This is a genomic window from Lysobacter sp. DMC97, from assembly GCF_056313745.1.
This window is the reverse complement of record NZ_JBQUZR010000006.1, coordinates 230,687-441,074: the sequence shown is the minus strand read 5'-3', so window position 1 is coordinate 441,074 and position 210,388 is coordinate 230,687. Positions and strand designations below refer to the sequence as shown.

193 protein-coding genes, 1 tRNA gene and 2 pseudogenes (1 of these 196 only partly in view) are annotated in these 210,388 nt (G+C 69.8%); 88 read left to right on the top strand and 108 right to left on the bottom strand.

What is annotated here, in order from left to right:
• Window positions 1-334: 334 nt before the first annotated feature.
• From ACT53Q_RS15470 to ACT53Q_RS15435, 8 genes are all read right to left on the bottom strand, one after another.
• Window positions 335-2,512, bottom strand: a complete 2,178-nt coding sequence (locus ACT53Q_RS15470; RefSeq protein ID WP_476187542.1) for a carboxy terminal-processing peptidase — start codon at window positions 2,510-2,512, stop codon at window positions 335-337.
• Between the two features lie 215 nt (window positions 2,513-2,727).
• Window positions 2,728-3,738: a lipoyl synthase gene (gene lipA, locus ACT53Q_RS15465; protein WP_476187541.1), complete on the bottom strand. Its 1,011-nt coding sequence runs from the start codon at window positions 3,736-3,738 to the stop codon at window positions 2,728-2,730.
• A gap of 1 nt (window position 3,739) precedes the next feature.
• Window positions 3,740-4,435 carry a lipoyl(octanoyl) transferase LipB gene (gene lipB, locus ACT53Q_RS15460; RefSeq protein WP_476187555.1) on the bottom strand — a complete coding sequence of 232 codons (696 nt, stop codon included), beginning with the start codon at window positions 4,433-4,435 and terminating at the stop codon, window positions 3,740-3,742.
• A gap of 59 nt (window positions 4,436-4,494) precedes the next feature.
• Window positions 4,495-4,773: a DUF493 family protein gene (locus tag ACT53Q_RS15455; protein WP_476187540.1), complete on the bottom strand. Its 279-nt coding sequence runs from the start codon at window positions 4,771-4,773 to the stop codon at window positions 4,495-4,497.
• Between the two features lie 64 nt (window positions 4,774-4,837).
• Window positions 4,838-5,587 carry a glycoside hydrolase family 25 protein gene (locus ACT53Q_RS15450; protein WP_476187539.1) on the bottom strand — a complete coding sequence of 250 codons (750 nt, stop codon included), beginning with the start codon at window positions 5,585-5,587 and terminating at the stop codon, window positions 4,838-4,840.
• Window positions 5,588-5,594: 7 nt separating this feature from the next.
• Entirely contained in the window at window positions 5,595-6,311 is a 717-nt protein-coding gene (locus ACT53Q_RS15445; RefSeq protein ID WP_476187554.1) for a hypothetical protein, read from the bottom strand.
• Window positions 6,312-6,353: 42 nt separating this feature from the next.
• A complete protein-coding gene (locus ACT53Q_RS15440; RefSeq protein WP_476187538.1) occupies window positions 6,354-7,346 on the bottom strand; it encodes an alpha/beta fold hydrolase in 993 nt (330 codons plus the stop codon).
• Between the two features lie 10 nt (window positions 7,347-7,356).
• Entirely contained in the window at window positions 7,357-9,369 is a 2,013-nt protein-coding gene (locus tag ACT53Q_RS15435; RefSeq protein WP_476187537.1) for a M1 family metallopeptidase, read from the bottom strand.
• 247 nt (window positions 9,370-9,616) lie between these two features.
• Between ACT53Q_RS15435 and ACT53Q_RS15430 the strand changes: the two genes are divergently transcribed.
• The gene (locus tag ACT53Q_RS15430; protein WP_476187536.1) at window positions 9,617-10,579 is read left to right on the top strand and encodes a CsgG/HfaB family protein; all 963 of its coding nucleotides are present in this window, start codon (window positions 9,617-9,619) and stop codon (window positions 10,577-10,579) included.
• Between the two features lie 73 nt (window positions 10,580-10,652).
• On the opposite strand, the gene ACT53Q_RS15425 is transcribed toward ACT53Q_RS15430, so the two are convergent.
• Window positions 10,653-11,528, bottom strand: coding sequence for a class I SAM-dependent methyltransferase (locus tag ACT53Q_RS15425; RefSeq protein ID WP_476187535.1), 876 nt, complete (start codon window positions 11,526-11,528; stop codon window positions 10,653-10,655).
• Window positions 11,529-11,598: 70 nt separating this feature from the next.
• Between ACT53Q_RS15425 and ACT53Q_RS15420 the strand changes: the two genes are divergently transcribed.
• Window positions 11,599-12,141 carry a helix-turn-helix domain-containing protein gene (locus ACT53Q_RS15420; protein ID WP_476187534.1) on the top strand — a complete coding sequence of 181 codons (543 nt, stop codon included), beginning with the start codon at window positions 11,599-11,601 and terminating at the stop codon, window positions 12,139-12,141.
• Here the strand turns inward: ACT53Q_RS15420 and coaBC are convergent.
• On the bottom strand, window positions 12,050-13,255 hold the full coding sequence (coaBC, locus tag ACT53Q_RS15415) for a bifunctional phosphopantothenoylcysteine decarboxylase/phosphopantothenate--cysteine ligase CoaBC (RefSeq protein WP_476187533.1): 1,206 nt from the start codon (window positions 13,253-13,255) through the stop codon (window positions 12,050-12,052). The two genes, ACT53Q_RS15420 and coaBC, sit on opposite strands and share 92 nt — an antisense overlap.
• A gap of 116 nt (window positions 13,256-13,371) precedes the next feature.
• Here coaBC and radC point away from each other — a divergent pair, with 116 nt between their 5' ends.
• The 6 genes from radC to ACT53Q_RS15385 all read left to right on the top strand — a co-directional run bounded on the left by radC (window position 13,372) and on the right by ACT53Q_RS15385 (window position 18,593).
• On the top strand, window positions 13,372-14,046 hold the full coding sequence (gene radC / locus ACT53Q_RS15410) for a RadC family protein (protein ID WP_476187532.1): 675 nt from the start codon (window positions 13,372-13,374) through the stop codon (window positions 14,044-14,046).
• Window positions 14,047-14,140: 94 nt separating this feature from the next.
• A complete protein-coding gene (locus ACT53Q_RS15405; protein WP_476187531.1) occupies window positions 14,141-14,491 on the top strand; it encodes a GIY-YIG nuclease family protein in 351 nt (116 codons plus the stop codon).
• A gap of 222 nt (window positions 14,492-14,713) precedes the next feature.
• Entirely contained in the window at window positions 14,714-16,402 is a 1,689-nt protein-coding gene (gene argS, locus ACT53Q_RS15400; RefSeq protein ID WP_476187530.1) for an arginine--tRNA ligase, read from the top strand.
• Complete coding sequence (locus ACT53Q_RS15395; protein ID WP_476187529.1) at window positions 16,402-17,208, top strand: SPOR domain-containing protein; 807 nt, start codon at window positions 16,402-16,404, stop codon at window positions 17,206-17,208. Before argS ends, ACT53Q_RS15395 begins: the two co-directional genes overlap by 1 nt.
• Window positions 17,209-17,239: 31 nt before the next feature.
• Window positions 17,240-17,809 carry a methyltransferase family protein gene (locus ACT53Q_RS15390; RefSeq protein ID WP_476187528.1) on the top strand — a complete coding sequence of 190 codons (570 nt, stop codon included), beginning with the start codon at window positions 17,240-17,242 and terminating at the stop codon, window positions 17,807-17,809.
• 34 nt (window positions 17,810-17,843) lie between these two features.
• On the top strand, window positions 17,844-18,593 hold the full coding sequence (locus ACT53Q_RS15385; RefSeq protein WP_476187527.1) for an SDR family NAD(P)-dependent oxidoreductase: 750 nt from the start codon (window positions 17,844-17,846) through the stop codon (window positions 18,591-18,593).
• Window positions 18,594-19,014: 421 nt separating this feature from the next.
• On the opposite strand, the gene ACT53Q_RS15380 is transcribed toward ACT53Q_RS15385, so the two are convergent.
• The 3 genes from ACT53Q_RS15380 to speA all read right to left on the bottom strand — a co-directional run bounded on the left by ACT53Q_RS15380 (window position 19,015) and on the right by speA (window position 22,641).
• Window positions 19,015-19,506 carry a hypothetical protein gene (locus ACT53Q_RS15380; protein WP_476187526.1) on the bottom strand — a complete coding sequence of 164 codons (492 nt, stop codon included), beginning with the start codon at window positions 19,504-19,506 and terminating at the stop codon, window positions 19,015-19,017.
• The gene (locus tag ACT53Q_RS15375) at window positions 19,503-20,642 is read right to left on the bottom strand and encodes an acyltransferase family protein (RefSeq protein WP_476187525.1); all 1,140 of its coding nucleotides are present in this window, start codon (window positions 20,640-20,642) and stop codon (window positions 19,503-19,505) included. The genes ACT53Q_RS15380 and ACT53Q_RS15375 overlap by 4 nt, the downstream gene beginning before the upstream one ends.
• Before the next feature lie 109 nt (window positions 20,643-20,751).
• Window positions 20,752-22,641, bottom strand: a complete 1,890-nt coding sequence (speA, locus tag ACT53Q_RS15370; protein ID WP_476187524.1) for an arginine decarboxylase — start codon at window positions 22,639-22,641, stop codon at window positions 20,752-20,754.
• A 144-nt stretch (window positions 22,642-22,785) separates the two neighbouring features.
• Here speA and speE point away from each other — a divergent pair, with 144 nt between their 5' ends.
• From speE to ACT53Q_RS15350, 4 genes are all read left to right on the top strand, one after another.
• The gene (speE, locus tag ACT53Q_RS15365) at window positions 22,786-23,634 is read left to right on the top strand and encodes a polyamine aminopropyltransferase (protein WP_476187523.1); all 849 of its coding nucleotides are present in this window, start codon (window positions 22,786-22,788) and stop codon (window positions 23,632-23,634) included.
• A gap of 30 nt (window positions 23,635-23,664) precedes the next feature.
• The gene (locus ACT53Q_RS15360) at window positions 23,665-24,405 is read left to right on the top strand and encodes a phosphatase PAP2 family protein (RefSeq protein WP_476187522.1); all 741 of its coding nucleotides are present in this window, start codon (window positions 23,665-23,667) and stop codon (window positions 24,403-24,405) included.
• Window positions 24,406-24,469: 64 nt separating this feature from the next.
• Window positions 24,470-25,465 (top strand): hypothetical protein, encoded by a 996-nt coding sequence (locus ACT53Q_RS15355; protein ID WP_476187521.1) that lies wholly within the window; start codon window positions 24,470-24,472, stop codon window positions 25,463-25,465.
• 308 nt (window positions 25,466-25,773) lie between these two features.
• Complete coding sequence (locus ACT53Q_RS15350) at window positions 25,774-26,238, top strand: hypothetical protein (RefSeq protein WP_476187520.1); 465 nt, start codon at window positions 25,774-25,776, stop codon at window positions 26,236-26,238.
• 66 nt (window positions 26,239-26,304) lie between these two features.
• On the opposite strand, the gene ACT53Q_RS15345 is transcribed toward ACT53Q_RS15350, so the two are convergent.
• Entirely contained in the window at window positions 26,305-26,643 is a 339-nt protein-coding gene (locus ACT53Q_RS15345) for a P-II family nitrogen regulator (RefSeq protein WP_476172715.1), read from the bottom strand.
• A gap of 168 nt (window positions 26,644-26,811) precedes the next feature.
• On the opposite strand from ACT53Q_RS15345, the gene ubiK reads away from it, so the two are divergent.
• Together ubiK and ACT53Q_RS15335 are read left to right on the top strand one after the other, a co-directional pair.
• Window positions 26,812-27,084 carry a ubiquinone biosynthesis accessory factor UbiK gene (gene ubiK, locus ACT53Q_RS15340; RefSeq protein WP_476187519.1) on the top strand — a complete coding sequence of 91 codons (273 nt, stop codon included), beginning with the start codon at window positions 26,812-26,814 and terminating at the stop codon, window positions 27,082-27,084.
• A gap of 11 nt (window positions 27,085-27,095) precedes the next feature.
• A complete protein-coding gene (locus tag ACT53Q_RS15335) occupies window positions 27,096-28,610 on the top strand; it encodes a YifB family Mg chelatase-like AAA ATPase (RefSeq protein ID WP_476187518.1) in 1,515 nt (504 codons plus the stop codon).
• A gap of 180 nt (window positions 28,611-28,790) precedes the next feature.
• Here the strand turns inward: ACT53Q_RS15335 and ACT53Q_RS15330 are convergent, their stop codons facing one another.
• The 5 genes from ACT53Q_RS15330 to ACT53Q_RS15310 all read right to left on the bottom strand — a co-directional run bounded on the left by ACT53Q_RS15330 (window position 28,791) and on the right by ACT53Q_RS15310 (window position 32,373).
• Entirely contained in the window at window positions 28,791-29,405 is a 615-nt protein-coding gene (locus ACT53Q_RS15330; RefSeq protein ID WP_476187517.1) for an SLOG domain-containing protein, read from the bottom strand.
• The gene (locus ACT53Q_RS15325; protein WP_476187516.1) at window positions 29,402-30,541 is read right to left on the bottom strand and encodes a toll/interleukin-1 receptor domain-containing protein; all 1,140 of its coding nucleotides are present in this window, start codon (window positions 30,539-30,541) and stop codon (window positions 29,402-29,404) included. The genes ACT53Q_RS15330 and ACT53Q_RS15325 overlap by 4 nt, the downstream gene beginning before the upstream one ends.
• A gap of 36 nt (window positions 30,542-30,577) precedes the next feature.
• On the bottom strand, window positions 30,578-31,156 hold the full coding sequence (locus tag ACT53Q_RS15320) for a hypothetical protein (RefSeq protein ID WP_476187515.1): 579 nt from the start codon (window positions 31,154-31,156) through the stop codon (window positions 30,578-30,580).
• 78 nt (window positions 31,157-31,234) lie between these two features.
• Window positions 31,235-31,609, bottom strand: a complete 375-nt coding sequence (locus tag ACT53Q_RS15315; protein WP_476187514.1) for a TIR domain-containing protein — start codon at window positions 31,607-31,609, stop codon at window positions 31,235-31,237.
• A 314-nt stretch (window positions 31,610-31,923) separates the two neighbouring features.
• Window positions 31,924-32,373 (bottom strand): helix-turn-helix transcriptional regulator, encoded by a 450-nt coding sequence (locus ACT53Q_RS15310; RefSeq protein WP_476187553.1) that lies wholly within the window; start codon window positions 32,371-32,373, stop codon window positions 31,924-31,926.
• A gap of 25 nt (window positions 32,374-32,398) precedes the next feature.
• Between ACT53Q_RS15310 and ACT53Q_RS15305 the strand changes: the two are divergent.
• From ACT53Q_RS15305 to ACT53Q_RS15290, 4 genes and pseudogenes are all read left to right on the top strand, one after another.
• A pseudogene (locus ACT53Q_RS15305) lies at window positions 32,399-32,869 on the top strand (magnesium chelatase subunit ChlI family protein); the annotation flags it as partial.
• 152 nt (window positions 32,870-33,021) lie between these two features.
• Complete coding sequence (locus ACT53Q_RS15300; RefSeq protein WP_476187513.1) at window positions 33,022-34,431, top strand: hypothetical protein; 1,410 nt, start codon at window positions 33,022-33,024, stop codon at window positions 34,429-34,431.
• Window positions 34,432-34,651: 220 nt separating this feature from the next.
• The gene (locus ACT53Q_RS15295; protein WP_476187512.1) at window positions 34,652-35,209 is read left to right on the top strand and encodes an ECF-type sigma factor; all 558 of its coding nucleotides are present in this window, start codon (window positions 34,652-34,654) and stop codon (window positions 35,207-35,209) included.
• A gap of 19 nt (window positions 35,210-35,228) precedes the next feature.
• On the top strand, window positions 35,229-35,615 hold the full coding sequence (locus ACT53Q_RS15290) for a hypothetical protein (protein ID WP_476187511.1): 387 nt from the start codon (window positions 35,229-35,231) through the stop codon (window positions 35,613-35,615).
• Between the two features lie 9 nt (window positions 35,616-35,624).
• Here the strand turns inward: ACT53Q_RS15290 and ACT53Q_RS15285 are convergent, their stop codons facing one another.
• Window positions 35,625-38,255: a serine/threonine-protein kinase gene (locus ACT53Q_RS15285; RefSeq protein WP_476187510.1), complete on the bottom strand. Its 2,631-nt coding sequence runs from the start codon at window positions 38,253-38,255 to the stop codon at window positions 35,625-35,627.
• Window positions 38,256-38,511: 256 nt separating this feature from the next.
• Here ACT53Q_RS15285 and ACT53Q_RS15280 point away from each other — a divergent pair, with 256 nt between their 5' ends.
• Window positions 38,512-38,925 (top strand): GFA family protein, encoded by a 414-nt coding sequence (locus ACT53Q_RS15280; protein WP_476187509.1) that lies wholly within the window; start codon window positions 38,512-38,514, stop codon window positions 38,923-38,925.
• A gap of 46 nt (window positions 38,926-38,971) precedes the next feature.
• Here ACT53Q_RS15280 and ACT53Q_RS15275 read toward each other — a convergent pair whose 3' ends face one another.
• The 5 genes from ACT53Q_RS15275 to aceB all read right to left on the bottom strand — a co-directional run bounded on the left by ACT53Q_RS15275 (window position 38,972) and on the right by aceB (window position 45,754).
• On the bottom strand, window positions 38,972-39,430 hold the full coding sequence (locus ACT53Q_RS15275; protein WP_476187508.1) for a hemerythrin domain-containing protein: 459 nt from the start codon (window positions 39,428-39,430) through the stop codon (window positions 38,972-38,974).
• 25 nt (window positions 39,431-39,455) lie between these two features.
• Window positions 39,456-41,561 (bottom strand): catalase, encoded by a 2,106-nt coding sequence (locus tag ACT53Q_RS15270; protein WP_476187507.1) that lies wholly within the window; start codon window positions 41,559-41,561, stop codon window positions 39,456-39,458.
• Between the two features lie 243 nt (window positions 41,562-41,804).
• Window positions 41,805-42,287, bottom strand: a complete 483-nt coding sequence (locus ACT53Q_RS15265; RefSeq protein WP_476187506.1) for a hypothetical protein — start codon at window positions 42,285-42,287, stop codon at window positions 41,805-41,807.
• 399 nt (window positions 42,288-42,686) lie between these two features.
• On the bottom strand, window positions 42,687-43,988 hold the full coding sequence (aceA, locus tag ACT53Q_RS15260) for an isocitrate lyase (protein WP_476172538.1): 1,302 nt from the start codon (window positions 43,986-43,988) through the stop codon (window positions 42,687-42,689).
• A 116-nt stretch (window positions 43,989-44,104) separates the two neighbouring features.
• Window positions 44,105-45,754, bottom strand: coding sequence for a malate synthase A (gene aceB / locus ACT53Q_RS15255; RefSeq protein ID WP_476187505.1), 1,650 nt, complete (start codon window positions 45,752-45,754; stop codon window positions 44,105-44,107).
• Window positions 45,755-45,950: 196 nt separating this feature from the next.
• On the opposite strand from aceB, the gene ACT53Q_RS15250 reads away from it, so the two are divergent.
• The 3 genes from ACT53Q_RS15250 to ACT53Q_RS15240 all read left to right on the top strand — a co-directional run bounded on the left by ACT53Q_RS15250 (window position 45,951) and on the right by ACT53Q_RS15240 (window position 48,095).
• A complete protein-coding gene (locus ACT53Q_RS15250; protein ID WP_476187504.1) occupies window positions 45,951-46,919 on the top strand; it encodes a LysR family transcriptional regulator in 969 nt (322 codons plus the stop codon).
• Between the two features lie 173 nt (window positions 46,920-47,092).
• Window positions 47,093-47,614 (top strand): hypothetical protein, encoded by a 522-nt coding sequence (locus tag ACT53Q_RS15245; protein WP_476187503.1) that lies wholly within the window; start codon window positions 47,093-47,095, stop codon window positions 47,612-47,614.
• A 130-nt stretch (window positions 47,615-47,744) separates the two neighbouring features.
• Entirely contained in the window at window positions 47,745-48,095 is a 351-nt protein-coding gene (locus ACT53Q_RS15240) for a hypothetical protein (RefSeq protein WP_476187502.1), read from the top strand.
• Window positions 48,096-48,115: 20 nt separating this feature from the next.
• On the opposite strand, the gene ACT53Q_RS15235 is transcribed toward ACT53Q_RS15240, so the two are convergent.
• A complete protein-coding gene (locus tag ACT53Q_RS15235; RefSeq protein ID WP_476187501.1) occupies window positions 48,116-48,952 on the bottom strand; it encodes a putative signal transducing protein in 837 nt (278 codons plus the stop codon).
• Window positions 48,953-49,329: 377 nt separating this feature from the next.
• On the opposite strand from ACT53Q_RS15235, the gene ACT53Q_RS15230 reads away from it, so the two are divergent.
• From ACT53Q_RS15230 to ACT53Q_RS15215, 4 genes are all read left to right on the top strand, one after another.
• Window positions 49,330-49,764 carry a flagellar protein FlhE gene (locus ACT53Q_RS15230; RefSeq protein WP_476187500.1) on the top strand — a complete coding sequence of 145 codons (435 nt, stop codon included), beginning with the start codon at window positions 49,330-49,332 and terminating at the stop codon, window positions 49,762-49,764.
• 164 nt (window positions 49,765-49,928) lie between these two features.
• On the top strand, window positions 49,929-50,315 hold the full coding sequence (locus tag ACT53Q_RS15225; protein ID WP_476187499.1) for a hypothetical protein: 387 nt from the start codon (window positions 49,929-49,931) through the stop codon (window positions 50,313-50,315).
• Window positions 50,312-52,072, top strand: a complete 1,761-nt coding sequence (locus ACT53Q_RS15220; RefSeq protein ID WP_476187498.1) for a hypothetical protein — start codon at window positions 50,312-50,314, stop codon at window positions 52,070-52,072. Before ACT53Q_RS15225 ends, ACT53Q_RS15220 begins: the two co-directional genes overlap by 4 nt.
• Before the next feature lie 133 nt (window positions 52,073-52,205).
• Window positions 52,206-52,820, top strand: a complete 615-nt coding sequence (locus ACT53Q_RS15215) for an alpha-ketoglutarate-dependent dioxygenase AlkB family protein (protein ID WP_476187497.1) — start codon at window positions 52,206-52,208, stop codon at window positions 52,818-52,820.
• Window positions 52,821-52,827: 7 nt separating this feature from the next.
• Here the strand turns inward: ACT53Q_RS15215 and ACT53Q_RS15210 are convergent, their stop codons facing one another.
• From ACT53Q_RS15210 to arfB, 10 genes are all read right to left on the bottom strand, one after another.
• Window positions 52,828-54,630, bottom strand: coding sequence for an acyl-CoA dehydrogenase (locus tag ACT53Q_RS15210; protein WP_476187496.1), 1,803 nt, complete (start codon window positions 54,628-54,630; stop codon window positions 52,828-52,830).
• A gap of 333 nt (window positions 54,631-54,963) precedes the next feature.
• Window positions 54,964-56,784, bottom strand: a complete 1,821-nt coding sequence (locus ACT53Q_RS15205) for an ATP-binding protein (protein WP_476187495.1) — start codon at window positions 56,782-56,784, stop codon at window positions 54,964-54,966.
• Window positions 56,785-56,936: 152 nt separating this feature from the next.
• Window positions 56,937-57,635 carry a PspA/IM30 family protein gene (locus ACT53Q_RS15200; RefSeq protein ID WP_476187494.1) on the bottom strand — a complete coding sequence of 233 codons (699 nt, stop codon included), beginning with the start codon at window positions 57,633-57,635 and terminating at the stop codon, window positions 56,937-56,939.
• Between the two features lie 27 nt (window positions 57,636-57,662).
• Entirely contained in the window at window positions 57,663-58,559 is an 897-nt protein-coding gene (locus ACT53Q_RS15195) for a hypothetical protein (RefSeq protein WP_476187493.1), read from the bottom strand.
• A 10-nt stretch (window positions 58,560-58,569) separates the two neighbouring features.
• Window positions 58,570-59,409, bottom strand: coding sequence for an ABC transporter ATP-binding protein (locus tag ACT53Q_RS15190; RefSeq protein WP_476187492.1), 840 nt, complete (start codon window positions 59,407-59,409; stop codon window positions 58,570-58,572).
• Window positions 59,406-60,203: an ABC transporter permease gene (locus ACT53Q_RS15185; protein ID WP_476187491.1), complete on the bottom strand. Its 798-nt coding sequence runs from the start codon at window positions 60,201-60,203 to the stop codon at window positions 59,406-59,408. The genes ACT53Q_RS15190 and ACT53Q_RS15185 overlap by 4 nt, the downstream gene beginning before the upstream one ends.
• A 19-nt stretch (window positions 60,204-60,222) precedes the next feature.
• Window positions 60,223-61,896, bottom strand: a complete 1,674-nt coding sequence (locus ACT53Q_RS15180; RefSeq protein ID WP_476187490.1) for an OmpA family protein — start codon at window positions 61,894-61,896, stop codon at window positions 60,223-60,225.
• Window positions 61,897-61,992: 96 nt separating this feature from the next.
• Window positions 61,993-62,742, bottom strand: coding sequence for a hypothetical protein (locus ACT53Q_RS15175; protein WP_476187489.1), 750 nt, complete (start codon window positions 62,740-62,742; stop codon window positions 61,993-61,995).
• 234 nt (window positions 62,743-62,976) lie between these two features.
• Window positions 62,977-63,609, bottom strand: coding sequence for a lysophospholipid acyltransferase family protein (locus ACT53Q_RS15170; RefSeq protein ID WP_476187488.1), 633 nt, complete (start codon window positions 63,607-63,609; stop codon window positions 62,977-62,979).
• Window positions 63,609-64,034, bottom strand: a complete 426-nt coding sequence (arfB, locus tag ACT53Q_RS15165) for an alternative ribosome rescue aminoacyl-tRNA hydrolase ArfB (RefSeq protein WP_476187487.1) — start codon at window positions 64,032-64,034, stop codon at window positions 63,609-63,611. The genes ACT53Q_RS15170 and arfB overlap by 1 nt, the downstream gene beginning before the upstream one ends.
• A 228-nt stretch (window positions 64,035-64,262) precedes the next feature.
• Here arfB and ACT53Q_RS15160 point away from each other — a divergent pair, with 228 nt between their 5' ends.
• On the top strand, window positions 64,263-64,919 hold the full coding sequence (locus ACT53Q_RS15160; RefSeq protein ID WP_476187486.1) for a hypothetical protein: 657 nt from the start codon (window positions 64,263-64,265) through the stop codon (window positions 64,917-64,919).
• Window positions 64,920-64,934: 15 nt separating this feature from the next.
• Here the strand turns inward: ACT53Q_RS15160 and ACT53Q_RS15155 are convergent, their stop codons facing one another.
• On the bottom strand, window positions 64,935-65,699 hold the full coding sequence (locus tag ACT53Q_RS15155) for a pseudouridine synthase (protein ID WP_476187485.1): 765 nt from the start codon (window positions 65,697-65,699) through the stop codon (window positions 64,935-64,937).
• A gap of 61 nt (window positions 65,700-65,760) precedes the next feature.
• On the opposite strand from ACT53Q_RS15155, the gene ACT53Q_RS15150 reads away from it, so the two are divergent.
• Window positions 65,761-68,532, top strand: coding sequence for a M16 family metallopeptidase (locus ACT53Q_RS15150; protein WP_476187484.1), 2,772 nt, complete (start codon window positions 65,761-65,763; stop codon window positions 68,530-68,532).
• Window positions 68,533-69,182: 650 nt separating this feature from the next.
• On the opposite strand, the gene ubiB is transcribed toward ACT53Q_RS15150, so the two are convergent.
• From ubiB to oleD, 3 genes are all read right to left on the bottom strand, one after another.
• Window positions 69,183-70,841 (bottom strand): ubiquinone biosynthesis regulatory protein kinase UbiB, encoded by a 1,659-nt coding sequence (ubiB, locus tag ACT53Q_RS15145; protein WP_476187483.1) that lies wholly within the window; start codon window positions 70,839-70,841, stop codon window positions 69,183-69,185.
• On the bottom strand, window positions 70,838-71,527 hold the full coding sequence (locus ACT53Q_RS15140; protein ID WP_476187482.1) for a ubiquinone biosynthesis accessory factor UbiJ: 690 nt from the start codon (window positions 71,525-71,527) through the stop codon (window positions 70,838-70,840). Before ACT53Q_RS15140 ends, ubiB begins: the two co-directional genes overlap by 4 nt.
• A gap of 314 nt (window positions 71,528-71,841) precedes the next feature.
• Entirely contained in the window at window positions 71,842-72,831 is a 990-nt protein-coding gene (gene oleD / locus ACT53Q_RS15135; protein WP_476187481.1) for a 2-alkyl-3-oxoalkanoate reductase, read from the bottom strand.
• Window positions 72,832-72,935: 104 nt separating this feature from the next.
• On the opposite strand from oleD, the gene ACT53Q_RS15130 reads away from it, so the two are divergent.
• Window positions 72,936-73,685, top strand: a complete 750-nt coding sequence (locus tag ACT53Q_RS15130) for a DUF4197 domain-containing protein (RefSeq protein ID WP_476187480.1) — start codon at window positions 72,936-72,938, stop codon at window positions 73,683-73,685.
• A gap of 242 nt (window positions 73,686-73,927) precedes the next feature.
• Window positions 73,928-75,319 (top strand): trypsin-like serine peptidase, encoded by a 1,392-nt coding sequence (locus ACT53Q_RS15125; RefSeq protein WP_476187479.1) that lies wholly within the window; start codon window positions 73,928-73,930, stop codon window positions 75,317-75,319.
• A gap of 71 nt (window positions 75,320-75,390) precedes the next feature.
• Here ACT53Q_RS15125 and ACT53Q_RS15120 read toward each other — a convergent pair whose 3' ends face one another.
• Both ACT53Q_RS15120 and oleC read right to left on the bottom strand, forming a co-directional pair.
• Entirely contained in the window at window positions 75,391-75,762 is a 372-nt protein-coding gene (locus ACT53Q_RS15120; protein ID WP_476187478.1) for a hypothetical protein, read from the bottom strand.
• A complete protein-coding gene (gene oleC, locus ACT53Q_RS15115) occupies window positions 75,759-77,417 on the bottom strand; it encodes an olefin beta-lactone synthetase (protein WP_476187477.1) in 1,659 nt (552 codons plus the stop codon). Before oleC ends, ACT53Q_RS15120 begins: the two co-directional genes overlap by 4 nt.
• A 105-nt stretch (window positions 77,418-77,522) precedes the next feature.
• Between oleC and ACT53Q_RS15110 the strand changes: the two genes are divergently transcribed.
• Window positions 77,523-77,885 (top strand): YkgJ family cysteine cluster protein, encoded by a 363-nt coding sequence (locus ACT53Q_RS15110; RefSeq protein ID WP_476187476.1) that lies wholly within the window; start codon window positions 77,523-77,525, stop codon window positions 77,883-77,885.
• Window positions 77,886-77,888: 3 nt separating this feature from the next.
• On the opposite strand, the gene ubiM is transcribed toward ACT53Q_RS15110, so the two are convergent.
• The 9 genes from ubiM to ACT53Q_RS15065 form a co-directional block, all read right to left on the bottom strand.
• A complete protein-coding gene (ubiM, locus tag ACT53Q_RS15105) occupies window positions 77,889-79,151 on the bottom strand; it encodes a 5-demethoxyubiquinol-8 5-hydroxylase UbiM (RefSeq protein ID WP_476187475.1) in 1,263 nt (420 codons plus the stop codon).
• A gap of 213 nt (window positions 79,152-79,364) precedes the next feature.
• A complete protein-coding gene (locus ACT53Q_RS15100) occupies window positions 79,365-80,261 on the bottom strand; it encodes an alpha/beta fold hydrolase (RefSeq protein WP_476187474.1) in 897 nt (298 codons plus the stop codon).
• Between the two features lie 117 nt (window positions 80,262-80,378).
• Window positions 80,379-85,688 (bottom strand): DNA repair ATPase, encoded by a 5,310-nt coding sequence (locus ACT53Q_RS15095; protein ID WP_476187473.1) that lies wholly within the window; start codon window positions 85,686-85,688, stop codon window positions 80,379-80,381.
• A 72-nt stretch (window positions 85,689-85,760) separates the two neighbouring features.
• A complete protein-coding gene (locus ACT53Q_RS15090; RefSeq protein ID WP_476187472.1) occupies window positions 85,761-86,252 on the bottom strand; it encodes a DUF4019 domain-containing protein in 492 nt (163 codons plus the stop codon).
• A gap of 67 nt (window positions 86,253-86,319) precedes the next feature.
• Window positions 86,320-88,257: a flotillin family protein gene (locus ACT53Q_RS15085; protein ID WP_476187471.1), complete on the bottom strand. Its 1,938-nt coding sequence runs from the start codon at window positions 88,255-88,257 to the stop codon at window positions 86,320-86,322.
• Window positions 88,258-88,343: 86 nt separating this feature from the next.
• Window positions 88,344-89,024 carry a hypothetical protein gene (locus tag ACT53Q_RS15080; RefSeq protein WP_476187470.1) on the bottom strand — a complete coding sequence of 227 codons (681 nt, stop codon included), beginning with the start codon at window positions 89,022-89,024 and terminating at the stop codon, window positions 88,344-88,346.
• 47 nt (window positions 89,025-89,071) lie between these two features.
• Window positions 89,072-89,821, bottom strand: a complete 750-nt coding sequence (locus tag ACT53Q_RS15075) for a PspA/IM30 family protein (protein ID WP_476187469.1) — start codon at window positions 89,819-89,821, stop codon at window positions 89,072-89,074.
• Window positions 89,818-90,450 carry a biofilm formation regulator BacA gene (gene bacA / locus ACT53Q_RS15070; protein WP_476187468.1) on the bottom strand — a complete coding sequence of 211 codons (633 nt, stop codon included), beginning with the start codon at window positions 90,448-90,450 and terminating at the stop codon, window positions 89,818-89,820. The genes ACT53Q_RS15075 and bacA overlap by 4 nt, the downstream gene beginning before the upstream one ends.
• A gap of 159 nt (window positions 90,451-90,609) precedes the next feature.
• On the bottom strand, window positions 90,610-91,626 hold the full coding sequence (locus ACT53Q_RS15065) for a 3-oxoacyl-ACP synthase III (protein ID WP_476187467.1): 1,017 nt from the start codon (window positions 91,624-91,626) through the stop codon (window positions 90,610-90,612).
• A 232-nt stretch (window positions 91,627-91,858) separates the two neighbouring features.
• Between ACT53Q_RS15065 and ACT53Q_RS15060 the strand changes: the two genes are divergently transcribed.
• A complete protein-coding gene (locus ACT53Q_RS15060) occupies window positions 91,859-92,257 on the top strand; it encodes a hypothetical protein (protein ID WP_476187466.1) in 399 nt (132 codons plus the stop codon).
• Between the two features lie 6 nt (window positions 92,258-92,263).
• Here the strand turns inward: ACT53Q_RS15060 and ACT53Q_RS15055 are convergent, their stop codons facing one another.
• The 4 genes from ACT53Q_RS15055 to ACT53Q_RS15040 form a co-directional block, all read right to left on the bottom strand.
• Complete coding sequence (locus ACT53Q_RS15055) at window positions 92,264-93,160, bottom strand: zinc-ribbon domain containing protein (protein ID WP_476187465.1); 897 nt, start codon at window positions 93,158-93,160, stop codon at window positions 92,264-92,266.
• Complete coding sequence (locus ACT53Q_RS15050) at window positions 93,157-93,405, bottom strand: DUF4156 domain-containing protein (protein ID WP_476187552.1); 249 nt, start codon at window positions 93,403-93,405, stop codon at window positions 93,157-93,159. Before ACT53Q_RS15050 ends, ACT53Q_RS15055 begins: the two co-directional genes overlap by 4 nt.
• 96 nt (window positions 93,406-93,501) lie before the next feature.
• Window positions 93,502-94,095: a hypothetical protein gene (locus tag ACT53Q_RS15045; protein WP_476187464.1), complete on the bottom strand. Its 594-nt coding sequence runs from the start codon at window positions 94,093-94,095 to the stop codon at window positions 93,502-93,504.
• A gap of 71 nt (window positions 94,096-94,166) precedes the next feature.
• Complete coding sequence (locus tag ACT53Q_RS15040) at window positions 94,167-97,043, bottom strand: M16 family metallopeptidase (protein ID WP_476187463.1); 2,877 nt, start codon at window positions 97,041-97,043, stop codon at window positions 94,167-94,169.
• Between the two features lie 174 nt (window positions 97,044-97,217).
• Between ACT53Q_RS15040 and ACT53Q_RS15035 the strand changes: the two genes are divergently transcribed.
• From ACT53Q_RS15035 to ACT53Q_RS15015, 5 genes are all read left to right on the top strand, one after another.
• Window positions 97,218-97,928 carry an SDR family oxidoreductase gene (locus tag ACT53Q_RS15035; protein WP_476187462.1) on the top strand — a complete coding sequence of 237 codons (711 nt, stop codon included), beginning with the start codon at window positions 97,218-97,220 and terminating at the stop codon, window positions 97,926-97,928.
• A gap of 105 nt (window positions 97,929-98,033) precedes the next feature.
• On the top strand, window positions 98,034-98,282 hold the full coding sequence (locus ACT53Q_RS15030; RefSeq protein WP_476187461.1) for a hypothetical protein: 249 nt from the start codon (window positions 98,034-98,036) through the stop codon (window positions 98,280-98,282).
• 84 nt (window positions 98,283-98,366) lie between these two features.
• The gene (locus ACT53Q_RS15025) at window positions 98,367-99,131 is read left to right on the top strand and encodes a hypothetical protein (protein WP_476187460.1); all 765 of its coding nucleotides are present in this window, start codon (window positions 98,367-98,369) and stop codon (window positions 99,129-99,131) included.
• A 47-nt stretch (window positions 99,132-99,178) separates the two neighbouring features.
• Window positions 99,179-99,634, top strand: a complete 456-nt coding sequence (locus tag ACT53Q_RS15020) for a tRNA (cytidine(34)-2'-O)-methyltransferase (protein ID WP_476187459.1) — start codon at window positions 99,179-99,181, stop codon at window positions 99,632-99,634.
• A gap of 129 nt (window positions 99,635-99,763) precedes the next feature.
• The gene (locus tag ACT53Q_RS15015; protein ID WP_476187458.1) at window positions 99,764-100,195 is read left to right on the top strand and encodes a hypothetical protein; all 432 of its coding nucleotides are present in this window, start codon (window positions 99,764-99,766) and stop codon (window positions 100,193-100,195) included.
• Window positions 100,196-100,536: 341 nt separating this feature from the next.
• Here the strand turns inward: ACT53Q_RS15015 and ACT53Q_RS15010 are convergent, their stop codons facing one another.
• From ACT53Q_RS15010 to ACT53Q_RS14990, 5 genes are all read right to left on the bottom strand, one after another.
• Complete coding sequence (locus ACT53Q_RS15010) at window positions 100,537-100,938, bottom strand: EF-hand domain-containing protein (protein WP_476187457.1); 402 nt, start codon at window positions 100,936-100,938, stop codon at window positions 100,537-100,539.
• 301 nt (window positions 100,939-101,239) lie between these two features.
• Window positions 101,240-101,560 carry a thioredoxin family protein gene (locus tag ACT53Q_RS15005; RefSeq protein ID WP_476187456.1) on the bottom strand — a complete coding sequence of 107 codons (321 nt, stop codon included), beginning with the start codon at window positions 101,558-101,560 and terminating at the stop codon, window positions 101,240-101,242.
• 22 nt (window positions 101,561-101,582) lie between these two features.
• Entirely contained in the window at window positions 101,583-103,232 is a 1,650-nt protein-coding gene (locus ACT53Q_RS15000) for a GH-E family nuclease (protein WP_476187455.1), read from the bottom strand.
• Window positions 103,233-103,281: 49 nt separating this feature from the next.
• Window positions 103,282-104,832 carry a hypothetical protein gene (locus tag ACT53Q_RS14995; protein WP_476187454.1) on the bottom strand — a complete coding sequence of 517 codons (1,551 nt, stop codon included), beginning with the start codon at window positions 104,830-104,832 and terminating at the stop codon, window positions 103,282-103,284.
• A gap of 97 nt (window positions 104,833-104,929) precedes the next feature.
• Entirely contained in the window at window positions 104,930-106,606 is a 1,677-nt protein-coding gene (locus ACT53Q_RS14990) for a GH-E family nuclease (protein WP_476187453.1), read from the bottom strand.
• A 152-nt stretch (window positions 106,607-106,758) separates the two neighbouring features.
• On the opposite strand from ACT53Q_RS14990, the gene ACT53Q_RS14985 reads away from it, so the two are divergent.
• Window positions 106,759-107,484 (top strand): hypothetical protein, encoded by a 726-nt coding sequence (locus ACT53Q_RS14985; RefSeq protein ID WP_476187452.1) that lies wholly within the window; start codon window positions 106,759-106,761, stop codon window positions 107,482-107,484.
• 83 nt (window positions 107,485-107,567) lie between these two features.
• Window positions 107,568-108,119, top strand: coding sequence for an adenine phosphoribosyltransferase (locus tag ACT53Q_RS14980; protein ID WP_476187451.1), 552 nt, complete (start codon window positions 107,568-107,570; stop codon window positions 108,117-108,119).
• Window positions 108,120-108,484: 365 nt separating this feature from the next.
• Here the strand turns inward: ACT53Q_RS14980 and bglX are convergent, their stop codons facing one another.
• Together bglX and ACT53Q_RS14970 are read right to left on the bottom strand one after the other, a co-directional pair.
• Window positions 108,485-110,680 carry a beta-glucosidase BglX gene (gene bglX / locus ACT53Q_RS14975; RefSeq protein ID WP_476187450.1) on the bottom strand — a complete coding sequence of 732 codons (2,196 nt, stop codon included), beginning with the start codon at window positions 110,678-110,680 and terminating at the stop codon, window positions 108,485-108,487.
• A gap of 124 nt (window positions 110,681-110,804) precedes the next feature.
• Window positions 110,805-111,242 (bottom strand): hypothetical protein, encoded by a 438-nt coding sequence (locus ACT53Q_RS14970; protein WP_476187449.1) that lies wholly within the window; start codon window positions 111,240-111,242, stop codon window positions 110,805-110,807.
• Window positions 111,243-111,357: 115 nt separating this feature from the next.
• Here ACT53Q_RS14970 and ACT53Q_RS14965 point away from each other — a divergent pair, with 115 nt between their 5' ends.
• Window positions 111,358-112,059, top strand: a complete 702-nt coding sequence (locus ACT53Q_RS14965; protein WP_476187448.1) for a phytanoyl-CoA dioxygenase family protein — start codon at window positions 111,358-111,360, stop codon at window positions 112,057-112,059.
• A 13-nt stretch (window positions 112,060-112,072) separates the two neighbouring features.
• Here the strand turns inward: ACT53Q_RS14965 and ACT53Q_RS14960 are convergent, their stop codons facing one another.
• The 8 genes from ACT53Q_RS14960 to ACT53Q_RS14925 all read right to left on the bottom strand — a co-directional run bounded on the left by ACT53Q_RS14960 (window position 112,073) and on the right by ACT53Q_RS14925 (window position 118,696).
• The gene (locus ACT53Q_RS14960) at window positions 112,073-112,444 is read right to left on the bottom strand and encodes a hypothetical protein (protein ID WP_476187447.1); all 372 of its coding nucleotides are present in this window, start codon (window positions 112,442-112,444) and stop codon (window positions 112,073-112,075) included.
• Between the two features lie 284 nt (window positions 112,445-112,728).
• Window positions 112,729-113,193: a hypothetical protein gene (locus ACT53Q_RS14955; RefSeq protein ID WP_476187446.1), complete on the bottom strand. Its 465-nt coding sequence runs from the start codon at window positions 113,191-113,193 to the stop codon at window positions 112,729-112,731.
• Window positions 113,194-113,220: 27 nt separating this feature from the next.
• Complete coding sequence (locus ACT53Q_RS14950) at window positions 113,221-113,718, bottom strand: REP-associated tyrosine transposase (RefSeq protein WP_476187445.1); 498 nt, start codon at window positions 113,716-113,718, stop codon at window positions 113,221-113,223.
• Between the two features lie 572 nt (window positions 113,719-114,290).
• On the bottom strand, window positions 114,291-114,584 hold the full coding sequence (locus ACT53Q_RS14945) for a hypothetical protein (RefSeq protein ID WP_476187444.1): 294 nt from the start codon (window positions 114,582-114,584) through the stop codon (window positions 114,291-114,293).
• Window positions 114,581-114,955, bottom strand: a complete 375-nt coding sequence (locus ACT53Q_RS14940; RefSeq protein ID WP_476187443.1) for a hypothetical protein — start codon at window positions 114,953-114,955, stop codon at window positions 114,581-114,583. The genes ACT53Q_RS14945 and ACT53Q_RS14940 overlap by 4 nt, the downstream gene beginning before the upstream one ends.
• A 9-nt stretch (window positions 114,956-114,964) precedes the next feature.
• Window positions 114,965-115,738, bottom strand: a complete 774-nt coding sequence (locus ACT53Q_RS14935; RefSeq protein WP_476187442.1) for a TSCPD domain-containing protein — start codon at window positions 115,736-115,738, stop codon at window positions 114,965-114,967.
• A 96-nt stretch (window positions 115,739-115,834) separates the two neighbouring features.
• On the bottom strand, window positions 115,835-116,371 hold the full coding sequence (locus tag ACT53Q_RS14930; protein ID WP_476187441.1) for a hypothetical protein: 537 nt from the start codon (window positions 116,369-116,371) through the stop codon (window positions 115,835-115,837).
• A 171-nt stretch (window positions 116,372-116,542) separates the two neighbouring features.
• A complete protein-coding gene (locus ACT53Q_RS14925; protein ID WP_476187440.1) occupies window positions 116,543-118,696 on the bottom strand; it encodes an adenosylcobalamin-dependent ribonucleoside-diphosphate reductase in 2,154 nt (717 codons plus the stop codon).
• Window positions 118,697-119,251: 555 nt separating this feature from the next.
• Between ACT53Q_RS14925 and ACT53Q_RS14920 the strand changes: the two genes are divergently transcribed.
• The 8 genes from ACT53Q_RS14920 to ACT53Q_RS14885 all read left to right on the top strand — a co-directional run bounded on the left by ACT53Q_RS14920 (window position 119,252) and on the right by ACT53Q_RS14885 (window position 128,451).
• Window positions 119,252-120,700, top strand: a complete 1,449-nt coding sequence (locus tag ACT53Q_RS14920) for a trypsin-like peptidase domain-containing protein (protein WP_476187439.1) — start codon at window positions 119,252-119,254, stop codon at window positions 120,698-120,700.
• An 89-nt stretch (window positions 120,701-120,789) separates the two neighbouring features.
• A complete protein-coding gene (locus tag ACT53Q_RS14915) occupies window positions 120,790-121,917 on the top strand; it encodes an AI-2E family transporter (protein WP_476187438.1) in 1,128 nt (375 codons plus the stop codon).
• An 82-nt stretch (window positions 121,918-121,999) separates the two neighbouring features.
• Window positions 122,000-122,758 (top strand): HAD family hydrolase, encoded by a 759-nt coding sequence (locus ACT53Q_RS14910; RefSeq protein WP_476187437.1) that lies wholly within the window; start codon window positions 122,000-122,002, stop codon window positions 122,756-122,758.
• On the top strand, window positions 122,755-124,122 hold the full coding sequence (locus ACT53Q_RS14905; RefSeq protein ID WP_476187436.1) for a leucyl aminopeptidase family protein: 1,368 nt from the start codon (window positions 122,755-122,757) through the stop codon (window positions 124,120-124,122). The genes ACT53Q_RS14910 and ACT53Q_RS14905 overlap by 4 nt, the downstream gene beginning before the upstream one ends.
• Window positions 124,115-124,840: an arylesterase gene (locus ACT53Q_RS14900; RefSeq protein ID WP_476187435.1), complete on the top strand. Its 726-nt coding sequence runs from the start codon at window positions 124,115-124,117 to the stop codon at window positions 124,838-124,840. Before ACT53Q_RS14905 ends, ACT53Q_RS14900 begins: the two co-directional genes overlap by 8 nt.
• A gap of 708 nt (window positions 124,841-125,548) precedes the next feature.
• Window positions 125,549-125,617, top strand: a tRNA-OTHER gene (locus tag ACT53Q_RS14895).
• A gap of 433 nt (window positions 125,618-126,050) precedes the next feature.
• Window positions 126,051-127,175 (top strand): slipin family protein, encoded by a 1,125-nt coding sequence (locus tag ACT53Q_RS14890; protein ID WP_476187434.1) that lies wholly within the window; start codon window positions 126,051-126,053, stop codon window positions 127,173-127,175.
• A 55-nt stretch (window positions 127,176-127,230) separates the two neighbouring features.
• Window positions 127,231-128,451 (top strand): RtcB family protein, encoded by a 1,221-nt coding sequence (locus tag ACT53Q_RS14885; protein WP_476187433.1) that lies wholly within the window; start codon window positions 127,231-127,233, stop codon window positions 128,449-128,451.
• 205 nt (window positions 128,452-128,656) lie between these two features.
• On the opposite strand, the gene ACT53Q_RS14880 is transcribed toward ACT53Q_RS14885, so the two are convergent.
• Entirely contained in the window at window positions 128,657-130,501 is a 1,845-nt protein-coding gene (locus tag ACT53Q_RS14880) for an ABCB family ABC transporter ATP-binding protein/permease (protein ID WP_476187432.1), read from the bottom strand.
• Between the two features lie 98 nt (window positions 130,502-130,599).
• Here ACT53Q_RS14880 and ACT53Q_RS14875 point away from each other — a divergent pair.
• The 3 genes and pseudogenes from ACT53Q_RS14875 to ACT53Q_RS14865 form a co-directional block, all read left to right on the top strand.
• Window positions 130,600-130,872, top strand: a pseudogene (locus ACT53Q_RS14875) (DUF4031 domain-containing protein); the annotation flags it as partial.
• A gap of 65 nt (window positions 130,873-130,937) precedes the next feature.
• Window positions 130,938-131,399: a peptide-methionine (R)-S-oxide reductase MsrB gene (gene msrB, locus ACT53Q_RS14870; RefSeq protein ID WP_476187431.1), complete on the top strand. Its 462-nt coding sequence runs from the start codon at window positions 130,938-130,940 to the stop codon at window positions 131,397-131,399.
• A gap of 53 nt (window positions 131,400-131,452) precedes the next feature.
• Window positions 131,453-131,695 carry a DUF3297 family protein gene (locus ACT53Q_RS14865; protein WP_476187430.1) on the top strand — a complete coding sequence of 81 codons (243 nt, stop codon included), beginning with the start codon at window positions 131,453-131,455 and terminating at the stop codon, window positions 131,693-131,695.
• A gap of 30 nt (window positions 131,696-131,725) precedes the next feature.
• Here the strand turns inward: ACT53Q_RS14865 and ACT53Q_RS14860 are convergent, their stop codons facing one another.
• The 3 genes from ACT53Q_RS14860 to ACT53Q_RS14850 form a co-directional block, all read right to left on the bottom strand.
• Entirely contained in the window at window positions 131,726-133,705 is a 1,980-nt protein-coding gene (locus ACT53Q_RS14860) for a S9 family peptidase (RefSeq protein WP_476187429.1), read from the bottom strand.
• 65 nt (window positions 133,706-133,770) lie between these two features.
• Window positions 133,771-137,019, bottom strand: a complete 3,249-nt coding sequence (locus tag ACT53Q_RS14855; RefSeq protein WP_476187428.1) for a non-ribosomal peptide synthetase — start codon at window positions 137,017-137,019, stop codon at window positions 133,771-133,773.
• Between the two features lie 186 nt (window positions 137,020-137,205).
• Window positions 137,206-138,039 carry a hypothetical protein gene (locus ACT53Q_RS14850; protein ID WP_476187427.1) on the bottom strand — a complete coding sequence of 278 codons (834 nt, stop codon included), beginning with the start codon at window positions 138,037-138,039 and terminating at the stop codon, window positions 137,206-137,208.
• 157 nt (window positions 138,040-138,196) lie between these two features.
• On the opposite strand from ACT53Q_RS14850, the gene ACT53Q_RS14845 reads away from it, so the two are divergent.
• The 6 genes from ACT53Q_RS14845 to ACT53Q_RS14820 all read left to right on the top strand — a co-directional run bounded on the left by ACT53Q_RS14845 (window position 138,197) and on the right by ACT53Q_RS14820 (window position 146,870).
• Complete coding sequence (locus ACT53Q_RS14845) at window positions 138,197-139,528, top strand: tryptophan--tRNA ligase (protein WP_476187426.1); 1,332 nt, start codon at window positions 138,197-138,199, stop codon at window positions 139,526-139,528.
• 257 nt (window positions 139,529-139,785) lie between these two features.
• A complete protein-coding gene (locus ACT53Q_RS14840; RefSeq protein ID WP_476187425.1) occupies window positions 139,786-140,403 on the top strand; it encodes an outer membrane beta-barrel protein in 618 nt (205 codons plus the stop codon).
• A gap of 181 nt (window positions 140,404-140,584) precedes the next feature.
• Window positions 140,585-141,724, top strand: coding sequence for an AAA family ATPase (locus ACT53Q_RS14835; RefSeq protein WP_476187424.1), 1,140 nt, complete (start codon window positions 140,585-140,587; stop codon window positions 141,722-141,724).
• A 13-nt stretch (window positions 141,725-141,737) separates the two neighbouring features.
• Window positions 141,738-142,169 carry a bpX5 domain-containing protein gene (locus tag ACT53Q_RS14830; RefSeq protein WP_476187423.1) on the top strand — a complete coding sequence of 144 codons (432 nt, stop codon included), beginning with the start codon at window positions 141,738-141,740 and terminating at the stop codon, window positions 142,167-142,169.
• Window positions 142,169-144,040 carry a hypothetical protein gene (locus ACT53Q_RS14825; protein ID WP_476187422.1) on the top strand — a complete coding sequence of 624 codons (1,872 nt, stop codon included), beginning with the start codon at window positions 142,169-142,171 and terminating at the stop codon, window positions 144,038-144,040. Before ACT53Q_RS14830 ends, ACT53Q_RS14825 begins: the two co-directional genes overlap by 1 nt.
• 22 nt (window positions 144,041-144,062) lie before the next feature.
• On the top strand, window positions 144,063-146,870 hold the full coding sequence (locus tag ACT53Q_RS14820) for a bpX6 domain-containing protein (RefSeq protein WP_476187421.1): 2,808 nt from the start codon (window positions 144,063-144,065) through the stop codon (window positions 146,868-146,870).
• Between the two features lie 499 nt (window positions 146,871-147,369).
• Here ACT53Q_RS14820 and ACT53Q_RS14815 read toward each other — a convergent pair whose 3' ends face one another.
• From ACT53Q_RS14815 to ACT53Q_RS14790, 6 genes are all read right to left on the bottom strand, one after another.
• Complete coding sequence (locus ACT53Q_RS14815; protein ID WP_476187420.1) at window positions 147,370-147,753, bottom strand: VOC family protein; 384 nt, start codon at window positions 147,751-147,753, stop codon at window positions 147,370-147,372.
• Between the two features lie 75 nt (window positions 147,754-147,828).
• Window positions 147,829-148,122 (bottom strand): hypothetical protein, encoded by a 294-nt coding sequence (locus ACT53Q_RS14810; protein ID WP_476187419.1) that lies wholly within the window; start codon window positions 148,120-148,122, stop codon window positions 147,829-147,831.
• Between the two features lie 87 nt (window positions 148,123-148,209).
• Window positions 148,210-149,463: a D-alanyl-D-alanine carboxypeptidase family protein gene (locus ACT53Q_RS14805; protein ID WP_476187418.1), complete on the bottom strand. Its 1,254-nt coding sequence runs from the start codon at window positions 149,461-149,463 to the stop codon at window positions 148,210-148,212.
• Window positions 149,464-149,621: 158 nt separating this feature from the next.
• Window positions 149,622-150,749 carry a septal ring lytic transglycosylase RlpA family protein gene (locus ACT53Q_RS14800; RefSeq protein WP_476187417.1) on the bottom strand — a complete coding sequence of 376 codons (1,128 nt, stop codon included), beginning with the start codon at window positions 150,747-150,749 and terminating at the stop codon, window positions 149,622-149,624.
• A complete protein-coding gene (mltB, locus tag ACT53Q_RS14795) occupies window positions 150,746-151,864 on the bottom strand; it encodes a lytic murein transglycosylase B (protein WP_476187551.1) in 1,119 nt (372 codons plus the stop codon). The genes ACT53Q_RS14800 and mltB overlap by 4 nt, the downstream gene beginning before the upstream one ends.
• A 119-nt stretch (window positions 151,865-151,983) precedes the next feature.
• Entirely contained in the window at window positions 151,984-152,202 is a 219-nt protein-coding gene (locus ACT53Q_RS14790) for a hypothetical protein (protein WP_476187416.1), read from the bottom strand.
• A gap of 1,319 nt (window positions 152,203-153,521) precedes the next feature.
• Here ACT53Q_RS14790 and ACT53Q_RS14785 point away from each other — a divergent pair.
• The 7 genes from ACT53Q_RS14785 (at window position 153,522) to ACT53Q_RS14755 (ending at window position 159,187) form a co-directional block, all read left to right on the top strand.
• Window positions 153,522-154,733, top strand: coding sequence for a cation:proton antiporter (locus tag ACT53Q_RS14785; protein WP_476187415.1), 1,212 nt, complete (start codon window positions 153,522-153,524; stop codon window positions 154,731-154,733).
• Window positions 154,734-154,768: 35 nt separating this feature from the next.
• Window positions 154,769-155,821 (top strand): hypothetical protein, encoded by a 1,053-nt coding sequence (locus ACT53Q_RS14780; RefSeq protein WP_476187414.1) that lies wholly within the window; start codon window positions 154,769-154,771, stop codon window positions 155,819-155,821.
• 79 nt (window positions 155,822-155,900) lie between these two features.
• A complete protein-coding gene (locus tag ACT53Q_RS14775) occupies window positions 155,901-156,692 on the top strand; it encodes a lytic transglycosylase domain-containing protein (RefSeq protein WP_476187550.1) in 792 nt (263 codons plus the stop codon).
• A 59-nt stretch (window positions 156,693-156,751) separates the two neighbouring features.
• Window positions 156,752-157,462, top strand: coding sequence for an HAD family hydrolase (locus ACT53Q_RS14770; protein ID WP_476187413.1), 711 nt, complete (start codon window positions 156,752-156,754; stop codon window positions 157,460-157,462).
• A 100-nt stretch (window positions 157,463-157,562) separates the two neighbouring features.
• Window positions 157,563-158,024 (top strand): hypothetical protein, encoded by a 462-nt coding sequence (locus ACT53Q_RS14765; protein ID WP_476187412.1) that lies wholly within the window; start codon window positions 157,563-157,565, stop codon window positions 158,022-158,024.
• A gap of 143 nt (window positions 158,025-158,167) precedes the next feature.
• Window positions 158,168-158,770 carry a hypothetical protein gene (locus tag ACT53Q_RS14760; RefSeq protein ID WP_476187411.1) on the top strand — a complete coding sequence of 201 codons (603 nt, stop codon included), beginning with the start codon at window positions 158,168-158,170 and terminating at the stop codon, window positions 158,768-158,770.
• A 3-nt stretch (window positions 158,771-158,773) separates the two neighbouring features.
• Complete coding sequence (locus ACT53Q_RS14755; protein WP_476187410.1) at window positions 158,774-159,187, top strand: GFA family protein; 414 nt, start codon at window positions 158,774-158,776, stop codon at window positions 159,185-159,187.
• A 6-nt stretch (window positions 159,188-159,193) separates the two neighbouring features.
• Here ACT53Q_RS14755 and cueR read toward each other — a convergent pair whose 3' ends face one another.
• Both cueR and ACT53Q_RS14745 read right to left on the bottom strand, forming a co-directional pair.
• Entirely contained in the window at window positions 159,194-159,658 is a 465-nt protein-coding gene (cueR, locus tag ACT53Q_RS14750; protein ID WP_476187409.1) for a Cu(I)-responsive transcriptional regulator, read from the bottom strand.
• A gap of 27 nt (window positions 159,659-159,685) precedes the next feature.
• Window positions 159,686-162,112: a heavy metal translocating P-type ATPase gene (locus ACT53Q_RS14745; protein WP_476187408.1), complete on the bottom strand. Its 2,427-nt coding sequence runs from the start codon at window positions 162,110-162,112 to the stop codon at window positions 159,686-159,688.
• Between the two features lie 168 nt (window positions 162,113-162,280).
• Between ACT53Q_RS14745 and ACT53Q_RS14740 the strand changes: the two genes are divergently transcribed.
• The 4 genes from ACT53Q_RS14740 (at window position 162,281) to ACT53Q_RS14725 (ending at window position 165,743) form a co-directional block, all read left to right on the top strand.
• Window positions 162,281-162,481, top strand: coding sequence for a heavy-metal-associated domain-containing protein (locus ACT53Q_RS14740; protein WP_476187407.1), 201 nt, complete (start codon window positions 162,281-162,283; stop codon window positions 162,479-162,481).
• 19 nt (window positions 162,482-162,500) lie between these two features.
• Entirely contained in the window at window positions 162,501-162,923 is a 423-nt protein-coding gene (locus ACT53Q_RS14735) for a CopL family metal-binding regulatory protein (RefSeq protein ID WP_476187406.1), read from the top strand.
• A gap of 103 nt (window positions 162,924-163,026) precedes the next feature.
• Window positions 163,027-164,835 (top strand): copper resistance system multicopper oxidase, encoded by a 1,809-nt coding sequence (locus ACT53Q_RS14730; RefSeq protein WP_476187405.1) that lies wholly within the window; start codon window positions 163,027-163,029, stop codon window positions 164,833-164,835.
• Complete coding sequence (locus ACT53Q_RS14725; RefSeq protein ID WP_476187404.1) at window positions 164,832-165,743, top strand: copper resistance protein B; 912 nt, start codon at window positions 164,832-164,834, stop codon at window positions 165,741-165,743. Before ACT53Q_RS14730 ends, ACT53Q_RS14725 begins: the two co-directional genes overlap by 4 nt.
• Window positions 165,744-165,774: 31 nt before the next feature.
• Here the strand turns inward: ACT53Q_RS14725 and hemN are convergent, their stop codons facing one another.
• From hemN to ACT53Q_RS14700, 5 genes are all read right to left on the bottom strand, one after another.
• Window positions 165,775-167,166 carry an oxygen-independent coproporphyrinogen III oxidase gene (hemN, locus tag ACT53Q_RS14720; protein ID WP_476187403.1) on the bottom strand — a complete coding sequence of 464 codons (1,392 nt, stop codon included), beginning with the start codon at window positions 167,164-167,166 and terminating at the stop codon, window positions 165,775-165,777.
• A 92-nt stretch (window positions 167,167-167,258) separates the two neighbouring features.
• A complete protein-coding gene (locus ACT53Q_RS14715; protein ID WP_476187549.1) occupies window positions 167,259-167,993 on the bottom strand; it encodes an endonuclease/exonuclease/phosphatase family protein in 735 nt (244 codons plus the stop codon).
• An 86-nt stretch (window positions 167,994-168,079) separates the two neighbouring features.
• Window positions 168,080-168,922 (bottom strand): thiol:disulfide interchange protein DsbA/DsbL, encoded by an 843-nt coding sequence (locus ACT53Q_RS14710; protein ID WP_476187402.1) that lies wholly within the window; start codon window positions 168,920-168,922, stop codon window positions 168,080-168,082.
• A 32-nt stretch (window positions 168,923-168,954) separates the two neighbouring features.
• Window positions 168,955-169,602 (bottom strand): thiol:disulfide interchange protein DsbA/DsbL, encoded by a 648-nt coding sequence (locus ACT53Q_RS14705; protein WP_476187401.1) that lies wholly within the window; start codon window positions 169,600-169,602, stop codon window positions 168,955-168,957.
• A gap of 145 nt (window positions 169,603-169,747) precedes the next feature.
• Window positions 169,748-170,542 (bottom strand): c-type cytochrome, encoded by a 795-nt coding sequence (locus ACT53Q_RS14700; RefSeq protein WP_476187400.1) that lies wholly within the window; start codon window positions 170,540-170,542, stop codon window positions 169,748-169,750.
• Between the two features lie 134 nt (window positions 170,543-170,676).
• Between ACT53Q_RS14700 and yihA the strand changes: the two genes are divergently transcribed.
• Together yihA and ACT53Q_RS14690 are read left to right on the top strand one after the other, a co-directional pair.
• Window positions 170,677-171,285, top strand: coding sequence for a ribosome biogenesis GTP-binding protein YihA/YsxC (gene yihA, locus ACT53Q_RS14695; protein WP_476187399.1), 609 nt, complete (start codon window positions 170,677-170,679; stop codon window positions 171,283-171,285).
• Between the two features lie 495 nt (window positions 171,286-171,780).
• Window positions 171,781-172,368 (top strand): hypothetical protein, encoded by a 588-nt coding sequence (locus tag ACT53Q_RS14690; protein WP_476187398.1) that lies wholly within the window; start codon window positions 171,781-171,783, stop codon window positions 172,366-172,368.
• A 61-nt stretch (window positions 172,369-172,429) separates the two neighbouring features.
• On the opposite strand, the gene ACT53Q_RS14685 is transcribed toward ACT53Q_RS14690, so the two are convergent.
• The 3 genes from ACT53Q_RS14685 to ACT53Q_RS14675 all read right to left on the bottom strand — a co-directional run bounded on the left by ACT53Q_RS14685 (window position 172,430) and on the right by ACT53Q_RS14675 (window position 175,745).
• Window positions 172,430-173,362, bottom strand: a complete 933-nt coding sequence (locus ACT53Q_RS14685) for an ABC transporter permease subunit (RefSeq protein WP_476187397.1) — start codon at window positions 173,360-173,362, stop codon at window positions 172,430-172,432.
• Complete coding sequence (locus ACT53Q_RS14680) at window positions 173,359-174,057, bottom strand: VIT1/CCC1 transporter family protein (RefSeq protein ID WP_476187396.1); 699 nt, start codon at window positions 174,055-174,057, stop codon at window positions 173,359-173,361. The genes ACT53Q_RS14685 and ACT53Q_RS14680 overlap by 4 nt, the downstream gene beginning before the upstream one ends.
• 101 nt (window positions 174,058-174,158) lie before the next feature.
• Entirely contained in the window at window positions 174,159-175,745 is a 1,587-nt protein-coding gene (locus ACT53Q_RS14675; protein ID WP_476187395.1) for a peptide ABC transporter substrate-binding protein, read from the bottom strand.
• Between the two features lie 140 nt (window positions 175,746-175,885).
• Here ACT53Q_RS14675 and ACT53Q_RS14670 point away from each other — a divergent pair, with 140 nt between their 5' ends.
• Complete coding sequence (locus ACT53Q_RS14670; protein ID WP_476187394.1) at window positions 175,886-177,250, top strand: glutamate--cysteine ligase; 1,365 nt, start codon at window positions 175,886-175,888, stop codon at window positions 177,248-177,250.
• Between the two features lie 151 nt (window positions 177,251-177,401).
• Here ACT53Q_RS14670 and ACT53Q_RS14665 read toward each other — a convergent pair whose 3' ends face one another.
• Complete coding sequence (locus tag ACT53Q_RS14665; RefSeq protein ID WP_476187393.1) at window positions 177,402-177,890, bottom strand: REP-associated tyrosine transposase; 489 nt, start codon at window positions 177,888-177,890, stop codon at window positions 177,402-177,404.
• A 277-nt stretch (window positions 177,891-178,167) separates the two neighbouring features.
• Between ACT53Q_RS14665 and ppc the strand changes: the two genes are divergently transcribed.
• The 3 genes from ppc to ACT53Q_RS14650 all read left to right on the top strand — a co-directional run bounded on the left by ppc (window position 178,168) and on the right by ACT53Q_RS14650 (window position 182,303).
• A complete protein-coding gene (gene ppc / locus ACT53Q_RS14660) occupies window positions 178,168-180,867 on the top strand; it encodes a phosphoenolpyruvate carboxylase (RefSeq protein ID WP_476187392.1) in 2,700 nt (899 codons plus the stop codon).
• 67 nt (window positions 180,868-180,934) lie between these two features.
• Complete coding sequence (locus ACT53Q_RS14655; protein ID WP_476187391.1) at window positions 180,935-181,915, top strand: CapA family protein; 981 nt, start codon at window positions 180,935-180,937, stop codon at window positions 181,913-181,915.
• Window positions 181,905-182,303, top strand: coding sequence for a hypothetical protein (locus ACT53Q_RS14650; protein ID WP_476187390.1), 399 nt, complete (start codon window positions 181,905-181,907; stop codon window positions 182,301-182,303). Before ACT53Q_RS14655 ends, ACT53Q_RS14650 begins: the two co-directional genes overlap by 11 nt.
• Window positions 182,304-182,370: 67 nt before the next feature.
• On the opposite strand, the gene ACT53Q_RS14645 is transcribed toward ACT53Q_RS14650, so the two are convergent.
• The 3 genes from ACT53Q_RS14645 to ACT53Q_RS14635 all read right to left on the bottom strand — a co-directional run bounded on the left by ACT53Q_RS14645 (window position 182,371) and on the right by ACT53Q_RS14635 (window position 184,197).
• Window positions 182,371-182,814 (bottom strand): DUF4879 domain-containing protein, encoded by a 444-nt coding sequence (locus ACT53Q_RS14645; protein WP_476187389.1) that lies wholly within the window; start codon window positions 182,812-182,814, stop codon window positions 182,371-182,373.
• A 362-nt stretch (window positions 182,815-183,176) separates the two neighbouring features.
• Complete coding sequence (locus tag ACT53Q_RS14640; RefSeq protein ID WP_476187388.1) at window positions 183,177-183,638, bottom strand: DUF4879 domain-containing protein; 462 nt, start codon at window positions 183,636-183,638, stop codon at window positions 183,177-183,179.
• 151 nt (window positions 183,639-183,789) lie between these two features.
• The gene (locus ACT53Q_RS14635) at window positions 183,790-184,197 is read right to left on the bottom strand and encodes a hypothetical protein (protein WP_476187387.1); all 408 of its coding nucleotides are present in this window, start codon (window positions 184,195-184,197) and stop codon (window positions 183,790-183,792) included.
• 158 nt (window positions 184,198-184,355) lie between these two features.
• Here ACT53Q_RS14635 and frmR point away from each other — a divergent pair, with 158 nt between their 5' ends.
• From frmR to fghA, 3 genes are all read left to right on the top strand, one after another.
• On the top strand, window positions 184,356-184,631 hold the full coding sequence (gene frmR, locus ACT53Q_RS14630; RefSeq protein WP_476187386.1) for a formaldehyde-responsive transcriptional repressor FrmR: 276 nt from the start codon (window positions 184,356-184,358) through the stop codon (window positions 184,629-184,631).
• Between the two features lie 20 nt (window positions 184,632-184,651).
• Entirely contained in the window at window positions 184,652-185,761 is a 1,110-nt protein-coding gene (locus ACT53Q_RS14625) for an S-(hydroxymethyl)glutathione dehydrogenase/class III alcohol dehydrogenase (RefSeq protein WP_476187385.1), read from the top strand.
• A 76-nt stretch (window positions 185,762-185,837) separates the two neighbouring features.
• On the top strand, window positions 185,838-186,674 hold the full coding sequence (gene fghA, locus ACT53Q_RS14620) for an S-formylglutathione hydrolase (RefSeq protein ID WP_476187548.1): 837 nt from the start codon (window positions 185,838-185,840) through the stop codon (window positions 186,672-186,674).
• 140 nt (window positions 186,675-186,814) lie between these two features.
• Here fghA and ACT53Q_RS14615 read toward each other — a convergent pair whose 3' ends face one another.
• The 7 genes from ACT53Q_RS14615 to ACT53Q_RS14585 form a co-directional block, all read right to left on the bottom strand.
• Entirely contained in the window at window positions 186,815-187,510 is a 696-nt protein-coding gene (locus ACT53Q_RS14615) for a Dph6-related ATP pyrophosphatase (RefSeq protein WP_476187384.1), read from the bottom strand.
• Entirely contained in the window at window positions 187,507-187,848 is a 342-nt protein-coding gene (locus ACT53Q_RS14610; protein ID WP_476187383.1) for a hypothetical protein, read from the bottom strand. Before ACT53Q_RS14610 ends, ACT53Q_RS14615 begins: the two co-directional genes overlap by 4 nt.
• Window positions 187,849-187,927: 79 nt before the next feature.
• A complete protein-coding gene (locus ACT53Q_RS14605) occupies window positions 187,928-188,872 on the bottom strand; it encodes a DegV family protein (RefSeq protein ID WP_476187382.1) in 945 nt (314 codons plus the stop codon).
• Window positions 188,873-189,006: 134 nt separating this feature from the next.
• Window positions 189,007-189,633: a DsbA family protein gene (locus ACT53Q_RS14600; RefSeq protein ID WP_476187381.1), complete on the bottom strand. Its 627-nt coding sequence runs from the start codon at window positions 189,631-189,633 to the stop codon at window positions 189,007-189,009.
• 30 nt (window positions 189,634-189,663) lie between these two features.
• A complete protein-coding gene (locus ACT53Q_RS14595; RefSeq protein ID WP_476187380.1) occupies window positions 189,664-190,359 on the bottom strand; it encodes a hypothetical protein in 696 nt (231 codons plus the stop codon).
• 4 nt (window positions 190,360-190,363) lie between these two features.
• The gene (locus ACT53Q_RS14590) at window positions 190,364-191,665 is read right to left on the bottom strand and encodes an amidohydrolase family protein (protein ID WP_476187379.1); all 1,302 of its coding nucleotides are present in this window, start codon (window positions 191,663-191,665) and stop codon (window positions 190,364-190,366) included.
• Window positions 191,662-193,149 (bottom strand): amidohydrolase, encoded by a 1,488-nt coding sequence (locus ACT53Q_RS14585; protein ID WP_476187378.1) that lies wholly within the window; start codon window positions 193,147-193,149, stop codon window positions 191,662-191,664. The genes ACT53Q_RS14590 and ACT53Q_RS14585 overlap by 4 nt, the downstream gene beginning before the upstream one ends.
• Window positions 193,150-193,355: 206 nt before the next feature.
• Between ACT53Q_RS14585 and ACT53Q_RS14580 the strand changes: the two genes are divergently transcribed.
• Together ACT53Q_RS14580 and ACT53Q_RS14575 are read left to right on the top strand one after the other, a co-directional pair.
• Entirely contained in the window at window positions 193,356-194,132 is a 777-nt protein-coding gene (locus ACT53Q_RS14580; RefSeq protein WP_476187377.1) for an AMP nucleosidase, read from the top strand.
• A gap of 129 nt (window positions 194,133-194,261) precedes the next feature.
• Complete coding sequence (locus ACT53Q_RS14575; RefSeq protein ID WP_476187376.1) at window positions 194,262-194,816, top strand: DUF924 family protein; 555 nt, start codon at window positions 194,262-194,264, stop codon at window positions 194,814-194,816.
• A gap of 249 nt (window positions 194,817-195,065) precedes the next feature.
• Here ACT53Q_RS14575 and ACT53Q_RS14570 read toward each other — a convergent pair whose 3' ends face one another.
• Window positions 195,066-197,099 carry a prolyl oligopeptidase family serine peptidase gene (locus ACT53Q_RS14570; RefSeq protein ID WP_476187375.1) on the bottom strand — a complete coding sequence of 678 codons (2,034 nt, stop codon included), beginning with the start codon at window positions 197,097-197,099 and terminating at the stop codon, window positions 195,066-195,068.
• Window positions 197,100-197,451: 352 nt separating this feature from the next.
• On the bottom strand, window positions 197,452-197,769 hold the full coding sequence (locus ACT53Q_RS14565) for a hypothetical protein (protein ID WP_476187374.1): 318 nt from the start codon (window positions 197,767-197,769) through the stop codon (window positions 197,452-197,454).
• Between the two features lie 128 nt (window positions 197,770-197,897).
• On the opposite strand from ACT53Q_RS14565, the gene ACT53Q_RS14560 reads away from it, so the two are divergent.
• Window positions 197,898-198,257: a hypothetical protein gene (locus tag ACT53Q_RS14560; protein ID WP_476187373.1), complete on the top strand. Its 360-nt coding sequence runs from the start codon at window positions 197,898-197,900 to the stop codon at window positions 198,255-198,257.
• Between the two features lie 98 nt (window positions 198,258-198,355).
• Window positions 198,356-198,832 carry a hypothetical protein gene (locus ACT53Q_RS14555; RefSeq protein WP_476187372.1) on the top strand — a complete coding sequence of 159 codons (477 nt, stop codon included), beginning with the start codon at window positions 198,356-198,358 and terminating at the stop codon, window positions 198,830-198,832.
• A 105-nt stretch (window positions 198,833-198,937) separates the two neighbouring features.
• Here the strand turns inward: ACT53Q_RS14555 and ACT53Q_RS14550 are convergent, their stop codons facing one another.
• Entirely contained in the window at window positions 198,938-199,906 is a 969-nt protein-coding gene (locus tag ACT53Q_RS14550) for a helix-turn-helix transcriptional regulator (RefSeq protein WP_476187371.1), read from the bottom strand.
• A gap of 190 nt (window positions 199,907-200,096) precedes the next feature.
• Here ACT53Q_RS14550 and ACT53Q_RS14545 point away from each other — a divergent pair, with 190 nt between their 5' ends.
• The 7 genes from ACT53Q_RS14545 (at window position 200,097) to ACT53Q_RS14515 (ending at window position 207,446) form a co-directional block, all read left to right on the top strand.
• Window positions 200,097-200,921 carry a DUF3047 domain-containing protein gene (locus ACT53Q_RS14545; protein WP_476187370.1) on the top strand — a complete coding sequence of 275 codons (825 nt, stop codon included), beginning with the start codon at window positions 200,097-200,099 and terminating at the stop codon, window positions 200,919-200,921.
• 87 nt (window positions 200,922-201,008) lie between these two features.
• Window positions 201,009-201,587 (top strand): hypothetical protein, encoded by a 579-nt coding sequence (locus ACT53Q_RS14540; RefSeq protein WP_476187369.1) that lies wholly within the window; start codon window positions 201,009-201,011, stop codon window positions 201,585-201,587.
• Window positions 201,588-201,680: 93 nt separating this feature from the next.
• On the top strand, window positions 201,681-204,509 hold the full coding sequence (locus tag ACT53Q_RS14535) for a molybdopterin oxidoreductase family protein (RefSeq protein WP_476187368.1): 2,829 nt from the start codon (window positions 201,681-201,683) through the stop codon (window positions 204,507-204,509).
• Window positions 204,509-204,709: a hypothetical protein gene (locus ACT53Q_RS14530; protein WP_476187367.1), complete on the top strand. Its 201-nt coding sequence runs from the start codon at window positions 204,509-204,511 to the stop codon at window positions 204,707-204,709. Before ACT53Q_RS14535 ends, ACT53Q_RS14530 begins: the two co-directional genes overlap by 1 nt.
• Complete coding sequence (locus ACT53Q_RS14525; RefSeq protein WP_476187366.1) at window positions 204,706-205,560, top strand: 4Fe-4S dicluster domain-containing protein; 855 nt, start codon at window positions 204,706-204,708, stop codon at window positions 205,558-205,560. Before ACT53Q_RS14530 ends, ACT53Q_RS14525 begins: the two co-directional genes overlap by 4 nt.
• A 139-nt stretch (window positions 205,561-205,699) precedes the next feature.
• A complete protein-coding gene (locus ACT53Q_RS14520; RefSeq protein ID WP_476187365.1) occupies window positions 205,700-206,629 on the top strand; it encodes a dimethyl sulfoxide reductase anchor subunit family protein in 930 nt (309 codons plus the stop codon).
• 112 nt (window positions 206,630-206,741) lie between these two features.
• Window positions 206,742-207,446 carry a DUF481 domain-containing protein gene (locus ACT53Q_RS14515; protein WP_476187364.1) on the top strand — a complete coding sequence of 235 codons (705 nt, stop codon included), beginning with the start codon at window positions 206,742-206,744 and terminating at the stop codon, window positions 207,444-207,446.
• Window positions 207,447-207,462: 16 nt separating this feature from the next.
• Here ACT53Q_RS14515 and hemC read toward each other — a convergent pair whose 3' ends face one another.
• The 4 genes from hemC to ACT53Q_RS14495 form a co-directional block, all read right to left on the bottom strand.
• Entirely contained in the window at window positions 207,463-208,374 is a 912-nt protein-coding gene (gene hemC / locus ACT53Q_RS14510) for a hydroxymethylbilane synthase (RefSeq protein WP_476187363.1), read from the bottom strand.
• A gap of 174 nt (window positions 208,375-208,548) precedes the next feature.
• Window positions 208,549-209,355, bottom strand: coding sequence for a LytR/AlgR family response regulator transcription factor (locus tag ACT53Q_RS14505; protein ID WP_476187362.1), 807 nt, complete (start codon window positions 209,353-209,355; stop codon window positions 208,549-208,551).
• On the bottom strand, window positions 209,352-210,074 hold the full coding sequence (locus ACT53Q_RS14500; RefSeq protein WP_476187361.1) for an alpha/beta hydrolase: 723 nt from the start codon (window positions 210,072-210,074) through the stop codon (window positions 209,352-209,354). The genes ACT53Q_RS14505 and ACT53Q_RS14500 overlap by 4 nt, the downstream gene beginning before the upstream one ends.
• Window positions 210,075-210,164: 90 nt before the next feature.
• On the bottom strand, window positions 210,165-210,388 hold the final stretch of the coding sequence (locus ACT53Q_RS14495) for a hypothetical protein (protein WP_476187360.1). Its footprint extends 1,645 nt past the window's final position; 224 of the gene's 1,869 nt are visible here — the last part of the coding sequence; its start codon lies off the right edge, out of view — the gene reads right to left on this strand; its stop codon occupies window positions 210,165-210,167.

Sequence of the window (210,388 nt, the reverse complement as noted above, 5' to 3'; positions counted from 1 at the left end):
CCGAGAGCTGGGTCTGGCTCTCCGAAGCCAGAAGGCTGCTCAGGGGGCTGAGCGAGGGGTGATTCGGCAACACCCTCAAAGAAAGTCACCAAAGAAACACTCAGGGCCACTTCAAATCTGCCGTCGGGAACGCGGCCGGGATTTTTCGACGAGGCGTCCTGCCTCGTCGAAAAACGGCGGGCTTCCTGCCCGCCGCCCTCCGGGTCTCCGATTGGGGGACAGTGCGCTGCCTGGACATGCTTTCGGGACGATGCAGGCCAGAAGTCAAAGCGAGACACAAACGGAAACGGGCCCCGCAGGGCCCGTTCCGTGAAGCGATCGCGCTGGTCGCGGCTCAGTTCACCCAGTGCCCCGGCACCGTCGGCGCGGTCAGCAACACCTGCGCGGAGAGCGGCTTGTCCGCGTCGAGCAGGCGCAGGGCATCGGCGAGGACCGAGGCCGATTCGCGCAGCAGCGGATCGGGGCGCTTTTCCGCGGCCTTCTCGCGCGCGGCATCCTGGACGATGTCGCGCTCGCTGGCGGTCAGGCCGTCGTCGGTGTCGTCGGCCAGCGGATCGAGATCCAGGCCCATCGCCTTGCGCTCGGCCTGCCGCTGCTTGCGCTTGGCGGCGTCGCGGTCGCGCTCGGCGCGGCGCTCGGCTTCGTTCAGCGAAATCCACTTGCGCGCGTTGTCCTCGCGGAACTGCGCGATGTCCTCGCTCCACCACTTGAACTCGGTGTCCTTGGCCATGCGCGCGGCGTGCAGGCCTTCGAGCTTGGGCAGCAGCGGGCCGAAGTCGCCGTAGCGGGTGTAGGGCACCGCGGCGATGCGGGTCCACGGCAGCGCGTTGTCGTAGGTGCTTTCGCCGAACTCGCTGGCGTCGACCGTCACCGGGAACTTGATGTCCGGCACCACGCCCTTGTTCTGCGTGCTGCTGCCGCCGGGCAGGAAGAACTGGGCGATCGTCAGCTTCACCTGGCCGAAGCGCTGGCCATCGGGGCGCGGCCAGCGGTCGAGGTCGACCAGGTTCTGCACCGTGCCCTTGCCGAAACTGGTCTCGCCGATGATCAGGCCGCGGCCGTAGTCCTGGATCGCGCCGGCGAAGATCTCCGACGCCGAGGCCGAGCCGCGGTTGATCAGCACCGCGAGCGGGCCGTCCCACGCCACGCCGGCGTCGGTGTCGCCGTCGACCTGCACGCGGCCGCCGGATTCCTTCGCCTGCACCACCGGGCCCTTGTCGATGAACAGGCCGGTCAGCGCCACGGCTTCGTTGAGCGAGCCGCCGCCGTTGTTGCGCAGGTCGATGACCACGCCGTCGAGCTTCTGTTCGCGGAAGCCCTTGAGCAATTTGGCGACGTCGCGGCTGGCGGAGGCGTAGTCGTCGGAGTTGCGGCGACGGCCTTCCCAGTCTTCGTAGAACGCCGGCAGCTTCACCACGCCGATGCGGCGCTCGGGCTGGCCGTCGGTGCCGGGCACGGTGATGACCTCGCCTTTCGCCGCCTGTTCTTCGAGGCGGATCTTGGCGCGCTTGAGCACGATGCGGTTCGGCTTGCTGTCGAGCACGGCCTCGGCCGGCACGATGTCCAACCGCACCTGCGTGCCCTTGGCGCCCTTGATCTTGTCGACGACGTCGTCGATGCGCCAACCGATCACGTCCTCCATCGGGCCGTCGGTGCCCTGCCCGACCGCGACGATGCGATCGCCGGCCTTCAGCTTGCCGCTGAGGATCGCCGGGCCGCCGGGGATGAGTTCGCGGATCACCACCACGTCGTCCTGCTTCTGCAGCTGCGCGCCGATGCCTTCCAGCGACTGGCTCATCAGCTGGTTGAAGCGCTCGGCCTCGCGCGTGTCGAAGTAGTCGGTGTGCGGATCGATGGTGTTGGTGTAGGCGTTGAGGAAGGTCTGGAACGCGTCGCTGGCGTTGAGCTGGTCGACGCTCTTGGCGGTCGAGGCGTAGCGCTTGTCCAGCGTCTTGCGGATGTCGTCGGGCTGCTTGCCGGCCAGCTTCAGGCGCAGCCAGTCGTTGCGCACCGACTGCTTCCACAGCGCGTCGAGTTCGGTGGCGTTCGCGGCCCAGGGCGCGTCCTTGCGGTCGTAGTTCCAGCGGTCCTGGCCGTCGAAGCGGAAGATGTCCTCGTTCAGCATCGCACGCGCCCGGGCGATGCGCTCGCGGACGCGGGTCTGGTAGAGGGTGAAGATGTCGAACGCGGGCGTGACTTCGCCGCTGCGGATCGCATCGTCCAGCGTGGTGCGGTAGCGCGACAGCTGGTCGACGTCGGCGGCGGTGAAGTACAGCTTGCCGGGATCGAGATTGTCGAGGTAGCGCTTGAAGATCTCCGCGGACAGGGTGTCGTCGAGCGCGCGCGGGCGGTAGGCGTAACGGCTGTCGGACAGCAGGCCGTAGACCAGCTTCGAGGCGTTGGCCTGTGCGGCCGAGGGACTTCCGGCGTCGGCTTGCGCGGTGATCCACGCCAGCGGCGCGGTCAGCGCGAGGGCGAGCAGGGAAACCGGCAGGGCTTTGGAAACTTTCATCGGCACTCTCGGGGACGGAACGCGGTGGGGGCGGCATGCGCAGGGGCGATGTCCGGACCTAGCATGCACCCGCATGGGACCGCTGCAAAGTGTCGGAAGTTGCAGGTCGCACCGTTGGTCATGCCGCCCGTCGCGCAGGCGGAACCGACCGGTGGACGCCGTTGCGGACGTTCAGCCGGGAGCAGGTCGCGCGACCGTTCAGGCCGTGCCGCGGGTCAGGCGACGACGCCGGCCCCGGCCGCCTGGCGGTCGGCGTGGTACGAGCTGCGCACCATCGGGCCGGACGCCACGTGCTGGAAGCCCAGCGCCATGCCGTAGTCCTCCAGCGCCTTGTATTCCTCGGGCGTCCAGTAGCGCAGGACGGGATGATGGTGCGCGCTGGGCTGCAGGTACTGGCCGATGGTGACCATGTCGACGTCGTGCGCGCGCAGGTCGCGCAGGGTGGCTTCGACCTGTTCCATCGTCTCGCCGAGGCCGAGCATGATGCCGCTCTTGGTCGCGATGTCCGGGTGCTGCGCCTTGAACCGCTGCAGCAGGGTCAGCGACCACTGGTAATCCGCACCCGGACGCACGTTGCGGTACAAGTCGGGCACGGTCTCGAGGTTGTGGTTGAACACGTCCGGCGGGCTGGTCGCCAGGATCTCCAGCGCCCGCTCCATGCGGCCCTTGCCGCGGAAGTCCGGGGTGAGGATCTCGATCTTCGTGCCCGGGCTGCTGGCGCGGATCGCAGCGATGCAGTCGACGAAGTGCTGGGCGCCGCCGTCGCGCAGATCGTCGCGGTCGACGCTGGTCACCACGACGTACTTCAGGCGCATGTCGGCGATGGTGCGGGCGAGGTTCTGCGGTTCCTCGGCGTCCGGCGGCCTGGGCCGGCCGTGGGCGACGTCGCAGAACGAGCAGCGGCGGGTGCAGACCTCGCCGAGGATCATGAAGGTCGCCGTGCCGTGGCCGAAGCATTCGTGGATGTTCGGGCAGCTGGCCTCTTCGCAGACGGTGACGAGGCGGTTCTCGCGCAGCTTGCTCTTGAGGTTGGCGACCGCGTTGCCGGAGGGAATCCGCACCCGGATCCACGACGGTTTGCGCAGCACCGGCGCCTCGGCGAACTGCACCGGCGAGCGCGCGATCTTGTCGGCGGCGACCTGCTTGGCGCCCGGTTCGAGCGACGCGGGCGCGTCGCCGACCACGGTCAGCGGGATGGACTTCTCGGAAGACGGCAGCGTGGACATGTCAGGCGGCCCGTGGGGTGGCGTGGAGGGCGGACAGGGCGTCGAGATCGGGCGCCGGCGCCGGCACCGCGCGCAGGCCGAAACGGTCGGCGAGGTGCTGCACCAGCGCGGGCTTGACCGCGTCGAAGGCGGCCGGGCCGCCGAGGTCCTGCATCGCGGTCACCTGCAGACCGGCGTAGCCGCAGGGGTTGATGCGGTGGAACGGCGACAGGTCCATGGCGACGTTGAAGGCGAGGCCGTGGAAAGTGCAGCCGTGGCGGACGCGGATGCCCAGCGCGCCGATCTTGGCGTCGCCGACGTACACGCCCGGCGCGCCGTCGCGGCGCTGCGCGTGGATGTTCCAGTCGGCGAGGGTGTCGATCATCGCCTGCTCGATCCGGCAGACGTGCTCGCGCACGCCCAGCTTCAGCCGGCGCAGGTCGAGCAGCGGGTAGATCACGATCTGGCCGGGGCCGTGGTAGGTCACCTGCCCACCGCGATCGACCTTCAGCACCGGGATGTCGCCCGGCGCCAGCACGTGTTCGGGCTTGCCGGCCTGGCCGAGGGTGAAGACGGGGTCGTGCTCGACGACCCAGAGTTCGTCCGGGGTGTCGTCGGTGCGGGCGTCGGTGAAGGCCTGCATCGCGCGCCAGACGGGCGCGTAGGCGACGCGGCCGAGGTCGCGGACGAGCACTTCACGGGCAGGCGCCTCGCGCAGCGGAACGTCGCGCGGCGTGCCCGCGGCGCCCGCGCCCGGCCCCGCCGCGTCACAGGCGGTCACAGGGTCCACTTGATGTCCGGGTCGGCGCGCAGCGCGGCGTGCGCGGCCTCGTAGCGCTGGCGATCCGCGGCCTCGATGCTCAGCCGGATCGACACGAACTTCCCGCCCGAGGAGTTGCGCGCGGCCACCGTCTCGCGCAGCACGCCGATGCCGATGGCTTCCAGCAGCAGCGGCACGCGCTCTTCCAGGCCGACGCCGGCCGGACCCATGGCGGTGATCTCGAACACGCCGGGGAACTGGAAGCCGTGGTCGGGATGGTCGGACTGGATTTTCATCGCGGCATTATGGGCCCGGGGGCGGGGCAACCCAAGTCCGCGGCCGGGCCGCGACCCGGTCCGCTCAACGTGGCGGCGATGCGGTGGCGCGCCAGCGGGCGAACGCCGGCGGGCCGGCGAAGAACACGTTCAGGTCGACCGGGCCTTCGATGCCGTCGACGTGGCCGCGGTTGTGGTACTGCCACACCCGCCACTGCGCCAGCGGACCGGGTTCGCGGAACAGCGAGCGGCGCCACAGCGGGCGCGGCGGCAGCGCGGCGGCGTTGGCGTCGAGGAAGTCGCCGGTGACGTACAGGACTGCACGCCGGCCGTAGATCGGTTCGACCCTGGCGAGGAAGGCGTCGAGTTCGCGGCGCAGTTCCTCCGGCGGCGGCCGGCGGCCGCAGTTGCCGCCGAACTCGACGTCGACCGCCGGCGGGAGCGCGTCGGCCTCGACCGGCACCGCGGCGAGGAAATTGTCGGCCTGCTCGGCGCCGGGCCGGCAGAAGGTGAAGAAGTGGTAGGCGCCGACCGCGAGCCCCGCGGCGCGGGCTTCGCGCCAGTTGCGGGCGAAGGCGTCGTCACGGTAATCGCCGCCCTCGGTGGCCTTGAGGTAGGCGAAGGCGACGTCGTCCGCGGCGACCTTCGCCCAGTCGATGGCGTGCTGGTGGTGCGAGACGTCGATGCCGCGCAGCGGGTAGCGCTCGGGATCGGGCCGGTATTCGCGGAACGTCCGCCAAGCGGCGAAGCCGATCGCCGCCAGCGCCGCCGCGGCGACCAGCAGCGCCAGCGCCGGGGAGAACGCCGGCGACCGTCCCGCGCGGCGACGCGCCATCCGCGCCTCACCAGCCCGGCAGTTGCGCCGGATCCAGCCCGCCGACCTCGAACAGCGCCTTGCGGGTGCCGTGGCCCTTGGCCGGGAAGGCGATCTCGATCGTCTTCGCCGACTTCGCCAGGCGCCACAGCGCCTTCTCGTCGTCGACGAACATGGCGATGGCCTCGTCGGTCTTCGGCCGGGTGCCGGCCATCGACTTCGGCGAGCCGCCGTCGATGCTGACCTGCAGGCGGCAGCCGCCGTAGCAGTCGAAATCGCCGCGGGTGATCACGAGGTAGCTGCTGCGACCCCAGTCGGGATGGTCGCGGAAGATCAGCTGCACGCGGCCCGGGCCGCTGCCGTCGACGTCCACGTCGTCCTTCTCGTACACGCTGGCCGAGCGCTGCTGGCCGCCCTTCACCGGCGTGGCGACGTAGCTCCACAGCGCGGCGAGCCGGGAAGCCTCGCGCCCGGCTTCGGCCTTCGCCTTCACCTCGGCGTACTGCGTCTCGACGCGGGCCGCGGCGGCGGTGCCGGCGTGGTCGTGCAGCAGCAGGTCGGCCTGGGCCTTGGCCAGCGTCCAGTTGCCACGGGCGACGGCGTCGTCGAACGCCTTCGCGCCTTCTTCGGCGGCGGCTTCGTTCGCGGCGGCCTGTTCGGCGGCGGCGGCCTTCACGGCCTCCGGGTCCTCGCCGCAGCCGGCCAGCAGGGCGACGCCCAGCGCCAGCGGCAGCAGGCGCGTCAACGCGGGGCGCGGGAACATCGCTTTCGGCATCTCAACGCTCCGTCAGGGTGACCCGGCGGGCGCGCCGTGGTTCACCAGCAGGTCGATCGCGCCCGCGGTCTCGCCGGGACGCTCCATCAGCGACATATGGCCGCAGCCTTCCAGCAGCACGCGGCTGGCGTTGGGCATGCGTGCGCCGTACAGCAGCAGCGCGCTGGGATCGATCACCGCGTCCTCGGCGCACCACAGCAGCAGCGACGGCTGGGCGATGTTCGCGGCCTCTTTCCCCGGGAGGAAGGCCTCGTCGCCGCGGCCGATCCGGTTCAGCACGCCCTGCTCGAACGCGGCGTCGCGGCGGCGCTGGGCGATGTAGATGCCGCTCACCGGCCACGGCAGGTACGGCATCGCCGCCGGGTCGTGGAAGGCGGTGTGCAGGTAGCGCTGCAGCGAGTCCTCGTCGGTGACCGCGAACGGATTCTTCCCGGCCAGCACGTCCTCGCCGAAGGCGTTGTCGTCGAAGCGCACGCCGGCGGCATCGAGCAGCGCCACGCGGCCGACGCGGTCCGGATACCGGGCCGCGGTCAGCGCGGCGATGCCGCCGCCCATCGAATGCCCGACCAGCGTGACCGGCTTGCCGCCCGACACTTCAGGCAACGCGAGGAAGTCGGCCAGCCGCTGGCTCTGGGCGACGTAACCGTAGTCGCCGCCGGGCTTGCGCTCGCTCTGGCCCCAGCCGGGCAGGTCGGGGATCACCAGCCGGTAGCGGCCGCCGAAGGCGCGCGCCATCCGGTACCAGTTCTCCTTGCTGCCGGTGTAGCCGTGCACCAGCACCAGCGTCGGCGCGTCGGCACGCTTGGCGTCGATCTCGGTCCAGACCCAGCGATGCCCGCCGGCGACGCTGTCGCGCGCGCTGCCGCCCAGCAGCAGGCGCTGCTTGGCGAATTCGATGCGGATCACCAACCCGGGATCGCGCCAGACCGCGAACGCCATCGCGAGCAGGATCGCGCCCGCGATGGCATTCGCCCAGCGCGCCTGGCGCGGGGTCACGCGCGCCACGGCGACGCCGTTACTTCGCCGGCGCCGCGGGCGGCGGCGTGGCGGCGGCCGGGGCCGCGGCAGGCGTCGTGCCCGAATCCGCCGCCGGCGCGGCGGCCGGCGCGGCGGCCGGCTTGGCGTTCTCAATCGTCTTCTGCACCGAGCCGGTGGTGATCGGGTGGTAGCCCGGCTTCGCCGCCTCGAACACCTGCTTCGCCAGCGCCAGGCCGGCCTCGGTCTGCACCAGCGCCTCGTAGGTCGGCATGATCAGCTTGCGGCGACCGACGCGCTCGAGGAACGCGGCGATGGCGTCGTTGGCCTGGGTGTAGCCGTTGCGCACCGCCAGCGGATACCAGCGCTGCGCGATCTCGCCGTTCGGGGTGCCGGTGAAATGGTAGGCGCCGTCGAGCTGGGCCAGCTGCGCCGGGGTCAGCGTCTCCGGCAGGCTCTCGATGAAGTGGACCCATTCCTGCGTGGTCCATTCCTTGGTCAGCGCCTCCGGCGGCAGCTGCTGCGTGCCCAGCCACGCGATGCGCGCGGAGTCGACCACGCCGAAGCGGCGGGCCTGCACCTGCGGCGCCGTCGACGGGATGCCCGGCTCGTACAGCCACGCGTCGAACTCGGCCGGCGTCACCAGACCCGGGTTCTTCGCCAGCAGGTTGGCCTTGGCGTACTTCGCGAACTGCTGCGAATCGATGCTCTGGAAGGCGAAGTGGTCGAAGTAGCCGCGCAGGAACGGATCGAACTTCTCGCGGCCGTAGCGTTCTTCCAGGAACTGCATGAACCACGCGCCCTTGGTGTAGACGGTGGCGCTGCTGTTGTCGTCCGGGTCCTTCAGCGTGCCGGGCTTCTCGGCCAGCCGCTGGTACTTCTCGTCGAGGTCGGCGAATTCCTTCTTCAGCTCGTTGCGGTCGATCACCTTCTCCATGTCGGCCACATCTTTGCCGTACAGGGCTTCGGTGATGCGGCCCTCGACGTAGGTGGTGAGACCTTCGTTGAGCCAGGCGTCCTTGGCGCTGGAGAAGGTGACGAGGTTGCCCGACCAGCTGTGCGCCAGCTCATGCGCGACCAGCGACACCAGCGACTTGTCGCCGACGATCACGGTCGGCGTGGCGAAGGTCAGGCGCGGGTTCTCCATGCCGCCGTACGGGAACGACGGCGGCAGCACCAGCAGGTCGTAGCGGTCCCAGCGGTACGGGCCGTACAACGACTCGGCGGTGGCGATCATCTTCTCGGTGTCGCTGAACTCGGCCACGGCCTTGTCGACCATCGCCGGCTCGGCCCACACGCCGCTGCGCGGCGAGATCGGCTTGAACACCAGGTCGCCGGCGGCGATCGCCATCAGGTACGACGGGATCTTCTGCGGCATCTTGAACGTGTAGTCGCCGTCGCGGACCGCATTCGGGTCGTTGTCGGCGCTCATCAGCACCATCACGTCGGGACGCGAGGTGACGTGCGCGGTGTAGGTGTAGCGCACGCTCGGCGTGTCCTGCAGCGGCACCCACGAGCGGGCGTGGATCTGCTGCGACTGGCTGAACATGAAGGGCAGGTGCTTGCCCTCGGTCATCGACGGCTCCAGCCACTGCAGGCCGGAGGCGCTCGGCGAAGTCTTGTAGGTGATGCGGACTTCCGGGTTGCGGGCCGGCGTGTCGATGGTGAGCTTGCTGCCCAGCACCGGGTCGGCGGCGGCCAGCTTGAACGTCAGCGGCGCCCAGCCGCCCTTGCCGTCAGCGCCCTCGACCTTGTCGATGGTCAGGTCGCGGGTGTCGAGGGTCAGCGCCTTCGCGGCCTTGTCCTTCCAGTCCAGGTCCAGCGTGGCGATACCGGCGAGGGTCTTGCTGTCGAAGTCGACGGCGAGGTCCAGCGCGAGGTTGGACACCGCGACGGCCTTGGGATCGGCGTAGGAATGTTCGTCCAGCGGCGCCGCGGGGGCGGCAGCGGCGGCCGGCGCGGCCGCGGGGGCGGCAGCGGTGTCGGACTCGGATTGGCAGGCGGTCATCGACAAGGAGGCGAGCAGGGGCAGGGCCAGGAAAGAGGCGCGCATGGGCGGACACGGGGCGGACGGGGAAGCCGCCAGTGTACCCGCCCGGACCGGGACCGGTTCCGCCGGACCTACCCCCAACCTGACGGCCACCCCAACGGCGCCGCCGCGGTCGCGGTCGCCGCTGGCCGCACGTCGACGGCGCGGCCGTTGTATCGACTTGCCGGTCACCCGGCGCGACAATGCCGCAGCCGCGCCGGGGGCGCACCGGCGACTTCCCGAACATCCCATTCCGAGGCCATCGTTCGCCATGATCCGTTCCGTCCGTTCGTCCGTCCTGCTGCAGGCCAGCCTGCTCACCCTCGCCCTCGCCGCGGTGGTGGCACCCGCCGCCAACGCCAAGAGCGCGCAGGACGAGCGCAAGGAGAAGGTCGCGCAGATCCCGACCTGCGCCAAGCCGCTGGGCACGATCTCGGTGCTCGAACCCGAAGACGCCACCGACTGGTGGAGCGGCCAGCAGCTGCCGGCGCCGTCGAAACTCATCAAGGTCTTCATCAGCAAGTCGCGCTGCTTCACCCTCGTCGACCGCGGTGCCGGCCTCGACGCCGCCCAGCGCGAGCGTGCCCTCGGCGCCAGCGGTGAACTGCGCGGCCGCTCCAACGTCGGCAAGGGCCAGATGAAGGCCGCCGACTACGTGATGGTCCCCGACCTGATCTCCGCCAACAGCAACGCCGGCGGCAACGCGATCGGCGGCCTGCTGGGCGGCCTCGTCGGCGGGCGCGCCGGCGCGGTGCTCGGCGGCGTGGACCTCAAGCGCAAGACCGCCGACGTGGTGCTGACCGTCACCGACGTGCGCTCGACCGAGCAGGTCGCGATGGCCGAAGGCAGCGCCAAGAAGACCGACCTCGGCTGGGGCGCCGGCGGCGGACTGTTCGGCTACAGCGGCTTCGGCGCCGCGGGCGCCAGCGGCTACGCCAACACCGAGATCGGCCAGGTCATCACCCTCGCCTACCTGCAGGCCTACACCGACATCGTCGCCCAGCTCGGCGGCCTGCCGGCCAACGCCTCGGCCGCCAACGCCCAGCAGGCGGTCACCGTGGCCAAGCCCGCTCGCCTGTTCACCACGCCCAAGGGCACCAAGGTCGTCCGCAGCCTCGACCCGGGCATGATGCTGTACCCCACCGGCAACAAGGAGGGGATGATGTGGGAAGTCGAGGACGAACTCGGCAACAAGGGCTGGGTCTCGTCGACGCTGATCGAGCTGTCGCGCTGATCGCGGCTTCACGCATCACGCAAGGAAAAGGGCGCTTCGGCGCCCTTTTTCGTTGCTCCGCGGAAGCACCGGCTCAGGGCGCCCGGGCATCGATCCGCCAGCAGGCCGCATCGAAGCGGACGACATCGCCCTGCACGAAGGGCGCGAACGCGGCCTCCACGACCGCTTCGACCTGCGCGCGCAACGCGTCGTCGGCGAGCGTGTCCAGACGCCGGGCGAGCGGCCCCATCCGCGCCAGGTACACCGGCAGGTCCGCGGCCGCGAACGTGCAGGCGACATCGACCGGCACGATCGCGATGTCCTGCCATCCGCCCGCCGCGAGCACCGCGCGGACCCGCGCCGGGTCCGCGAAAGCGAACTGCCCCGGTCCGTCCGGCCGGCGCAGGGCCGGCCCCGGCAGCAGCGGTGCCGCCGCGCGCTCGGCGGCCGTCATGAACGGATTGTCGGCGGCCTCGCGCCACGCCACGCAGCGCAGCGTCGCCCCGGGGCGCGCGGCCGAACGCAGGTGCACGAAGGCCTCGGTCGGATCGTCGAAGAACATCACGCCGAAGCGCGAGATGATCGCGTCGAACGCCCCTGGCGCGAACGGATGGCGTGCGGCATCGGCCTGCACGAAGGCGACCGGCACAGCCTCGGCCTCGGCGCGCGCCTGCGCCAGGGCGATCATCGGCGCGGACACGTCGACGCCGGTACAGCGGGCCCCGGCGCCCAGCGCCCGCGCCGCGGCGAGGGTGACCGCACCGGTGCCGCAGCCCACGTCGAGGACGCGCCCGCCGCCGGCGGCGACGCAGGCCTCGACCAGCATGGGCTCGAACGGCGCGAACATCCGGTCGAGGATCGCCTGGACCTCCACCCAGGCATGCCCGGCCGGGCCGTTCCAGAGGGCGGCCTGGTCTTCGGGACCCGGATCGATGCCGGGGGCGGGGGAGTCGTGCGTGGGGGCGTGCATGGCGATGTCCCTTGTCGGACGCTGGCGGAAACCGCACTCTGCCAATTCAAGTCGACTTGAGGTCAAGCCCATGCCGGACCTGGATATCGCAGAGGTCGCGCGGCGCTCCGGCCTGCCCGCTTCCACCCTGCGCTACTACGAAGAAAAGGGCCTGATCGCCTCCGTCGGGCGGCGTGGCCTGCGCCGCCTGTTCGATGCGGACGTGCTCGATCGCCTGGCGCTGATCGCACTCGGCCGCGTGGCCGGCTTCCCGCTGGACGAGATCGCGGCCATGTTCGGCGAGGACGGCAAGCCGCGGATCGATCGCGGCGCGCTGGAGGCGCGCGCGACGTCGCTGGACCACACCATCCGCCGGCTCGGCGCGCTGCGCGACGGGCTGCGGCATGCGGCCGTGTGTCCGGCACCGAGCCATCTGGAATGCCCGACGTTCCGCCGCCTGCTGCACGCCGCGGCAGAAGGGCGACTGGAAACCGTGGCACCGCCGGTGCCGCCCGCACGGACGCGCAGGCCGCGAACGCCGGCTACAGCCGCGTCTTCACCAGATCCAGCAGCGCATCCGCCAGCACCGTCTTCGGCCCGGGGCCAAGGGCGTGCGACGTCTCGGCGTCGATGACGGTGAGCGCGTTGTCGTCGCTCTCGAAGCCGCAGCCGGCGCGGCCGACCTGGTTGGCGGCGATCATGTCCAGCTGCTTGCGCACCAGCTTGTCGCGGGCGTAGTGCTCGACGTCGTTGGTCTCGGCGGCGAAGCCCACCACCACCCGCGGGCGCTGCGCGTGCAACGCCACTTCGGCCAGCACGTCGGGCGTGCGCACCAGTTCGACGGTCAGGCCGTCGCCCGATTGCGCGGTCTTCTTGATCTTCTGCGGCGACACCACGCGCGGCGTGTAGTCGGCGATCGCGGCCGCGCCGATGTAGACGTCGGCCGGCAATGCGCCCAGCACCGCGTCGCGCATCTGCGCGGCCGAGCGCACGTCGGTGCGGCGCACGCCCGCGGGCGTGCACAGCGTCACCGGCCCGGCCACCAGCGCCACCTCGGCGCCGCGGCGGGCGGCGGCGGCAGCGATCGCGAAGCCCATCTTGCCGCTGCTGCGGTTGCCGATGAACCGCACCGGGTCGAGGTCCTCGAACGTCGGCCCGGCGCTGACCAGCACGCGCACGCCGGCGAGGTCCTGCGCCACCGGCGCGGCATCGGCCTGCGCCAGCGCGGACACGATCTCCGGCGGCTCGCGCAGCCGGCCCGGGCCGAATTCGCCGCAGGCCTGGGCGCCGTCGTCGGGCCCGATCACCTGCACGCCGCGGCCACGCAGCGTCGCCACGTTGGCCTGCGTGGCCGGGTGCAGCCACATGCGGTTGTTCATCGCCGGCGCCACCGCGATCGGCGCGGTCGTCGCCAGGCACAGCGTGCTGACGAGGTCGTCGGCCAGACCATGGGCGAGCTTGGCGAGGATGTCGGCGGTCGCCGGCGCCACCACCACGCGATCGGCCCAGCGCGCCAGTTCGATGTGACCCATCGCGGCCTCGGCGGCCTCGTCCCAGAGCGTGCCGCGCACCGGCACCCCGGACACCGCCTGCAGGCTGGCGGCGCCGACGAAGCGCTGGGCGTTCGCGGTCATCGCGACCTGCACCTCGGCCCCGGCCTCGCGCAATCGCCGCACCAGTTCCACCGCCTTGTACGCGGCGATGCCGCCGCACACGCAGAGCAGGATGCGTCGACCGGTCAGCGCCATCGCGGGGTTTTCCTACGTCCGAACAGACCGACAGCTTACCCGATGCCGCGCCGGCGCCCGACGGTGCGGCATTGGCTGCGAGGCGACGCTGACCGCCCGTTCACCGGAACCGCCCCATGCACATCCGCGACTGGCCCGAGACCGAGCGTCCCCGCGAGAAACTCCTGCACCGCGGCGCCGCCGTGCTGTCCGACGCCGAACTGCTGGCGCTGTTCCTCGGCTCGGGCGGGCGCGGCAGCGACGCCGTGGCCGACGCCCGCACCCTGCTCAACGACCACGGCCCGCTGCGCCGGCTGCTGGAACGCTCGCCGCAGGAGTTGCTGAAACTGCCGGGGCTGGGTCCGGCCCGTGTCTGCGCGATGGTCGCCGCGCTGGAACTGGGCCACCGCCACCTCGCCGCCGGGCTGGAACGCGGCGATGCCCTCACCGACCCGCAGGCCGCCGGCCGCTACTTCGCCCAGCGCCTGCGCGGCCTGCCGCACGAGGTCTTCGCGGCGCTGTTCCTCGACACCCGGCACCGCGCCCTCGGCTTCGAGGAACTGTTCCGCGGCACCGTCGACGGCGCCGAGGTCCATCCGCGCGAAGTGGTCCGCCGCGCCCTCGCCCGCAACGCCGCGGCGGTGATCGTCGGCCACAACCACCCCAGCGGCAACGGCGAGCCCAGCGCCGCCGACCGCGCCATCACCCTGCGCCTGAAACAGGCCCTGGCGCTGGTCGAGATCCGCCTGCTCGACCACTTCATCATCGGCGACGGCACCCCGGTGTCACTGGCGGCGCGGGGGTGGGTGTGAGGGGCTGCTTTTCCGGGCCACTGGCCCTTCGTCCGCCGCCTGCCAAACCACGTCGTCTCCTGTCATCCCGAGCGCAGCGAGGGACCTGCTTTCCATGAAAGGGACAAGCGAAACCGAACGCTATTCCGTCTACATCCTCGCCAGCCGCGCCGGCGCGCTCTACATCGGCATCACCGGCGATCTGATGCGTCGGATCGCCGAGCACCGCGCGGGAACGGCATCCGCACACACCCGGCGCTACCGGATTCATCGTCTCGTCCATGTCGAGACGACCGACGACGTGCATGCCGCGATCGCGCGCGAGAAACAGCTCAAGGGATGGCGGCGCGAGAAGAAACTGGCGTTGATCCGGGAAAGCAACCCGGTCTGGGACGATCTGGCGGAGCCTTGGCCGGGGTCGTTGGGGCCGAGCTCGAAAGCAGGTCCCTCGCTGCGCTCGGGATGACAACGGATGGTCGCTCGGCCGCACCAGCAAACAGCGCGGAAAGCCTGTGAAGCCACGGTTCCGGCTGAAATTTCGAATGTCATCCCGAGCGCAACGAGGGACCTGCTGTCCATCGGATCGGACCGCGCATGCCGAGCCCGGCGCCCGACGGCAGGTCGCCCCGCCGGGGACGGGCTACAATGCCCGATCCCCGCATCACCGCCGTTTCCGGCCGAATCCCCAGTGAAATCCCAGCTTCGCGCCCTGATCGAACAGGGCATCGCCAATCTCCGCGCGCAGGGCACGCTGCCCGCCGATCTCGCCACCCCGGACTTCGTGGTCGAGCGCCCGAAGGACCGCAGCCACGGCGACTTCGCCACCAACGTCGCGATGACGCTCGCCAAGCCCGCGCGCAGCAATCCGCGCGCGGTGGCGCAGGCGCTGATCGACGCCCTGCCCGCGAACGACGACATCGCCGCGGTGGAGATCGCCGGACCGGGCTTCCTGAACTTCCGGTTGTCGCCGGCCGCGTGGCAGCGCCAGCTGCGCGCGGTGCATGCGAACGGCGTCGACTACGGCCACAACGCCTCCGGCGGCGGCCGCACCGCGGGCGTGGAATACGTGTCCGCCAATCCGACCGGCCCGCTGCACGTCGGCCACGGCCGCGCGGCGGCGATCGGCGACTGCATCGCGCGCGTGCTCGACGCCAACGGCTGGAACGTGCGCCGCGAGTTCTACTACAACGACGCCGGCGTGCAGATCGAGAACCTCGCGAAGTCGACGCAGGCGCGCGCGCGCGGCCTCAAGCCCGGCGCCGACGGCTGGTCCGACGACTTCTACCAGGGCGACTACATCGCCGACGTGGCGAAGGCCTATCTCGACGGTGCGTCCGTCGAGGTCGACGGCCACGTCATCACCGGCGCGTGCGATGCCGAGGACTACGACGCCATCCGCCGATTCGCCGTCGCCTACCTGCGCCGCGAGCAGAACCTCGACCTCGCCGCGTTCGGCGTGAAGTTCGACGTGTACTACCTCGAATCGTCGCTGTACGCCGACGGCAAGGTGGAAGAGACCGTGCGCGAGCTGATCGCGCATGGCCACACCTATGAAGAAGGCGGCGCGCTGTGGTTGCGCACCACCGATTTCGGCGACGACAAGGACCGCGTGATGCGCAAGTCCGACGGCACGTACACCTATTTCGTGCCGGACGTGGCCTACCACCTGACGAAGTGGCAGCGCGGCTACGAGCGCGCGATCACCGAACTCGGCGCCGACCACCACGGCTCGCTGGCCCGCGTGAAGGCGGGCCTGCAGGCGCTGGACTGCGGCATTCCCGCCGGCTACCCCGACTACGTGCTGCACCAGATGGTCACGGTGATGCGCGGCGGCGAGGAGGTGAAGATCTCCAAGCGCGCCGGCAGCTACGTGACGCTGCGCGACCTGATCGACGAGACCGGCGCCGACGCCGTGCGCTGGTTCCTGATCGCGCGCAAGCCGGATTCGCAGTTGGTGTTCGACATCGACCTCGCGCGTTCGCAGACGCTCGACAATCCGGTGTACTACGTGCAGTTGTCGCACGCCCGCATCTGCGGCCTGCTGCGCCAGCTGGACGAACGCGACCTGGCGTTCGACCTCGACGCCGGCCTCGCCCAGCCGGTCGATCTCGCCGACGCGCCGCTGCGCGACCTGCTGATCGACCTCGCCCGCTTCCCGGAAATCGTGGAAGTCGCCGGCCGCGAGTTGGAGCCGCACCAGATCGCGGGCTACCTGGTCGAGCTGGCGCAGGCGTTCCAGTCGTACTACAACGACCACCAGTTCCTGGTCGACGAGGCCGACGTGCGCAACGCCCGCCTCGCACTGGCGCTGGCGGTGCGGCAGGTGCTGGCGAATGGCCTCGGTCTGCTGGGCGTGCACGCCCCGGAGAAGATGTGATGGCGGCCAGGCGCGGCAAGTCGCAGGCGAAGCGCAACAACGGCGGTGGTGGCGGTGGCGGCGGCATGCCTGGCTGGGCGTGGCTGGTCATCGGCCTCGCGCTGGGCGTGGGCGTGATCCTGTTGAAGCCCGACCTGTTCAAGGGCGGCGCGGAGGGCTTCTTCCGCGCCACGCCGAAGACCGACGCGCCCGAGGCCGTCGCGACGAAGGACGATGACGCGCCGATTGTTCCGGAAACGGCCACCCCGAAACCGCCGCCGGCCGACGATGCGCCGAAGGACCAGGACTACGACTTCTACACGCTGCTGCCCGGCAACGAGACGCCGCTGAGCGACCGCGAGCTGGCCGAACGCGCCCGCGCCGAGGCCGCGAACCGCCCGCAGACGCCTCCGCCGCCGAAGCCCGCAACCGATCCGGGCACCGCCCCCGATGCGGCCGATCCCGCCACGCCGCCGCCGGCGATCGACACCCCAACCACCAACCCGGTGGCGCAGACGCCGGCGAAGCCGCCGAAGCCCGCCGCGGGCACCGCGCCGGCCGCCATCGACGCCCCCGCCGACAGCCCGCGCAACGACGCCCGCTACCTGCTGCAGGCCGGCGCCTTCGCGGCCTCGGGTGACGCCGAGGCGCTGAAGGCGAAGATCGCCTTCCTCGGCCTGAGCGCCCGGGTCGAATCCGGCGAGGCGCAGGGCAAAACGGTCTACCGCGTGCGCATGGGGCCGTACGGCACCGCCACCGAACTGACCGAAGCCAAGCGCAAGCTGTCCGCCGGCGGCCTGCCAGCGATGGCGATCAAGGTGAAGTGACGGGCCCGCGGCCTGCCTTCCGGAGCCGGCCATGACCCCGTCCACGCTGTTCTACGTCCTCGCCGCCCTCTGGCCCGCCAGCGAAGCCTGGATCGGCGCCCGCCACCGCGCCGGCGGCAGCGACGCCACCCGCGATCGCGGCACCCTGCACCTGCTGCTGGTCGTCATCTACGCCAGCGTCGCGCTGGCGGTGTGGCTGTCGATACGCGGTGTCTGGCCGTTCCCGCCGGCGCTGCGCGCGCCGCTGTTCTTCGGCGGCTGCGCGGCGATGGCGCTGGGCATCGCGCTGCGGCTGTGGTCGGTGCGCACGCTGGCCCGCTTCTTCACCATCCAGGTCGCGATCCGCGACGGCCACCGGCTGATCCGCACCGGCCCGTACCGCCTGCTGCGGCATCCGTCGTACACCGGCTCGCTGATGACCTTCCTCGGCTTCGGCTGCGCGCTGGGCAGCGGCGCCGCACTGCTGGCGGCCGGCGTGCCGGTGACGCTGGCGTTCCTGCGCCGCATCCGCGTGGAAGAGCGCGTGCTGGCCGACGCCTTCCCCGCCGACTATCCCGACTACGCCCGCGCGACGTGGCGGCTGCTGCCCTTCGTCTGGTGACCGGCGCCGCATCGTCAACGCATACAATTCCGGCATGAACACCATCCTCATCACCGGCGCCACGTCCGGATTCGGCCGCGCGGCCGTCGAACGCTTCCACGGCGCCGGCTGGCGCGTGATCGCCACCGGCCGCCGCGCCGAACGCCTCGATGCCCTCGCCGACGCGCTCGGCCGCGAACGCCTGCACGTCGCTGCGTTCGACATCCGCGACGAGGCCGCGATGCGCGCCGCGCTCGATGCGCTGCCCGGCGACTTCCGCGGCATCGATGTGCTGGTGAACAACGCCGGCCTCGCGCTGGGCACCGCGCCGGCGCAGCGCGCGGACCTCGCGCAGTGGAAGCAGATGATCGACACCAACGTCACCGCGCTGGCGACGCTGACCCACGCGCTGCTGCCGACGCTGATCGAACGCAAGGGCGCGATCCTCAACGTCAGCTCGGTCGCGGCGACATATCCGTACCCCGGCGGCAATGTCTACGGGGGCACCAAGGCCTTCGTGTCGCAGTTCTCGCTGGGCCTGCGCAGCGACCTGCACGGCACCGGCGTGCGCGTGACCAGCATCGAGCCGGGCATGGCCGAAACCGAATTCACCCTCGTCCGCACCCGCGGCGACCAGGCCGCGTCGGACACCCTGTACAAAGGCGCCGACCCGATCCTGCCCGGCGATATCGCCGAGACCCTGTTCTGGATCGCCACCCTGCCCCCGCACCTCAACATCAACCGCATCGAAGTGATGCCGGTGCGGCAGTCGTTCGCGGGGTTCCAGGTGGCGCGGGAAGGCTGAGCGTCGCGATGCCCATCGAATACATCGTAAAGCGAGGACAGCATGCCGGCGTGACACTGACGCCGCATCGACATCGCGATGGATGCTATGTAGTAAGCAAAAGTCGATTCCAGCGCGACTATGTCCGAGTGCATACGCTTGAGGAAGTGTCTGCATACGTGGCACAAGGCTACTCCGTACGGATGAGCGCAGCCGCACACGGGACATCCACAAGCCTCGTTGCTCCGCCCAGCCTGATCATCCGTTGACCCGCGGTTCCTGCGTCGCAGGCACATCCCACTCAGGATCGGGCTGTTGTGCGGCGTAGCGCAGCATTGCGGCGGCAAACAGCGGGGTGATGGTTCGCTGGTCGAGGCGGCGCTGTATGTACTCGCCCAAACCGTGTCGACGCCTGACCTCTGCGCTAACGCTGAGCAGAACGTCATCGCTTTGCGGACGGCCGGACTACCCGCGTCTCGCCGGCGAGGCATTCGGCGATCACGCGGTCGACCCATGGCCTGTCGACGAGGTAGGTGCTGCCGTGGATGTCCTCGGGCGTCGGCACGACGTCGGTGTCGAGGTCGATGCGCGCCTTGGTGCGATACCAGCCGAGCCGGAGATCGTCGATCTGCAGGTCCGCGTCGGTGCACGTCGCCGGCCAGTCGATCAGCAGGATGGCGCGCTGCTGCGGCCAGTAGACGCGCAGGAAGGCTCCACCGTCGTGCTCTTCCACCGGCCCGAGGTGCAGGCGCTGCGGCACCCGAGGATGGACGTCATCGACGATCGCGCGCAGCAGCGCATCGACGCAGCGGAAGCCGGCACGCTGGCTCGGCAGGCTCGCTTCGGTGCGGTTGCCTGCCTTCGCCACGCACAGACCGGCGCACGTCGTGAGCGTGAGCGTGAAGATGGCAGCGATATGGATCGAGCGTGTCACGCGCTGCCTCCCGGAATCGTCGCGGATGATGTCATGCCTGGCGACGAGATCGCCGAAGGACGCCGCAGCACGCGATCACGCAACCGCAACGCCGGCCGTTCCACCGCGTAGTGCAGCACCGCGGCGGCGAGCAACGAGGCGACGCCATAGGCCAGGAATGCGACGACGCCCCGACCTTCCAGCGCTTCGCCCCATTGCCACTCGACGAGGCCGTACACCGGCTTGTGGATGAGGTACAGGCTGTAGGACACGGCCGCGAGCCAACCGGCGCCGGGCACCGCACGACGGCCGATCCAGCTGCCCGGCTGCGCGGCGACGAACACCAGCAGCGCCAGCGCGGCGGACAGCACCGGCCAGCCGACGCTGTTGCCGAGCAATCCGGTGCGTTCGCGGAACAGCCAGAAGGCCAGCGCGAGCGTCGCCAGTCCGGCGAGAAAGACAAGGTTCCCGTGTGTCGCCATGCGCGCCCATTGCGCGGGCCGCCACGTCTTCCACACCGCCAAGGCGACGCCGGCGAGCAGGCCGTCGAGGCGGTTCCACGTCGGGTAGTAAATGTCCTCGACGAACCAGTTGCGATCGCCGCCGAGTGCGCTGTCGTGCAGCCAGATCGCCGTGCGCAGCGCGATGCCACCCAGCACCAGCGCCGTGAAGAACGCGACGAGCGCTTTGCGCGAGCCGCGTCGCGCGAACGCGACCGCCAGCAGCGGGAACAGCAGGTAGAAGTGCTCCTCCACGCACAGCGACCACGCGTGCGAGAACGCGGCGTTGGCGGTGTAGTCGATCGACAGGTTCACGAAGAAGCCGGCGAACTTCCACCACGGTTCCATACCCGGCGCTTCGCGGAAGTCGGGCCACAGCAGGTACAGCGCCAGCACCGCCCAGTAGGCCGGCAGGATGCGGAACGCGCGCCGCAGCCAGAAGTCGCGGAACGACAGCCCTTCGCCGCGCGCCAGCGGCGCCAGCACCTGCTGGCCGATCAGGAAGCCGCTGAGCACGAAGAACAGGTCGACGCCCATCCAGCCGTAGCGCGACAGCCACGACCAGTGCTCGCCGAGGTCGCCGACGAGGAACGAGTGGAACAGCATCGTCCAGACCACGGCGATGGCGCGGAGCAGGTCCAGGCCCGGCAGGCGCATGCGGAGCGTTCCTCGTGCGGACGCACCCGCCGCGGACTCGCGACGCACCGATGCGCGTGACGCGCCAGTCTACGGCGGCGCCACGCGACCGGACGCCACGTGACATGCGTTACGACAGCGGTTCGTCGCTCAGGTACGTGTACGCGGTGAGGCCGTTCTCCAGCGCCTCGTTGAGCCGCGCGGCCTCGCTCTTGCTCAGGTCGACGGCGCCGACCTTGGCCCGGTAGATACGGCGCAGGTCGTCGACCTTGTAGCCGACGTAGTCCAGCATCACGTCGACGGTGTCGCCGCGGCGCTGCTGGGCGATGCGGAAACCGTCGCCGTCGACCTTCACCTCGATCGCGTCGGTGTCGCCGAACAGGTTGTGGATGTCGCCGAGGATTTCCTGGTACGCCCCGACGAGGAAGAAGCCGATGCGGTAGCGCTCGCCGGGACGCGGCGCGTGCAGCGGCAGCGAGCTGTCCAGGTCCTCGTTCTCGACGTAGGTGTCGATCTTGCCGTCGGAATCGCAGGTCAGATCGGCGATCACGCCGCGACGCTCGGGCCGCTCGTCGAGGCGCTCGATCGGCATGATCGGGAACACCTGGTCGATCGCCCACACGTCGGGCATGGACTCGAACAGGCTGAAGTTGACGAAGTACTTGTCGACGAGGCGTTCGTTGAGCTCGTCGAGCAGGTCGCGGTGGCTCTTCTCGTCGTAGGTCAGGCGCGCGCGCACCGCGTGGGCGATGGCGTAGAACAGGTCGTCCAGCCGCGCGCGGGCGACGAGGTCGATCTGGCCCAGCGCGTACAGCGACAGGCCCTCGCTGTGGTGGTGCTGCGCCTCGTGGAAGAGTTCGACGGCCGGGCGACGATCGAGTTCGTCGTGGATCTCGCGCAAGTGGCGGATCACCGCGGCCTCGTCGTCGTGCGCCGGCGGCACGCGGCCTTCGGGCGCGCGCTCCACTTCGGACACGTTGGTGACCAGCACCGCGTGGTGCGCGGTCATCGCGCGGCCGCATTCGGTGACGATGCGCGGCGGCGCGATCGCGTGCGCCTCGCAGGCCTCGGCCAGCGGCTGCACGATGCTGGACGCGTACTGGGCGACGCCGTAGTTCACCGAGCAGTAGCTGCGCGAACGCGTGCCTTCGTAGTCGATGCCGAGACCGCCGCCGACGTCGACGTGGCTGATCATCGCGCCGAGCTTCGACAGCTCGACGAAGTAGCGCACCGCCTCGCGCATGCCGTTGGCGATGTCGCGGACGTTGCTGATCTGCGAACCCATGTGGAAATGCAGCAGGCCGAGGCAGTCGCTCATCCCGCTGTCGCGCAGGCTCTTCCACAGGTCCAGCACCTGCCGCGGCGAGAGCCCGAACTTGGCCTTGTCGCCGCCGCTGTTCTGCCACTTGCCGGCGCCCAGCGACGCCAGGCGCATGCGCACGCCGAGGCCCGGCTTCACGCCCAGCGCCTTCGCCTCTTCCATCACGAGGGGCAGTTCGGACGGCTTCTCGACCACGATGAAGGTCTGCAGGCCCAGCTTGCGGCCGATCAGCGCCAGCCGGATGTACTCGCGGTCCTTGTAGCCGTTGCAGACGATCAGCCCGCCCGGCCGCGACAGCGCCAGCACCGCCATCAGCTCGGGCTTGCTGCCGGCCTCCAGACCGAAGCCCTCGCCCGCATGCGACGCCAGCGTGCCGGCGACGCCGGCGTGCTGGTTGACCTTGATCGGATACACCGCGGTGTAGCCGCCGGCGTAGTCCCACTCCTGCTGCGCCTGCGCGAACGCGGCCTGCAGCCGGCCCAGGCGGTCGCCGAGGATCTGCGGGAACCGCACCAGCAACGGCAGCTTGGCGCCCGCGGCCTGCGCGGCGTCGACCACCTCGGCCAACGCCACGGTGCCGCCCGCGGCGCCCTGGGAGCGCACGACGATGCGGCCGGCGGCGTCGACGTCGAAATACCCTTCGGCCCAGTGCGGGATCGAATAGGTCTTGCGGGCGTGGTCGATCGACCAGGCGGTCATGGGCAGCGGTCCGGTACGGCGGGGGGACGCGCATTGTAGGGCGGGCCCCGGCCCGCCGGGGGCGGCGTTCAGCAAACCCACCCCGGCCCCGCCGACCCGCTCCGGTACAATGCCGCCCCCGTCGACAACCCCGGACCCGCCGCGATGACCGAGACTGCCTGGCACTACGAGCACTTCGAGCCCACCGGCTCGGCCATCGGCTACCGCATCACGCGCAAGCTGGACGAAGTGCAGTCGCCGTTCCAGAAGATCGAGATCTACGAGAGCACCGACTGGGGCAACCTGATGCTCATCGACGGCGCGATGATGCTCACCACGCGCGACAACTTCCTTTACCACGAGATGATGTCGCACCCGGCGCTGTTCACCCATGCGGCGCCGAAGAACGTGGTGATCATCGGCGGCGGCGACTGCGGCACGCTGCGCGAGGTGCTGAAGCACCCGGGCGTGACGGAAGCCGTGCAGTGCGACATCGACGAGCAGGTCACGCGGATGGCCGAGAAGTGGTTCCCGGAGCTGTGCGATTCCAACGCCGATCCGCGCGCTTCGCTGCTGTTCGACGACGGCATCGCCTACATGGCGAACCGCGCGCCGGGCAGCGTCGACGTGATCATCGTCGATTCCACCGATCCGGTCGGCCCGGCGGAGGGCCTGTTCAACAAGGCCTTCTACGAGAGCTGCTTCCGCGCGCTGAAGGACGACGGCATCCTGGTGCAGCAGTCGGAATCGCCGCTGGTGCAGCTCGACCTGATCCGCGAGATGCGCGGCGAGATGGGCAAGGCCGGCTTCCGCACGTTCGCGACCCTGCCGTTCCCGCAGCCGTGCTACCCGACCGGCTGGTGGAGCTGCACGCTGGCGCGCAAGGGCGCCGGCTTCGATTTCCGCGCCGAAGACGCCGACGCCCGCGGCTTCGCGACGAAGTACTACAGCGCCGGCATCCACCACGGCGCGCTGTCGACGCCGCCGTTCGTCGCCGCCGCGCTGGACGCGTAAGTTCCCCCGACCCGCCCGCAGGACTCCACCATGCCCGACGCCGCGACCGCCGCCCCGCAGACCGCCGCCGGGCGGGCGCCGCTGCCGCCGGGCTTCCTGCTGCGCCATGGCGCGATCCCGCTGGCGGCTTTCGCGATCGCGGTCGCCGTCATCCACTGGCTCGACATCGACTGGCGGCTGGCGACGCACCTCTACGCGCTGGAAGGCGGCGAATGGGCGCTGCGCAAGGCGTTCGTCACCGAGAACCTGATCCACAAGGTCGGCCACGACCTCAGCATCGCCGCGTGGCTGGGCGTGCTGATCGCCTGGGGGCTGAGTTTCCGCCGCCCCCGCCTGCGCCCGTGGCGCCGGCCGCTGGGCTACCTGCTGCTGGCGGTGCTGGCCGCCACCCTGTCGGTGTCGGCGCTCAAGGCGAAGTCGAACATGGACTGCCCGTGGGACGTGCGCGGCCTGGGCGGCGAGCGACCGCACCTGACGCTCTACGACGCCCGCCCCCACGACCTGCCGCGCGGGCGCTGCTTCCCGGCCGGCCACGCCAGCGGCGGCTACGCGTGGATGGCGCTGTACTTCGCATTCCTGATGATCCGCCCGCGCTGGCGCTGGCGCGGACTGGCGGCCGGGCTGGGCGTCGGCCTGACCTTCGGCATCGCCCAGCAGCTGCGCGGCGCGCATTTCCTGTCGCACGACCTGTGGACGGCGACGATCTGCTGGACCGTCGCCCTGCTGGTCTACCTGTGGCTGCGTCCGAAGACGGCGCCCGCCCCGGCCTGACCCCCATGCCGCCGACGGCCGGGCACGTTGTACCATCGGCGGGACGCCGCCCTCCGTCGCCACCGTGGCCGCACCCGCAGGACGCCTCAATCTCGATCGTCTCAACCTCGCGCTGATCCTCGCGTCGGCGCTGCTGGCGGTGCGCTGGCCGTTCGAGACCCTGCTGCTGGCGTACGCCGTGCTCGGGCCGCTGCACTACCTCACCGAAATCTCCTGGCTGCACGACCGCCGCTACTTCCTGCCGCGGAAGCACGACGTGTGGCCGCTGCTGCTGGGCGGCACGGCGCTGATCCTTGCCGTCGCCACGGTCGCCGCCGCGCGCAAGACCCCGCTGCGGCTGGCGATCGAGCACGGCGCGCTGTTCGCGCTGTTCGGGTTCGCGCTGGTGATGGTGCTCACCCCGCGCTGGCGCATGCGCCTGCTCGCGCTGCTGGTGCTGGTGCCGGCCTGCGCCCTGCTGGCGCGCGTGGACGGGTTCGCGACCTCGCTGGCCGGCTATCTGCCGACCGTCATTCACGTCTACGTCTTCACCGGCCTGTTCATGCTGGTCGGCACGCTGCGCCGGCCCAGCCGCGACAGCCGCGCCGCGATGGGCGCCTACGTGCTGTGCCCGCTGCTGTGCTGGTGGGCGCCACTGGCATGGAGTGCGCCGGCATCGACGTGGGCCGGGAACGCCTTCACCGGCACGCTGTCGAGCATCAGCCGCCTGATCCTCGGCGACGCCGGGCATGCGCTCGAAGGCACCGCGCTGCTGACCGACCCGACCGCCATCCTCGTCGCCCGCGTGCTGGCGCTGGCCTATCTCTACCACTACCTCAACTGGTTCTCGAAGGTCGAAGTCATCGGCTGGGCGCGGATGTCGCCGCTGCGCGGCGCACTCATCGGCGCGGCGTGGATCGGCGCCAGCGCGCTGTACTTCCGCGACTACCTGCTCGGCTTCACCGTGCTGCTGTTGCTGAGCTTCCTGCACGTCGTGCTGGAGTTCCCGCTGAACCACCGGTCGTTCCGCGAACTCGGCGAACGCCTCGCCGGCAACGCGACCGCACGCGGCGCCGGCTGACGACATCCGCAATCGCCGGGACGGGGTCGCGTCGCGTTCGCGCGACCGCAGCGGACACCGCGAGGGCCATCCGCCGATTTGCATCGCGGCGCGTGCCGCGTCGTGCGCATTGCGCGAAAAACCCCGGAAAACATGGCGCAAACGCCGACCGATGAACGCGCGGTGATCGAATCCGGCAGCAACGCGCCGAATAACATCGTGCTGACATCCACTCGCCAATAGTCCTCGCACCGGACGCGACGCGACCGGGCGATCCGAATCCCTCCCCCGCTTCGGATCGCATCCCCCAGAGCACGAGGAACATGCACATGAAAGACGCGATCAAGAAGGACCACAGCATCGGTGAAGGCGCCGGCGCCGCCACCGGTACCCTCGCGGGCGCCGCCATCGGATCCGCGGCCGGTCCGGTCGGAACCCTCGTCGGCGCGGCCGTAGGTGCCGTGGCGGGCGCGAAGCTCGGCGGCAGCGTCGCCGAAGCGGTGAACCCCACCGAATACACCGACCACTTCCGCACCCGCTACGAAAGCGCGCCCTACTACCGCAGCGGCCGCAACTGGTCGGACTATTCGCCGGCCTACCAGTACGGCTACGACCAGTACCCGTCCCACGCCGGCCGCAAGTTCGACGAAGTGGAGAACGACCTCGCCCGCGGCTGGGACAAGACCAAGGCGGAATCCCGCCTGGCCTGGGACGAAGCGCGCGACGCCGTCCGCGACAGCTGGCACTACATCGAGCGCAAGATGCCGGGCGACGCCGACCGCGACGGTCGCTGATCGACAGGGTTTTCCCTTTCGATGATCCATGCGAAGGCACCCGCTCCGGCGGGTGCCTTCCTGCATTCAGAGCGCGTCCGCGTCCATCTCGCCGGTGCGGATGCGCACCGCGCGTTCCAGGTCCCACACGAAGATCTTGCCGTCGCCGATCTTGCCGGTGCCCGCGGCCTGCAGGATCGCTTCCACCACCGCGTCGACGCGGTCGTCGGTGACCGCGACCTCCAGCTTGATCTTCGGCAGGAAGTCGACCACGTACTCGGCGCCGCGGTACAGCTCGGTGTGGCCCTTCTGGCGGCCGAAGCCCTTGACCTCGGTCGCGGTGATGCCGGCGACGCCGGCCTCGGCCAGGGCTTCGCGGACGTCGTCGAGTTTGAACGGCTTGATGATGGCCATCACCATCTTCATGGCGGAGCTCCTGCGGGCGTCGGGCTGCGGATCGGAGGTCGGGTGACCGCCGCCGAGGATACCCGCGGCGTCGGGCTTTTCCGACCCCTCGGCGCGGCGGAGTCCGATGGCGGTGCCGCAGCGCGGACGGGATGCTGGCACCCACGCTACAATCCACGGGACATGCCCATGATCGACCTCCGCCAGATCGACGACCTCGCCCGCCGCCTCGGCTCGCTGGTGCCCCCGGCCCTGCGCGAGGGTCGCGAGGAGATGCAGGAGAACTTCAAGGCCGCGCTGCAGGCGGGGCTGGCGAAGCTCGACCTCGTCACCCGCGAGGAATTCGACGTGCAGCGCGCGGTGCTCGCCCGCACCCGCGGCCAGCTCGACGAACTGCGCACCCTGGTCGACCGGCTCGAAGCCGAACTCGCCGCCCGCGACGCCCAGCCGCCCCGCGACTGAGGGCCGCCGCCATGACCCTTGCGCTCGTGCACACCCGTGCACGCGCCGGCGTGCGCGCGCCGGCCGTGAACGTCGAAGTCTTCCTCGCCGGCGGGCTGCCGCGCATGTCCATCGTCGGCCTGCCCGAGGCCGCGGTCCGCGAGGCCAAGGACCGCGTCCGCGCCGCCATCCAGTGCGCGCAGTACGACTTCCCCGCCCGCGTCATCACCGTCAACCTCGCGCCGGCCGACCTGCCCAAGGACGGCGGCCGCTTCGACCTGCCGATCGCGCTGGGCATCCTCGCCGCCGGCGGCCAGATCCCGCTGGAATCACTGCGCGACTGCGAGTTCCTCGGCGAACTCGGCCTGACCGGCGAACTGCGGCCGGTCGACGGCGTGCTGCCGGCGGCGCTCGCCGCCGCGGCCGCCGGCCGCAAGCTGATCGTCCCGGCCGGCAACGGCGCCGAAGCCGCGCTCGCGGCCGGGGTTGAAGCCTTCACCGCGCGCACGCTGCTGGAGGTCTGCGGCCATCTCTGCGGCCATCGCGCATTGCCGACGGCGGTCGCGCCCGAAAGCCGCTCCGACCACGGCCCGGACCTGCGCGACGTCCGCGGCCAGACCCGCGCCCGGCGGGCGCTGGAGATCGCCGCGGCCGGCGGCCACCACCTGCTGCTGGTCGGCCCGCCCGGCTGCGGCAAGACCCTGCTGGCCTCGCGCCTGCCCGGCCTGCTGCCCGACGCCTCCGATGCCGACGCGCTAGAAACCGCCGCCATCGCCTCGATCAGCGGTCGCGGCCTCGACCCGACCCGCTGGCGCATGCGCCCGTTCCGGTCGCCGCATCACACTGCCAGCGCAGTCGCGCTGGTCGGCGGCGGCACGGAACCGCGCCCGGGCGAGATCTCGCTCGCGCACAACGGCGTGCTGTTCCTCGACGAACTGCCGGAGTGGGATCGCCGCGCCCTGGAAGTGCTGCGCGAACCGCTGGAATCCGGCGTCGTCACGATTTCGCGCGCGGCGCGGCAGAGCGAATTCCCCGCGCGGTTCCAGTTGGTCGCCGCGATGAATCCGTGCCCCTGCGGCTGGGCCGGCGATCCGTCGGGTCGCTGCCACTGCCATCCCGACGCGATCCTGCGCTATCGCAGCAAGATCTCCGGGCCGCTGCTCGAACGCATCGACCTGCATCTCGAAGTCCCGCGCCTGCCGCCCGCCGAACTGCGCCCCGACGCGCCACCGGGCGAATCCAGCGACGTCGTCCGTGCGCGCGTGATGCGCGCCCGCGACGCTCAACTGCGACGCGCCGGCCGCACCAACGCACACCTCGACCAGTCGCAGACGCATGCGGTCTGCCGGCTCGCGCCCGACGACCAGGCGATGCTCGAAAACGCGATCGACCTGTTGCAGCTTTCGGCGCGTTCGATGCACCGCATCCTGCGCGTCGCCCGCACCATCGCCGATCTTGCGGGCAGTGCCGACATCCTTGGGCCGCACGTGGCGGAAGCGATCGGGTATCGGCGCGGGGAGCGGGCAGCGACATCACAAACACCGTGACGTCGTAGGGTGGGCTTCAGCCCACCATCGCAACGCATCCGCCGCGGCGGACAACGAACGAAACAAAACGCATGGCTTCGACCACCGTTGCAGTGGATCAAGCTTCATTGCGGTGGACTGAAGCCCACCCTACGGCCCTACTTGCAGAGCATGCAAGATGTCAATAAGAAAGTGGCGATATCAGAAGCTTGGCCTAGTGACTTGATCATTTTCAAACACACGCGAATTTCGCGGCTCGGTTGTGTCTATTTCAAGACGCTCTGCGAACAGACGAAGGTAGTCAATTCGTTCAACATCCTCATCGCGCTTCTTAGCGATCCGCTTTGCGGCACCGCCAGGAGAGCCGATAGCAATAATCTTAGCGCGCGGGTGCAACTGCATGAAGAGATCGCACTCCTCTTCAACCCCGTTCATGCCGCCAATAAAGACACCCGCCTCAAACTCCCCTTCCATCATGCTTTTCCGCATAGATAGAAGGCTTCTCTCTCGATCATTTTGGACTGCATCGACATAACGAACATTTGCGAAGCGTTCGTTCTCTTGAGGGAAATAGTCCTGAAAAAGTTTGCTCTGGAAGAGAAACACGGATTGCGCATACTGAACACCCAGGTCTTCGCACACGCTCCACACCATAGGTGTGATAGCCGGATGCCCGCCCCACACAATCGGACGCCTTCCTAGTGCAACGACAAGGAGTTCCCTTACCGCGAACTGTATGAGGAAAGGATCAGCATCCTCATAGTAGGTATCACGGCCCGCAACAGGAATGCTTGCTGATAGAAAAATGGCGCTCATGGCGTCTCCCACCCTGCGAATGTCCAGCCCGCTTCACTCGCTTTAACCCATCTTGCCGATGGAACATGCTCCTCCAGCCAACGAAGATGCTTTTGCCAATTAGGGCGAATTCCCAAATGATCGTATACGACCGCCGCATGGTCTCCCTGAGCTCTATCGAGCGCCTCCTGGGCTGTTAGAGAAGTTGGCACACCTATTCTGGGCTGCACTGCAATCTTTCGCCCTGTAGCCAGCGTTACATGAAGCGTTCGATTCGCACTGATACGAAGAAGCTTGCCTCCAATTTTGGTAACAGCATCTTGGACAGAAGTGATTAATGATATGTGCCTTACCGCTTGGCTTGTAATCCTCACCTTCTCAATCTGGTGGCAAATTCTCTCCACTGCCGATGCGGCCAAAGTGCCGTCCGCGTTGATTTCTGAACGTATCAACTCCACACGGCTAGCTGTTCCGGTATGGATCGAGGGCGTGGAATCGGGCCAATCGACACTGAGTATGCCAACCCCCTTTGAGAGAGCTCTGCCCCACTCGGCCATTGTCCAGCGACTTTCAAAGTATCCCGGCGTCTGCAACAGAACGAGAACGTCCGAATCACATAGCTGATGCCACAGCTCATCCTGGAACTCTTCCGCGACGTTCACGCTATGCGTATCGAGGAATACGTCAAAACGCCTTGCAGATATTTCACCGAATAGCTGGACTGCGGCTGGCGTTGACTCTGTTCTTTTGTAGCTTAAAAAAACCCTGCGCGTCCGCGACATGAGTCCCAAGCTACTCAATATGGCTGGCACGAGTTGCGCACTCGCTTTGTCGTAAAGCAGGCAGTTGATCGTTTTCAGCGAATCGGGTATTTCCGCCCCTACATGCTTCTCGCTTGATGCAACGGGCAAAATTGGAATTCTGGAAGTGTCGAAATGTGCCTGAAGGTCAGTCGCCACTACACTGGGGCCTCCAAAGAAGACGACTACCGCGGCCGACCTATCCTCCGGCTCAAATTTGCCCGGCTTTACCTGAAGGAGAAGATCCGTTCCGTATGTAAGCTGAAAGTCGTTAGCTGCCGCCTTCAATCCGGCCGTCAACAGGTCTACTTGCTCTTCAGTCGGGTCTCCGAGTATCGCTATCTCGTAGAGGGCCATATCACAACCTCACTAGGTAAGTAATTCGACAAGCCATTAGAGCGGGCGCAGCTTGTCTGTCGACAAGATCCACCGATCAAACCCCGCGTAGTCGCCTGCATTACGGTGCAAATAGAGAGTTCCGGCCGAAGACACGGTACGCCCCGATACATCGACATACGGATACAAGCCTAGATACTCAACCCCGACGAAGCTGGTCTGATTTTCGCTGCTGGCAATCGGCAAGATCGCCACGTTAGAATTGAAGCCGTCGAAATATCCAATTTCCCACGGCATCCAGCGCGAAGTGGTTGCATTTTCTGAATGCGCATAGAAAAGAGATTTACACTGACGCATCCGCATGCGAAGTTTTTCGGCAGTCTTCGCCGTTACGTTGCTGCGATCCAACAGAGGATCATCGATCCAATCAACGTAGACTGTTTTCCCTATTGATTCGAGAACAGACTTGACACCTAAAACCAAGTCGCTATCTAGCTTCGAGTGTGACAAGAAAATGTCAAAGCTGCTTCGCGTCGTGTTCCGCGCTTCGCGCAAGATTGTACTTGCACTTTCCATCGAAGCAGTAACCCTTGTGCGAGCGGCTTGCCTTACCGTTGCCTCAGAAAGTAATGCCATAGCGATTCCATCCAATTAATTTCTTTGCCATGTGGCATTCAGAGTGTAGACCAGCCAACACCAAATCGACTTTTTTCTTTACTCGAACAGCTTTTTCAGGTTTTCCCAATTCCACGCATAGAGTCGGCCCGCATCAGGAACTGCCGTGTAGTCACCGTCTCTATATCCAATGACCTGAACAATCTTGATATTTTCTTCGCGCGCCATAGCCACTTCCTTCAAGACACCGGATGCTTTGTGCGTTTTTGGCCCAACCATCACGACAACAATGTCGGAGTTCTTGATGGCAACTCTAGCCTTGTCCTCCCACGTCTTCATGGGGGCGGCTTCTTTCAGAGAAGTATCGATCACATCAAAAGGTGAGTCTTTTAACTTGGACTGACCGATGATGAAGTCCTTCAGGGCTTTGTCGTTATCGAAGTCAAAGCTAACGAATACACGCTTCTTAGCCATTGCTGCTTGTCCTTTAGTAGTAACCAGCGGTTGTAGGCCGTGGACGGTACCGGGCTCGAAGCACACGCCCCCCCGACTGCCTAGATGTTAAGTGACAGCCGCCCATATGCGCATTCGTTACGGTCCTCCAATCGGCTCATCCCGTCATATCTGACAGGGTCCCGTTCTGGTCCTGCGTAGCCGCTCCGCTCCGTCAGAAAACCCCTACCCCCGCTCCCGGCTTTCCCTGATAGGCCACAGCATGCGCCGGAGGCATGCTCTCTCCACCCCGGCAGCACGGCCGAAGCGTCCACGAGGACGCCGCTCCGCACCACTCATCGGCCGTGACCTTGAGCAAGTTGCGAAGCCGTGCCGGGGGACTCTAAGAACCCCTCCACCGCCCTTCTGTGGGCCTCCCGCGCGATCGTAGCCCCGAGCTCCCACCCGGCCCACGTGCCGGGCTCGATCAGGAGGGAGCGGGCCGCCTCCCGCTGAGATAGACCGAGCTCACGCCTCCTAGCGACCAGCCGACCGGCGAGTGTCCCCTTATCGACTGGCTCCGGGTCATAGCCGAGGAATCCGACAAGGACCGGGACGAACCGAATCTCTGGCTTCCTCTGCCCCGTTTCCCAATTGTGAACCGTCCAGGCGTTCACGCCGAGAAGCACTGCTGCTTTCTCTTGGGTGATAGCTAGCATGAATCGGCGACGGCGGATGTGCTCGCCCAAGCACTGCGGCTCGAAGTCCCATGCTTTCTGAATCAGTGACTTACGCCGAATCTGCACGTATGGCAAAAAGGCAACGCCTCTCTGCCCGTGCGGCTGGGCCGGCGATCCCTCGGGCCGCTGCCGCTGCCATCCCGACGCGATCCTGCGTTACCGCGGCCGCATCTCCGGGCCACTGCTCGAACGCATCGACCTGCATCTCGAAGTCCCGAGGCTGCCGCCAGCAGAACTGCGGCCCGATGCGCCGCCGGGCGAATCCAGCGACACCGTCCGCGCCCGCGTGGTGCGTGCCCGCGACGCGCAGCTGCGGCGCGCCGGCCGCACCAACGCGCACCTCGACCAGTCGCAGACGAACGCGGTGTGCCGCCTCGCGCCCGACGACCAGGCGATGCTCGAAAACGCGATCGACCTGCTGCAACTCTCCGCACGTTCGATGCACCGCATCCTGCGCGTCGCGCGGACCATCGCCGATCTTGCGGGCAGTGCCGACATCCTCGGCCCGCATGTGGCGGAGGCGATCGGGTATCGGCGCGGGGAGCGGGCCGCAACGAAGTGAAGGCCGTCGGCCTGCCTGCGATCCGAGAGCACCGTGCCTCGCACGAGGCGATGTCCGCTTTTGCATGGGCGATTCCGTCCGGAAGGAGCCTGACCCGCGCCCGCTGGCGCCGGTCGGCGACCTTTCCTTTCCGACGAACGGAGTTCGCGATCATGATCCTCACCAACCACTTCTCGCTGCCGGTGTTCTGGCGTGCCTTCCAGACCGGCGACACCGTGTACCTCGTCGGCCTGCGCGACGGCTGGGTCGCACCCGGCGGCACGACGCAGTACGACCACACGTCGGGCCAGTTCCAGGCGGAGTTCAAGAGCGGCGCGCCGGGCCATCCCTTCCTTCGCCACGCCGGCGAGAACTACCGCAACGACGACGAACTCGTCGTCACCCCTGAAGGCCAGGTCCTGCGCATCGAGCAGACCGTGCGCATCGATCGCGACCCGGGCGAACGCCGCGAAATCATCGGCAACGTGTCGGACTTCTTCGACCGGCTGGCCTTCGACGGCGACGCCACCGACGAGATCACGACCACCCTCAGCAATGTGGTCACGGTCAGCGGCAGCGTGACCACCAAGACGACGTCGAGCAGCAGCAGCGAGACCGCCACGGGCGCCGGTGCGGAAGTCACCGGGAACAAGAAAGACGCCTTCAAGGGCATCGACATCGGCGTGAAGTTCACCGGCAACGTCTCCGGCAAGGTCGCCCAAGGCACCACCCAGGAGTTGGCCACGAGCCAGGGCATCACCGGCGTCCAGACGACCAGCTTCAACCGCAAGATGTCGCTGCTGATCCGCGGCCACACGGTGACCGCCATCCACTGGGTGTGGGAACGCTTCTACGTCACCGGCCGCACGCTGGCCGGCGGCCAGGTGTTTCCCTGGGAGGTGACGACGCGGATCGAATCGTCGTACCGCGTCGAGCAGTACGCCAGCATCGCGGCGATGCCGCCCGATGTCTTCGAGGCCTATCGCGAGAAATTTCCCGCCAGCGGAGTCGCGCTGCTGCGGCCGGGGACACCGTTCCTGGTGGACGGCAACGGATGGATCGGCCTGCTGCGGCTGGACCAGATCCAGGGCAACGGCGCACTGCAGGGCACCGTCTACGGGCAGCCGCTGGCCGGCACGTGGACGCAGGCGGACGGAAACCTGTCGTTCGTCCGCACGATCCACGCCGACTACCGCCAGCACTGGCGCGCGCAGGTGCGCACCGACAGCGACATCCAGGGGATGTTCTCCGAGGAAATCCAGGGGCAGCGCCGGCCCGATGCCTTTCCCTGGCGCATGGCCGCGCGGCTGCGGGTGAACGGCAACGGCCATGCCGGGGTGCTCGAAATCCACGACATGACCGACGACGGCCATTTCACCGGTCGCCTCTACGACGACAACGTGACGGGACGCTGGGACCAGGCGTCGGGGCAGATCGTGTTCACTCGCGCGCCCGGCCATCCGGCCTACTCGCAGGAATGGAAGGGACAGCGGGTCGGGGAACTCACGTTCGCCGGGACCTTCCAGGAGCGGATCGGCACGGTCCTCGATCCGCGTGAGTACGGCTGGACCGCCCAGCCCTGAGACGGTGCGGGGTCGCTGCAAGGTCGCCCGATGTCCGGTTCCGGACGCATTCCGAGTCCGGCACGGAGCAGGCGCACCGGCCGAACCGCTCCGGACCTGCAGGCGTGGTGCCCGTCGCCGCACGCGGTTGCGGGCACCCGCTTCCCGACAAAGGGTGCGAGCATCGCTTCCGGACAATCGGGGAAAGGCAGCGGCAGGGACAGCGAAGAACGGAGCAACGATGGACGAGATCGAACTTCAACTGTCGCGCGCCGTGGCCGGCGAGGCCGGCGCGCAGGACCAGCTCTTTGCAGGCTGCTACGACGAACTCCGGTCGCTGGCCCGCTCGCGGCTGCGGCGACTGTCGCGGGCGGGGGATCTCGACACCCTGTCGCTCGTGCACGAGACCTACCTGCGCCTGTTGCCCGCGCCGAAATTGCGCGCCCTGCATCGCCGCGGCTTCTTCCTGTATGCGTCGCGCGTGATGCGCTCGGTGATCCTCGACACGCTGCGCGAGATGGCCGCGCAAAGGCGCGGCGGCGACCTGGAACGCGTGACGATGACCACACGCCTCGGCGGCGGACCGATCGAGGCGACGCCCGAGCAGGTGTTCGACATCGACGCGGCCCTGCAGGCGCTGGCGCGCGAGGAACCGCGCCTTGCCCTGGTGGCCGAGATGCGGTTCTTCGCGGGCCATACCGAAGTGGAAGTCGCCGAGGCCCTCGGCGTCACCGAGCGCACGGTCCGCCGCGACTGGAAGAAAGCCAGTCTGTTGCTGCGCACCCTGTTGGACCCCTGACCTCGACGGAGATCCGAACATGAAAACGAGCTGGAACATCCTCATCGCCTTCACGGTGGTCGCCTTGGGACTCACGGCCGGCGGCGTTGCGTTGCACGCATCGGCGGCACCATCGAAAAACGAATCCACGATGCGCAGGGCCCGCGCGGCGGCGGTCGAGCTGGTCCGGGCGCAGGAGCGCTTCCGCATCGCCTACCTCATGGACACCGGCGCGTGCACCAAGGAAGCCGCCTGCAGCACCGGCGTGCGCCCGAACATCGCCGGCCGGGATGCGATGGTGCTGCAGATCAACATCCGGACGGCCATCCAGGTGTGCGAAGTCGGATGCGACGAACGCTTCAAGCCCGATACGGACGCATGGAAGCAGTGCCGCGCCGGATGCTCGGGCAACGCACGGGTGCGGTAGGCGTCACAGTCACCATCGCATGTGCGACGACGGCGCCGCGTCGTCGCCGGAAGGCGCGAGCAGACGCCGCCAGGCGGAATCGGCCGGCAGGACGGCGAGGTAATTCTGCAATGCGACCGCCTCGCCGCGGCCCGAGGCCGATGCGGCATCGAGTTCGTGCTTCAGCCGCAGCGGGTGATTCTCGGGCAAGGCCGCACGCAGCAGCCTGCCGGCTTCGTCGTGCAAGGGCATGGCGTTCTGCGGACGCCCTGCACGCCGCTCGAGCACGCCGAGCAAATCCAGCGCCTGCGCGAGGTCCACCGGCGCCACGGGACCGTCGCGACCGTTGCCGCGGTGGCGCGCCGGCAGGTCCTGCAGCAGCGCACGCGCGCGCGGCGCGTCACCCGCCTGCAGCGCGATCTCGCCGGCCAGACGCTGCGCGCGCAGCCGCTCCACCGTGTCGATTGCCAATCCCTGTGCTTGCAACGCGGCCAGCACCCGTTCGATGTTCGCGCGTGCCGCGGCGTGTTCGCCCAACATCGCCTGCGCACGGGCCAGCGCCTGTCGTGCGAAAGCCGCCGACCACGCATCGTCGGCCGCGTCCGCGATCGCCAGCGCGGCCTCGGCTTCGCGTCGGGATTCGGCGAAGTGCCCCAGCGCGAACAGCGATTGCGCCGCCAGCCGGTGCAGCAGCGCCGGGTCGTCGTCCGTGCCGGGTTGCGCCAGCTTCCGGCGCACCTCGGCGACGACGCGATCGTGCCGCCCCAGGTCGCCGTCGAGGATCACCGACCAAAGCATCAATTCCCTGCGATCCGCCGCGCGCAAGGCGATGTGTGCGGCGGCGGCCCGCGCCTGTGCGAGCGCGGCGTCCGCCGCCTGCAATTCGCCGGCGTTGCGCAGCACCTGCGCCCAGTACAGGCGCGCCATTGCCGTTTCCGCATGGTCGGGGCCGAAGGCGCGCACGCTGGTCGCGACCGCCTGCCGGGCGTGCGAGAGCGCGAGTGGCACGGCGCCCTGGCGCAAGGCCACGCTGCGCAGGGCGTCGTGCGCATACAGCCGCGCACGCGCGCATCGCACGCTGTCGGCCTTGCAACCGGCCAGGGCCGCATCGGCGAGCCGCCGGACCCGCGCGTCGTCGGGTTCGTCCGCCTGCAGCAATTGCAGCGCCAACTGGGCCGAGGCGATGTGCAGGGAAGGATCGTCAGGTTCCGCCGTCGCCTGCAGCAGGCGCTGCGCTTCCTCCAGCACCTGCAACGCACGCGCAGGCTGGTCCAGCCTGCGGAACATCAGGCCGAGCTGCGACAGCACTGTGCCGCGCAGGACGTCCTGTCCCTCGAAACCGCTGCGCGCGCGCTGCAGGGCATGCTCGACCAGCTGCGGCGCGGTGATCGGCGCCTCGCCCTGACCTTCCATCGGCTCGGCGTCCTCCAGCACGTCGAGCAGGAACTCGCGGGCCTGGGCGAGGCGCTCGGCCTGCTGCCGCTCGCGCGCATGCTGTTGCCAGGCGATGCCGCCGGCCACGGCCAGCAAGACTGCAATGCCCACACCCGCTGCCAGCAACCTGCGATGCCTTCGCACGAACAACGCCGAACGCCGCGCCCACGTGGCCTGTGCCACCATCGCGGGATAGTCCTCGCGCACGCGGCGCAGATCGTCGGCGAAGCGATCGACCGACGAATAGCGTTCCTCCGGCGCGCATCGCAGCGCGCAGTCGAGCACCGCGGCCAGGTCGGGGCCGAGCCGGCGCTTCGCATCCGCATCCAGCGGCGCAGGCGCCTCCGGCAGGCGGCCGACCAGCAGGCGATGGGTGACGACGCCGAGCGCATAGACGTCCATCGCCGTCGACGCCGCACTGCCGTCGCGTTGCTCGGGTGCGGCATACCCGGGCGTGTGCGTTCCGCGCGCATCCTCCTCCGCGGCCGGTGCCCCACCCGCGACGTCACCGCGCGGCAGCCAGCGCGCGACGCCGAAGTCCAGCAACTTCACCTGCCCCGAAGCGTCGACCAGCATGTTCGCGGGCTTGATGTCGCGATGCACCACCAGCCGGGCGTGCGCGTGCGCAACTGCGGCGCACGCCTGCAGCAGCAAGTCGATCCGTTCGCGGCGCGACAGGCGATGCGACTCGGCATGCGCCACGAGATCGAGGCCATGCACCCACTCCATCACCAGGAACGGGCGACCGGCATCGTCGACGCCCGCGTCGTACAGCCGCGCGATGTTCGGATGTTCCAGCTGCGCACCGATCCGGCGTTCGTGCGCCATGCGATCGGCCAGTTCCGGCCCCTTGGCCAGGTCGGGCAGCTTCAGCGCGACATCGCGTTCGTACAGGCCATCGGCGCGGGCGGCGCGCCAGACACGCCCCATGCCACCGCGGCCGATCAGTTCCACCAGCCGGTACGGGCCGATCCGGTCACCCGCGCCCGGTTGCCCCCGTTCGTCGCCGGCGTCATCGCCGACGGCGGGCAGCGCCGGCGACGCCATCATCGGATCATCGGACGTGGGCGCCTGCAGTGCCGCCAGCATCGCCCGCAGGTGCGGCAGGAGATGCCGCTGCGCTGTGGGCACGCCCTGCATCCAGGCGTCCCGCTCGCCGGCGGGCAAGGCGGCGACGGCGTCGGCCCATCGACTGAGCAGAGCGACCTCGTCCGGCGTCGGTTTCATGGATGCGCACTCGCGTTGGCAGTCGGGACACGGCGGGCTTCGCGCGACGTGGTTCCGGCCCGCATCGCATGCACGTCGCCCAACGGTATTCCCGTCCCGGACCGGCCGGGGACGTCGCCGCGAACGCGGCGCAGGCCATGCCCCGATCGGCGCATCAGGCGCTCGAACGACACGGCATCGGCCTCGATGCGTGGGCATTTTCGCCGGCTGCGATGTCGTGGCGTATGCTCCGGCCATCCCACACCGGTGACGCACGATGACGCAAGCGCACGGCGGCTGCCTCTGCGGCGATGTCCGCTTCACCGTCACCTGGCCCAGCCTGTGGGTGGCGCACTGTCACTGCACGATGTGCCGGCGCGCGCACGGGGCGGCCTACGTCACGTGGTTCGGCATGGCCGGGGAGCGTGTGTCGATCGAGGATCGCGTCGGCGCACTGCGCTGGTTCGCGTCATCGCCGGGCGCCGAACGCGGCTTCTGCACGCACTGCGGCAGTTCGCTGTTCTTCCGCTCGACGCGCTGGCCGAGGGAACTGCATATCGCGCTGGGCAACCTCGACGGCGAGATCGACCAGGCGCCGATGGCGCACGTGTTCTGGGAGACCCATGTCGCGTGGGCAGGCGTCGATCCCGGCGACGGCCTGCCGCGCAAGCCGGCACCCGAGGTCGATTGACCGTCGACCGCGACGACCGGCGCATCGCCGGCCACCGCGTCGCGCATCACGCGGCAGCGAGCGCCTTGTGCATGCGCGCGAAGTCCTTGCGGTACTGCCGGGCGAGGCGGGTCTTCTGCGTCACGTTCAGGATCTTGCCGGACACCTGGAAGAACTTCTTTTCTTCTTCCTTCAGGTGGTGATGCACCTTCTCGGAGAGCTTGCGGGCCTTCGCCAGCCAGCCGCGATGATCGACGCCCATCTCCTGCATGTCCTCGATGAGCTCGTCCACTTCATGGTGCTCGGACAGTGCGTGGCGGGACGACGCCAGACCCGTGTCGCTCATCAGGATGGGGACGTACAGATAGCGCTCCTCCGCTGCGGCATGTGCGGCCAGCTTCAGCCGCAGCGCAGTGAAGAGCGCTTGCCGCGCCTCGGTGCCGGGCTTCGATCGCAGCAGCTTGCGGCACAGCGAGCGCTGGGTGTGGTGGCTTTCGCGCAGGGCGTCGTAGATCGTTTCGGACATGGTGTCGTTTCCTCGTCGCAAAAGGTCAGGGCAGGTCGCGGAGCGTCGGTTCGCGCGTCCATTGCCGCGTCCTGGCCGCCTTCACGAAGGCGGCGGGGCTGTCGGCACCGACGACGCCCGGGTCAGGAGCCACGCCCGCCGCAGCGAGCACCGGCTGCGCGCCGGCGTCCGCGGCGATCGCCTTGAGGTGGCCGAAGGCATCGCGCACGAAATCGACGGCCACCGCCTCCTTCGCGAGCGCAGTGCCTGCCGCCTTCGACAGCACGAGGCCGACGGCGTCGAACACCAGCGAGGGCGTTCCCGCCAGTTGGCCGTCGACCGGCTGGTGCCGACCGTTGGACAGCGTCGCACCGCCGATCTTCGGCGCCACCAGCTTCACGGTCGCGCCCTCGGCTTCCACCGCCTTGCGCAACGCCTTCAGCGCTGCCGCATCGGAGCCCTCGTCGATCAACAGCCCCACGCAGCGTCCGCGGAGCGTCGGCGGCGTCTTGCCGATCAGCCGCAGCGCCGGAGATGGCGCGAGGTCGACCACCGGCACGATGGGCTTCGCCGGAGACGGCAGCTTCGTCAGGCCGAGACCGGCGGCGACGCGCTGGCCCAGCGCTTCGTCGATGGTCCGCAGGTGCGCGATCACCGCTTCGCGGATGGCCGCGGTCTGCACCTTCGACAGTTCGAACACCAGCGCGAACGCCATGTGCGCCTGTTCGATGGCGCTCTGGCTGCGGTAGAACATCCGCGCCTGGCTGTAGTGGTCGGCGAAGCGCTCGGAGCGCAGACGACGCTTGGCGCCCTCGCCCGGCGGCTGCGCGAAGCTGCGGAATCCCGATGGCGTCTCGCGCGGCGCGTCGTCCGACAGCGTGTTCGGTTCGTAGTTCACGCGCCCGCGCGGCACGCGCATCTGCATGTGGCCGTCGCGCTGCAGGTTCGCGAACGGACACTTCGGCGCATTGATCTGCAACTGGTGGAAGTTGGGGCCGCCCAGTCGCGACAGCTGCGTGTCGAGGTACGAGAACAGGCGCCCTTGCAACAATGGATCGTCGCTGAAGTCGATGCCCGGCACCATGTTCGCGGGGCAGAACGCCACCTGCTCGGTCTCGGCGAAGAAATTGTCCGGCCAGCGATCGAGCACCATGCGGCCGATGGGCAACAGCGGGATCGTTTCCTCCGGGATCAGCTTGGTCGGGTCGAGGTGGTCGAACGGGAATTCCGCCGCCTCCGCCTCGGTGAACAACTGCACCGACAGCGTCCATTCGGGGAAGTCGCCGCGCTCGATGGCCTCGAACAGATCGCGTCGATGGAAGTCCGGATCGGCACCGGCCAGCTTCACTGCCTCGTCCCACACCGTGGATTGCAGGCCCAGTGTCGGCCGCCAGTGGAACTTGACGAAGGTGCTCGCGCCCTTCGCGTCGAGCAGGCGGAAGCTGTGGACCCCGAAGCCTTCCATCGTGCGCAGCGAGCGCGGGATCGTGCGGTCGCTCATCGCCCACATGATCATGTGCAGGGCTTCTGGCATCAGCGAGATGAAATCCCAGAACGTGTCGTGCGCGCTCGCGGCCTGCGGGAACCCGCGGTCGGGCTCCATCTTGACCGAATGCACCAGGTCCGGAAATTTTATCGCATCCTGGATGAAGAACACCGGGATGTTGTTGCCGACGAGATCCCAATTGCCTTCCTGCGTATAGAACTTCACCGCGAAGCCGCGCACGTCGCGCGGCGTGTCCACCGAACCGGCACCGCCGGCCACGGTCGAGAACCGGCAGAACAACGGCGTGCGCACGCCGGTCTCGGTCAGGATCTTCGCCGTCGTGTACTTCGACAGCGATTTCGTCAACTCGAAGTAGCCGTGCGCACCGCTGCCGCGCGCATGCACGATCCGCTCCGGGATGCGCTCGTGATCGAAGTGCGTGATCTTCTCGCGCAGGACGAAATCTTCGAGCAGGGTCGGGCCGCGATCGTACGCGCGGAGCGCGTTCTGGTTGTCGGCGACCGGGATGCCCTGGTTGGTCGTCAGGGGAGGATGCTCGCCTCCCGCGGTCTGGTGCAGTTCACCTGCGTTCCCGGCGCTCTGGCCGGCCGTTCCTTTCGATGCACGCGTGTTGGTCTTGCTGCGCGCCTGTTTCCTGATGACCATCTGACACCTCCTGCGTGAAGAGCGGGCGTCCGATGCGGCACGCCTGGAGAATCCCCCCGGCCTTGCGGCAGGGAGTATGCGCTCAATCACGAAGGAAGGATGACCGTCGTCACGCGCGACGGCTGCACGGGAAAACAGCCGTCACGAAGGCATCGTGTGGTGCAGCGCGCGTCGACGGATACGCCCGTCGACGCACGACCGTGCAACGCAGTACCGGCGGGCGACGCCCACCGGTACGTGGCATCAGCGGCAGACGCCGTCGTTGCTGGAGCAGCCCTTCGGCCGACTCAGCTCCGACTGCGCGCGGTCGCGCAGCTTCTGGCGCTGGGCGGCGGTCATGCACACCGACTGCATGCGGTTGGAACCGACGGAACGGGTGTATTCGCAGACCATGCGCTCGTCCTGCGCCTTGGCGACGGTCGCGTCGATCCACTGCAGTTCGTTGAACAATTCGGTGCGCTGGTCCGCCGGCATGTCGTCGATGGTCTGGCGATCGCCGATCATCTGCAGCACGCGATCCTGGTGCGCGATCATTTCCTCGCGATCACGCTTCTCCATGTCCTTGAACGGACCCTTGCCGGCGGCGACCTGCGCGCGCAGCGCGGTCTGCTGCTTGACGATGTCGCGGATCGTCAGCGTCTGCGGATCGACGGACGCCCAGGCGACGGCGGTGGCCGACAGGAGGGCCAGGGAAAGAACGAGGACTCGGAATTGACGCGATTTCATCGACACGGCTCCTGAACGAGACAGGGGAAGGAAACGGCTGAAGCGGGGGCGTCGTCCTGCGCGCGGCGTCTGCCAGGCAGGCGCTTCGTGTCGTCTATGACAGCGAATGCACAGATGTACACCGACCGCGTCCGTTTTTCCACCCCGGCGAGCGTGCATGGGCGGTATTTCCGGGCATGACCAACGTCATGGTGGGGATTCCCGCGCGTGCTTCGTTACGGGCTGCATCGCGTCGTCGCATGGGGATCACCGGCCCGCCGTCACCGCGCAATCGATCGCGACGATCGTTCATCGATTCATGTTCAGGCGACGGGCGACGCGTTCAGGATCGCGCCGCGGAAACGCGCAGGCCCGGCGGGTGGCCGGGCCTGCGTTGTTGCCTTCTGCTTCTGGACGACCTCAGGCTGCGGCGGCCGGGCGATCCTCGAACTGCTCTTCCTCGGTCGAGCCCTTCAGCGCGACGGTCGAGGACTTCCCGCCCTGGATCGTCTGCGTGACGCTGTCGAAGTAGCCGGTGCCGACTTCGCGCTGGTGCTTGACCGCGGTGAAGCCGCGATCGGCAGCCGCGAACTCGGCTTCCTGCAGTTCGACGAACGCGCTCATCTGGCGGCGCGCGTAACCGTGCGCGAGGTTGAACATCGAGTAGTTCAGCGCGTGGAAACCGGCCAGCGTGATAAACTGGAACTTGTAGCCGTAACTGGCGATTTCCTTCTGGAACTTCGCGATGGTCGCGTCGTCGAGGTTCTTCTTCCAGTTGAAGCTCGGCGAGCAGTTGTAGGCCAGCAGCTTGCCCGGGTACTTCGCGTGGATGGCTTCGGCGAACTTGCGCGCGAATTCGAGGTCCGGCTTGCCGGTCTCGCACCACACCAGGTCGGCGTACGGCGCGTAGGCCAGGCCGCGGCTGATCGCCTGGTCGAGGCCGTTCTTCGTCTTGTAGAAGCCTTCGACCGTGCGCTCGCCGGTGCAGAACGGCTTGTCGTTGTCGTCGACGTCGCTGGTGAGCAGGTCGGCGGCCTCGGCGTCGGTGCGCGCGACGATCAGCGTCGGCACGCCCATCACGTCGGCGGCGAGGCGCGCGGCGACCAGCTTCTCGACCGCTTCTCGCGTCGGCACCAGCACCTTGCCGCCCATGTGGCCGCACTTCTTCACGCTGGCCAGCTGGTCCTCGAAGTGCACGCCCGAGGCGCCGGCCTCGATCATCGCTTTCATCAGCTCGAACGCGTTGAGCACGCCGCCGAAACCGGCTTCGGCGTCGGCCACGATCGGCTGCAGGAAGTCGACGTCGCCAGTGCCTTCGGCGCACTGGATCTGGTCCGCGCGCAGCAGCGTGTTGTTGATGCGCTTGACGACCTGCGGCACCGAGTTGGCGGGATACAGCGACTGGTCGGGATACATCTCGCCGGCGATGTTGGCGTCGGCCGCGACCTGCCAGCCGCTGAGGTAGATCGCCTTGAGGCCGGCCTTCACCTGCTGCATCGCCTGGTTGCCGGTCATCGCGCCGAGCGCATTGATGAAGTCTTCGGTCTGCAGCGACTTCCACAGCTTCTCGGCGCCGAGGCGTGCGATCGAATGGTCGACCGGGATCGTGCCGCGCAGGCGCACCACGTCCTCGGCGCTGTAGGTGCGCTCGATGCCGGCCCAGCGCGGGTTGTTGGTCCAGTCCAGCTTCAGTTGTTCGGCGGTCGGCAGCGTGGTCTTCATGGGTGTGGTCCTGCGTGGGAGGTGAATGCGGAGGTTTGTTTGTAGGAGCGACGTGAGTCGCGACCTGGGCGCTTCCGTGTCGCGACTCACGTCGCTCCTACGAAAAGCGGAGCGGGTCAATCGATGCGTTCGTACGCCGGCAGCGTGAGGAAATCGGCGAGCACGTCGCGATGGGTGAGGTCGGACAGCATCTCGATCGCTTCGTCGACGCGCTCCGCGCCGACGACCGTGGCGTCGCCCTTGAGCTTCGACGGCAGGCCGATCAGCGCGCGTTCCAGCAGCGCGAAGTCCACCGGCGTGCCGTCATCGAGATGCAGCGGATCGCGGCCGTCGTCGGCGAAGTGCAGCCACTGCCACAGCTGCGCGCGGGAAATCTCGGCGGTCGCGGCGTCTTCCATCATCCCGTGGATCGGCACGCAGCCGTTGCCGGCCAGCCACGCCGCGAGATAGCGCACGCAGACTTCGACGTTGCCGAAGAAGCCGGCGACGGTGATCGTGCCCAGCGACGGGCGCAGCAGGGCTTCCGCGCTCGTGCGCACGTCCTCGCGCGCGACGTGCTGCTGGTGCGGGCCGGGCATGCGCGCGTCGAAGATGCGGCGCGCGGTCTCGACCAGCCCCGGATGCGCGACCCACGTGCCGTCGTGGCCCGCGGTCGCCTCGCGCAGCTTGTCGGCCTCGACGCGCGCGAACGCGGCGGCGTTGGCTTCCGGGTCGCGCGGATTCGGAATCTGCGCGGCCATGCCGCCCATCGCATGCGCACCGCGCTGGTGGCACGTCTTGATCAACAGCTCCGAATACGCCTTCAGGAACGACTGCGTCATCGTCACCTGGCTGCGCTCGGGCAGCACGCGGTCGCGATGCCGGCGCAGCGTCTTGATGTAGCTGAAGATGTAGTCCCAGCGGCCGCAGTTCAGGCCGACGATGCGGCTGCGCAGCGCGTGCAGGATCTCGTCCATCTCGAACGCGGCCGGCAGCGTCTCGATCAGCACCGTCGCCTTCATCGCGCCCTGCGGCAGGTTCAACCGCACTTCGATCTCGTCGAGCACCTCGTTCCACAGCGCGGCTTCTTCCATGCACTGCAACTTCGGCAGGTAGAAGTACGGGCCGCGATCCTTCGACACCAGCGCGGCGGCGTTGTGGAACGCGAACAGTACGAGGTCGAACAGGCCGCCGCCGATGCGCTGACCGTCGACGGTCACGTGCTTCTCGTCCAGGTGCCAGCCGCGCGGCCGCACGATCAGCACCGCGCGCTCGGCCTCGGGCTTCAGGCGGTACTGCTTGCCCGGCTTGCCGTCGATCGCGGGGGCGTCGAATTCCAGCGTGCCGGCCACCGCCGCGCGCAGCGCGGTCTGGCCTTCGATCAGGTTGGCCCACGTCGGCGAGGTCGAATCCTCGAAGTCGGCCATGTAGCAGTTCGCGCCGGAGTTCAGCGCGTTGATCACCATCTTCGGATCGACCGGGCCGGTGATCTCCACGCGGCGGTCCTGCAGCGCGGCCGGGATCGGCGCCACGCGCCAGTCGCCCTCGCGGATCGCCTTGGTGTCGTCGCGGAAGGCCGGCAACGCGCCGGCGTCGAATGCGGCCTGCTTCTCCTGCCGGGCCGCCAGCCGCGCCTGGCGCTGCGGCTCGAAGCGGCGATGCAGGTGCGCCAGCAGCGCCAGCGCGTCCGGGGTCAACAGGGCGTCCTGTCCCTCGGCATGGCCGAGGATCGCGATCCCGACCTGGGGTTGGAGAGGGTCGGCCTGCGGCTTGAGGACGGCGGACATCGCGGACTCCGGTAAGACGTGGGGAGCCCAACCATCCGCCCGGGTACTGTATTTGACAATACAGTTTTGGCAATGCTGATCATAAGATTTACTTATACGAAGGCTTCGACCAAAGTCGAAAACCACGCAAGCCGTTGATTTTGCACTGCAACATCGACCATCCGAGCCACCGTTCGTCCGAAACAGGATCGCCCCGATGACCGACGACGCCCCGCACAGCCCCCGTTTCGCCTACAAGGCGGACCGCCTCAAGCCCCTCCGCGCCTTCTGCCAGGTGGCCCGGCTGGGGTCGGTCTCGCGCGCGGCCGAGGCCCTGTACCTCAGCCAGCCGGCCATCACCCTCCAGCTGCAGGCGCTGGAACGCGAGCTGGGCGTGAAGCTGTTCGAGCGCGTGGGGCGCCGGCTCGCGCTCACCCGCGAGGGCGACGCCCTGTACGAATTGGCGCGGCCGCTGGTGGAAGGCATCGATCGCCTGCCGGCCGACTTCCGCGAGCAGATCAAGGGGCTGGACGCTGGCGAACTGCACGTGGCGGCCGGCAGTTCGACCATCCTCTACCTGCTGCCGAAGATCGTGGAGGCCTACCGCCGCGCCCACCCCGACGTGCGCCTGACCCTGCACAACGTCACCGGCGCCGGCGGCCTCGACCTGCTGCGCAACGATGGCGTGGACCTCGCGGTCGGCTCGATGCTCGACGTGCCGGCCGACCTCGACTACGCCCCGGTCTACCGCTTCGACCCGATGCTGATCATGCCCCGCGACCATCCGCTGGCGACCAAGCCCGACCTCAAGCTCGAAGACCTCTCGCCCTACGGCCTGATCCTGCCGCCGCAGCGCCTGACCACCTACCGCCTCGTCGACCTGGTATTCCAGCAGAACCGCGTGCCCTACACCGTCGCTCTCGAAGTCGGCGGCTGGGAAGTCATCAAGCAGTACGTCGCGATGGGCCTGGGCATCAGCATCGTCACCGCCATCTGCCTCACCGACGCCGACCACGACCGCCTCGCCGCCCGCTCCCTCGCCAAGTATTTCCCCTCACGCAGCTACGGCGTGGTCGTGCGCAAGGGCAAATACCTGTCCCAGCAGGCCCGCGACTTCATCGAACTGATCCGGCCGCAGATGCTGGCACCGCGCGGATATGACGAGACGGGGCATTCGGAGAGGTGAGGGCCTGCCAGAAATAACAGGTAGAAGAGATAAGTTAAAGGTGTTATCTGTATTTAAAAAAATTTATGAAAAATTTCAGCAACGCCGATGCGAAATAAAATTTAATATTTAAATTTGCGCAACATTCGCACAAGAAGCATAACAAATCCACGACTTACCAAAAGGACATTGCCATGAACAAATCTGCGTATGCCGCCATATCACTAGCCTTCGTCGTCACAGGTTGCTCTACTTTTCATGCACCCTCATCCAAGAAGGAGCTTCACCAAAACACGGCTTACTGGATGAGCTACGATGCTTCAAGAAGAGGGGCAATTTTTGTTCCGCAAGATTCGAAAATAAGAATGTGCTCCGAACCATCCCCAGATGTCGCATTGTCTTTCGTTAACACACTAAAAGGCGATTTCAAGACCCCTGACGGATCTTCAGCAACAGGAGTTGATGCAACACTAAACACAACAGCAATGGCTCTGGCGGGAAGAGATAACGTCGTACTACTTGCACGGGAAGCGCTTTTCCGCATTTGCGAGGCGAGTCTAAATGGATCAATAGAGCCATCCGATGTAAAACCTCTTTTTCAAGATGTATTCCAACAAGTCAAAGAAATAGCTGAAGCACAAGCCAAAAAAGCAAAAAATGAAGCAGACACAGAAGCGCAAAAGACACAGCAGCTCAGGCTTCAACTTGGAAAATAAAAGCATCATGCTCGCATAAACAAGCAACCGCTCCCGCGCATCGCCGCCAGCCTCGCCAGCGGCGGTGACGCGCGCCGAAGCCACGCTGGGTTTCGCACTGCCCGCGACGCTGCGGGCGATCTAACTCGACGTGGCGAACGGTGGCTTCGGGCCGGGCTACGGCGTGATGGGCGTCGAGGGCGGTTTCAGCGACGACCAGAAAATGACCGTCATCGAGCGATACCGGGCCTTCCTCGCACCCGATCCTTCCGATCCCGAATGGCAATGGCAAGCGACATGGCTGCCGCTCTGCCACTGGGGTTGCGGCATCTATTCCATCGTCGATGCCGGAGAACGGAATCCGATCTTTTCCATCGACCCAAGCTCGAAGGACTTGGGCGCCCCGATGTCGTCAGTCGTCCTGCAGCACAAGGATACGCTCGACGCGTGGCTCGATGATTGGATGAACGGCCGCGACCTGTGGGCCGAGGCGTGGGGCTGAAAAACAAGCCGCAACTGGGCTCAGCTGCCCTTTTCCACCGCAAGCGGTTTGGACGCCACGATCTCCCCACTCGCATCGTAGGTCCGCGCGGTGTCGAGCACACCATCGCCGTCCGAGTCGAACTCACCGGAGACCGGCACGCCGCCGCGGAACTGGACCGTGCGGGTGATGCGGGCGTGCTTGTCGAAGGTTTCTTCCTTCGCGATCACGCCATTCACGTAGACCGCACGCAGTTCGATGACCCCGTCGCCATCACGATCATGGCTCCATTCCACGGGCTCATTCTCGTCGTAACGTTCGCTGCCCTCGAAGCGACCATCGAAATCGCTGTCGAACCCGGCGTGGTCCGGGAGATGGTCACGCGCGTAATACACGATGCGATCGACCTTGCCGTCGTGGTTGCGGTCGTATTCGACCCGATCAATGCGATCGCCGGCCAGGATCACGCGCTCATCCGCGTTACCGTCACCGTCGAAATCGCGCGTGAGTCCCTCCGCCGGATGGTTGTAGATCGCCCAGACGATGGCACCGCCGCAGAACGCGCCCAGTGCCAGCGTGCCGAGGACCTGCAGCACGGAGGCGCCACGTCGCGCCGGCGCGGGAATGGACGCCGTCGCGTCCGCAGGGTCCTCGACATCGTCCTCCGGCCGCGAACGCTCCCAGTCGAGGACGATCGCGCGCGCTGCGTCGGCCTGCGCGTCCGCGACCGCCAGCGAGACCGGGGTGTCGGCGGGCAGTTCGCCGATGCCGCCGCGGAGGAATTCACCCTGCACGTGCGCCGGGATGTCCGCCTGCGCGAGCAGGTCGCGCAGTACGTAGAGATCGGCGACGTTCGTCGACTGGTACACGATCCGCATGGCGTGTCCTCCTCTTCGGCCCGATTGTATCGTCCGTGACCTCGGTGCCAATGCCGGCCGTCGGCGCACAGCCGTCTTCCTGCGGCATCACGTTCGCGCAGCTTGAAACAGCTCCGATAGCGCTCGACGATCGATCGCGAAGCGATCGCTGCGTTTCATCACTGATCGCACGTGGAATGCTCGCGGCGCCTTCGATCTCCATCACGGATTCGCACGCGAAAACACGGGGTTCCCATGCTGTCGGATCACACAGGATGACGACGTGCGAGGCAGTGGATACGGTCGACTGGCCGCAGGGTGGACGCTTCGGGATCGGGAGCCCGAAGCGCCTTGCCTTGGTGCGGCACCTTCGTTCCAACCCACACAAGGAACTTTCGATGAAGACAAGGATTTCTTCGAGCATCGCCCTCTTCCTGCTGTGCACGGCCGCGGCCTCGATGCAGAGCGCGGAGGCGGGGTCGAGCGCCTACGGCAGTTCGGCCGCGGCGCCGACCATCTACAGCAAGAACTTCTGGTACAACGTCGCCTACCCCGTCGTCGGCAGTCCGCCTGCCAACGCGACGGTGACCATCGCCTACTACACGTGGAGCTATTCGTATCCGCGTCCGGCCGGGCTGATCGTCTATCTCTGCAACTCCACGGGCACCGTCTGTGGCGACATCAGCAATTCCGGCTCCGGCGGTGTCGATTTCCGTGGCACCGGCGTGCCCGCGAACCAGCCGCTGCGACTCTTCTCCCGGGTCAACGGCACCGGGACGATGGCACCACTCTTCGGAGGACCGACGTCGGTGACCGTCAATTACGTGTTCTGAGCCGGGAAGGACCCTGGCGCCCCGCCCGGCAGGATCCGTCGACCGGATTCTGCCGGGCTTCCGCATGCCGGGCGTCATGACGGCATCCGCCGCATCGTCTCCACTCGCGCCATGTTTGCGGTGCTTCCCTGAAAACCGACGATCACGACCCGCATCGAACCGGCATGCGGAAGCGCATCGCGAATGTCATCCGGACGCGACGCTTGACGATGCGCGCCCGCCGATCTCACGCCACGCGACACCCTCCGCATATCCTGTGCGTCGTTCGGGCAGACACTGATGCGGTCATCGCGGTCATCGCGGTCATCGACGGCACGATGGTCGTGCATCGACCGCGACTGCATGCGAATCAGCGAAACGGCCGCGCAATGGATGACGCGGCCGCCTGCAACGCGCTGACGACGACATCGCCTGCCGATCATCCGATCCTTTCCGTGCCTGCACGCCGTCCCGCCATCCGCACGCGCGGATGCGCCCGGATGGCCGGGATCGCGTGGCCCGCGTCTGCCCGGACGACGTTCGACTCCCATTACCACGAGGACATTCAATGAGACGACGCATCACACGCCCGCGGTCGCTGTACCGGCATGCGCTGACCTTCTGCCTGGCATGCGTGGCCACCGTGAGTCCGCCGGCCTTCGCCGGCAGCGCGGATCTCGATCCCACGTTCGCGCAGGCGGGGCGCTCGCTGATCCCCGTGTCGAGCAGCGGCGGGCAGGCGTTCGCGGGGGCGCTGCAACCCGACGAGAAGCTGATCCTCGGCGGCTGGGCCGGCGACCTCCCGGCCGGCAGTTCGACGGTCAACCGGCAGCTCGCGCTGTTCCGCCAATTCGGCAACGGCGCCTACGACCCCGCGTTCGGCCCGAGCGGAAACGGCATCACGACCTACGACTACTTCGGCGGCAACGATGCGATCGTCGACATGGCGTACACGCCGCAGGGCATCTACAGCGTCGGCTACGGTCACGTCTACAGCACCCGCTACCAGTTGCTGGTGCGGTATACGCAGGCCGGTGCGCTCGATCCGACGTTCGGCACGAACGGCATCGTCGAGCTGCTGCTCGGCAGCAACGATGCGCTCAATGCCCTCGCGATCCAGGCGGACGGCAAGATCGTGGTCGGCGGCAGCATCCAGGATCCGAGCGGCTACCACGACTTCTTCGTCGCGCGCTTCAACGCCAACGGCACGCCGGACACCGGCTTCGGCACGAACGGCAGGGTCCAGCTTTCCGCCAACAACTTCTTCGAAAGCGTGTACGACCTGGTCATCCAGCCCGATGGGCGCATCGTCATCGTCGGCGACATCGTCTACAACGGCGTCAATTCCGCCTACGTGCAGGGACTGACGCCGTCGGGCACGCGCGACCTCTCGTTCGGCACCAATGGCGTGACGCTGGTCTCGCGCAGCAGCACCGACGCCTACGGACGCCGGCTTGCGCTGACGAGCGACGGCCGGATCGTCGTCGGATCGGTCGGCGTCGAGCAGCCGGGCTTCAAGTCCGGCATCCATGTCGCGCGCCTGTCGGCGAACGGCCTCGTCGACACGACGTTCAACAATGGCGGAAGCTTCGACACCTTCAATCTCGTCGGCAGTCGCACGGTGGGCGCGATCGAAGCCGTTGCCGATGGCAGCGTGGTGGTCGCCGGCGGATTCCCGCCGCTGGCGAACGGCGGCGTCTCCGTCTCGTACGTCGCGCGGTACACGACGAATGGCGTGCTCGACCTCGCCTTCAACGGCGTCGGATACAAGTTCGGGGACATGATCGCGACGTCGCCGCTCGCCGCGTCCGCCGAGTTCATCTCGATGCTGCCCGACGGCCGCTTCTACGTCGGCGGTTACTCGGGCGACCAGTATCTCGCGCCGAGTTACTTCCATCTGCTGCGCTATCAGGGCGAGCCGCAGAACCTGCGCCCGGACGACAACTATCTGGCACCGCAGTACGGCGTGCCGCGCTCGACGACCATCACCAGCGAGAGCTGGACGGTCAGCGGCCTGTGGCCGCGCGGCGTTTACGTACCGATCACCGTGAGCGGCGGCCTGTACAGCGTCAACGGCGGACCGGCGACGAGTACGCAGGGTATGGTCAGGAACGGGGACGTGATCCAGCTGATCCACACCTCCTCGGCGCTCTACGATACCGAGACGACCACGGCGGTCTCGATCGGCGGCCTGTCGCCTTCGAACAACCGCGCGAACATCCTCGGCGCGCGGATGACCGCCACGCTGACCTCGGTCACCGGGTCGTCCTCCGGCGGTCCGGGCGGCGGACCTCCGGGCGGCTCCGTGCCGAAGGGTCAGGTGCCGTGACCCGTGCGGGGCGTGGGTCGCGCCACGCCCCGCGATGTCTCGCCCATGCAGGGTGCGCTCCTGCGCACCCTGCATGGGATAGCCCGGATACGCGGCGTATGCTCGCGGAACCGGATGCTGGAATCGCCTCGCCTTGACCGCTGATCTGTTCGCCACCGCCGACTGCTTCGAGCCGCTGCCGATGCCCGACGCGGACGTGCGGCTGTGGCGCGTGTTCCCGCTGCCGCAGGCGCCTGACGTGCTGCTCGACGCACTGATCGCGGAAACACCGTGGCGATCGGAGACGATCACGCTCTGGGGCCGCGAGTACGTGCAGCCGCGGCTCGTGGCCTGGCATGGCGATCCGGGTCGCGCATACACCTATTCCGGCACGACGATGGCGCCGCTGCCGTGGACGCCGCTGCTGTCGTCGCTGCGCGCGTGCGTCGAGCGCGCGTGCGCCACGTCGTTCAACAGCGTCTTGCTGAACTTCTATCGCGACGGCGCCGACGGCATGGGCCTGCACAGCGACGACGAACCCGAGTTGGGACAGCGGCCGGTGATCGCGTCGCTCAGCCTCGGCGAGACACGCGTGCTCGCGTTCCGGCATCGCGACCGTCGCGACGTGCCGACGGTACGCGTGCCGCTGGCGTCGGGCGACCTGCTGCTGATGCGGGGCGAGACCCAGCATCGCTGGAAGCACGGCATCGCCAAATCGAAGCGGCCGCTGGGGCCGCGCGTCAACCTCACCTTCCGCACGATCCGCTGAGGCCGCGTCAGAACCAGTCGGGCGACATGTCGAACGCGGTGGTGTCGGCGTCGCGCACGAGGCGCGCGGCGTGTTCGACCAGCGGCAGTTCGGTGGCGAAGAAGAAGCGGCAGGCCTGCAGTTTGCCGGCGTAGAACGCGCGGTCGTCGCCGGTCGCCGCAGGCAGTGCGCGCGAGGCGACCGTGGCCTGGCGCAACCATTGCCAGCCGATCACGACGTGGCCCAGCGCGGTCATGTACGCGCTCGCGTTCGCCAGCGCCAACCGGACCTCGCTCGCGGCCATGCGCGCGCCCGCCGCGCGCGTGGCTTCGACGACGCGACGCGCGGCGGCGTCCAGCGCGTCCGCGAGCGGCGCCAGCGCATCGTTGGTGCGTGCATCGGCGCAGGCGCGTGCGATCTCCGCCATCAGCAGCTTCAGCGCGACGCCGTCCTGCATCATCGCCTTGCGGCCGAGCAGGTCCAGCGCCTGGATGCCGTTGGTGCCTTCGTGGATCGGATTGATGCGGTTGTCGCGATAGCACTGCTCGACCGGATATTCGCGGGTGAAGCCGTAGCCGCCGAGCACCTGGATCGCGAGTTCGTTCGCCTTCAAGGCGTGGTCCGACCCCCAGGCCTTCACGATCGGCGTCAGCAGTTCCAGCAGCAGGTGGCTGTCGCGGCGCACGTCGGCATCGGCATCGTGTGCGCGATCGACCAGCATCGATGCGTGGTAGCCGAGCAGCGCCGCGCCTTCGACGTACACCTTCTGCTGCAGCAGCATGCGGCGCACGTCGGCGTGTTCGATGATCGCGATCGGCGGCGACGCGGGATCCTTCTGGTCGGGATGCCGGCCCTGCCTGCGTTCCTTTGCGTAACCGAGCGCATGCAGGTAGCCCGCGAGCCCCTGCAGCACCGCGCCCATGCCGACGCCGATGCGCTCCTCGTTCATCATGTGGAACATGCAGGCGAGGCCCTGGTGCGGCGGGCCGACGAGTTCGGCATGGCAGTCGCCGGCCTCGCCGAATTTCAGGAACGTGTTGACGCTGCCGCGCTGGCCCATCTTGTGGTTGAGCCCCGCGAGGCGCACGTCGTTGCGTTCGCCGCGGCTGCCGTCGGCGTTCACGCGCCAGCGCGGCACGACGAACAGGCTGATGCCGCGCACGCCGGCCGGCGCACCGACGATCTTCGCCAGCACCAGATGCACGATGTTCTCGCCCAGCTCGTGGTCGCCGGCGGAGATCCACATCTTTGCGCCCGACAGGCGATACGTGCCGTCCGGCTGCGGTTCGGCGACGGTGCGGATGTCCGCGAGCGAAGAGCCGGCATGCGGCTCGGACAGGCACATCGTACCGAACCAGCGGCCTTCGACGATCGGCCGCATGTAGCGGCGCTGCTGGTCCTCGCTGCCGTGCGCGGCGAGCAGGTTGGCGGCGCCGCGCGCCAGCGCCGGATACGCAATCGTGCCGGGATTCGCAGCCGAGAACATCGCGTCGCAGGCCTGCGCGACCACGAACGGCAGCTGCATGCCGCCGTCGGCGTGGTCGGCCAGCACGGCGCAGAAACCGGCGTCGTTGTAGGCCTGCACCGCGTCGCCGATCTCGGGGATGAGTTCGACCCGGCCGTCGACCATCGCCGGTTCGTTGAGGTCGGACTTGCGGTTGTGCGGGAGGAATTTCTCCAGCGCGATCTGGTGCGCGAGGTCGAGCGCCGCGGCGAAGGTCTCGCGACCGTGTTCGGCGAAGCGCGGATAGGCGCAGAGGCGCTCGACGTCGAGCACCTCGTACAGCATGAAGTCGAGGTCGCGGCGGTCGCAGATCGGGCTGGCGGACATAGAAATGAACTCCAAAAATCTAAGGCGTTAGCTCCAAGCACCCTCTCTGATTCTCATCCGAATTCTTGCCAAGTCGTTGCTGACGTCTTGCTTCAACTTTTTAGCTCCATAGCTTTCCCACTTCCGCGCACTGAACCATATATCCATTCTTCTGCGATATCTTCCTATCACATCGCCAATTTCATTCCCTTCGACGATAGCAATCTTGGCTAGAAGCTCCTCCGATTTGGCAAATGCATGATCATTTTTGCCAGGAGCATCTCCCAGCAAAACCGCCAATTGTTCGCATATTGCTAACGCCTCGTCCTTTCGCATACTTTCTCCAATGCTGACTTATCGTAGCCGACGCTTCAGCGCCTCGATCAAGTCCGACACCTCCGCCGGCGCCAGCTTCGCGAACCGCTCCGGCAGCAGGCTGCGGCGCGAGGATTCCTGCACCGCCAGCAGTTCCATCAGCTGGATGGTGTCGACGTGCTGCGGCGGGATGAAATCGCCGATGGCCTGCTGCAGGTGCGCGAGACCGAGCGCCGCGTCGCCGTCGTTGCGGGCGTTGTCGAGCGCGAGCAGCGCGATCGCTTCGAGGTCGGCGTTGGAGTAGCCGTCGAGGCCGTCGAGCGCGGCGACGAGCGCGGCAGTGTCGGCCTCCGACAGCGCGGCACCGTTGCGCTTGAGGATCGCGCCGACGACGCGCAAGCGATCCGCGGCGGTATCGGCGTAGAAGAACGGGATCTTGCGATCGAGCCGCCCCGGCCGCTTGATGTCGACGTCGAGCTTGTCCGGGCGGTTGGTCATCAGGATCGTCAGCACGTGGCCGCGGTTTTCCGGATCGGACATGAAGTCCTTCAGCCGCGCGATGACGCGCGAGGACGTGCCGCCGTCGGTCTCGCCGCCCTCGCCGTTGCCGAAGCTGCGGTCGCCTTCGTCGATGACCAGCGCGATCGGGCTCATCGCGCGGATGATCTTCAGCACGCGCTCGAGATTCGATTCGGTCGACCCCACCCACTTCGAGCGGAAGTTCTTCAGCACCACGCCGGGCAGGCCGGCTTCCTTCAGGAACGCCTTGATGACGAAGGTCTTGCCCACGCCCATCGGGCCGACCGCGAGTAGGCCCATCGGCGCGAGCCGCGCGTCGCCGCTGCGGATGAGCGCGGCGATCTTCATCAGCTCGGCCTTGATCTGGTCGTAGCCGCCGACCGCGTCGAGGCCGTACGCCGGATCGAGGAATTCGATGAGGTCGCCGCAGGAACGCTGGATGATCTCCCGCTTGCGCTGGCCGATGATCGCGAGCATCGCCGCGAGCGGGTCCTCGCCGGTGGCTGGCGCGGCGTGGCCGAGGATGAGGAACGCGATTTCCTCGCGGCTCTTGCCCGCGGTGACGGCGGCGTAGGCATCCGCGCGCTTCGCGGCGTCGGGCGCATCGCCGAGCAGTTGCAGCGCGAGCGCCTTGCGCTCGGCCTCGGGCAGGCCGGCGTCGGGACGCTCGGCGACGATGCCGTCGATCTCCAGCAGGCGCAGGCCGGCGGTGTGCTTGGCGACCAGCGCCTGCCGGTCCGCGGGCATGTGCGGCGCGGACTGCGCGACCAGCTGCGCGCGCGCGACCTCGTCGGGCAGCGGTATTTCGATGGCGGCGATGCGCGGATTGGTGTTGAGCGAAGGATGCAGCTCCGCCAGCGACGCGCACAGCAGCACGACGATGTGGTTGCGCTGCAGCAGCAGGCCGCCCAGCGACCAGTCGTGGAAGATCTCCAGCAGGCCGCGTTCGTCGGTGCTGAGGAACGTGGTGTCGGCGTTCGGCACGAGGTCGCCCGCGTGCGGCAGCACCAGCGCGATGCCCTCGCCCGTGCGCAGGCGCAGCTCCAGCGCGGCCATGTCCGAGAGCAGCGACTCGCCGTGCTCGATCGGCTTGGTGCCTTCGCCGCGGCGCTTGAGGCCGGCGTGGCGCAGCGCGAGTTCGTAGCGCTGCGGCTTGGCGGCCAGCACCACGTCCTGCAGGTAGTCGGAGAACGGCAGCAGGCGGCCTTCGTGCGGCACGCCGTCGTGGACGTTGCCGTGCAGCAGGAACAGCCCGGCCTCGCCGGCGAGGTAGCGTCGCTTGAGTGCGTCGGCCCAGGCGGGGAGCGCGGTCTGCGTCGAGGTGCCGTTGAGGGTGGTCATGGGTGCAATGTCCTGCCGACGTGGCGCTGCGTGCCTGTGAATCGACGTACGACGATGTCATCCCGAACGCGGGCGAAGCCGCCGAGGGAACTGCCGTTCGCAGAAAGCAGGAACAGCAGGTCCCTCGCTGCGCTCGGGATGACAGCGGGGGATCAGATCGTCCGGTCGCCCGCGGCCTGGCCGGCGCGTTCCTTCTTCATCGCTTCGAGCTTGGCGCGGGCGACGGCCTTGCTGCTGCCGGCCTTCAGGGCGTCGAGGCGGTTGTCGAGGTCGGACTCGCGCAGTTCGTCGCCGAGCTTGGCCTTGGCGATGGTGTCCTTGATACCGGTGCGGACGTTCTCCAGCGCGCGCAGTTCGGCGTCGACCGAGAGGCCTTCGAGCTGGTCGTTGATGCGGGTGCGCGCCTGCGCGCTCTGCATCTTCGCCAGCATGCGGTCCTTCTCGGCCTTGAGCTTGCCGATCTCGCCCTTGACGTCGGTCAGCGCGTTCTTGGCGGTCTCGACGTCCTTCTGGGCGCCTTCGAGATCGCCCTGCAGCGACGCGATCTCGGCCTCGACGGCATCCTTGCGCTCGATCAGTTCGACCGCAAGGTCGTCCTGGTTCGTGGCCATCGCCTGGTCGAGCATCGCGGCCAGTTCCTTCTGCTGCGCCTGCGCCTTCTGCAGGCGGTCAGCGGCGTCCTCGCGCAGGCGGATCAGGCCGGCGGTGGCGTTCTTGAGCTTGTTGTACTTCTCGATCATCGTGTTGATCGCGTTCTCGTACGCGATCTCCGGATGCTGCTGTTCCAGCCCGGTGACGAAGAGCGAGAGAAAGCCGCGCACGAGGTTGGCGAGTCGGCTGAAGAGGTTCATGCGAAGTCTCCTGTGGAAAGGGTCCGGTCAGCGCGCGCCGCCATCGGGCTGCCCCGCGGCTTTCGCCTGGGCCTGCTGCGCGGCGGACACGGCGTGGTTCTTGAAGTAGTGGCTGTCCAGATCGTTCTGCGACAGCTCCATCTCGATGTCCTCTTCCAGCTGCAGCCGCGACAACGACTCGCCGAGCTTGGAACCGAGGACGCTGGAATACGGGCTGGCGACGACCATCTGGTAAATCTCCTCCACCTGGTCGGGCAGCGACACCAGCGCGGCGTCGATCGACATGCGGCGTGCGACCAGGCGGTCGTGGCGCAGCTTGACCGCGGCATAGTCGTCGCGGGCCATCTTCAGCAGGCGATGGCGCGGGTCGTCTTCCTCGACCTCCGCGAGCGAGCGGTCGGCCTCGCGCAGGCGGCGGTCGAGCGTGGCTTCCTCGCCGCTGCGCAGGCGCTCCTGGATCGTCACCTGCGCCAGCCACAGCGCGAGGTAGTCGACCGACGCCTTGTCGACGCGCTCGGCGTCATCGTAGGACAGCTGGCTGGAGGCCTCGCCGGCGATGCGGTACAGCACTTCCGAGCGTTCGACGATGACGCGGTATTTCTGCCACATCGCCATGCCCATCACCCGCTCCATGCCGCCGTAGACCTGGAACAGTTCCTGCTGCAGCTGGCTGCGGCGCTGGTCGACGGCGCCGCGGCGCGACTGGCGATCGATGCGGCTGCGGAACGACGGCAAATCCGGCACCACCAGCGCCGCCAGCACCTGCGCCGCGCCCAGCACCACCAGCGCGCCGAGCGCGCCGGCGACCCCGGCGGGGATCGAGGCCACGGCCGCGGCCAGCCCGCCGCCGAGCACGGCGGTGAGGTTGGTCTGGCTGGTCAGCCAGGCGCGCAGGTAGCTGACGGGCTTGGGCGACGCATTCATCGGCAGGCGCTCAGATCGTCACCCGCATGTTGCCCTTGCCGGCGGCCTGGTGCAGGCGGCTGAGGATGCGCTGCTCCAGCGCGGCGGCCTCGGGCATGCGCAGCCAGCCGCTGTCGCGCGGCTTGGGCGCGGCGATCTCGAAATCGTCGGCGATGCGCGCCGGCTGCGTCGACAGCACGACGACGCGATCGCCCAGCAGCAGCGCCTCGGTGACGTCGTGGGTGACGAACACGATGAGGCAGGGATGCTCCTGGTAGAGCTTCACCAGCAGCTTCTGCATCTCCTCGCGGGTCTGCGCGTCGAGCGCGCCGAACGGCTCGTCCATCAGCAGGATGCGCGGCTTGAGCATCAGCGCGCGGGCCAGCGCGATGCGCTGGTTCTGGCCGCCGGAGAGCTGGCTGGGGTGCAGCTTCGCCTTGTCGGCGAGGCCCACGGATTCCAGCATGTGCATCACCAGCCCGTCGCGCTCGGCCGCGGGCACGCGATCGCGCCACAGCTTGAGCCGGAACGGGAAGGCGACGTTGTCGTACACCGTGAGGTCGGGACGATTGGCGTAGCGCTGGAACACCATCACCGCGTCGTCGTGCGCATCGGCGCAGGGCGTACCGTCGATGTTCACCGTGCCACTGGTGGGCATCACCAGGTTGTGCGGGCGCACGCCGCCCATCATGTAGAGCAGCGTGCTCTTGCCGCAGCCGGACGGGCCCAGCAGCATGTTGATGCTGGGACCGGTGAGGCGCAGGTCGAGGTCGTCGATGACGCGGTTCACGCCGCCTTCGGGGCGCTGGAATTCCTGGACGATCCGCTCCAGCGAGATCACGGCCGGTGCGGCGTCGGCGTTGCCGGTCATGCCTGGGTCTCCCACGGGTACAGGCGGCGCTTGGCGGTGCGCATCACCTGGTAGGTCACCAGCGCCAGCGCGATGATCACGAAGATGCCGGCGAACACCTGGTCCATCGCGCTGAAGCGGCGCGCGTTCTGGATCAGCTGGCCGAGGCCGACCTTGGCGTTCACGTATTCGGCGACGGTGATGTAGGTCCACATCACCGACACGCTGACGATGATCGCGTCGGCGATGCGCGGCATCGCGATCGGCACCACCGCGTGGCGGATGCATTCCCACGGCGTGGCGCCGAGATCGCGGGCACCGATCCAGTAGCTCTGCGGCACCGCCTGCACGGCGTCGCGCACCATCGGCACGAGGTAGACCACGGCGCCGAGGAACAGGAACGCGACCTTCATCGTCTCGCCGATGCCCAGCCACATCACCAGGATCGGCAGCAGTGCCACCACCGGCGCCGAGCGGAACGGGTCGATCAGCGGCGACAGCACGGCGTTGAGCTTCGCCGAGGCGCCCATCAGGATGCCCAGCGGCACGCCCAGCAGCACCACCAGCACGCCGGCGGCGGCCACGCGGCCGACCGACCACAGCGTGGCGTCGAGCAGCAGGCTCTTGCCGTCGTGCCAGGCGAGATAGCCGAACGCCTTCGCCACGGCCCACGGCGCGGGCAGCTTGTTCGGGCTGATCCAGCCGCTGGCGCTCAGGCCCGCCCACGCCAGCAGCACGACCGCGACGCCGATGACGCCGAGCCGCTGCCGCTGCGTGCCGGGGAGCGACGCGTAGGGATTCCAGGCGTTGTTCATGCCGACGGGCGTTCCCGGGTCACTGGCGCGCGCCGAACACGGCGATGCGGGTGGAGCGGTTGGCTTCGCGGCAGGCGTCGAGGTTCAGGCCTTCGGCTTCCGGCGCGCTTTCGTTGCACAGCGGGCGCTCGGAGCCGTTGCCGACGATCTTGAAGCGCTCGCGCGGGAACTCCCACTGCTGCACCAGGTAGTCGACCACCGCCTGCGCACGCGACAGCGACAGGCGGTTGTTGGCCGCCGCGTTGCCGGTGCTGTCGGTGTTGCCGCTGATCTCGAAGTAGGCGCTGCCGTTGTTCTCGATGAACGGCACCATGTCGGTGTCGATGGTCTTCTCGGCGCGCTTGGTCAGCGCGGCCTGGCCGCTGTTGAAGTTCACCACGACCGGCTTGGTCACTTCCGCCGGCGCGGCCTGCACCGCCTGCTCCCGGGCCTGCGCGGTGAAGGTCTCGGTCTTCTGCGCCTCGGCCTGCGCCTGCGTGCTGGCCTTGTACAGCGTCTCGATGAAGCGGGTGTCGAAGCTGTCGGACGGGTTGATCACCGGCGACTTCGGGTTCGCCAGCGCGCCGGCTGCGCGGTAGATCTGGTCGAAGCGCTGGTAGACGCGGGCGTAGTGGTTGGTGCCGCCGGCCAGACCGAGGATGCGCGCGTTGTCGCCCACGCCGGTCCACAGCAGGTTGTCGAACAGGCCCTTCACGAACGGCTTGCCTTCGTCCTTCGCCAGCAGGGTGAAGAACTCCTCGGTACCGACCAGCGCATCGACCGCGCCGTCGGGATTGGCGCGCGCGGCGTCGACGCCCTTCATCCAGCCGTTGACGAACTTCTGCACCGCGGCCGCGCCCTGCGCGTCGTCGAGCACGCGCTTGTCGCAGACGATGACGTCGAAGATCAGGTTCGACGCGGTCTTCGTCGAATACACGACATGGCCCTTGGTCGCACGCAGCGCGAGCGACAGGTCCGGGTCCCACAGCACGGCGGCGTCGACGTTGCCCGACTCCAGCGCGGCGCGCACGCCGGCGAGGCCGTCCTCGGCGTTGATGAAGACGTACTCGATGCTCTGCTTCCTGCGCGCCGACAGCGACGAGTTGTCGATCGCGTCGATGGTCATGCCGTGCGACGGCGTGAACTGCAGCAGCGCGACCTTCTTGCCGGCGAGGTCCTCGACGGTGCGGATCGCCGGGTCCTTCGCGATGATCGCGTCGGCGCCACGGGTGTTGTCGACGATCATCACCGCGCGGCCGTCGTGGCCGCTGTTGCGCAGGTTCGGCTGCTCCTGCGCCCAGAAGTCGGAGGTGCGCCACACGCATTGCGCGGCGCCGGATTCGAACACCGTCGCGATCGCCGGGATGTCGTCCTGGATCACGAACTCGACGTTCAGGCCTTCGCGATCGAACAGCGAGCCGGACTTGGTGGTCAGGCTGTTGCCGTTGGCGACCAGCGCCGGCGCGTAGCCGTGGAAGCTGACGATGCTGACCTTCAGCGGATGGCCGGACGACCCGAGCGGGCCGTCGCCCGAGCCGGTGTAGGCGCCAGCGGACGCGGTCTTGCCGCCGTCCTTCGACGCGGTCGCGGCGGTGGTGTCGTCGCCGCCTTCGGCCTTGTGGTTCTTGTAGAGGTTCCACAGCACCGAGCCGCTGCCGACGACGACGATGGCGCCGATCAGCAGTTTGGCGAACGGGGTGAGTTTGACGGCCATGGCAGGCTCCTTACGCGAGGGGGATGCGCCGCGCGCGACCGGTGCCGATCGCTGCGCATGCGGAAGAGGAAGAACGGAAAACGGGGCGTCGCCGGGTCACTGCGCCGGGGCCCGGAACTGGGCGGCGAGATCGGCGATCGCGGCGATCTGGGCGTCGAGGCGCTGGGTCTCGCGCTGCAGGGCGGCCTTGTTCGATTCGGATTCGGAATGCAGCCGGGCGACGTCCGCGGCGGCAGCGCCGATCGCGTCCTGCACCTGCGCCTCCAGCGCGGCGATCTGCCGGCGCAGGTCGGCGACGCGGGTGTCGCGGCTGGCTTCCAGCGCGGCGATGCGCTCGCCGTTGTGCTGCACCAGCGCCTCGGCGCCGCCCTGCAGGTGGCGCTGGTGGCCGCGCAGCGCGGCGACCTTGGCGTCGGCGTCGGCCAGCACCTGCTCCATCGACCAGGTCTCGTCGGCGACGTCCATCGCGGTGATCGCGGCCCGGCGGGTGGTCGGGTCCAGCGTGCGCAGGCCCTCGACCAGCTTCTGCAGGCGTTCGATCGGGAACGCCGCCTCGGCCAGGCCCTGGCGGGCGTAGATGTCGGCGAACGACAGGCCTTCCTCGATGCCGGGCAATCCGGCAGCCTGTTCGGCCGGCGGAGAGGCCGCCTCGCCGTCCGCCGCTCCGGTCGGCACCGGCGGCGGCGCCTTCGCGGACGGGGCCGGCGCGCGGCTGCCGCGGGTTTCGGCCTCGGCGGCGCGACGGATGATGGCGTCGATGTCGGCGTCTTCGGCGGGCGCGGCGGCGGGCGGCGCCGCGGGCTCGATCAGCCGCGCCGCTTCCAGGATGCGTTTCAGTGTCGCCATGGGGTCCCCGGGGGAGTGGGCACGAACATCACCCGTACAGGATCAAGAATAAGGGAAGCCGGACACAATTCCAGTCGCGCGGGGAACGACGGGCGATCCCGGCAGGCGCTCGCCGGCCGACGCGGCCACGAACGGCTGCGCGACGAAGCGGGCGCGCAAGCGCCTGATCCGGCGGGCGTGCAGCGAACTCGCGATGGGAAAGACGCAGGTGACGTGCGGCGTCCAGCGCCCCCGTCAGACGTCGTGGTGCTTGCCCCGCCACGGCGCGTACCAGGCGCGGATGCGGGCGATGTCGGCGTCCATGTCGTCGCCGAGGAAGAACGGCTCGCCGACGCCGATGATCTTCTCCGGGTAATGGAAATACGCCGGCACCACCGGCACGCCCGCGGCCTTGGCGATCTTCCAGAACCCCGGCTTCCAGCGCTCCACGCGCTTGCGGGTGCCTTCCGGCGCGATGCCGAGCCAGAAGCGCTCTTCCTGCCGGAACCGTTCCTGCATCTGCTCGACCAGCCCGCGGGCGTCGCCGCGGTTCACCGGGATCACGCCCAGCCGGTGCAGCAGCGGGCCGAACGGCCAGCGGAACAACTGGTGCTTGGCGAAGACGCGCATGTCCAGCCCCAGCGCGATCTTCGCGGCGAAGCCCCACACGCCGTCCCAGTTGGACGAATGCGGGGCGCCGATCAGCACCGCCTTGGGCACGTCGGGAAAGGCCCCGACCACGCGCCAGCCGCCCAAGCGCAGCAGCGTGCGCGCGCACCATCGGGCGAAGCGGCCGGAGCCGGTGCGCGGCACCGACAGCGGCAGCGGGATCAGCAGCGACGGGCTGCGTTGCGCGGGGTCGGCGGCCTCGGGCGCGGGCACGGCCATCAGTCCCAGTCCTTGCGGCTGCGCTCGCGCTTGATCCCCCCGCGCTGGTGCTTGGTGTCGAGCCGGCGCTGCTTGGCCGCGCGCGAGGGCTTGGTCGCGACCCGCGGGGTCGGTGCGCGCAGGCCGGTGGCCACGAACGCGGCCAGCCGCTCGCGGGCGTCCTGGCGGTTGCGCTCCTGGGTGCGGAAGCGCTGGGCGTTGATCACCAGCACGCCCTCGGCGGTCACGCGGCGGTCGCGGCGGGCCAGCAGCCGCGCGCGCACGGCCTCGGGCAGGGTCGGCGAACCGGCCACGTCGAAGCGCAGTTCGACCGCGGTCGCGACCTTGTTGACGTTCTGCCCGCCCGGGCCGGAGGCGCGCACGAAGCGCTCGACCAGCTCGGCCTCGGGGATGGCGATGGCGATGTCCGTCTCGGCGGTCGTCATGCGGGCGATTCTAACGAGCACGCCCCTAGCGAGCACGCCCCTAGCGAGCACGCCCGTAGAGCGCGCGCCCGTAGCGAGCGTACCGCTCGGCAGCGGACCTGCCACCGCGGTCCCGGGGGGCCGCGCGGCGCGATTGACCGGTCACGAAGGCTGCCGGAAGATGGCCCCTCACACCCGCATCGGCGCGGGTGGCCTGTCGAACGCCTGTCCCGAATGGAGAGTCCGGTCATGTCCCGTCGCGCGTCGCTGTCCCTCGCCCTCCTCGCCTGCCTGATGGCCGTTCCGGTCCCGGACGCCCTGGCCGGGGATCGCGCCGCGGTCGGCGGCGGCAGCGATTCGGCCTTCGTCGGCGGCGACCCGGCGCTGGTCGGCGGCGGCAACGGCTGGAACGCCCCGGCGATGTCCGCCCCCGGCCGCGCCGTGCCCACGCTGCCGAACACCGGCGGCGCCAGCCTCACCGGCGGCTTCGGCGGCGACATGGGCAGCGGCAGCTCGCCGGAACGCGCGTCGCAGGAAGTCCAGGCGCTGCTCTCCCTCGTGCAGGGCCAGATGGACGGCAGCCGCACCAGCGGCAACGCCGCGACCGACAGCGCCGCCGCCGCACGCTACCGCGGCGACGCCGACCAGCTGGTGCAGCGCTACTGGAGCCAGCTCAGCCCGGTCACCCGCGACATGTACACCGCCAACTTCGGCCGCTCCAACCCCGATGCGTCCAGCGAGCGCTACCGCTCGCCCTACGGCGACAACGGCCAGATCGAGAACCAGTTGCTGGGCGGCACCCGCGACGCCGCGCAGTCGATGCAGCACCTCGAAGACCTGCTGCTGCCGATGCTGCGCGACCTGAAGCAGGGCGTCGACAACAACCTGTCGCGCCGCGGTCGCTGATCCACCGCATCGCGCTCAGCCCGGCGCGACGCCGGCCTCGCCGAACAACGCCAGCGCCTTCGCGAATTCCGCGTCCGGCGACGCCGTCGCCACGACGGTGCCGCCGTCGTGCGGATGCGCGAACGACAGCCGTTCCGCGTGCAGCAGCATGCGGTGGATGCCGAGCATGCGGAACTGGCGGTTGTGGCGGCCGTCGCCGTGGCTGGTGTCGCCGATGAGATGGTGCGACAGGTGCTTGAGGTGGCGGCGGATCTGGCGGAAGCGGCCGGTCTCCGGCCACGCGCGCAGCAGCGCGTAGCGCGAGGTCGGGAACCCCGCCGACGGCAGCGCCAGTTCGCAGGTCGCGAGGCGCTCGAACCGCGTGATCGCCGGTTTCTTCTCCGGCTTGCCCGGGCCGCCGTCCAGCGGATGGTCGACGACGAACGCCGCCTCCGCGGGCCAGCCGCGGCAGACCGCGAGATACGCCTTCTCGACCTCGCGCGACATCAGCGTCTTGCCCAGCGCCGACGCGGTGTCGCGGTCGAACGCGAGCAGCAGGCAGCCGCTGGTGGCGCGATCGAGGCGATGCACGAGGAACACCGGCCGGCCGAACTGCTCGCGCAGCCGATCGGCGAGGAAGTCGGTCTCGCCACGCGCCAGCGCGCTGTCGTGCGCCATCAGGCCGGCGGGCTTGTCGACCACGGCCAGGCGGTCGTCGCGGTACAGCACCGGCACGGGCACCGGGGCAGGCGACGGGCTCGGATCGGCATCATCGCGGGGAACGTCAAACTTTTCGGACATGCCGACGGTCTGCGGAGGGTTCAGACTGCATTGTCTCCGATCCATCCTCCGAGGACCGTCCATGCCCGCCTTCGCGCTGCGCCGCCCGCTCCGTGCCCTGTCCCTCGCCTGCGCACTGGCGCTGGTGGTCCCCGCTGCCTTCGCCGCCGACGGCGTGCCGCTGCCCAAGGGCGTGACCGCCGGCCCCTGCGTCGAGGGCCTGTGCGAATACGGCCTCGCCAACGGCCTGCGGGTGCTGCTGTATCCGGACGCGAGCACGCCGAAGATCACCGTGAACGTCGTCTACCGCGTGGGCTCGGTCGACGAGAACTACGGCGAGACCGGCATGGCCCACCTGCTCGAACACCTGATGTTCAAGGGCACGCCGAACCACACCGACATCCCCGGCGAACTGACGAAGCGCGGCGTCCAGAAGAACGCGACCACCTGGCTGGACCGCACCAACTACTACGGCACCTTCCCCGCCGACACCGGCACCCTCGACTGGCTGCTGGGCATGGAGGCGGACCGCATGGTCCATTCCTTCATCGCGAAGAAGGACCTCGACAGCGAGATGACCGTGGTCCGCAACGAGATGGAAGCCGGCGAGAACAACCCGATCGGCGTCACCCTCGAACGTGTGCGCTCCACCGCGTACCTGTGGCACAACTACGGGCACGACACCATCGGCGCGCGCTCCGACGTCGAACGCGTGCCGATCGAGCGCCTGCAAGCCTTCTACCGCGCCTGGTACCGGCCGGACAACGCGACCCTGATCGTCTCCGGCCGCATCGACGCGCCGGCCACGCTGGCGAAGATCCAGACGACCTTCGGCGCGATCCCGCGCCCGAAGACGCCGCTGCAGCTCGCCTACACGGTGGAACCGACGCAGGACGGCGAACGCATGGTCACGGTGCGCCGGACCGGCGACCTGCAGGCGGTGGTGGCGGCCTACCACGGCGTGGGCGCCACCCACCCGGACAGCGCGGCGCTGGAAGTGCTGTCGAACATCCTCGGCGACACCCCGGCAGGCCGCCTGCACAAGGCGCTGGTCGAGACCAAGCTCGCGGCGAACGCCGGCGCCTTCGACCAGGGCCAGCGCGACGGCAGCCTGGTGACCGCGCTCGCGATCGTGCCGAAGGACGGCGACCTCGCGAAGGCGCAGGACACGCTGCTGCGCGAGGTCGAGGCCATCGCGCAACGCCCGGTCACCGAAGCGGAAGTCGCCGACGCCAAGCGGCGCATGGCCAACGCCTACGACAACGTCGCCACCGACGCGAACCAGATGGCGATGGCGTTGACCGACAGCGTCGCCAACGGCGACTGGCGCCTGCACTTCCTGCAGCGCGACCGCATCGCCGCGGTCACCGTGGACGACGTCAACCGCGTGGCACGCCAGTACTTCAAGCCGAGCAACCGCACGCTGGGCCGCTTCGAGCCCACCGCCGCGCCGGACCGCGCCGAGATCGCGGCCGCGCCGCCGGCCGCCGACGTCCTGCGCGGCTACACCGGCAAGGTCGCCGAGGCCGCCGGCGAGCGCTTCGACACCTCCAGCGCCAACTTCGACAAGCGCACCGAGTCGTTCACCATCGGCGACGGGCTGAAGGTCTCGCTGCTGCCGAAGGACACCCGCGGCGACAAGGTCCGCGTCAGCGCCACCTTCCGCTTCGGCGACGTCGACGCGCTGCGCGGCGTGCCGCCGATGGCCGCGAGCTTCGCCGGCAACCTGCTGATGAGCGGCAGCGAGACGATGAGCCGCGAGGAGATCGCGAAGAAGTTCGAGGCGCTGAAGACCGAGGGCGGTGTCGGCGGCAGCGCGCAGTCGGCCTCGATCACGCTCGACACGCGGCGCGAGACGCTGGCCGAGGCGCTGGCGCTGTCCGCGGACATCCTGCGCCATCCGGCCTACCCGGCCTCGGAGTTCGAGCAGCGGCGCCTGCAGTTCCTCACCGGCCTGGAAGCCGCACGGCAGGAGCCGGGCAGCGTCGCCGGCCAGGCGCTGTCGAAGCATTTCGACCCGTGGCCGGCGGGCCACCCGTTCGCCTTCCGCTCGCTGGACCAGACCCTCGCCGACCTGCGTGCGCTCAAGCGCGAGGACGTCGTCGCCTTCCACCGCGCGTTCTACGGCACCGCGACCGGCGAGATCGCGATCATCGGCGATTTCGATCCGGCCGCGGTCAAGGCGCAGCTGCGCACGCTGTTCGCCGACTGGCGCAGCGCGAAGCCGTACAAGGCGACGATCGAGACCGACCACGCCGTCGCCGCCGAGCGCCAGCGCCTGGAAACGCCGGACAAGGCCAACGCGGTGTTCCTCGCGCGGCTCAACCTCGCGCTGAACCAGGACGACCCGGACTATGCGGCGCTGGTGATCGCGAACAAGATCCTCGGCGGCGACCCGCTGAAGGCGCGCCTGGCCGAACGCCTGCGCCAGAAGGAAGGCCTGAGTTACGGCGTCGGCAGCGACATCGGCTTCGGCGTGGAACGCGGCGAGAACGCGGGCCAGATCAGCGTGCAGGCGATCGCCGCGCCCGAGAACATGGACCGCGTCGAAGCCGGCGTGCGCGAGGAACTGGCGCGACTCGTGAAGGACGGCGTGACCGAACAGGAACTGCACGATGCGGTGCAGGCAATGCGCACCGAGCGCGAACAGTGGCGCGGCGACGACGGCGTCATGGCCGGCACGCTCGCGACCAACCTCTACCTCGGCCGCACGATGGCCTGGTGGGACGCCGCCGACGCCAAGCTCGCGGCGCTGACGGTGGCCAGCGTCAACGAGGTCCTGCGTCGCCGCATCGATCCGTCGACGCTGAGCGTGTACGCCGCGGGCGATTTCGCGAAGGCGGCGAAGAAGTAACACGTACGCAAACCGGCTCCCGTAGGGCGGGCCTTGGCCCGCCATTGCGACTCCTCCGATTGCGACGTGCGATGGTCGACATCGTGCGCCGATGATCGGCACCGCAAGCAGAACGGTCGCGAGGTGGGCCAGGGCCTGAGGTATCCCCACTTTTTTCCCCGGCATATCATCGGGTTAGGCAAGTTCGCCCCATTTTGTGTCATCCCGAGCAGAAGGCGAGGGACCTGCTTTATCCCGCAACACCATTCCCCGTCATCCCGGCGGACGCCGGGATCCCGCTTTGAAGGCTCTGCCGTTGTTCTCTTGTTTCGCTCGCTGCCGCGAGCGAGTCACCTTTCTTTGCTTGTGCAAAAGAAAGGGTGACCCAAAGAAAGCACACCCCGTCGGTCGCGCCCGGCGCGTTGCGCCGGGTGCACGGGCTTCGCGGGGTTTTTCGACAGCACATCCCTGTGCTGGTCGAAAAACGCGCGGCCTCCTGCCGCGCGCCCTGCGGGCCTGATCCGCGAAGCCCGTCGCGACCAGAGGCCCCGGAAAGTCAAAACCAGAACGGGCATGATGGATGCCATCCGGACATGAATACCCGAGGCTTCCGCGAAAATTTCCGGGGGTAACGCAGGCTTGGGGCCCGCCCTACGCGACGCACCCGACCGTCAGCGCCGCGGCCACGCCGCGATCAGCGCCCACAGGCCGCCGAGGCCGGCGATCCACGCCGCGGCGGGCACGCCGAGCACGCGCGGGCCGCCCGCTTCCAGCGCGTACAGCACCGCGGCCACGATGAGCAGGCCGGTGCCGAGGATCGCGGAGACGATCCGTCGCTGCATCGCGTTCACGGTCGACGCCAGTTCCGCGAGGTCGCGCGAGCGCATCGCCAGTTCGTGCTGGCCGGTGGTCTGCTGCGTCAGCCACGCGTGCAGCAGCTGCGGCATGTCCGGCGCGCGCGTCACCAGTTCGGGCAGGCGCTTGCGGAATTCGCCGGCCAGCCGCGCCGGGCTGTAGCGCTCGACGAGGATCTTCTCCAGCACCGGCTTGGCGACGGCCCAGATATCGAGTTCCGGATCGAGCTGGCGACCGACGCCCTCGATGTTCAGCAGCGTCTTCTGCAACAGGATCAGCTGCGGCTGCAGCGTCAGTTCGTAGCGCTGCGCGGTGCGGAACAGCTTCACCAGCACCTCGGCCAGCGAGATTTCCGACAGCGGCCGGGTGAAGTACGGCTCACACACCGCGCGGGCCGCAGCTTCGAGTTCGTCGATGCGCGTGGTCGCGGGCATCCAGCCGGCCTGCACGTGCAGTTCGGCGATGCGTCGGTAGTCACGATTGAAGATCGCCATGAAGTTCTCGGCGAGGTAGTACTGGTCCTCGCTGGAGAGCTGGCCGACGATGCCGAAGTCGATCGCGATGAAGCGCGGATTCGCCTTGCGCGCGGGATCGACGTCGACCCAGATGTTGCCGGCGTGTGCGTCGGCGTGGAAGAAGTTGTCGCGGAACACCTGCGTGTAGAACACGCGCACGCCCTTCGCCGCCAGCGCCTTGCGGTCGATGCCGGCGGCATCCAGCGCAGCGACATCGTCGCTGGGGATGCCGTACACGCGTTCGAGCGTCAGCACGCGCTCGGCGGTGTGGCTCCAGATCACCTCCGGCACGTAGAGATCCGGCGAATCCTTCCAGAAGCGGCGGATCACCGACGCGTTCGCGCCTTCGCGCTGGAGGTCGAGTTCGGCGGCGAGCGTCGTCTCGATCTCGCGCACCACTTCGCGCGGCCGGATTTTCTCGGCGCGCGGATGCGCGCGTTCGACCAGCGCCGCCACGCTCGACAGCAGCGCGATGTCGCCGTCGATCTGCTTCTCGATGTCGGGGCGCAACACCTTCACCACGACCTCGCGCCCGCCGGGCAGGCGCGCAGCGTGCACCTGCGCGATCGATGCGGATGCGAGCGGCACGGTGTCGAAATGCTCGAACGCCTCGCGGATGTCCTGGCCCAGCGCGGCCTCGACGATGCGCCGCGCGGTCTCGCCGTCGAACGGCGCGACGCGATCCTGCAGCAGCGCGAGTTCGACCGCGATGTCCGGCGGCATCAGGTCGCGACGGGTGGAGAGGATCTGGCCGAACTTGACGAAGATCGGGCCCAATTCCTGCAACGCGAGGCGCAGGCGCGCGCCGCGCGACATCGCCGCGACCTCGGCCGACGCGCGCGGCACGAACGGGCGCGCGAGCTTGAGCCAACGCTCGGCCGGCGTGTCGTCGAGCAGGTCGTCGAGGCGGTAGCGGATCAGCACCCGGCCGATGCGCGCGGCGCGCAGGACGGCGCTCATGACGCCATCCGCTTCTGCAGCCGCGACACGCGCGCCGCGAGCCGCGCCGCGTCGTCGCGCAGCGCGTCGACGTCGTCGAGGAAGGCGTCGAGTTCCGCGCGCGGCACCACGTCGCGTGATTCCTCGGTCACGTATTCGGCGGCGGCGCCGGCGAAACGCTTGCCGCCATCGCGGGCACCACGCAGCGCGGCGGCGACGCCGTTGGCGATCTGCACGCCGAGCACGTCGCCGAAGACGTCGGCGAAGGGCTTCTGCCAGTCGGGATCGAAGCGCTCGGCCAGGCGCTGCAGGCGGCGTGCGAGTTCGGCGTCGCCCTCGATGCGCATGCGGCCCACCGGCAGCGCGTCGGCGTCGTCGCCCGCGGTGCCCAGCAGCCGCGGCAGCACGTTGCGCAGGCCGAACGACAGCGCGCCGCCGAGCGTGGTGCGCACGGCGAGGTCGGGCGAAGCCGCGGGATCGGCCGGGCCGACGCGCAGGCGGTCGCCGTCGACGGTCAGGCGCAGCGCCAGCGGCGGCGCGTCGGAGCCGTCGCGGCCGGCCAGCGCCAGCACCACGCTGCGCCCATCCAGCGGTGGCAGCGCCTCGCGGGTGTCGGGATCGAGGGCGACGGCGCGGTTGAGCGCCGATTCCAGCGCGCGGCCGGCCAGCGGCTTCCAGTCGAGGGGGGAGGCGGTCATGCCGGGCATTCTAGCCGGGGGCGCTACCGGCACGGTCGCCGGGCGTTCCGCATGGGCGCCAGGGCGCGGCCCGTGCGCATCGTGAACGAGGACCGCGACGGCACGCGCACCTTCGGCGCGTCCCTCACCCGCCGCGCGCGGCGCGGCGACCTCTCCCGCGGGCGGGAGAGGTGAACAGCCTGCGGCCGCGGCAGCGGCGGCAGCAGTAGCCGCGAGGATGAAACGACGCCGACTGCGCGCGCGCTCGCTTCGCCGCATTCACGTCGCGCGTCGAGCCCCTCTCCCCTCGCGGGAGAGGGGTTGGGGAGCGGGGGCGAGGCGCGTCAGCGCGACGCCGCGGCCAGCCGCGCCAGCCCCTCTTCGATCGTCACCTTCGGCACGTAGCCGAAATCGCGGGTCGCGGGCGCCATCGAATACCAGTGCGTCGTGCTCAGCTGTTCGGCGAGGAAGCGCGTCAGCGGCGGCTCGCCCTTCAGCGGCAGCACGGTCCACAGGCCCTCGCAGACCGCACCGATGGCGTAGGCGGCGCCGAACGGCAGCGACTTGTCGACCTCCGGCGCACCGACCGCGCGCAGCAGCGCGTTGACGATCTCGCGCACCGGCTTCGGTTCGCCGTTGCTGATGAAGTAGGCCTTGCCGGCGCAGGCCGCGCCCGGCGCGAGATGGTCGAAGGCGTCGAAATGCGCCTGCGCGGCGTTGTCGATGTAGGTGGTGTCGATGCGGTTGTGGCCGCCACCGACGAAACGCAGCCGGCCGGCGCGCGCGCGATCGGCCAGCCGCGGCACCAGTTGCTGGTCGCCCGGGCCCCAGATCAGCCGCGGCCGCAACGCGACGGTCGCGAGGGCCGCGTCGTTCGCCGCGAGCACGGCCTTCTCGGCGATGGTCTTGGTGGTCGCATATGGCGCCTTGAAGCCCTCGCCGTAGGGCACGGTGTCGACGGTGCCGCCCTCGACCGGATGCGTCGCGCGATGGGTCACGCTGGGGGTGGAGGTGTAGACCAGCCGGCCGATGCCGTGCGCGCGGCAGGCGGCCAGCACGTTGTCGGTGCCGACCACGTTCGCCTGATGGTAGCTGTCGTAGCTGCCCCAGGCGCCGGCCTTGGCCGCGTTGTGGAAGATCGCGTCCACGCCGGCGCAGGCGGCGATCACCGCGTCGCGATCGGCCAGGTCACCGCGGATCTGGCGCACGCCCAGCGGATCGAGATCGGGGTAATGGCCGCGGTTGTAGCTCGCGACCTCGTGCCCGCGTTCGACCAGCCCGCGGCACAGCGCATGCCCGAGGAAACCGCCGCCGCCCGTGACCAGGATCTTCATGCCGTGACCTTCATGCCGTGCCCGTGTTGCCGTGTCCGATGACGGCGCACATGGTACGCGGCGCCGGCGTATGCTGCGCCGCAGACCCCCGCGAGGAGCCCGCCATGCGCCGTTCATCCCTGTCCGTCCTCATCGCCTGCCTGGTCTTCGCCACCGCGGCGGGCGCGCAGTCGCTGGAACAGCAGCTCAAGGATCGCCTGCTCGGTGGCAGCACGGGCAGCAGCACGGCCGGGCTCAGCGAGAAGGACGCCGCCGACGGCATCCGCGAGGCGCTGGCGCAGGGCGTGGATCGCGCGGTGCGCCAGCTCGGCACCCCCGACGGCTTCTTCCGCGACGAAGCGGTGAAGATCCTCGTGCCGCAGCGGCTGCGCAAACTCGCCGATCTCGCGCGCCAGCTCGGCGCCGGCAGGAAGGTCGATGCGTTCGAGCTGTCGATGAACCGCGCCGCGGAGAAGGCGGTGCCGCTGGCGGCGGGCATCATCGCCGACTCGGTGCGGAAGATGACGCTGCAGGACGCGATCGGACTGGTGCGCGGCGGCGACACCTCGGCCACCGATTTCTTCCGTCGCACCAGCGAGGAGAAACTCTACGCCGCGTTCCTGCCGATCGTGCAGAAGCAGACCGCGTCGGTGGGCGTGACCCAGAAGTACAAGGATTTCTCGAAGAAGGCCGGCGGCAACGCGCTGGCCGGCGCGCTGCTCGGCGACCAGGGCATGAACGGCGCCGACCTCGACGACTACGTCACCCGCAAGACCATCGACGGCCTGTTCCACGTCATCGCCGAGCAGGAACGGCAGATCCGCCACAACCCCGGCGCGCGCACCACCGAGCTGCTGCGGCGCGTGTTCCGCTGATCCACGCCCGCCTCGCCTCGTCGCCGTGTCGCGGATGGCGCGACACGCGCGTTGAGCGCCTTTCGATACGCCACCGCAGGGTCACGACCCGTCTGCACCGGATGCGGGCGCGTCGCGCACGCCGGGACCGCGGGGCGCTACGATCAGGCCACGCGCCCCGTTCCCTGCGCGCAACGCCGGCCATCGTCCGCCTCGGCGACCCCGCATCGCCCGCCCCGACGGCGTCCGGCATCCAACGATGCATGACAAGGAGAAGCACCATGGTACGCAGCAAGCTCCACCTCGCGCTCATCGCCGCGCTCGTCGCCGCACCGCTCGCGCACGCCGCACCGACCGAGATGAAAGAAGCGCCCGTCGCCGCCGCACCGTCGGCCAAGGCGCTCGGCGGCGCCGAGTTCGCGATCGCCACGCGCGGTCCCACGCTGGTCTCGCTGTCCGCGCCGTCGGTGATCGAGGCGCGCTCGCTCAAGAGCCGCCGCCAGGATCAGGTCAAGCACGGCCAGCCGTTCGAGATCGGCCTCGCGCGCGACGTGCCGAACCCGCGTATCGCCCTGCAGAAACTGGGCTGGCAGCGTCTGTCCGACGGCCGCCTCGCGACGTCGTTCGAGGTCGCCTCCGGCAATGCGGTCGCGATGCGCACCGCGCTGTCGCTGAAGACCCTCGGCCGCGTCGATGCGTCCGGCGTGACCTTCCGCTTCGGCGGCAACGACGGCCGCGTGTTCGAGATGAACGGCCGCGAGTTCACCGGCAGCGACGGCGGCTGGTCGCCGGTCACGATGGGCGCCAAGAGCACGGTCGAAGTGGTGCTGGCGCGCGGCCTGCGTCCGCAGAACTTCGCGCTGTCGATGCCGCAGGTCTCGCACCTCGACATGAGTCCGATCACCAGCGAGGCCGCGATCGCCTCGGTCGCGAAGATCGGCGAGAGCGGCAGTTGCGAGAACGACATCGTCTGCCGCGTGAGCCCGACCGCGGGCTTCCTCAACGCCGAGAAGGCCGTGGCGCGCATGCTGTTCACCAAGGGCGGCGCGTCGTACCTGTGCACCGGCACGCTGCTGAACAACACCAACGCGACCAAGCGCCATCTGTTCTGGAGCGCCGCGCACTGCATCAGCACGCAGAAGGTCGCCAACACGCTGCAGACCTACTGGTTCTACAAGGCCACCACCTGCGGCGGCACCACCCAGGCCCCGGGTGCGGTCACGCTGACCGGCGGCGCCTACCTGCGCTTCGCCAACACCACGCGCGACACGCTGCTGCTGGAACTCAAGACCGCGCCGCCGGCCGGCGCCTACTATGCCGGCTGGACCAGCACCGCCATCGGCGCCACCGGCACCGCGATCGAAGGCATCCACCATCCCGCCGGCGACGCGAAGATGTATTCGCTCGGCAGCGTGACCGGCCTGAGCACCACCATCGACCGCAAGTCGCCGCTGTACCAGGTGGTGTGGAACTCCGGCGTGACCGAAGGCGGCTCGTCGGGCTCGGCGCTGTTCAAGGTCGCCACCGACGGCACCTACCAGCTCACCGGCGGCCTCTACGGCGGCTATTCGTTCTGCTCCGCGCCCAGCGACCCGGACTACTACTCGCGCTTCGCCGACGTGTATTCCAGCATCTCGACGTACTTCGGCCCGTAAGCCGGCACACACGCTCCATCGCGACACGACGGGCCCGGTGCATGCCGGGCCCGTTCTTTTCCGATGATCGATCAATCGCGCACGAACAGCAGGCGATGCAACGCACGCATCACCGGCCGTGCCACCGGCACCGTCTGCGCAATGGTCACGTCGAATTGCCGACGCCAACGTCGGCGCGTCTCGACCGGAACGCGATGCCGCTGCAACCACCGCGAAATGATCGCGGCAAACAGGAAGCCTGCAAGACCGCCGAGCGGCATGCCTGCAAGCTCGACGATCTCGCGCTGCAGCATGTCAGGCCACGCCGCAGCGCACGCCAACGGCAGCCATGCCAGCGCCAGGAACATGCCGGCCGCCATGCACGCGATCATCAGCAGAGCGAAACACCAACCCCAGAACAGGTCTTCCCGCGACGGCGGCAGCGGCGCGTCGTCGCGATTCACCGCACGCGCTCTGCCGCCCACACCGCCAGCTTCTCGCGCCCGATCTTGGCGTTGTGGCGGATGTCGACCGGGAACGGCTTCGGGTGGTGCAGGAACGTCGTCACCTTCGCGGTGTGGACGAAGCCTTCGCCGAGGTGGCGCAACTGCTCTTCGATGCGCGGCCATTCGCCCGCCGCGACGCCCGCACGCAGTTCGACGCACAGCACCGGGCGCTGCGAGCCGAAGGTGCCGATGCCGACCAGCGCGGTGCGGCGCACGTCGGGATGCGCGTTGAACACCGGTTCGATCTGCTCGGTGCACAGGGTGTCGTCGGCAGTGACCACGCGCTGGGTCTTGCGGCCGCAGAACCACAGCCGGCCGTCGGCATCGAAATAACCGAGGTCGCCCATGCGGTGGACGATGCGCTCGCGGCCGTCGGGCAGCGTCTCGCGGATCTTCGCCAGCCGCGTCTGTGCCTCGCGGCCGAAATATTCGTCGGTGGCGGTGGGACCGGCGACGGTGATCTCGCCGACCAGCCCGCCGTGCACCACCAGATCGTCAGACCAGCGCTCGATCGCCGCATCGTCGACGCGGATGAGGCGCACCACGTTCGGCGGCACCGCGCGACCGACGCAGGTGCCGGCGCCGTGTTCGGTGCGCTCGCGCAGCGTCAGCAGTTCGCGGCCTTCGATGATCGCCACCGGCAGGCATTCGGTGGCGCCGTAGGGCGTCCAGAAGTTCGCGTCCGGCGGCAGCAGCGAACGGATCTTCGCGACCACGTCCGCCGGCACCGGCGCGCCGGCCGACATCACCGTCTTCACGCCCGCCAGCGGCTGGCCGTGGTCGGCCAGCACGCGCATCAGCGCCGGCGAGCCGAACAACTGGTCCACGCCGAAACGCTTGATTGCCGCGTGCAGCTTGCGCGGATCGGCCTGCGCCGGCCGCGTCGGGTCCATGTCGGGGATGATCGAGGTGGTGCCGAGCGCGGGATCGAACAGCGCGAACGGCGGGAACGTCGGCAGGTTGGTGCCGCCCGGCGCGATGCCGAAGGCTTCGCCCATCATCGCGATCTGGCCGACGAAATGGCGGTGGCGGTAGACCACGCCCTTGGGGATGCCGGTGGAGCCGCTGGTGAACAGGATCGCGGCGACGTCGTCGGGCGCGGTGTCGGCCAGCTGCGGCCCGGCGCCCGCGCCGGCGCGTTCGAGGTCGGCCAGCGTGGCATCGGCGAGGATCGCGCGCGCGCCGGTGGTCACGCGCACCTTCGCGCCGCGCGCCCAGCGCAGCAGCACGCGCGCGACCTGCGCCAGCGGGATGCCGATGAACGCCTCCGGCTTCGCTTCGTCCAGGCACTGCCGCAGCGCGCGGCGGTCGATGCCCGGATCGACCAGCACCGGCACCGCGCCGGCCTTGAACAGCGCGAACATCAGCAGGAAGAACTCGGGCGTGGGCCGCACCATCACCACGGCGCGGGTGCCGCGGACGATGCCGCGCGTCGCGAGCCCGGCGGCGATGGCGTCGCTGCGGCGATCGAGGTCGGCGTAGGTCAGGGCGATGCCGTACGCGCCGTCGCGGCCGGGGCAGCGCATCGCGACCTGGTCGGGCCGCGCCGCGGCCAGCGGCGGCAGGCAGGCGGCGATGTTGCAGGGCGTGGCGGGGGCGTCGGCGGTCGTCATCCCGGCATTGTCCCCCGCGGGCGGGCCCGGTTGCCAATCGCGGCGGCTTGGGCAGAATGCAGCCGCTCCCGTTCCTTCACCCGGCCTCGCGCTACCCGAACCCGCATGCCGCATCCCTGCCTGTCCTGCGGCGCCTGCTGCGCCGCCTACCGCGTGTCGATGCACTGGTCCGAGGCCGAGCCGTCGCTGGGCGGCACGGTGCCGGTCGCGCTGACCGAGGTGCTGGACGGCCATCGGCTGTGCATGCGCGGCACCTGGGCCGAGCGCCCGCATTGCATCGCGCTCGCCGGCACGGTCGGCGACGCGGTGCACTGCACGATCTACGACGCCCGCCCGTCCCCGTGCCGCGAGCTGCGGATGTCGTGGGAAGACGGCGGCCCGAATCCGCAGTGCGACCGGGCCCGCGCCGTGTACGGGCTGCCGCCGCTGACGCAGGACGCGGTCGCGGCAGCGCTCGCCGGCGGCTGAGCCTCAGCGCACCGGGCGCAGGCGCGCGAGCGGCCCGGGCAATCGCGGGCCGCGACCGTCGTCGACGAGGCCCGCGGCGACCAGCCGCCGGAACGGGGCGAACGTCGCCGCCGCCTGCAGCGCCATGCGCCGCAGCCGCTTCGCCGGTGCGCGTTCGTCGGTGTAGAGCCCCGCCAGCCACTGCGTCGCGAGGTACAGCGGCCGCGTCGCCCGGCGATGGGCGCGTTCATAGTCGGCCAGCAGCGCCGGCGTCCAGTACGGCCGGCCGGCGGCACGCGCGGTGCGGATCGCCTTGGCCAGCGTGTCCTGGCCGAGCAGGCCGAAGTTGAAGCCGTGCGCGGTCACCGGATGCATGCCGACCGCGGCATCGCCGATCGCGACGAAGCGTTCGGCCGCGAATTTGCGCGGATACACGCCGACCAGCGGGTACGCGCAGCACGGGCCGGTGAAGGTCATCGCGCCCAAGCGGCCGCGGAAGCGGCGGGTCATGTCGGCGCCGAAGGCCTCGGGATCCTGCGCCTGCACCGCGGCGGCCTCGGCATGCGGCAGGGTCAGCACCACCGATGACGCGTGGCGATCGCGCAGCGGCAGCAGCGCCAGCGTCTGGCCGTAGTCGAACCATTCCCACGCGGTCTGTTCGTGGTCGCGCTCGTGGCGCACGCGGCAGACCAGCATGGTGCGGCCGAAATCGCGCATGTCCGCGCCGATGCCCATCGCCCGGCGCGTCTCGGAGAAGCGGCTGTCCGCGGCGACGACCAGGTCGCAGCGCAGCGTGGTGCCGTCGTCCAGCCGCACCTCGGCGCCATCCGCACCGGTGCGCACGCCGGTCACGTTGCGCCCGTCGAACAGCACGACGTCGGGGTTGCCCATCGCTTCGGCGAACGCGGTACGCCGGATCGCGTGGTTCGGCACCAGCCAGCCGAGCTGGTCGCGGCCGCTGTCCTCGTGGCGGAAGCGCAGGCCGTCGGCGTCGTCGCCGTCCAGCACCAGCGCGTCGCGCAGCACCGACGGCTCGTCCTCGGTCAGCCGCGCCCACAGGCCGAGATCGGCCATCAATCGCTGGGAACGGTGGGTCAATGCGATCTCGCGGCCGTCCTCGGCGGGTTCGGCCAGCGCCGCGCGCGGCTGCCGTTCGACGAGGGCGATGCGCAGGCCGCTGCCGGCGAGCGAGCGGGCGAAGCACAGCCCGGCCGGGCCGGCGCCGACCACGACGAGGTCGAACGCGGTCTCGGACGGACGCAGGGAAGTGCCGGTTGCCTCGGCCATGGCGCGCCCTCGCGGCGATTGCGGAGGCGGCAGGTTAGGCGCCGCCGGCGGGCGCGGCGTTGATCCGGGTCAAGCGGACGGACGGTCGCCCCCGTCCTGGTAGAGCGGCCTTCAGGCCGCTGCCGTTTCGAGATGAAAATCAAAACCAGCGGCCTGGTGTTCAACCGCCGAATGGCGGGTCAGGCCGCTCTACCGAGCGTGGGCGTTGCCGCCTCAGAGCGGATGCGCGTCCAGGAACCGCCGCATCGCCGGCACCAGCACCTCGTGCTTGTCTTCCAGCACGTAGTGGCCGGCGTCCTCGAACGCCTGCGTCTCGGCGTCCGGCAGCGCGCGCTGGAAGCCTTCCAGGAAATGATGGTCGAACACGAAATCGCGCAGGCCCCAGCCGATGAAGGTCGGGCGGTCGGCGAACGCCGGCAGGCGCTTGCCCGCGGCGTCGACCAGCGACCACGCCGCATCCTTCGGTCCCAGCGGGATGTCCTGCACGAAGCGCAGGGTCGAGATGCGGTTCGCCCACGAGTCGTAGGGCGCCAGGTACGCCTTGCGCACGTCAGCCGGCATCTTCCGCACCACGCCGTCACTGGCGGCGCCGGCGGCGAAGGCGTTGAAGCCGCGGATCAGCAGCGCGCCCAGCTTCATGTCGCGACCGAGCGTGAGCTGCCACGGCATCGGCTTGGACGACGGCAGCGGGAACGCGGCGGTATTGGTGATCAGCAGCCGGCGCACCTGGGCTTCGTGCGACAGCGCCCAGCCGAAGCCGATCATCCCGCCCCAGTCGTGCACGGCCAGCGTCACCGGTCCGTCCACGCCCAGGTGCTTCAGCAGCGCGGTCAGGTCGTCGACGCGCGACTGCAGCGTGTAGCGATAGCGATCGTCGCCGGGCTTGTCCGACAGGCCCATGCCGACGTGGTCCGGCACGATGCAGCGGTAGCGGTCCCGCAGTCCCAGCACCAGATGCCGCCAGTAGAAGCTCCACGACGGATTGCCGTGCAGCATCACGACGATCTCGCCGTCGCGCGGGCCCTCGTCGAGGTAGGACATCGCGATGCCCGGACGGACCTCGAAACGCTGCGGGGTGAAGGGATAGTCGGGGTAGCGGGAAGCGGTCATCGGCGGCATCGGCGCGGGAAAGCGTTCCACCGCGCGCGGCGGCCAGGGAACAGGGCCGCCAAGGATAAGCCCTGCCCCCGGGTTTGGCACCGCGGCGGACCGGCCGCCGCGGGGCCGTCAGGGTCCCGGCTTGCCCAGCAGGCGGTTCGAGAACTCGTCCAGCGCCTGCTTCAGCTGCTCCTCGCGCAGGGCCACCGCCAGCGCCGGCCCCTCGGCAGGGGTCGCGCGCGCGCGTTTGCCGGCCGCCGGCGGGGGCGCCACGGACAAGGTCGAGAGGCGGTCGGCCAACAGGGCCAGCACCTGCTGCAGCTGGATCTGCTGCTCTGCATGGCGTTCGAACCAGTCAGACCCGGGCACCGGTGCGGGCGACGCTGCAGGAACCGCGACCGGCACGGCCGGAGTGGCCAACCGCTCCGACAGCCGTTCGAGCGCGGCGAGCAACTGCGGCCAGGGCGCCTCCGCGTCCGGCCGGGGCTCGGCAGCAGGCGTCTCCGCCGCGGGCGCCGGCATGGCCAGCCCGCGCACGCTCTCGACCAGATCGTGCAACTGCGCCACGACGCGCGGCCCGACCTCGGCCTCGCCCGCGCCGGTGGCGCGATCGCGCTGGAAGTCGCGCTTGATCTGCGCCCAGCGCGCGGCCTGCGTGGCGTCCAGCGTGCCGCGCAGTTCGCCGAGCCGCAGCAGATTCTCCTCCGCGCCGCCGGTGAGCAGTTGCGCCTCGCCGCGGTAGTGATCGGCGATCAGCTGCTGCACCTCGGCCTCGTTCATCGCCGGCGAGAGCTTCTCCGCGAGCTTGTTCATGTTGCGGTAGCTGCCCTGCAGCTTGAACGGCGGCTCGGTGCGGTAGCGATCGGCCTGCGCGGCGCTGGCGATGTACTGGCGATTCACCGCGTACACGGTGTCGCGCACGCGGACCAGCCGCTGCAACGTTGCCACGATCTCGTCGATCTCCGCCGGGCCGTAGGCGTGCGACAGCGTGGCGGAAGAGAACGGCCGCCCTTCGGCCTTGTCGACGAGCGTGTGCAGGTCGCCCGGATCGCGCTGGGCCAGCGGCGCCAGCACCGCATTGGACGTCAGCGCGTTCTCCAGGTAGCTCAGCAGGAAGGCCTGCTCGCGCCCGCCCAGCACGTCGCCGAGGTTGTAGACGTCGGCGCGGTTGGCCAGCATGTCGGGCACGCGGAAGACCTCGCCCGATTCGGTGTACGGATTGCCCGCCATCACCACGCAGAACTTGCGCCCGCGCAGGTCGTACGTGCGGGTGCGCCCGCGCCACACGCCCTCGATGCGCCGCGTGCCGTCGCAAAGCGAGATGAACTTCTGCAGGAATTCCGCATGCGTGTGCTGGATGTCGTCGACGTACAGCATCACGTTGTCGCCCATTTCCAGCGCGAGGTTGAGCTTCTCCAGTTCCTGCCGCGCGGTGGCGTCCGGCGCCTGCATCGGATCGAGCGAGCGCACGCCGTGGCCCAGCGCCGGGCCGTTGATCTTCATGAAGATCAGGCCCAGCTGGTGCGCGACGTATTCCATCAGCGTGGTCTTGCCGTAACCGGGCGGCGAAATCAGCATCAGCAGGCCCATCAGGTCGCTGCGCTTGGCCTCGCCCACGGTGCCCATCTGCTTGGCGAGGTTGTCGCCGACCAGCGGCAGGTAGACCTCGTCGATCAGCCGGTTGCGCACGAACGAGGTGAGCGGCTTCGCCTGGAATTCCGACAGCCGCAGCGCCTCGCGTTCGCGCGCGACCAGCGCCTGTCGGAGCGCCTGGCAGCGACGGAAGCGCGGCAGGAACTCCTCGCGATGCCGGCGCAGGCGTTCGGCGAAGTCGTCCACGCCGAGCACGACCGCACCGTCGACGATGCGCGCATGTTCGGACAGCAGCCCGTCCACGCGTACCTGCAATTCGGTCTCGCGCACCTGCGCAAGCGCCTCGTCGCCCAGCAGCAGCAATGCGGCCGCCTCCGGTGCGTACGTCGCGAGCGCAGCGTGCGCCGGATCCGCGGCCAGTCCCGTGCACCACTGCATCGCGAGGCGCCAGCGCGCACCGAGCGTGTCGGCGGACACCGCGAGCGCCGACAGCAGGTCGTCCCACAGGCGTTCGCTTTCCAACCGCTGGCGCAGCGCTTCGCGCAGTTCGCGCACGTAGCGGCTGAACACGAACGGCTGCCGCGGCGCCGCCAGGATGTCGACGAGGTAGGCCGCGGCGCGCGCATGCAGCGTCGCATCGAAGGCCAGTGCTTCGGCATCGGCCAGCGCGCGCAGCGTGTCGGCGATCTCCGCGCGTAGCGCTTCCAGGCCCGCACGATGCGCGAACACGCGATCGATGCCCTGCGCGTTGCGCGCGCGGTCGGGCCAGCGCGCGGCCTCGGGCCGGCCACGCAGCGCCGCCCACGCGACGCTGGCCCATGCGCGCGCGTCCGGACCATGCGCGAGCGCACCAGCGGCATCGCGCAGCGGCAGCAGCGCGGACAGCAGGCGTGCGGCATCGTGATCGTGGATGCCTTTCTCGTAGCCGTCGCGATAACGCTGTGCGGCGAACTCGCGCACGGTCTTCGCCAGCGTGTCGGGCTGCGGGCGTTCGCTGCGCAAGCGGTCGAGGCTCAGCCCGTCGTGTCCCTGCTCGGCCGCGGCCAGCAGGTCGCCGACCAGATATTCGGCGCGCGCCAGCAGCGGCGATTCGGATTCCAGCGTCGCGCTCCACACGTCGCGCAGCGCATCGAGTTCCGCGTCCTGCACCGGCGCGAAATAGCCGGTGCCGGTGAGATGCAGCGCGAGACCATCGCCGCGCGGCAACAGGGTGAGGTCCAGCGACTGGGTGTTGACGCTGAAGCGATGGCGCGGGCCGAGGCGGACGACATTGCCGCCGGCCTCGAACAGGTCGCTGCGGTCGCGCAGCGTCCGCATCGACTGGTCGCGCACGCGCTTGAGCCGCGACTCGATGTCGTCGGCCTTCACGCTGTCCTTCAGCTCGCGCAGCCGCGCGGCGAGATCGCGCAGCTTCACCACCAGCGGATCGCCGGCAAAGAACGCGTTCAGCGCATCCGCGTCGCCGAGCCGTTCGGTGCGACGCGGCAGTCCGTCGAGGATGCGCGCCGCGGCGTCGGCCAGCGATTGCGCGCGACGCTGGCGTTCGTCGACCAGCGTCTGCTTGTGCGCCTCGAAGGTCTCGATCAATTCCTCGCGCTTGGTCGCGATGTCGGCCAGGAACGTGTCGTGCTCGCCGAAGCGGCCTTCGATCTCTTCCAGTTGCAGCAACAGTCGCGACAGCGCCTGGTCGCAGGCATCGGGATCGCGCGCGCCCGACAGCGCGCCGGCGATGCCCTGCCCCAACAGCGCGAACTGCGCGCCGAACTGCGCTACGGCCTCGCCTTCGCCCAGGGTCTTGCGCCGCTGCTCGGCGCGGGCCCGCGCCTGGTTGAGCTTCGCGTACAACGCGGACAGCGCTTCGACCACACGCGTGCGCTGTGCGGCGTCGTCCACCGGCAGCGTCGCCATCAGTTCCGACAGCATGTCGAGGTCGGCGGAGAGCGTGCGCATCGCCTCCAGCGGCGCACGCAGCGCGGCGACGCCGGTCGCCTGCTGCGCCTCGGTGTCGAGCGCGCGGATGCGGTCCTCGTAGGGCTGCAGCACGCGCGGATCGGCAAGATACGTACCGGCCGCGGTCGCGGTCCGCGCCTGCGCGTCCAGCAGCGCCGTCTCGAACGCGGCGACGGCGTCGAGATCGACGTAGCGCGCCTCGCGCAGCGTCATCCAGCGGCCACGCTGCGACGAGAGCGCGTTCAACGCATCGACGCAGTCCTGCACGCGCTCCCAGCGATCGGGATGCAGGCGATCGAACAGTTCGCGCTGGCGCGTCTCGGCCTCGGCCATCGCTTCGGTGGCGCGACGACGCAGGCTTTCGACCTTCTCGTATTCGTCGATCACCGACTCGCTGCTGGCGACGATCTCGCGCAGCAGCGGTGCGAGGCCATCGCAGTGCGCGTCCTCGATCCAGTGGTGCCGGTCGAACAGCCGGCGCGCGCTCTGGGTGAGGCGTTGGTAGTGCGCCGCCGACAGCGCCGCGGCGGCGATCTCGCGGGCGAGGTCCAACAGGTCGGACAGGCCGCGGACGAGCTCGGCATTGCCGATCTTCCCGAAGAAACCTTCGCCTCGCGGCTGGCGCAACGCATGCGCCTCGGACGCGAACGGCGTGCGCCAGACCTGCATCGGGTGCACGCGCGTCGGCGTATCGTCGGCACTGAAGATCACCATGCGGCCGTCGTCGAGGCGCGCGCAGCCGTGGCCGATCACCGGCGGCTGCATGCCGCGCTCGATGCTGTTGTAGACGAACAGCGCGATGCGGCCGTCTTCCGGCGCGTAGAACAGGTACAGCACGTCCTCGCCGTTCGGCGCGCGCACCGCGCGCTGGAAACCCATGCCCTGCACGTCCTGGTCGAACGTGCGCATTTCGCCGTTCTGCAGCAGGTAGCCGCCGGGGAACACGATGCCGTGGTCCTCCGGCAACTGCACGCAGGCCTGGCCGATCGCATCGATGCGATGCACGCGCCGCGATGCCGGGCTGTACGCCAGATGCCGCCAGACGGTCTCGCGATACGGCAGCACGCGCAACAGCACCAGCGCGCCGACTTTCGCGTACTCGATGCGCGCATCGTCCAGCGACTGCGTGCGATCCTCCACCGGCTCGCTGTAGATGCCGAGGCCGGAGTCGGTGTTGTTCTCGATCTTGACCGTGAGGTCGCCGTTGACCGTCTCGACGAACACTGTGTCGAGGATGTTCATGTGCGGATGCTTGCCCCCCACCGCCTGCTCGCGGCCGGCGCGCTGCCATTCGAAATCCCGGGCCGGCGGCGGCGCGATGTCGCGCTCGCCGCGGTTGTCGACATAGCGCACGGTGCCGTCCGCGGCCACGCTCCAGCGCAGCACGCGCACGTCGTCGATGCGCTCGCCGATCTGGAACGACGCCAGCAGCAGCCCGTCCTGCGTCGCCAGCTGCAGCAGCCGCGCGTGCTGGTAGTAGGCAAACAGTTCGCCGAAATCCTTGACGAACGCGGGCTCGGCCAGGAAGCTCCCGGCCGGGTCCACCGGCACCACGTCGTAGCCTTCCGGGCCCTCGACCAGCCGGTACAGCGAGAACACGTCCTCGACCCGGGTGGTCTTCTTCAGTCCCATGAACACGTTGTAGCCGAACAGCAGCGCATCGCCGACCTCGACGATGTCGCGGGCGATGCAGTTGTGCTCGGTGGCGATCCGCACGCGGCCGATCGCTTCCATCCGGCTGCTGCCGAAGACCTGCAACCGCTCCGCGTTCAGCGCCTCGACGCGCACGCGCAGCGTGGCGCCCTGCGCATCCAGACGGTGCCGCAGCACCTCGTAGGCGCCGCCTTCGGCGACGGCCCGGTCGACGGCTTCGGCGTTGCCCTGTCCGTCATTCACTGTCGAAATCTCGTCCGTCATGTCCTCAACCATCGTTCGTCAACGGCACCGCGTACCGACCAGTGCGTCGCATCAGAGCTTGAACGTCTTGCGCTTGTGCACGAAGTAGCCCGCTAGGCACCAGGTGCCGTCCACCTCCATCATCACGACCTGTTCGGTGCAGATGGCGCCGTCGCAGTCCAGCTGGTTGTCGAATGTCACGTAGCGACCTTCCGGCGCCTTGTCCGGTGCGGAATGGAACCTGCCGTTCCCGTACGTGCGCCGGAACCCCGGCGGCACGAGCGAGCGGAATGTCTTCCGCTGCGCGATGAATTCGTCGCGCTTCATGATCGTCCTGAAGATCGGTGCCGCCTCGTCCCAGGCCTCGCCGAAACGGTCCTCATCCAGCGTGGCCAGCACGCCGGATTCCGCCGTCATGGCGTTGCTCCGGTCCTGGTCGGTGACAGGGATGGCATCATCCCGATTGCCGCTGGAGAAGTTGAACCGGCACGCTGTCGTCGACAGCGCCAGTATCGCGATCAACACCAGACCGCCCCAGCCTCCCGCACGCTTCGATCCCTTCATGGTCGTTGCCCCCGATCTGTCCTCGATGCGCCGCGGCCATTCGCGATGCCGCGGCGCGCTTCCGGCGTCAGGCGTCTTCCGCCTGCATGGCGTCGGCCACGACCGGCGCGGCCTTGCCCGCACCCGGCTGCAGCGACAGCAGCTTCTGGATCAGCTCCTGCACGATCGGGCTCTTGGAGGCCACGCCTTCCACCGCCTTGCCGACCGAGAGCGCCTTCGCGAACGAGTCGAAGAACGCGCCCTCGCCGCCGACGATGTCGATGTTGGCCTTGGCCAGCGCGGTCGACAGCACTTCGGCCTGCTCGCGGGCGATGTCCTTGTTCGCGGCGATGCCGGCCATCGCCTGCTCGAAGGTCTTCTCCAGCTGCATGCGGAATTCCTCGTGCGCACGCGCCTGGTCGCTGAGCGAGCCCAGCGCCGCGAACTTCTCGTTAAGGCCTTCGGCTTCCGAACGGTACTTCTCGCGCATCACCTCGGCCTGCGAGAAGCCGACGCGCTTGATGACGTCCGCCTCGACCGTGCCCTTCTCCTGCGCACCCTTCGCCTCGGCACCCAGCGTCTCGGCGACCACGCGGGCCTTGGCGAGGCCTTCCTTTTCGAGTGCCGCAGCCGACACCTCGCGCACGCGCGCGTCGGCCAGGCCCGGCGCGGCGCGCTCGGCCTCGACGCCTTCGGCGAGGCGCTTCTTCGCTTCGGCCTGCTTCGCCGCGGCCTCCAGTTCGGCCTGCGCGATCGTCGTCAGTTCCACCGCCTTGTGGCGCGACGCGGTCTCGTCGGCTTCGGCCTGCTTCACCTGGCGCACCAGTTCTTCCTCGGCGCGCGCCTGCGCGGCCAGGATCTTCACCTGCTTCTGGCGATCGGCTTCGGAGATCTGGCGCACTTCCTTGATGCGCTCCTCTTCCTGCGCGACGGTCTTCTCGACCGCGACGCGTTCGCGCACGACGTTGGCGATGTCCTTGCGCTCGACTTCCAGCGCCTTTTCCTTCTCGATGCGCCGCAGTTCGACCTCGCGCTCGCGCGCGACGATCTCCAGCTCGCGGGCGCGATTGACCTTCTCGACCTCGATGGCGACGGCGCGCTGGCGGTTCTGGCCGGCCACTTCGACCTCGCGCTGGCGGTTCTGCTCGCGGATGTCGAGCTGTTCCTGCACCGCGATCCGGGCCTGCTCGGCCTTCAGGCGCTCTTCTTCCTGCACCTTGTGGGTCTCGGCTTCCTCGCGGGCGCGGATCGTCGCGATCTCGCGCTGCTGGCGTGCCTCGGCATCGGCTTGCTGGCGTTCGAGCGCCAGCATCGCCTCGCGCGTCTCGACGTTCTTCTTGCTGATCGCCAGCTCTTCGTTGCGCGCCAGTTCGTTGGTGATGACGTTCTGCGCCGCGGTCAGCTCGGTGATCTTGCGGATGCCTTCGGCGTCCATGATGTTGCTGGGATCGAGCGCCGACTTCGGCGTCTGCTCCAGGTAGTCGATCGCCACGTCTTCCAGCACGTAGCCGTTGAGATCGTTGCCGATCACCTCGACGATGCGATCGCGGAATTCCTGGCGGTTCTCGAACAGCTTCACGAAGTCGATCTGCTTGCCGACGGTCTTCAGCGCCTCGGAGAACTTGGCGTTGAACAATTCGTTCACCGCGGCCTTGTCTGACGCGCGATCGACGCCGATCGCCTTGGCGACCTTCAGCACGTCCTGCGGCGTTTCGTTGACGCGCAGGTAGAAGGCCACGGTGATGTCCGCGCGCATGTTGTCTCGGCAGATCAGGCCGTCCTTGCCGCGGCGATCGACCTCCAGGGTGATGAGGGAGATCTTCATGAACTCCTTCTTGTAGATCACCGGGTAGACCAGCGCGCCGGTGAAATGCACCTTCGGCGTTGCCGACAGGTCGTTCACGATCAGTGCGGTGCCCTGCGGCACCTTCACGTAGAACGCCTTGAAGAGTCCGACGATGCCGAGCAGCATCAGGACGATGGCGCCCGCGACGGTGAGGATCGGAAGGATGGTTGCGCTGAACATCGGTGTCACTCCATTCGGAATGTGTTGCGGTCTCTGAAACGGATCAGGCGCACGTCGTCGCGACCTCCGCCGCGACCGGGACGGGCCTACAGTCGTTCGAACGCCTCGGCAGACATCACCCGGTAGGCATTGTGGTCTTCCAGGTATTCGATCAGCACGACGCGATCGCCGCGGACGAACTGCCCGGGCACGTCGGCGCGCACCTGCAGGATCAGGCCGGCGCCGCCGTCGTCGACTTCGGCGGTACCGCTCTCGCGGGTGATCTCGGGGCTGCGCACGATGGCGTAACGGCCCAGCAGCGGTCGCTGCGAAACTGGCTCGTAGCGATGCAGCATGCGGCGCACCGGCGTCAGCACCAGCCGGCCGACCGGGATCGACACCAGCAGCCCGCCGATCGCGGTCGCCGTGCGCGCGACGCCGGCGATCAGCCCGGTCGGCAGCGCGCGCAGCACGAACAGGTCGGTGAAGTAGCAGAACAGCCAGCCGACGATCGCGATGATCGTGAACACCACCATCACCGGCACGCCGTGCAGGCCGAACTTCATCAGGAAGCCGCCCGCGTCGCCGCCATGGCCGTGCGCGTGGTGGTGTCCACCGACATCGAGGCCGAGGTCGTGCCCGCCGAAGCCGTCCGGCAGCAGGCCGTCGATCGTGTCGATGTGCAGGATGCCCAGCGCCGACAGCAGCCAGTGCACCGTGACCACCAGCAGCAGCACGGTGTACACGACGGTCGGAAACGACGTGACGATGTCCAGGAACGATGCCATCGAATTTCCCCCTCGGTCCGGCGGCGGTGCGCCGGTCCCGTGTCCGGTCAGTCGGCCTGCCGCTTCAATCGCGACAGCACCGAATCGGTACGATCTTCTTCCGCGATGATCCCGGCGCGACGCAGCCGCGCCTCCAGCGCATCCTCTTCGCCGTCCAGCGCCGCGTCCGCGTCGACCCGCGCATCGCGCTCGCCCTGGCGACGCCGGATGCGTTCCAGCGAATCCAGCGCCGTGCGCACGCGCTCGTCGGATTCGCGCCGCCGGCTGGCGACGGCCGCCTGCGCGCGCTGCACGCTTTCGGTGGCACGCACGGTGTCGACCTGCTGCTTCAGTCGCTGGATCGTGGCCTCGAACCGCGCGGCCGTCGCGCGCAGTTGTGCCACGCCTTCGGCGAATTCCTTCACCCGCACCGCTTCGCCGTCGCGTTCGATCTCCAGCAGCGCGATCTTCGCGGCCACTTCGCGTGCCAGCGCGTCCTCGCCCGCCTTCAGCGCCTTCAGCGCGTAGCCTTCGTATTCGGCCAGCTTCGCGTTCGCCGCCTCCAGCCGCTCCGACGCGACCTTGCCGCGCGCCAGCGTCTCGGCCAGCGTCGCGCGCACGCGGTGCAGCTCGCTGGCGTGGTCGCGGATCTCCTGGTCGAGGATGCGCAGCGCCTGACTGTCGGCGATCGCTTCGCCCAGTTCGTTCACGCCACCGCGCACCGCCGCGACCAGACGCTGCCACAGCGCCGGCGCGACCTCGGGCGTCGCTTCGGGCGCGGGCGCGGCGCCCTTGCGCGAACGTCCCTTCGTGGTCATGCGGCCACCCGCAGGTCGCGCAGGTGCGGCGCGTAGGCCTCGGTCGCACGGATGGTGTTGTCGGCGAGCGTGTCGACCTCGAACAGCACGTCGGCCAGCGACGAGCTCGAGCTGAGCGCGCCGAACATGATGTAGACGTCCTCGCCGTCGATCACCTCGATGCCGAGCGTCGACAGCGGGAACAGCTTGTGGGTGCGCAGCACTTCCTCGTTGAAGGCAGCGACGTCGGCGACCTGCTCGACCGGCCACAGCAGCGCCTGGACCACGATCTGCCGGCCCACCACCGCCATGAACAGCGGCAGGTCGCCGTAGTCGTGCATCACGAGGTACAGACCGGGCTCCGCGCCTTCGATCAGTTCGATCGAGAACGCGCCGTCGCGGACACGCTCGCACGCGGCCAGCGCATCGTGCAGCGCCAGGGCCGACCACACCGGGGTTTCGCGCATCGCCTCTTCTCCCTCCATCGCGTCCGACGGGACCAACCCGCCGGAACGACGCATCTGCCGCTCGATCGCCACCAGGGCGTCGGCGTACTCCGGCAACACCCACAGCTCCTTCTTCACCAGCCCCTGCTCGCGCAGGCGGTCGCGGTGGCGACGTTGGTAGAAGGCGGAGCTGCGGCGTTCCATGGGCGGCAGACTAGAGATCACATGTGAGTACGTCAACACATCACATGTGTGATTCCGACGAGCGGCGACCGCCCCGCCAGCACCCGCCCCGGCCAGGCATGCGGGCAACAAAAAACCCCGGCCGGAGCCGGGGTTTCGGGGTTTGCCTGAAGCGGCCGCTTACCAGACCACTTCCGCCATCGAGCAGTTCAGGCCGGAGCCAATGCCCAGCAGGGCGATGCGGTCGCCTTTCTTCAGGCGGCCCATCTCGCGCAGCTTGCTCAGCACGATCGGCACCGAAGCCGGGCCGATGTTGCCGTGTTCGCCGAAGATGGTCATGACTTTCTTGGGATCGATGCCGAAGGCGTCGACGAAGGCCTTGGTGTGGACCTTGCTGACTTGGTGGATGACGAACTCGTCCAGCTCGTCCACGGCCCAGCCCAGCGCCTGGCGGGCGGCGATGAAGGTCTTCTGCGCCAGCTTCAGGCCTTCGGTCAGCAGCATCTTGGTGTCGGTGACCATGCGGTCGAGGTTGCCGCGGCAGAGGGTGTTCCACTGCGTGGCGGCGCGGGTGACGCCGCCGCGGTAGCGCGGGGCACCCGGGGCCAGTTCGGCGCGGGCCAGGACCATGGCGGCGGCGCCGCAGCCCAGGGTCAGCGTGGCCATCTCGTTGCGGAACTCTTCCTCGGTGGCGTCCGGACGGGACATGCGTTCGAGGGTCTTCTCGTAGGCGAGGTTGGCGGTCTCGCCGTCGACGATCAGCGCGTAGTCGATCTCGCCGCGCTCGATCATCCGGCTGGCGATGTCCATGCCGTTGAGGAACGCCAGGCAGGCATTGGCGACGTCGAAGTTCTGGCAGGTGTCGGACAGGCCGAGGTTGCCGCTGACGATGCTGGCGGTCGACGGCTCCAGGAAGTCGCGGCTGACCGAGGTGTTGACCAGCAGGCCGATCCGGGACGGGTCGACGCCGGCGTCGGCGAGCGCCTTCACGCCGGCCAAGGTGGCGGCGTCGGAAGCCTGGACGTCGTCGTCCCACAGGCGGCGAGCGTGGATGCCGGCGACGTCCTCCAGGACGTTGGTCTTGATGCCCAGACGGTCCAGGGTGGGCTGCAGGCGGGCGTTGATCTCGGCGGTGGTCAGCTGACGCGGAGCGTCGATGTGAGCCAGACCGGCGATGGCGACGTGTTGAAACAGCATGGAGGTTGGCCGTCAGCAGGCAGGAACCGCATAGCGTAGCGCCTTCCCCCCGGTTGCGCATCGAAAAACCCGGCCGGCGGTCGCATTTCAGGCGTTCGCCCGGCCGTCGGGCCGGTGCGGGGCCGACGGCCGGGGAACCCCGCGGGCGGCGGCGCATGCCGATCGGCCCATGCCGGGGCACCGGGCGCGAGGGCAGACTGGCCGCTCCCCCGGCTGGCAGGAGCGACGTTCGATGGCGCGTTTGATCGTGGATGCGGTGTCCCAGGAGTCCAAATCGGTGCACGAGGACGGCTACGTCCTGCTGCTGTTCGTGTCGGTGTCGCGCGCGGACACCGGCGCCGCGGTCAACGGGCTGGGCCGGGACCACTTCCGGGTCTGCTCGCCGCTGGGCGCGGTGTTCGAGATGAACATCCTCGCCGCCGAGGAGCTGGACTGGGAGCCGGCCGACACCGAGGCCGCCGGCTGCTACAGCCTGCGCGTGGCCCGGAAATGGGCGCACAGCGGCGAACTCAGCGAGTGGAACCGGCTGGAATCGACCTGCTTCGGCGTGCAGGTGCGGGTGCCCGACGGCCACGGCAGCGTCGATCTGGGCCAGACCGCGGTGCGGATCGACAGCGGCGCGCGCGGCTGAGCCGCGTCAACGCGGCGTCCAGGCCCACCCTGCGCAGCGGCGCACGCCGGCATCGGGGTACGCCTCGAAGCGTTCGCGCCAGCGCAGCTGCCGCGCCGGCTCGGCCGTCACCTTCGGCAGCACCCAGACCAGACGCTCCAGCCGCCGGGGTTCGCCGCGCCGCCATTCGGCGTCGATGACCGGCTCCCAGAACGCGGGCGGCTGGCGGGCGAGCCCATCGCGCAATTCGCCGGCCTCGGCGCTGCCGAGGTATTCCGCCAGCGCCCAGTCCGCCTCGGCATCGGGCAGGCAGGCGCCCAGCGCCTTGAACGCCGCCGTGCGCGCCTGGCGGTTCCAGCTGTTCCAATCGTCGCGCCCGGCATGGGTCGCGAGCAGCGCCTTCAGCCGGTCGACCGAATCCGCGTCGCCCCAGGCGCCCAGCGTGGCGATGGCGGTGGTGCGCAGCCCCCACCACTTGTCGGCGAGCGCGGCCTCGACTTCGGCGCGGGCGTCGGGATCGGGCCTGCGCGTGCCCAGCGCACGCAGGCGGTCGCGACGCTCGCCCAGCAGGTTGGCGCCCGGATGCGCGCGCTGCGTGCGCCGTGCGCGACGGCACGGCAGGCAGCGCACCGCGGTGCTGTCGATCGGGCCCAGCCGGTCTTCGTACCACCACTTCTGCTGCTTCGCGGTCCACACCTGTTCCTGGCCGCAGTCGCGGCAGGTGAAGACCTTGTCGACGTAGAACGTCGGCAGCGTGCCGTACGGATTGTTGTGGCGGGCGAGCAGCGCGCGATCGGCGTCCTCGACGCCGGCGCCCGGCCACGCCACGCCGTGCGGCGAGGCGCGGAGGCGTTCTTCCAGCCGTTTCGCGCGTTCGAGCCGCTTCTGCCGCAGTTCCTCGCGGCGCTGGCGGCCGCTCTTCACTGCCTGCAGCGCCAGGCGATGAAGCGCTGTTCGCCGGAGGTCGGCGGCGCGACCGGCTGCACGGTGTCGGCGCCGATGCCCGGCGCTTCGTTGCGGGCCAGCGTTTCGAGTTCGTCGCGCACCTTCAGCGGATTGCGCTTGTAGTACAGCAGGTTGTCCTTCACCGACACCTCGATCTCGCCGCGCTGCTCGCAGCCGGCCGGCGCATCGGCGACCACGCGCACGCGATCGGCGCCGGGCGCCATGTGCACCCAGGTGCAACCCGATGCGAAGGCCAGCAGGCAAAGCCCGAGGGCCGTTGGAAGCTGCGGAATGCGGATCACGTGCGGCGACCTCGTCGATCAGGGCGCGGAAATCCGAGTGTAGACGACCGGTGCATCGGCGATGCCCGCCTCCGGATCGTCGCCGACGTCGGGCACGTAATGCTCGGCGCGGACGAACCGGTCGGGGCCTTCGAAGGACAACCAGAACCGATCGAGGTGGTCGTGCCCCGGGCGATGCAGGTTGGTGCCGTCGGCGAAGGAGAAGTGATGGTGCCCGTCCTCGTCGACGCCCGCGAACGCGAGCCGCGGCTGGTTGCCCTGCGGGCAGTAATGCGTCGCCAGCAGGCGATCGCCATCCACTGCGTACACGGTCATCGATTCGCGCGTGGCGGACAGCGCCCAGGTTTCCGTCAGCACGGTGCCGCCTGCGGTGAGCCGGTACGTGAGGGTGTGGCGGCGGCCACCGGGGAATTCCCCACGCCAGGTGCCGACCAGCGTCGCGAGGTGGTCGAAGACGACCTGGGCTGTGGGCGGCGGCGCAGTCCCGTTTTCCACGGGCTGCGCGAAAGCCGCCGCGGAGGCGCACAGCAGCAGCGCGCAGGCGATTCCACGCAGGATCATCGGAAGCCCCCTGAAAACACGATGCCCGCCATGATGGCGGGCATCGTTCACGGCTCGCAACCGCTGAGGGTCGCGCAAACACCGGGCAGTTCATCGTCGTCGGCCGCAAGCGGCCGCGGGCCTCACTTCTTCACGGGCTTCCCGTCGGCATCGACGATGGTGACCTCGCCCAGCTTCAGCGCGCGCACCGGCTTCTCGATCTGCTTGAGGTCGCCGACCACGACCCAGGTCAGGGCGTTCGGGTCGATGGTCGCGGCGGCGGCCTTCACCTGGTCGATGGTCAGGCCTTCGATCTCGGCCTTGCGCTGGAACACGTAGTCGTCCGGGCGGCCGTAGCGGACGATGCCGCCCAGCGTGCCCAGCACCGAATTCGCGGTCTCGTACGAACCCGGCAGGCTGCGGATCTCGGTGGACTGGATCTTGCCCACTTCCTCCGCGGTCGGCGGCGTCTTGCCGGTGGCGTAGTCGACGATCTCGCGCTGCATTTCCCTCAGCGATTCGATGGTCTTGTCGATCTGCACCGGCGCGAACGCCGTCCACGGCCGCTGGCCCAGCGCGTTCGACGAGAAGCTGTACGAGCCGTAGGCCCAGTGCTTGTCCTCGCGCAGGTTCATGTTCAGGCGCGAGGAGAACTCGCCGCCCAGCACCGAGTTGGCGATGTCGAACTTCACCGCGCCGGCGTCGGTCGTCGACGGCACCAGCTGGCCGACGTAGAGGTTGGCCTGGATCGCGCCGGGCTGGTCGATCAGGAACACGCGCGGCTTCTTCGGCAGCGCGACCGCCGGGATCGCCGGGTTGGTGCGGGCCTCGCCCGCGCCCTTCCAGTCGCCGAAGTGCTTCTCCAGCAGCGGCACGATCTCCTTCAGCGTGGTGTCGCCCACGATCACCAGCGTGGCGTTGTCCGGGCGCACCCAGTTGGCGTGGTAGGCGACCAGATCGTCGCGGCCGAGCGCGGCGATGGACGCCTCGGTGCCGGTGCCGCTGAAGGGAATGGCGTACGGATGGCCGGCGCCGTACAGCAGCGGCGGCAGCACACGCATCGCGGCGCCGTTGGGGCGGGCCTTCTCCTGCTGGATGCCGGCGATCCAGCTCGCCTTCACGCGATCGATCTCCTTCTGCTCGAAGCGCGGGCGGCGCAGCATGTCGGCGAACAGCGCGATCGACGGATCGAGGTTCTGCTTCAGCGCCGACAGGCCGGCACTGCCGCCGTCGAGGCTGGCGCCGGCGCTGAGGTTGGCGCCGAGGGCCTCGGCGCGGTTGCCGAAGGCGATGGCGTCGTAGTCGCCGGCGCCTTCGTCGAGCATGCCCATCGCGAAGCCGGACGTGCCGAGCTTGGCGCCGGTGTCGGCGACGAAGCCGCCGCCGAACAGGTAGCTCATCTGCACGACCGGCAGGCCGCGGCGCTGGGCCAGGATCACCTTCGTGCCGTTGGACAGCGTGGCGCGTTCCAGCGACGGGAATTTCAGTTCGGGGAAGCTGTCGGGCACCTTCACGCCGGCCTTGCGGTCGACGCCGCTGGCGGTGGTGCGGAACTTGCGGTCCACCGGCGGCAGCACGAGCGGGGTCGGCGTGACCGCCGGCGCCTCGGCCAGCGGCGTGCGCTCGCCGGGCACGACCACCAGCGTGTGGCTGCCGCGGCCGGCGCCGAGCCACGCCTTGCCGGCCGTGGTGATCTGCGCGACGGTGGCGCCGTCGAGGGTGCGCAGCGAATCGCGGAAGCAGCCGGGATTGCCGGTGTAGACGGTGCACTCGGCCAGCACGTCGGCCTTGCCGCCGAAGCCGCCGATGCGCTCCACGCCGCGGATGAAGTCGGCCTTCAGCACGCTGCGCGCCTGGTCGAGTTCGGCCTGGGTCGGGCCGTCGCGCAGCAGCGCCTTCACTTCCTCGTCGATCGCGGCCTCCACCTTCGCCGGGTCCACGCCCTGCTTCACGGTGGCGTTGATCATGAAGCCGGAGCTGAGCTGCGAGGCCATCATCGCGGCGCTGACGTTGTCGACCAGCTTGTCCTTGTGCAGCAGGCGCTGGTCGAGGCGCGACGAGCGGCTGCCGCCCAGCACCTGCGCCAGCAGCTGCAGGCGGTCGGCGTCGGCCGTGCCGGCCTGGGCGACGTTCCAGACGCGGTAGATGCGCGCCTGCGGCACCTTGTCGGCGATCTGCGCGCGGGTGTCCGACGCCATCGGGGCGACGTTGGTCTTCGGCTGCGCCATGGTCGGCGTGGCCGGGATGTCGCCGAAATACTTCGCGACCTTCTGCTTGGCCGTCGCCAGGTCGATGTCGCCGGCCAGCACCAGCACCGCGTTGTTCGGGCCGTACCAGGTGCGGAACCAGTTCTTCACGTCCTCCAGCGAGGCCGCGTTGAGGTCGGCCATCGAGCCGATGGTGCTGTGGTGGTACGGATGGCCTTCGGGGTAGGTCGCCTGGCCGATCAGCGTCCACACCTGGCCGTAGGGCTGGTTCTCGCCCTGGCGCTTCTCGTTCTGGACCACGCCGCGCTGCTCGTCCAGGGTCTTCTGGTCGATCGCGCCCAGCAGGTGGCCCATGCGGTCGGATTCCATCCACAGCGCCATGTCCAGCGCGGTGGTCGGCACGTTCTCGAAGTAGTTGGTGCGGTCCTCGTTGGTGGTGCCGTTCTGGTCGGTCGCGCCGGACAGCTCGAAGGGCTCGAAGAACTCGCCCGGGTGGTTCTCCGAGCCGTTGAACATCAGGTGCTCGAACAGGTGCGCGAAGCCGGTGCGGCCCTTGGGCTCGTCCTTGCTGCCGACGTGGTACCAGACGTTCACCGCCACGATCGGCGCCTTGCGGTCGGTGTGCACGATCACGCGCAGGCCGTTGGGCAGGGTGAACTGCTGGTACGGGATGTCGACGCCGGCCGATGCCGCGGGTTTGCCGGCGGCATCGGCCGGCAGGGGCGCGAAGGCCAGACCACCGCCGACGGCGAGGGCGAGCGCAGCGGCGAGCGCACCGAAGCGGAGGGGGGAACGGCGGAGGACGTCGGACATGCGGGACTCCAGGAACGGACGGGCACCCGCGGCGGGGCGCATTGAGCGGAAGGACGGCGGGCACGCGGCAAGGCCGCGGTTCGACACCGTCCGGCAGGCGTTGCATGCTAGCGGCCGGCCCGGGGGCAGGCACTAGGCCACAAGTCCCGGGGCCCCGGCCCGCAGGAGGTTTCCATGTCCAGAGATGCCGTGTCCCGGCACTGTCTCGTCACCGGCGCCAACCGCGGCCTCGGCCTGGAATTCGTCCGCCAGTTGCTGGCCCGCGGCGATCGCGTGGTCGCCGCCTGCCGCCATCCCGGCAAGGCCACCGCCCTCAACCACCTGGCCGGCGAGCATCCGGGCCACCTGCACGTGCTCCCGCTGGACGTGGCCTCGGCGAAGTCGCGCGAGGCCTTCGCCCACGAGCTGCCGCTGGTCTGCGAGCGCATCGACCTGCTGGTGAACAACGCCGGCGTGCTGCATTCGGGCGAACGCTTCGGCCAGCTGACCGAGGCGAACTTCGACGACAGCGTCCGCACCAATGCCACCGGCCCGCTGCTGCTGACCCAGGCGCTGGCGCCGCTGCTGGCCGACGGCGCGCGGGTGGCGAACCTGTCGTCCACGCTGGGCTCGATCGCGAACACCACCCGCTTCGGCACGCCCAGCTACGCCATGGGCAAGGCCGCGCAGAACATGGCGACCCGGCTGCTGGCGCATGCGCTGGCGCCGCGCGGGATCGTGGTCGTGGCGCTGCACCCGGGCTGGGTGCAGACCGACATGGGCGGCAGCGGCGCGCAGATCACCGCGACCGAATCCGTGGCCGGCCTGCTGCGGGTGATCGACGGTCTGGCCGCGGACGACAGCGGGGGCTACCGCGACTGGCAGGGCGGCACCCTGCCCTGGTGAGCCGCGGGCGCATGAACGCCGCCGCGGCGTGACCTTCGACACGCGGCGCGGGCCGCCGCCGCTGCTGTGATCGCCCGACCACCCGACCCGCCCACGAGGTTCCCCATGCGATCGCGCCTGTCGCCGTTGCTGCCGTCCGCCCTCGCCCTTGCCCTCGCCGGCTGCGCCACCGCGGCCGAATACCGCGACACCAACGCCGCCGTCGACGCCGACCCGCTCTGCGCCAGCCAGCCCGATTCGCCGCACACGCCCGTCGCCAGCCGATGCGAGCGCGAATCCAGCGTGCAGTTCAAGCGGCGCGAGCCCGAGCCCCTGGACCTCAAGCGCGAAGGCCGCGACACCCCGCCGCGCTAGGGCATGGACTGCGCAACGCGCACGAATCGCGTCAACGGGCCCTCGCCGCGCATCCGCGCGCGCCGGGCGACCGTATCCCCGGACATGCGCCTCCCTTCCCGCCCCGCCCTTTCGCTGCTGGTGCTGCTCGGCCTCGCGGCGCCCGCCCACGCCACGCTGCTCGAGATCGTGGGCGACGCCCGCGCCCCCGGCGACAACCGCCTGCTCTACCGCGAGCAGCACCTGATCCGCCGCGACGGCGACCGGCCGCTGGAGCGGCTGGTGATCTACCGCTGCGCCGACGGCACCGCGTTCGCCCGCAAGCGCGTCGACTACCGCGCATCCTCCCTCGCACCCGACTTCGAACTGGTCGACGCGCGCGGCTACCGCGAAGGCCTGCGCCGCGAGCACGGGCAGACGCGGGTCTGGCACGACGACGGCGCGGCCCGGCCGCTAGCCGCCGCCGACGCGACGCTGGTGGCCGACGCCGGCTTCGACGAATTCATCCGGCAGCGCTGGGCGGCGCTCGCGCCGGGCCGCACGCAGGCGCTGGCGTTCGCGATCCCCGCCTTCGGCCGCAGCCTGTCCTTCAAGGTCCACAGCACGGGCGACCGCACGCCGACGCTGCGCCGGTTCGAGCTCAAGCCCGGTGGCGTGCTGGGCCTGGTCGCGCCCGCCATCGCGGTGGACTACGACGTGCGCGACCGCAGCCTGCGCCGCTTCACCGGGCCGACCAACATCCGCGACGCGAAGGGCCGGCAGATCGAGGCCCGCATCGAGTTCGACGGCGGGCCACGCCCCGTCGACGACGAAGCGCAATGGCGGCGGCTGGCGACGCTGCCGCTCGGCACCTGCACGCCTGGGCGCTGAGCGCGCGCCGCCGTGACCGCCGCGCGCCGCCCCGGCACAATGCGCGGATGTTCGACGTCCTGCTCTACCAGCCCGAGATCCCGCCGAACACCGGCAACGTCATCCGTCTGTGCGCCAACACCGGCGCGCGGCTGCACCTCATCCGCCCGCTCGGCTTCACGCTGGAGGATGCACAGCTGCGCCGCGCCGGGCTGGACTACCACGAGTACGCCACGCTGCGCGTCCACGACAGCCTCGACGCCGCGCTCGATGCGCTGCGGCCGCCGCGGTTGTTCGCGCTGAGCACGCGCAGCAAGGTGCGCTACGACACGGTGGCGTTCGCGCCGGACGACGCCTTCCTGTTCGGCCCGGAGACCCGCGGCCTGCCGGACGAGGTGCTGGACGCGATTCCGGAGACGCAGCGCCTGCGCCTGCCGATGCGGCCGAACAACCGCAGCCTCAATCTCTCGAACGCGGTCGCGGTGGTGGTGTTCGAGGCCTGGCGGCAGCAGGACTTCGCCTGATCCTCGCCGGCGGCCGCGGCGGCCATCACAGTTCGGCCCACGCATCGCGCAGGTGGTCACGGCACGATTGAAGCCGCCCCCGGCGTACGCGTAGGCTCGACGCGAGCGCTGCATCGCGAAGGGGGTCGCATGCTGCTGGCAAAGGATCTGTTCGCGACGCTGCTGAAACTGCCTGCCGGATGGCAGGTGCGCGACATCGAGGTCTCGCAGACGCAGGCCCGTATCGACGTGCACGTGGAGCGTGCGCCTTCGCCGGTCGACAAGCTGCTGCGACGCCACCAGGACACCGTCGAACACCGCTGGCAGACCCAGCCGGTCGCCGGCCGCAGCTGCTACCTGCACGTGCACGTGCCCGCGGGCGAGCCGCCGTCGAAGGACACCTGGATGGGCGATGCCGGCCGGCCGTTCACCCGCGAATTCGCGCAGCGGTTGCGCGTGGTCGGCACCGCGCTGCGCACCGGCGACGAGCGCACCGTGTACGAACAGACGCTGGGCGTGAGCGTGACCGATCTGCGCCGCCAGGACATCTTCGGCGGCGGCACGACGTCATCGGGGACCTGAGCCGCCCGGCACGGGCGCGCCGGGCATCGCGGCTTCGCGCTTCGACACCACGCTACCCCGCAGCGACATCGCCATGTTTCGCAGCCGCGGGGTCGCCATCCCTGGCGCCGCCGCGATGCGTGTCCCGCAGCGGCGGGACGTGCGAACGCGAAATCCGTTTCGCGGAGGCGGTACGCGCTTCGTCCGCCGAGGCGTGGGGGGCGCGCGCTTCTGCGGCGCGCTTCATCGAGGGGAATGCATCGCGGGAACCCGGCCACGGGCGCGCAGAGCACGACCGTGGCCGGGAGGCTGGACGCGCACACGGCGCGTCCGGGGGAGGAAGATCGCGGCGACGCGACCGGTCAGTGCTTGCCCGGCTTCGCGGACGAACCGCGGCCGTTCATGGCGACGTAGGCCTTGTATTCCTCGCCGCTGAGCGCACCGTCGGCGTTGGCATCGGCCTTGTCGAAGACCGCGCCCAGCGACGGCATCGCCGCGGCTTCGGTCTTGCTCAGGCTGCCGTCCTTGTCCGCATCGAGATCGGACCACTTGGTGCCCTTCGCGCCGGTCTGCGCCGTGGCCTGATCCTGGGGCGCGGTGGACTGCGTCGGCTGGCCCTGGGCAGTCGGGTCCTGCGTGGGCTGGGTCTGGGCGGCCTGGTCCTGCGTCGCCGCGGCATCGGCGCTCTGCGCGAATGCGGGCGTCGCGAACGCCGCGGCCAGCGCGATCATGAGGTGGGCGCGGATATCGTTTCGCTGCTTCATCGGGGAGTCTCCGGGGGAAAGGGAAGCCAATCGACCGGCGGGGTGTGGGAGGGCGCCGGTCGAAGCCGAGACTGCGCATCCCGCGATGAACCGTTTCCGCCATGCGCGCATCGCACGCAACGCGGTGTTAACCACAGCGCGTGCGGAATCGGATAGCGGCTTCGCGGTGCGCACGCAGCCATGCGGCTTCGCGCCGCACAAGCTGAATGCCGCACGCATTCATCGGACTGAATCGAACACAACCTTCACGAACGCGCATCGCGCGTGGCGCAGGCGCCGCATGCGCACGACGTGCGCGGCGTCATGCCTGCGCGAGCAGTTGCGCGAGTTCTTCGGCGGTCGTCGGTCGCACCGTGCGCGCAATCTCCACGCCATCGCGCAGCAGCAGCACGCTCGGCCACAGCTTGATGCGATAGCTGCGGCCGAGCGGACGGCCCGGGCCGTCCTCGATCTTCAGGTGGCGCACGTCGTCGCGCGCGGCCAGCGCCGCGCGCAGCAGTGGCTGCGCGGCGATGCAGTGCGGGCACCACGCGGTGCCGAATTCGAGCACGGTGAGCCCCGGCAGCGCATCGACCTCGGCGCGCGCCGGTTCCTGCGTGGCGTGGTCTGCGGTGTAGGGCATGGCGGCGCTCCGCGGTGGACGGCTACAGGGTGTGGGTCGGAGTCTGCTGGGGCTGCACGGACGGCGTCGCCAGCGCGGCCTGCCGGCGCTGCTCCGCCACATGGCCCGCGGTCACGTCCAGCGGCAGGTCCTTGAAACCGTCCAGCGGGAAGAAGGTCTTGCCGGTGTCGTTGTCGAGCGGCCCCTGTACCCCGAACAGTTGGCGGCTCTGGGGATTGAACACCACGTGGTCGATGCCGATGCCCTGGCCGCGGGCACCGTACACCAGCGCCATCGCCAGATTCTCCTGCTGCGCCGACGACAGCGGCCCGGTCGCGACCGGATCCAGCTTTTCCACCTCGGCCTTCGCCTTGCCGAACAACAGCGCATCGTCGGTATGCAGGTCGCGCATGGCCGTCTCGCGCGGGCTCAGGACCTCCTTCGTCCGCTTGGTCGGCGACGGACCGTTCTCGTCATCGTCGTCCAGCGCGAAGTTCGGCGTGTGTTCGCTGCCACGATCGCGCTTGTGCAGCCCGCCGAGATCGTCGTCCTGCACGGGCGCATGGCTGCCCATGACGACCTCGTCGTCGTAGACCAGGGGCTCGTGGTCGTCGAGCACGGTGACGGTCGGCTCCGCCTTGGCGTATTCCGCCCCGTCCAGCTCCGGATCGTAGTAATGGCCGTCGATGCCGATCTCCCACTCGTGCGCGCTGTTCGCGCTGCGCGACATCAGGCGCAGGTTCTCGGGATTGTTGTACAGGTCGAGCACGTCGGCCTTGGTGATCGGCGGCGGCGGGTCGTCGCCGTTGACCTGCGCCTGCTGGCGCTGTTCCTCCTGCATGTCGAGCATCTTCTTCAGCGCGACCGTGAACGGGATCTCGTGGTCGATGTCGAGCCCGCCCTGGGTGACCAGCTGGCCGGTGGCGGCGCAGCGGAACAGCTGCACGGTGTGGTCCATCGACCGATCGTCCTGGTGGTCGGGATCCGGCACCTTCACTTCGCCGACGTACGCTTCCTTCAGCGCGTGGTCCAGCCACTTCGTCTTGATCGACTCGTCGAACTGCAGCCCCTTGCGGGTCACGCCCGAGGTCCATTCCACGTCGGTGGTCTTGGATGTCCGCTTCGCGCCGTCCACGTCGGGGTCGTAGGCCGGATAGTCCTTGCCGACATCGAAGCGCATCTTCTTGTCGACCCAGTCCTTCCACTCCTTCGAGTCGGCGCCATGCTCTTCCAGGATCGCGTCGGCGCTGCTGCGTGCGCGGTTGTAGGTCGCGGGCACGGTCCTCAGGTTGTCGAGGTCGTTGTAGGCGAGCATGGCGTCTTCGCGGCTCCACACCTCCAGCTTTTCCAGATGCGTCCGCCACGGCGTGATGTGGTCGACATCCAGGGCCTCCGGCGAATTCCAGGTGCGCGTGTGCTCGTCGAAGAACAGCAGGACCGTCTTGTTCCCCAGCGTGACCTCCTGGCTGCGCGCATTTTCCGGCTCCTGCGTCCAGACGTTGCGCATGTATTCGACGGTGGAATCGTAGAAGCTCAGGGTCTGTCGGGAGCTTTCCCGATTCCACGGTTTGCCGAACGCTTCGCCGTGGGTCGGTGCGGGCAGGTCGTGCGACGACGCGATCTTCAGCTTGGTGCCGTCCGACAATTCCTTCATGTCGTACAGCGATTCCGGCTCGTCTTCCGGGTAATACATGGCGTTCTCCCTGTGTGTCCGTCTGCGCCGGGTGCGATGCCCGCCGGCGTCAGCGCCGCACTTTACAGCCCCGCACTCCGCGGATGCACGTGTCCACGCGATTCGGCGCGGCGCGCGGCCGCGACGCGGGCGACGCCGCGGGCGCGGTGACCGGTGCGAGCGGCGTCACCGGCCGCGGGGATCGCGGCGTGGCCCCCGGCAGCAGGAACGGGCCGATCAGGCTGTCGATGTCGACCTCTTCCAGCGCGCCGATGTCGACGGTGAAGTAGCCCTGCGGCAATCGCGCGCGCTGGTCGCCGATCGCCAGCTTCGCGCGCAGCGGCGGATCGTAGCTGACGCGCGGCAGCGCCCACGGCATCGGGAACGCCGCGGCTGTCGCCGGCAGGTTGACGCCGGCGTTGCGCAGCGGGCTGTTCGCGGTCGGGCGCAGGTTGCGCGCGGCGATGTCGCGGAAGCCCGGATCGCTGCCGGTCACGGTGCCGGTCCACTCCGGCGGCACCGACGTCGCCGTCGCCTGCACCCAGTTGCGGCTGCCGGCCACGCTGCGCACGCCGCTCCACGGCGTCGTGACGAACGGCGCGCAGAACGGCGCGTCGGGAGTGAGGTTCTCGCGCACGATCGCCGGCGCGGCGCCGCCGGTCTGGAAGATCGCGTTGTCGTGCATCTCCAGGCTGCCCAGCCCGAGCTGCACGTACACCGCATTCGCGCTGCCGGCACGATCGAACAGGATCGTGTTGCCGACCATGCGCACGCGGCCATCGCTGGCGCCATTGAGGTCGCCGCCGGCGCGGATCGCGTTCGACCACGACGAGGTGTGCACGATCACGTTGTTCAGCAGCTCGCTGTCCTCGCGGCGCAGGCCACGGCTCCAGCCGGCCTGCTGCGTCTCGCAGTCGGGGCCGATGAGTTCGATCTCCTGGTAGAACGCGCCCTCGAACCAGTTCGAGTGGATGAAGCTGCGCTCGTGCCGCACCTTCAGCAGGTTGCCGCCGTTGCCGTCGTGCACGTAGTTGAAGCGCATCGTGAAGGTCGCGCCCGGATGCGCGACTTCGTCCGACTGCATGTAGATCGTGTGCTTGGTGGTGCCCGCGCCGCTGTCGTACAGCTCGCTGTATTCCAGCGTGAACGAGCCGGAATTCTGGTCGGCGCCGAGGATGCCCTGGCCGGGGCAGGCGTGGATCACCGCGTCGCGCACGACGATGTCGTCGGCCTCGCTGAAGACGCAGGTGCTGCTGCCGCCGCGCACCTCGAAGCCCTCGAATACCACGTGGTCCGCGCGCTCGAACTTGAAGGTGTGGATGCCGCCGGCCAGCACCGGCCGGGTGGCACCGGCGACGCGCTTCCAGCGCACGATCACCGGATTGCCGGGCGCGCCGCCGTCGTCCTCGCCCATCTTGGCGCTGTTGTAGGTGGCGTTGCCGTCGACCTCGACGATGTCGCCGGGCGCGATGTCGTTGGCGTCGAACAGCGTCGACAGCTGGGTGTAGTTGCGGCCACTGGGACCGACGGTCCAGGTGCGCGCCTCGGCCGCGGGCGCGACCAGACAGACGAACAGCAGGCCGGCGGCCGGCAGGAAGCGGGGAAGGACATGGGGGAACATCGTGCGCTCCGGAAGGCATCGGATGCGGACGCCCCCTCGCCCGCCGCCGGCATCGTACCGCCGGCGGCGCCGGCGGTCGATGGCCGATCCGCCCGGCTCAGAAATGCAGCTTGTTGTGCGTGTTGCCGGTCTGCGGCTGCGTGCCCTGCGACGGCGTGCCCTGAGACTGCAGGTTCTGCGGGGCGTTCTGCTGCGACGGCAGGCCCGACAGCGGGTGCATGCCCTGCTGCTGCGGCAGCATCTGCACGTTCACCGTCTGCGGGCCGGTCTGCTGCATCTGCGCCATCCGTTCCTCGATCACCTTCTGGTGATGCGCATGCAGTTCGACCATGCCTGTGTTGCGGCTCAGGCTGTTGTTCTTCAAGGCCTCGTCCACCGACAGCCATTCGACGCGCGACCCGCGCTCCATGACGATCGACGGCTTGTCCTGGATGGACTTGAAATACACGCGGTCGACGCCGTCCAGCTCCATGTGCTTGGCCATCACCACCATCGACGAAGCGAGCGTCTGCCGCTGTTCGCCGCTGAGCTTGTTGCCCGGATCGTGCTTGACGACGTCGCCGAGGATCTTCGCGTACATCGGCTGGTCGGGATGCCTCGGATCGCTGAGCAGCGGACCGACCGGAACCGGGTTCTGGAACGGCACATGCTGCTGCGGCGGCTGCAATCCCTGCACGTGGCTCTGCCTCCAGTACTGCTCGGTCGTGTATTCCTGCACGATCCGCGCCTTCATCAGGTTGTCCTTCAGCAGCTCGCCCACCTGCGGGTCGAGCTTCTTTCCGCCCTTCAGGAAATCGTCGAATTCGCCCTTCTCCTTCGGCTCGACCTTGTCGCGGTACTGCCCGGTCAATCCGATCTCCCACTCGTGCGAGCTGTTGGCGCTGCGCCCGACCAGCCGCAGGTTGCTGGTGTTGTTGTAGGCGTCCAGCGCATCGGCCTTGCTGATCGATCCGCCGTTCATCTCCAGCATCTGCTTGTTGAGCTGCTCGTACGGCACCACGTGGTCGATGTCGAAGGCGTCGCGCGTCACCAGCTGGCCGGTCGCGGTGCAGCGGAACAGCGGGACGTTCCACGTCTTGTTCCCGTCGGGACTGGTGATCTGCACATTGCCGGCATGCAGCCGGCGAAGTTCGTTCTCGAACCATTCCCCGACGACCTGCTTGTCGAACTTCAGCTCCGACCGCTTGTTGTCCTCGTCCCACACCTGGTTGAGCGTGGTCTTGGTCCGCCTCGCGCCGTCGCGCTCGGGATCGAAGTCGCGGATCTGCATCGTGTCGTCGAACATCAGGCGCTTCTCGACCCACTGCTGCCACTGCGGCGAATCGTGGCCGTGCTTCTGCAGCAGGTTTTCCGCGCTGTCGCGGCCACGGTTGAACACCGACGGCAGCATGCGCAGGTTGGAGATGTCGTTGTAGCCCATGTGCGCATCGGCCATGTTGTCGACCTTGAGGTTCGACAGATGCGCCTTCCACGGCGTCTTGTGGTCGATGTCGAGCGCATCGGTGGTGTGCCACTGCCCGGTCTCTGGGCTGTGGAACAGCACCACGCCCTTGCCGCCGACGTTGGCGTAGACGGTGTCCATGTTGCGGAACGCCCACGCGTTGCGCATGTATTCGGTGGTCGCGTCGTAGAACCCGAGCTGCTGGCGGGAATTGGATTCTTTCCAGTCCTTCTCGCGCAGTTTCTGGCCGTGCTCGGTGGGTTCGTAGTGCTCCCAGTTCGCCAGCACCACCTTGTTGCCGTTCGAGAGTTGCGCAACGAATTCGCCGGTCATGTGCCTGTCTCCATGGTGTCCGGATGGTGTCCGGGCGCTCGGCCCGGCGCCACAACTTACACCCGCACGCGGCGTGCGGGGTGGCGCACGGTTATCCTGCGGGCCCGGGGGCCGCGACCCGCGCCGCCCGGACCCGGCCACAAGGAGCGTCCATGCGTACATCCGTCCTCGTCCGTCCCGCCGCCCGCGGCGGCAAGTTCCTCGGTCCCGACGCCGCCGATGCCCGCGGCATCAGCGCCTGGGTGGCGATCAGCGACCTGTCGAACGGCCGCGTGCTGGCCGAAGCGGAGATCGACACCGCCGGCCGCGACGCCGGCCCGGCCGACATCATGGCGCCGGTCAGCCGCGCGAAGCCCTACGCCACCGACGCCCAGACCGTCGGCGCGACGCTGGCCGTCGACATCGACCGCCCGACCGTGGTGCGCGTGACCGTGCGCGGCCCGCTCAGCCATCCCGACCAGGCGCGCGAGGCGCAGGCCGACGTCCTGCTGCTGCCGGGTATCGACATCGGCACCGACAAGGATCCGCAGGGCCTCGTGGTCGAGATCCCGGGCCTGTGCCTGAGCCAGGGCACGCTGACGATCGCGAACGGCCGCATCGCCTGCCACGCGATGGTGACGATGATGTGCGGCTGCCCGATCGAAGCCGCGCCGACGTGGTTCTGGCCGAGCGATGCCTTCACCGTGCAACTGGTGGTCCACACCCGCTCCGGCAAGGCGCAGCCCTACACGCTCGACTTCGACACCACGCCGGGCGTGAAGAGCAGCTTCATCGGCAACTGGCCCGACCGCACGCCCGCAGACGACCCGGTGACCGAGATCTGGCTGCTGGCGTGGCAGCCGTCGATGGGCAACCAGGGCCGGCTGCGCCTGCGCTGAGCGCGCTCCGGCATCGCGCGGAGGCCGCACACGCCCGGGCCCGGCTCGGGCATGATGCGGCCTTTCGCCGACCGGAACCCGCGATGTCCCCCGATTCCCGCCCTTCTCGCGACGTCCGCCCCGACTGGGCCCGCCGCGTGCGCGACGTGCCCGATTTCCCGAAGCCGGGCATCGTGTTCAAGGACATCACGCCGATGCTGGGCGACGCCGGCGACTTCGCCGCGGCGATCGACGCAATGGCCGCGCCGTGGCGCGACGCCGGCATCGAGGCCGTGCTCGCGATCGAGGCGCGTGGCTTCATCCTCGGCGCACCGCTGGCACGCGCGCTGGGCGCCGGGTTCGTGCCGACGCGCAAGCCGGGCAAGCTGCCCGGCCGCACGCTGCGCCAGGCCTACGCGCTGGAATACGGCGAGGACGCGCTGGAGCTGCACGCCGACGCGCTGCGTCCCGGTGCGCGCGTGCTGCTGGCGGACGACGTGCTGGCCACCGGCGGCACGCTCGCCGCGGCGCACGCGCTGGCGATGCAGGCGGGCGCGCAGATCGTCGGCGCGACGGTGCTGATCGAACTCGCGGCCCTGGGCGGCCGCGCGCGCTGGAACGATGCGGCGCCGATCGAGGCGGCGTGGCGGATCTGAGGGTGGGTCCCGATTCGCCGGGCATCGGGGATCGGGCTGGTCATCCCGAAGCGAAGGCGGGGGTCTGCCAGCGCAGGGGGCAAGCCCGCAATCTTTTCCGCGCTGGCGCGCGGGCCCCTTTCTTTTCGAAAAGAAAGGGGCGAAAGAAAACACGCAAAGCCACTTCAAATCTGCCATCGGAACCGTGATCGGGATTTTTCGACGAGGCGTCCTGCCTCGTCGAAAAACGGCGGACATCGTGTCCGCCGCCCTCCGGGTCTCCTGTCGAATCCGAAGGCACCGCGCTGTCGTGTCGTGGGGACGAATCGGCAAGCGCCGGGTCGACATGGTTCAACGAATGGCAGGCGTCCGGGCGACGCCACGCATCAACCTGTCGCCGCGCCCGGCGCCAGCAATTCGAACTGCAAGGCTTCGCCGGCCTGCGCCGACGGTGCGATCCACACGTCGAACAGGCCCGGCTCCACGGTCGGGCGGTTGTCGATGTCGCGGAAGCCGAGGTCCGCGCGGGTCAGCGTGAAGCGCACCTCGCGGCTTTCGCCCGGCGCCAGCGCGATCTTCTCGAAGCCCTTGAGTTCGCGGATCGGGCGCACGCGGCTGGCGACGCGGTCGCGCACGTAGAGCTGCACGACTTCCTCCGCCGCGCGGTCGCCGACGTTGGCGATGGTCGCGGTGGCGACGACCGCGCCGTCCCACGACATCAGCGAGCGATCCAGCCGCACGTCGCGGTACTCGAAGCGGGTATAGGTCAGGCCGTGGCCGAAGGGATACAGCGCGGTGTGCGTGGCTTCGCGCCAGCGCGTGCGGAAGGCTTCCAGGCCGCCCGGTTCGTACGGACGACCGGTGGCGGTGTGGTTGTAGAAGTACGGCTGCTGGCCGGCATCGTGCGGAAAACTCACCGGCAGGCGGCCCGACGGGCTTTCGTCGCCGAACAGCAGATCCGCCACCGCATGGCCGGTCTGCGTGCCGAGGAACCATGTCACCAGGATCGCGTCCGCGGCGCGCACTTCCGGGCCCAGCGCCAGTGCGCGACCGGTGCGCAGCAGCAACACGACCGGCTTGCCGCAGGCGACGATCGCCTCGACCAGTTTCTGCTGCACGCGCGGCAGCACGATCTGCGTGCGCGACTGCGCCTCGCCGGAGTAGCGCGTGGGTTCGCCGACGGCGAGCACCACCACGTCGCTGGCGCGGGCGGCTTCGCACGCGGCGTCGACGCCGCCGGGGATCGCTTCCTCGATGCCGCAGCCGTCGACGACCGCCAGCGCGCCGGGATCGGCGAGCGCGGCGCGCAGGCCGGTGGCGAGGTCGATCTCGCGCGTGCCGTCGCCGAAGATGTTCCAGCAGCCGGCGAGATTCTCGCGATCGTTCGCGAACGGGCCGACCAGCGCGATCCGCTGCCCAGCGCGGCGCAGCGGCAGCACGTCGTCGTTCTTGAGCATCACCACCGAGCGCCGCGCGACGGTGCGCGCCAGTGCGTCGTGGTCGGGAAGGTGGTCGGCGGGCGCCGCTTCCTTCGCGGGATCGAGCGAGCGATACGGATTGTCGAACAAGCCCATCCGCGCCTTCACTTCCAGCACGCGGCGCACCGCGGTGTCGAGCGTCGCCATGCTCAGCGAGCCGTCGGCGACGAGGTCCGCGACGTGGTCCAGGAACGCGCCGCTCTGCATGCTCATGTCGAGCCCGGCGTCGAGGCTGAGCTTCGCGGCGTGGCGCGTGTCCTCGGCGAAGCCGTGGGCGATGAGTTCGAAGTCGGAGGTGTAGTCCGAGACGACGAAGCCCTCGAAGCCCCACTGCTCGCGCAGCAGCGTGGTCAGCAACGCGCGGTTGGCGGTCGCCGGCACGCCGTTGATGTCGTTGAACGAACTCATGATCGACAGCGCGCCGGCGTCGATCGCCGCCTTGAACGGCGGCAGGTGCACTTCGTGCAGCGTCTGCGGCGAGACGTCGACCGCGTTGTAGTCCAGGCCCGCGGCCACCGCGCCGTAGGCGGCGAAATGCTTGGGCGTCGCCAGCAGCGAGTCGTCGGCGGTCAGGTCCTCGCCCTGGAAGCCGCGGACGCGGGCCTGCGCGAATTGGCAGGCCAGCCAGGTGTCCTCACCGGTGGTCTCGGCGACCCGGCCCCAGCGCTGGTCGCGGGCGATGTCCACCACCGGCGCGAAGGTCCAGTGCAGGCCCTCGCGGGTGGCCTCGATCGCCGCCGCGCGCGCGGTGCGCTCGGCCAGCGCGGGCTCGAAGCTCGCGGCCTCGCCCAGCGGGATCGGGAACACCGTGCGCATGCCGTGGATGACGTCCGCACCGAACAGCAGCGGGATGCCCATCCGGCTTTCCTCCACCGCCATCCGCTGCAGCACCGCACCGTCGACCGCGCCGACGCCGTTGAACAGCGCACCCACGCGGCCGGCGCGGATCAGGTCGCGCACCGCGTCCGGGCCCCACTGGAAGGAATCGGGATTGACCTCGAAGGCGTAGGGGCGCACCGAATCGGCCAGGATCGTCAGCTGGCCGATCTTCTCCTCCACGGTCATGCCGTCGATGAGCGCCTGGATGTCGACGAACTTGGCCATCCGGGGATGGTGCCTTTCGAGAGGTCGGCGGCCATGGTATGTAACCGTTTACACGGGTGTCAACACGAGACCGACGGGCAACGCGACCGTGCCTTTCCGACCACGGCGCCGCAGCGCGGCGGGATCAGGCCGGCGGCAGCGGGGGCGGCGCGGCCTGCATCGGCTGCAGCGGGCCGAACAGGCGGAAACGGAAGCCCGCGCCGCGGATCAGGTTGAGTGCGAGCACGCCCACCACCACGAGCACGAGCAGCTTCGCGTAGGGGATCAGCGTGGAGAGGATCAGCACGCCGCTGACGGCGCCCGACCATCCCAGCCCGTCCATCATCGAATAGATGCCGTAGGCGCCACAGGCGAAGGCGACGAACATCAGGACGAACAGCGCAAGCGAGACCAGGCCGCTGTCCTGCATCTGCGCCAGCAACATCGCCAGCACTGCCAGCAGCGCGAGGGCGTTGAGCGCGATCGCCGCGATGACGTAGCGCAGGCCGACCGCGGCCTCGCGCGCCGCACTCTGCCGCCGATGGTCGCGATTGAACGTGACCTGCGAGAAATCCTGTTGCATGCGTCCCCCGTCGGGCATGGCGTGGCGCGATCATACGCCGCGGCGCGCCTTCACCTGCGATGCGCATGCTATGGTCCGCCACGGCGCGCCGGGACGCGCCGCGCGCGGAGCCACCATGATCGACCACGACGCACTGCATCGCGACGGCTACGCCCTGCTGCGTGGCGCGATTCCGGCCGAATGGCTGCCGTCGCTGCGCGCGACCTTCGACGCGGGCGTCCGGCCGTCGGAGCAGTGGCCGGTGCCGCGCGGGCCGGGCTGGCAGCATTCGCTGCTGGATCTCGACCCGCAGGTGCAGGCCGTATGCCGCCTGCCGGCGATGCTGGCCGTGGCCGGCGCGCTGATCGGCGAGCGCTTCTTCCTCGCGCAGGTGGAAGGCCGCGAACCGCTGGAAGGCGGCGGCCACCAGGGCCTGCATCGCGACCTCTCGGCGAACCGGCCTGGCGACACCGTGAACGCCCTCGCCTTCCTCGACGACTACGGGCCGCACAACGGCGCGACGCGGCTGATCCCCGGCAGCCATCGCCCCGCGCCCGACGCGCCGCCGGTCCACACGCTCGACGAAACCGGCGTGATCCAGCAGAGCGGCCACGCCGGCGACATCCTCGTGTTTGACGCCGACCTGGTGCACGCGGCGACGCTCAACCCCACCGGCGCGCGCCGCCGCAGCCTGCTGATCGGCTATTTCGCCGAACCCCGCCACGCCGCGCACCTCGCCACCGCGCACCTGCGCAGCGTGCGCATGGATTCGAGCGCATGGTTCGAGCCGTCGGGCCGCGATGCGGCCACGACGGCGACCGCCGACCCGCGCGCCTGAGCCGCGCGTCGCCTCAGGGTTTGTACTGCGACCCCAGGCCGACCACGATCGACGTGCACGTACCCGCGGCGTTCCAGATGAACCACAGGTACGACTCACTGCTCAGACTGCGTGCCACCGCGATCAGGCCCGGATCGGTCGTCAGGCAGGTGCGGTAGACGCCCGCGGCGTTGGTCGCGTAGCACAGCGCGTTGTCCGCGCGGACCGTGCAGCCCAGCTTCTGCACGTTGTCGGCCGAGCGGCGCGTCGCCACCAGCGTGCCCAGCGCCTGCTTGTTGACGTCGTCGACGACGACCTGGAAATTGCCGTCGTTGCCCGCCTGCGCCGCAGCCGCCCACAGCGACAGCCCGGCCGCCAGCACGGCTCCCATGTTCCTGCGCTTCATCGTTCACCTCGTCGTCGGATCGATCGTCGCGGGTGGACGCAGTCGAAGCCGCTGCCTGCGCACACCCGTCCTGTTCGGCGCGATGCGCCAACGGGGTCAACGGGGTCGGAGGCGCAGTCCGGCCGCGCCGACGCCGTGCGGACAGGCGGCACCGCGGATCTGCACCCCTGCGACGCACCGACTCCGCGCAGCTCAGTCCGCGAGCTTGAGCACGAACGGCGCGAAGCGGACGTCCACGCCCGAGCCGACCACGCGGATGCGGGCGACGTCGAACCCGCAGTCGACTACATCGCGCCGCCGCTGCTCACCGCCAGCACGCCCGGCGACTTCCACGCCACGCTGAAGGGAATCGGTTCCTTCAGCGGATAGGTCAGATCGACCACCATGAGTTCGCCGTCGTCGATGCGGTGCCTCACCGTCACTCGCCTGGTGGTGCGGTCCACGTAGAAGAAGAACGACAGCATGTGCTTCTGCGCGGCGCCCTCCGCAGTCTCGAGGTTGATGCGACCGATGGAATCCCACCGATCGGATGTCTTCCCGTAGACCGCATCGACCATCACCTGCGTCTCGAGGCCGCGGAACCCCTTGATCCCGACCCGCTGGAAATCGGTGAAACTGCCGGCGTCACCCCCGAGATTGAGGGCGTATTCCTCCGTGCGCACCCGCTCGTCCGCCGGGGCCTGCGCCTGCACGGCCATGGCCGCGCCGAGGGTCATCAGGCACACCAGAACAGTCGCCAGGTGTTTCATCGTCGCCCCCGTTGGTGTCGTGTCGCGTCATCCTGCCCAATCCGCCGGCAAGCGTCCATCGCGGACGAAGCGATGAAACGACGAATGCGGCCAATCGGCGACGCGCGCGACCAGCCCATGCTTCACGGGATTGAGGTGGATGTAGTCGATGCAGTTCCGCAAGTCGCGTTCATTGCGGACGAGGCGTTCCCAGTAGCGGCGTTGCCAGATGCCGCGTTCGCGTTTCGAGACGCGAGATCGCGAGCGATGTTCATCACCATTCAATCGCTGCGAGAATTCGCCCTTGATCCGGTTCCAGCGCTCGGGGAATGCGGAATCTCCCTCGGGCAGCGACCAGATGCAATGCAGGTGGTCAGGCAGGATCACGCACGCCGGCATCGCGTACGGCCGCCATGCGTGCACGACGCGGAACGCGATCGACAGCGCATCGATCCGATCGACCAGCCACGCCCGGTTCCGGTCGGCGATGGCCAGCGTGAAAACATAGGTCCCGCCCGGGACGAACAAGCGGCGATAGTTCGGCATGCCGCATCGTCGACCGCGGACATTCCGCCACACATCCGGATCCGCCCCGTCCCCACGTAGGAAAACCCCGTGACCGTAGGGTGGGCCCCAGGCCCACCATCAAGAGACGCCCGGGTCGGTGGCAAACGGCGAAGCGGCGCATGTGGGACCAAGCGCATCCGGATGTTTCATTACCAAGGCGGTGGGCAGGGGCCCACACCATGCCCTCTGGCATCGTCGAATCACGCATGCGACCGTAGGGTGGGCCCTTGGCCCACCATTACGACGCGCACGTGCCGGTGGCAAACAGCGAAGCGGCACATGTGGGACCAAGCGCATTCGGATGTTTCATTGCCGAGGCGGTGGGCCAGGGAACCACACCATGCCCTCTGGCATCGTCGAATCACGCAACGCGACCGTAGGGTGGGCCCTTGGCCCACCATCACGACGCGCGCGTGCCGGTGGCAAACAGCGAAGCGGCACATGTGGAACCAAGCGCATTCGGATGTTTCATTGCCGAGGCGGTGGGCCAGGGGCCCACCCTACGCGCTACGATGCATCGTATGAGTCCACCCTACTCGCTACGTGCTTTGTCATGATGATTGGCCACCAATTCTACTTAGCCAATCCCAAGCCTCTTTTTTAGCCCTGCCCCAATAACTAATAGGGCCACTAATTTCAAAAAAAAGAATAGTTGGCTTTCCAAAACCAAGCAAAGCCTCCAACTCTTCCCAAAGCGTCTTGGCGCTGTAATTTTCTGGCACCTGCACAATCCAAAAATCATCGATCCAATGCCAATACCCCCATCCTTTTGCGGCAAAAAAATTCGTGATTAAATTGCGCTGAGGAGGCGAACCAGAATCCAAAGCAATAGCAATATTTTTCATTTTTCTTTACCAATCTGATCTGGTAGCGAAGAAAAAACAGTCGACCCCTGATTTTCAGCCACTTCAATCAGACCTACAGCATTGTCGCCAATCAAATTCTTCTCAATAGCCATTTTTGAAAGAGTAAATCTTTCAGAACGCAAAGCATCAGGATTTTTAATGCCAAAATATATATAAGCGACGAAAAAAATTAATACTGCAATTGCAACCAATGCGGCAATGAGCAACACTACCCAGTTAGGCGCTTTCGCCCATGTTGATGCAAGCAAAGCTGTTAAAAGAATACCAATCAACCATGAAAGCGGCTGCAGGACCGTGGATCTATTTCCGGATGCCGACTGTCTAGCTAAAAGTTCGGTAAATGCTTGCATCACTCGCCCTCACCCACACTTCGAATATCCACAATTCAAACAAGTCGCGCACCCATCCATGATCACGATGGCCTTCGTGCTGCACTTGTGGCACATCGTGGCCGAAGGCGGGAACGACACGCCTTCGCCGGTGACTTCGATTTCTTCGTGGTGGACGGCCGGGGCGGCGTCGGTCACGTCAGGCTTTTTTTTTGAGCGGTTCTCTTCGTAGGCGCGGCGCTTCTCGGCGATCAGGGCCCGCTGGTGGTCGCTCATCTCGGGGTCGTGCATCAGGCCGATGGTCTTGAGGTGGTCCTCGACGATCATGCCCAGTTCGGCGACCAGCGACGGCATGTACACGCCGCCGGCCTTGAAGTAGCCGCCCTTGGGGTCGAACACGGCCTTCATTTCCTCGACCAGGAAGGTGACGTCGCCGCCCTTGCGGAACACCGCGGACATGATCCGGGTGAGCGCGACGATCCACTGGAAGTGCTCCATCGACTTCGAATTGATGAAGATCTCGAAGGGGCGGCGTTGTTCGTGCTCGCTGCCGGCGTTGAGCACGATGTCGTTGATGGTCACGTACATGGCGTGCTCCACCAGCGGCGACTTGATCTTGTAGGTGCTGCCGATCAGCACGTCCGGGCGCTCGATGCGCTCGTGCATCTGGATGACGTCGGCCACGGGCAGTTCGGATTCGACGGTCGCGCGCGCGACGGACGCGCCGGGGGCGGCCTCCTTCGCCTTGTCCTCGGGCTTGACGACGGCGTAACCCTTGATTTTCTTGTCGATCTTGACGGCCATGGTGCGTGTGTCCGGATGCAGTGGTGCGTGTGGCGTGGAAGCCCTCCCCGGCCCTCCCCCTCGCGGCGCGGGAGGGAGGGCGGGAGGCGCGTTGGCTTACTTCTTCGCCGCCTTGCGGGCGGCTTTCTTCGGGGCGGCTTTCTTCGCGGCTTTCTTCGGCGCCGCCTTCTTCGCCGCCTTCTTCACGGTCTTCTTTGCCGCGGCCTTGCGGACCGGGGCCTTCCTGGCGGCGGCCTTCTTCGCCGGCGCCTTCTTCGCGGCCGCTTTCTTCGCGGTCGCCTTCTTCGCGGCCGCTTTCTTGACGACTTTCTTGACCGCCTTCTTCACCGCGGCCTGTTTGGCGGCAGCCTTCTTCGCGATCTTCTTGGCCGCCTTCTTCACGGCCTTCTTCTCGCCGGCGACCTTGGCCTTGACCGTCTTCACGGCCTTGGCGGCCTTGGCCTTGGCGTCGTCGACCATCTTGCCGGCGCGCTTGCGCGCCTTGGCGACGCGCTTCTTCGCCTTGCCGACGGCCTCGGTGACGGCCTGGCCGGCAGGCGTGTTCGCGACGGCGTCACCCATTTCCTTCGCCTTGTCCGCCACCGCTTCGGCGGCGTCGGAAATGGCGTCCGTGATCACATTGCCATTGCTCATGGTGGTTCCTCGTCAGGGGACTACGGGCGGGTCGCCCGTGGATGCAATGTAGCGCGATCCGTGCGGGGTGGCGCGGGCGTGCGGGCGGGTCGGCGACGAGCGGAACGCGAGGCGATTCGCCCCCACCCCGACCCTCCCCCGCACGCGGGGGGAGGGAGGGAAACGACGCGGTCAGAACTTGCCGTAGTAGCCTTCTTTCAGCGCGTCGAAGAGGTTTGCGGCGGTGTGCATCTCGCCGTCGTATTCGATCTCTTCGTTGCCCTTGACCTCGATCAGGCTGCCGTCTTCCAGCTCGAAGCGGTACAGCGTGTTCTCGAGGTCGGCTTCCTTCACCAGCACGCCCTGGAAGGCGGCCGGGTTGAAGCGGAAGGTGGTGCAGCCCTTGAGGCCCTGCTGGTAGGCGTAGCGGTAGATGTCCTTGAAGTCCTCGTACGGGTAGTCGGTCGGGACGTTCGCGGTCTTGGAGATGGAGCTGTCGACCCACTTCTGGGCGGCGGCCTGCACGTCGACGTGTTCCTTCGGCGAGATGTCGTCGGCCGAGATGAAGTAGTCGGGCAGCTTCGCGGCAGGGTCATCGCTGAAGGGCATCGCCTTCGGGTTGACCAGTTCGCGGTAGGCCAGCAGCTCGAAGCTGTAGACGTCGACCTTTTCCTTCGACTTCTTGCCTTCGCGGATCACGTTGCGGCTGTAGTGGTGCGCGAACGAAGGTTCGATGCCGTTGGAGGCGTTGTTGGCCAGCGACAGCGAGATGGTGCCGGTGGGCGCGATCGAGCTGTGGTGGGTGAAGCGGGCGCCGGTCTCGGCCAGCTGGTCGACCAGCTCCGGCGCGACCGAGGCCACGCGCTGCATGTAGCGGCTGTACTTGGCGTGCAGCACCTTGCCGGGGATCTCCTGGCCGACCTTCCAGCCGTCGCGCGCCATTTCCGGGCGCTTGCGCAGCATTTCGGCGGTGACCGCGAAGCGCTCTTCCATGATCGGCGCCGGGCCCTTCTCGTGGGCCAGCTGCAGCGCGACTTCCCAGCCGGCCACGGCCATGTCGCGGGCGATCTGCTCGGTGAATTCCAGCGACTTCGCGCTGCCGTACTTCATGCCGAGCATGGTGATGGTGCTGCCGAGGCCCAGGAAGCCCATGCCGTGGCGGCGCTTGCGCAGGATCTCCTGCTGCTGCTGCGGCAGCGGCAGGCCGTTCACCTCGACCACGTTGTCGAGCATGCGGGTGAAGACGCGGACGACTTCCTTGTATTCCTCCCAGTCGAACGCGGCCTCGTCGGTGAACGGCTTGCGCACGAACTTGGTCAGGTTGACCGAGCCCAGCAGGCAGGCGCCGTACGGCGGCAGCGGCTGCTCGCCGCAGGGGTTGGTGGCGCGGATGGTCTCGCACCACCAGTTGTTGTTCATCTCGTTGACCTTGTCGATCAGGATGAACCCGGGCTCGGCGTAGTCGTACGTCGAGACCATGATCATGTCCCACAGGTGACGGGCGCGGATGTGGCCGTAGATCTTGCAGGCCACCATGCCGTCGTCGCGGGTGATGTAGTTGCGGGTGGTCGGCCAGTCGCGCCACACGACCTGCTCGGGGTTGTCGATGTCGAGGTCACCGACTTCCTTCGCGTTGATCGGGAACACCAGCGGCCAGTCGGCATCGGTGTCGACCGCCTGCATGAAGCCGTCGGTGATCAGCAGCGACAGGTTGAACTGGCGCAGGCGGCCGTCCTCGCGCTTGGCGCGGATGAAGTCCTTCACGTCCGGGTGGGAGACGTCGAACGTGCCCATCTGCGCGCCGCGGCGGCCGCCGGCGCTGGAGACGGTGAAACACATCTTGTCGTAGATGTCCATGAAGGACATCGGGCCCGAGGTGTAGGCGCCGGCGCCGGCCACGAACGCGCCGCGCGGACGCAGCGTGGAGAACTCGTAGCCGATGCCGCAGCCGGCCTTCAGCGTGAGCCCGGCCTCGTGCACCTTCTCCAGGATGCCGTCCATCGAATCGTGGATGGTGCCGGAGACGGTGCAGTTGATCGTGCTGGTGGCCGGCTTGTGCTCCAGCGCGCCGGCGTTCGAGGTGATGCGGCCGGCCGGGATCGCGCCACGGCGCAGCGCCCAGACGAAACGCTCGTACCAGTACTTCTGCTTCTCGGCGGTGGGCTCGGCGTCGGCCAGGGCGCGGGCGACGCGCTGGTAGGTGCCGTCGATGTCGGCGTCGACGTCGTTGCCCTGCTTGGTCTTGAGCCGGTACTTCTTGTCCCAGATGTCCCAGGACGCCGGTTGCATCGGAATCTCGGCGGCAGCCTCCGCCTTCGCCACGGCCTCGAGACGCACAGTACTCATTCCACTCCCATCCTCGTCAGTTCGCGGGCCACGGGACATGCCGCCGCCTCGTTGTCATCGGGGTGCCGACGGCGGAGCCCCTGCTCTACGCCATCAACGGATTCTGTGATGCGGTACACGATCCGACCGCGTGTGACGCTCCTGTACGCCCGATTGCACGAAAGGCGCCCTGAATCGACGGACTTCCGCTTGCGAACGCCTGCCGCCCGTCGTGTCTTCCGTGGAACCACATGTTCCGTGAAACACCATTGGTTGGGTCGGCCGCCACGCCCACCCCAAGATGTAGTGGCGACGCGGGGTGCCAAGCTACGCCCCCCTTTCCCCCAAGTCAACGGCTTGACGTGCCTTTCGCGGCCCGTTCCATCGCCCGGACGGACCGGCGGCGGGAACCTCCGGCACGTGTGGCCGGTCACGGTTTCAGGCCGCGTTTAAGCCGCGCCGCGAAAGCTGTCCCACCCCGTGCGCCGCGGGCTTGATTCCGCTGCCCGCGGCCGCGATCTTGGCCTGCGCATCGCCCGTGCGCGCCCCTCCCGTCCCGCCTCCCCGACCCTCGCCATGACCGCCGAACGCTCCGCCCCACGCCCCCGGAAAGTCCCGCTCCTGCTCGCCCTGACCGCGGCCGCCACGTTCGGCGGGTTCGCCGCCACCTGGGTGCGCGAAACCCTCGAGACCCCGGCGATCGCCGCCTCGTCGGTGCCCGCGGTCGCGGCGTCGGCGCCGCTGCCGATGGCGGTCGACGGCCAGCCGCTGCCGTCGCTGGCGCCGATGCTGAAGAAGGTGACGCCGGCGGTGGTCAGCGTGCACACCAAGCAGCGGGTGCGGGTGAACACCCCGTTCGGCGACGACCCGATGTTCCGCCGCCTGTTCGGCATCCCCGAGGAGCGCATCTCCGAATCGCTGGGCTCGGGCGTGATCGTCGACGCCCAGCGCGGGCTGATCCTCACCAACCACCACGTGATCGAGGGCGCGGACGACGTCTCGGTCACCCTGAACGACGGGCGCACGCTGAAGGCCGAGTTCGTCGGCTCCGATCCCGATACCGACGTGGCGCTGATGCGCATCCAGGCCAAGGACCTGACCGCGATCCCGCTGGCCGACAGCGGCCGGCTGCAGGTCGGCGATTTCGTGGTCGCGGTGGGCAACCCGTTCGGGGTGGGCCAGACCGTGACCTGGGGGATCGTCTCGGCCACCCAGCGCAGCGGCCTGCCGGGCATGGGCTTCCAGAACTTCATCCAGACCGACGCGTCGATCAACCCGGGCAACTCCGGCGGCGCGCTGGTCGACCTGCACGGCGGGCTGGTCGGCATCAACACTGCCAGCTTCAACCCGCGCGGCAGCATGGCCGGCAACATCGGCCTGGGCTTCGCGATCCCCAGCGACCTGGCGCACCGGGTGATGGAGCAGTTGCTGACCGGCGGCGTGCGCCGCGGCGCGCTGGGCATCGACAGCCAGGACGTGGACCCACGCATCGCGCAGGGCCTGGGCCTGAGCGAGGCCCGCGGCGCGGTGGTCACGCGCGTGTACCCGGGCTCGGCCGCCGCCGCGGCGGGCCTGCGCGAGGGCGACGTGATCCTCGCCGCCAACGGCCAGCGCATCGACAACAGCGACGGCCTGCGCAACTTCCAGGGCCTGCAGCCGGCGGACAGCAAGGTGTCGCTGGACGTGCGCCGCAACGGCAAGCCGGTGCAGGTGCAGGCGACCCTGCGCGAGCAGCCGCGCGCGATCGCCGGCGCCAGCCTCGACCCGCGCCTCGCCGGCGCCACCTTCGCCGAACTGCCCGAATCGCTGCGCCGCGACGGCGCCACCGGCGTGCTGGTCGACACCGTGGCCGACGGCAGCCGCGCCGCCCGCAACGGCCTGCGCAAGGGCGACGTGATCCAGGGCGCGACCATCGGCGAGTTCGCCGACCTCGCCGGCTTCCGCGCCGGGTTCGCCGACACGCCGCAGGATCTGGTGCTGGTGGTCTGGCGCGGCGGCGCGCAGGGCCGGCTGCTCATGCGATGAGCCCGCTGCGCCGTGCAGCGCGCACGGCGCGCGGCACCGCCGGCGACGCCGGTCGTACGGCGGATTCGCCCGCGGATTAAGCTGTCCGGATGTCGTCGCCCGATCCGTCCGAACCGTCCCTCGCCCCGCCCGTGCCGCCGCCTGCGGATCCGGGCGGCACCGCGGCCGCACCGCCGCCGCGGCCGCGCTCCTCGCCGGCCGCCGTGGTGCTGGCGACGCTGGCGGTCGGCTTCACCCTGTGGGCCACGCAGGACCTGCTGCTGCCGATCCTGCTGGCGGCGTTCTTCGCCCTGATCGGCAATCCCATCCTGCGCGGGCTGCGCCGGCTGTACGTGCCGCGCTTCCTCGGCGCCGCCGGCGTGCTGGCCGGCGGCATCGCCGCGGCGATCCTGCTCGGCAGCCTGCTGGCCGATCCCGCCGGCGACCTGTTCCGCCAGCTGCCGCGCGAGATGCGCCAGCTCGCACCCAAGCTGCGTGAGTTCGCCAAACCCGTGCAGGAGGCGAAGAAGGGCGCGGAGAACATCGCCCGCGTCGCCGGCGGCGAGGAGGCCGGCGCGGTCAAGGTGGTCCGCACCGAGGTCAACGACCCGTACCGCGCCCTCACCGCAACGCCACGCATGCTCGCCTCGGTGCTGGCGGTGGTGCTGCTGACCTTCTTCTTCATGGTCTACGGCGGCAGCCTGCAGAAGAAGGTGCTCGGGCTGCTGCCCGGCACCCAGCAGCAGCGGCTGACGGTGGAGATCCTGGAATCGATCGAGCGCGAACTCTCGCGCTACGTGCTGACGATCAGCGTGATCAATGGATTGCTGGGACTGGTCTACGCCGGCGTGCTGCTTGGCCTCGGCCTGCCGCTGCCGGAAGCGCTGATGTGGGGCACGCTGGCCGGCGTGCTGAACTACGCACCTTACGTCGGCCCGCTGATCGGCGTGGCGGCGTCCCTGCTGATGGGCTTCGTGCATTTCGACGACCCGCTGCACGCACTGGCGCCGGCCGGCGTCTACCTGCTGCTGCACGCGATCGAGAGCCAATTGGTGACGCCGATCGTGCTCGGCCGGCGCATGGCGCTGTCGCCGCTGGTGCTGATCCTCGGGCTGATGGTCTTCGGCTGGCTGTGGGGCTTCATCGGCCTGCTGCTGGCGGTGCCGCTGCTGGCCTGCACGAAGCTGGTACTGGAGCGGCTGGACGGCATGGAGGCCTGGGCGCGGCTGCTGGAATGACCGGCGCGCGCCGGCGGCCGGCCGTTCCGCGCCATGACGGATGTCCCGGGGCGCCCGGCCGCCCCCGCGCTACACTGCCGGCGTGAATTTCCGCATCCGCGCCATCACCCTCGACCTCGACGACACGCTGTGGCCGTTCGCGCCGATCGGTGCGCGGATCGAGCGCGTGCTCGACGACTGGCTGCGCGTGCACAGCCCGCGCACCGCCGAACGCTTTCCGATCCCGGTCATGCGCGCCCTGCGCGAGCGCATCTTCACCGAACGCACCGACCTCGCCCACGACATGAGCGCGCTGCGCCGCCTGTGCCTGCACACGGCGTTCGTCGAGAGCGGCGAAGACCCGGCGCTGACCGACGCCGCGTACGACGTGTTCTACGCCGAGCGCAACCGCGTCGAGTGCTATCCCGACGCCGTCGACGCCCTCGCGCGGATCGCCGCACGCGTGCCGGTGGCAGCGCTGAGCAACGGCAACGCCGACCTCGTCGCGATCGGCCTCGACCACCATTTCGCCTTCCAGCTCGGTTCGCGCGAACACGGCGCGGCGAAACCGGACGCGAGCATCTTCCTCGCCGCCTGCGAACGCCTGGGCTGCGCGCCGGACGACGTGCTGCACGTCGGCGACCACGTCGAGGCCGACGTGCTCGGCGCCGCGCGCGCCGGCCTGCGCACCGCGTGGGTGCATCGCGAGGATGCCCGCGATCGCCACCCGCACTGGCCGCACGGCGACGTCGCGCCGGACCTGGTCGTCCCCGATCTGGCCGCGCTGGCCGATCTGATCGAACGCATGCCGCCGCACGCCGGCGCCGTGCACGTCGCGCCTTCACACGGAACCGCCCCATGACCGCATTGCCCGGACTCGCCCCCGCCGACGCCAGCGCGCTGCCGCTGCACGCGACCACTTCCGCCACCTTCGCCGACTGGAACGCCACGCAATCGCCGGCGCGGCAGGCGTGGCTGCAGGCGCAGGGCTTCACCGGCGCCGCCGGCACGCTTGCGCTGCTGCCCGGCGACGGCGGCCTCGCCGGCGCGGTGCTGGGCGTGGGCGACCTGCACGATCCCTTCGCGTGGTCGCACGCATCGTTCGCGCTGCCCGCAGGCGACTGGCGCATGGCCGATGCGCTCGACGCCGAGGCGCGCGACGCGCTGCATCTGGGCTGGGCGCTGGGCAGCTACCGCTTCACGCGCTACCGCGACGCCGGCCGCACGCCGGCGCGGCTGGCGGCCGAGGTCGACGCCGACATCGCCGCGCAGATCGCCGCCTGCGTGCGCGTGCGCGACCTCGTCAACACGCCGACCGAGCACATGGGCCCGGACGAACTCGAAGCCGTCGTGCGCGACATCGCGCAGGCGCAGGGCGCCGACCTCGACGTGCTGGTCGGCGACGACCTGCTGGCGCACAACTTCCCGGCAATCCACGCCGTCGGCCGCGCCTCGCACCGCGCGCCGCGACTGATCGTGCTGCACTGGGGCGCGCAGGACGCGCCGCACCTCGTGCTGGTCGGCAAGGGCGTGTGCTTCGACACCGGCGGCCTCGACATCAAGGCCGCATCCGGCATGCGCAACATGAAGAAGGACATGGGCGGCGCCGCGCACGCGATCGCGCTGGCCGAACTGGTCATGGCGCGCAAACTGCCGGTGCGGCTGACGCTGCTGGTGCCCGCGGTGGAGAACGCGATCGGCCCGAACGCGTATCGCCCGGGCGAAGTCATCGCCACGCGCAAGGGCCTCAGCGTCGAGATCGACAACACCGACGCCGAAGGCCGCGTGGTCCTCTGCGACGCGCTTGCGTACGCCGCGGAACAGAAGCCGCAGCTGGTGCTCGATTTCGCCACGCTCACCGGCGCCGCGCGCATCGCACTCGGCCCCGACCTGCCGGCGCTGTTCGCCAACGACGATCGCGTCGCCGACGACTGGCTCGCTGCCGGTGCGCGGACGCGCGACCCGCTGTGGCGCATGCCGCTGCACAAGCCGTACCTGCGCTATCTGAGCAGCGGCATCGCCGATCTCGCCAACGGCAGCAGCAGCGCGATGGGCGGCTGCATCACCGCCGCGCTGTATCTCGACAAGTTCGTGCCCGACGACCAGCCGTGGGCGCACCTCGACGTCTACAGCTGGAACGACAGCGATCGCCCCGGCCGCCCCGCCGGCGGCGAAGCGCAGGCCCTGCGCGCCTGCTACGCGATGCTGAAGGCGCGTCATGGCTGAGTCGTTGCACCGCCGCTTCGCGACGACCGCGCTCGCCTGCGCGCTGCTCGCGCTCGCCGCCTGCGCACGCACGCCGGAACCCGCGCCAGCGGACACGACGCCCGCACCGGTCGCAGCGACGACACCGGCGACGCCCGCCGCTCCCGCGCCCGCACCGCAGCCCGTCGCGCAACACGTCGTGCTGGTGATGGGCGATTCGCTGTCCGCCGGCTACGGCCTCGCGGCACCGGAAGGCTGGGTGTCGCTCACCGCGCAGAAGATCGCGCAGGAGAAACCCGGCTGGGGCCTCGTCAACGCCAGTGTCAGCGGCGAGACCACCGCCGGCGGTGCCGCGCGCATCGTGGACGAACTCGCACGCAACCGGCCCGAGGTCGTCGTGATCGAACTCGGCGCGAACGACGGCCTGCGCGGACTGCCGCTCACCGAAACGCGCACGCACCTCGCCGCGATGATCGACGCCGCACAAGCAGCGAAGGCGAAGGTGCTGCTGATCGGCATGCGCCTGCCGCCGAACTACGGGCCCGACTACACGCAGGGCTTCGAATCGCTGTTCGCCGACCTCGCGAAGCAGAAGCGGACCGCGTTCCTGCCGTTCCTGCTCGAACCCGTCGCCGCCGACGACAGCGCGTTCCAGGCCGATCGCCTGCATCCCAACGCCGGTGCGCAACCGAAGCTGCGCGATCACGTGTGGCGCACGCTCGCGCCGCTGCTGCAGTGAGTGCACGCCGTTCGTCGGCACGCCGGACGGATGTGAAAAAAATGTTTGCAAAGCGAAAACGACGGGTGTAACGTGCGCGCCCATCGCAGCACGACTGCGTCGAAAATCCCTTGTTTCGAGCCATTCCGATGACGTCCGCCTCCTGCCTCCATCGCCGTGACGAAGCTTCGCGCCAGCAGCGCGACGGGTTCGCATGCGCGTCGAATGGCATGAAGCCGCGACTGCAGCAGGGCGCCATCCACCACCACGACTGATCCCGTCACGGAGATCGGTCGCCCCGATCTCCGAGGACCGCGAACGCCCTCGGAACCATTTCCGGGGGCGTTTCCGTTTCAGCGTCCGCAAAGAGCGTCATTCGACACGCGCGCGATCTTTCGCGACGAGAACGGCTTCGCTCACGCGTTTTTCGCCCACACGTTTCCAGCCAATGCATTTCCGCAGCATCACAGCGCGAACGCACGGACATCGAGGTCCGCGCGCGGGTCGTCGCTGTCGCGGAGTTCCGCCACGAGGCGCGCAAGCGCTGCACCGCGATGCTCGGTGCGGGCGACGGCGGGATGCGCATGGGCACACGGATTGCCGGTCGGTGACGGCCGGCGATGCGACACATCGATCGAACGGTCTCCAGCGGCACGGGTTCCCATCCCGTCCGGTGCGCGCGGCACTGCCGTGGCGTATGCCCGAGCCGGAAAGCGGTGTTTCGCCAAGACGACATTGGCTCAACGGGAGAGCGGCGGCGCAAGCCGCAGGTTGCCGGTTCGATTCCGGCATGTCGTTCCTTTGGATAGCTCAACGGTAGAGCATCGAATTCAGGATTCGACATTTGCGGGTTCGACTCCCGCTCCAGACATGACCTGATCCGTCATGCATCACCGGGACGCGAGTCCCGCCACGGAAACGCTCCGCGCGGCGTTTCGCGACACGACGCAGGACAGCGCATCGTGCCGCGGACACCGCAGCGACGACGGTGCCGGACCGGCGCCCGCGACGCGGACGCATCGCGATCGGCTTCGATGCCGGCAAGTCATTGCCCGCATCGCAGGACGACGCGATCGCCCCGCGAAGCGCGCACCGGACCCGTACTTTCGACGTCGGGGCGTTTCCACCTCCTTCGCGAATCCTTCGCACACCCGCCGCGCGCCCCGATGCCGCGCGACGGAAGCCCATCGACTGCATCGAATCACCGGAACCCGAAACAGGAGACACCCCGATGTTCTGGAAGAAGAGGGTCGTGATCGGCGACGGCGAGCGCGGCCTGGTGTACCGGGACCGCAGGCTCGAGCGCGCGCTCGATCCCGGCGTGTACACGTTCCTCGACCCGCTCGGCCGACGGTCGATCACGGTGCATGACGTCGCGAAGCCGGAATACGCCGGCCACGACGTCGACACCCTGATCGACGCGCTGGGCGACAGGCTCGACGCGCACTTCGTGCTCGGCGACATCGGCACCGACGAGGTCGGTCTGGTGTCGAAGAACGGCAGGCTGGAGGACGTGCTGCTCCCCGGCACGCGCAAGCTGTACTGGCGCGGACCGGTGCGCGTCGCGATCGAACGCATCGCGCTGGAAGATGGACTGGACGTCCGCGCGGACATCGCCCGCCGCCTGCGCCAGCTCGGCGCGCTCGGCAGGATCGCCGCGGTCGCCGACGTGCCGACGGAATCCGTCGGCCTGGTCTTCATCGACGGCCGCTTCGTGCGCACGCTCGATCCCGGCTGCCACGCCTTCTGGAATATCCGGAAGAACGTGACGACCGAGATCGCCGACCTGCGCATGCAGGCGGTGGAGGTCTCGGGCCAGGAACTGCTCACGCGCGACAAGGTCTCGTTGCGCGTGAACCTCGCGGCAAGCGTGCGCGTGACCGACCCGGTCGCCTCGCGCACGCGGGTCGCGAAGTTCAGCGACCAGGTCTATCGCGAACTGCAGTACGGCCTGCGCCGTGCGGTCTCCGCGCGCACGCTGGACGAACTGCTCGGCGACAAGGCGTCGCTCGACGCCGACATCCTCGCCGACGTGCGCGGCAAGGTGGAGGCGTTCGGTGTGGAGGTGATCGGCGTCGGCATCAAGGACGTGATCCTGCCCGGCGAGATGCGCGAGATCCTCAACGGCGTCGTGCAGGCGGAGAAGGCGGCGCAGGCCAACGTCATCCGTCGGCGCGAGGAGGCGAACGCCACGCGCTCGCTGCTCAACACCGCGAAGCTGATCGACGAGAGCCCGGTACTGATGCGCCTCAAGGAACTGGAGGCGCTGGAGAAGATCACGGAAAAGATCGACAAGCTGACCGTGTTCGGCGGCCTGGAGGGCGTGCTGAAGCAGTTGGTGAACATCAAGCCCTAGACCCGGGCGCGGCGGAGGGATCCGTCGCGCCTCGGTTCCGATGAGACACTTGGACATGGACACGCATTCTTTCGAATTCCTGCACGCCGAAGGCTCACCCGTGCCGATCAAGGGCTGGGTGCGCGGCGTGCCGCTGGATGACGGCGCGCATCGCCAGATGCAGAACATCGCGCGGGTGCCCTACGTCGGGCCGTGGGTGGCGGTGATGCCCGACGTGCATCTGGGCAAGGGCGCGACTGTCGGCTCGGTGATCCCGACCCGCGGCGCGATCATCCCGGCGGCGGTCGGCGTCGACATCGGCTGCGGCATGGCCGCCGTGCGCACCACGCTGCGAGCGAGCGACCTGCCCGATTCGCTCGCACACCTGCGCGCCTCGATCGAGCGCAGCGTGCCCGTCGGCAACGGCAACGGCGGCGAGCACCGGCGATTGCCGGACAGCATCGAGACCCGGATCGGGCAATCCGGACTGTGGCTGCGGCTGGAGGCGATCAAGGCGAAGCACCGGCGCATCCGCGTCGACAAGTTCGACCGGCAGCTCGGCACGCTCGGCGGCGGCAACCACTTCATCGAACTCTGCCTCGACGAAGCAGGCGCGGTGTGGGTGATGCTGCATTCGGGTTCGCGCGGAACCGGCAACCTGATCGGCACCTACTTCATCGAGCACGCACGCGAGCGACTGGCGACGCGCACGCTCGGCTTCCACCTGCCCGATCGCGACCTGGCCTTCTTCCTCGAAGGCGAGCCGCTGTTCGACGACTACGTGGAAGCGGTGTCGTGGGCGCAGGACTACGCGCGGGCGAACCGCGAGGCGATGATGGCGCGGGTGCTCGACGAGCTGCGGCGCAAGCTGCCGCGGTTCCAGTTGGAGAAGCTGGCGGTCAACTGCCATCACAACTACGTGCAGCGCGAGGAGCATCACGGCGAGTCGCTGCTGGTCACCCGCAAGGGCGCGGTCAGCGCCCGCGCAGGCGAGCTGGGCATCATCCCGGGCAGCATGGGCGCGAAGAGCTACATCGTGCGCGGCAAGGGCAACCCGGACAGCTTCTGCAGCTGCAGCCACGGCGCCGGCCGCACGATGAGCCGTTCGGAAGCGAAGCAGACCATCACGCTCAAGCAGCACCGCGAGGCCACGGCGCACGTCGAATGCCGCAAGGACGCCGGCGTGATCGACGAATCGCCGGCCGCCTACAAGGACATCGACGCGGTGATGGCGGCGCAGTCCGACCTCGTCGAGGTCGTGCACACGCTGCGGCAGGTGCTGTGCGTGAAGGGGTGAAAGATCGCATGCTTGCGCGGCACTGCCGCGCAGCGATCGCGAACGCCCGCACACGGATGTGCGGGCCGGGCGTTCCGAAGCCCGTGGCGTGTCGCCATGGATGGCAACGCGACAACAACCCGTGCGGAAGCCCGCGCAACGATCCCGCACAGCGATAGCGAGCGCCCGCACACGGAGGTGCGGGCAGTCAGCCATCAACCGCCGATCAACCCTCGCTTTCCTGCTGCTGCAGCGCCCACATCTGCGCGTACTGGCCGCCGCGGATAAGCAGGTCGCCGTGGCGGCCGCGCTCGATCACACGGCCCTGGTCCATCACCAGAATCTCATCGGCGTTCATCACCGTCGACAGGCGGTGCGCAATGACGATGGTGGTCCGCCCCTGCGCGATGCGGTCGAGTTCGGTCTGGATCGCCTTCTCGGACTTCGAATCGAGCGCCGAGGTCGCTTCGTCGAAGATCAGGATCGCCGGATTCTTGAGCAGCGCACGCGCGATCGCGACGCGCTGCTTCTCGCCGCCCGACAGCTTGAGCCCGCGCTCGCCGACCTGCGTCTCGTAGCCGTCGGGGAAGCCGAGGATGCGGTCGTGGATGTGCGCGGCCCTCGCCGCGGCCTCGACCTCCTCGCGCGTCGCGTCCGGGCGGCCGTACAGGATGTTGTAGTAGATGCTGTCGTTGAACAGCACCGTGTCCTGCGGGACGATCGCGATGGCACCGCGCACCGACGACTGCGTGCAATCGCGCAGGTCGCGCAGCACGCCATCGACGTCCTCCACCGCGATGCGCCCGGCATCGACGTCGTAGAAGCGATACAGCAGCCGCGCCAGCGTCGACTTGCCCGAGCCGGAGTGGCCGACCACGGCCACCGTACCGCCAGGCTGCACCTCGAAGTCGACATCGTGCAGGATCTCGCGCCGCGGGTCGTAGCCGAAGCGCACATGCTCGAAGCGCACGCGCGGCCGCACCGCGCGCAGCGGCACCGCATCGTCGCGGTCGCGCACGTCGAGGCTTTCGTCGAGCAGGCCGAACAGGCGTTCGAGATTGGTGAACGCCTGCTTCACTTCGCGGTACATCATGCCCAGCAGGTTGAGCGGCGCCGACAGCTGCAGCAGCACAGTGTTGACGAACACCAGGTCGCCCACGGTCATCCTGCCAGCGACGACGCCGGCCGCCGCGCGCCACATCATCGCGGTCACACCCAGCGACACGATGGTGGCCTGGCCGAGATTGAGCAGCCCGAGCGTCTTGCGGCTGAGCACCTGCGCTTCCTCGCGATGCTGCAGGCTGACGTCGTAGCGGCGCGCCTCGTGTTCCTCGTTGTTGAAGTACTTGACGGTCTCGTAGTTCAGCAGCGAATCGACGGCGCATTCGTTGGCGCGGGTGTCGGCCTCCACCGCGGCGCGGTAGTAGCGCGTGCGCCATTCGGTGACGGCGAAGGTGAAGGCCGCGTAGGCGGCCAGCGTGATCATCACGATCACCGCGAAGCCGGCGTCGTACATCCACACCAGCACGCCGGTGACCAGCGCGATCTCGAACAGCGTCGGCAGGATGGTGTAGATCATCCAGTCGAGCAGGTCGGAGATCGCGGTGCCGCCGCGCTCGACGTCGCGGGTCACGCCGCCGGTGCGGCGGGCGAGATGGAACCGCAGCGACAGCGCGTGCAGGTGCCGGAACACCTGCAGCGTGAGCCGCCGCGACACCCGCGCCATCACCCGCGCGAACACGATCTGGCGCACTTCGGTGAACAGCGTGGTGCCCACGCGCGAGGCGCCGTAGGCCAGCAGCAGCGCCACCGGCAGCACCAGCGTGGCGTGGGTGACGTTGACGTCGAGCGCGTCGACCAGCCGCTTCAGCACCGCGGGGATGGCAAGGCCGGCGAGTTTGCCGGCGACGACCAGCGCCAGCGCGAACAGGATGCGCCCGAGGAACGGGCGCAGGTACGGCACGAGTTCGCGCAGGATCTGCCATTCGCCGCGAGTGCCGCTGGCGCGATCGACGACGAGCGGGGCGCCGTCCGGCGCGGCGGCGGGCGGGGAAGCGGGGGGCGTGGTCATCCCGGCATCATGAGGGCACCGGCGCCGGAATCAAACCGCGATCGCGCATTCGGCACGACGCTTTTGCCGATCGCGGGCGCGCGTGCTTCACTGTTCCCATGGCCGTGTACGTCGACAACGCAGTGTTCCGCTGGCGCGGCCGGGGCTGGGCGCATCTGCTGGCCGACGACCTCGACGAACTGCATGCCTTCGCCGCGCGCCTGGGCCTGGCCCGCGCGCGTTTCCAGGACCGGCGCAGCGGCGCGCACTACGACGTCGACAGCGCGCTGCGCGAACGCGCGCTGGCGCTCGGTGCGCACCCTGTCTCGCGCACCGCCGACCGGACACGGATGCGCGCGATCATCGTCAATGCCCGGCGGCAATGGAGCGGCCACGCAACCGCGGCCGCGCTCGCCGCCTCCGTTCCTGCGCCATCCCCGCATTCCGAGGACCTCCCATGACCGCGTTCGACCTGACCCCACCGACCATCGACCAGCGCGCGACGCTGGCCGCCAGTCTGTCGCCCGAGGAACGCCGCGTGCTGCTCTCGCACGGCACCGAAGCGCCGTTCTGCGGTGTCTTCCTCGACAACAAGCGCGGCGGCATCTACGTCTGCCGCTTCTGCGGACTACCGCTGTTCCGCTCCGACGCGAAGTTCGATTCGGGCACCGGCTGGCCCAGTTTCTTCGCGCCCTACGACGAGCGCCACATCGGTCGCATCCGCGACACCAGCCACGGCATGGTGCGCACGGAGATCGTCTGCGCCCGCTGCCAGAGCCACCTCGGCCACGTCTTTCCCGACGGCCCGCCGCCGACCGGCGAACGCCACTGCCTGAATTCGGTGTCGCTGGGCTTCGTCGACGCCGGCGCGCCCCTGCCCGACCCGCTCGGCCGCGGCGAGGCCCGGCCCGCGGACTGAGCGTCCGGCGCGATGTCGTATCCTGTGCGGCTCCACCTTCCCGCACCGCCGCCATGACCGACACGCTCCCCGACCGCCTCTCGAACGATCCGAGCAGCCCGCACTACGACGCCGCCCTGCTCGACCGCGGCATCGGCATCCGCTTCAACGGCGTGGATCGCACCAACGTCGAGGAATACTGCGTCAGCGAAGGCTGGGTCCGGGTCATCGCCGGCAAGGCGCTCGACCGCCGCGGCCAGCCGATGACGATGAAGCTCAAGGGCACGGTCGAACCGTATTTCCGCGAGGCGGAGTGACCGATCGCGGCGCCTGCGCGCCGCGATCCTTCAGGGTTTCGCCGTCGCGCCGCCGAGATAGCGCGACAGGAACGCGAGCAGTCGGACGTAGAACTCGCGGCGGTGTTCCTCGGTGTAGAAGCCGTGGCCTTCGTGCGGGTAGTAGAGGGTCTCCACCGGCACGCCCGCCTGCTTCAGCGCTTTCTCCATGCGCTCGCTGTGTTCGATCGGGGCGCGCTTGTCCTCGCCACCGGCCGCCAGGAACACCGGCACCTTGATGCGCCTGGCGAGCGTGGTCGGCGACACCGCGTCGAGCCCGTCGCGCGCACCGATCCACTCGTTGGTCCAGGTCGTGTAACCGCCGCCGTAGTTCGCGTCGTCGCGATGCATCTTCACCAGATCGTAGACGCCGACATAACCGGCCGCGCAGCGATACAGATCGGGCTCGGTGGCCACGCCCATGAGGGACGCGTAGCCGCCGTAGCTGGCGCCGTACAGGCAGATGCGATCGGGCGCGGCGATCTTCTGCGCGATCGCCCAGCGCGTGGCGTCGACGAGGTCCTGCTGCATCTTCCCGCCCCACTCGCGGGCACCGGCATGCAGGAACGCGCGGCCGTATCCGCCCGATCCGCGATAGTTGATGCGCAGCACCGCGTAGCCGGCTTCGGCCAGCAGTTGCGTGTCGTCGTCGAACCACCAGGTGTCCTGGATGCCGAACGGACCGCCGTGCGGCATCACCACCATCGGCAGCGGCTTCGCCGGATCGGCGCCGCGCGGCCGGGTGAGGTAGCCGTGCAGCGACAGTCCGTCGCGCGCGGTGACGACCACTTCCTCCGTGGCCGGCTGGCGTTCTGGGTCGAACCACTTGCGCCGGCTCATCACCGGATCGACTGTCTTCGCCACCGTGTCGTAGAGATAGAAGTCGCCGGGATTGCGGTCGCTGAACACCGAGAACAGCAGCAGGTGCCCGTCGGTGGTGGCAGAGGTCAGCAGCACCGTGTTGCCGGGAAACGCCTTCTCCATCTGGCGGTAGTACTTCGCGACTGCGCTCTTGTCGTCGAAGAACCGCGTCCGGCTGCCGCTGCCGTGCAGGTACAGCGCCCCGACCGGCGTCGTGCCGTCGGGCGAGAAGAGGACGCCATGGGGATCGGCGGTTTCGTCGCGCAACAGCTCGGTGTAGGCGCCGGTGGCGATGTCCATGCCGACGAGAGCGTCGGGGCCGTTGCCGCGTTCCACCCGGAGGTAGGCCGTCCTGTCGTCGGCGGAAAAGCCGATCGCGCTTTCGACGACACGGGTCCTGGTCTCGTCGGCAACGAGGCGCCATTCGCCCTTTTCGGCGTCGCGATAGAACAGCTTGCCGGCGTTGTCCTTGTCGCTGCCGAGGGCGAAGCGCACGCGGCCCTGGTGGTCGGCGACGAAGTTGGCGTTGCGCACCGGCGAAGAGGAGATCGGACCGCGGTTGCCGGTATAGACATTCATGCGTTCGACCGAGGTCTCGACGTTGGCACCGTAGGGCCAGACCGCCACCAGCACGTTGTCGGGGTCGTCGCGCAGGGGATCGAGCATGAACGCGACCGTGAATTCGGTCGGCCCGCTCAGCCATTTCGCGCGCTTGCCGTCGGCGTCCACGCCGACCAGTTCGCCGGTCGCGACCGGCGTGTCGGCGCGGCCGTAGCGGCGGCCCATCGCGGCGATCACGCGGTGGTCGTTGACCCACCAGAAATCGGTGACGACGGTGTCCTTCTCGCCGGCGATCTTGGCGGTCGGCTGGCCGCTGGCGCGGTCGATGATCACCAGGATGACGCGGTCCTCCAGCGGCACGGTGGCGGCGTAATGGTCGCCGCCGGGCGAGATCCGGAGTTGCGCGTAACTGTCGCGGCGCACGTAGCGCATGACGTCGACGGGCGCCGCGCTGGCGGACGCGCCGGCAGGCGCCGGCGGCTCCGCCGCCTGCACGGCGCAGGCGGACACGAAGGCGCAGACGAGAGCGAGCAGGGACGCGCGCGAACGGCTGCGCGTACGGAACGGCATGGACGACATCGGCGGCGCTCCCCCGGCATCAAACGATGCCGGCAGGATAACGCCGCAGGCGGTGTTCAGTCCTCGTCCGGCAGCAGCGCGCGGCCCATCTGGGCGACGGTCGGCGCCTCGAAGAACGCCTTCAGCGGCAGCTCCAGACCGAGGGTGTCGCGGATCGCGGACATCAGCCGCATCGCCATCAGCGAGTGGCCGCCGAGGTCGAAGAAGTTGTCGTGCACGCCGACACGCTCGACGCCGATGATCTCGGCCCAGATGTCGGCCAGCACTTCCTCGATCGGCGTGCGCGGCGCCACGTACGCGCGGGCGAGCGCGGCGGTCGCGCCCTGCGGCGCCGGCAGCGCGCGACGATCGAGCTTGGCGTTCGACGTGAGCGGCCAGGCGTCCATGCGCACGTACGCCGTCGGCACCATGTAGTCCGGCAGCAGCGCCTGCAGCGCCGTGCGCAGCGCTTCGGGTGCGACCTGCGCGGCGCCATCGTCGAGGTAGTACGCGACGAGCTGCTTCTCGCCGGGCACATCCTCGCGCGCCAGCACCACGGCTTCCTTCACGCCCGCCTGCGCGGCGAGCTTGGCCTCGATGTCGCCCAGTTCGATGCGGTAGCCGCGCACCTTCACCTGGAAATCGTTGCGGCCCAGATGCTCGATGACGCCGTCCGCACGCCAGCGCGCGAGGTCGCCGCTGCGGTACAGGCGATCGCCCGGCACGAACGGGCTGTCGACGAAACGGTCGGCGGTGAGTTCCGGCCGGTGCAGGTAGCCCGCGGCGACGCCGACGCCGCCGATGCACAGTTCGCCGGCCACGCCGGTGGGCACCGGCTGCAGCCAGCGATCGAGCACGTACACGCGCTCGTTCGCGAACGGGCGGCCGATCGGCACGCTGTCGGCGTCCTGCAGCGACGGCGGGCAGACGTGGCAGGTGCTGATCGCGGTGGTTTCGGTGGGGCCGTAGATGTTGATGAAGCGGCGGCCGTGGTTCCAGCGCCTGAGCAGCGCGGGCGGCACGGTTTCGCCGCCGCAGGTCAGCGTGTGCATCGACGCCAGCGTCGCGCCGGCAGGCATCGAGGCCAGCACCACCGGCGGGATCAGCGCGTGCGTGGCCCGGCGTTTCGCGACCAGCGCCTCGAGCGTGTCGCCGAGCAGCGTCTCGCCGGGCTCGGCCAGGTGCAGCGAACCGCCGGCACCGAAGGCCATCACCCACTCCAGCACGAAGGCGTCGAAGCCGAACGACGCGAACTGCAGCACGCGCGTGTCCGGCCCGAGGCCGAAGGGTTCGCGCAGCGCATGCATCAGCCCGGTGACGCCGCCGTGGCGCGCCATCACGCCCTTGGGCACGCCGGTGGAACCGGAGGTGTAGATGACGTACGGCGTGTCGTCGGGACCGAGCCCGACCTCCGCCGCGTCGGGATTCGTCGCGGGCGCGTCGGCCCACGGCGCCGGCGCGGCGTCGATCGCGAACACCGGCGGCGGCGCGTCGACCTGCGCGCGGGCCGCGTCGAGCACGGCGCGGCTCGGGCCGTCGGCGAGCACCAGCGCGGGACGCGCGTCGGCCAGCATCGCGGCGATGCGCTGGTCGGGATACGCCGGATCCATCGGCACGTAGGCGCCGCCGGATTTCATGATGCCGAACACGACCGCGATCGCGTCCACCGAGCGCTGCAGGCAGATCCCGACCCGCGTGCCGCGGCCGACGCCCTGCGCGCGCAGCCAGTGCGCGATGCGGTTGGCGCCGGCGTTGAGCGCGGCGTAGTCGAGCACGGCGTCGCCGCAGGTCACCGCGATCGCCTGCGGGGTCGCGGCGGCGTGGTCCTCGAGATGCGCGTGCAGCGGGCGCCACGGGCCGAAGTCGCGTCCGGTGGCGTTCCACTCGACCACCAGCCGGCGGTATTCCGCGTCGCCGAGCAGCGGCAAGCGGCTCGCCGGCTGCGTGGCGTCGGCGACCATGCCGCGCAGCACCGCGACCAGATAGCCGGCATGGCGCGCGATCGTCGCTTCGTCGAACAGCGCGGTCGCGTATTCGATCACGCCGGCGATGGCATCGCCCTGCTCGATCATGCTGAGGTTGAGGTCGAACTTCGCGGCCGACACCGGCGGATCCAGCATCGTCGCCGCCAGGCCCTCGAAGCGCAGGTCCCAGTCGGTGTCGTTGTGCCACGCGAACGTGACCTGGAACACCGGCGTGTAGGCGAGGCTGCGCGCGGGATTGACCTGCTCGACCACCTGCTCGAACGGCAGTTCGCCGTGTTCCTGCGCCGCCAGCACCACCGCCTTCGTGCGCGCCAGCAGCGCGTCGACGGTCGGATCGTCGTCCAGCCCGAGGCGCAGCGCGAGCGTGTTCACGAAGAAGCCGATCTGGTCCTGCGTTTCGCGCCGGCCGCGGTTGGCCACCGGCGACCCGATGACGAGGTCGGTCTGGCCCGACAGTCGCGACAGCACCACCGCCCACGCGGCGAGCAGGGTCATGTACAGCGTCGTGCCGTGGCGCGCGCCGAGCGCGCGCAGCTGCGCGGTGAGCGCGGCGTCGATCTCCAGCGGCAGCAGCGCGCCGGTGAAGTCCTGTTCGGCGGGCCGGCGGCGATCGGTCGGCAGTTCCAGCAGCGGCGGCGCGCCGGACAGCGTCTCGCGCCAGTGCGCGGCCTCGCGGACGAGGCGCTCGCCCGACAGCCGCTGTTCCAGCCACACCGCGTAATCGGCGTACTGCACCGGCAGCGGCGGCAGCGGGTCGGCTTCGCCGCGGCGTCGCGCCGAATACAGCGTCTCCAGTTCGCGCGCCAGCACCGCCAGCGACCAGCCGTCGCAGACGATGTGGTGGATCACGATCACCAGCAGATGATGGTCGCGCGCCAGGCGGACCAGCCGCGCGCGCAGCAGCGGACCGCGGGCGAGATCGAACAGCGCGGCCGCCGACGCGGCCAGCGCGGCGTCGCGGGCGGCGGGCAGGTCGCCGGCGGCGACGCCGGAGAGGTCGTCCTCGTCCAGCGGGAACGGCAGTGCGGCGTGGATGCGCTGGCAGACCGCGCCGTCCACGGATTCGAAGGTCGTGCGCAGGCTTTCGTGGCGCTCGGCCACGCGGGCCAGTGCCCACGCCAGCGCGTCGCGATCGAGGTCGCCGCGCAGCTCGACGGTCACCGGCACGTTGTAGACGGCGGAATTGCCGCCCACCTGTGCGAGGAACCACAGCCGCCGCTGCGGCGGCGAGGCGGGGAAGAGGCGGCCGTCGCGCGGCTGGCGCGGCATCGCCTGCGCCTGGCGGCGCAGCGCGCGCAGCTGCTCGGGCGTGAGGCGGCTCAGCGCGTCTCGGGGATCCATGGCAACCACTCCTGTACATCGACGGCAACGACAACGGCCGACGCGCCACCGACAGGACGGGCGCGGTGCGGCCGCGCCGGATGATCGCACACTTCATTCGCGCGTCCCGAGCCGCCGCCGGCAACGAAAACGGGCCGGCAGTGCCGGCCCGTCGCATCGCAATCGATGGAGGAAACGCCCGATCGCTTACCAGCGGCCCGGGGGATCGGCGGCGAAACCGTTCGGGAACGCCTGCGGGCGATCGTGGTGGCGACGATCCTCGTAGCGGTAGCGCGGCATCACGCCCATCGCCACGAGATTCGGCACGTCGTCGTAGCGGAGCTGGGCGACCTGGGCCGGCGTGCGCGAGGCGCGGACGAAGTCGGTGCGGCTGACCGGCGACCATTCGCGCTCGCCGTGGCCGGTGCCGATGCTCTGGGCGACACCGCCGCCGTAGGCCGAATCCGCGGCAGCTTCGGACGCGCGGCGCGAGGCCGACGGCGCCGCGGGCACGGACTTGGCGGCGCCGCGGGCGCGGTCGTATTCGCGATCCTCGCGGGCGATCGGCGCGGGCTCGTAGTACGGCTGCGGCTGCGCGCGTTCGCGGAACACGGCGACGCCGATCACGCCGACGTTGTCGGGCCGGCCGGTGCGCGCGGCGTAGCTGTCGGGCAGGTCGGTGAAGTAGAACTGGGCGACGTCCTGGTACGACTTGCGCCAGCCGGTGATCTCGGTGGTCTGCCACGGACCCAGCACGTAGCCGGTCTGGCCGGCGGCGGCGGTCTCGCCGCTGATGGCGTTCACGCCGTCCACCGACAGCACGACCAGCACGCGCTCGCCGGTGGTGTTGGTCAGGCGCACGCTGTAGCGGTGGCCGGGGATGCCGGGAATCCAGTCCTGGCCGCGGTGGCGGTATTCGGGGAGCCATTCGCCGGTGTCGCGATCGACGACGTCGACGTCGACCAGCGGCTGCGCGGACAGCGAGGTGCAGGCGCTGACGGCGGCGAGGGCGGTGAGGAGGAGGGCGGTCGGGCGCAGCATGGGAAGGCTCCAGAGAGGGAAATGTCCGGCATGGACGCCCGTGATGAACGCGTCGTCGCGGAAAACGGGGTTGGTCGATGCGCGGGCGTCAGGGCGGGCGCGTTCAGCGGCGGGTAAACTGACGGGCCGAGTCCCTCCGCGGCCCCCGCCCCCCCCCATGTCCGCCATCCGCATCCTCACCGGCATCACCACTTCCGGCACGCCGCACCTGGGCAACTACGTCGGCGCGATCCGCCCGACCGTGGCCGCCAGCCGCACGCCGGGCACGCAGAACTTCTACTTCCTGGCCGACCTGCACGCGCTGATCAAGGTGCAGGACCCCGCGAAGGTGCAGCGCTCGACGCTGGAGATCGCCGCGAGCTGGCTGGCCTGCGGGCTGGAGCCGGACAACGACCGCGTGTGGTTCTACCGCCAGAGCGACATCCACGAGATCCCGGAGCTGACCTGGTTCCTGACCTGCGTCGCCGGCAAGGGCATCCTCAACCGCGCGCATGCCTACAAGGCCGCGGTCGATCGCAACACGGCCGAGTCGCAGGACGCGGACTTCGGCATCACCGCCGGGCTCTTCATGTACCCGGTGCTGATGGCGGCCGACATCCTGGTGTTCAACGCGCACAAGGTGCCGGTGGGCCGCGACCAGATCCAGCACATCGAGATGGCGCGCGACTTCGCGCAGCGCTTCAACCATTTCTACGGCGACCACTTCGTGTTGCCGGAGGCGGCGATCGAGGAACACGTCGCCACCCTGCCCGGCCTCGACGGCCGCAAGATGTCGAAGAGCTACGACAACACCATCCCGCTGTTCGCGCCGCGCGAGCAACTGAAGAAGCTGATCCTGTCGATCGTCACCGACTCGCGCGCACCCGGCGAGCCGAAGGACACCGAGGGCTCGGCGCTGTTCCAGCTGTACCAGGCCTTCGCCAGCGCCGACGAGACCGCGGCGATGCGCGCCGCCTTCGCCGACGGCATCGGCTGGGGCGACGCGAAGCAGCAGTTGTTCGAACGCATCGACCGCGAGATCGCGCCGCTGCGCGAGCGCTACGAGGCGCTGATGGCGAAGCCCGCCGACATCGAGGCGCAGCTGCGCGACGGCGCCCGCACCGCGCGCGAACGCCTCGGCACGCCCTTCATGCAGCAGTTGCGCGAGGCCGTGGGCCTGCGCGACCTGTCGACGATGCCCGCCGCCACGGAGTCCGTGAAGGAAAAGGCCGCCGCCGTGCCGGTGCTCAAGCAGTACCGCGAGCAGGACGGCCGCTTCCACTTCAAGCTCGCCGACGGCGACACCGTGCTGCTGCAGAGCCACGGCTTCGACAATCCGAAGGACGCCGGCGCGTGGGTCGCACGGCTCAAGGGCGAAGGCGCCGCCGCGCTGGACGCGGTCGCGGCCGTGGTCGACCCATGGGCGCCGGACGCGCGCGACGCCATCGGCGAGGCCCTCGATGCGCTGAAGCAGGCCGAGGACGCGCGTCAGCAGGCCAAGGCCCGCTGACACGGAACGACCCGCATCACGCCGGATCCGGGCATCGATCACTGAATTCGTTGACATTCCGTTACACGGGCATTAAAAAGCGGTCCGGGATTGCGGCGCCTGCCGCCTTCGTCCCCAACCGACCGGACACGCGTTCCGACGCCGCATGCGGCGCGGAGACACGGCATTCCCGTCATCGAAAGACACTTCGGAGCGGGTCGGCGACCGCCGGCCCCGCACCGCCCCACGCGCTTTTCCACCAAGAAACGTGACCTGACATGACCAAGTTCCGCACCCTGATCCTCGCCTCGGCCCTCGCCGCCGTCGCTTCCCCCGCCTTCGCCGGCGACTTCTTCGTCCGCGGCGAAGCGGGCACCACCCGCGCCGAACTCTCCGCCGGCTCCGCCAGCGATTCGGACAACGACACCGCCTACGCCGTCCGCGGCGGCTACATGGGCAAGTACTTCGGCGTGGAAGGCTTCTACGGCCAGTACTACGACAGCTCGATCGGCGGCATCGACAGCAAGGCCGACGGCTACGGCTTCGCGCTGGTCGGCAAGTACCGCTTCGGCGAAGACAAGGGCTTCTTCATCGACGGCCGCCTGGGCCTGGCCCGCACCACCCTGAAGGGCACCGTCGAGTTCGTCGCCCCGCCGCCGTCGGCCGAAGGCGCGAACGGCACCGGCAAGGCCGGTCCCGCCCCCGCCGCCATCGCCGTGTCGGGCGAGTACACCCACACCCAGCCGTACGCGGGCCTGGGCGTCGGCTACGACTTCAACGAGCACTACGGCGTGACCCTGAACTACACGCACCAGAACAAGCTCAAGCCGGCGCCGATCTCGTCGCCCGCGGTCGAGCTGAACACGCTGGCGCTGGGCTTCGAATACCGCTTCTGATCCATCGCGGCTCACCGGTTGCACGCGCGACGGCCGCCCCAGGGCGGCCGTCGTCGTTTGCGCCGGGCCACGAGCGCGAAAACGCCACCCTCGTGGGCGAAGATGGCGGGCCGCGGCCGGCCATCGCCCGCCACGCCCCTCCGACGCCTCCTCCGTGCAGGACCCCATCGTGCAGGACCCCATGACGCTTGCCCTCGCCGAGACCGCCGCCCGCCTCCGCGAGGTGGTCCGCACCGCCACCCGCGGCATGGTCGGCCGCGAACAGCTGGCCGAACTCATCGTGCTGGCGGCCGTGGCCCAGGAACACCTGCTGGTGATCGGCCCGCCCGGCACCGCCAAGAGCGCGATCGTGCGCCGCGTCGCCGGCGCGCTGGGCGGCCGCTACTTCGAATACCTGCTGGGCCGCTTCACCGAGCCGTCGGAGCTGTTCGGCCCGGTCGACCTGCGCCGGCTGCGCGAGGGCGTGGTCGAGACCGACGTCACCGGCATGCTGCCGGAAGCCGACGTGGCGTTCCTCGACGAGGTCTTCCTCGGCTCGACCGCGGTGCTCAACACGCTGCTGGGCATCCTCAACGAACGCCGCTTCCGCCGCGGCCAGACCGTGCACGACTGCCCGCTGCGGGTCTGCGTGGGCGCGGCCAATGCGCTGCCGGACGACGAATCGCTGGCGGCGTTCGCCGACCGATTCCTGCTGCACCTGTTCGTGGAACCGGTGCCGGACAACCAGCTGGAAGCGCTGCTGCGCGGCGGCTGGGAAAGCGAGCGCCAGCCGACCCTGCCCTGCGCCGACCTCGCCCAGCTCACCGTGCTGTGCGATGCGGTGGCGACGGTGGAGATGGACGAGGCCCGCGGCGCGCTGGCGGCGGCGCTGCGCCAGCTGCGCGCGGCCGGACTGGGGCTGTCGGACCGGCGGATCGTGAAGGCGCAGCGGCTGGTGGCCGCCGCGACGGTGCTGGCCGGCCGCACCCGCGCGACCGAGGCCGATCTGTGGCCGCTGTTCTACGTGATGCCGACCCGGCAGAGCCAGCTCAACGCCCGCGAAGTGCTGCGCGAGCGGCTCGCCGTTGCCGCGCACCCGACCCTGCACGCGGCGGTGGAGCAGGCCAGCCTGCAGCCACTGTCGCGGGTGTCGCGCTTGGTCGAAGCGGCGCAGGCCTGCCTCGACGGCGGCCACGAGCCCGCGCTGAAGGCCACGCTGGCCGAAGCGCTGCTGCGCGAGATCGACGCCAACTTCACCGCCGAGGCGCTGCCCGAGGCGCTGGCCGCGCAGCGCGCACGGCTGGCGGCGGCCGTGGCGGGCGTGCCGGCGAACCCGGGCTGACGCACGACGCCCGATGCGCTGGCAGTGGCGTCCCGAACCGGAGATTCCCGCCGCAGCCGGCGTGGTCGGCGTCGGCGCGGTCGCGCGGGCGCTGTTCCGCCGCGCCGAGGCCGCTGCGCAGGCACGCCCCGACGCACGCACGCCCGCGCCGTGGCAGGTGACGGCGCACCAGGACCTGCTGCTGCTCACCGGCGCCGCCGACGCCCTGCCGTGGGTCGAAGGCGCCCGCTACGTGGCGCCGCGGCCGGAGGCGCCCGGCCTGTGGCTGCCGACGCTGCTGCGCCCGGACGTGCCGCTGGACCTGCTGGCGGCGGCGATCGCCCGCCGGCATCCGCGCAAACCTCTCTTGCTGTGGCCCGACCCGGCGCAGTGCGTGCCGCTGGATCGGCTGCTGCCAGCCGATGCGCCGGTGCTGGCGCGCATCGCCGCGCGGTGGGCCGGCTGATGCCTGGTCCGCGTCCTCCGCAGTTGCTGCTGCCCGCGCCGGCGACGGACACGACTCCGGCGGTTGCGCCGGCGCCGGTCGAGACGCCGCTGCCGCGCGCGCTGGCGCCGTGGCGGGCGTGGCTGGACTGGCTGCCGCCGGAGCAGATCGCAGCGCTGGGCGATCTGCTGCCCCGCCTCGACGCGGCGCTCGGCGCGCTGCGCGGTCCGCGGCTGCAGCAGGGCGAGGAACCGGTCGGCATCGACGACCTGCGCCGGCGCGGTCCGTACCACCGCCTGCTGCTCAGCGAATGGGCGGTGGCCGACGTGGCCCCGGACGAATTCCTGCGCCGCGCCAGCAGCGGCGAACACCTGTTCCTGTCGCCGCGACGCGAAGCGCGCAAGGCCGACGCGCGGATCGTCGCGCTGTTCGACTGCGGGCCGGCCCAGCTCGGCGCACCGCGGCTGGCGCACATCGCGCTGTGGATCCTGCTGGCCCGGCGCGCGATGGCCGCGCAACTGCAGTTCGGCTGGGGCACGCTGGCCACGCCGCCGCAGCTGCATCCGGCCGACCAGCCGCAGCAGCTGAAGGCGTTCCTCACCACCCGCACGTTCGCCCATGCCGATGCCACCGCGCTCGCGGCCTGGCGCGACGCGCTGGCCGACGACCGCCGGACGCCCGGCGAACGCTGGCGGATCGGCGATGCCGACGGCACCGTCGACGCGGCCGAGTTCACCCACCGTGTCGCCATCCGCCGCGAGGACCGCGCCACGCTGGCCGTGCGCATCGAAGCCAACGGCGCGCTGCGCGAGGTGCGGCTGCCGCTGCCGGACAGCCGCGGCGCGGCGCAGCTGCTGCGCGGCCGATTCGCGTTCGAGCGCATGGCGATGCCGGCGGACGAGCCCGCACCGGCACACGACGGCCCGCGGCTGTCGCTGCGGCAGCCGCCGCTGATCGCCCCCGGTGGCGAACGCATCGCGGTGCCGCTGGTCGATGCCAGCGCGGCGATGCTCTACACGCTGCCGAAGGACGGCGGCCGCGCACCGAAGCCGACGCGCTCGGCGAACTGGGCCCGCGGCCGCGAGTTGCTGTGCGCGACGCTGGGCAAGTCGTTCGGCGGCGTGATCGCCGATCCCGAGCACCTGCATTTCTGGAACATCGACGGCTTCCGCACCCACGGACGCCCGCCGAAGGACGCGTTCCTGGCGCCGCCCGGCCAGGCGCACTGGCTGCCGTGCGCGCTGCTCGCCGGCGGCAAGAAACCACATCACCTCTACGTGCTCGACGCCGCGCGCCGGCTGGTGCGCTTCGCCAGCGGCGACCGGTTCGCGAAGGACGATCCGCCCTTCGCCACGATCGCGCGCGACGTGCTGGCGATGGCGCGGCTGGACGCGGAACGGCTGGTCTACGTGCATCGCGACGGGCAGCGCACAACGCTGCGCCTGCACCATCGTTTCGGCGGCACCGACACGGTGGTCCACCAGGTCGACACACCGCGACCGCCGACGCAGGGGTTCCTGCGCGTCGCCGCGCTCGGTACCGGGGCATGGGCGATGTGCTCGGGAGGGCAGCGCGAGGGCGGCCACTGGGTGATCGTCCAGCGCGGCGGCATGGCCCTCGAATGGCATTCGTCGCAATTCCATCTCGGCGCAGGCTGGCGTGCCTGTGGTCTGACCCTCGTGCCCGGCACGCGCCTGCACGGGCTGGTCGCACTGTCACCCGACCGTCGGCGGATCACGCTGTTCGACGGCGCCGACAAGACCCTGCTGCACCACGCCGACGCGCCGATCGCGACGGTCAGCGTGGGCGTGGACTGCGACGTGATCGCCGCGGTCACCGAACATCGCAAGCTGGTCGTGATCACGCCCGGCGGCGAAGGCCCGCTCGCCTAGTCGGACGATGACGAGGCGCCCGATGCGGACTGACGCCGCCCTGCCCCTCGCGGCCGCCGACGCGACCGTGCGCGAACCGCTGTGGACCGGCGTGCAGCCGGTCGCGGGGCTGTGGTTCGACGCCGCGCTGCGCGACGGCGACGCCCATGCGGCGCGGGTGCTCGCGCACTGGCGACCGGGCACGCAGGCGCTGCGCTTCGCCGACGGCGACCTGCTGCGCTTCCCGCAGCCGATTCTGGCCGACTGCGCGACGCTGCCCGGGCTGGCGCTGTGCCGGCTCGACGGCGAGCGGGGCGGCGCAATGCTGGCCAGCGCGCCGCTGACCGATGCCGAACGCGCGGCCATGCGCGGCGTCGACGTGGTGCTGGTGCGCGGCGCACGCATGCACGGCCTGCGCTTCGCCGACGGCGCGGCGCTGGATCCGTCGACATGGCTGGACCTCGGCGATCTCACCCTGCACGACACCTTCGACTGCAGCGCGACGGTCGCCGCGCCGCCGCTGCCGCCCCCGGCCCGCCGCGACGTACGCGAGGCGCTGGGCGATCGCATTCCGCCGCCGAGCGCGGAGCGCGAACAGTTCCTGCGCCAGATCGCGGCCGACACCGCGGAACGGAAGCGACGGGCCGCGGGCGGCAACGGCGGTCCGGGCAGCGGGGTCGGCGTCGGCATCGGGGCGTCACTGGTGAATCGCGCGCTGCGCTGGCTGGGCGCCGGGGCCGGCGCGATCGCCGAAGCCGGTCTGCCGCGGGCGCAGCGGACGGGCACCGCCGCGGGCGGCGTGGCGCCGCGCACCGCACCACGCCCGCCGTCGGCCTGGCGCGACGCGCTGACCCGGCTCGCCGTCGCCACCCGCGCCTCGCGCCTGATCGGCTGGCGCCAGGGCGCCTACCTGCGGCGGATGATGCAGCGCTTCGAGGAAGGCGATCCGCTCGAAGCCCTGCGCCACGCGCTGCCGATCGACCGCACCGGCGATTCGCTGGGGCAGGCCTTCGGCACGCCCGGGCGTCGCGACGACCTGCGCCTCGGCGGCCAGACCGGCGCCAGCGTCGACATCGGCCTGGACGACGGCACGAAGCAACACCTCCGCGACCTCTACCGGCGCACGTTCGAGCGTCTCGACCGCGACGGCCGCATCGACGAGGCGGCGTTCGTGCTGGGCGAACTGCTCAACGCCCGGCAGGAATGCCTGGATTACCTGGAGCGTCATGGCCGCCACGCGCAGGCGGCGGAACTGGCGCTGACCTGGCAGATGCCCGGCGCGGTCGCCGTGCGCCTGCTGCTGCTCGCCGGCGACGAAGCGCGTGCCTTGCAGGTGGCGCGCCGCGACGGCGAGTTCGCGCAGGCCGTGGCCGCGCTGGAGAAGACCCATCCGGCGCTGGCCAACCGGCTGCGCCTGCACTGGGGCGAGGCGCTGGCCGATCGCGGCGACTGGCTGGCCGCGGTCGACGCGGTGTGGCCGGTGCCGGAGGCGCGCAATCTCGCCGCCGGCTGGCTGCGCATCGCCGAGGACGCCGGCGAGACGCTCTCGGCACGCGCACTGGTGCGCCGGGCGCAACTGTTGCCGGACACTCCGACCGTGCACGCCGACCGCCTGCGCGCGCTGGCGCGGCCGGGCGGCGATGCCATCGACATCGACATCGCCGCCGACGCGCGCAGTGCGCTGGCGGACGCGCTGCTGGCCGTGCACACACGCACGCCCGCCGTCGCCGCGATCGCCAACGCGCTGCTGCCGGCGATCGCCTGCGACCGCGCGGCCAGGCGCAACGTGCTGGGCAAGTCGAAGCTCAACAAGCTCCTCGACAAGTGCGACGACCCGCTGCTGCGCGCCGACCTGCCGGCGTGGTCGCTGCCGCCGATCGTGGAACAGCCGACGCTGTGGGCGCGCGCCACGCCGATCGCGCCGACCGCACCGGCGCCGGGGCTGATGCCGATCCTCGATGCGGCGCCGCTGCCCGATCGCGCGTACCTGCTCGCGCTGGGCGAAGCCGGCGTGGTGCAGGTGGACGCGCGCGGCCGCGTGCGCCATCGCCACGCCGTGCCCGCCGACGCGCTGGTGCTCGCCGACAACGGCCAGGTCGCGCTCGCGGTGGCGCGGCGCGAGGGCGTGTCCCGCATCAGCCGGCTCGACCTCGTCCGCCAGACCTGCACCGACCTCGGCTCGCTGCGCGTCGATGCGCATGCCCCGCGCTTCGACGGCGCGGCGTGGAGCGTGGTCGCCGACAACCGCATCCTCGTGATCGACACCGCGCGCTCGCTGCGCGACGTGGTCTGGCACGTCGGCGACCTGCCCGGCCGGCTGGTCGTCGCGCAGTATTCGGCGACGCACGAGTCATACCTGATGATCACGCCGGACGGATTCGAGGCGTGGACCTACCACCTGCCGGGACGGCGGCTGGGCTATCGCGACCGGATCGAGATCGACCCGGCGCTGCCGCTGCTGCTGCAACCCTACGGCCGCGCCTGCCAGCCGCGGATCGAGGCGCTGTCGGCGCAGCGGCTGCAACTGTCGTTCCGGTTGAATGGCCCGGAGCGCCGCATCGAGATCGACGGCGCGGATTTCGCGGCGATGAACGCCGACGGCGGCGGGATCGGCATCACCTGCCAGGCAGCGCAGAACGGCATCGCGATCGGCGTGTCCGGGCCGGGAATGCGGCGGTTCCTGCTGTGCCGGCCCTCCGATGGGAAGCCGGTGGCGACGATCGACTGGCCGCTGGACGGCACGCCACGACTGCACGAACGCGGCGACCACGTCGTGCTGTTCGACGATCGCGGCCGCGTGCTCGACCTGCGCCTCGACCATGTCGCGACCACCGCCTTCAGTCTGTGCTGATGCAGCGTTATCGCGGGTGACGGATCAGGCCGAAGCTATCCCCACGGATTTTCGCGGAGGCCTCGGGCAATCATGTTCTGACGACATTCGTGAGCCGGTTCTGGTCTTGACGTTCCGGGGCCCCTGGTCGCGACGGGCTTCGCGGATCAGGCCCGCAGGGCGCGCGGCAGGAGGCCGCGCGTTTTTCGACCAGCACAGGGATGTGCTGTCGAAAAACCCCGCGAAGCCCGTGCACCCGACGCGCAGCGTCGGGCGCGACCGACGGGGTGTGCTTTCTTTGGGTCACCCTTTCTTTTGCACAAGCAAAGAAAGGTGACTCGCTCGCGGCAGCGAGCGAAACCAAAGGCAAAGCAGGTAAGCCCGCCATTCGCATTAGCCAAGTAATGACGCCGATCGTCAATGAAGCAGGTCCCTCGCCTTGCGCTCGGGATGACACAAGATGGGTCGAACTCACATGACCCGATGATCTGCCGGGACAAGAAGTGCGGATGCATCAGACTCACGCCCACGCGTTCGGCGGCGCGCCGGTCTCCGGATGCTTCATCCGCACCACGCAGAACCGCTGGCCGGTGGGCGCTTCCATCACCACCCAGGTGTGCACGGCAGTGAGGCGCTTCGCGCCCAGCGCTTCGAGCCGGCGGACTTCGGCCTCGATGTCGTCGGTCTCGATGTCCAGGTGCACGCGCGAGTCGTGCGTCACCTTCTGCACTTCGACATGCAGCCCGCCGGGCGCGTCGTCGAGCTTGACGTAGGTATCCGCTTCCTCCGGCGACAGCGTGCCGACCGGCCAGCCCAGCGCGTCGCTCCAGAAGCGCGCGGCGGCGTCGAGGTCGTCGGTCTTGCAGTCGATGATGAAGCCGGCGAGGCGGCTGCGATGGGCCATGGCGTCATGCTCCGGTGTGCGAGCCGGCGCGCGGATCGCACCGGTGGCCTGCCCACGATACCGCCGCGACGCGGCTCAGCGTGCGCGGCGGCGCGCGGGCGGCGGCGGTTCGTCCTTCGACGCTTCCAGCCGCGCCTCTTCGTCGAGCTTCTTGCGGCGCGCCTGTTCGAGTTCGTATTCCTCGACGACCTTCCGCTGCAAGGCCTGCGCCAGCAGCGCGCGGTAGACCGGATGCAGGCCGGCGTGGCCCATCGCGGTCCACAGCTCATCCTTTTCGGCGGTGTAGGCGAACACCGAGACGCGCTCGAAATCCTTGAGCTCCGGTTCCTTCGGCGACGCGACCACCGCGACGAATTCGCTGAAATCCATGCCGTTTTCCCCCGGTTGGAGCGATGCGGGCGACGGTGCCGCGGCGCCGCCGCCTGCGTTCAGGCGGGCCCGATCAGGCAGACGCGATCAGACCGAGTCCCACCACATCAGGAATTCGTGCCACAGGCGCTTGAAGAACCCGGCTTCGGGCACGCCTTCCAGCGCCACCAGCGGCGCCTCGGCGACGACCTTGCCGTCCAGCGTCACCCGCACCGTGCCGATCGCCGCGCCGCCCTTGATCGGCGCGGTCAGCGTCTTCGGCACGTCCATCGTCGGCTTGAGTTCGCCGTAGCGGCCGCGCGGCAGGCTGACCAGCAGCGGCTGCGCCACGCCCAGCTTCACTTCGTCGGCGGTGCCCTTCCACAGCTTGTGGGTGGCGATCACCGCGTCCTTGTCGTACAGGCGCTGGGTCTCGTAGAAGCGGAAGCCCCAGTTGAGCAGCGCCAGCGAATCCACCGCGCGCTCTTCCTCGCTGTTGGCGTGCATCACCACCGTGATCAGGCGCTGGTCGCCGCGCTTGGCCGACGCCATCAGGCAATAGCCGGCGGCGCCGTGGTGGCCGGTCTTGATGCCGTCGACGGAATCGTCGCGCCACAGCAGCAGGTTGCGGTTGCGCTGGGTGATCGGGCCCACGGTGTACTCGCGGACCTTGTTGTACGCGTACTGCTGCGGGAAATCGTGGATCAGCGCGCGGCCGAGCAGCGCCAGGTCGTGCGCGCTGGAGTAATGGTCCTTCGCCTCCAGCCCGGTCGCGTTGACGAAGTGGCTGTTCTTCATGCCGATGCGCTTGGCGTACTCGTTCATCAGCGCGGCGAACGCCGACTCGCTGCCGGCGATGTGCTCGGCGAGCGCGATCGCGGCGTCGTTGCCGGACTGGATCGCCATGCCCATTTCCATGTCGACCAGCGGCGCGGTCTTGTTCACCTCGAAGCCGCTGAAGCTGCCGTCGGTGCCGGCGCCGCCGCTGCGCCAGGCGTTCTCGCTCATCATCACCTTGTCGTCGGCCTTGATGCGGCCGGCCTTCAGCTCGGCGCCGACGACATACGAGGTCATGACCTTGGTGATGCTGGCCGGCTGCAGGCGCTCGTCGTAGTGCTCGCCGGCGAGGATGCGGCCGGTGGCGTCATCCATCACCAGCCAGGCGGCGGCGTGGGCCGGCTTCGGTGCGTCGGGGATGGCGATCGGGGGCGGCGCGGGCCGTGCCGCGGGCGCCGGGGCCGGTGTCTGGGCTTGCGTCTGGGCGAGTCCCAGCCCCGTCGCGAACACGGCGGCGGCCAGCGCCAGCCCCCGCGTCCAGCCGATCCCGTCCCGCCCCTGCCGCAAGCCGCCCAACGTCTTCATCGAATCGTGTACTCCGGAGAATCGCGGCCGTGCCGCGCAATGAGAATCTGCAATCAACACCAAGGCCGTCATTCTGACGGAAGTGGCCCGCACCTGCCGAGCCGTCATCCTTGCGCCGCCTCCGTGCGGCCCCGCGTCCCGCGGGTCGGTCGTGCGCCTCAGTCCCGCACGATCTGCGCGGCCGCGAAGCCCAGATCGGCCGCGCGGCGCGAAAGTTCCTGCACCTGCGTCTCCGGCACCGGGCCCAGACGCAGGCGCCACACCGGCCGGCCGTCGACGTTGCCCTCGTCGATGCGCACCGGCGACAGCCCGCCGGCCGCCAGCCGCTCACGGGCGCGGTCGGCGTTCTCGCGGGCCGAGTACGCGCCCACCTGCAGCAGCACGTCGCCGGGACCGGCCGCGACCACCGCGGGCGGCACCGGATCGGAGCCGGACGCGGCGCCCGGGTCGGCCGGCGTGCCGGTGGCGACGCGGATGCCGCGTTCCTGCATCCAGCGCTCGAATTCGTCGGCCGACAGCGCCGGATCGGCAGGCGCGGCGGGCGGGGTCGGTGCCGGCGCGCGGACGGCGACGCGGGTGTCGTCGCCACGCTCGTCGTCGCGGCCGTCGTCGCGCTCCTCGCCCGGGCGCAGGGCGCGCACTTCCACCCGCGCCGTGCCCTGGCGCACGAAGCCGAGCTTCGCCGCCGCGGCGTAGCTGAGGTCGATGATCCGCCCCGAATGGAACGGCCCGCGGTCGTTCACGCGCACCACCACCGACTTGCCGTTGGCCAGGTTGGTCACCCGCACGAAGCACGGCAGCGGCAGCGTGCGATGCGCCGCCGAGAACGCGTACATGTCGTAGATCTCGTGGTTCGAGGTCTTCCGGCCGTGGAACTTGTTGCCGTAGAACGAGGCCAGGCCCTCTTCGACGTAGCCGTCGGCGCGGTCGCGCACCTGGTAGCGCTTGCCGAGCACGGCGTAGTCGCGATTGCCGATCGCCGAACGCGGCTCGTTGCGCACCACCGGTTCGGGGATGGCGTCGACGTCGGGGATCGGGTCCGGCACGGTGTCGGGCACGCCCGGCGCGTACAGCCCGCCGGCGACGTAATCGCCGCGCTTGGACGGGTCTTCCTGCGCCGGGGCGTAGGGCGAGCGCTTCGGCGCATCGCCGTCCTGCCGGTGCGCCGGCGGCGGCACGCGCTCGGCCGACGGCGGCGCCTTGCGCGACGGCGCGCTGCCGCAGGCCGCCAGCGCGGCGGCGAGCAGCAGGACCGCGGCGCGACCGATCGTCGTCGCCGGGCTCACGGCGCGCTGCCCTCGCGGATCGCCTGCGCCAGTTGGTGCACGGCCAGCGCGTACATCGGCGAGCGGTTGTAGCGGGTGATGACGAAGTAGTTGCGGTAGCCGATCCAGTATTCGCGGCCCATGTCGCCGTCCAGGCCGACGACGGTGGCGCCGTCCTTCGCCGCGTCGCGCGGCTGCGGTTCACCGGCCATCGGCCGGTAGCCGCGGCCCGCCAGCGTCGCCAGCGTGTACGCCGGCTGCAGCGAATCGGGCACGAACTCGGTGCGGCCGGCGTCCAGCGACGCGCGCGCCACCACCGGCGCGTCGGCCTGCCAGCCGTGCGCGACGAAGTAGTTCGCGATTGAGGCGAACACGTCCGGCCGGTGGGTCAGCAGGTCGCGGCGGCCGTCGCGGTCGCCGTCCTTGCCCCACATCCGGTAGCTGGACGGCATGAACTGGCCCATGCCCATCGCGCCGGCATAGCTGCCCTTGAGCGTGAGCAGGTCCAGCTGCGGCTCGTCCTTGGCCAGCGCGAACAGCTGCGCCAGCTCGCCGGCGAAGAACGGCGCGCGCTTGGGATGATCGAACGCCAGCGTGTACAGCGCATCCAGCACGCGATAGCTGCCGGTGTTGCGGCCATAGAAGGTCTCCACGCCGATGATCGCGACGATGTACTCGGCCGGCACGCCGGTCTGCGCCGACACGCGGTCCAGCGCCTCGCGGTTGTCGCGGTAGAACGCGCGGCCGGCGTCGATGCGCGCCGGGGTGAGGAAGATCGTGCGGTAGTCGCGCCACGGCTTCACCGCCTCGGCCGGGCGGGTGATGGCGTCGATGATGCTCTGCTTGTATTCGGCCTGCGCCAGCGTGTCGCGGATGCGCTGCGGGTCGATGCCGTACGTGGCGGCGGCGTAGTCGACGAACGCGGCGATGCGCTGCTCGCGCGGAATGGCCGGATCGGTGACCGCCGGCGGCGCGACGGGGCGCTCGGGCGGCTGCGGCACGTCGGGCAGGCGATCCGACGGCGGCGGCGGCGGAACGGGCGCCGACGCGGGCGTCGGCACCACCGCGACCGGCGCCGACGGCGGCGAAGGCGTGGCACACGCGGCCAGCGACACCACGGCCGCGACCGTGCCCATGCGCAGCAAGCTACGGAAAATCAATGGCTTGCGCCTCTTTTCTGGAGTGGACGGCGAGAGGGTAGCACGGGGCTTGGCGGTGGACGACCTGTCGGGGCGGTCCGGAGCCGGCCGGATGATCACTGCGAAAGCGCTCGGAAGAGCGTCGCGAGCGAGGTCGCTGCCACAATCGCATGGTCAGTGAAAACGCACACCACGGCGAACGCGATGCATACCGCGATGCCCAACCAGAGCAGACGCCACTCGCGCAGGCGGAGGCGATCCTCGCGAAGCCGGACGGCTTCCAGTCGATGGTCGTCGTTCTTGAACGGCCCGAAGGGATTGTCTGAGGAAGTCATGGAATCGAAGTAACCAATCTGTGGCGACCCGCCCTATTAAGCACCCTCCCCGCAGCCGAAATTCCGACTTTTTCCGATTTCAAAAATGGTCGGAATTTCGGCCGCGAGGTTGTGATAAGCGGCAGTGAGGCCGGTTGCCGAACGACCCCGCTGCCTATCCGACATGCTGGACCCCGGCATCCGCCGGGGCGACGAAATCTCCTGTTGTTCCATCGAGCGGGCCATTCGTCCCGACGAACGCGCCGAGCCGCCGTCCCCATCCGCACCCGGAGACCCGGAGGGCGGGGGACACGATGTCCGCCGTTTTTCGACGAGGCAGGACGCCTCGTCGAAAAATCCCGGCCACACCTCCGACGGCAGATTTGCCTCGGCACTAAGGAGTTTTCTTTCGCCCCTTTCTTTTTGAAAAGAAAGGGGCCCGCACGCCAGTGCGGAAAAGATTCCGGGCTTTCCCGGAAGCCCCAAGGAAGTCCGCGTCGAGAGCGCAGCGATGCAGCCGAATCCGAGCCACATCACTGTGCGACAAGCAGATCCCTCACCTGCGGTTCGGGATGACATCCGGCGGGTGCACGAGACTGCGAGCCGACCAAGCGCCGGCACGGCGCCCACACGACTCGACGCCACCGACCTGCCACCGAGCAACAAGCAGGTCCTTCTCCTGCGGCTCGGGATGACATCCGAGAGTGCGCGGGACGTCGGTTCAACCGGGCCCCGGCATGACAACTCGGCAGGGCTCGACGCGAACCGTGCAGCGTCACGGCAAAGCAGGTCCCTCACCTGCGGTTCGGGATGACATCCGGTGGAGGCACGGGACTGCGATCCGACCAAGCACCGGCACGGCGCCCACACGACTCGACGCCACCGACCTGCCACCGTGCAACAAGCAGGTCCTTCGCCTGCGGCTCGGGATGACATCCGAGAGTGCGCGGGACGTCGGTTCAACCGGGCACCGGCATGACAACTCGGCAGGGCTCGACGCGAACCGTGCAGCGTCACGGCAAAGCAGGTCCTTCTCCTGCGGTTCGGGATGACATCCGGTGGGGTGCAGGGGACTGCGGTCCGACCCAGCGCCGGCACGGCGCCCACACGACGCGACGCCACCGACCCGCCACCGTGCAAAAGAGCAGGTCCCTCGCCTGCGGCTCGGGATGACACAGCCATCCGGCCCGGCACTTCCTCCGCCCCGACCGCACCTAACCGCATGATTCCGCGGTGCAAACGAATGCACCTCCCGGGGGCCGCGCAGGCAGCCCCCCGCCGTTGCTTTTCCCCGACGGACCCCGGACCCTTGTCCACCGCTCCGGAGCCCGTGCCCGACCATGCCCCACGCCATCACCACCACCGAGCTGTTCCTGATCGCGATGACGATCATCTTCTCGGTGCCGTACCTGATCTGGCGTCTCGGCCGCACCGAGTATTTCGCGCCGCTGGTCGTGGTGCAGATCATCACCGGCATCCTGCTCGGCCCCGGCGTGCTGGGCGCGGCCTTCCCGGATTACTACGCGTTCGTGTTCACCAAGGACGTCATCCAGTCGCTCAACGGCGTCGCGTGGTGGTCGGTGATGGTGTTCGTGTGGCTGGCGGGCATCGAGCTGGACCTGGGCGAGACGTGGAAGCATCGCCGCGAAAGCGCGATCACCGCCGGCCTCGCGCTGGGCACCCCGCTGCTGGTGGGCAGCCTGGTCGCCATCGGCATGCTCGCTTTCCCCGGCTGGCTGGGCGAGAAGGGCCGGACCTGGCAGTTCGTGGTCGGCGTGGGCATGTCCTGCGCGGTCACCGCGCTGCCGATCCTGATCCTGCTGATGGAGAAGCTGGAGATCCTGCGCAAGCCGATCGGCCAGCGCATCCTGCGCTACGCCAGCCTCGACGACGTGGCGATCTGGGGCGTGCTGGCGCTGGTGCTGATGGACTGGGAGCGGATCGGCCGGCAGGGCGCGTTCATCGCGATCTACGCGCTGGCCTGCGTGGGGTTCCGCAAGCTGATGGTGCGGCTGCCCGAACGCGACCGCTGGTACGTGGCGCTGGTATGGCTGGCGGCCTGCGCGTTCGGCGCCGACTGGTCGGGCCTGCATTTCATGGTCGGCGCGTTCCTCGCCGGCGTGGTCATGGACCACCACTGGTTCGACCGCGACCGCCTCGACACCCTGCGCCACAACGTGCTGCTGGTGATGATGCCGGTGTTCTTCCTCAGCACCGGCCTGCGCACCGGCTGGACCATGGGCGGCATGGCCGTGGTCGCGGCCGCCGCCGCGCTGCTGGTGGCGCAGGTGGCCGGGAAGCTGGCCGGCGTTCATCTGGCGGGCCGGATCCTCGGCTGGAAGCCCGGCGAGGCCGGCATCATCGGCTGGCTGCTGCAGACCAAGGCCCTGATCATGATCATTTTCGCGAACGTGCTGCTGGACAAGGCGATCATCACCAGCGCCACCTTCACCGCCCTGTTGCTGATGGCCGTGGCCAGCACCATGCTGACCGTGCCGATCACCGCCCCGCGCCTGCGCCGCATGCAGGCGCTGATCGGACGCGACGCCTGACCGCCGCACGACATCTTCCCCCGGAGTTCCCGCGCATGCTGCTTCCGTTCCGCCTTTCGCGCCCGTCGACCGCGCTCGCCCTGTCCACGCTGCTGCTGGCGGCATCCGCCAATGCCACTGCCGCCGAGCGCGTGCGGGTCGCGGTGCCGTGGACGACCGGCCAGAGCGTCGCCTACGACGACGAGGCCACGCACCGCGAGAACGGCGAGGACGATGGCGCCAGCCTCCGCCGCATCACCGACGAGACCCGCATCCGCGTCGATGCCGCCGGGCGCGACGGCTACGCCCTGACCTGGACCACCCACGACAGCCGGGTGGAGGCCATCGACGGCGACCGCAGCCTGTCCGACCTGCTGGCGCCGGTGCTGGACGCGCTCGACGACCTGCCGGTGACGATCGAGCTGGACGGCGACGGCCGCTATCGCCGGGTGCGCGACCTCGACGCCCTCACCGACCGCGTCCGCAAGGTGATGCTGCCGGCCTTCCTCGCCAACCTCGACCGCAGCCTCGGGGTCGACGCCGGCGGCAACGGCAAGGTCGACAAGGGCGAACGCGACGGCATGCTCGCCGCCGCGCGCCGCGATCTGGAAAGCAACATGGAGAACATCGTCAGCCGCGACAGCGTCGAGGCCGGCACCGTCTCGCAGATGCGGCTGCTGTCGGCGTTCGTCGGCAAGACGCTGGTGGCCGGCAAGGCCTACCGCGACGCGGAGCCGATCCTCTCGCCGGTCGAAGGCCGCCCGCTGCCGGGCGTGCGCGAGTACACGCTGGAGATCGACCGCGACGATCCGGGCCTGGCGCGGCTGCGCTGGACCCACCGCTTCGATGCCACCGCCAATGCCAGGACCCAGTGGGCGCTGGCGCAGGAACTGGGCGCGCGCGCCGTCACCGACGGCCTGCCGCAGGACATGGTGCTGACCCAGACCGGCACGCTGGTGTTCCGCCGCGACACCGGCCTGGTCGAACTGCTGGAGGTCGAGGACCGCTCGAAGCTGGGCCGCGTGCACGACGAGGAACAGCGCCACCGCATGCGCCTGCGCGGCATTGGCCGCACCTGGGCGCAGGAAGAGGCCGCGCGCCGGCGCTGAGGCCGGCCCGGACGCCTCCATGCGGTCGTTGCGTGCCCCCGTCGTCGTCGCACTCGCGCTGCTCTCGGTCTCGGCCGCGATGCCAGCCGAAGCGCGCACGATCTACCGCTGCCTGCGCGAACGCACGGTGAGCCTCTCCACCGCGCCGGAACCCGGCTCGAAGTGCGAGGCAAAGGAGATTCCCGACGACGCCGTGCAGACGCCCAACCTGTGGGGCGAGATGGGCGTGTTCAGCGGCACGCTCTACGAGCGCGAGCAGGACGGCAAGCTCGTCTACGGCACCCGCAACCTGCCCGGGTCGCGGGTGTACCTGAAATTCACCGTCGCCACGCCGCCGGGCGAACCCGCGCACGAGGGCCTCGGCACCGTCGGCAAACCGCAACTGGATCGCCACGCCCGCGTGTTCCGCGCGGTGGCGAAGAAGACCGGCGTCGAGGACGCGTGGCTGCGCGCGATCGCGCACGTCGAGAGCGGCTTCGACGAGAAGGCCGTGTCGCCCAAGGGCGCGCAGGGCGTGATGCAGCTGATGCCGGAGGTCGCCGCCGAACTGGGCGTGACCGATCCGTTCGCGCCGGCGCAGTCGATCGAGGCCGGCGCCCGCCATTTCCGGGCGCTGCTCAAGCGCTACCGCAACGATCCGGCGCTCGCGCTCGCCGCCTACAACGCCGGCCCCGGCGCGGTGGCGCGCTACCACGGCGTGCCGCCCTACGCCGAGACGCAGGACTACCTCGACAAGGTGCAGGCGCTGTACCAGGCCTACCACGCGGCGCTGTCGCCGCCGCCGCTGCGCCCGGCCGATGCCGTGCCGGTGCCGCAACCCGCCACCACGCCCGCGCCCGCGGCACCGACGCGCGCGAAGGGCAGTTCCTGAACCCCGGCCCGTGACGGCGCGGGCCTGACCGGCGGCGCGCGGCCCGGCATACTGCGCGCATGACCCGCGATCTCCGACTGGTCGGCTTCGACGCCGACGACACCCTGTGGCGCAGCGAGGACTACTACCGCGACGCCCAGGCCGAATTCGAACGCATCGTCGGCGGCTACGTCGACCTCGACGACGCCCACGACCGGCTGTACGCGGTCGAGAAGCAGAACATCGCCCTGTTCGGCTACGGCGCCAAGGGCATGACGCTGTCGATGATCGAGGCCGCGATCGCGATCACCGACGCGCGCATTTCGGCGCGCGACCTGCATCGCATCGTCGAGATCGGCAAATCGGTGCTGCAGCATCCCGTGGAATTGCTGCCGGGCATCCGCGCGGCGGTCGAAGCCATCGCCAGCGAGCGGCCGGTGGTGCTGATCACCAAGGGCGACCTGTTCCACCAGGAGGCGAAGGTCCGCGAGTCGGGCCTGGCCGACCTGTTCCGCCGCATCGAGATCGTCAGCGAGAAGGACACCGCAACCTACGCGCGGCTGTTCGACGAATTCGGCCTGGCGCCGACGCAGTTCGCGATGATCGGCAACTCGCTGCGCTCGGACATCGTGCCGGTGCTGGAACTCGGCGGCTGCGGCGTGCACATGCCCTACCACGTGACCTGGGCCCACGAGGCCGAGGCCGCGCCGCCCGCCGCCACCGAGCGCCTGCGCACCGTCGACGGCCCGGACGGGCTGGTCGAGGCGATCCGGTCGCTGGCATCAGGCTGAACGCCGCCGGCGGGCGCCCGGAAAGATTAAAACGGCGTTCACCGCCCCCGCGGCATCGTCACCCTCGACCGCAATGTCGCGGTCGGCCGGAGATTCCACCATGTCTTCCCTCGCCCGCTGGCTCGCCCCCGCCGCCCTCGCCGCCACCCTGGCCGCCGGCGCGGCCCTGCCCGCTCCCGCGCATGCCGCCGACCCGCTGGTGCGCGTGATCGTCGATCTGGGCGACGTCGTGTTCCGCAACGGCCAGCCGTACTACCGCTACGGCCGTTACGACTACGACGACCGGCTGATCGTCGAACGCGACTACCGCGGCCGCCCGGTGTACTACCGCCACGTGCCGCGCGACTACGACGACCGCTACGGTCCGCCCTACGGCAACGCCTACGGTTACCACCGCACCCGCGACGGCCGCTATTCGCGCCAGATCTGCGATGGTCGCGGCCGTTGCCGGGTCGAGTACTACGATCCGCGCTACGACCACCGCTACGGCGATCGCTACGACCATCGCGGCCGTGACCGCGACCACGATCGCGACGACCGCCCCGGCCGCTGGCGCGACTGACACCATCGCCACTTCGTGAATCCCCCCGACGCCGCGGCCAACTGCCGCGGCGTCGGCATTTCCGGACCGCCGTCGCTGGACGCCACCGGCGCCGCGGCCGATGATCCGGTTCCCGCTTCGACGCCACCCCGACGGAGATCGTCATGCGCCTCCTGCTCGCCACCGCCCTGCTGACCGCCGGCTTCGCCGCGGGCACCGTGTCCGCACAGACGTTCACCTTCGGCTGGAACCCGCGCAGCGGCGACACCTGGATCGACGTGACGCTGGGCGACATGAACCGCTATGGCAACCGCTACCGCGATCCGTTCGTCGACGAGATGGTCCGCTACCACGCCGCGCCGCGCGATCTGGTGGTCGACCTGCTGGCGCGCCACTGGGCGCCGGGCGACATCTACTACGCCTGCGCGCTGGCGCAACTCATCGGACGGCCGTGCCGCTACGTGGTCGAGGTGTGGGAGCGCGACCACGCGCAGGGCTGGGGCGCGGTCGCGAAGCGGCTGGGCATCAAGCCGGGTTCGGCGCAGTTCCACCAGCTCAAGCGCGGGTTCGTGCCGAGCTACGACCGCTGGGGCCGGCCGATCGAACTCGACGCCCAGCTGCAGCGCGATTTCCCCGGCCGTGGCCATGGCCCGAAGCACGACGACGACCACGGTCGCGGCAACGGCGGCAAGTCGCACGATGACCACGTCCCCGGCAACAGCGATCACGGCAAGGGGCACGGCAAAGGCAAGCACGGCGGGCACTGAACGATGGACGACGACACGATGGACGACGGCCGCATCACCCACCACGGCGGCTGCCACTGCGGCCGCGTGCGTTTCGAGATCGATGCGCCCGCGGCCTTGCAGGCGCTGGACTGCAACTGCTCGATGTGCCGCAAGACCGGCTTCCTGCACGTGATCGTGCCCGCCTCGCGCTTCCGGCTGGTGTCCGGCGCCGACGACCTGACCGAATACCGCTTCAACACCGGCACCGCGCGGCATCTGTTCTGCCGCCACTGCGGCGTGAAGGGCTTCTACGTGCCGCGCAGCCATCCCGACGGCTGGAGCGTCAACGCGCGCTGCCTCGATCCGGGCACCGTCGCGTCGCTGGAGATCGTGCCGTTCGACGACAACGACCGCGAGGCCGCGACCGCGGCGCTGGCGCACCTGTCAAAGGATTGAGACGTCTCAGCGCGCCGGCGCGTCGTCGCGGGCGAGCGTGTCGAGGATCGGGCAGTCGGGCCGGTCGTCGCCGTGGCAGCGCGCGGCGAGGTCTTCCAGCGTGCGCCGCATCGCGTCCATCTCGGCGATCCGCGCGCGCAGCGCATCGGCTTGCGCCAGCGCGAGCGCGCGCACGTCGGCGCTGGCGCGGCCGCGGTCGTCCCACAGGCCGAGCAGCGTCGCGATCTGCTTCATCGAGAACCCGAGATCGCGCGCGCGGCCGATGAACCGCAGCCGGTGCAGGTCGGCGTCGCCGTACAGCCGGTAGCCGGCCTGCGAACGGCCGGTGTCGGGCAGCAGGCCTTCGTCCTCGTAATGGCGGATGCGCTTGGCGCTGACGCCGGTGAGGCGCGCGGCCTCGCCGATCCGCACCGGATCGACGGCGACGGCAGGCGCGGCATGGCCGCAGGGACGTGAGGAAGCGGTCGTCATCGCGTGTTCTCCATCTGACTCACGACATCAATCCGCAGTCTGCGGCAACCAGCGCCGCAGCAGCAGGGCATTCGACACCACGCTCACCGACGAGAACGCCATCGCCGCACCGGCGATCACCGGATCGAGCAGGCCGGCCGCGGCCAGCGGAATGCCGACGACGTTGTAGGCGAACGCCCAGAACAGATTCTGGCGGATCTTGCGCACCGTGCGCTCGGAGATGTCGAGCGCGGCCGCGACCAGGCGCGGATCGGGCCGCATCAGCGCGATGCCCGCGGCCTCCAGCGCGACGTCGGTGCCGCCGCCCATCGCGATGCCGACGTCGGCGGCGGCCAGCGCCGGCGCGTCGTTGATGCCGTCGCCGACCATCGCCACCGGCGCCTGCGCCGCGAGCGCGCGCACCACTTCGACCTTGTGCGCCGGCAGCGCCTCGGCGTGGACCTCGTCGATGCCGACCGCGGCCGCGACGGCCGCCGCCGCGCCGGCGTTGTCGCCCGACAGCAGCACCGTGCGCAGGCCGCGTGCGCGCAGTCGCGCCACGGCCTCCGCGGCACCGGCGCGCGGGCGATCGCGGAACGCCAGCAACCCGCACGCCGTGCCGCCGCCGGCGGGATCGACCACGCCCAGCCACGACACCGTGCAGCCGTCGCCGGCGAGCGCGTCGGCGCGCGCAACCAGTGATGCCGTGTCGATGCCGGCCTCGGCCAGCAGTCGCGCGCTGCCGAGCAGCAGGACGCGTCCGTCGACCGTGCCGCGCACGCCGCGGCCGGGCACCGCCTGCACGTCGGTGGCGACCGGCCGCGGCGCATCGCCGTGCGCGGCCAGCACCGCCTTCGCCAGCGGATGCTCGCTGCCGGCCTGCAGCGCGGCGGCGAAGGCCCGCAGCGCGACGTCATCGCCGTCGGCCGCGACGAGGGCGTCCAGCGTCGGCCGGCCTTCGGTCAGCGTGCCGGTCTTGTCGAAGACCACGATCCGCACCGCGCGGGCGCGCTCCAGCGCCTCGGCATCGCGCACGAGGATGCCGGCGCGCGCGGCCACGCCGGTGCCCGCCATCACCGCCGCGGGCGTCGCCAGGCCGAGCGCGCAGGGGCAGGCGATCACCAGCACCGCGACCGCGTTCAGCGTCGCCCGGCTCCAGTCGCCGGTCGCCAGGCCCCAGCCGAGCAGCGTCAGCAGCGCGATCACGACCACCACCGGCACGAACACCGCACTGACGCGATCGACGAGGCGCTGGATCGGCGGCTTCGCGACCTGCGCGTCCTCGACCAGCCGCACGATCCGCGCCAGCGCGCTTTCCGCGCCGACGGCGACCGTGCGCAGCGTCACCGCGCCCTCGCCGTTGATCGCGCCGCCGATCACGCGATCGCCCGGCTGCTTCGCCACCGGCAGCGATTCGCCGGTCACCAGCGCCTCGTCGGCATGGGTGCGGCCTTCGATCACCTCGCCATCGACCGGGAAGCGTTCGCCCGGCCGCACCGCGACGACGTCATCGACGCGCACCTCGGCCAGCGGCAGTTCGCGCTCGACGCCGTCGCGGCGCACGCGCGCCCGCGCCGGGCGCAGCGCCTGCAGCGCGCGGATCGCCTCGCCGGCACGGCGGCGCGCGCGGGCTTCCAGCCATTTGCCGAACAGCACCAGCGCGATCACTGCCGCCGAAGCCTCGAAATACAGCGGCCGCAGGCCGTGGTGCGGCGCCGGCTGCAGCAGGTGCCAGACGCTGAGCCCGTAGGCCGCGCTGGTGCCCAGCGCCACCAGCAGGTCCATGTTGCCGGTGCCGGCGCGCAGCGCGCGCCAGCCGGCGCGGTAGAAGCGCAGGCCCAGCCAGAACTGCACCGGCGTCGCCAGCGCCCACTGCAGCCAACCCGGCAGCATCACGTGGCGACCGAACGGCAGCGCCAGCATCGGCGCGACCAGCGGCAGCGCGAGCGCCGCGGCGATCAGCAGCCGCCATGTTTCGCCGTCGAAGCACGGGGCCGGCGCGACGGCCACGGGCGCGTCCTCCACGTGTCGGCGCGCGGGATAGCCGGCGGCGGCCAGCGCGTCGATCAGCCGCGCGGCGACGGCGTCCGCGTCGGCGGCATCGACCAGCACGGTCGCGGTCGCGCGCTCGGTGGCGAGGTTCGCCGTCGCCGCGGTCACGCCCGGCACCGCGCGGAGCGCGCGCTCCACGCGGCCGACGCAGGACGCGCAGGTCATGTCGTCGATGTCGAAGGCGAGCTCGGTCGCACCGACCGCGTAACCGGCGTCGACGACCGCGGCCGCCAGCGCGCCCGCATCGAGCGCGTCGCCGCGCACGTCGGCGGTCTCGGCGGCGAGGTTCACCGTGGCCGCGGCCACGCCCGGCACCGCCGCCAGCGCGCGTTCGATCCGCCCCGCGCACGAGGCGCAGGTCATGCCGAGGACCGGGAAACGCAGGCGATCGGCAGGGGCGGCGACGGGCGACGACGGGGACATGGAGCGGCTCCGGGAAACGAATGCGCGGTGACGACGACACCAGCATCGACCTTCCCCGCGGGGCAAGGTCAAGCGTCCGTCGTCGCATGGCCCCGCTTGACCTTCCCGCAGGGGGAAGCCCGAGACTGCCCGCTGCCGGCACGCCGCCGGTCGATCGGACCCACCACCATGCGCTTCACCGTCGACGGCATGACCTGCGGACACTGCGTCCGCGCCATCACCCGCGCCGTGCAGGCGCTGGACCCCGCGGCGCAGGTCGCGGTGGACCTCGACGCCCGCAGCGTCGACGTGCAGACCGGCCTGCCGGCGGAGCGCGTGATCGCGGCGATCCGCGACGCGGGCTACCCGGCGGTGACCGCCACCGGTTGAACCCGACTACACTGCGCCGATGCCCGTCCGCTCGCTGCTGCTGCACGTCCTGCTCTGCCTCGCGCTGGTCGCGAACGGCGTCGGCGCGGCCTGGGCGGGCACCCGCGGCGACTGCTGCGACCACGCGACGCAGGCGGTCGCCCCGAAGGCGATGCCCTGCCACGACGCCGACATGGCGATGGCGCCGTCGGACATGGCCTCGATGCATGTGATGTCGATGCACGGCATGCCCGTAGACGACGGGCACCCGATGCCGCCGCACGGTGCACCGCACGCCTGCGACGGCCACTGCATCTGCATGACCCACGCCGCCGGCACCCTGCCGCCGGCACCGCCGAGCCTCGCCGCCGTGCCCGCGCACGCCGTCGTCGCCCGCGCGCCGATGCTTCCCCACGCGCCGCCGGCGCTGCCGCTGCCACTGCGACCGCCCATCCGGGCCTGACCCGATCGCCCTTCCCTGCACCGCGACGCAGCCTGCTGCGCCTGCGTGGTGCGCGATCCCGTCCTGCCGCGGCCGCGCGATGCGGTCGTTCCGGAGCGTGTCCATGTCCTCCTCTCCTCCCCGCGATCTTCCCGGCGACCGCCTGCGTCGCCGCTTCGTCCAAGGCCTCGCCGGCGGCGGCGTGCTCGCCGCGTTCGGCTGGCCGCACGCGGGCTTCGCCGCGCCGCGCGTGCCCGTCCTCGCCGGCACCGACTTCGACCTGTCGATCGGCGAGCTGCCCGTGAACTTCACCGGCCGCGTCCGTCCGGGCATCGCGGTCAACGGGTCGATCCCCGCGCCGGTGCTGCGCCTGCGCGAAGGCACCACGGTCGAACTGCGCGTGCGCAACGCGCTGCCGGCCGGCGGCGCGCACGCGCGCGCCACCTCGATCCACTGGCACGGCATCCTGCTGCCGGCGAACATGGACGGCGTGCCGGGCATGAGTTTCGACGGCATCGCGCCCGGCGAAACCTACCGCTACCGCTTCACGCTGAGGCAGTCCGGCACCTACTGGTACCACAGCCACTCCGGCTTCCAGGAACAGGCGGGTCTGTACGGCGCGCTGATCATCGATCCCGCCGAGCCCGAGCCATTCGCGTACCAGCGCGACCACGTGGTGCTGCTCAGCGACTGGACCGACCTGTCGGCCGATGCGCTGTTCGCGCGGCTGAAGACGATGCCCGGCCACGACAATTACTACCGCCGCACCGTCGGCGATTTCGCGCGCGACGCGAAGCGCGACGGCCTGGCCGCGACGCTGCGCGATCGCCGCATGTGGGGCGCGATGCGGATGACGCCGACCGACCTGTCCGACGTCAACGCGCGCACCTACACCTACCTGATGAACGGCACGACCGCGCTGGGCAACTGGACCGGCCTGTTCGCGCCCGGCGAGACGGTGCGGCTGCGCTTCATCAACGGCTCGGCGATGACCCACTTCGACGTGCGCATCCCGGGCCTGTCGATGACGGTGATCGCCGCCGACGGCCAGCCGGTGCATCCGGTGACGGTCGACGAATTCCGGATCGCGGTGGCGGAAACCTTCGACGTGCTGGTGACGCCGTCGGGGCAGGACGCGTTCACGATCTTCGCCCAGGACATCGGCCGCACCGGCTGCATCACCGGCACGCTGGCGGTGCGCGAAGGCCTGCGCGCGCCGGTGCCGCCGATCGATCCGCGCCCGATCCTGTCGATGGCCGACATGGGCCACGACGGCATGGGGCATGACGGCATGGCGCACGGTGGCAGCCACGACATGGCGTCGATGAAGGGCATGGAGGGCGGCTGCGGCGCCAACATGCAGGGCTCGATGCAGGGCATGGACCACGGCGGCGCCGCGATGCAGGCGCATCCCGCCAGCGAACGCGGCAATCCGCTGGTCGACATGCAGACGATGGCGCCGACGCCGAAGCTCGACGACCCCGGTATCGGCCTGCGCGGCAACGGCCGCAAGGTGCTGAGTTATTCGATGCTGCGCAGCCGCTTCGACGATCCCGACGGCCGCGATCCCGGCCGCACGATCGAGCTGCACCTCACCGGCCACATGGAGCGCTTCGCCTGGAGTTTCGACGGCGAACCGTTCGCGAAGGCAGAACCGCTGCGCCTGAACTACGGCGAGCGCCTGCGCATCGTGCTGGTGAACGACACGATGATGACCCACCCGATGCATCTGCACGGCATGTGGAGCGATCTCGAAGACGAGGCCGGCGATTTCATGGTGCGCAAGCACACCGTCGACATGCCGCCGGGCACGAAGCGCAGCTACCGCGTGCGCGCCGACGCGCTCGGCCGCTGGGCCTACCACTGCCACCTGCTCTACCACATGGAAGCCGGGATGATGCGCGAAGTGCGCGTCGAGGAGGGTCGCGCATGAACGCCTTCGCGAACGCATCGACGAACGTGTCCCGATCCCTCCGCCTCGCCTGCGCGCTCGCGCTCGTCGGCGCGTTGCCCGCGCACGTGCATGCACAGGCACACGATGCGCACGCGAGCCACGGCGCGCACGCGATGCCACCGACCGAAGCACCGAAGCCGGACACCACAGACACCACGCCGTCGGCCACCGGCACGCAGGTGCCGAAGACCCCCATTCCGCCGATCACCGACGCCGACCGCGCCGCGGCCGCGTCACCCGGGCATGGCCACGAACACGGGCGCACGGTGTTCGCTTTCCTGATGGTCGATCGTCTCGAACGCTGGAACGACGGCGCCGGCGGCGAAGCTTGGGGCGTGAAGGGTTGGATCGGCAGCGACGAACACCGCCTGTGGCTGCGCAGCGAGGGCGAACGCGAAGGCGGCAAGCTCGCCGACGCCGATGTCGAAGTGCTGTACGGCCGTCCCGTCGCGCGCTGGTGGGATCTGCAGGCCGGCGTGCGCCGCACGTTCGGCCCGGGACCGTCGCGCACCGCCGCAGCCTTCGGCATCGCCGGCATCGCGCCGGGCAAGTTCGAGATCGAGGCGACCGGCTATCTCGACGGCGACGGCCGCGTGTCCGCGCGCGCGGAAGCGGCGTACACGCTGCTGCTCACCAATCGCCTGGTGCTGGAGCCGCGCATCGAAGCGAACTGGCAGGCACGCGACGACCGCGCCCGCAGCCTCGGCACCGGCGTGTCGTCGCTCGAGGGCGGCCTGCGCCTGCGCTACGAGATCGACCGCCGCTTCGCGCCGTACGTCGGCGTGGTGCGCACGGAAACGTTCGGCACCACCGCCGACCTGCGCCGCGCCGACGGCGAAGCGACCGGCGAGACGCGGATCGTCGCGGGCCTGCGGCTGCGGTTCTGAACCGCAGCCGTGTCACGACCGGCTTCGGCGCTCAGATCGCCTTCGAGAACCGCGGGGCCTCGGCGGGGCGGTTGAGGTAGGCGTCGAAGCACATCGCGATGTTGCGCAGGAGCATGCGGCCGCGGGAGGTGGCCGCGATGCGGTCCTGGCCGACGACGACGAGGCCGTCTTCCTGCAGCGGTTCCAGCCGCTGGATGGCGTCGGCGAAGTAGTCGCGGAAATCGATGCCGTAGCGGCGTTCCAGCGCGGACACCGGGATCTCGCCCTGGCACATCAGGCCCTGGATCAGGTCGGCGCGCAGCGCGTCGTCGTCGCTGAGGAACATGCCGCGGAACACCGGCAGGCGGCCTTCGTCCAGCGCGGTCTGCCACGACGGCAGGTCGCGCGGGTTCTGGCTGTAGCTCTCGCCGATGTGGCTGATCGCGCTCACGCCGAAGCCGATCAGGTCGCTGTCGGCATGCGTGGTGTAGCCCATGAAGTTGCGGTGCAGGCCGCCGCGGGCCTGCGCCTGTGCCAGTTCGTCGTCGGGCAGCGCGAAGTGGTCCATGCCGATGTAGACGTAGCCGGCGTCGGTCAGGGTCTCGATCGCCAGCTGCAGCAGCGCGAGCTTGGTCTCGGCGTCGGGCAGCAGGCTGGCATCAAGCTGGCGCTGGGCCTTGAACAGGTCCGGCAGGTGCGCGTAGCTGTAGACCGCAAGCCGGTCCGGGCGCATCGCGATCACCGTGTCCAGCGTGCGCCGGAAGCCGGCGAGGGTCTGGTTGGGCAGGCCGTAGATCAGGTCGATGTTGACCGAGCGGAAGCCGTGGCTGCGGCAGGCGTCGACCACGGCGCGGGTCTGCTCCACGCCCTGGATGCGGTTGACCGCCTCCTGCACCGCGGGGTCGAAATCCTGCACGCCGAGGCTGGCGCGGTTGAAGCCGGCCAGCGACAGCTCGGCGATGTCGGCCGGCAGCACCGTGCGCGGATCCAGCTCGATCGAGATGTCACGGTCGTCGGCATCGCTGAAGCGGAAGTGGCGCTTGAGCACGTCGACCGTGCAGCGCAGCTGGGTCGGGCTGAGGAAGTTCGGGGTGCCGCCGCCGAAGTGCAGCTGGATCACCTCGCGGTCGCGGTCGAACAGCGGCGCCACCGCCGCGATCTCGCGGCACAGGTGGGTGAGATAGGCGTCGGCGCGCGACTTGTCGCGGGTGATCACCCGGTTGCAGCCGCAGTAGAAGCACGGGCTGAGGCAGAACGGGACGTGCACGTACAGCGACAGCCGGCGCGGGATCGGGTCGCCGTTGCTGTCGCGGATCGCCCGCTGCAGGGCATCCGGGCCGAAGCCGGCCTCGAACTGGGGCGCGGTCGGATACGACGTGTAGCGGGGCCCGGGCCGGTCGTAGCGGCGCAGCAGGTCGGCGTCGAAGGCGAGTGCAGGGATCATGGCCGGCAGCCTAGGCGCAGGCGCGCGCGGCCGCCTTGACCCGGATCAACATCCCCCGCGGCCCGGACGAACGGGGCCGCGGCCGGGCGGATTCAGCCCAGCACGCCGCCGGGCAGTGACAGTTCGACCGACAGCGCCAGATGGTCCGAGCCCGCGGCCGGGACCGCCCGCATGCCGGCGCAGGACAGGCCCTCGCCGACCAGGATGTGGTCGATCGCGCGCTGCGGGCGCCAGCTCGGGAAGGTGTGCACGGCGCAGGCCGGCGGCTGCAGCCGGGTGCGCTGGAACAGCACCGCCATCTCCGGCTGGTCGACCGTGCAGTTGAAGTCGCCCATCAGCACCGAGTGCGGGTGGTCCTGCAGCAGTTCGCCGATGAAGGCCAGCTGCGACCGGCGGGAACCGGCCCCCAGCGACAGATGGGCCACGGCGATGGTCAGGCTGTCGGCGGCGCGGCCGAAGCGGGCGATCAGCACCCCGCGGCCGGAAATGCGGCCCGGCAGGGCGTGGTCCTCGACGGAGACGGGCTCGAACCGCGACAGCAGCGCGTTGGCGCTGGACGCGACCCGGCCGACGCGCCGGTTCGGCTGGTGGCTCCAGAAATCGAAGCCCGCGCGCTCGGCGAGGTAGTGGGTCTGGTTGGTGAACCCGGACCGCCAACTGCCCGGGTCGCTTTCCTGCAGGCCGACGATGTCGTGGTCGGCGGCCAGCGCGGCGATCGCGTCCAGCGAGGCGCGCTTGCCCAGCGGGATCACGTGCGACCAGCTGCGGGTCGCGTAGTCGGTATAGCGGCGGGTGGTGTTGCCCGCCTGGATGTTGGCGCTCAGCAGCCGCAGCCGCCGCGTGGCGTCCGCGGCGGCGACGGGACGATCGACCGCCGCCTGCGGCTGCTCCATCGCGACCGGGTCGTCCGCGCTCAGCGCTGGCCGCCCTGGGCGGACTCGTGCGCGATCAGCACGTCGACGATGTGCATGCGGTCTTCCGGCGTGCGGCCGCCACTCACGCGGTACTTGCCGTTGACCATCAGGGTCGGGGTGCCGTTGACCTGCTGCTGCACGATGTACTGCTTGGCCTTGTTGAACTTCGCCATCACCGCGAAGCTCTTCATGTTGGCGGCGAACTGGCGGGCGTCGACGCCGCCGAGCTTCGCGTAGACAGCGGCGATGGCCTCGTCGCTGTCCTCGGCGCGCTCGCCCTGGAGCTTGTTTTCCAGGTGGATCGCGTCGTAGATGCCGCCATGCGACTTGCCCTCGATGCCCATCATCTGCGCGGCATAGAAGGCGCGGACGTACTGGTCCCACTTCGGGCCGAACGCGGCGGGCACGTAGGTGAAGCGGACGTTCGCCGGCAGCGTCTTCTCCCAGTTAGACAGCGTCGGCTGGAACGCGTAGCAGGCCGGGCAGACGAAGTTGAACACCTCCACCACCTCGACCTTGCCGTCCAGCGGCTCGAACGGCAGGCCGTTCTTGATCAGTTCGTAGTCCGTGCCGAGCTTCAGGCCCGGGATCGCCTCGCCCGACGTGGCCGGGGCGGCGGCCGCGGCGGGATCCTGTGCCGGGGTGGCGTCGGTCTGCGCGGCGGCGTTCGGGTCGGTCGACGCCTTGGCGGCGGCTTCGGCAGCGGCCATCAGCGCGGCATCGTCGGCCGGCTTGGCCGCCTCGGTCGTGGCCGCGGGCTTGGCGGTGTCGGCAGCGGGCTTGTCGCCGCAGGCGGTCAGCGCGAGGGCGGTCAGCAGCGCGAGGATCAGGTGTCGCTTCATTCGTGTGTCTCCAGTCGTAATCCGGGGCGGCGTCAGCGCGGCGCGGCGGCCGCGGCGCGTTCCATGGCGATCAGCGCGTCGACCACGCGCATGCGGTCTTCCAGGCGGGGCGCACGCACCACGTACTTGCCGTTGACCACCAGCGTCGGCGTGCCGCTGACGCGGTTGGCGATCATGAAGGCCTTGGAACGGGCGATGCGGTCGGCCACGTCCTTCGATTGCATGAGCGCCGTCATCTTCGCGGCATTCAGACCGTGCTGCCCGAACCAGGTTCCCACTTCGGCGACGCTGGCGTTGCTGCGCGGCAGCGTCCCGTCCTCGTGGATGGCGTCGAACAGCGCCTGGTGCAGCTTCGGCACGGCCTTGGCGCTGTCGGCGGCGAAGAAGGCCTTGGCGTAGGTGTCGTCGGGATCGAAGCCGGCGGGCACGTAGACGAAGTCGACGTCGGCGGGCTTGGTGCGCTTCCATGCGTCCACCATCGGCTGGAAGTGGGCGCAGTGCGGGCACCAGTAGGCGAAGACCTCGGCCACCTCGATGCGGCCGTCGGGCGCGCGCTGCCAGCGCTGCCCCTGCTCCAGCACCTCGTAGTCGACACCCGCCTTCGGCGGCCCGGCCGGCGCCTGGGCGCAGGCGGTCAGGGGAAGGATCAACAGCAGCAACCAGGCGAAGAAACGCGGCATGGACGGCATCCTGCGGGTGGAAATGCGATGGAGAGTCTGGACTGGAGCGTCTGGAAACGCGAACGCCGGCCCGGATGCTCCCCGTGCCGGCGTTCCTGTGCGAGCGTGCCCGTGCGGGCAGCGCGACCGGGCATCGCCCGGCGGCTCAGCCGCCCTGCTTCGCGCCGGCGGCCTCGGCGGCGCGCGGGTGCAGGCCCTGCATGTAGCTGGACAGCGCCTGGATTTCCTCGTCGGTCAGCGGCGCGGCCACGGTGGCCATGATGTTGTACAGCGCCTTGTCCTGCACGGTGGTCTCGCCGCTGCGGTATTCCTGCAGCCGGCGGGTGGTGTACCAGCCCTGCTGGCCGCCGACGTGCGGGTAGGCCGGGCCCGGATTGCCGGCGCCGGTCGGGCCATGGCAGGCCGTGCAGGCCGGGATGCCGCGGGCGGCGTCGCCGCCGCGGTAGAGCTTCTGGCCGACCTCGAAGAACTTCATGCCCTTGTAGGGGCTCTTGGGATCGGTGATCGCGGTGTCGTCGGCGATGCCGGCGCCCGAGACCTGGGTGGCGAAGTAGGCGCCGATGTCGCGCATGTCCTGCGCGCTGAGCGCGGCGGCGAACGGCTGCATGATCGGGTTCACGCGCTGGCCGCTCTTGAACAGGGTCAGCTGGTTCGCGATGTAGCGCTCGCTCTGGCCGGCGAGGCGCGGGTAGAGGTCGGCGTTGGTCGAGTTGCCGTCCAGGCCGTGGCAGGCGGCGCAGGCGCCGGCCTTGGTGGCCCCGGCCTGCGGATCACCGCCCTTGGCCTTGGCCAGCTCGGCCGCCGCAGCCGCGGCGTCCAGCGGCGCGGTCTGGACCGGCGCGGCATCGGGCGCGGGGGTGACGGTGGTCTGGGCGAGGACGGCCGCCGCCACCGCGAAGACCGCGAGACCGGCGAGACCGAAGGCACGGGCGTGACGCATGCTCAACACTCCAAGGGACGGGGCGCGTGACCGGCGGATGCCGGCGGCGGGCCGAAACCGTGAAATTATCGTCGCGCCGCCGGGGTGGGTCAAACCGGCCCGATCGCCGGCCGTGCGATCCTATGCCGATGGCCATGCCCCCGAACCCCTTCGCCCGCGCCGATTACCGGCTCGCGGCGCACACGCCCCGCCAGTTGCCGCCCGACCAGGGCGCCGAAGTCGCCTTCGCCGGCCGCTCCAACGCCGGGAAATCCAGCGCGCTCAACGCCCTGTGCCAGCAGAACGCGCTCGCCCGCGTCTCCAAGACGCCCGGCCGGACGCAGCAGCTGGTCTATTTCGGGCTGCCGCCGCACGAGGGCCGCTACCTCGTCGACCTGCCCGGCTACGGCTACGCCAAGGTCCCGAAGGACCTCCAGGCCCACTGGCAGGCCTTCATCGACCAGTACTTCCGCACCCGCCAGGCGCTGAAGGGCCTGGTGGTGGTGATGGACATCCGCCATCCGCTGAAGGATTACGACCGGCAGATCATCGGCTTCGCGGTCGAGAACGGCCTGCCCGTCCACGCCCTGCTGACCAAGGCCGACAAACTCGGCCGCGGCGCCGCCGGCAACACCCTGCTCGCCGTCCGCCGCGACCTCGCCGCCGCCTTCGGCGACACCGTCAGCGCGCAGACCTACTCGGCCGAATCGAAGGCCGGCGTGGAGGAACTGCGGGCGCTGGTGGCGGGGTGGCTGGGGCTCTGATCCGGCGCCGGTCGTCCCCGCCCCGGATCGGCGCGGCATCCTTCCACGGTGCCTGCGGCATCGATTGCCGAAAGGCGATTGCGCACGCGATGGAACCGCCGAGGATCGACATCGGCATGGACAGCGTGTCCTGCCTGCGTGTCGAGGAGATCACCGTGCACCACATGCGGTGCACGACATGCTGCCCAGTCGAAGGGTTCGATCGCCGGTTACCTGGCGGATCGCGCAGAGGCGGAAGCCGGCGCCTTGCCGTTGATTCCACTGTCCGTGAAGCGGCACGACCACACGGTGCGATCGATCGCCACCACCTGCCTTCCGCGATGCAGGCATCGCCGCCGCAGGGCGCACCTGCAGATCTGGCCGCCACGGCGGACACGCAGGCCGCGGGCGACCGTCGATCCGTGGGCCGTTGCAGGCCTCCTACCACCGCTTTCGCCGTTGGCCGTGGACGGGCGCGACTCAAGGGGAGCGCGCCCGACACAGAGGAGAAACACAATGGCAAGCGCATGGATCCGTACGATCACCAACTCGACGCCGCTGACGATCCGGTTCACGCAATCCGATCCGATGATGCATCCCGTCATCGAACAGAGCCACAACGTCAGGATCGTCGAGCAGAACGTCCAGAATCCGCAGGGGGGTGTGCAGGTGCAGAGCGGGCAGACGATCGAAGTCGCGCCCGGGGGATCGCTGACCGCGTCGTGGTTCGCGATCCCGTGGCAGGGCTACGGCCAACTGGTCGTCGAAGGCAACGGCAAGCGCGTGGTGTTCACCACGGGGCCGAAGAACGGCAGCGACTACCTGATCGTCAACGGCGTGTACCGCGATGACCTGCGGATCGGCGCCCAGCACGGCTGGCAGAATCTCGAGATGGGCGTGAACATCAACGATTCCGGCGAACCGGTGTTCGTGCCGGGCAACCTGCTGGACTTCGGCCTGTTGCAGAAGGCGCTATGGGAACTGGGTAAATGGCTGATCAGCCATTTCCTGGGACAGAGCGCGCAGACGGCACAGACCGCGCGATTCGCGCAGGAGATGGAGGAGGCCGAACGGGCGCAGGACGCGGACACGCCCACCGGCTGAAGCGACATCGCGGGGCGGGTTGCGCCCGTCCCGCGCCGGAACAGGCCGTCAGGCGCGCGAGCTATCCCGCCGTGCGCAACCTCGGATCCATCCACGCCCGCAGCGCATCCACCAGCGCGTTGATCAGCACGATCAGCGCGCCGACCACCAGCACCACGCCGAGCACCAGCGTGTAGTCGCGATTGAGCGCGCCCTGCACGAAAAACCGGCCCATGCCCGGAATGCCGAACACCTGCTCCACCACCGCCGAGCCGGTGACGATGTTGATCAGCGCCGGCGATAGCCACGCGACCACGGGTAGCAGCGCGGGTCGCAGGGCATGGGCGAACAGCAGGCGCGCTTCGGACAGGCCGCGGGCGCGGGCGGCGGCGAGGTATTCGGCACCGAGCACGTCGAGCATCGACGCGCGGGTCAGGCGCGCGCAGAAGGCGAGATTCGGCAGCGCCAGCGCGATCACCGGCAGCACGAGGTTACCGGGCTCGCCCCAGCCGCCGGCCGGCAGCCAGTGCAGCGTCACCGCGAACAGCAGCACCAGCAGCGGCGCGACGACGTACTTCGGCACCGCCAGGCCGAGGCCCGCGACCAGCATCAGCCCGCGATCCAGCCACGACCCCGCGCGCAGCGCCGCCCACGTGCCGAGCGGAATCCCCAGCGCCAGCGCCAGCAGCAGCGCCAGCGCGCCGTTGAGCGCGGACACCGGCAGCGCCTGACCGACGAGCTGGTTGACGGTGTAGTCGGGATACTGGAACGATGGCCCGAGGTCGCCGTGCAGCACGTCGCCCAGCCACGCGCCGTACTGCGCGACCAGCGGGCGGTCCAGCCGGTAGCGCGCGGCCAGTGCGGCCTGCACTTCCGGCGGCGCGGCCTTCTCGCTGTCGAACGGGCCGCCGGGCGCGGCGCGCAGCAGCACGAAGCACAGCGTGGCCAGCAGCCACAGCGTCAGCAGCGCCTCGGCCGCACGCGCGCCGAAACGGCGGAATGCGGCTGGCGTCATCCGACCTGGACGTGGAACAGGCGGCCGATCAGCGCTGCGGCGCCCATCGCCGCCACGCCCCAGAACGCCACGCGCGCGGCACCGCGCGGGATCGACGCCCCACCCACCCAGGCGGCCAGCGCGCCGGAAGCGAGCAGCGCGACCAGCGTGGTGATCGCGGTCACCAGCTCGATGCGGCCGACCGGGGCCAGCACCACCGCCAGGATCGGCAGCAGCGCACCGACGGCGAACGCCGCGGCCGAGGCCATCGCCGCCTGCAGCGGCCGCGCGCGCAGCGCTTCGGTGATGCCGAGCTCGTCGCGCAGGTGCGCGCCCAGCGCATCGTGCGCGGTCAGCTGCTTCGCCACCTGCGCGGCGAGGTCGGGCGTCAGGCCGCGACCGATGTAGATGTGGGTCAGCTCCTGCAACTCGTGATCCGGTTCTTCGGCGAGTTCGCGGGTTTCCTTGGCGATGTCCGCGGTCTCGGTGTCGGCCTGCGACTGCACCGACACGTATTCGCCCGCGGCCATCGACATCGCGCCGGCGACGATGCCGGCGATGCCGCTGCCGAGTACGGTGCCGGCACTGGCGCCGGTGGCGGCCACGCCGACCACGAGCCCGGCGATCGAGATGATGCCGTCGTTCGCGCCCAGCACCGCGGCGCGCAGCCAGCCGACGTGCTCGGTGCGATGGGTTTCCAGATGACTGCGACGCATCGCGTTCTCCCGTGTCACGGTTCAGGCGGCGCGCGCCGCGATCCGCGCAGTGTACTGCGGGGCCCCGGGCGGCCACCGGTGCCGATTCTCATTTGCGTGTCTCATTCGGGCGTCGTGCCCGATCGCAGCGACAGCCAGCGCGATGCGTGCCGGTCCAGCGCGTTCGGCGCATAGCCGGCCACGCGCGGCGCGACCAGGTGCTTGGAGGTGTAGAAGTACAGCGGCACCACCGCGTTCGCGTTCAGGAGCCGCAGCTCGGCGGCGTGCAGCCACGCGTTGCGGGCGGCCTCGCTGCGCGCGGCATCGGCCTTCGCGATCAGGTCGCGGTAATGCGCGTCGTCGTAGCCCGGCCAGTTCAGCGGGCCGTCTCCGGAAAAGCCGACCAGGAAGTTGCGCGCATCGGCGACGTCGCCGATCCAGCCGCCGCGGAAGGCCTGGGTGATCGCGCGCTGGCGCCGGTTCTGCACGAAGACCTTCCATTCCTCGTTGCGCAGACGCACGTGCACGCCGAGGGTGTCGCGCCACATCGCCGCGACCGCGAGCGCCAGCCGGCGATGCGGCGTCGAGGTGTTGTAGCGCAGCTCCAGCGTCAGCGGGTTGCGTTCCGAATACCCGGCGGCGCGATACAGCGCCTTCGCGCGCGCATCGCGCCAGGCCTGCGTCCGTGCCGCCCACGGCAGCGCGGCCGGCGTGTAGCCGGGAATGCCCGGCGGCACGATGCCGTAGGCCGGCGTTTCGCCGAGGCCGGTGATCGAGCGCGTCAGCCGATCGCGATCCACCGCCAGCGACAGCGCTTCACGCAACGCGGGCGCGTCGCGCAGGGGCGGCTTCGTCAGGTTCAATCCCAACCAGAACGCACCGAGATACGGCGAGATCCGCAGGCGATCGCCGAAGCGCGCGCGCAACGCCGGCAACGGCTGCGGCGGCACGGTCTCGGTGATGTCGAGGTCGCCCGCGGCGAAGCGCTGCAGTTCCGCGGCGGCGTCTTCGGTGACGTGGAAACGTACCTGCGCGATGCGCACCGCGGCCGCATCGTGGAACCAGCGGTTCTTCACGACCACGAGGTTCGCCTGCGGCGTCCATGCGGTCAGTACGTATGCGCCATTGCTCACCAGATGCCCGGGGCGCGTGTGCTGCGCACCGTCGCGCGCGACCGCGGGCAGGTAGACGGGGAACGCGATCGGCAGCGTGAGCAGCGCCGGCATCGCCACCCGGCGCGTGGTGCGGATGCGCACGGTGCGCGCATCCGGCGCATCGATGCCTAGCCGCTCCGGCGGCACAGTGCCGGCCTGCACTGCCTTCGCGTCGACCACCGCATCGAACTGCTCGGCGAACGGCGCCGCGGTGTCGGGCGCGAACGCGCGGCGGAAACTCGCGACGATCTGCGGCGCATCCAGCGCCTCGCCGTTGCTCCAGCGCAGGCCGGCGCGCAGGTGGAACGTCCACGTGCGGCCGTCGGCGGCGACCTCCCAGCGCTCGGCCATGCCCGGGATCAGCCGGCCGGCCGCATCCTCGGTCACCAGCCCTTCGTACAGATCGCGCAGGATGTTGCCGCAGGCGACCTCCTGGCAACGGTGCGCATCCAGCGTGGCGGGCTCCGGTCCGTTGCCCCGCTCCAGCCGCGGCGCGGGCGCCTGCGCCCCGGCGTCGATGGAACACAGAAAAAGCAGCAGGGCGACAATGCGCATGTCGGGGACGGCTATAGTGCGGTCCTTGCGATGGTAGGGCAGTGTCCCCATTTCGCCCAACCGCTCGCTCAACCGCCATTCCCGCGCAACGGCCGGCCGCACCGCTGCCTCCGTTGCCGGTCCCCCTCATGGAAGCCCCGATGTCCAGTCCCAGCCACGTCGCCGATACGCCCATCACCGACCGCGACCAGCTGGTGGCGACCCTCGCCTCGGGCGAGAAGCCGAAGGCCGACTGGCGCATCGGCACCGAGCACGAGAAGTTCGGCTTCCGCACCGACGACCTGCACGCCCCGACCTTCGACGGCGAACGCGGCATCGAGGCACTGCTCGACGGCATGACCCGCTTCGGCTGGACGCCCGCGCCGGAGCACGGCCGCACCATCGCCCTCGTCCGCGACAGCGCTTCGGTCACGCTGGAACCAGCCGGCCAGCTCGAACTTTCCGGCGCACCGCTGGAGACCATCCACCAGACGCACGACGAGATCGCGACCCACCTCGACGAAGTGAAGGCCGTCGCCGATCCGATGGGCCTGGGCTTCCTCGGCATGGGTTTCCAGCCGAAATGGCGCCGCGACGAGATGCCGTGGATGCCGAAGGGCCGCTACAAGATCATGCGCGCCTACATGCCGAAGGTCGGCAGCCTCGGCCTGGACATGATGACCCGCACCTGCACCGTGCAGGTCAACCTCGATTACGCCAGCGAAGCGGACATGGCGAAGAAGTTCCGCGTGTCGCTGGCGCTGCAGCCGATCGCGACCGCGCTGTTCGCCGATTCGCCGTTCACCGAAGGCAAGCCGAACGGCTACCGCAGCTACCGCTCGCACATCTGGACCGACACCGACGCCGGCCGCACCGGCATGCTCGACTTCGTGTTCGAGGACGGCTTCGGCTACGAACGCTACGTCGACTACCTGCTCGACGTGCCGATGTATTTCTCGTATCGCAACGGCGAATACGTCGATGCCAGCGGCCAGAGCTTCCGCGACTTCCTCGCCGGCAAGCTGCCCGCGCTGCCCGGCGCGCTGCCGACGCTGCGCGACTGGTCCGACCACATGACCACCGCGTTCCCCGAGGTGCGGCTGAAGAAGTACCTCGAGATGCGCGGCGCCGACAGCGGCCCGCTCGATCGCCTCTGCGCGCTGCCCGCGTTCTGGGTCGGCCTGCTGTACGACGAGACCGCGCTCGACGCCGCGTGGGACCTCGTGAAGGACTTCACGCTCGCCGAACGCCACGCCCTGCGCGACGGCGTGCCGAAACACGCGCTCGCCCTGCCCTTCCGCAACGGCACCGCGCGCGACCTCGCCCGCGAAGCGGTGAAGATCGCCGCCGAAGGCCTGCGTCGCCGCGACCGCCGCGACGCGCACGGCACCGACGAATCCCGCTACCTCGACCCGATCGCCGCCATCGCCGAGAGCGGCGAGACCGCCGCCGACCGCAAGCTCGCCCTCTACCGCGACGCCTGGGGCGGCGACATCGACCGCGTCTTCCGCGAGTTCGCGTACTGAAGGCGACTTCCGCGGTCATCCGCGGGCACGGCGATCGTCTTCATCGGAAAGGTGCGCGGGGTCGCGACTCACGTCGCTCCTACAGCGCAGACAGGCCGCTGTTCGTAGGAGCGACGTGAGTCGCGACCCGAAAGCCCATCCAACGACCCCATCACTCCCAATCGCCGTCGACGTCCCAGGCGCAATACCAGTAAGGATATGCCGGCACTCGCGCCACCAGCCCCGCGCGAACGGGATTGTCCAGCAGGTAGCGCGCGGCCTCTCGCCGGTCCTCCTCCACGCGCAGCGCACGATCGTGGTAGGCCGGCGCCCACAGCGGCGGTTCGTCGATGTCGACACGGCGGGCGACGCCGCTCGTCACCGCCTTCACACGCTGCATCAATCGCCCGAGGGATCGATCGCTCCCGAGTTCGACGAGCAGATGGGCATGATCGGGCATCAGCACCCAGCACAGGGGCACGGACTGTCCCCACAGTGCGGCGCTCTCGAGCGTCGACGCGACCGCGGACGCGATCGGCCCGGGCACGAACCGTCGCTCGCGGCCCGCGCAGACGACGGTGACGAAGTAGAGGCCACCGGGGACGGAGTGGCGTCCGCGGCGGAGTGCGCGATGCCCGGAAGGCGGGAACGGAGTGGTCATGCCGGCAATGTGGCGGAGCCGGAAGCGCCGTCGGTATCGGAAAGGGCCGCCTTGTGGCCTCGGAAATTTCCTATCGCACGCGGGGTCGCGACTCACGTCGCTCCTACAAAGCAGACAGGCCCGCTGTTCGTAGGAGCGACGTGAGTCGCGACCCGGAAGCCCGTCCGGCACGCGACCGGTGCTTCCGGCACCTGCACCGCCTGCACACGAATACATCGCCGGGGGCACCCGGGTTTGTGTACCCTCGGAGGTTCGCACCCCCACTGCGAGCCCCACGATGCGCGTCCGCGAGACTCTCGAATTCGCCGAGACCGATACCCTGCTGCGCGACGACGTGCGGCGGCTGGGTGCCATGGTCGGCGAGATGCTGGCCGAGCAGGTGTCGGCCGAACTCCTGGAACAGGTCGAATCGGTGCGCCGCGCCGCGATCGCCCGCCGCGAGCGCGGCGAAGGCGTGGACGAACTGGCCGACCGCCTCGCCGCGGTGCCGCTGGCCGATGCCGCGGCGCTGGTCCGCGCGTTCACCGCCTACTTCGGCGCGGTCAACCTGGCCGAGCGCGTGCACCGCATCCGCCGCCGCCGCGATTACCAGCGGCGTACCGACGATCCGCAGCCCGGCGGCCTGACCGCGGTGCTGGCGTCGCTGCGCGATGACGGGGTCACCCTCGACGAGTTGAAGGCGCTGCTGCCGCGGCTGCGGATCGAGCCGGTGTTCACCGCGCATCCGACCGAGGCGATGCGCCGCGCGCTGCTGCTGAAGGAACGCACGATCGTCGAACGCCTGATCGTCGACATCGACCGCCAGCGCACGCCGGCCGAACGCGGCGCGGACACCGCGCGCATCCGCCAGGCACTGACCGCGACCTGGCAGACCGCCGACGCGCCGCCACAGCGGCCCACGGTGTCGGATGAAGTCGACCACATCGGGTTCTACCTGCATTCGGTGCTGTTCCGCGCGCTGCCGGTGTTCTACGAAGCCTTCGGCGAAGCGGTCGAGACCGTGTACGGCGCATCCATCGACCTGCCGCCGCTGTTGCGCTTCGGCACGTGGGTCGGCGGCGACATGGACGGCAATCCGAACGTCGGCGCCGACACCATCCGCGCGGCGCTGGCGGCGCAGCGCACCAGCGTGCTCAACAACTACCGCAACGACCTGCACGCGCTGGGCGAGATCCTGACCCAGAGCCGCGGCCGCATCGGCGTGGACGACGCGATCGAAGCGCGCATCGCCGAGTACACGGCACTGCTGCCCGAGGTCGCGGCGCGGCTGAGCCCGCGGCTCACCGACATGCCGTACCGGCAGCTGATCAACCTGATGCGCGGGCGGCTGGCCGCGGCGCAGTCGGGCGGCGCGGGCGCCTACGCGGGCGCCGACGAACTCATCGCCGATCTCCAGGCGATCGACGCCAGCCTGCGCCATCATCGCGGCGAGCACGCCGGCCGCTTCGCGCTGCAGCGCGTGCTGTGGCGCGTGCGCACGTTCGGCTTCCACCTCGCCACGCTCGACCTGCGCCAGGATTCCGGCACGCACGACGCCGCACTGGCGGCGCTGCTGCATGACGATACCTGGGCTGCGCGACCCGTCGCCGAACGCGTCGATCGCCTGCACGCGCTGATCGACGATGCGACCGCCGCCAATGCGGACGCAGCCGGCGCGCAATCGACGCTTGCCGTGATGCGCGCGGTACGCGAGCTGCGCGTCAGCCACGGCGCGCATGCGTTCGGGCCCTACATCATCAGCATGAGCCGCAGCGCCGCCGACGCGCTCGCCGTGCTGGCGCTGGCGCGCGTCGCCGGCTGCGTCGAGGACGGCCAGGTGCCGCTCGACGTCGCGCCGCTGTTCGAGACCATCGACGACCTGCGCGCCGCGCCCGAAGTGATGCGCGCGCTGTTCGACGATCCGGTGTATCGCCGCCATCTCGACGCCCGCGGCGGGCAGCAGACGGTGATGCTCGGCTATTCCGACAGCGCGAAGGACGGCGGCCTGCTGGCGTCGCGCTGGTCGCTGCAACGCACGCAGGTGGAACTGCTGGAACTCTCGCAGCAGGCCGGCGTGCGCATCGTGTTCTTCCACGGTCGCGGCGGTTCGGTCAGTCGCGGCGGCGGCAAGACCGAACGCGCGATCATCGCCGCGCCGCGCGGCACGGTCGACGGCGTGCTGCGCGTGACCGAGCAGGGCGAGGTGATCCACCGCAAATACGGCATCCGCGCGCTGGCGCTGCGCAACCTCGAACAGGCGACCGGCGCGGTGCTGCGCGCCAGCCTGCGCCCGCGTCCGCCCGAGCCGCGCGAGGACCGCTGGCGCGCGATCGCGGCCGAGCTCGCGCAGGTGTCGCGCGCGCACTACCGCGCACTCGTGCACGAGCGCGACGATTTCCCGGCGTACTTCCGCGCGGCGACGCCGATCGACGTGATCGAACGCCTGCGCCTGGGCTCGCGGCCGTCGAAGCGGCGCGAGGGCGGCATCGAGGCGCTGCGCGCGATCCCGTGGGTGTTCGCGTGGTCGCAGAACCGCAGCGGCCTGACCGGCTGGTACGGCGTCGGCACCGCGCTGGCCCGCGGCATCGAGACACACGGTCGCGACGCGCTGGCCGACATGGCCCGCGACTGGCCGTTCTTCGCGGCGATGCTGGACGACATCGAGATGCTGCTGGCGAAATCCGACCTCGCCATCTTCGAACGCTACTCGCATCTCGCCGGGGCGCAACACGACGCCTTCTTCCCCGGCATCGCCGAGGAGTTCGAGCGCACCGTCGACACGCTGCTGGCGCTGCGCGATCGCACGCAGCTGCTGCAGGACGACTACCGCCTGCGCCTGTCGATCCGCCTGCGCAATCCCTACGTCGATCCGATCAGCCTGCTGCAGGTGGAACTGCTGCGCCGCTGGCGCGACGCCGGCCGCGAGGAGGGGCCGCTGCTCGAAGCGCTGGTGACGACGATCAACGGCATCGCCGCGGGCATCCAGAACACGGGTTGAGGGGCGGAATCCCTACCTGACCTTCGGACCATTGGCCGCTCGCCTGGCACGGTGCGAGACTCCGGCGATGCGCCGACCCGCCGCCGCCCTGCTCTGCCTCGCCCTCGCGTCCGCGGCGTACGCCGCGCACGCCGCCGAAGGCCGCGTCGAGATCGCCTTCGTCGGCGACATCATGGTCGCGGAGACGCCGGGCGAACTCATCGCCCGCGGCGTCGACCCGTTCGCGCCGACGGCCGCCTGGCTCAAGCGCGCGGACCTGCGCGTGGGCAATCTCGAATGCGTGGTCGCCACCGGCGGCACCGCGCTCGACAAGCCCTACACCTTCCGCGCCGATCCGCGCACGCTGCCCGTGCTCGCCCGGCACTTCGACGGCTTCACCGTCGCGAACAACCACTCCGGCGATTTCGGCGATGCCGCGTTCGCCGAGCAGCTGGCGCTGATGCGCAACGCCGGCATGCCCTGGTTCGGCGGCGGCGACGATCTCGAAGCCGCGCACCGGCCGTGGATCGTCGAGCGCAACGGCCTGCGCATCGCGTTCCTGGGTTACGTCGAATTCAAGCCGCGGTCGTTCGAGGCCGGCGTCGGCCGTCCCGGCGTCGCGTGGAGCGGCGAGGACGAGCAGGTACTCGCGGACATCGTCGCCGCACGCACGCAGTACCACGCCGACCTCGTGATCCCGTTCCTGCACTGGGGCTGGGAAGAGGAAGGCACGCCGAGCGCACGCCAGCGCGCGTTCGCCCGGGCGATGCTCGACGCCGGCGCGGACATCGTCGTCGGCGCGCATCCGCACGTGACGCAGGGCGCGGACATCCACGACGGCAAGCCGATCGTCTACAGCCTCGGCAATTTCCTGTTCAACGGCTTCGACACCGAAGCCACGCGCACCGGCTGGACGCTGGAGGCGACGCTGGACGCGCACGGCGTGGCCGCATGGCGCACGCGCGTGGTGCGGCTGGACGACGACGGCGTGCCGCATCCCGATCCCGCCGCCGAAAGCCCCTGCGGCCGTCGCGGCGACACGCAACCGAGGCTGTGCCATGGCCCGTGATCGCCTGCTGCCCGCACTCGGCGCGACGCTGCTGCTCGCCTGCGCGCCGCTCGCGCATGCCGACAGCGTGCGCTGCCACATCGTCTACGGCGGCGAGGACTTCACCGTCGACGCCGCGCCCACCACCACGCCCTATCACGTGGCCGGGCAGAAGATCGGCCGCTATTTCGAATTCCGCGCGGTGTACGTGGCCGCGCCCGAGCGCGACGCCGCGATCAATCTCTACGTCTCCGGCGTCGTCACCGGCGATGCGGTGCCGATCCACCAGGCCAAGCACCGGCCGCCGTTCATCACCGGCAGCTCGCGCTACGGCTTCACCGGCCTGAATTTCGTCTACGAGCCCACCAAGGGCAGCGAACTGCAGTACTGGTGCGAGCGCTTGCCCTGAGGCACCGACGCGACGCGGGAGACACGGGACGCGACCGCAGCGCGACCGACGTCCCGTGCATGACGCATCAGAGGATGTTGAGCGTGTCGCTCATCGTGTTCCACGGCGAGTTGATCGACGTGCTCTGGTAGTAGAACGTGCCGCCCTGGTAGCCGTCGACGTTCCAGTAGCGGGTGTAGCCGACGATGGTCTGGCCGGCGGTGCACGGCGTCAGGAAGTTGTTGCTGCAGAACGGCATCGTGGAGTAGTTGGCGCTGGACGGCAGGATGGTGCCGTTGATCTTGGCGATGCCGTTGGTGCCGTAGCCGACTTCGACCGTCAGCACGCGCAGCTGGGCGCCGCCGTGGTTCTGCAGGGTCGAGAACTGGTTGTCGGGAATCGCTTCCCAGCCGATGTTCGACGAACCGACGTAGCGGATCTGGACGTATGACAGCGGCGGTGCGGGCGCGGCGGCGACGGTGGCGGCGCTCATCAGGGCGACGGCGGCGAGAGCGAGCAATGCTTTCTTCATGACGATCTTCCTTGAATGTGGGTGGATGTCGCACGCAAGCGAACGGCACACAGCGCATTCCCTTGCGCTCGGCCCCGACGGGACCGGCATGCAGCGTCGCAAGCCGTGCACAAGCCGTCAAGGCAATCGGCACCGATGCCTGCCCATCAAGAGGAACGGAACGTTGGAAGTGAGACGGACCCGCCAGGTCGAGCCTCGATCGCCACGCGTCCGCTGCAGCTTCATCGCGAAGCGCGACGCCTGCGAATCGATCATCGCCAGCGAACAATCGGGCGAATGCGATTGCCGGCCTCGATGCGTCGACGTCCGGCACGGGACACGGGACGCGACCGCGGCGCGATCGACGTCCCGTGCGCGGCGCATCAGAGGATGTTGAGCGTGTCGCTCATCGTGTTGAACGGCGAGTTGATCGACGTGGTCTGGTAGGAGAACGTGCCGCCCTGGTAGCCATCGACGTTCCAGTAGCGCGAGTAGCCGACGATGGTCTGGCCGGGGCTGCATGGGGTCAGGAAGTTGTTGCCACAAAAAGCGATCGTCTGGTAGTTCGCCGTGGACGGCAGCGTCACGCCGTTGATCTTCGCGATGCGGACGGTGCCGTAGCCGACTTCCACCGTGAGCACGCGCAGCTGCGCGCCGCCGTGGTCCAGCGTGGTCGAGAACTGGCCGTCGGCGATCGGCTCCCAGCCCTGGTTCGACGAACCGACGTAGCGGATCTGGACGTACGACAGCGGCGGCGCGGGCGCGGCGGCGACGGTGGCGGCGGTCATCATCGCGAGGCCGGCCAGGGCCAGCATGGCGTGCTTCTTCATGGCGTGCTTCTTCATGGAAACCCTCCTTGGGTCTTGTGGATGTCGCAAGGGCAGGCGCGTCATGCGGCGCGCCTGCTCCGCAAGGCCCCGACGGGACCGCGCGCAGCGTCGCAGTCGCCGGCCGCGGACGTCATCCCGCAGATGGGGGATGCAGCGCCGCGCGCGCTCAGCAGATCCAGAAGCCGCCCGGCAGCAGGAAGACCGCGGCCAGCGCGGGCACGTCGAGCAGGCAGGACCACACGTAGCCGATCGATGCCCAGCGGAGTGCGCGCTTCCATTGCCATTCGGGCCGTTCGTGGAACCGCTCCAGCAGCAGCAACCACTCGGCGAGCCGGACCGGCAGCAGCAGGACATAGAACCCCGGCGACGCGGGGATCACATGCACGTGCGCCGCCAGCCGCATCACGCCCATGCCCGCCACCAGGCCGATGACGGTCCGCACCAGGCCGACGCGCCAGGGTGCGGCCGTCGACCCGGGATAGTGGCGGCGCAGCACGGCCGCCATCGCGGTGTAGCCCGCGAACTTGATGCTGCAGAAGTACAGCAGGCCCAGCGCATCGCCACCCATCGCCATGGCGTGTGTCCCCGGTCGGATCGATGCGCGGAGCGTGCGCACCGGCGATCGGCCGCGACAAGCGCGGATCGGCCCGGTTGCGCGGGGGTGTCTCGCGGGTATCGCCACGGGCGCCCGCCATGGACGCGGCCCCGGGAATCCGTATACTCCCCCCCACTATGCCCCACAGCCCCGCCGAGAAGAAGAAGGCCCTCGCCCGCCTGCGCCGCATCCAGGGGCAGGCGGAGGCGCTGTCGCGCGCGATCGAGGCCGGCAGCGACTGCGGCGCGGTGCTGCAGCAGCTGGCGGCGATCCGCGGCGCGGTGAACGGGCTGATGGCCGAAGTCCTCGAAAGCCATCTGCGCGAGGAGTTCGGCGACGTCGCCGCCCGCAGCGCGGCGAAAGAACGCAGCGTCCAGCAGACCATCGCGCTGGTCCGTTCCTATCTGAAATGACCCACTCCCAGGAGCCCGCCATGAAATCCCGCGCCGCCGTCGCCTTCGGTCCCGGACAACCGCTCAAGATCGTCGAGATCGACGTCGCCCCGCCGCAGAAGGGCGAAGTGCTGGTGAAGATCACCCACACCGGCGTGTGCCACACCGATGCCTTCACGCTGAGCGGCGACGACCCGGAAGGCCTGTTCCCCTGCGTGCTGGGCCACGAGGGCGCGGGCGTGGTGATCGAAGCCGGCGAAGGCGTCACCAGCGTGAAGCCGGGCGACCACGTGATCCCGCTGTACACCGCCGAATGCGGCGAATGCCTGTTCTGCAAGAGCGGCAAGACCAACCTGTGCGTGTCGGTGCGCGCCACCCAGGGCAAGGGCGTGATGCCCGACGGCACCTCGCGCTTCTCGTACGAAGGCCAGCCGGTCTACCACTACATGGGCTGCTCGACCTTCAGCGAGTACACGGTGGTCGCCGAAGTGTCGCTGGCAAAGATCAACCCCGAGGCCAACCACGAGCACGTGTGCCTGCTCGGCTGCGGCGTGACCACCGGGATAGGCGCCGTGCACAACACCGCGAAGGTGCAGGCCGGCGACAGCGTGGCGGTGTTCGGGCTCGGCGGCATCGGCCTGGCGGTGATCCAGGGCGCGCGCCAGGCGCAGGCCGGCCGCATCATCGCCATCGACACCAATCCGTCGAAGTTCCCATTGGCGCAGCAGATGGGCGCCACCGACTGCGTCAACCCGAAGGACCACGACAAGCCGATCCAGCAGGTGATCGTGGAGATGACCGGCTGGGGCGTGGACCACAGCTTCGAGTGCATCGGCAACGTCAACGTCATGCGCGCGGCGCTGGAATGCGCCCATCGCGGCTGGGGCCAGTCGGTGATCATCGGCGTCGCCGGCGCCGGGCAGGAGATCTCGACCCGCCCGTTCCAGCTGGTGACTGGCCGGACCTGGAAGGGAACTGCGTTCGGGGGTGTGAAGGGGCGTTCGCAGCTGCCGGGGATGGTGGAACAGGCGATGCGGGGCGAGATCGATCTCGACCCGTTCGTGACCCACACCCTGCCGCTCGACCGGATCAACGAGGCCTTCGACCTGATGCACGAAGGCAAGTCGATCCGCACGGTGATCCATTACTGACCTTTCGCGGCGGGGGGCCGCGCGGCGCGCGTCCCTCCGTCGGTCCGCACGGCACCACCGGAGAGTCCGCTTGAGTCTGGAACGCATCGAACATCGCGCCTGTTTCAGCGGCTGGCAGGACGTCTACCGCCACCATTCCGATGCGCTGGAGTGCGCGATGCAGGTGGCGGTGTACCTGCCGCCGCAGGCCGAGCAGCGGCGCTGCCCGGTGCTGTACTGGCTGTCGGGCCTGACCTGCACGGAACAGAACTTCATCACCAAGGCCGGCGCGCAGCGCTACGCCGCCGACCACGGCGTGATCGTGGTCGCGCCGGACACCAGCCCGCGCGGCGACGACGTGCCCGACGCCGACGGCTACGACCTCGGCAAGGGCGCGGGCTTCTACGTCGACGCCACGCAGTCGCCGTGGTCGTCGCACTACCGCATGCAGCACTACATCGCGAACGAGCTGCCGGCGTGGGTCGACGCGCATTTCCCGAACAACGGGGCCCGTGCGATCAGTGGGCACTCGATGGGCGGCCACGGCGCGCTGGTCACGGCGCTGCGCAATCCCGGGCGCTACCAGAGCGTGTCGGCGTTCTCGCCGATCGTGGCGCCGTCGCAGGTGCCATGGGGCCAGAAGGCGTTCGCCGCGTACCTCGGCGAGGACCGCGAGGCGTGGAAGGCGTGGGATGCGTGCGAACTCATCGCCACCGCGCAGGAACGCCTGCCGCTGCTGGTCGATCAGGGCGGCGACGACGAATTCCTCGACACGCAGCTGCAGCCGCACCGACTGCTGGAAGCCTGCGACGCGGTCGACCATCCGCTCGACCTGCGCCTGCGCCCGGGCTACGACCACAGCTACTACTTCATCGCCAGCTTCATCAGCGAACACTTCATCTTCCACATGCGCCAGCTCAGCCGCACGCGCTGAGCTCACCCCGCTTTGGTAGAGCGGCCTTCAGGCCGCTGCTTCCGCTTTTTGCAATGAGAAAAGCAGCGGCCTGAAGGCCGCTCTACCGAGGCGATGCGGAAGTGTCTCCGGAGAGGTGTGCAGCGGAGCTGCGCTCCGCTCTACGACGGAGGCGATGCCGGCAGGAAATCGGTGTAGGCGAAACGATCGTCACGCAGCACGCGTTCGCCGCGCACGACGTCGATCGGTGCGGCGAACATCGGGCCGGCGTGGACCAGTGTGTGGAACTCGCCGTTCTCGCCGCAGGGATCGCAGGTCGGCGGCAGGTCACGCAGCAGCGCGATATCGAAATCTCGGCCGCTGAAGTCGCCGTCGAGCTGCGTGGTGTCGACGCAGGTCAGCGATGCACGCAGGCCGGCGTCGAGCATCGCCTGCGCCACGCGCGCAGTGTGCCCGGGCGTGGCGTCGAAGATCGGGAAATGGGGCGTCCAGCCAAGGTCGGCGCACAGCGCTTCGCGATAGGCGCGGATGTCGGCGAGAAACAGGTCGCCGAACGCGATGTCGCGCAGCCCGGGCCAGCGCGCCTGCGCGCGCACGAGCGCATCGGCGAACGTGGCGCGGTAAATCTCGTTGCTCGCACGCTGCGGCATCCACGCTTCGATCACCGGCAGGCCGCAGGCGTCGGCCTGCGCGTGCAGCAGCGCGCGCCGGATGCCCTGCATCGCGATGCGGTCGTAGCCTTCGGTCAGCGTGGTGACGAGGCCGACCACGGTCACGTCGTCGCGCTGCCGCAGCACGTGCAGCGCCCACGCCGCGTCCTTGCCGCCGCTCCAGGACAGCAACAGCGGGCGGGTCATGCCGAAGTGACGTCCCGCAGTTGCCAACCGGCACCGGCGAGCAGGCGCAACCGGTGCTTCAGCACACTGCCGGGCAGATCGGTGGTGGCGACCAGATCGAGATGCAGATCCTTCTGCGCGCCGGTGACGACGGCGTCGGGATCGGTGACGCCGAGTCCGGCATCGACATCGTCCGGATCGCCCAGCGTCGCGGCCCAGCGCCGGAACAGGCCGTCCTCGCGCAGCGCCGCCTGCAACTCGGCGGCGATGCCCTCGGCGCCGCGCGTGCGGAACGCGAACTCGCCGGCGGACGCGAGCGCGCCGACGTCGGGAATGCTCAGGTAGTAACGATTGCGCATGCGGGTCCGCTCCCGTGAGAGAGGACCAGCATAGCGCAGCGGTCACGACGACCGCCGGAACGACCGCTGCGATCGTGCATCACGCAGTGAAGACGTGCGGCTCCGATGCAAAACCGATGACCAGCGAGCCCTTGCCGACGTTCACCATGCCGGTGAGGCTCATCACGCTCTCGTACACTTCCACGCCGGCATCGCGGCAGGCGTCGATCAGCGAGGCGTAGCCGGGCAGCACGCGCATCTCGTCGAGATCGCCGCCGTAGCTCAGGCACATCGTCGGCGCCATCAGTCCCGCGCGCACGCGCTCGACCGCGAACCCGAACAGCCGTCGCACCGCCGCATCCCAGCCGCGGATCTTCGCGACCGGTTCGGTCTCGCCGCGGTTGCAGTGCAGCACCGGCTTGATGTCGAGCGCCGAGCCCAGCGTGGCGCTGAACAGGCTGACGCTCTTGTCGCCCTTGGCGCGGGTGCGCGAGCGCAGGTACATCAGGTCGCGCGGCACCATGTACGCATGCGTGTGGATGGCGAGGTGGTCCAGGCGCGCGCGGATCTTCGCCACGCCCTCGCCTTCGCGGATCATCCGCATCGCCTCCACCGCGGTCACGCCCTGGCCGGCGAACAGCGACTGCGTGTCGATCACGCGCAGCGCGAACGGCGACGCATGCCCGGCGGCGGTGCGCATCGGCTTGTAGTCGTTGAGGATGACGAAACTCGCCTGCACCGCGTTGTCGTGGATCGGACTGCGGTTGCGGGTGACGGTGAGGCAGAAGACGTAGTCGTAATCGATGACCAGTTTCTGCAGGAACACGTCGCGGATCTGCTCCACCGAGTACGGCATGGTCTCGGCTTCCGCGCCGCGCTCGGCGACGTGGGAATGCAGGAACTCGAGCGTGGCTTGCTCATTGCGGTGGTCGGCGAGCACCGCGTCCCCGATCTTGACCGTGATCGGGAGGATTTCGACGTGATTCCGTTCGATGAAGCTCCCTGGCAGGTCACATGCCGAATCAACGACAAGACCGATGCGCATGATGGCGGCTTCCGGAGGGGGCGCGACGATAACAGCGTGGCGGGTCGGGCGTCGTGCGATTCCCGTCATGGAACGGAACCGCGACGATACTTTTCCACACAACGCACTCGGCGATGCCGAGCGGCCGCCCCTGTTCAGCCGCGCTGCACCCCGACGGGCAGTCCCGCGACCCTGCGCATTTCGGCCTCGTCCAGCAGGGCCGGCTCATGCAGGACCGCGACCGCGAACGCATGCGCATCATTGCCCCAGAACAGGGCGTTGCCAAGTCCCAGCGTGGGCACGCCGAAGACGCCGGACGTGACGGCGATCTCGGTACAGTGACGCAGCATCGCCTTGACCTCCGCCGTGTCGGCGATGCCCGCCGGCAGGCCCAGCGCCTCGCGCACCGGCTCCAGCGCCTCGGTGCTGTCGGCGGCGTTGCCCTGCACCCAGATCCAGTCGAACAGCGCGTCGATCGATGCCGTCGATGCGCCTGCTGCGATGCACAACCGCAGCGCGGGCAGCGGATTGAACGGATGCCGCGGCGGGAAGCGCAGCGGCACGCCGGCCTCGCGCGCCTGCCACAGCACGTGGCGATAGGTGAATTCGCGCTTGCTCGGAATCTCCGCCGGCCCCTTCTGCCCCCGCGCGTCGAGCACCGCCGCCAGCAGGATCGGGACGGGCACGATCGCGTGCTCGGCCATCAGTGCGCGCACCTTCGGCCACTGCAGGTACGCGAACGGCGAGATGAAATCGAAGTACCAGCGATTCGCGTCGGTCATGGCGTTTTCCGGAAATCGATGCGCGCCGGCTCAGCAGCCGGTGGTGCGCTGTTCGGCGACGGCGTGCACGAGTTCTCCGTCGCCGGCGGCGCCGGAGAGGAACAGCGTGGGCGCCGACACGTTGTAGTGATCGGTGACGTCGTACAGCAGGTCGAGCGCGCCGTCGCCGTCGAGATCACCGGCGAAGAGCAGCGACGGCGAGGCCTCGTCGCCGAGCAGGAGGCTGCCGTCCTGCTCGCGCGTGCCGGCCATCTCCGCCAGCGTCTGGCGGCGGTCGCCCTGCGCCAGTTCGATGGTGCAGCGATAGCCGTCGGTGATCGTCGCGGCCGGCGTGCACCGGGTCGTCAGCGTGTAGTCGCGGTCGCCGAGCCGCAGCCGCGACCTGCCCAGACGATCGACGGGCGGCAGTTCGGTGGCGGTCGCCCGGGCCACCGCGCGTTCGCGCAGGCCCGGTCCGCGGACGTAAGCGACGACCGCGCCCGGCCCCGCGACGCTCTCGACGATCCGACCCGTGGCGGGGCCGTCGTCGGCGTCGAGCACGGCATCGTGCGTCGGCTTCACCCGCACGCGCACCGCGCGCAGGCGGGCGCCGCCGCCGTCCGCGACCAGCGCCAGCCAGCGCTCGCCGTCGCGGGCGACGGTCTCGTCGCCATGGAACTGCCCCGGCAACTGCAGCGCCGGGGCGGCCGTCAGCGCGGCGGCGAGGGCGAGACTCAGCATGGCCATGCCGTCACTCGCCGCTGGCCGGATAGGCGCGCGGCAGGTCGCCGGGCGCGTGCAGGTAGCGGTCGCGCAGCTCGGTCTGGCGGCTGGTCATCGGGATCGCGCGGCCGTCGAACCACGTCTGCACCGCGGTCGTGCTGACTTCCAGCGGATCGCCGGTCCACAGCACCAGGTCGGCGCGCTTGCCGACCGCGATCGTGCCCAGGCGGTCGCCCACGCCGAAGGTCTCGGCCGGGATGCGGGTCAGGCCTTCCAGCGCGGCTTCCCACGGCAGGCCGTTGGCGACGGCGTTGCCGGCGGCCTGGCGGATCTTGCGGGCGTAGTGCGACGGGTCGTCGAAGCGGCTGAAGCTCACCGGCACGCCGGCGGCCTGCAGGCGCGCGGCGTTCTCCAGCGTCGCGCCGATCTGGTCGAAGTCGGCCGGCAGGTCCGCCAGCGGATCGAGGAACACCGGCACCTTCGCCGACGCCAGCAGCGGCGCGACCTTCCATGCCTCGACGCCGCCAAGGACGGCGATGCGCACGTTCTGGCGCTGCGACCAGCGCACCAGCTGGCGGATGTCGGCGGCGCGATGCACCGCCACCACCACGCGACCACCGCCGTCGAGATAGCGCGCCAGCGTGCGCCGGCCGGCCGGCGTGAGCAGCGCGCTGTTCGCGTCCGGCCCGATGCGGCCGCGGGCCTCGTCGACCAGCTGGTCGAGGATCATCCACTGCCCCGCACGCGAGTTGCCGGTCAGGCTGGCGCCTTCGGCGCCCAGTTGCAGGAACAGCGCGCGTGGGCCGATCGGGTCCGGGCTGCCGTCCAGGCGGACCATGCCGCCCTGGCCACCGACGATCGACCCGCCGCGCACGCTGTCGGCGCGCAGCATCGTGAAGCCGATGCCTTCCACCCGCGCGACCGGGACGAGGATCGAGTCCGGGTTGTAGGCCAGGGTCACGTCGAACTCCGGCCGTACCACCATCTCCTTGCCGCCGAGCGCGAGCGCGTGGTCGTCGGTGTCCTCGCCGAGCGAGATCTCCTCCAGCCCCATCGCGGAGATGCCGCCGAACAGTGCCGGCGTCAGCGGGCGGCCGCCGGCCTCGACCACCGGCACGCCCGGCGCGGACAGGTCCTTGCCGATCGCGGCGATGTTGCCGTTGCGCACCAGCACGTCGGCGTGGTCCAGCGTGCCCTGCGCGCCGGCGGTGTAGACCTTGGCGTCGTGGATCAGCACATTCTGGGCGAAGGCCGGCGCGACCAGCAGCGACAGGCCCAGCGCCAGCAGCGAGCGGCGCAGCGAAGCGTGCGTGGCGTGACGGCGGCTCATCGCACACCTCCCTGCACGCTTTGACCCAGCACGCTCTGGCCGAGCATGAAGTCGGACTTCGGCTGCCGCGACGGGTCGTTCCGGTCGTACACGCGGGCGCCGTCGACGTACACCTGCTCGGCATGCGCGTACACGCTGAACGGCGTGCCGTTCCACACCACCACGTCGGCCATCTTGCCCGGCTCCAGCGTACCGGTCCGGTCGAGGATGCCCAGCGCCTTCGCCGGGTTCGCGGTGATCCAGCGCACCGCGCGTTCGGGTGGAATCGGGATGCCGATGCGCGCGCCCTGCGCCATCACCTTCGCGGCTTCCTGGTTGAGGCGCTGGATGCCTTCCTCCGAATCCGAATGCACGATCGCGCAGCCGTTCTTCACCCGGTCGACCATGAGGATGTTCTCCTGGATGCCGTCGAACGATTCCATCTTGAAGCCCCACCAGTCGGCCCAGAGCGCGCCGCAGATGTTCTCGGCGGCCAGGCGGTCGGCGATCTTGTAGGCCTCGGCGCCGTGATGGAAGGCGCTGATCCTGAAGCCGAATTCCTTGGCGAGGTCGATCATCGTCGCCATCTCGTCGGCGCGGTAGCAGTGGATGTGCACCAGGATGTCGCCGTTGATCGCACCGGCCAGCGTGTCCATCTTCAGGTCGCGCTTGCCGCCGCTGTCATTGCTGCTGTCGCGGCCGTCGGACGACCCCGTGCGGCCCTGCCACCAGTGCCGCTTCTGCGGCTGTGGCGCCGGCGCGGATTTCGGCCGGTTCTTGCGCAGGTATTCGCTGGCGTCGATGAACGCCGCGCGGTAGCCGGCCACGTTCGCCATGCGCGTGGACGGACCGCCGCGCTCGCCGTAGACGCGCTTGGGATTCTCGCCGCAGGCCATCTTCAGGCCCCACGGCGCGCCGGGGAACTTCATGCCCTGGTAGGTCGTGGACGGCACGTTCTTGAGCGTGACGCCGCGGCCGCCGATCAGGTTCGCCGAGCCCGGCAGCACCTGCATCGCGGTCACGCCGCCGGCCATCGCGGTGAGGAAGCCCGGGTCCTGCGGCCAGATCGAATGCTCGGCCCACACGTTCGGCGTGGTCGGCGACGTCGCCTCGTTGCCGTCGGAATGCGCCTTCACGCCCGGGCTGGGATACACGCCCAGGTGCGAGTGCACGTCGATCAGGCCCGGCGTCACCCACTTGCCGCGGCCGTCGACGCGGATCGCATCGGCCGGCGCGTCCAGTTGCGGCCCGACGGCGACGATCTTCCCGTCGCGCATCAGCACGTCGGCGCCGTCCAGGCGCGTGCCCGTCCCGGTGAGCACGGTGGCGCCCTGGATGAGCACCGGCGGCGACGGCAGCCGATGGTAGGTACTGGGATACGGGTCCTGCGCGAAGCGGGACACGGGCCGGACGGCGGTGCCGCCGTCGGCGGCCTGCACCGGCGCCAGCGCGAGCGCCGGCAGCACGGTCGCCGCGAGCGCGGCGAGGAAGGTTCGGAACAGCATGGAAAGCGCCCCCGGGCGTGCGGACTGACGGACCGGCCCACCCTAGCCGGCATGCCCCGGGCTGCCAACCATGACCAAGGTCATGGTGCGTGACACAATGGGGTCCGCCCTTCACCGAACCTCGCCCGTGCCCGCCTCCTGCGGTGCGCGCCGGCGGCGGGCAGGCGCATCCGCACGACGCATCGCACCACCGGAGAAGAACAAGAATGAAGACCAAGCAAGACATCGTCGAGAACTGGCTGCCGCGCTACACCGGCGTTCCGCTGGACGGCTTCGGCAAGCACATCCTGCTCACCAATTTCGGCGGCTACCTCGACCTGTTCGCGCGCATGACCGGCGCCGAAGTCGTCGGCCGCGACCGCCCGATGCCCAGCGCCACCGTCGACGGCATCACCATGATCAACTTCGGCATGGGCAGCCCCAACGCCGCCACGCTGATGGACCTGCTGTCCGCCGTGTCGCCCGACGCCGTGCTGTTCCTTGGCAAGTGCGGCGGGCTCAAGCGCAAGAACCAACTGGGCGACCTGATCCTGCCCATCGCCGCCATCCGCGGCGACGGCACCAGCAACGACTACCTGCCGCCGGAAGTGCCCGCGCTGCCCGCGTTCGCCCTGCAGCGCGCGGTGTCGACCATGATCCGCGACCTCGACCACGACTACTGGACCGGCACCGTCTACACCACCAACCGCCGCGTCTGGGAACACGACGACGCCTTCAAGGACCGCCTGCGCGCGATGCGCTGCATGGCGATCGACATGGAGACCGCCACCGTCTTCGCCGCCGGCTTCGCCAACCGCATCCCCTGCGGCGCGTTGCTGCTGGTCAGCGACCAGCCGATGATCCCCGAAGGCGTGAAGACCGAAGCCAGCGACGCCAAGGTCAGCGCCGAGTACGTCGAACGCCACATCACCATCGGCATCGAAGCACTGAAGCTCATCCGCCGGCACGGCAAGTCGGTGCGGCACCTGCGGTTCGATGAGTGACACCGGGATGCGACGACGTTTCCCCCTCCCGTTCACGCTGCGCGCGAACCTCCCTCCCCCGCACGCGGGGGAGGATCGGGGCGGGGGCCGGAACGGCAGCATGCGCGATCCCGACGGAATGACTTCGACATGAGCCACCCTGCATCCCGTGAAGCGGCACAGTGCATCCTCACCTTCTGGCGCGACGCCGGCCCGTCGAAGTGGTTCGCGAAGGACGCCGCGTTCGACGACGCATTGCGCGACCGCTTCCTCGACGCGCATTTCGCCGCGGCGCGACGCGAGCACGAGGCACTGCTCGACGACGCCGACGGCGCGCTCGCGCTGGTGCTGCTGCTCGACCAGGTGCCGCGCAACGTGTTCCGCGACAGCGGGCATGCGTTCGCCACCGACCCGCTGGCGCGTGCGTACGCGACGCATGCGATCGACGCAGGCCACGACCAGCGCGTCGATCCCGCGCTGCGCGTGTTCTTCTACCTGCCGTTCGAGCATTCGGAAGACATCGCCGACCAGGACCGCTGCGTCGCACTCGTCGCCGCACTCGGTGACGCGAACTATCTCAAGTACGCCGAAGCGCACCGCGACGTGATCCGCTGCTTCGGTCGATTCCCGCACCGCAATCGCGCGCTGGGCCGCGACAGTACGCCCGAGGAACAGGCGTGGCTGGACGCGGGCGGCGGGTTCTGAGCTTTTTACTGTCATCCCGAGCGCAGCGAGGGACCTGCTTTGGTCCGGATGCGGCAGAAGCTTGAAGCAGGTCCCTCGCTGCGCTCGGGATGACAGCGGGGGCGAGCATCAACAGATGCACGGCATGTCCTGAAACACGCGGGGCGGCCCTTGGCCGCCCCGGTGGTCTCGATCGATGTGCGGTGCGATGGGTTGCGTCGCAATGGCGGGCCGGGCCTGTCCCAGCGCAAGCCGGGAGCCCGCCCTACGTCACTTCTTCAGCTGCTGCCAGAGGAACGTGTAGGCCAGTGCGCGCATGTGCGCTTCCTGGGCGTTGTTGGCTGCGCCGCCGTGGCCGCCTTCGATGTTCTCGTAGTAGCGCACGTTGGCACCCATCGCTTCCATCTTCGCCATCATCTTGCGGGCGTGGCCCGGGTGGACGCGGTCGTCGCGGGTGGAAGTGGTGAACAGCACCGGCGGGTATTTCACACCGTCCTTCAGCAGGTGGTACGGCGAGAAGGTCTGGATGAAGCTCCAGTCCTTGGTGTCGGGATCGCCGTACTCGGCCATCCACGAGGCGCCGGCCAGCAGGTGGCTGTAGCGCTTCATGTCGAGCAGCGGCACCTGGCAGACCACCGCGCCGAACAGCTGCGGGTACTGGGTGATCATGTTGCCCATCAGCAGGCCGCCGTTGCTGCCGCCCTGCGCGCCGAGGTGCTCGGGCGAGGTGATCTTGCGGTCGAACAGGTCCTGCGCGACCGCGGCGAAGTCTTCATAGGCCTTGTGGCGATCGGCCTTCATCGCGGCCTGGTGCCAGCGCGGGCCGTATTCGCCGCCGCCGCGGATGTTGGCGAGCACGTACACGCCGCCCTGCTGCAGCCAGCCGCGGCCGGCCATCGGGTTGTACGACGCGGTGTACGACACCTCGAAGCCGCCGTAGCCCCACAGCAGCGTCGGCGTGGTGCCGTTCATCGGCATGTCCTTCGGGCGGACGATGAAGTACGGGACCTTGGTGCCGTCCTTCGAGGTCGCGAAGTGCTGCTCGGTCACCAGGCCGTCGGACTCGAAGAAGCGGGGCATCGCCTTCAGCTTCTCCGGCGCCTGGCCGATCTCCACCCGCGACAGCGTGGTCGGGGTGAGGAAGTCGCTGCTGGTCATCCACAGCGCGTCGCTTTCGTCGGGATCGACCGCGCTCACGCTGACCGTACCCACCGACGGCGCGCCCGCCAGCACGGCCTGGCGCCAGCCGCCCTCGCCGAGCGGGGTCATCACGCGGATCTTGCTCTTCACGTCGTCGAGCAGGGTCAGCACGAGGTGGCGCTTGGTCCACGTGAAGCCCGACAGCGAGGTGTGGTCGTCCGGCGTGAAGGCGACGTCGAAATCGCGGTTGCCGGCCATGAACTTGTCGAAGTCGATGACCAGCAGCGAACCGGCCTCGTAGGTGCGGCCGTTGAGCGTCCACGGCTCGCGCAACTCGACGCTCAGCCACTGGTTGCTCACGGCCTTGCTGGCGGAGTTGGGCAGGTCGATCTTGACCAGCTTGCCGTCCTTGCCGCGCAGGTACAGCTCGTCGTTGTAGAAGGCGATGGTGCGCGAGACGAAATCGCGCTGGAAGCCGGGCGTCTGGTCGTGGAACGCGGCGATGTACATGTCCTCGGGCTTGCCCTCGTACACGACCTTCGCCGATTCCATCGGCGTGCCGCGCTTCCACTCCTTGACCACGCGCGGGTAGCCGGATTTCGTCATCGAGCCGTCGCCGAAATCGGTGTAGACGTAGACGGTGTCCTGGTCGATCCACTGCAGGCCGCCCTTGGCCTCGGGGCGCATGAAGCCGCCTTCGACCCAGGTCTTCGTCGTGAGGTCGAACTCGCGGGTGACGTCCGCGTCGGCGCCGCCACGCGAGAGCGAGATCAGGCAGCGCTCGTACTTCGGCCGCAGGCATTCGACGCCGTGCCAGACCCAGCTTTCCTTCTCGGCCGCGCCCAGCGCGTCGAGATCGAGCACGGTCTCCCACTGCGGCGCTTCCTTGCGGTATTCGACCAGCGTGGTGCGCCGCCACAGGCCGCGCGGGTGGTCCTTGTCGCGCCAGAAGTTGTAGTAGTAGGTGCCGTGCTTCTCGACCGTCGGGATGCGTGCGTTCGAGTCGAGGATGGCGCGCAGGTCGTTTTCCAGGGGCTGGAAGCCCGCGGCCGCGGTGATCTCCGCCTCGGCCTTCGCGTTGTGCTCGCGCACCCAGTCCAGCGCCTTCGCGTCCTCGACGCCTTCGAGCCAGAGATAGGGATCGGCGGGAGCGGGTTCGGACATGGCGGCAGGTTTCGCGGTGGCGGGCTTCGCGGAAGCGGGCCTGGCGGCAGGCTTCGCGGAAGCGGGTTTGGGGGCGGCGGGCTTGGCGGACGCCGGCCTGGGAGCGTCGGGTTTCGCGGCGGCGGCGCGGGCATCGAGGGCCGGCGCGGCGGCAATCAGGACGGCGGCGCAGCCCAGGACGAGGCCGGCGGCGAAGCGAACGGGCGGAGACGGGGACATGCAGGGGTCCGTGGCAACGTGCGGCGGGGCCGTCACGCTAGCACAGAGCACCGCCGCGTCCGCCGTGTCGGACGTCCGGTTTGCGGAACGCCCGACGATGGACGCGGCGGTGCGCCGGACCTTCGGCGCGGACTCAGGCGGCGCGGCGCAGCGTCGATGCCGTGCGGGCCGGCGCGCGACGCGCGGCGAGCGCGTGCACGGAGGCCAGCGGACGCGCGGCCCATGCGGTCGCCTCGCAGCGGCGCAGCCAGCGTGCGGTGAGCCAGGCGCTGGCCGGCAGCGCGATCAGCCAGAACGGCAGCCAGCCGACGGCGGCATCGGCCGCACGGGCGGCCGGGAAGGACAGCATCGCCACCAGCCCCAGCGCCAGCGCGCCGATCAGGGCCTGCTCGATGGCGGACAGAGTCCGGGCGGGGGCGGGCGCGGAGGTGAGTTCGCGGCGATGCGGCATGACGGCGCTCAGGGGCTGCGGGAAAGGTCCGGAACCAGTCTTGGCCGCGGGGGTCTCAGGGGCTGCGACGGCCCGCCCGCCGCTTCGTGCGATCATCGCCCCGCCCCGCGTCCGAACGGAGATCCCGCATGTTGCTCGCCCTGCTGCTGGCCGCCCAGGTGTCGGCGCTGGACCTGTCCTTCGAGGAAGCCAAGGCCGCGGCCGACCGCTACGAGGACGTGCTGGCCCCGCGCGACGTGACCGCGCTCGTCGACGCGCAGCGGCAGGCACTGGAAACCGCGATGGCGACCTGCGGCCCCGCCCGCCGCGAGTACCCGGCGTTCGTCGTGGTCGTCCACGTCGCCGCCGACGGCACCACCGATCGCACCTGGCGCAACAACGAAGCCCCCTACGCCGTGTGCATGGACCGCGAACTGTCCGTCGCCCGCCTCCCGGTCGCGACCGGCAAGCCGTTCCATGCGTCGTACGAGCTGAGTTTCGGGGAGTGAGCGATCCGGGGATGCCACCGCACCGGGACTAGCAGGCAACCACCCGGGCGTAAGATCGGCATCGGCCCGCTTCGGGCCGACATACAAGGAGCATCACCATGCCGCTTCTTGAAAACGACTTGCCCGACATTCGCCACCGGGTATTGAGCATGCTCATGGATACCGTCGAGACGTTCGAACGCCTGCATGCAGAGGCTGAAACGCTGTTCGGCGAGGATGCCGCCCGGATCCGCGCAGCGATCGATGAATGCCTCGACGACTTTGTACGAAAACCGCAAAGTGCAGGCGAACTGCATCCCGAGTTGGTGATCTACCGCGCCTCAGCGGCACAATTGCAACGCTGCGGATTTTACGGTTCCCAACTCGATCTGAAGGAATCCCAAGTCAGACGGGTCAACGGCAACCTGCGCAAGGTTCTTGTCAATCCGATCGTGCGCCCATGGCGTACCGCCTTCCTGAAGTGGATCGATGTCATCAACAACTTCATGGGCAGCCTAGTTTCCGGCATCGGGATTGGCGAGGCACTGAAGGAACTCAAGGACTGCCTGCGGGACCAGATCGACGACGAAACGTAAGCCGATGCGACATCGTGACGCGGGAGGGCTACGGGGCATGTCGGGCCAAGACGGCGGCTGCGGCCGACAAGCTGGGCCGCCGTCATATATGGCACCTGCAGCGCCTCACTTCTCGTAATTGCTCACCGCCAGCTGCAGCATCGACTTCATCTGCTCGCGCAGCACCGGCGGTTCGACGATCTCGGCGTCCGGACCGTAGTGCAGGATGTCCATCAGCAGTTCGCGCGGGGCGCTGTAGGGCACCTTGCGTTCGAAGCGACCGTCGGGGAGGAAGCGGTCCTGCTGCTGCGAGTGCCAGTGCTCGTCGGCCACCCAGCGCGCGATCTTCTGGTTGAAGACGATCGTCGCCCAGCCCTTGGGCGCGCCGGAGAAGATGCCGTAGCTGCCGGCGAGGTGGGCGTTGAGTTCGTCCTCGGGCACGTCGCGCGCGGCCGTGTCCTGCATGCGCGCGCCCACCACGCGATCCACCGAGAAGCTGCGCAGCGCGTCGCGGTCGTGGTCGAAGGCGTCGAGATACCAGTTGCCGCGGTAGTGGGTGACGCGCTGCGGCGACACCGTGCGACGGGTCTTCTCGTCGGTGGAGCGGGCGCGGTATTCGAAGCTCAGCTGCTTGCGCTCCAGCACCGCCGAACAGACGATGCGGAACACCTGCTCGTCCATGTTGCGGGTGCGGTGCGGGATCACGCGCACGCGCTCGACCGGCCAGCGCTTGCCGGGCGCGTGCTCCTCCAGCAGCTTCTCGATGCGCTGCTGCAACGGCGCCAGCGCCGAGGACAGCACGCCGCCGCCGGTGCGGCCGAGCAGCTGCTGCGCCGCGAGCAGCGCGTGCAGCTCCTCGGAGTTCAGCCACAGGCCCGGCAGCTCGAAGCGCTCGCCTTCCTTGGGGTCGTAGCGGAAGCCGGCCTCGCCGTCGCCCACGATCGGCGCCATCAGGGCGTCGCGCAGGAAGGCCAGGTCGCGGTAGGCGGTGGCGCGCGAGCATTCCAGCTCGTCCTGCAGCCGCTTGACCGTCACCGGGTAGCGCGCGCTCTTGAGGATGCGGTGCAGCGAGAGAATGCGTTCGTAACGGTCCATGCGACGAATTATCTCCGATGAGGGGACGCCGGGCCATGCGGCCGGCGATGGCCGCACAGCGTACCGGTCGGGCGTCGCGCAGGCTGCGACGGTCGCGGCGGACGGTCGCGGCTGACAACTGCGGTGGACAGGCCCGTGCGGGGTATGGTGCGCTATCGTCCCGCTCCTGCCCCATCCCGGACGCCCACGGATGCCCCGGTTCCACCGACTGTCCCGCCCATTGCCCAGCGTCGCCTTCGCCCTGCTCGCCTGCGCCGCGGCGCCGCTGGCGGGCGCCCAGTCGCTCGGCCCGACCCCGTTCTCCGCCGGTCCGCTGGCCGGGACCGCGCCGCCGGGCTGGATCGTGGAACGTCCGACCGACACCGAGCACGCGACCTTCTACGACCTCGTCCTCGACGGCGCCATGCACGTGGTCCAGCCCGCGCCGGGCAAGCGCGGCCGGCCGCGGGTGGTCGCCGATCCGGGCACGATCGTGCTGCGCGGCCGCGCCGACGGCGCCACCGCGACCCTGCGCCACGGCCTGTTCGCCGACCCGAAGCAGACCCCGATCCTGCGCTGGCGCTGGCGCACCTCGCACGCGCTGGACCGGCCCGACCCGCCGCCGCGCAAGCCCGTCGACGACGCGGCCGCGAAGCTCTGCGTCTTCTTCGCCCGCAAGGAGGAGACGATGTCGCTGAAGGAACGCGGCCTGCGCAAGTTCGAGCTGGCGCGCAACGGCCGCAACGGGCCGACCGCCACGCTGTGCTACGTCTGGGACGGCAGCGCGCCGGCGGACAGCGTGCGCGAGGACCTGTCGGGGCCGTTCCTGATGACCATCGTCGCCACCACCGGCCACGCCGACGAGAACCGCTGGGTGTCGCCGCAGCGCGACATCGCGGTGGACTACCAGCGCGCGTTCGGCGAACCGGCGCCGCGGGTCACCGGGGTCTCGGTCACGGTCGACACCGACGCCACCGGCGAGCAGACCACCACCTGGTTCGGCGACATCCATTTCGACGCCCGCGCCCGGCACTGACCGGCGCGCTGACCGGTCGCGCTGGCCGGTCGACGCCGTCTTTTACGCTTTCGCAGGCAACGCATTCCCTTTTCCGGACCGATCCCGATGACGACCGCAGCACGCCGCCTCGCCCTCGCCGCCCTGCCGCTGTCCCTGCTCGCCGCCGCCACCGCCTGGGCCGGCCCGAAGGAAGACATGAAGGCGCTCAGCGTGAAGTTCCTCGCCCTGCGCGCCTACCACGCGCACATGGAGAGCAGCGACAAGCGCGTGCCGGCCAGCGACATGGACTTCGTCGCGCCCGACCGCTACCGCATGCAGACGCCGCAGGGCGCGCAGTACATCATCGGCGACACGATGTACATGAACTTCGGCGGCCGCACGATGAAGGTGCCGATGCCCAAGGGCGCGATGACCCAGTGGCGGCAGGGCGACACCGCCTTCCGCGAAGTCGACAGGATGCAGGTCGAAGCGCTGGGCAGCGAACTCGCCGACGGCAAGCCGGCGAAAAAATACCGGATGACGATCGCCGGCAAGGTGCCGACCACGACGCTGCTGTGGGTGGGCATCGACGGGCTGCCGATCCGGCAGGAAGTCACCGGCAGCTGGGGCGGCCACGCCACCACCACGACCATCCGCTACTCGCGCTACAACGATCCGTCGATCCGCATCGACGCCCCGCGCTGACGAAACCCTGCACTGCCGGCATCGCGGCGTCGGCATCGCGCACGATGCCGACGGCCCCTCGCCCGCCGCGGGCACGGCAGGCACAATGGCGGCATGTCCGCATCGCGCCCGCATGACCGGCCGGACGAGCTGTCGTCCACGCCCGCCGACGAGATCCGGCGCACCACGTGCTACATGTGCGCGTGCCGGTGCGGCATCCGCGTCCGCATCCGCGACGGCGAGGTCCGCGCGATCGAGGGCGATCCCGACCATCCGGTGAACCGCGGCGTGCTCTGCGCGAAGGGTTCGGCCGGGCTGATGCAACACCGCTCGCCCGCGCGCCTGCGCAAGCCGCTGCTGCGCACCGGCGAACGCGGCCGCGGCGAGTTCCGCGAGATCGAATGGGACGAAGCGCTGTCGATCGCGACGGACTGGCTGAAGCCGATCCGCGAACGCGATCCCGACCAGCTCGCGTTCTTCACCGGCCGCGACCAGTCGCAGGCGCTCACCGGCTGGTGGGCGCAGCAGTTCGGCACCGTCAACTACGCCGCGCACGGCGGCTTCTGCTCGGTGAACATGGCCGCGGGCGGGCTGTACACCGTCGGCGGCAGCTTCTGGGAATTCGGCGAACCCGACTGGGAACACGCGCGCTACCTGATGCTGTGGGGCGTGGCCGAGGACCATGATTCCAATCCGATCAAGCGCGGCCTCGGCCAGCTGAAGGCGCGCGGCGCGAAGATCGTCGCGATCAACCCGGTGCGCAGCGGCTACGGTGCGATCGCCGACGAGTGGATCGGCATCCGTCCCGGCACCGACGGCCTGCTCGCGTTCGCGCTCATCCACGAACTGCTGCGCAGCGACCGCATCGACCTCGACTTCCTCGTCCGCCACACCAACGCGCACTGGCTGGTGCTGCGCGATCCCGGCGGCGCGGAGGACGGCCTGTTCGCGCGCGACGCCGACGGCGCGCCGCTGTGTCGCGATCGCACTACCGGCACGTTCCGCGATGCGCGCGCGACCGGACTGTCGCCGATCGTCGTCGGCGAATGCACGCTGCCCGACGGCCGCAGTGCGGTGCCGGCGTTCCAGCTGCTCGCCGAACGCTACCTCGCTCCGCAATATTCGCCCGATGCGGTGAGCGCGCGCTGCGGCGTGCCGGCCGACACCATCCGCCGGCTCGCGCGCGAGCTGGCCGAGGCCGCGTTCGACAGCGGCCTCGAACTGCCGATCCCCTGGACCGATGCCTGGGGCCGCACGCATCCGACGATGGTCGGCCGCCCGGTCGCGATGCACGCGATGCGCGGCATCAGTGCGCACGCCAACGGCTTCCACACCTGCCGCGCGCTGCACGTGCTGCAATTGCTGCTGGGCGCGGTCGACGCTCCCGGCAGCTTCCGCTACCAGCCACCGTTCCCGAAGCCGTCGCCGCCGGCGAACCGGCCCGGCCGCACGCGCCGCGCCGACGGCACGCTCGACGCCGCGCCGCTGGGATTCGTGCATGGCCCGGAGGATCTGCTCGTCGATGCCGACGGCAGGCCGCGACGCATCGACCACGCGTTCTCGTGGGCGTATCCGCTGGCGTCGCACGGCATGCTGCACACGGTGATCCGCAACGCGTGGGCGGGCGATCCGTATCCCATCGACACGCTGTTCCTGTTCATGGCGAACATGAGCTGGAACTCGGCGATGAACACGCGCGAGACGATGCAGTGGCTCACCGATCGCGATGCCGACGGCGCCTACCGCATCCCGCACGTGATCTACAGCGACGCCTACGCCAGCGAGATGGTGGCGTATGCCGATCTGGTGCTTCCGGACACGACATATCTCGAACGTTTCGACGCGATCAGCCTGCTCGATCGGCCGATCTCCGACGCCGACGCCGCGATCGACGCGCTGCGCATGCCGGTGTTCGATCCCGCGACGCAGCCCGATGCCGAAGGTCGCGCGCGCGACGTGCGCGGCTTCCAGTCGGTGCTGCTCGACCTCGGCGCACGGCTCGGCCTGCCGGGCATGACGAACGACGACGGCACGCCGAAATACCGCGACTACGCGGACTATCTCGTCCGTCACGAACGCGCGCCGGGCATGGGCCTGCTCGCCGGCTGGCGCGGCGAGGACGGCCACTTGCATGGCAAGGGCCCGCCGAATCCCGATCAGCTCGCGCGCTACGCCGAGCACGGCGGCGTCTGGCACGCGGCGGTTCCGGAATCGGCGCGCTACTTCAAGATGGCGAACCGCGACTACCTGCAGTGGGCGCATCGCCTCGGCTTCCTCGCCAGCGCCGATCCGCTGGTGCTGCCGCTGTACTCCGAAACGCTGCAGCGCTTCCGTCTCGCCGCGCAGGGCCACGGCGCGCACGTGCCGCCGCCGGAACATCGCGAACGCGTGGCGACGTACTTCGATCCGCTGCCGCAGTGGTACGAACCGTTCGCGATGGCGCAGGTCGACGGCGATGCGTTCCCGCTCAGCGCGATCACGCAGCGACCGATGTTCATGTACCACGCGTGGGGCTCGCAGAACGCGTGGCTGCGGCAGATCGCCACGCACAACCGGCTGTACCTGCATCCGGACACCGCGGCGAAGCACGGCATCGCCGACGACGACTGGATCGAGGTGACCTCGCACCACGGCACCATCACCGTGCAGGCGGCGCTGGCCGGCAACGTGCAGCCCGACACCGTGTGGACGTGGAACGCGATCGGCAAGCGCCGCGGCGCGTGGGCGCTGTCGAAGGACGCACCGGAGGGCACGCAGGGCTTCCTGCTCAACCATCTCATCTCCGACCGCACGCCGCGCGGCGACTACGCCAACGCCGATCCCGTGACCGGCCAGGCCGCGTGGTTCGACCTGCGCGTGGCGATCCGCAAGGCCGACACCGCCGGCATGAGCGCGCCGCAGTTCGTTCCGCTGGCGTCGCCGGCCTCCGCGGGGCACCGCTGATGCGCACGTCGTCGCGCCGCATCGCCGGCTGGAGCTGCATCGCGATCGCGAAGGCGTGCAGCCTCGTACTGCTGTGGCAGGCCGTGATCGCGGTCGAGCCCGGCGGTTTCGTCGGCGCGCATCTCGTGCCGCTGGCCGCGGCAACGGTCGCGATGATCGCCGCGGGCCTGTGGCTGCTGTGGAAGAGCGAACACGCATGACGATGCTGCCGCCACCATCGAAGAAGAAGCTCGGGCTCGTGATCGATCTCGATACCTGCGTCGGCTGCCATGCCTGCGCGGTGAGCTGCAAGCAGTGGAACGCCGAGGCCGCGGGCCCCGATGTCGATCCGTACGGCGACGCGCCGTCGGGCGTGTGGTTCAACCGAGTGCACAGCTACGAAGTCGCGTCGCAGGTCCTTCTCCCCCCGGGAGAAGGTGCCCGCAGGCCGGATGAGGGCGCGGTGTCCGGTTGCGCTGCGGGCGGGCCGACCCTCACCCCCGGCCCCTCTCCCGGCGGGAGAGGGGAGGCACAGCCGGCGATGACCCTGCACTTCCCGCGCAGTTGCCTGCACTGCGAGACGCCGGCCTGCGTCACTGTCTGCCCGACCGGCGCCAGCTTCAAGCGCGCGGAGGACGGCATCGTGCTGGTTGATGATGCCAAGTGCATCGGCTGCAAGCTGTGCAGCTGGGCCTGCCCGTACGGCGCCCGCGAATACAGCGAAACCACGGGCACGATGAAGAAGTGCACGCTCTGCGTCGATCGCATCCACGATCTGCGCCTGCCCGAGTCCGATCGCAAACCCGCCTGCGTGCAGGCCTGCCCGACCGGCGCCCGGCATTTCGGCGATCTCGGCGATCCGGACTCCGCGGTGTCGAAACTCGTCGCCGACCGCGGCGGCGGCGCGCTGATGCCCGAGCTCGGCTACGCGCCGGTCAACCGCTACCTGCCGCCGCGGCCGCGGCGCGCGGGTGATGCGTCGGCCGCGCACGCATCGCCGCAGGAAGAAACGCTCGACACCGCGCAGCTCCCGCCGCTGCTGCGCTGGCTGGACCGGGTGCTGTCGCGATGAGGCTGCATGCCTGCCGCTGCGAAGAAGACCTTCGCCGCCATCCGTGGCGCAACGACGCGTCTTCCGGATCGCCCGGGGCAGGCCTCCTGCCTGCCCGTCCCTGCGGTCCGCGCGACGCTGTCGCGCAAGCGTGGACCGCATGAACCCGGCATTCTCGATCCTGTGTTTCACCACGCTCTCCGGCACCGGTTTCGGCCTGTGGTGCTGGCTCGGTCTGCGCATCGCCGCGCATCCGCCGCTCTCGCCTTACGAAGGGATCGGCTGGGCGATCGGGCTGCTGCTCGGCATGGCGCTCGTCGGCATCGGCGTGCTCGCGTCGCTGCTGCATCTCGGCAGGCCGCTGCGCGTGTGGCGCGCGTTCTCGCAGTGGCGCAGTGCGTGGATGTCGCGCGAGGGCGTGCTGTCGGTCGCGGCGCTGGCGGCGGCGCTGGCGACGCTGGCGCTGCTGGGATTGCACGGACCTCCGGTCGCGCTGCGTGCGGCGGCGGCGCTGCTGTCGCTGCTATCGATCGCGGCGGTGGCCTGCACCGCGATGATCTACGCCTCGCTCAAGCCGATCCCGGCGTGGCGGCACCGGCTCGTGGTGCCGGGCTATCTCGGCTTCGCGCTGGTCGGCGGGCTGCTGCCGTTCTGGCCGTGCATCGCGGTCACGCCGCCGGTCGCACGCACGCTCGGGATCGCGCTCGTGCTCGGCGGGGTCGCGCTCGCCGCGCTGAAGCTGCGCTACTGGCGCGATCTCGACCGCACGGCGCTTCCCTTCACCGCCGGCGACGCCGTGGGTCTGCCCGGCCGCGACGTCTCGGTGTTCGAGCGTCCGCACACCGAAACCAACTACCTGCTGCGCGAGATGGGCTTCGTGCTGGCGCGGAAGCACGCGTCGACGCTGCGCCGGATCGCGCTGGCGCTGTTCGCGCTGGTGCCGGCCCTGTGCGCGGCGACCGCGTGGTGGCTGCCGTCAACGACGATCCCGGCGATGGCGGCCGGCGCCATCGCGTTCCAGCTGGGCGCACTGGTGGAACGATGGCTGTTCTTCGCCGAGGCGAAGCACCTGGTGACGCTCTACTACTGACCGTTGTCGCGTGGGTCGGCGGCAGTGGCGCGGGCCGGCGTTCCTGCCCGAGAATGCCCCGGCGTCGCCGGGGCGACGCGCCCTCCCCTCTCCGTCTCCGCAGGGTTCTCCGATGCGCACACTCGCATTCGCCGCCGTCCTCATGCTCGTTTCCACCGCCACGCTCGCCGCCGACAACGACTGGAGCGGCACCGGCGAACTCGGCCTGGCGATCGCCAAGGGCAACGCCGACAACCAGACGCTCAACGGCAAGCTCAACCTCGCCCGGGAAAGCGGCGCGTGGAAGCACAGCGCCGGCGCGGCGTTCCTCTACGGCAAGAGCAGCGGCCTGGAGAGCGCGCGCCGCTACGAGGTCTACGCCGGCACCGGCTACCGCATGCGTGAACGCCACCATCTCTTCGGATCGGTGCGCAACGAGCGCGACCGCTTCGCCGCCAGCGAATACCAGTGGGCCGCCTCGGGCGGCTACGGCTACGAGGCGATCAAGAGCGACACCACGCAGCTGACGCTGGAAGTCGGCGCCGGCTATCGCTGGGCGAAGCTGCAGGACCAGCGCCGCCACCTCGACCAGGCGATCGGCCGCGGCTCCATGAACTTCGACCACAAGTTCAACGCCAACACCTCGGTGCGCGACACGTTCCTGGTCGAATACGGCAGCGACAACACCTTCGCGCGCAACGATTTCGGCGTGCTGGTGAAGATGAGCGAAGCGCTGGCGCTGAAGGCCGCGCTGGAAGTGCGCCACAACACCGACGTGCCGCTGGGCGTGAAGAACACCGACACGCTGTCGACGCTCAACCTCGTCTACGGCTTCTGAACCCGCATCGCGCGGCTCACGCCTGCGGGTGCAGCATCGCGCCGGCGCCCTGGTCGAGCAGCCACTGCGCGACTTCGCGACCGAGCGCATCGGGATCGTCGCCGATCGCTTCCGCACGCACCGCGCGGCCGTCGGCCACCGCGGCGACGAGGCCGACGAGGTGCAGGCCGCCTTCGACATGCCGCGCGAACGCGGCCACCGGCACCTGGCAACTGCCGTGTAGCGTGCGGTTCATCGCGCGCTCGGCCTCGACGCAGGCTCGCGTCGGCGCATGGTTGAGCGCGGCGCACAGCGCGCGCGTGCCGGCGTCGTCCTCGCGGCATTCGATCGCGATCGCGCCCTGCGCGGGCGCGGGCAGCCACGTCGGTGCATCCAGCCGCGCACGGATGCGGGCGTCGAAGCCGAGCCGCTGCAGGCCGGCGCAGGCGAGCAGGATGGCGTCGTAGTCGCCGGCATCGAGTTTCGCCAGCCGCGTGTTCACGTTGCCGCGCAGGTCGACGAGGTCGAGGTCCGGCCGCACCGCGCGCAGCTGCGCCTGCCGACGCAGCGACGAACTGCCGACGCGCGCGCCCTGCGGCAGCGCGTCGATGCCGTCGAAGCGGTTGCTGACGAAGGCGTCGGCGTGGTCCGCGCGTTCGAGGATGGCGGGCAGCACGAACGGGCCTTCGAGCTCCATCGGCACGTCCTTCAGCGAATGCACCGCGCAGTCGGCGTCGCCGCGCAGCATCGCCAGCTCCAGTTCCTTGAGGAACAGGCCCTTGCCGCCGACCGCCGCCAGCGAACGGTCCAGCACCTCGTCGCCGCGGGTGGACATGGGCACGAGCTCGATGCCGAGGTCGGGATGCAGTGCACGCAGCCGCTCGGCCACGTGCTCGGTCTGCCAGAGCGCCAGCGGGCTCTTGCGGGTCGCGATGCGGAGGGTCTTCATGGCGGGATTATCGCATGGGGTCCACGCCGCGTAGGGTGGGCCCCTGGCCCACCGTCATGCGGGCACAGACGTCGCGCGTGCAAAGCGAAGCCACGCGAAAAGCCGAACGCGACGACGGTTACGATCGGGATGCACGGCGTCGGAAATGCCGCAATGGTGGGCCGGGGGCCCACCCTACAACGCCCGAACAAGCTCCCGCAGGTGCGGCACGCAGCGGCGGCTGACTTCCAGCGGTTTCTCGCCGTGGCGGAGCATCGCCTCGATGCGGCCGTCGGCGGCGCGGCGGAGTTCGACCAGTTCGTCGCGGGCGACGAGGCAGTTGCGGTGGATGCGGACGAAGCGTTCGGCGAATTCGGTTTCCAGCGACTTCAGCGATTCCTCGATGAGGTCCTCGCCGCGGGCGTGGTGCACGACGACGTATTTCTCTTCGGCGTGCAGGTAGCGGATGTCCTCGATCGCGATCAGGCGCAGGCTGCCGCGCAGGCGGGCGCACAGGTGCGTGCGGCGCTTGCCGGGCGCGGCGATTGCCGCAGGCGCGGCGTCGGTGCGCGGGGCGCGGCCGGCGACGAAGGTGCGGGCGCGGTCGAGCGCGGCGGCGAGGCGTTCGCGGCGCACGGGCTTGACCAGGTAATCGACCGCGGCGGCGTCGAAGGCCGACAGCGCGTGGTCGTCGTAGGCGGTGCAGAACACGACCGCGGGCCGCGGCTCGAAGCCGGCGAGGTGGCGGGCGGCTTCCAGGCCGTCCAGCCCGGGCATGGCGATGTCGAGCAGCACGATGTCCGGCGTGTGTTCGGCGCAGGCATCGAGCGCCGTGCTGCCGTCGGCGGCTTCGGCCACCAGCCGCAGATCGGCGTGCTCCGCGAGCAGCGCACGCAGCCGCTCGCGGGCCATCGGTTCGTCGTCGGCGATGAGGACTTTCACGTCACTGTGCGGCCTGATCCCATTGGGTTCGATGGTAGCGCTCCCTCGCGCCCCGGTCATCCGGCCGCGGAGGCCGCCTTGAAACGCGCCTGGAACCACGCGCCGAGATCGCGGATCTCGTCGGGGAATACATGGTGCGCGATCGGGTAGTGATGCCATTCCGGTGCGAATCCCAGCCCGCGCAGCACCGCGGCACTGCGTTCGCCGGCGATGTAGGGCACCACCGGATCGGCCAGGCCGTGGGCCATGAACAGCGGCTGGCGTTCGGCGCCGGGCACGAAGGCGTCGGCCGCGCGATCGCCGGCGGGCAGGTAGGTCGACAGCGCGACCAGCCCGGCCAGCGGTTCGGTGCGGCGCAGGGCCGTGGCGAGGGTGATGGCGCCGCCCTGCGAGAACCCGGCGAGAATCAGTCTCGATGCCGGGATGCCGCGCGCGGCTTCGCGGGCGATCAGCGCCTCGACCTGGGCGACCGCGGCGTTCACGCCGTCGATGTCGCCGCGGTTGCCGAAGCCGAAGTCGGTGATGTCGTACCAGGCGCGCACGCGCTGGCCGCCGAAGACGGTGACCGGCCGCACCGGCGCATGCGGGAACACGAAACGCAGCGCGGGCCAGTCGGCGCGCACCAGATCGTGGACGATCGGCACGAAATCGTTGCCGTCGGCGCCGAGGCCGTGCAGCCAGAGCACGGTCCAGGCCGGCGCACCGCTGCCGGTGTGCAGTTCGACGCAATCGAGCAGGGGGGCGGCGGTGTCGGGGGAGACGGAGTCGGATGAGGTCATCGGCCTATTCTGGCCGTGGTCGCCGCCGGGACGCCACCGAACGATGGTCTAGCGTCACGCCGGGACCGATCGTCGGCCGCAGGCGGCCGATCAGTGGGCGCGGAACAGGTCGCCGACGGCGCCCTCGACGGCACCGCCCACGGCCGATCCCACCGCGCCGCCGGCCGCCGTGCCCACGGCGCCACCGATTGCGCCACCAATGGGCCCGGTGACTGCAGCCGGCACCCCGCCTGCCGCCCCGCCGATGGCGCCACCGATGGCCGTCCCGGCCGCCGTGCCCGCCGCCCCGCCGACCGCAGCCCCGACCTGGCTGC

What these genes read in the sequence shown, in the direction of transcription:
- ACT53Q_RS14920 (WP_476187439.1), top strand. Translation starts at nt 119,252, where the DNA reads ATGACCGCCGAACGCTCCGCCCCACGCCCCCGGAAAGTCCCGCTCCTG.
- ACT53Q_RS14905 (WP_476187436.1), top strand. Translation starts at nt 122,755, where the DNA reads ATGACCGCATTGCCCGGACTCGCCCCCGCCGACGCCAGCGCGCTGCCG.
- ACT53Q_RS15170 (WP_476187488.1), bottom strand. Translation starts at nt 63,609, where the DNA reads ATGGCCGTGCCCGCGCCCGAGGCCGCCGACCCCGCGCAACGCAGCCCG.
- ACT53Q_RS14740 (WP_476187407.1), top strand. Translation starts at nt 162,281, where the DNA reads ATGCGCTTCACCGTCGACGGCATGACCTGCGGACACTGCGTCCGCGCC.
- ACT53Q_RS14785 (WP_476187415.1), top strand. Translation starts at nt 153,522, where the DNA reads ATGCCCCACGCCATCACCACCACCGAGCTGTTCCTGATCGCGATGACG.
- ACT53Q_RS14770 (WP_476187413.1), top strand. Translation starts at nt 156,752, where the DNA reads ATGACCCGCGATCTCCGACTGGTCGGCTTCGACGCCGACGACACCCTG.
- ACT53Q_RS15225 (WP_476187499.1), top strand. Translation starts at nt 49,929, where the DNA reads ATGCGGAAGCGCATCGCGAATGTCATCCGGACGCGACGCTTGACGATG.
- ACT53Q_RS15035 (WP_476187462.1), top strand. Translation starts at nt 97,218, where the DNA reads ATGTCCAGAGATGCCGTGTCCCGGCACTGTCTCGTCACCGGCGCCAAC.
- ACT53Q_RS14535 (WP_476187368.1), top strand. Translation starts at nt 201,681, where the DNA reads ATGTCCGCATCGCGCCCGCATGACCGGCCGGACGAGCTGTCGTCCACG.
- oleC (WP_476187477.1), bottom strand. Translation starts at nt 77,417, where the DNA reads ATGACGACCGCCGACGCCCCCGCCACGCCCTGCAACATCGCCGCCTGC.
- ACT53Q_RS15435 (WP_476187537.1), bottom strand. Translation starts at nt 9,369, where the DNA reads ATGCGCGCCTCTTTCCTGGCCCTGCCCCTGCTCGCCTCCTTGTCGATG.
- ACT53Q_RS14700 (WP_476187400.1), bottom strand. Translation starts at nt 170,542, where the DNA reads ATGCGTCACGCCCGTGCCTTCGGTCTCGCCGGTCTCGCGGTCTTCGCG.
- ACT53Q_RS14780 (WP_476187414.1), top strand. Translation starts at nt 154,769, where the DNA reads ATGCTGCTTCCGTTCCGCCTTTCGCGCCCGTCGACCGCGCTCGCCCTG.
- ACT53Q_RS14675 (WP_476187395.1), bottom strand. Translation starts at nt 175,745, where the DNA reads ATGCGCATTGTCGCCCTGCTGCTTTTTCTGTGTTCCATCGACGCCGGG.
- ACT53Q_RS14825 (WP_476187422.1), top strand. Translation starts at nt 142,169, where the DNA reads ATGCCTGGTCCGCGTCCTCCGCAGTTGCTGCTGCCCGCGCCGGCGACG.
- ACT53Q_RS14860 (WP_476187429.1), bottom strand. Translation starts at nt 133,705, where the DNA reads ATGCCGTTCCGTACGCGCAGCCGTTCGCGCGCGTCCCTGCTCGCTCTC.
- coaBC (WP_476187533.1), bottom strand. Translation starts at nt 13,255, where the DNA reads ATGGCGCTGACCGGTCGACGCATCCTGCTCTGCGTGTGCGGCGGCATC.
- msrB (WP_476187431.1), top strand. Translation starts at nt 130,938, where the DNA reads ATGACCGCGTTCGACCTGACCCCACCGACCATCGACCAGCGCGCGACG.
- ACT53Q_RS14810 (WP_476187419.1), bottom strand. Translation starts at nt 148,122, where the DNA reads ATGGATTTCAGCGAATTCGTCGCGGTGGTCGCGTCGCCGAAGGAACCG.
- ACT53Q_RS15065 (WP_476187467.1), bottom strand. Translation starts at nt 91,626, where the DNA reads ATGCTGTTTCAACACGTCGCCATCGCCGGTCTGGCTCACATCGACGCT.
- ACT53Q_RS14950 (WP_476187445.1), bottom strand. Translation starts at nt 113,718, where the DNA reads ATGCCGAACTATCGCCGCTTGTTCGTCCCGGGCGGGACCTATGTTTTC.
- ACT53Q_RS14550 (WP_476187371.1), bottom strand. Translation starts at nt 199,906, where the DNA reads ATGGACCGTTACGAACGCATTCTCTCGCTGCACCGCATCCTCAAGAGC.
- ACT53Q_RS14500 (WP_476187361.1), bottom strand. Translation starts at nt 210,074, where the DNA reads ATGACCTCATCCGACTCCGTCTCCCCCGACACCGCCGCCCCCCTGCTC.
- ubiM (WP_476187475.1), bottom strand. Translation starts at nt 79,151, where the DNA reads ATGGCCGAGGCAACCGGCACTTCCCTGCGTCCGTCCGAGACCGCGTTC.
- ACT53Q_RS14555 (WP_476187372.1), top strand. Translation starts at nt 198,356, where the DNA reads ATGCCGCTTCTTGAAAACGACTTGCCCGACATTCGCCACCGGGTATTG.
- ACT53Q_RS14960 (WP_476187447.1), bottom strand. Translation starts at nt 112,444, where the DNA reads ATGAAGCGCAGGAACATGGGAGCCGTGCTGGCGGCCGGGCTGTCGCTG.
- ACT53Q_RS15335 (WP_476187518.1), top strand. Translation starts at nt 27,096, where the DNA reads ATGACCCTTGCGCTCGTGCACACCCGTGCACGCGCCGGCGTGCGCGCG.
- aceA (WP_476172538.1), bottom strand. Translation starts at nt 43,988, where the DNA reads ATGAAGACCACGCTGCCGACCGCCGAACAACTGAAGCTGGACTGGACC.
- mltB (WP_476187551.1), bottom strand. Translation starts at nt 151,864, where the DNA reads ATGGGCACGGTCGCGGCCGTGGTGTCGCTGGCCGCGTGTGCCACGCCT.
- hemN (WP_476187403.1), bottom strand. Translation starts at nt 167,166, where the DNA reads ATGATCCCTGCACTCGCCTTCGACGCCGACCTGCTGCGCCGCTACGAC.
- ACT53Q_RS14530 (WP_476187367.1), top strand. Translation starts at nt 204,509, where the DNA reads ATGCGCACGTCGTCGCGCCGCATCGCCGGCTGGAGCTGCATCGCGATC.
- ACT53Q_RS14970 (WP_476187449.1), bottom strand. Translation starts at nt 111,242, where the DNA reads ATGCAACAGGATTTCTCGCAGGTCACGTTCAATCGCGACCATCGGCGG.
- ACT53Q_RS14985 (WP_476187452.1), top strand. Translation starts at nt 106,759, where the DNA reads ATGCGTACATCCGTCCTCGTCCGTCCCGCCGCCCGCGGCGGCAAGTTC.
- ACT53Q_RS15325 (WP_476187516.1), bottom strand. Translation starts at nt 30,541, where the DNA reads ATGGCCCTCTACGAGATAGCGATACTCGGAGACCCGACTGAAGAGCAA.
- ACT53Q_RS14980 (WP_476187451.1), top strand. Translation starts at nt 107,568, where the DNA reads ATGTCCCCCGATTCCCGCCCTTCTCGCGACGTCCGCCCCGACTGGGCC.
- ACT53Q_RS14615 (WP_476187384.1), bottom strand. Translation starts at nt 187,510, where the DNA reads ATGACCCGCCCGCTGTTGCTGTCCTGGAGCGGCGGCAAGGACGCGGCG.
- ACT53Q_RS14830 (WP_476187423.1), top strand. Translation starts at nt 141,738, where the DNA reads ATGCGCTGGCAGTGGCGTCCCGAACCGGAGATTCCCGCCGCAGCCGGC.
- ACT53Q_RS14640 (WP_476187388.1), bottom strand. Translation starts at nt 183,638, where the DNA reads ATGAAGAAGCACGCCATGAAGAAGCACGCCATGCTGGCCCTGGCCGGC.
- ACT53Q_RS15085 (WP_476187471.1), bottom strand. Translation starts at nt 88,257, where the DNA reads ATGTTCAGCGCAACCATCCTTCCGATCCTCACCGTCGCGGGCGCCATC.
- ACT53Q_RS14805 (WP_476187418.1), bottom strand. Translation starts at nt 149,463, where the DNA reads ATGAAGACGTTGGGCGGCTTGCGGCAGGGGCGGGACGGGATCGGCTGG.
- ACT53Q_RS14670 (WP_476187394.1), top strand. Translation starts at nt 175,886, where the DNA reads ATGTCCAGTCCCAGCCACGTCGCCGATACGCCCATCACCGACCGCGAC.
- ACT53Q_RS14930 (WP_476187441.1), bottom strand. Translation starts at nt 116,371, where the DNA reads ATGAGCAATGGCAATGTGATCACGGACGCCATTTCCGACGCCGCCGAA.
- ACT53Q_RS14635 (WP_476187387.1), bottom strand. Translation starts at nt 184,197, where the DNA reads ATGGCGATGGGTGGCGATGCGCTGGGCCTGCTGTACTTCTGCAGCATC.
- ACT53Q_RS15060 (WP_476187466.1), top strand. Translation starts at nt 91,859, where the DNA reads ATGGCGCGTTTGATCGTGGATGCGGTGTCCCAGGAGTCCAAATCGGTG.
- ACT53Q_RS14855 (WP_476187428.1), bottom strand. Translation starts at nt 137,019, where the DNA reads ATGGATCCCCGAGACGCGCTGAGCCGCCTCACGCCCGAGCAGCTGCGC.
- speE (WP_476187523.1), top strand. Translation starts at nt 22,786, where the DNA reads ATGACCGAGACTGCCTGGCACTACGAGCACTTCGAGCCCACCGGCTCG.
- ACT53Q_RS14685 (WP_476187397.1), bottom strand. Translation starts at nt 173,362, where the DNA reads ATGACGCCAGCCGCATTCCGCCGTTTCGGCGCGCGTGCGGCCGAGGCG.
- ubiK (WP_476187519.1), top strand. Translation starts at nt 26,812, where the DNA reads ATGATCGACCTCCGCCAGATCGACGACCTCGCCCGCCGCCTCGGCTCG.
- ACT53Q_RS15190 (WP_476187492.1), bottom strand. Translation starts at nt 59,409, where the DNA reads ATGACCGGCAACGCCGACGCCGCACCGGCCGTGATCTCGCTGGAGCGG.
- ACT53Q_RS15345 (WP_476172715.1), bottom strand. Translation starts at nt 26,643, where the DNA reads ATGAAGATGGTGATGGCCATCATCAAGCCGTTCAAACTCGACGACGTC.
- ACT53Q_RS14525 (WP_476187366.1), top strand. Translation starts at nt 204,706, where the DNA reads ATGACGATGCTGCCGCCACCATCGAAGAAGAAGCTCGGGCTCGTGATC.
- ACT53Q_RS14775 (WP_476187550.1), top strand. Translation starts at nt 155,901, where the DNA reads ATGCCAGCCGAAGCGCGCACGATCTACCGCTGCCTGCGCGAACGCACG.
- ACT53Q_RS15470 (WP_476187542.1), bottom strand. Translation starts at nt 2,512, where the DNA reads ATGAAAGTTTCCAAAGCCCTGCCGGTTTCCCTGCTCGCCCTCGCGCTG.
- ACT53Q_RS14915 (WP_476187438.1), top strand. Translation starts at nt 120,790, where the DNA reads ATGTCGTCGCCCGATCCGTCCGAACCGTCCCTCGCCCCGCCCGTGCCG.
- ACT53Q_RS15320 (WP_476187515.1), bottom strand. Translation starts at nt 31,156, where the DNA reads ATGGCATTACTTTCTGAGGCAACGGTAAGGCAAGCCGCTCGCACAAGG.
- ACT53Q_RS14575 (WP_476187376.1), top strand. Translation starts at nt 194,262, where the DNA reads ATGAGCCACCCTGCATCCCGTGAAGCGGCACAGTGCATCCTCACCTTC.
- ACT53Q_RS14595 (WP_476187380.1), bottom strand. Translation starts at nt 190,359, where the DNA reads ATGGCCATGCTGAGTCTCGCCCTCGCCGCCGCGCTGACGGCCGCCCCG.
- ACT53Q_RS15275 (WP_476187508.1), bottom strand. Translation starts at nt 39,430, where the DNA reads ATGTCCGAAACGATCTACGACGCCCTGCGCGAAAGCCACCACACCCAG.
- ACT53Q_RS14605 (WP_476187382.1), bottom strand. Translation starts at nt 188,872, where the DNA reads ATGCGCATCGGTCTTGTCGTTGATTCGGCATGTGACCTGCCAGGGAGC.
- ACT53Q_RS15210 (WP_476187496.1), bottom strand. Translation starts at nt 54,630, where the DNA reads ATGTCCGCCAGCCCGATCTGCGACCGCCGCGACCTCGACTTCATGCTG.
- ACT53Q_RS15160 (WP_476187486.1), top strand. Translation starts at nt 64,263, where the DNA reads ATGTCCCGTCGCGCGTCGCTGTCCCTCGCCCTCCTCGCCTGCCTGATG.
- ACT53Q_RS14790 (WP_476187416.1), bottom strand. Translation starts at nt 152,202, where the DNA reads ATGACTTCCTCAGACAATCCCTTCGGGCCGTTCAAGAACGACGACCAT.
- cueR (WP_476187409.1), bottom strand. Translation starts at nt 159,658, where the DNA reads ATGACGACCGCTTCCTCACGTCCCTGCGGCCATGCCGCGCCTGCCGTC.
- ACT53Q_RS15050 (WP_476187552.1), bottom strand. Translation starts at nt 93,405, where the DNA reads ATGGCGCCCGGCGCCGATCGCGTGCGCGTGGTCGCCGATGCGCCGGCC.
- ACT53Q_RS14570 (WP_476187375.1), bottom strand. Translation starts at nt 197,099, where the DNA reads ATGTCCGAACCCGCTCCCGCCGATCCCTATCTCTGGCTCGAAGGCGTC.
- ACT53Q_RS14845 (WP_476187426.1), top strand. Translation starts at nt 138,197, where the DNA reads ATGTCCGCCATCCGCATCCTCACCGGCATCACCACTTCCGGCACGCCG.
- speA (WP_476187524.1), bottom strand. Translation starts at nt 22,641, where the DNA reads ATGACCGCCTGGTCGATCGACCACGCCCGCAAGACCTATTCGATCCCG.
- ACT53Q_RS14590 (WP_476187379.1), bottom strand. Translation starts at nt 191,665, where the DNA reads ATGAGCCGCCGTCACGCCACGCACGCTTCGCTGCGCCGCTCGCTGCTG.
- ACT53Q_RS15110 (WP_476187476.1), top strand. Translation starts at nt 77,523, where the DNA reads ATGCCGCATCCCTGCCTGTCCTGCGGCGCCTGCTGCGCCGCCTACCGC.
- ACT53Q_RS14990 (WP_476187453.1), bottom strand. Translation starts at nt 106,606, where the DNA reads ATGACCGGCGAATTCGTTGCGCAACTCTCGAACGGCAACAAGGTGGTG.
- ACT53Q_RS15220 (WP_476187498.1), top strand. Translation starts at nt 50,312, where the DNA reads ATGAGACGACGCATCACACGCCCGCGGTCGCTGTACCGGCATGCGCTG.
- ACT53Q_RS15015 (WP_476187458.1), top strand. Translation starts at nt 99,764, where the DNA reads ATGCTGCTGGCAAAGGATCTGTTCGCGACGCTGCTGAAACTGCCTGCC.
- ACT53Q_RS15425 (WP_476187535.1), bottom strand. Translation starts at nt 11,528, where the DNA reads ATGCACGCCCCCACGCACGACTCCCCCGCCCCCGGCATCGATCCGGGT.
- lipA (WP_476187541.1), bottom strand. Translation starts at nt 3,738, where the DNA reads ATGTCCACGCTGCCGTCTTCCGAGAAGTCCATCCCGCTGACCGTGGTC.
- ACT53Q_RS14540 (WP_476187369.1), top strand. Translation starts at nt 201,009, where the DNA reads ATGACGACCGCAGCACGCCGCCTCGCCCTCGCCGCCCTGCCGCTGTCC.
- ACT53Q_RS15230 (WP_476187500.1), top strand. Translation starts at nt 49,330, where the DNA reads ATGAAGACAAGGATTTCTTCGAGCATCGCCCTCTTCCTGCTGTGCACG.
- bacA (WP_476187468.1), bottom strand. Translation starts at nt 90,450, where the DNA reads ATGGAACGCCGCAGCTCCGCCTTCTACCAACGTCGCCACCGCGACCGC.
- ACT53Q_RS15250 (WP_476187504.1), top strand. Translation starts at nt 45,951, where the DNA reads ATGACCGACGACGCCCCGCACAGCCCCCGTTTCGCCTACAAGGCGGAC.
- ACT53Q_RS14665 (WP_476187393.1), bottom strand. Translation starts at nt 177,890, where the DNA reads ATGACCACTCCGTTCCCGCCTTCCGGGCATCGCGCACTCCGCCGCGGA.
- ACT53Q_RS14705 (WP_476187401.1), bottom strand. Translation starts at nt 169,602, where the DNA reads ATGCCGCGTTTCTTCGCCTGGTTGCTGCTGTTGATCCTTCCCCTGACC.
- ACT53Q_RS15040 (WP_476187463.1), bottom strand. Translation starts at nt 97,043, where the DNA reads ATGTCCGACGTCCTCCGCCGTTCCCCCCTCCGCTTCGGTGCGCTCGCC.
- ACT53Q_RS14690 (WP_476187398.1), top strand. Translation starts at nt 171,781, where the DNA reads ATGGCAAGCGCATGGATCCGTACGATCACCAACTCGACGCCGCTGACG.
- ACT53Q_RS15390 (WP_476187528.1), top strand. Translation starts at nt 17,240, where the DNA reads ATGACCCCGTCCACGCTGTTCTACGTCCTCGCCGCCCTCTGGCCCGCC.
- ACT53Q_RS14850 (WP_476187427.1), bottom strand. Translation starts at nt 138,039, where the DNA reads ATGCTGCGCCCGACCGCCCTCCTCCTCACCGCCCTCGCCGCCGTCAGC.
- oleD (WP_476187481.1), bottom strand. Translation starts at nt 72,831, where the DNA reads ATGAAGATCCTGGTCACGGGCGGCGGCGGTTTCCTCGGGCATGCGCTG.
- ACT53Q_RS14940 (WP_476187443.1), bottom strand. Translation starts at nt 114,955, where the DNA reads ATGCAAGCATTTACCGAACTTTTAGCTAGACAGTCGGCATCCGGAAAT.
- ACT53Q_RS15030 (WP_476187461.1), top strand. Translation starts at nt 98,034, where the DNA reads ATGCGATCGCGCCTGTCGCCGTTGCTGCCGTCCGCCCTCGCCCTTGCC.
- radC (WP_476187532.1), top strand. Translation starts at nt 13,372, where the DNA reads ATGCACATCCGCGACTGGCCCGAGACCGAGCGTCCCCGCGAGAAACTC.
- ACT53Q_RS14820 (WP_476187421.1), top strand. Translation starts at nt 144,063, where the DNA reads ATGCGGACTGACGCCGCCCTGCCCCTCGCGGCCGCCGACGCGACCGTG.
- ACT53Q_RS14585 (WP_476187378.1), bottom strand. Translation starts at nt 193,149, where the DNA reads ATGCTGTTCCGAACCTTCCTCGCCGCGCTCGCGGCGACCGTGCTGCCG.
- ACT53Q_RS14865 (WP_476187430.1), top strand. Translation starts at nt 131,453, where the DNA reads ATGACCGACACGCTCCCCGACCGCCTCTCGAACGATCCGAGCAGCCCG.
- ACT53Q_RS15385 (WP_476187527.1), top strand. Translation starts at nt 17,844, where the DNA reads ATGAACACCATCCTCATCACCGGCGCCACGTCCGGATTCGGCCGCGCG.
- ACT53Q_RS15450 (WP_476187539.1), bottom strand. Translation starts at nt 5,587, where the DNA reads ATGGCGCGTCGCCGCGCGGGACGGTCGCCGGCGTTCTCCCCGGCGCTG.
- ACT53Q_RS15130 (WP_476187480.1), top strand. Translation starts at nt 72,936, where the DNA reads ATGCGCCGTTCATCCCTGTCCGTCCTCATCGCCTGCCTGGTCTTCGCC.
- ACT53Q_RS14560 (WP_476187373.1), top strand. Translation starts at nt 197,898, where the DNA reads ATGTTGCTCGCCCTGCTGCTGGCCGCCCAGGTGTCGGCGCTGGACCTG.
- ACT53Q_RS15180 (WP_476187490.1), bottom strand. Translation starts at nt 61,896, where the DNA reads ATGGCCGTCAAACTCACCCCGTTCGCCAAACTGCTGATCGGCGCCATC.
- ACT53Q_RS14880 (WP_476187432.1), bottom strand. Translation starts at nt 130,501, where the DNA reads ATGACCACGCCCCCCGCTTCCCCGCCCGCCGCCGCGCCGGACGGCGCC.
- ACT53Q_RS14765 (WP_476187412.1), top strand. Translation starts at nt 157,563, where the DNA reads ATGTCTTCCCTCGCCCGCTGGCTCGCCCCCGCCGCCCTCGCCGCCACC.
- ACT53Q_RS15420 (WP_476187534.1), top strand. Translation starts at nt 11,599, where the DNA reads ATGCCGGACCTGGATATCGCAGAGGTCGCGCGGCGCTCCGGCCTGCCC.
- ACT53Q_RS14760 (WP_476187411.1), top strand. Translation starts at nt 158,168, where the DNA reads ATGCGCCTCCTGCTCGCCACCGCCCTGCTGACCGCCGGCTTCGCCGCG.
- ACT53Q_RS15185 (WP_476187491.1), bottom strand. Translation starts at nt 60,203, where the DNA reads ATGAACAACGCCTGGAATCCCTACGCGTCGCTCCCCGGCACGCAGCGG.
- ACT53Q_RS15375 (WP_476187525.1), bottom strand. Translation starts at nt 20,642, where the DNA reads ATGCGCCTGCCGGGCCTGGACCTGCTCCGCGCCATCGCCGTGGTCTGG.
- ACT53Q_RS15200 (WP_476187494.1), bottom strand. Translation starts at nt 57,635, where the DNA reads ATGAACCTCTTCAGCCGACTCGCCAACCTCGTGCGCGGCTTTCTCTCG.
- ACT53Q_RS15075 (WP_476187469.1), bottom strand. Translation starts at nt 89,821, where the DNA reads ATGACCACGAAGGGACGTTCGCGCAAGGGCGCCGCGCCCGCGCCCGAA.
- ACT53Q_RS15330 (WP_476187517.1), bottom strand. Translation starts at nt 29,405, where the DNA reads ATGAGCGCCATTTTTCTATCAGCAAGCATTCCTGTTGCGGGCCGTGAT.
- yihA (WP_476187399.1), top strand. Translation starts at nt 170,677, where the DNA reads ATGCCCCCGAACCCCTTCGCCCGCGCCGATTACCGGCTCGCGGCGCAC.
- ACT53Q_RS14505 (WP_476187362.1), bottom strand. Translation starts at nt 209,355, where the DNA reads ATGACCGGGGCGCGAGGGAGCGCTACCATCGAACCCAATGGGATCAGG.
- ACT53Q_RS15245 (WP_476187503.1), top strand. Translation starts at nt 47,093, where the DNA reads ATGAACAAATCTGCGTATGCCGCCATATCACTAGCCTTCGTCGTCACA.
- ACT53Q_RS14840 (WP_476187425.1), top strand. Translation starts at nt 139,786, where the DNA reads ATGACCAAGTTCCGCACCCTGATCCTCGCCTCGGCCCTCGCCGCCGTC.
- ACT53Q_RS15430 (WP_476187536.1), top strand. Translation starts at nt 9,617, where the DNA reads ATGATCCGTTCCGTCCGTTCGTCCGTCCTGCTGCAGGCCAGCCTGCTC.
- ACT53Q_RS15285 (WP_476187510.1), bottom strand. Translation starts at nt 38,255, where the DNA reads ATGAAACCGACGCCGGACGAGGTCGCTCTGCTCAGTCGATGGGCCGAC.
- ACT53Q_RS15280 (WP_476187509.1), top strand. Translation starts at nt 38,512, where the DNA reads ATGACGCAAGCGCACGGCGGCTGCCTCTGCGGCGATGTCCGCTTCACC.
- ACT53Q_RS14600 (WP_476187381.1), bottom strand. Translation starts at nt 189,633, where the DNA reads ATGACCGACGCGAATCGCTGGTACTTCGATTTCATCTCGCCGTTCGCG.
- ACT53Q_RS14925 (WP_476187440.1), bottom strand. Translation starts at nt 118,696, where the DNA reads ATGAGTACTGTGCGTCTCGAGGCCGTGGCGAAGGCGGAGGCTGCCGCC.
- ACT53Q_RS15100 (WP_476187474.1), bottom strand. Translation starts at nt 80,261, where the DNA reads ATGACCGCTTCCCGCTACCCCGACTATCCCTTCACCCCGCAGCGTTTC.
- ACT53Q_RS15155 (WP_476187485.1), bottom strand. Translation starts at nt 65,699, where the DNA reads ATGTCCGAAAAGTTTGACGTTCCCCGCGATGATGCCGATCCGAGCCCG.
- hemC (WP_476187363.1), bottom strand. Translation starts at nt 208,374, where the DNA reads ATGAAGACCCTCCGCATCGCGACCCGCAAGAGCCCGCTGGCGCTCTGG.
- ACT53Q_RS14745 (WP_476187408.1), bottom strand. Translation starts at nt 162,112, where the DNA reads ATGTCCCCGTCGTCGCCCGTCGCCGCCCCTGCCGATCGCCTGCGTTTC.
- ACT53Q_RS14725 (WP_476187404.1), top strand. Translation starts at nt 164,832, where the DNA reads ATGAACGCCTTCGCGAACGCATCGACGAACGTGTCCCGATCCCTCCGC.
- bglX (WP_476187450.1), bottom strand. Translation starts at nt 110,680, where the DNA reads ATGGCCAAGTTCGTCGACATCCAGGCGCTCATCGACGGCATGACCGTG.
- ACT53Q_RS14610 (WP_476187383.1), bottom strand. Translation starts at nt 187,848, where the DNA reads ATGCGCAATCGTTACTACCTGAGCATTCCCGACGTCGGCGCGCTCGCG.
- ACT53Q_RS14965 (WP_476187448.1), top strand. Translation starts at nt 111,358, where the DNA reads ATGATCGACCACGACGCACTGCATCGCGACGGCTACGCCCTGCTGCGT.
- ACT53Q_RS15360 (WP_476187522.1), top strand. Translation starts at nt 23,665, where the DNA reads ATGCCCGACGCCGCGACCGCCGCCCCGCAGACCGCCGCCGGGCGGGCG.
- ACT53Q_RS15350 (WP_476187520.1), top strand. Translation starts at nt 25,774, where the DNA reads ATGAAAGACGCGATCAAGAAGGACCACAGCATCGGTGAAGGCGCCGGC.
- arfB (WP_476187487.1), bottom strand. Translation starts at nt 64,034, where the DNA reads ATGACGACCGCCGAGACGGACATCGCCATCGCCATCCCCGAGGCCGAG.
- ACT53Q_RS15290 (WP_476187511.1), top strand. Translation starts at nt 35,229, where the DNA reads ATGAAAACGAGCTGGAACATCCTCATCGCCTTCACGGTGGTCGCCTTG.
- ACT53Q_RS15295 (WP_476187512.1), top strand. Translation starts at nt 34,652, where the DNA reads ATGGACGAGATCGAACTTCAACTGTCGCGCGCCGTGGCCGGCGAGGCC.
- ACT53Q_RS15405 (WP_476187531.1), top strand. Translation starts at nt 14,141, where the DNA reads ATGAAAGGGACAAGCGAAACCGAACGCTATTCCGTCTACATCCTCGCC.
- ACT53Q_RS14900 (WP_476187435.1), top strand. Translation starts at nt 124,115, where the DNA reads ATGGCTGAGTCGTTGCACCGCCGCTTCGCGACGACCGCGCTCGCCTGC.
- ACT53Q_RS14680 (WP_476187396.1), bottom strand. Translation starts at nt 174,057, where the DNA reads ATGCGTCGCAGTCATCTGGAAACCCATCGCACCGAGCACGTCGGCTGG.
- ACT53Q_RS14625 (WP_476187385.1), top strand. Translation starts at nt 184,652, where the DNA reads ATGAAATCCCGCGCCGCCGTCGCCTTCGGTCCCGGACAACCGCTCAAG.
- ACT53Q_RS15205 (WP_476187495.1), bottom strand. Translation starts at nt 56,784, where the DNA reads ATGACCACCCTCAACGGCACCTCGACGCAGACCGCGCTCCCCGCCTGG.
- ACT53Q_RS15020 (WP_476187459.1), top strand. Translation starts at nt 99,179, where the DNA reads ATGTTCGACGTCCTGCTCTACCAGCCCGAGATCCCGCCGAACACCGGC.
- ACT53Q_RS14835 (WP_476187424.1), top strand. Translation starts at nt 140,585, where the DNA reads ATGACGCTTGCCCTCGCCGAGACCGCCGCCCGCCTCCGCGAGGTGGTC.
- frmR (WP_476187386.1), top strand. Translation starts at nt 184,356, where the DNA reads ATGCCCCACAGCCCCGCCGAGAAGAAGAAGGCCCTCGCCCGCCTGCGC.
- ACT53Q_RS15010 (WP_476187457.1), bottom strand. Translation starts at nt 100,938, where the DNA reads ATGAAGCAGCGAAACGATATCCGCGCCCACCTCATGATCGCGCTGGCC.
- ACT53Q_RS14545 (WP_476187370.1), top strand. Translation starts at nt 200,097, where the DNA reads ATGCCCCGGTTCCACCGACTGTCCCGCCCATTGCCCAGCGTCGCCTTC.
- ACT53Q_RS15000 (WP_476187455.1), bottom strand. Translation starts at nt 103,232, where the DNA reads ATGTATTACCCGGAAGACGAGCCGGAATCGCTGTACGACATGAAGGAA.
- ACT53Q_RS15080 (WP_476187470.1), bottom strand. Translation starts at nt 89,024, where the DNA reads ATGGCATCGTTCCTGGACATCGTCACGTCGTTTCCGACCGTCGTGTAC.
- aceB (WP_476187505.1), bottom strand. Translation starts at nt 45,754, where the DNA reads ATGTCCGCCGTCCTCAAGCCGCAGGCCGACCCTCTCCAACCCCAGGTC.
- ACT53Q_RS14650 (WP_476187390.1), top strand. Translation starts at nt 181,905, where the DNA reads ATGGCCCGTGATCGCCTGCTGCCCGCACTCGGCGCGACGCTGCTGCTC.
- ACT53Q_RS14515 (WP_476187364.1), top strand. Translation starts at nt 206,742, where the DNA reads ATGCGCACACTCGCATTCGCCGCCGTCCTCATGCTCGTTTCCACCGCC.
- ACT53Q_RS14755 (WP_476187410.1), top strand. Translation starts at nt 158,774, where the DNA reads ATGGACGACGACACGATGGACGACGGCCGCATCACCCACCACGGCGGC.
- ACT53Q_RS14945 (WP_476187444.1), bottom strand. Translation starts at nt 114,584, where the DNA reads ATGAAAAATATTGCTATTGCTTTGGATTCTGGTTCGCCTCCTCAGCGC.
- ACT53Q_RS15025 (WP_476187460.1), top strand. Translation starts at nt 98,367, where the DNA reads ATGCGCCTCCCTTCCCGCCCCGCCCTTTCGCTGCTGGTGCTGCTCGGC.
- ACT53Q_RS15395 (WP_476187529.1), top strand. Translation starts at nt 16,402, where the DNA reads ATGGCGGCCAGGCGCGGCAAGTCGCAGGCGAAGCGCAACAACGGCGGT.
- ACT53Q_RS14565 (WP_476187374.1), bottom strand. Translation starts at nt 197,769, where the DNA reads ATGCCGCATCGCCGCGAACTCACCTCCGCGCCCGCCCCCGCCCGGACT.
- ACT53Q_RS15150 (WP_476187484.1), top strand. Translation starts at nt 65,761, where the DNA reads ATGCCCGCCTTCGCGCTGCGCCGCCCGCTCCGTGCCCTGTCCCTCGCC.
- ACT53Q_RS15300 (WP_476187513.1), top strand. Translation starts at nt 33,022, where the DNA reads ATGATCCTCACCAACCACTTCTCGCTGCCGGTGTTCTGGCGTGCCTTC.
- ACT53Q_RS14995 (WP_476187454.1), bottom strand. Translation starts at nt 104,832, where the DNA reads ATGTTCCCCCATGTCCTTCCCCGCTTCCTGCCGGCCGCCGGCCTGCTG.
- ACT53Q_RS14815 (WP_476187420.1), bottom strand. Translation starts at nt 147,753, where the DNA reads ATGGCCCATCGCAGCCGCCTCGCCGGCTTCATCATCGACTGCAAGACC.
- ACT53Q_RS14735 (WP_476187406.1), top strand. Translation starts at nt 162,501, where the DNA reads ATGCCCGTCCGCTCGCTGCTGCTGCACGTCCTGCTCTGCCTCGCGCTG.
- ACT53Q_RS15195 (WP_476187493.1), bottom strand. Translation starts at nt 58,559, where the DNA reads ATGAATGCGTCGCCCAAGCCCGTCAGCTACCTGCGCGCCTGGCTGACC.
- ppc (WP_476187392.1), top strand. Translation starts at nt 178,168, where the DNA reads ATGCGCGTCCGCGAGACTCTCGAATTCGCCGAGACCGATACCCTGCTG.
- ACT53Q_RS14655 (WP_476187391.1), top strand. Translation starts at nt 180,935, where the DNA reads ATGCGCCGACCCGCCGCCGCCCTGCTCTGCCTCGCCCTCGCGTCCGCG.
- ACT53Q_RS15090 (WP_476187472.1), bottom strand. Translation starts at nt 86,252, where the DNA reads ATGAAGGGATCGAAGCGTGCGGGAGGCTGGGGCGGTCTGGTGTTGATC.
- ubiB (WP_476187483.1), bottom strand. Translation starts at nt 70,841, where the DNA reads ATGAGCGCCGTCCTGCGCGCCGCGCGCATCGGCCGGGTGCTGATCCGC.
- ACT53Q_RS15175 (WP_476187489.1), bottom strand. Translation starts at nt 62,742, where the DNA reads ATGGCGACACTGAAACGCATCCTGGAAGCGGCGCGGCTGATCGAGCCC.
- ACT53Q_RS14730 (WP_476187405.1), top strand. Translation starts at nt 163,027, where the DNA reads ATGTCCTCCTCTCCTCCCCGCGATCTTCCCGGCGACCGCCTGCGTCGC.
- ACT53Q_RS14710 (WP_476187402.1), bottom strand. Translation starts at nt 168,922, where the DNA reads ATGAAGCGACACCTGATCCTCGCGCTGCTGACCGCCCTCGCGCTGACC.
- ACT53Q_RS14935 (WP_476187442.1), bottom strand. Translation starts at nt 115,738, where the DNA reads ATGGCCGTCAAGATCGACAAGAAAATCAAGGGTTACGCCGTCGTCAAG.
- ACT53Q_RS14520 (WP_476187365.1), top strand. Translation starts at nt 205,700, where the DNA reads ATGAACCCGGCATTCTCGATCCTGTGTTTCACCACGCTCTCCGGCACC.
- ACT53Q_RS14645 (WP_476187389.1), bottom strand. Translation starts at nt 182,814, where the DNA reads ATGAAGAAAGCATTGCTCGCTCTCGCCGCCGTCGCCCTGATGAGCGCC.
- ACT53Q_RS15005 (WP_476187456.1), bottom strand. Translation starts at nt 101,560, where the DNA reads ATGCCCTACACCGCAGACCACGCCACGCAGGAACCGGCGCGCGCCGAG.
- ACT53Q_RS15235 (WP_476187501.1), bottom strand. Translation starts at nt 48,952, where the DNA reads ATGCGGATCGTGTACCAGTCGACGAACGTCGCCGATCTCTACGTACTG.
- ACT53Q_RS15270 (WP_476187507.1), bottom strand. Translation starts at nt 41,561, where the DNA reads ATGGTCATCAGGAAACAGGCGCGCAGCAAGACCAACACGCGTGCATCG.
- ACT53Q_RS15265 (WP_476187506.1), bottom strand. Translation starts at nt 42,287, where the DNA reads ATGAAATCGCGTCAATTCCGAGTCCTCGTTCTTTCCCTGGCCCTCCTG.
- ACT53Q_RS14885 (WP_476187433.1), top strand. Translation starts at nt 127,231, where the DNA reads ATGGACACGCATTCTTTCGAATTCCTGCACGCCGAAGGCTCACCCGTG.
- ACT53Q_RS15315 (WP_476187514.1), bottom strand. Translation starts at nt 31,609, where the DNA reads ATGGCTAAGAAGCGTGTATTCGTTAGCTTTGACTTCGATAACGACAAA.
- ACT53Q_RS15125 (WP_476187479.1), top strand. Translation starts at nt 73,928, where the DNA reads ATGACAAGGAGAAGCACCATGGTACGCAGCAAGCTCCACCTCGCGCTC.
- ACT53Q_RS15455 (WP_476187540.1), bottom strand. Translation starts at nt 4,773, where the DNA reads ATGAAAATCCAGTCCGACCATCCCGACCACGGCTTCCAGTTCCCCGGC.
- ACT53Q_RS15140 (WP_476187482.1), bottom strand. Translation starts at nt 71,527, where the DNA reads ATGCCCGGCATGACCGCCTCCCCCCTCGACTGGAAGCCGCTGGCCGGC.
- ACT53Q_RS14890 (WP_476187434.1), top strand. Translation starts at nt 126,051, where the DNA reads ATGTTCTGGAAGAAGAGGGTCGTGATCGGCGACGGCGAGCGCGGCCTG.
- ACT53Q_RS14955 (WP_476187446.1), bottom strand. Translation starts at nt 113,193, where the DNA reads ATGAAACACCTGGCGACTGTTCTGGTGTGCCTGATGACCCTCGGCGCG.
- ACT53Q_RS14580 (WP_476187377.1), top strand. Translation starts at nt 193,356, where the DNA reads ATGAAGACCAAGCAAGACATCGTCGAGAACTGGCTGCCGCGCTACACC.